This is a genomic window from Schaalia turicensis (assembly GCF_019380255.1).
In the GTDB taxonomy this organism is placed as follows: Bacteria; Actinomycetota; Actinomycetes; order Actinomycetales; family Actinomycetaceae; genus Pauljensenia; species Pauljensenia turicensis_A.
Window position 1 is genome coordinate 749,730 of sequence record NZ_CP048928.1, and the last position, 230,686, is coordinate 980,415.

A 230,686-nucleotide genomic window follows, 5' to 3' on the forward strand; every position below is an offset into this window, starting at 1 on the left:
CCTCACTTCGCTCTCAGATCATGCTGCCGCCGAGGTCAACGCCTACATTCATCCGCATTGGCGTGGACGTGGATTGGGTCGAGCTCTCCTCTACTGGCAAGATGGCCGTGCCCGTCAAATGCTGGTCGAAACATTCGGAGCGGACTCGAAGGTCCCCGCATCAATTTTCAATGTCGTTGACGCCCACATGACGGATCGTCGTCGTTTGTATATTGCGGCGGGCTTCTACGCGAAGGCTACGTTCCAAGTGATGTACCGCGAGCTTCTAGGGGCTGAAAAGGCTCGGAAGCCTCGCCACGGCTATTCGATCATTCCGTGGTCCGATGTTGATATGGGGAGCGCGAAAGCACTGTACTTGCGTTCTTTCGCTGAGCACACCCTGCCCTACTTGCACGAGGCCTGGTGGGAAGAATCTACCTCGAATTTGGATCCTCGCTGGTCGTTCGGAGCAGTATCTGAGCAGGGTGAGCTGGCTGGCTGTTTCGTCGTGGGACGCCCCGTTGAACGGTGGGCCGCGACCGGTAAGACAGAGGCATACGCGGAACTTCTGGCCGTTGATCAATCGCATCGTGGGCACGGGCTTTCAACCGCGTTGATTGGTGCAGCGGTGGCGGCGGCCGCTGAATCGGGAATGTCCAGGATCGGATTGGATGTGGATACGAAGAATACGTCGAACGCCCATGCCATCTACGAGCACCTCGGTTTCCTTGACGGGCCCGCGCAGGTTTTCTATTCGATTGACCAATAAGGTGTCCTGCGGGTTAGCGTGCCCGTGGGCGAATACGGGGACGTGAATATCTCACAATCTGGTGTTGACAAGAAAGGACGCGCATGGCTGACAATGCGTTGACGGGTGAAATCCCGCTGGCTCGTCGTACAGGCGCATCCGACGACGTGCCATTCCCGCCGTCCCATCATGGGATTGTCTGGGAAGAGCTCAGCATGAATCGCCTGCATGAATTGGCGACGCTGATTGCGCGCATGGAAGCGCAGGATAATCCTCCATATCGCACCAGTGTCGACGAAGTCGAAGAGATGCTGTCGGCTGAAGGCTGGCGTGGGCTGGCCGGTATGACGACTCGTGGTATCGCGAAGGGACGCATGGTCGCTTACGGTCGCGTTGCAATGCGCCAGAGTGGTCGTGTGGAGTGCCTGTGCGACGGAGGCGTTGACCCGTCGTTCCGTCGCATTGGCTTGGGCAGTTCGCTGGTTGAATGGCAGGAAGCAGTTTCGCGTCAGATGCTTGCTACAGCGGATACGGATGCGCCGGCTCAGATCACCATGCTTGTCGAGGCGGGTGAAAATGAGCTGGAAGAGCAGCTTCAGTTGCGTGGCTTCCACTGGACCCGTTCGTACTATGAACTTCGCGCGGATCTGTCCCAGATTCCTCCGACTCCGGATCTTGGCCGTTATTTGACGATTGAACCTTGGTCGGATGAGTGGGATGAACCGGCGCGTCACGCCGCGAATCGGCTCTCCGAGATTGAGTGGGGTAGTCCTGCCCTCACTCGTGAACAGTGGCTGATGGGACGTACTTCTTTCGTCCCACAGTGGTCGTTCGTTGCCGTGGACCGCAGGGGTGACCGTCCGCGCGTGGTTGGTTTCCTTCTTGCCTCGAAGTACGTCCAGGACTGGGCTGCTCTTGGTTGGCGCGAAGGCTATATCGACCAGATGGGTGTCTTGGAAGAGGCGCGTTCGGATCGCGCCGTCGATGCCCTGATTACGTCGTCGATGCGCGCGATGGCAGCCGATGGGATGGATCGTATCGGCGCTGGGCTCGGAAGCGCGAATCATTCCAGAGCGCTTGCCGTCTACGATTATTTGGGTTTTGCGACGGTGGGTCAGACGCGCTTGTACGCGATCGATGTGTGACGAGGCCACGCTGGCACTTTCGCACCGGCGCGAACCGTTGTAGCGCCTTAGCCGATGAGGGTGATTGGAAGAACCACGGGAGTACCTGACCCATCGCGACGTTCGTCAACGTCGGGCAAGTCAACGGGGGAGCCATCAGCTGAGGCGCCTCGAGGTCGACGGTCACCCACCCACGCCAAGTCAATGCGATCCTCACCGCGCAGGAAACGCTGGGCGCGGACGCCTTGACCACCGCGACCCTTGACCGGGTAGAACTCCAGCGGAGTTACCTTAGCTGTCGTCTGACCCGTTCCCGGCAGTGCTCCTTCAGCTGCTGCGACGGTGACGACGAAGGAGTCTGATGATACTGGCAGAGCCCAGAATCCGAGTGCTTGGGCACCATCATTAAGCTTCATACCAGCCATACCAGCGGCGGTGCGACCCTGCGGTCGTACCTTCGATGCCGGCGTACGAAGAAGCTGCGCGTCGGTTGAAACAAAGACAAGATCGTAGTCGTCGGCACACGGTCCGAAACCAACTAGACGATCACCGTCATCCAGTGTGATGACTTCCCATTCGTCACGGGCAAGTACATCCGGCTTCAAGCGCTTCACGGTGCCGTGGGCAGTACCCATCGCATACACCTGGTCTGATGCGGGATCAAGCAAACCGATCGCGGGAGAATTCGTGTGCAAGAGCAGAGATGCGGGCGTGGCTGCGGCCAGCGACAATCCTGTATCGAAGCGGGGGAGCGCGGGTAGGTCCACGACCTCCATGCGGTGAGCAACACCGTCTGCTGTAACAACCGCGATCTGAGAACGTGCGGTCGACGACAATTGTGCTATCCACCCGTCGTGGCTGGCACGAGGCCCCGGTTCTAGCGGGTCTCCGCCTTCAATTCGAGCCAGACCACCGTTCGATGACAGCACAACGACGCACGGGTCATCAGGGATCTGCAGGTCCATTCCCTTGCCGGACTTCGATGTGGCCGGCAACGTAGCAGCCAAGGCGGCGCCACTCGTCGCCTCGTTCCCCGATTCGGCTCCGGCAGACGACAGCAGCAGAGTCCGCCGGGGAGTAGCCAGACGCTGAGCAACATCGCGCAACTCAGAGATGACCAGGCCTCGCAACATCACCGGATCGGAAAGAATCTCTTCAAGATGTGCGATCGTTGCTTGGAGTTCATCGCGTTCGTTCTCTAGCTCGATGCGCGAGAACTTGGTCAAGCGACGCAGGCGGAGCTCCAGAATGTAGTTCGCCTGAATATCGGTCAGGTCGAAGGCAATCTTCAGTCGTTCGCGAGCGGTTTCCACGTCGAAAGACGAACGAATAATCGCAATGACGTCATCAATATCGAGGACTGCGATCAACAAACCTTCAACCAGGTGAAGGCGATCCTGAGCCTTACCCAGACGGAACTTCGTGCGTCGCGTTGTCACGTCAAGACGGTGGTTGACGAATACGCTCAGCATGTCTTTCAAACCGAGGGTACGAGGCTGACCATTGACGAGGGCAACGGCGTTGATCGAGAAGGAATCTTCAAGAGGTGTGCGCTTGTACAGCTGTTGCAGGACCGCTTCGGGGTTGAAACCGTTCTTGATTTCGATGACCAAACGCAGGCCGTGGATACGGTCAGTCAGGTTCTGAACCGACGAAATACCCTTCAGCCGCCCGGCGTTAACGTTTTCCTTGATCTTTTCGATGACCTTTTCGGGGCCGACCATGTAGGGCAGTTCGGTGACGATCAACCCCATCTTGCGTGCGCTGACGCGTTCGACTCCGACCTTTGCGCGAGTCTTGAAAGCACCGCGACCAGTTTCGTAGGCGTCTTTGATTCCATCGAGTCCGACGATGACGCCACCTTCAGGCAGGTCAGGCCCGGGCACGAAACGCATCAGGTCGGCGACGGTGGCATCCGGATGCTCAATCAGGTGAATGGACGCTGCGATTGTTTCAGCAAGATTGTGCGGGGCAATATTCGTTGCCATACCAACAGCAATACCGGAAGCGCCGTTGACCAGAAGCTGGGGGAATGCCGCTGGGAGTACCTCGGGTTGCATGAACTGGTTGTCGTAGTTCGGCACGAATTCAACCGTGTCTTCATCCAAACCGGTGACAAGATCCAACGCGGAGGGAGCCATGCGGGCTTCGGTGTAACGCGCGGCTGCGGGGCCGTCATCAAGAGAGCCAAAGTTGCCGTGTCCGTCGACTAGGGGAAGACGCAGGTTGAACGGCTGAGCGAGGCGCACGAGAGCCTCGTAAATTGCCGAGTCACCGTGCGGGTGAAGCTTACCCATAACCTCGCCGACAACACGCTGGGATTTCACGTGGCCCTTGTCGGGGCGAAGTCCCATCTGATCCATCTGGAACAGGATGCGTCGTTGCACGGGCTTGAGGCCATCGCGTGCGTCTGGGAGTGCGCGAGCGTAGATGACAGAGACGGCGTATTCCAAGAAGGAGGTTCGCATCTCTTCGGAGACATTGATTTCACTGATGTCTTCGTCCGCAACGGGCAGTGGTTCTACGAGGTCCTTCTTAGCCATATTCGCGATTATCACGGGCGAAAGAACCTCTGTTCGACTCCCACGCCGAACGCGGGCACAATTAGAGGGTGAACACATGGGATCGAATCAATCGAACGGGCTTTTTCCCCCAGCTTGTTACCGCATCTTTGAAGCGCGCGTTGGGTGGTCAGACGCCACGCGCCACTCTTTGCCAGGTGGATGCTGCTTTTGATCAGGGGTCGGTTTTCCGCCACCTGTCATTGGCGACTCTGACTGACAGTGTGCTGATTCATATGCATGTTGATGAACTCGAAGATGGCGGAGCCTCCGTTGGCACGGGGATCTTCCCCCTTTCCCGTTTGGGGACGGTGTCGTCGATTGAGGTCTATCGTGAGGCGATGACATCGATGTTTCCTGCGGAGCTGACCATCTCGGTTGATCTGGGGGCAATGCGTCGTAGCGAAGTTGAGCCCGCTCAATGTGGCGATCCCTCGTGCACAGCGGAACACGGTTACACGGTCGCATCTTTCCCCGATGATTTGAATTTCCGTATCAGCGTCGACGCTGATGGCGTGGATGCAATGACTGAAGCCAGGCAGTTCGTGGATCTGCTTTCATCTGCTACTCGAGATCACCACTGATCGCCATGGCCACTTCACCCGTTTCGGTTCCCGCATGGGCAGATGTGCCTTCGCAGGCTGGCCCGTGTTTGGCTGATGTTTTTGGTGCCGCTTTGGCATGTGCCGGTCTGCCTCTGGGGAACGAGGCCGCTCGGGCTCGTTTGTCGCTTGACCGTGAAGAAGGGCAGCTCCTGATCATCTTGGTCGATGGCTTGGGCTATGTTCCCTTGATGTCTCACCTTGGGCACGCGTCGACCTTGCGGTCGGTGCGCGATGACATTGTGAACCTTCACACGATCGCGCCGTCGACGACAGCCGCTGCGATTACCTCTTTTGGAACGGGGGAAAAGCCTGGGAAGACGCGGATGGTGGGCTATGCGGTTGCCCGGGGGGATTCGGTGATGAATCTTCTGGCGTTTGAGAATGGTCCAGATCCTCTGGCATGGCAAGAATGTCCGACTTACTTTGAGCGCCTCAGCCAGCAGGGGGTGAAGTCCGCAGTTATTTCTCCGCCGACGTTCGCTGGTTCGGGCTTGACGAAGGCTGCCTTAAGGGGCGCGCGCCACGTGGCTGGCAAAACCTGGGATGAGCGTGCCAGTGCGGCTCTGCGAGAGCTCAAGAAAGGCACGCAGGTCGTCTACCTCTACTGGTCAGAAATCGACCATACGGGCCATGGGCATGCAGTGAGCTCTTGGGAATGGTCCGATGCTCTTGAAGCCTTCGACGCCGGATTGGGGCGCCTGCTTCGTAGCCTGCCCCGCAACGTGCGTACGGTACTGACTGCTGACCACGGCATGATCGATATTGACCATGGTGCGTTGATTGATCTTGCGGATCGTCCAGATCTTGCCGACGGTGTACGGATCCTTGCCGGAGAAACACGCGCTGTTCACATTCATACCGAAGCTGGCCGTGAATCCGAAGTGATTGACCGTTGGAAGCATGAACTGAACGACGTCGCGTGGGTACTCGGTTGCGATGAATCTGCGAGCCTCTTGGGTGAAGGCCCAGGTAATCGCGAAATTGGCGCGGGTATCGCGTTCTTTAATGGACGCGCAGGCCTCGTTGATTCCAGATCACAAAAGCCGGAAATGATCGCGATGCCTGGAGTCCACGGTTCCCTGACCGAAGCTGAAATGCGAATTCCGCTGATCCGGCTTTCCTGAACCCGAGCCGTCAGCAAAAAAACGAAAAACTCACGAGCATCATGTGTCGTGGGTTTCTCGTTTGAAAACGACTACTTCGACTTTGAACCGAAGACGATCTCGTCCCAACTGGGAACAGAACGACGACGAGACTTCGACTTCTTCGCGCTAGCTGGCGCTGAAGAATGAGGCTCTTCAACAAGGTTTTCAAGACCTGGCAACGACTGGTCATCGTAATCAGCATCCGAATCGGTGGACGCTTTTTTCGCGGGCGCAGTCTTCTTTGCAGAAGGAACCTTCGTGTCCTGGGTCTTCGAGTTGGGAGCTTCCTTGTCCTTTGGTGAAGAAGTAGACGCGCTCGGGATCGGCGTCGATGCGGACAGTGCATCGAGAACAGGGAACTCGGAGTTCTGCGAAGGGACCTCTTCCTCTTCCTTCGTGCGAGCATGTGCCAAGGAATAGATGCGAGCCGAAATTGAAGAATCGGTCAGCGTGGCCTGTTCGAACTCTTCGGGGTCAAAATCCTCGTCATCAAGGTCATACTCGATGTCCTGAGGCTTTCCGCGGCTCGCATTCAACTGATCAATGATCGCTTCACGTGCGCGAACTTCTTCGAGGTCTGCAGGATCCAACGCATCGGGTGCGTTCGGCTGCAGGGGAGTGAAGATTGAAGCCGCAGGAGTCGACGACTGGGTTTCAGTCAGCCACTGGGCTTCCTGATCAATAGCTTCAAGAGGACCGGTCTTCGGCAACAGCCAATTGGCGGCGTGTTCTGACGCCGACTGGATGAACGTCAAGCAAATCTGCCAGGGGCCAGCACCTTCGCGACTTGCATTCCATTCCAAAGTTGACGGATCAACACCGCGTGCGGCCAATCGATCAATGACAAGCTCACCCATCTTCGGGCCGTCCGCTACCGAGCCAATACGCATATTCTGCGCGCGCTGGAGTGCGTATTCTTTTTCAGCCTGGATGGGGCTTTCGAAGGAACGCACCATCTCGATATCGCATGCGTGGGATGTGGCGATTTCTTCGGGAGTAGCGCCGGCACGGAGCAGGCTCTGAATCTCGCGGGGAGAGATCTGCTGACGCGCTGGGCTGGGTGCTGGCTCGAGGTGCATACGATGACGACGGATTGATCCGCGAAGCTCGTCAGTAATAGAGACTTGGTAGCGTTCCCCGTTTGGATCGGTAAAGACCAGCGTTTCGCCGTCTGCGCCGATACCGAGCAAATCGAGCTCGATCATGAGCACCTCCTACAGTTCATCAGCGAAATGTTCTCAAACTGTAGGCACTAATCGTGATTGAACGCGCCGCAAAGTCCTAAGTGGTGGCATTCGTCTCTTAACAGTGTTATATTCCCTCCGCCGATACAGTTCATGATCAGATCATGAAATAACCCGCCCGAAGGACGAAACTCATGGCTACCGATTACGACGCACCTCGTAAGAATGACGATGATGTTGCCGAAGATTCAATCGAGGAACTGAAGTCGCGTCGAGGTGACGCTGGTTCCGCTGAAATCGAAGAAGACGAGACCGAAGCAGCTGAGAACTTTGAGCTCCCCGGTGCTGACCTGTCGAAGGAAGAACTGACCGTTCACGTTATTCCCCGTCAGGATGACGAATTCACCTGCTCGTCCTGCTTCCTCGTCCACCACGCTTCTCAGCTCGCCTACGTTGACGACGCTGGGCTGCCGGTGTGCACCGAGTGCGCGGGCTGAGGCGCTATCTTGTTTTTCTCTCGAAAGAAAAAGGCTGAAGCAACCGATATTCCCGAGCTTGGAACGCAGGTAGCACCTGAAGAAACCGTTGACCCGATTGATTTGCCGGGCCCTCGCTCGGTTGGCGAGTGCGATACGTCCAACGGCTACATCGATATGGGCTCCTTGCTTCTTCCATCCGTCCCCGGTGCCCAGTTGCGTACCCAGGTCGGCGATGACGGTCACTCCGTTCTCAAGGTTTTAATCGTTATCGGAGACTCCGGTCTGCAGATTTCTGTTGCTGCAGCACCTCGAAGCGGTGGCGTGTGGGATGAAATCCGCGAAGAGATCCGTGCCGGATTGCTGAAGGATTCTGCAACAGTCATTGATCGCGATACGCGTTACGGGACTGAGCTCCAAGCTGATATTCCAGTCTCCCTTCCGGATGGCCGGCAGGGGACCTCGCGGATGAGGATCATCGGACGTGAAGGCGACCGTTGGTTTGCGCGCATTGACATTCTTGGCCCTGCGGCTCTGAGCAATGAGGCAGGCAAAAACTTCGAGTCGATCATTGACCGAATCGTTGTCGTTCGCGACGATCAGCCACGCGCTCGCCTTGGGTTGCTTCCTCTTCACCTTCCGAACGAAGAAGTCGAGATTCCTCGTGTCTAAACACAGTTCGCGTGCGTCAGGCTTCTGGAGCGCACTCGCGCAACATTTCTCGACGGACAGTCGTCAAAAAGACGAGGCTCTGGATGAGGAACAGAGGCGAGCGCGCCGTGGAACCACTCCAATTCGTGACGTTCACAATCGTCAACACGTCACGCTTTTTGGCACGCTCATGTCAATGACCTACCCGCCTGAAGGATCACATTTCATGCTGGTTGGAACCCTGTATGACGGGACGGCCTCCATTGAACTGAGATGGCCGGGACGCGTGTCAATTCCGGGGCTGAAAGTCGGCGAACACATTGAGGTTGAAGGCACAGCAGGAATGCAAGGAGACGTGCTGACAATCATCAATCCGCTCTACCGCATCATCGCTTCGGAGAACATGTGAGCGCCTTAGATGAACACGATGAATCCACTGGCGTGACCGAGTCTGGTCCGACCTGGACGCGTCAACTCAACGAAGAATCGTTTTCTTTTACCCAGGCGGTCGGAGGCTGGCGCGGACTCACTGAATCCGTAGTGCCAGCCCTTCTCTTCGTTGTCGTTTTCATCATTTTCCACTCGGTCGTCGGCGCATCGGTCGTCGCGGGTGTCGTTGCGCTACTCGCCGTTGGCATCCGTCTTGTTCAGCGTCAGCCACTGACACAATCGCTTTCAGGCGTCATCGGTGTAGGAATCGGCGTGGTCTGGGCTCTTGCTTCGGGCAGGGGAGAAAACTTCTACACGTGGGGCCTGATCACCTCGGCAGCTTTCCTTGTTGGCTTCCTTGCGTCGATCGTCGTAAGAAAGCCACTTGTCTCCCGGGGCGCTGGGATGTTCTGGGAACTGGAAGCTGACTGGTATCGCAAAGAAGAGTGGGCCGGCCTTAAGCGTCGAGGCCTTCTTCTTACGTGGCTTTGGACAGGGCTCTTCGCACTACGTCTTGGCATTGAGCTTCCCCTATGGCTTGCTCACATGGTTGGCCCATTAGGTATCGCGAAGCTTGTCCTAGGACTGCCACTCTTTGCCCTCGTCACATGGCTCACCTGGATGGGTTTAAAACCGTTCTCTCCAACAAAGGCGGATGAGCATTCAGCCCAGGCCTCGTAGCGACGAATCGCGAATCGGGTGAAGGCGGAATTATTCTTCCGACTCGGCTTCCTCTTCGTCGGCCGCTGGCGGAACTTCCACCAACGCTTGGAGAGTCGACAGAGCATTCTTCTCCGTATCGGAAATCAACAGCAACAACTCGTCACCGGACTCAAAAAGATCATCATCCGATGGCGTGAGTGGGCGACCATCACGGAGCAACGACGTCAATACGGTGCGCGGAGGCAGATCCGTGTCAGAAATGCGTTTGCCAACGATCGGGGAGCCCTCGGGCAAAACGATCGCGTACATCGATACTTCAGCAGAGTTGAACGAGAACAAACGAACCGGAATACCCTCGGACACGGCTTCTTCCACGAGAGCCGTCATAATGCGTGGGGTCGACACCGAAACATCAACGCCCCACGAGCCATTGAACAGCCACTCATTGTGAGGATTGTTCAGACGAGCAACCACTCGCGGCACCGCGAACTCGGTCTTCGCTAGCAAAGAAATAACCAGATTAGCCTTGTCATCGCCCGTCGCGGCAACCATCACGTCAGCTTCCGCAAGACCTGCTTCACGCAAAGCGTCGGGAGAACAGGCGTCAGCGAGAACCCAGTCCGCGTCAGCAACCGATGCAACGCGTAACTTATCGGGCTGCTTATCGATCAGAGTGCACTCGTGACCGTGTTCGAGAAGTTCAAGGGCGACGGAGCGACCAACCGAGCCTGCGCCTGCGATAACGATCTTCATGCGTATCAGTCCTCAAAGTTCGGGGTGGCCGTCAGAATAGAACGCAAGCGCGTCGACTCTGCTCCACCGATCGCAAAGTACAGCTGGTCGTGTTCTTGCACCACGAAGTCTTGGCGCGCTGGAACGATAGTCCCCAAACGGGATACGAAGGCAATACGCTCGCCGGTAAGTTCTTCAACTGTCGGGAAAGAAACGCCGTACCACGATGTCTCGGGCGTCGCCGTAACCAAGGAAACCTCGCCCGTGGGGTGCGTCCATGTGACCGCCGCATCCGGGGGAAGCATACGGCGCAGAACTGATTCTGCCGTGCGCTTCACGGTCGCAACCGTTGGGATGCCGAGACGCTCGTACACGTAGGCGCGTTCAGGATCATAAATTCGTGCGACAACGTGTGGCACGTGGAAGGTCTCTTGGGCGATACGCGTCGAAATAATGTTCGAGTTATCACCGCTGGAGACAGCTGCGAACGCATAGGCGTCTTTAATGTCAGCTTTCTTCAGGGCCTCGCGATCCATACCCAAGCCGGTGACGCGCTTGCCGGAAAAATCTGACGGCAGACGCGAGAAAGCTTTCGGATCAACGTCGATGACTGCAACTGAATGCCCATCAGCATCCAAAGCGGTGGCGAGGAAAGAACCAACGCGACCGCATCCCATAATGACGAAATGCACGCTCCTAAACTACCCGCATCAGCGTGCTTTCGTCACGTCTGAAGGGCTGGCCTAGAGCACATGTTCTCGGTATCACTTAAAGAGTTGCCCCAAGGAGTGCTGTTTTGACGCTAATAGGGCTACGCTTTAGCCCGTGCTGTATAACGTTTTCGCCAGAGCAAAACGTGTTCTGATCGGTCGTCCGATGCGTTCGGACGCGATGGGACACCAGCTTCTGCCTAAGCGCATTGCGCTACCGATCTTCGCCTCAGACGCGCTGTCGTCGGTCGCCTATGCCCCCGATGAAATCCTGCTGACCTTAGCGTTGGCGGGCGGTTTGGCTGCCCTGCAGTCGATTTGGGTTGGTGTCGTCGTCGCTGCGGTTCTTGCAGTTGTCGTGTTGTCATACCGCCAGACCGTGCATGCTTACCCGTCGGGTGGCGGTGACTACGAGGTTGTCACAACGAACCTTGGTCGCACGTGGGGTCTGGTTGTCGCATCAGCTCTGCTGGTCGACTACATCCTGACGGTCGCTGTATCGATTTCGTCGGGTGCTGCCTACATCACGACTGCTTTGCCGTCGCTTGCGGGGCACGAGGTTCTGATCGCAGTTCTGCTTGTCATCATCTTGTCCCTGTTGAACCTGCGTGGCACGAAAGAAGCAGGTGGCGCATTTGCGATCCCGACATACATTTACATGGGTGCGATCGCGCTGATGGTGATCGTCGGCTTTGTGCAGATGGCGACAGGACACCTGGGGAGCGCACCGACAGCGCAATACGAACTGGTTGCTTCCGATCAATTCTCCTCTGGTCTGGCGGGCCTTGCGGGAGCGTTCCTGCTGATGCGCGCGTTCTCTTCCGGTTGCGCCGCTTTGACGGGCGTTGAAGCAATCTCGAACGGCGTGCCCATGTTTAAGCGTCCCAAGTCGAAGAATGCTGCTTCGACGCTTGCACTGCTCGGCTTGATTGCCGCAACAATGATGCTGTCGATCCTGATCTTGGCGCGTGCAACCGGTGTGAAGATTGTCGATGACGCCGTCGAACAGCTGACACTTAACGGCCAGCCCGTGGGTGAAGAGACGGTTGTGTCTCCCGCAATTGGTCAGATTGCTTCGGCTGTTTTCGGCCATGGATCAATCCTGTTCCTCTTGGTGACGACCGTGACCGGTTTGATTCTGGTTTTGGCAGCAAACACTGCGTTTAACGGTTTCCCGACTCTTGCGTCGGTTCTCTCCCGTGATTCCTTCCTTCCGCGACAGCTCTACAAGCGTGGCGATCGCCTTTCATACTCGAACGGCATCGTTGTTCTGGCTCTTGCAGCGATCATCTTGATCGTTGGATTCAAAGCCCAGACGACGCGCCTGATCCAGCTGTACGTGCTCGGTGTGTTTATCTCCTTCACACTTTCGCAGCTGGGCATGATTCGTCACTGGAACCGCGCTCTGCGTATGCGCCAGACCGGCTCAGAACGAGGCGCCGTATTGCGCTCGCGTGCGGTGAACATCATCGGTTTTATGATGACCGGCTTGGTTCTGCTGATCGTTTTGGCCACGAAGTTCACGCACGGTGCGTGGATTACGCTGATCATGATTGCGGTCGTCTTCTGCGTCCAACTCGGCATTCAGCATCACTACACGCAGATTCGCTCTCAGCTGCGTGTCGACGATTGGTCGGCGAAGCGTGCGCTTCCGACCCGCGTTCGTGCCCTGGTACTGGTCTCTAACCTTTCTCGCCCGTCTATGCGAGCTATTGCTGCGGCCCGCGCCTCGCAACCCTCCGCTCTGGAACTGGTGAGCGTCGTTGCCGACGATGACGAGGAAGCCCACATCCGCAAGGAATGGAAAGAATCTGGTCTACCGATCCCGTTGACCCTCCTGTCGAGCCCGTACCGCGACCTCAACCAGGTTGTGTTGCAGTACGTGCGCGGGCGTCGCCGTCGCGCTCCGGAGGAAATGCTGGTCGTGTATATGCCCCAGTTCCTTGTTCGTCATTGGTGGGAAAATGCAATGCATAATCAGACTGCATTGCGTCTTCGTCGTGCCCTCCTGTCCGTTCCCGGTGTAGTGATTACGACCGTGCCGTGGAAGCTAGGCGAAGATGACGAAGTGGAAGGTCGTCAGTTGATTAACGACCCCTTCAAGTCCGATGAGCACCATTCGAGTGCCCACGAAAATAGGCGACCGCCTTCGTTGACGACGAAATAGAATCGTTTCTTCACATCCAACTCGCTCCCGTGAGGCTTTATCGCCATCGGGGATTATCAAAGGCTTCATATGAACAAGCGCCGTTATCATCACCGCACTGCCACTCCACGCAACGAAGAGATTATTGAGTTGCGTGTTGGTGAGCCGGCTCACGGTGGCGCGTGTGTTGCCCGCGACGTTTCCGGGCGCGTGGTGTTTGTCCGTCACACATTGCCCGGCGAAAAGGTGAAGGCACGCGTGACGTCGGTGCAGAAGAACCTTGCGTGGGCTGACGCTGTAGAGATTCTTGAGGCATCTGCCGATCGTGTGCCGTCCGTGTGGCCACAGGCTGGCCCTGGTGGCGTCGGCGGTGGCGAGCTCGCTCATGTGGCGCCCGCGGCTCAGCGCGCCTGGAAAGAGACGGTTCTGCGTGGTCAGCTTCGTCGCGTTGGCGGCGAGGCTCTGTCTGCCCGCGTTGAAAATCTTGGCGGTGTTACAGTGCGTCCAGCTCCCGGGGACGAGACCGACCAGACTTTATTGCACCGTCGAACGCGCATCGAGGTCGTCATTGATCGCGCTGGCTTGGCCGGTATGCACACCTATCGTGGCAAAGATGTCATTGCTCTAGATTCGATGCCATTGGCTTCAGAATCGATTGAACGATTGGGCCTGTGGGGTGCGAATTCGCAATGGGCTCCTTTCTTCAAGCCTGCTGATCGTGTGCGCGTTGTCGCGCCTGACGGTGACTCTCCAGTCGTCGTGACTCCTCGCGGAACATTCAACTCACTGGGTGAAAAGATCAAGGAAACGCGATTGCCTTGGCGCCTCTGGGTGAACGGTGAGCCACTGGAATACCGCGTCCGCGTTGGAGGCTTCTGGCAGACGCATGTCATGGGTGCTGAAGTTCTTGCACAGGCAGTCATGGACGTTGCCTCTCTGTCTGAAGGTGACCGGGTGATGGAGCTGTATTCGGGTGCTGGCCTGTTCAGTGTTCCGATGGCAAAGGCTGTTGGTGCACGCGGTCGCATTGTCACCTTGGAAGGTTCTCAGGGCGCGGTTGAGGACGCAGGCGAGAACTGTGCGCCCTTTGGCTGGGTTGAACCCTATGTTGGGAATGTTGACGCTGAAGGTGTGAGTGAACTTGTAGAGGGGTTAGAAGGGCGCCCGGACGTCATTGTTCTTGATCCTCCGCGCGCGGGTGCAGGTCGTGAGGTGACCGAGGCTATTGCTCAGTGTGGTGCATCGAAGATTGTCCTAGTGTCATGTGATCCTGCTGCCGGTGCTCGTGACATGCGCTTGCTCACCGAAGCGGGGTATGAATTGGCCAGCCTCCATGCGTGGGATTTATTTCCGCATACGCATCACCTAGAGACAGTTGCTTTGCTTCAACGCGTGAATTGACTTTGTCGGTTCTTCCCCCAGATTGATCTTCGTATCGTACGCGCTGGCATCGTTTCGTTGATCCTCGTCGCGGTTTGGCCTTGTCTCTTCTGGTAGCTGAATCGGCCACTTCGCGTTTTGGCGCTACTGTAGCGGTGCGGGAATGGGGAAGAAGTAGCCGTGAAAGTGTGGAGCAGATGGAACTCATTATTAGAGCTCGTTGAATGAAGAGTCATCTTCTGCGTGTCGCTGACGAACCCCATCTTTTTTGAACTGTGACCAGTCACTCGCCGAGGCGTCGGAAGCATACACTAGAGCTTCACGCGCCGGTCAAACGATATATGGAGCTTCATGCAACTCTTGCTTGCAGTCATTTACGTCGCCTTCATCAGCTTGGGTCTGCCAGACTCGCTGTTAGGTGCGGCGTGGCCGTCGATCTATCCGCAGATTGATGTCCCTGTTTCGTACGCAGGCATCATTTCGATGCTGATTGCAGCGGGCACCATCGTCTCCTCCCTGAACTCCGATCGCCTGACCCTGCGTTTTGGTACCGGCAAGGTGACAGCAACGAGCGTCGCGATGACCGCTGTTGCCCTTCTCGGCTTCTCCTTCTCAACGTCATTCCTTGAGCTTTGTCTTTGGGCGATTCCTTACGGTTTGGGCGCGGGTAGCGTTGACGCATCGCTGAACAACTTCGTCGCTCTTCATTACAAGTCGCGACATATGAGCTGGTTGCACTGCATGTGGGGCGTAGGGGCCAGCCTTGGCCCGTACATCATGGGGTACGCGCTCACCGGGCATGCTGGTTGGGCTGGTGGCTATCGAATCATTGGCCTGATGCAAATCGGGTTGGCGACGTTGCTCTTTATCAGTCTTCCCCTATGGAAGAAAACACCTGTCAATACCGGTGTGAGTGACGCCAACTCCGCGCCCACACATCAGGCGGATGCTGATGATCGTCAAGCGCGGCCTCGTACCCCTTTGACCCTGGCGCAGATTCTTCGCATCCGTGGTGCAAAAGCAGTTATGCTCACATTCTTCTGCTACTGCGCGATCGAAGCTACAGCTGGACTCTGGGCTGCCAGCTACCTGAACCTTCACTGTGGAGTATCTGCTGAAGACGCCGCTTCGTACGCAGCGGCATTCTTCGTTGGTCTTACGGTGGGGCGGGCACTCAGTGGTTTCCTGACCATTCGATTCAGCGACGATCAGATGATTATTGGTGGTGAAGCCTTGATTGTCATCGGTATCGCCACCACGGTGATCCCAGGCCATAACATCATCGCGTTGATGGGGCTTGTGGTGATTGGCTTGGGGTGTGCTCCGGTGTATCCGAGCATCATCCACGCAACACCTGCGCGCTTCGGAGCGGACAAATCGCAGGCGATTATCGGCGTCCAGATGGCAACCGCCTATGCGGGCACCCTCGCCATGCCACCGTTTTTTGGGTTGATTGCGAACCATTTTTCTGTCGCGTTATTCCCGTACTACCTCATGCTTTTGCTGTTCGCGATGGCCGCTAGCCACCGCCTGCTATTGTGGATCAGCGCTACGCATGCGGACGAGGATACTGCCTAGCGCGATCCCCATCTGGGCGAGTCATCGTTTCGTTTCTATGAGCGCATGGGCTATGCGCTCATCTCAACCTTTCATCAATGCGGTTTCACGTCTGACCGGAGGTAGACATGGCGTGGATGGAAAGAATGATTGGCTCGCATGAATTGCTGGCATCTTTTGTGTCTTTTTGTTCACTGAGAACCAACATCCGCGGGTTTTTAGTACACCGATGTTGTTGATTTCTGAGGCGAGTGTTGTGTGAGGACTTCCTGCGCCACCTGAGGGGAAGCCGAGAATTCGCCGAAAAGTCTGAATTCAACGAATCTGTCCTATTTCTACTTGCGGACACCGCGTCAGCAAGTAATCTTGATATCAAGATACTTAAGTGCGTGCGCAACAGTGGAGGAGAGGTCATGGCATCCGTGAACTCATTCGGAGCACAAACCACCCTGAGCGTTGATTCTCAGGACTACACGATTTACTCGCTTGACGCGGTCGATGGCCTCGACAAGCTTCCGTACTCACTGAAGGTTCTTGCGGAAAACCTGTTGCGCACCGAAGACGGAGCAAACATCACCGTCGAGCACATCAAAGCGCTCGCATCGTGGGATCCAGACGGTGAGCCTGACACCGAAATCCAGTTCACCCCGGCCCGCGTCATCATGCAGGATTTCACCGGCGTTCCCTGCATCGTGGACCTCGCAACGATGCGTGAAGCAGTTGCTGACCTCGGTGGCGACCCGACTCTGATTAACCCACTGGCCCCCGCTGAAATGGTCATCGACCACTCCGTTCAGATTGACGTTGCCGGTACCTCGATCGCATTCGAACGCAATGTTGAACGTGAATACGAACGCAACCAGGAACGCTACCAGTTCCTCCGCTGGGGGCAGGGCGCATTCGATAACTTCCGCGTTGTCCCGCCGTCAACCGGCATCGTTCACCAGGTCAACATTGAGCACCTCGCCCGCACGGTTTTCGTCAAGGATGAAGCCGACGGCTCGAAGATGGCCTACCCCGACACCTGCGTCGGCACTGACTCGCACACCACGATGGTCAACGGTCTCGGTGTGCTCGGCTGGGGCGTCGGTGGTATTGAAGCCGAAGCTGCCATGCTTGGACAGCCCGTTTCGATGCTGGTCCCGCGCGTTGTTGGCTTCAAGCTGAAGGGTAAAATCCCCGCTGGCGCAACCGCCACAGACGTCGTGCTCACGATTACGCAGATGCTGCGCGCACACGGAGTCGTCGGCAAGTTCGTTGAGTTCTACGGCAGTGGCGTGGGCGCAGTTCCGCTCGCGAACCGCGCAACGATCGGCAACATGTCGCCGGAGTTCGGCTCCACCGCCGCCATCTTCCCAATCGACGAGGTCACGCTTGACTACCTGCGCCTGACGGGTCGGAGCGAAGAATCGATTGCCCTCGTTGAGGCATACGCGAAGAAGCAGGGTCTCTGGCACGATCCTTCACGCGAAGCCCGCTATTCCGAATACCTTGAACTCGATCTGTCGACGGTTGTTCCGTCGATTGCAGGCCCGAAGCGCCCGCAGGACCGTATCGAGCTGTCGGACTCGAAAGATATGTTCGAGAAGACGATCGGCACCTATGCGCCGGACGGTCCGCGTGAGGATGTTGAGTTGATGCTGGCCGATGGGACGAAGACTCGCCTGAACCACGGTGATGTGGTGATCGCGTCGATCACTTCGTGCACGAATACGTCGAACCCATCGGTCATGTTGGCGGCCGGTCTGCTGGCGCGTAACGCTGTGAAGCGTGGTCTGACGTCGAAGCCGTGGGTGAAGACGTCCCTGGCACCCGGTTCCAAGGTTGTCACCGACTACTATGAGAAGGCAGGCCTCTGGGACGACCTCAATGCTCTGGGCTTCAACCTGGTTGGCTATGGGTGCGCCACCTGTATCGGTAACTCTGGCCCGCTGACTCCCGAGGTTTCTGCAGCGGTGAACGACAACGACCTCGCTGTCGTGTCGGTTCTGTCGGGCAACCGTAACTTCGAAGGTCGCATCAACCCCGACGTGAAGATGAATTACCTGGCGTCCCCCCCACTTGTCATCGCCTACGCGTTGGCTGGCACGATGAACTTCGACTTCGAGAATGATCCGCTGGGAATCGACCCCGCAGATGGTTCTGAAGTGTATTTGCGTGATATCTGGCCGGACGCCGACGAAGTACAGAAGACAATCGACGCGTCGATCGACCGCTCCATGTTCGAAAACGACTACGCGGATGTCTTCGCTGGCGATGAACGCTGGCGCTCTCTGAACACCCCCGAAGGCCATGTATTCGCATGGAACGGAGAATCCACCTACGTGCGTAAGCCCCCGTATTTCGAGGGCATGGGCTTGGAGCCTGCTCCAGTCTCGGATATCGAAGGTGCTCGCGTTCTGCTGAAGCTCGGCGACTCGGTGACAACCGACCACATTTCGCCGGCTGGCGCTTTCAAGCCGGAAACCCCCGCGGGGCAGTACCTGATGAGCCACGGAGTCGAGCGCAAGGACTTCAACTCCTACGGTTCTCGCCGAGGCAACCATGAGGTCATGATCCGCGGTACGTTCGCGAATATCCGTATTCGTAACGAGATGCTTCCCGGTGTTGAAGGCGGTTTCACGAAGAACTTTGCTCACCCGGGTGCACCGGTTTCAACCGTGTATGACGCCAGCGTCGACTATCTTGCCGAGGGCACCCCCCTCGTTGTCCTCGGTGGCAAGGAATACGGTTCCGGTTCGTCTCGTGACTGGGCAGCAAAGGGAACCTCCTTGCTCGGCGTGAAGGCCGTGATCGCTGAATCCTTTGAACGCATTCATCGCTCGAACCTGATCGGCATGGGTGTCTTGCCCTTGCAGTTCCCCGAAGGGCAGACGCGTGACTCGCTGGGATTGACTGGTGATGAGGTCTTCTCAATCCACGGTGTCACTGCTTTGAATGAGGGCATAACCCCGCAGGCTCTGACGGTCGAGGCCCTACGCGAAGACGGTACCTCCGTTACCTTCGATGCGCGCCTGCGTATCGATACGCCCGGTGAGGCTGACTACTATCGACACGGTGGCATCCTGCAGTACGTTTTGCGGGGCCTCGCTCAGCGTGACTAAAAAACGCGCGCGGTAAGACGAGTGGGGAGGCACGGTGCGCTACCAAGTTGGTAGTCGCCTTCAAGATTTTGCGAGTGAATTATTCACGAGGCCAGGATGCCGCGTACCACGCTGCACCGACGATGCCGGCGGTATTACGAAGCTCAGCCGGGACCATCTTCGTCTTCAGATTAAGCAACGGCATGAACTTCGCGTGGTTCTTCGACACGCCACCGCCGACCACGAACAGGTCGGGGCTGAACAACATTTCAACGTGGCTGTAGTACTTCTGAAGGCGCTTCGCCCACTTCTTCCACGACAGATCCTGAAGTGTCTTCTGACCGGACGAGGCGCGGGTCTCGGCGTCGTGGCCGTCGATCTCAAGGTGGCCGAGCTCAGAGTTGGGGACGAGCGTGCCGTCCATGATCAGAGCCGAACCGATTCCTGTACCGAGCGTCGTGACAATGACCAGACCCGGGACATCCTTCGCAGCACCGTAAACGACCTCTGCCAGACCAGCAGCATCAGCGTCGTTGAGTGGAACAACCTTGCGACCAAGGTGCTTTTCCATCAGGTCAATGACATTCACACCAACCCACGAATCATCCAGATTCGCCATAAAAGGAATAACGCCGTGAATCACTGGAGCTGGGAAGGTAATTCCGACAGGAATATCGGAGGCAACCTCAAGACCTTCAAGAAGCTGACGACAAACATCAGCAACTGCATCAGGGGTTGCAGGCTTGGGCGTTTCAATGCGAATACGTTCGCCGATGAACTCACCAGTCTCCAGGTCGACCAACGCTGCTTTCACGCCAGATCCACCAATATCGATTCCACATCCAACGGTCGTCATTGTGCGAATGATCCCTTCCGAAACGTCATTGTTCGACTCAGTCGCTATCGTATCGTAGCGCCGAGCAACAAGGCCACGCGAACAGTTACGTCCGCGCGACCTCGTCGATCAGCAAAAATGTGCCAGCCTCAGACTCACGGAAGAGTCAAAATCTCCGCACCGTCTTCGGTGACAACGATGGTGTGCTCAAACTGAGCAGTACGTGAACGGTCAGCGGTCACAACGGTCCAGTCATCGTCCCACTGCTCCCAATCAATGCCACCAAGGGTCAACATCGGCTCGATCGTGAAGACCATACCGGGCTCCATCATCGTCGAATACGCGGGTGCAGCATCGTAGTGAGGAACAATCAGACCGGAGTGGAAGGCCTCGCCCACACCGTGCCCCGTGTAATCGCGGATTACGCCGTAGTCGAAACGCTTCGCATAGCGTTCAATGACACGACCGATCACGTTGATTTCACGACCCGGACCAACAGCCTTAATGCCACGCATCATCGCTTCACGCGTGCGTTCAATCAGAAGGTGCGATTCCTCGTCGACCTTGCCAACCTCGAACATCGCGCAGGTATCACCGTGAACACCATCAACATAGGCGGTGATATCAACGTTCACGATGTCGCCTTCTTCCAACGGGCGATCGTCGGGAATGCCGTGGCAGATGACCTCGTTGATCGACGTGCACAGAGACTTCGGGAAACCCATGTACCCCAAGCATGACGGGTAGGCATTGTTGTCAATGAGGAACTCGTGGCCAATACGGTCGAGTTCGTCGGTCGTCACACCCGGTGCGACGCTCTTGCCCACAGCCTCCAGAGCCTGAGCAGCAATACGGCCCGCGTGACGAATACGCTCGATCGTCGACACGTCCTTAATATCCGACGCAGTCACGCGCTCCGGACCCTCATGGAACATGTATTCAGGACGATCAATATGAGACGGGACTAAACGAACAGGGGAGATAGTTCCCGGTTTCAAGGTTCCAAGTGGCGCACGCTTGGCTAAATCAGATATATGAGTCATACCTTTAAGACTAGTCCTTTCGCTCACCTCGGGCAGATGGCCAGGCGACGAGGCTCCTTTATGACGCTGACTGTGCAGACAACGAAGATATGAACCCAGCGTGAGTGACCCCATGTGGACGACAAGGCAGTATCTTGCAGGCTCGGACTATCATGGCAAGGCATATAGTGCGTTCAAAACGAGACCTAATTGGAGGAAACAGGACATGGCCCAGGAAGCCCCTGACCTCAATCCACTGGATAGCGCAGCCGTCGACGTCCTCGTCACAGCTGCACTTTCAGATATTGAAGCCGCATCTTCACTCGAAGAACTCAAAGCCACAAAGCAAGCGATCCTTGGCGACAACGCCCCGCTGGTGGCAGCCAACCGCATCATCGGTTCCCTCAAACCCGCAGACCGTGGCACTGCAGGTAAGAATCTCGGTGGTGCTCGCGGCCAGATTTCGAAGGCTCTCGCCGTCCGTCAAGAGGTGCTTGAAGCTGAGAACGAGGCGCGTGTTCTTCGCGAAGAATCCGTCGATGTGACTGCCGGTGGGCATCGCACGGTGACGGGTGCGCGTCACCCGATCGAGACTCTGATTGAAGAGATCGAAGATGTGTTTACATCCATGGGCTGGGCTATCGCTGAAGGCCCCGAAGTTGAACACGAATGGTTTAACTTCGACTCCCTGAACTTCGACATCGACCACCCGGCTCGTCAGATGCAGGACACGTTCTACGTTGACGGCACTTCTGCTGGTGGCCAGAACGCCGATGATGGGCACCTCGTGATGCGTACTCACACGTCGCCGGTGCAGTCGCGTGCCATGCTTGACCGCGGTGTCCCTCTGTACGTCGCATGCCCGGGCAAGGTGTTCCGTTCTGACGCTCTCGACGCGACGCACACCCCGGTTTTTCACCAGGTCGAAGGTTTGGCCGTTGATAAGGGCCTGACCATGGCGCACCTGAAGGGCGTGCTCGATCACTTTGCTCAGGCAATGTTTGGTCCTGAAGCGAAGGCGCGCCTGCGCCCGTCGTTTTTTCCTTTCACTGAGCCCAGCGCCGAACTCGATATTTGGTTCCCACAGAAGAAGGGCGGCGCCGGCTGGATTGAAGTCGGTGGTTGCGGCATGGTGAACCCCAACGTTCTCAGAGCAAACGGAATCGATCCGGAGGTCTACACCGGTTTCGCATTCGGTATGGGTATTGAACGCACCCTCATGCTCCGGCACGGAATTGCTGACATGCACGACATCGTTGAAGGCGACGTTCGTTTCAGCCAGCAGTTCGGTTTGATTGGAAAGGGACACTGACATGCCAATGGTTCCGATTTCTTGGCTCGCCGATCACGTCGAGGTCCCTGCTGATCTTGATGCCGCGCAGCTCGCAGCAGCGCTGGTGAAGGTTGGTCTGGAAGAAGAAGCAATCCACCCCGCAAAGGTCACCGGTCCGCTGGTTGTTGGCAAGGTTCTGACCCTGGTGAAGGAAACTGCCTCCAACGGCAAGACTGTCAATTACTGTCGCGTCGACGTTGGTCAGTACAACGACCAGCCGGGTGCCGGTAAGGAACCTTCGGATCTGCCAAGCCGTGGCATCATTTGCGGTGCTCACAACTTCGTTGAGGGTGACCTCGTTGTTGTTTCCCTGCCCGGTGCAGTTCTTCCCGGCGATTTCGCGATTGCAGCGCGTAAGACCTACGGTCACATTTCCGATGGCATGATTTGCTCTGCCCGTGAACTGGGACTGGGTAACGATCACGATGGCATCATCGTGTTGCCGAAGTATTTCCCAGACCGTGAGATCCCTGCTCCGGGTTCTGATCTGCTCGGTTTCCTTGGCTTGGGCGAAGAGACTCTTGAGATCAATGTGACCCCCGACCGCGGGTACTGCTTCTCAATGCGCGGTGTCGCACGCGAATTCGCGCACTCGACGGGTGCGAAGTTCACGGATCCCGGTCTGGTTGGAAACCGTGTTGCTTCGGTGCCCGAGGCAACCGCTGACGGATTCGAGGTGCGTATCGCAGACGACGCGCCGATCCACGGTAAGCCCGGTGCGGACCGTTTTGTCACCCGCATTGTTCGTGGCGTGAACCCTTCGGCTCCCAGCCCGCGTTGGATGGTCGAGCGTCTCGAAGCAGCAGGAATACGTAGCCTCTCCTTGGCCGTTGACATCACCAACTACGTGATGCTCGACCTTGGGCAGCCAATGCACGCCTACGACCTGAATGCTCTTGAAGCTCCGATCGTTGTCCGTCGCGCACGCGCCGGTGAGCGTCTGACAACGCTGGATGAGGTCGATCGGCAACTGGATCCGCAAGACCTGCTGATCACAGATTCTCCGAACGGTGAAGGATCACGCATCATCGGCATGGCCGGTGTTATGGGTGGTCAGTATTCAGAGGTCGAGCATTCCACGACGGATATCCTCCTCGAAGCCGCTCACTTTGATGCGGTGTCGGTTGCCCGTACCGCACGTCGTCACCACCTGCCGTCTGAAGCGTCGAAGCGCTTCGAACGTGGCACTGATCCCCAGCTTGCTCCTGTCGCAGCTCAACGAGCTGTTGACCTGCTGGTTGAGTACGGCGGGGGAACGGCAGATGCAGCAGTGTCCGACTTCAACGAAGTCGCGCCGGCCTCGTCAATTCGTTTCCCGTACACCGATGCCGCCCGCTTGATCGGCGTCGACTACTCGAAGGAACGCGTTGAGGAGCTTCTCACTGAAATTGGTTGCACGCTCGACGAAATCGAAGACGGAATCTTCAACGTGACCGTTCCGACGTGGCGTCCCGACCTGACTGGTTCTGCCCACCTGGTTGAGGAAATTGCACGTCTTGACGGTTTCGACACTATTCCGTCGATTCTGCCGTCGGCTCCTGCCGGTGCTGGTTTGACTGATGCGCAGCAGGCGCGTCGTCACGTTTCTGCGTCGCTTGCAGCTTCTGGTTTGGTTGAGGTTCTCAGCTATCCGTTCGTTTCGGATTCCTTCGATCGTCAGCGTCTCGCTCAGGGCGATGAACGTCGTCAGGCTCTGAAGCTTCGTAACCCGCTTGCGGATGATGCACCCCTGTTGCGCACCTCGATCATTGATACCTTGCTTGACGCTGCCGGACGCAACGTTGCACGCGGTAGCGACCGCGTGGCGCTGTTTGAAACCGGACTTGTTGTTCGCCCTGCAGGCACAGTTCCTGCCGATCTTCTGAGCGCTGAACAGCGCCCGACTGATGAGGAACTTGCTGGACTGCGTGCTGGCACTCCTGCTCAGCCGTGGCATGTGGGTGTTGTCCTTGCCGGTCGTGCCTCGGCTTCGCCGGTTGTCGAGCCTGCTCGCATGTTCGCATGGTCGGATGCTCTTGAGACGGTCGAGAATATTGCGTCTCTTCTGGGCGTTCGCATTGAGGTCACTCGCGCGTGGGATGCCGACTACAAGAAGGTGCCCGGTCCGCTGATGCCTGAACCTGCATCGGATCCGGCTGATGTTGCTCCGTGGCATCCGGGTCGTGTTGCTCGCGTATTCGTCCGCCGTGGTCGCGATTTGATTGATATCGCGATGGCTGGCGAACTTCACCCCGGCGTGTGCAAGTCGTTTGGCTTGCCGGCCCGTTCGTGCGCCGCAGAGGTTGATCTGTCTGCTCTGATTGAGGCGATGAGCGGTGAGCCGACGCAGGTGAAGCCCGTCTCGACTTACCCGATTGCGAAGGAAGACATCGCTCTTGTTGTGTCGAAGTCGATCCCTGTTGCTCGCGTCGAGCAGGTTGTTCGCCAGGGCGGGGGAGCGTTGCTTGAAGAAGTGACGCTGTTCGACATTTTCGAATCCGAGACACTTGGCGCTGACGTTCGCTCGCTGGCGTTCGCTCTGAAGTTGCGTGCGCCGGATCGCACGCTGAGTGCCGACGAAGTTCGTGAGGTTCGCGAAAGTGTCGTCGCGAAGGCGGGCAAGGTGCTGGGAGCACAGTTGCGCTCTTAGTTAACGAGGCTCCTGACGGGGCACGATGACCGATAGAACAGCCGGGCTGGAGTCCGCGCCTTGTGTATCTTGACTCAGTACGAGATGTCAGCGCGACTCCAGCCCGGCTTTCTGCCACACTTATAGCTATGCATATCCTTGTCACTGCTTCTTCAAAGCATGGTTCAACGAACGAAGTTGCCGACGCGATTGCGAGGCGACTCGAAGATGCCGGTCACACGGCTGATCGCATCGCGCCGGAGGATGTTACTTCTGTTGACGCTTATGACGCTGTGATTTGCGGTTCGGCTGTTTATATCCTGCAGTGGATGGATGGAGCGCACGATTTCATGGATCGTTTTAGCGCCCAGCTTGAAAACAAGCCCGTGTGGGCATTCTCGGTTGGTATGAATGGTGTTCCGAAGCATGCCCCTCAGGATCCGACGCGTATCGGTCCGCTTCTGACTCGCGTCAGTGCTATTGATCTTCATTCTTTTGCTGGTCGCTACACCCCATCGTTGCTTTCGTTGCGTGAACGCTCAGTTGCACGTCTTGCCGGTGTTGTGGAAGGCGATTTCCGCAACTGGGATGAGATCAACGAGTGGACTGATTCGATTCTGAAGGATCTCGAACAGCGCTGATTGGGGGCGCCTCACGCCATTGTGCAATTTATACATAGTTATGTATAATCATGCATATGGGAGATCGAAGCACACAAACGCCCGCTGCGCGACGTGAAGCAATTCGTTCAATTCTTGCTTGCGGATCAATCGGTTCGCAAAAGGATCTTCGCGATCTGTTGCGTGAGCAAGGTATTGACGTTACTCAGGCAACTCTGTCGCGTGACCTTGTCGATATGCGTGCGACAAAGATTCGTGTGGCTGACGGCACTCGCATCTACTCCGTTCCCGATATTGACGGGGGAGCAACCCACGAAGGCGAAGCTGGACACGAACGCTTGCAGAAATGGTGCCAGTCGATCCTCGTTACCTCAATCCTTGTTGACCATCAGCTGGTGCTCAGGACAACGGTTGGAGCAGCCAATCTCTTGGCCTCAGCTATCGATGCTGTTCGTCTTGATGCGGTTGCGGGAACAATCGCGGGCGATGACACAATCCTTGTGATTTGTCGATCTTCTGAAGATGCGCAGCAGACCCAATCGTATCTGATGGATCTTGCTGAGCCCGGATCTTCCGCTCACTGAGCCCACACTTTTCTTATTCACTCCACTCTCACACTTTCATCGGAGAAGGAATACAACATGGCAGAGCACAAGGACCGCGTTGTCCTCGCATACTCGGGCGGTTTGGACACCTCCGTTGCTATTGGTTGGATCGGCGAACAGACCGGTCGCGAGGTCGTTGCGGTTGCAGTTGACGTGGGGCAGGGCGGCGAAGACCTCGAGGTCATCCGCCAGCGCGCGCTCGACTGCGGTGCGGTGGAAGCCTACGTTGCAGATGCTCGCGACGAGTTCGCCAACGAATACTGCATGCCGGCACTGAAGGCGAATGCCCTCTATGAAGGTAAGTACCCGCTGGTTTCAGCTCTGTCCCGTCCCGTGATCGCCAAGCACCTGGTGAAAGCTGCGCGCGAATTTGGCGCACACACTGTTGCTCACGGTTGCACCGGCAAGGGGAACGACCAGGTACGTTTCGAGGTTTCGATTACGTCGATGGCCCCCGACATGGACTGCATCTCGCCGGTTCGTGACCTTGCGCTGACGCGTGACGTTGCTATCGAATACGCCGAGAAGCACCACCTGCCGATCGAAACGACGAAGCATAACCCGTTCTCGATCGACCAGAACGTGTGGGGTCGAGCAATCGAAACTGGCTTCCTTGAAGACCTGTGGAACGCGCCGACCAAGGACGTCTACGTTTACACCGATGATCCGACTTACCCGCCGCTTCCGGATGAGGTCGTCATTTCCTTCGAAAAGGGCATCCCGGTAGCCATTGACGGTCGCGCAGTCACCCCGCTTGAAGCAATCCAAGAGCTGAACCGCCGTGCAGGCGCTCAAGGCATCGGTCGTATTGACATGGTCGAAGATCGTCTGGTTGGCATCAAGTCACGTGAGATTTACGAGGCTCCCGGTGCTCTCGCTTTGATCGAAGCACACCAGGGGTTGGAATCCATCACCCTCGAACGCATGCAGCGCCGCTACAAGCGTGGTCTTGAGCAGATGTGGGGTGAATTGGTCTATGAAGCCCAGTGGTACTCACCGTTGAAGAAGTCCATGGATGCGTTCATTGAAGATACTCAGCAGTATGTGACCGGTGATATTCGTATGGTCCTGCACGGTGGCCGTGCAACTGTGAATGGACGGAGTTCCGAGGCTTCACTGTATGACTTCAACCTGGCAACCTACGAGACTGGCGATAGCTTCGATCAGTCCTCGTCGCGTGGATTCATTGATATCTACGGTCTGCAGTCGAAGCTTGCGGCTGCTCGTGACGTCCGTCTGGGTAACTCGCAGGGATACTGAGCAGACGTTCGTTTGGTCAAACAAACACTGATATGCACGTGTGCCCAAGGCCGATTTCCTTGGGCACACGTGTTTTCTTTATCTAAGTGTGCCCAATGGACACCGGGGCGTGGCACGTTCTTTCGCTAGAGTGGTCACGATGAAAGAATCGGTTGAGTTTCTACGCAGGTATGGGGCGAAGACGACGCCTGAGCGTCGAGCCTTAGATATCGTCACCATTGCAATCTTCTTTCTAGGCTTCGCAGGCCAAGGCGTACGTAATATCGTTGGCTTCTACGGGTCTTCGGTTGTCATGGTGGCATTATTTGTTGCTTTGGCGTATCTGATGCATCTCAATCAGATTCGTTTCACACAGGTTGCGTATCCACTTGCCACACTGCTGTTCGTCATGTGGTGCGCTTTATCGGTCACATGGTCGCAATATCCGCATTATTCTGCGATGTTTGCCGTCGTGACAATCGGCGTGTCTCTTACAGGTTTGGCGATTTCTGCCTGTTACACGTTTACGGAAACAGCGAATCTTCTCATCGTTTCGTTCAAGGTCATTCTGATTGTTTCCTACGCTCTTGAGCTGTTCACCGCTCTTATCTGGAAACAGCGCTTGGCTCCGATTCCAATGATCCGCGCTGGGGAATCCGTGCCCGATATGTCCTATTGGGTTTATGGAGATCTTTTTAATGGTGGCCCTATTCAAGGCTTCCCCGGTAATCGGAATCCGCTTGCGTTTATTGCGTTGCTGTTGATTCTCTGTTTGCTTGTCAAATGGATGTCAACGTATAAAAACACGACGTCAACGATTATCTGGCTGATCATTTCGATTGTGACAATTGCTCTGACGCGTTCAGGAACGGTCACCGTCGCGGTCATCATCTGTATGGCGATCGCAATGTCCTTCGGTTTGGTGAAGTCGGTGACGCGTCCTCATCGTCCCGCCCTGATTTCTTTGATCGTCTCGCTGACTCTGACAGGAGCGGTGATCGCACTGTTTAACCGTTTGGCGATCACTGATTTCCTTGGTCGTTCCCCGGATTTTTCAGGTCGTGGTGACATCTGGAAGGCGCTTCTCCCCATGTGGAGCCAACATCCGATTCTCGGATGGGGCTTCACCATTGGCTATCAAGGTGATGTGCCTGTTTTTTCGAATTTCATTCGTCGTGGTGATGGAACTCCGACAACTCAGGCTCACAACTCGTTTATCGAGGCCCTTTTCCAGACAGGCATTATCGGAGTCTCAATTCTGAGCGTCGCCGTTGCGACAGTATTCTTCGGCACGTTCATTTACGCTGTGCGCCATATCGATGAATCCCGCAGGGTTGTAATGCCAGCAATGATTGCTTCAGCATTGATTATTCAGTCAACGGTTGAATCCCGTCTTTTGTTTGAAGGCAACTGGATTCTTTTTGTCATCTTGGCAGCGTGGGTGGCGAAAAAACAACCTTTTGCTTCACTGTTTGCAAAATATGGTCCGTTTAAACGTCTCGCGAATTGGAGTTTGTCGCGAGGGCAAGGAATGATGAACCCGTGACTTCGCAAGAGACAACAACACCGACTGCTTTGTGGGGTGGCCGTTTTTCCGGTGGTCCTGCGCAGGCGCTCGCAGCCCTTTCAGTTTCTACCCATTTCGATTGGCGTCTCGCGCATGTGGACATTGCTGGTTCTCATGCCCACGCTGACGCGCTGTACGAGGCTGGCCTCTTAAGCGCTGATGAAATCGACGCGATGCATGCCACGTTGGCGCAATTGGATGCCGATGTTGCGTCGGGTGCGTTTGTTCCATCGCCGGACGATGAGGATGTCCATACGGCACTCGAGCGTGGTTTGCTTGAGCGCGCGGGGAGTGAGCTTGGCGGAAAGTTGCGTGCGGGGCGTTCGCGTAATGATCAGATTGCAACACTGATTCGCATGTACCTGCGTGACGAGACGCGCCATATTGCGAGCCGCGTCGTGGATGTTGTGGACGCGATTTTGTCGCAGGCTGCACGTGCTGGTGACGCTGTTATGCCGGGGCGTACTCATATGCAACACGCACAACCCGTTTTGGTGGCGCATCATCTGATGGCACATGCATGGCCTCTGATTCGCGACGTTGAACGTTTTGCCGATTGGGATAAGCGTGCCGCGATTTCTCCCTATGGTTCGGGCGCTCTGGCAGGTAATACTCTCGGCATGGATCCGCAGGCTGTTGCTCGTCAGCTCGGCTTTGATGATTCGGTGGATAATTCGATCGATGGAACCGCGTCGCGTGACATCGTTGCGGAGTGCTCTTTTATCCTTGCGATGATCGGCGTTGATATCTCTCGCCTCAGCGAAGAAATCATCATGTGGAACACCAAGGAATTCGACTACGTGACTCTTGATGATTCCTTCTCAACAGGATCATCGATCATGCCTCAGAAGAAGAATCCCGATGTGGCTGAACTCGCTCGCGGTAAAGCCGGTCGCCTGATCGGTGATCTGATGAGCCTATTGACGGTGCTCAAGGGCATCCCGCTGGCATACGATCGCGATCTTCAAGAAGACAAAGAACCTGTCTTCGATCAGCTGGATACGCTCGATGTTTTGCTGCCCGCTGTTTCGGGAATGGTTGAAACGATGACCCTTAACTTGGAGCGCATGGCGGAGCTCGCACCTCAGGGATTCTCGCTTGCCACGGACATTGCAGAGTGGCTTGTGCGTAGGGGAGTACCTTTCCGTAGCGCGCACGAAATCTCTGGAGCTTGCGTCAAGATGGCAGAGCGACGTGGCGTCGAGCTTGCTGATCTCAGCGATGAAGAATTGACCTCGGCCTCGTCGCTTCTGACCCCGGATGTCCGCGAAGTCCTGAACGTCGCAGGATCTGTATCCGCGCGACTGGGGAAGGGGGGAACTGCTCCTGTTCGCGTTGAGGAACAACGACAAGCACTTGCTGTCCGTATTGCTGGATGCCGTGAGTGGGCGTCCACCTCAACCCGCTAAGATAGCCTCGGCTACTTCGAGCCGAAATGGAAGGAATTTAAAGTGACCGACATTCTGGATGACCTCCAGTGGAGGGGTCTCATCGCCCAGCACACCGACATTGATGCTCTTCGCGAGCACCTGAACGCCGGGCCGGTCACCTTTTATTGTGGCTTCGACCCGACCGCAGCTTCTCTGCACCACGGACACCTTGTTCAAATTCTTCTGATGCGTCACCTGCAGCTGGCTGGTCATAAGCCACTCGCACTTGTTGGTGGGGCAACCGGTCAGATTGGCGATCCGCGTCAATCGGGGGAGCGTCAGCTACAGCCGACCGAGGTCGTTCGCGGTTGGGCAGACAATCTGCGCAACCAGATCTCGCGTTTTCTCGATTTTGAAGGACCGGCCGCGGCGACGATGGTGAACAACCTCGACTGGACTGAGGAACTGAGCGCCATTGATCTGCTCCGCGGTATCGGTAAGTACTTCCGCGTTGGCACGATGCTCGGTAAGGACATTGTTGCGCGTCGTCTGGCATCGGATGAGGGCATTTCCTACACGGAGTTCTCCTATCAGATCCTGCAGGCGAACGATTTCCTTGAACTGCATCGTCGTTACGGTGCCACTCTCGAGACCGGCGGTAACGATCAGTGGGGCAATATGATCGGTGGCGTTGATCTGATTCGTAAGGTTGACGGCGAGGTGTCGCACGTGCTGACGACTCCGATTATTACGAAGGCTGATGGTACGAAATTCGGTAAGTCCGAGGGCGGTGCGATTTGGCTCGATCCGACGATGATGAGCCCGTACGCCTTCTACCAGTTCTGGCTGCAGGTTGAGGACGCCGATGTTGTTCGCTTCCTGAAGATCTTCACCTTCCTTGACCGTGCTCGCATAGAAGAGCTTGAGGTTGAGGTTGCAGAGCGTCCTCATGCGCGCGCAGCCCAGAAGGCCCTGGCGGCTGAGGTGACGAAGCTTGTTCACGGTGAAGAAGAGTTTGAGCGTGTTCTTGGCGCAACCAACGCCCTTTGGGGTGGTGGAGATCTGCGCGCAATCGATGCGGATACCTTGGCTTCTGCTACGTCGGATCTTCCTCGCGCAACTGTGAAGCTCGGTGAGGCAACGATGGTTGACGCGTTGGTTGAAACCGGTTTGGAAAAGGGACGAGGCGCCGCACGTCGCACGATTGCTTCCGGTGGTGCGTACCTGAACAACGTCAAGTTTGAGGACGCGGAAGCTGTGTTCACGGCTGACGACGTTCTGGCTGGTCATCGACTGCTGATCCGTAAGGGGCGTCGCAACCTTGCTGTCATCGAATTCGACGACTGAAGCGTCCGTATGGGAATTGCATTGATTTCCTGATTGGACTCACCTGCGGGGCGGAAACACTACGTTTCCGCCCCGCAGTGCGTTTCTAACAGGTCATTGCATCTCGATATTGGTGCTGTGCTGCGTGGTGTTCTTAGATGTATTGGTCGCCGTGTACGTACGCAATCGCATGTATGTGGCGACGTGTAGGCGCCGTGTGACAGTCGGCGTTTGCTACGGAGATCTGAGTCGCAATCACGGTCTAGTTTTGTGGTCTGTAAAACGCTGACAGATCACAATTTTAGTGTTTCCTTGCTGCTCAGAGCCACTTTTCGGCGAAATACTGCGAATCTGCTGGTGTGCAAGAGGTAGGAATTGAAGCTTGCGCTGATTTGACGGTGTGGTGGGGGGTGGGTATTGTTTCTGTTGTTGCGCCGAGTGGTTGCAAGCTTTTGGGCCTGTTTGTGGTTTTGGGTTTGTGATTGTGGCGTGGTTGCTTCCTCCCTGTTTTTGATGGTTGCGGTTTTTTGTGGCTGTTTTGGGGTGTGTGGGTGTTGTTTGTGAACTCGATAGTGTGTTTGTTTTTATGCCTGTTTTTTGTTTTTGAGTTTGTTTTTTTGTTGGGATTGGCTGGCCGCGTTTTGGTGGTTGGTTTTTTCTGGATATGTTTTTGTTCGGAGAGTTTGATCCTGGCTCAGGACGAACGCTGGCGGCGTGCTTAACACATGCAAGTCGAACGATGATGCTCCAGCTTTGTTGGGGTGGATTAGTGGCGAACGGGTGAGTAACACGTGAGTAACCTGCCCTCTTCTTTGGGATAACGGTCGGAAACGGCTGCTAATACTGGATATTCACTCATTGGCGCATGTTGGTGGGTGGAAAGGTTTTTTCTGGTGGGGGATGGGCTCGCGGCCTATCAGCTTGTTGGTGGGGTGATGGCCTACCAAGGCTTTGACGGGTAACCGGCCTGAGAGGGTGACCGGTCACATTGGGACTGAGATACGGCCCAGACTCCTACGGGAGGCAGCAGTGGGGAATTTTGCACAATGGGCGCAAGCCTGATGCAGCGACGCCGCGTGAGGGATGAAGGCCTTCGGGTTGTAAACCTTTTTCGCTCATGGTCAAGCCGCAGCTTTGGGTTGTGGTGAGGGTAGTGGGTAAAGAAGCGCCGGCTAACTACGTGCCAGCAGCCGCGGTAATACGTAGGGCGCGAGCGTTGTCCGGAATTATTGGGCGTAAAGGGCTTGTAGGCGGTTGGCCGCGTCTGCCGTGAAATCCTCTGGCTTAACTGGGGGCGTGCGGTGGGTACGGGTTGACTTGAGTGCGGTAGGGGAGACTGGAATTCCTGGTGTAGCGGTGGAATGCGCAGATATCAGGAGGAACACCGGTGGCGAAGGCGGGTCTCTGGGCCGTTACTGACGCTGAGGAGCGAAAGCGTGGGGAGCGAACAGGATTAGATACCCTGGTAGTCCACGCTGTAAACGTTGGGCACTAGGTGTGGGGGCCACCCGTGGTTTCTGCGCCGTAGCTAACGCTTTAAGTGCCCCGCCTGGGGAGTACGGTCGCAAGGCTAAAACTCAAAGGAATTGACGGGGGCCCGCACAAGCGGCGGAGCATGCGGATTAATTCGATGCAACGCGAAGAACCTTACCAAGGCTTGACATGCACCCTGACGCTGCAGAGATGTGGTGGCATTTGGTTGGGGGTGTGCAGGTGGTGCATGGTTGTCGTCAGCTCGTGTCGTGAGATGTTGGGTTAAGTCCCGCAACGAGCGCAACCCTTGCCCTATGTTGCCAGCACGTTATGGTGGGGACTCGTGGGGGACTGCCGGGGTTAACTCGGAGGAAGGTGGGGATGACGTCAAATCATCATGCCCCTTATGTCTTGGGCTTCACGCATGCTACAATGGTTGGTACAGAGTGTTGCGATATCGTAAGGTGGAGCGAATCACTTAAAGCCAGTCTCAGTTCGGATTGGGGTCTGCAACTCGACCCCATGAAGGTGGAGTCGCTAGTAATCGCAGATCAGCAACGCTGCGGTGAATACGTTCTCGGGCCTTGTACACACCGCCCGTCACGTCACGAAAGTTGGTAACACCCGAAGCTCATGGCCTAACCGGTTTTCCGGGGGGAGTGGTCGAAGGTGGGATTGGCGATTGGGACGAAGTCGTAACAAGGTAGCCGTACCGGAAGGTGCGGCTGGATCACCTCCTTTCTAGGGAGCCCGTTTTTGGGGATGCGCATCATGGCACGTGAGTGTGTGTGGTGTGTGTTTCTTGTGCTCGCATTTGTTCACCGAGGGTTTTTCTTGGTGGGTGTGGGTGCGTGGGTGTTTTTTAGTGGAAAACAGGGGTGCAAGCTCCATGGAAGCAGACACGCTGTCGGGTTCACGTTCAACACCGTTTGAGCGTTTTGGCTCGCATGTTGCCGCCTCTCTTTTTTGTTGCGCCCTGTGTTTGTGGGGTGTTTGGGGGGTGGTGGTGTGTGTGGTGGGTTGTTTGTGATTTGTATAGTGGTTGTGAGCATCTTTATTTTCTTGTTGTGTGGTTTTGTTTAGTTTTGTTGGGCATTCGGTGGATGCCTTGGCATCAAGAGCTGATGAAGGACGTTGCGGCCTGCGATATGCCTCGGGGAGTTGGCGAGCGAGCTTTGATCCGAGGGTGTCCGAATGGGGGAACCTAACCAGGGTTGTGCTTGGTTACCATCATCTGAACGTGTATAGGGTGGTGGGGGGAACGCGGGGAAGTGAAACATCTTAGTACCCGTAGGAAAAGATATTCCGTGAGTAGTGGCGAGCGAAAGCGGAGGAGGCTAAACCGTGTGCGTGTGATACTCGGCGGGGGTTGCGTGTGCGGTGTTGTGGGGCTTGTTCGTCTCTTCTCTGCCGGGGAGGGGCTTGCGTGTGTGATGGTAGTTGAACCGTGTGGGATAGCGGACCGGAGTGCGTGATAGTCGTGTAGATGGACTGTTGCATGCGTAGGTGGGATAGGTGCCCGAGTAGTGCGGGACTCGTGAAATCTCGTGTGAATCTGCCAGGACCACCTGGTAAGCCTAAATACTTCTTGATGACCGATAGTGCATAGTACCGTGAGGGAATGGTGAAAAGTACCCCGGGAGGGGAGTGAAATAGTACCTGAAACCGTGTGCCTTTAAGCCGTCAGAGCCTTGTGGGGTGATGGCGTGCCTTTTGAAGAATGAGCCTGCGAGTCAGTGATACGTGGCGTGCTTAACCCGTGTGGGGTATGCGTAGCGAAAGCGAGTCTGAAATATGGCGCCTGTCGCGTGTTCTGGACCCGAAGCGGGGTGATCTACCCATGGCCAGGTTGAAGCAGAGGTAAGACTGTGTGGAGGACCGAACCCACCAGGGTTGAAAACCTGGGGGATGAGCTGTGGGTAGGGGTGAAAGGCCAATCAAACTCCGTGATAGCTGGTTCTCCCCGAAATGCATTTAGGTGCAGCGTTGTGTGTTGCCTGGTGGAGGTAGAGCTACTGGATGGCCGATGGGCCCTATGGGTTACTGACGTCAGCCAAACTCCGAATGCCATTAGGTTGAGCATGGCAGTGAGACTGCGGGGGATAAGCTTCGTAGTCGAGAGGGAAACAGCCCAGATCATCAGCTAAGGCCCCTAAGTGTGCGCTAAGTGGGAAAGGATGTGAGATCGCGGTGACAACCAGGAGGTTGGCTTAGAAGCAGCCATCCTTGAAAGAGTGCGTAATAGCTCACTGGTCAAGTGGTTTCGCGCCGACAATGTAGCGGGGCTTAAGCGTACCGCCGAAGCTGTGGCACTCACACATGAAAGAGCCTGGGCAGGGGACCTGCCTAAGGTTGTGTGGGTGGGTAGGGGAGCGTCCTGCGTGCGGTGAAGCCTGCTGGGAACGGTTGGTGGAGCGTGTGGGAGTGAGAATGCAGGCATGAGTAACGAATGGCGGGTGAGAATCCCGTCCGCCGATTGACTAAGGGTTCCAGGGCTAGGTTTATCCGCCCTGGGTTAGTCGGGTCCTAAGGCGAGGCCGACAGGCGTAGTCGATGGACAACCAGTTGATATTCTGGTACCGCGTTGTGACCGCCAAATACTGAAGCTTTTATGCTAACCACCCGCATCTGGACTGTTCATTCCTTCGGGTTTGATCAGCTTGGGTGTTGTGGGATCCTGATTGTTGTAGGTAAGCGTGTTAACAGGGGTGACACAGGAAGGTAGCTGCCGCGCACCGATGGTTGTGTGTGTCTAAGGTTGTGGCCCGTCTGCTAGGTAAATCCGGTAGGCATGTAGGGTGAGGACTGATGGGGGTGCCCTTTTGGGGTGTCTGGTGGTGATCCTAAGCTGTCAAGAAAAGCCTCGACGTGAGGGCATGACGCGCCCGTACCCTAAACCGACTCAGGTGGTCAGGTAGAGTATACCGAGGCGTTCGAGTGAATCATGGTTAAGGAACTCGGCAAAATTCCTCCGTAACTTCGGGATAAGGAGGACCCTGTGACGTCCCCCCTTTTTCTGGGTGTGTGCGTTGTGGGGTCGCAGAGAATAGGGAGAAGCGACTGTTTATCAAAAACACAGGTGCGTGCGAAGTCGTAAGACGATGTATACGCACTGACGCCTGCCCGGTGCTGGAAGGTTAAGAGGAAGGCTCAACCACCCTCGGGTGGTGAAGGCTTGAATTTAAGCCCCAGTAAACGGCGGTGGTAACTATAACCATCCTAAGGTAGCGAAATTCCTTGTCGGGTAAGTTCCGACCTGCACGAATGGCGTAACGACTTCTCCGCTGTCTCGACCATGAACTCGGTGAAATTGCACTACGAGTAAAGATGCTCGTTACGCGCAGAAGGACGGAAAGACCCCGGGACCTTTACTATAGCTTGGTATTGGTGTTCGCTTGGACTTGTGTAGGATAGGTGGGAGACTGTGAAGCAGGGGCGCCAGCTCTTGTCGAGTCGTCGTTGAAATACCATTCTGGTTCACGCGGTCATCTAACCTCGGCCCGTAATCCGGGTTGGGGACAGTGCCTGGTGGGTAGTTTAACTGGGGCGGTTGCCTCCCAAAAAGTAACGGAGGCGCTCAAAGGTTCCCTCAGCCTGGTTGGTAATCAGGTGGCGAGTGCAAGTGTACAAGGGAGCTTGACTGTGAGACCGACGGGTCGAGCAGGTGCGAAAGCAGGAACTAGTGATCCGGCCATGGCACGTGGGTGCGTGGTCGCTCAACGGATAAAAGGTACCCCGGGGATAACAGGCTGATCTTGCCCAAGAGTCCATATCGACGGCATGGTTTGGCACCTCGATGTCGGCTCGTCGCATCCTGGGGCTGGAGTTGGTCCCAAGGGTTGGGCTGTTCGCCCATTAAAGCGGTACGCGAGCTGGGTTCAGAACGTCGTGAGACAGTTCGGTCCCTATCCTCTGTGCGCGTAGGAAACTTGCGGAGGCCCGTCCCTAGTACGAGAGGACCGGGATGGACGAACCTCTGGTGTGCCAGTTGTACCGCCAGGTGCACGGCTGGTTGGCTACGTTCGGAAGGGATAACCGCTGAAAGCATCTAAGCGGGAAGCCTGCTCCAAGATGAGGTTTCCAACACCAGTAATGGTGTGAAGGCCCCCGCCAGACTAGCGGGTTGATAGGCCAGAGGTGGAAGCACAGCAATGTGCTCGCGAGCCGACTGGTACTAATTGGCCGACACTACACGAAACCACAAAAAGGCAACAAAAAGTAAGACTGCTTACAACCACTATACGAATCACACTCAACCCACACCCCCAGCAAGGGGGAGTGGACAACACAAGCGAGTGACCATTTTTGCGGTGGTCATAGTAGTGGGGAAACGCCCGGAAACATTCCGAACCCGGAAGCTAAGCCCACAAACGCCAATGGTACTGCACCCGACAGAGTGTGGGAGAGTAGGACACCGCCGCAATTTTAACTCACGTAAACCCCTTGGAGCACCCCTCCAAGGGGTTTACTACTGTGCACAAAGTGCCCTTCAGTCAAAGCTCGGCAACGCATAGCGGTAGACGAGTGGACTCACGCACAATGTGGCAGTTATCTGGCGGATTATCGCCGTGAACCGGCTATGCTTTTTAAAGTAGAAATGTAGCTATCAGGGCTAGAACGCCCACGTTTGAAAAGCGCAACCGCGCAGGAATAGAGGAAGAAGCCATGGCAGAAGAACAAGGATCACGTTTTGATAAGGGTCGTGGTGGATTCCAACGTCGCTCACGGTGGAGCGACCACAATCAATCCCGCGCAAACAACAACCGTCGCGAAGGTGGATACGGCCGTCGCGACGATGACCGCCGTGAAGGCGGATACGCGCGACGTGATAACGATCGGCGTGACGGCGGTTATGGTCGTCGTGATGATAATCGTGGTCGTGGTTTCGATCGTAACAATGATCGGCGTGACGGCGGATACGCGCGACGTGATAACGATCGGCGTGACGGCGGTTATGGTCGTCGTGATGACAATCGTGGTCGTAGCTTTGATCGTAACAATGACCGCCGTGAAGGCGGATATGGGCGTCGTGGTGATGATCGTCGTCAGGGCGGTTATGGGCGTCGCGATGATAATCGTGGTCGTGGTTTCGACCGTAACAACGATCGCCGTGAAGGCGGATACGCACGACGTGATAACGATCGGCGTGACGGCGGTTATGGTCGTCGTGATGACAACCGAGGTCGTGGTTTCGACCGTAACAATGACCGCCGTTCGGGCGGTTTTGACCGTAACAATGAGCGTCGCGGTGGCGATCGCCAGCGCGGTGATCGCATGCCTCCCAGCCATAACCAAGAGCAGTACCAAAACTACGCTTCCACTGACGAGTACGTCTCGCCCAATCCGAATGAGCCCACGATTCCCGCAGGTGTGTCCGCTCAGGAACTTGATGCCGCAGCACTGCGCGCACTTACTACACTTTCCGGCCCGAATAAGGACATCGTTGCCCGCCACCTCGTGATGGCCGGACAGCTGATTGACCTTGATCCGGAACTTGCCTACAAGCATGCTTTAGCAGCATCTGCGCGTGCCGGTCGCGTCGATGTTGTCCGCGAAGCAAGTGCCTTGACCGCATACGCATCCGGTCGCTATGACGAGGCGCTCCGTGAGGTCCGCGCCGTCCGTCGTATGCGCGGTGACAACTCGCTTCGTGCAGTCGAAGCCGATTGTGAACGTGGCCTGGGACGCCCTGAAAAGGCTGTCGAAATCATCGACCAGACTGAAACCAAAGGCATGGAACTGTCTGAGCAAGTCGAACTGATTCTGGTTTCTTCCGGCGCTCGCGCCGATCTTGGCCAGAGCGAAGTTGGTCTGCTCATCGTCGATGATGCGTTGGCTGTACTGCCCGCAGACACGGATCCCTTCCTCCTGCGTCGCTTGAACGAGGTCAAGATTGATCGTCTGCGCGAACTTGGACGCGATGTTGAAGCCGACGAACTCGAATCCCAACTTCCTGAAGAAATCGAAGACCCCGATATCGTTGATATTTCGCTCTATGCGGATGCTGACGTTGACAATAAGCGCACTCAGCTTCGTGCAATGTCAAGACCGCTGGTCGAAGAATTCGATGTTGCCCTCTTTGATCTCGATGGCACCGCATGGAATGGTGATGAGCCGATCGAACATGCAGCTGACGCAGTGAAAGAAGCACGCGAAGCCGGCATGAAGACCGTGTTCGTTACGAATAACGCGATGCGTAGCCCTCGCCAGGTTGCCGACAAACTGAACACGATGGACTTTGAAGCAGATCCGTCGATGGTGATGACCTCCGCCATGGATGTTATTGCTTTGATGAAGGAACGTATCGAAGACGGTTCGAAGGTCTTTGCTATCGGTGGCGACGGTCTTCGCGTTGCACTGACTGAAGCGGGATATGAGCTTGTTGATTCCGCTGATGATGAGCCGGTTGCCGTTGTTCAGGGCCTCGACAAGGACGTGAACTGGGTGCTCATGTCGGAAGGCGCATTTGCCATTCAACGCGGTGCGCGCTTCTTCGCAACGAACCTTGACACAACTCTTCCACAGGAACGTGGCTTTGCTCTTGGCAACGGCTCTCTTGTCGCCGCCATTGAACATGCAACGGGCAAGCGTGCGTTTGCAGCGGGCAAGCCGGAACCGGGTATTTACCAGCGTGCTGCTGCGCTGGTTGGCGGAGAGAAGCCGATCGCTGTTGGCGACCGCCTTGAAACCGACATCCTGGGTGCTATTCGCGCAGGCATGCCGGCAATGCATGTTCTTACCGGTATTCATGACGCACAAGCCATTGTGACGGCTCCTCGCGGCCAGCGCCCCAGCTTCCTTGCCCTCGATATCCGAGGCCTTCAGGAAACTCATCCGCGCGCTAAGCACCACCTGGATAACTCCTGGACCTGTGGCGTCTCTCAGGTTGTCCGCATCGCACGTCACGGTGGAATTTTCGTCGACGATGTTGAACTGGCCGCGGATGAGATCTACACGATTACGCTCGACACCTACCGTGCAATGGCGGCAGCAGGCTGGGATTACTCTGACGAAAACGCCGGAGAGACCCCGCGTTGCCCCAAGCTCACAGTCGTTCCGAACGACGATGAGTCCGGAATCGTTGTTGCGCCGATTGAAATCTTAGAAGACGCAGAAAGCGACGAGGGCTTCACCTCCTCTGACGAACTGCTTGCAGTTCAAGCAGATGAACTTGATGAAGCATTGGAAACTCCTGCGTTCCTTCCCGGCGAAGAAGAACTCGAACGTCTTCTTGCCGAAACTGAAGACGATGACGAAGCGGGCGAAACTCAAGGCGAGTGATGACTAATCTCAGTGACGGTTCTGGGGCGGGCGTGATGCCGCCCCAGAACCGGAGCCTTCGCAATGATGATGCTCACCAGGCTACGAATTCAGGACAGAATGCCCAGTCTGAAACGGTGAGCATCGAAGAACTTGAACGCGAGATCGTTCGTTTGAAAGAACGCGACGTTGTTCTACGCACGCGTCTATCCGGTCCGGAGTTCTTGTGAAACTGCGTCGAATTGATTCGGAGCTTGTGCGCAGGGGATTGGCTCGATCTCGTACCCACGCCCAAGAAATGATCGCTGACCAGCGTGTGAAGCTCGACGGAGAAATCGTTCTGAAGCCCGCACGTCAAATGGATCCTGCACAGGCGATCGTGATCAGCGAGGCACTAGAGATTGAATACGTCTCTCGTGGTGCGCATAAACTGGCCGGTGCCCTAGATATTCTGGGCGATACTGCTCCCACGATTGCGGACACAGTGTGTATGGATGCCGGCGCTTCAACCGGTGGATTCACTGACGTGTTGTTACGCAGGGGAGCCCGCCAGGTGTTTGCCGTTGACGTTGGTTACGGTCAGCTTGCTTGGAAGCTCCAGTCAGATCCTCGTGTCGTCGTGATGGATCGTACCAACGTACGCACGATGAAAGACGGCGATCTGGATCCGAAGCCACAGATCGTTGTTGGCGATATGTCCTTTATTTCACTGACGCTTGTTATCCCGGCTCTCGTTGCAGTTGCAACCGATGACGCTGATTTCCTGCTGATGGTGAAGCCGCAGTTTGAGATCGGCAAAGAACGTCTCGGCCACGGTGGCGTTGTTCGCAACCCGAACCATCACGTGGAAACCGTCGAAAATGTTGCGCTCTGCGCCATCGACAACGGTCTGACAGTCCGCGCAGTCGCAGCTTCGCCTCTTCCGGGGCCTTCTGGGAACGTTGAGTACTTTATCCATATGTCCGCATCTGGCTCAGGCGGAATTGATGCTGATGAGTTACGCTCACGTATCAAAGAGGCAGTGATCGCTGGCCCCGCAGATTCGAAGGGACTTCAATGATTCGTCGCGTCATGCTTGTCTGGCATAAGCATCGTCCTGACGCGCAGACAGCAGCATCGGTCATGATGAGCGAGCTCGACTCTCTTGGCGTAGAGGTCGTCGAAGAAGCGCGCCCAAATTCTGCCGATCTTCTTCTTGCCCTCGGTGGCGATGGAACGATCCTTGCGGCAGCTGAATATGCTCGCCGTTGCGATGTCCCCCTTCTCGGAGTGAACCTCGGCCACATGGGCTTTCTCGCTGAGGCAACCGATCAGGGCTTCGACGAACTGGCACAACGCATCGCGAACGAAGATTTCCATCTGGAAACCCGCATGACGTTGGACGTTGTTGTTCGCCAACCCGATGGGACAGTCATTACTGACTGGGCGTTGAACGAAGCGGTCGTTATCCACACGGATGTTGCCCATCCGGTGCATCTTGCGCTGGCAGTCGACGGACAGGACGTTTCAACGTATGGCGCTGATGGCATTGTTTTGGCGACGCCAACAGGCTCAACCGCATATAGTTTCTCTGCCGGTGGACCAGTTGTATGGCCCGATATGGAGGCGATCGTGATGGCGCCGTTGGCGGCTCATGGATTGTTTACGAGGCCGCTTGTCGTGGGTCCATCTTCCAAGCTTGAAGTGGGCGTGCTCAGTGAAAACTGGACCTCGCCAGAACTATGGTGCGATGGCAAACGACGGAACAGTTTGCCTTCGGGCTCGAGTGTGACCACAACGGTTGGTCAGTGGCCGGTGAGACTTGTCCGTCTTGATGACACTCCATTCTCGACTCGTCTGGTTCAGAAATTTAATCTTCCGACCCGCGGTTGGAGGAACGGACGTAACAGGTCGGTCGGGAAATGATTTCAACGATTGAAATCTCCGGGATCGGTGTGATTGACCGCGCCACTCTTGACTTCGGTGAGGGGCTCACGGTCCTTACCGGCGAGACGGGTGCCGGTAAAACGATGGTGCTCACATCGGTCAATCTTCTATTGGGCTCGCGGGCAGAGCCAGCCTTAGTGCGCGAAGGACGATCTCGCGCGCAAGTCGATGGTGTCTTCATTCTGGATGAGCAACACATAGCTCCTCTGGTCGAAGAGGGAATTGACGTTGAAGATTCGGAGCTGATTGTTTCGCGTACCGTTCTAGCCCAGGGGCGCTCGCGCGCACACGTCGGTGGGCGAATGGTTCCAGCATCGGGGCTTGCCCAGACGGTTGCCCCTCTGATCACAGTGCACGGGCAGGCCGAACAAATGCGTTTAAAAAACCCGAACGCGCAACGTGACCTCGTAGATTCCTACGGCGACCAAGCGCACCAGGATCTGCTGGCCGAATACGAGAAAGCTTGGAAAGAAGCGGTGAACGCCAAGCGTTCTTTCGACGACATTACGAAGAACGCAGATGAGCGTATCCGAGAAACAGAATCGCTAAGCGCAGCTCTTGAAGCGATTGATGCTTTCGACCCTCATGAAGGTGAGGACGAAGAGCTACGACTTGAAGCGCGTCGCCTGATGAGCGTGGAAGACCTCCGTCGGTTTATTGATACTGCAACAGCTTTCATCCGAGGAACTGACGATACAGATGGAGCCTCGAGCCTTCTTCGACACAGTCGCGACCAGATTTCTTGCGCGCGCAGTCTCGACGAGTCGCTCGCGTCTCTTGAACGACAGGCAGAATCGATCGCAATCGATGTTGAGACTCTGGGGGATGACCTGGGAGCCTACGCTCGTAGCCTCGACGCTGACCCCAGTCGTCTTGCATGGGTTCATTCGCGACGCGCTGATCTGAAGAAACTTCTTGAAGGCCGGGCCGATGATGCGACTGGCCTCATTGAATGGGCGCAACGCGCACGTAGGCGTCTTGAAGAGCTTGTGACCAGTGGAAATAATCCTGAGGTCGCCGAAAAGAAACTGAAGGAAGCTCAAGCGCGTGTCCTCGAAGTCGGTTCACGGCTTCACGATTCCCGCGTCCGATGCGGTTGTGAGCTGGCGGAAAAAGTAACGGGGGAGCTGCACGCGCTTGCCATGGCAGACGCGAAGCTTATTTGTATCGTTGAAAAGACAAAACCTACGTCGCATGGCCTCGACGACGTCACTATCCTGCTTCAACCGCACTCGTCGGCCACACCACGCCCACTTGGGCAAGGAGCCTCCGGTGGCGAGCTGTCCCGCATCATGCTGGGACTCGAAGTCGTCTTGGGTGAAAAGAGCACCACGAAGACCTTCATTTTCGACGAAGTTGATGCGGGAATTGGCGGGCAAACGGCGACTGAAGTGGGTGCCCGTTTGAAACGCCTGGCGCAAAACCGGCAGGTTATTGTCGTCACTCACCTCCCGCAGGTCGCTGTCTTCGCCTCGCACCACCTAGTGGTGACGAAGAATGACGGTCTCACCGACGTGCACGTGGTGGAAGGTGAAGCCAGAGAGGCTGAATTAACGCGGATGATGGGTGGAGATGCTCACTCTCCGGCGGCGCGCCGACACGCTATCGAAGTCCTGACTTCAGCCGTGCCACAATCACAGGGATGAGTAGCGAAAAAATCCAGTCCGCTTCAGGCGCGACACAAATCACGGGTATCGTACGCGTTGACAGTCGTGTTCGAAACATTACTGCTCGCATGGAACCCGGTGACATTGCAGTAATCGATCAGGTTGACCTTGATCGTCAAAGCGCGCACGCTCTCGTGTCGCGTGAACCGAAGGCCGTCCTTAATGCCGCGCCTTCGTCGTCAGGTCGCCAACAGGTGCGCGGACCTCGTGTACTTCTCGAAGCAGGAATCATCGTCATCGATGATCTTGGCCCCGACGTGATGTCCCTGCGTGAAGGTGACACCATCACAATCGAAGATGGTCGTGTTCTTCGCGACGATGAAGTCGTATCGACAGGTCGTCTGCTTTCCCTGCGCGATTTGGAAAACGACGAAGTCGAAAGCCGACAGCTCATTTCAACGCAGATCGGTTCATTCGCAGCCTCGATCGAAGAATTCCTTGATCGTGATGGAGGCGTCCTACGAGGTGTTGGCGTTCCGACCTTTAAGAAAGACCTCGAAGGAAAGCCCGTTGTTGTCGTCCTTGACGATTCCCAGACCAAACAACAGCTGAAGAACCTGAAGCGTTGGATCGGCGATGCGTCTCCGATCATCATCGGTGTTGACGGAGGTAGTGATCTGGCGCGTTCTGCCGGGTTTAAACCTCAGATCGTTGTCGGTGACATGGATCAGATCAGCGATAAGGTTCTTCGTGGAGCAGGCCGTAGGATTCTTCGACGCGGTCACGACGGTATCGCTCAAGGAAGCGAACGACTCAACCGCATGGGTCTGCACGCCGACGTTGTCGAAATGTCGGGTTCGTCCGAAGACGTTGCCCTGCTGGTAGCTAAGCATTCGGGCGCCTCGTCGATCGTTCTCGTCGGTGGTCATCACGATCTTGACGATTTCGTTGACCGTGGTCGCTCCGCGATGTCGCCCTCATTCTTTACTCGACTCGTTGCCGGGGATGAACTCGTTCAGGCTCGAGCAGTTGCCGCCAGCCACCGCCCACGACTCTCAGGTTTCTGGATCGTGCTACTGGCGTTGGTGATGATTGGTGGAATCGGTGTTGCTCTCTGGGCGACGCCGTGGGGCAATGATTTGTTCTCATCGATTATTTCGCTTGCGAGCCCGTCCACCCCATTGTCCCCTGACTCTTTGACGAACCTCAACTGAGGAGATACAAAATGATGAATTTCCGTTACCACCTGGTATCGCTGATCGCAGTGTTCGTGGCGCTTTCGATCGGTGTCATCCTCGGTTCTGGTCCGTTGCAGTCCCGAATCTCTGGGGCTCTTGCAGATAAGAATGCAGCATCTTCCGTTGCCGATGCCCAGGCTCTTGCTCAGGCTCAAGCTTTGGCAAGCGCTGAAGCAGCAGGTCTTGATGCGATTGCATCGAACAAGCTTGATGGCACTCTGTCCGGCATGAAGGTAACAACAATTGGTCTGCCCGGAGCTACGGCTGAAGACATTACTACGGTCAGCGATCGCCTGTCCGCCGCTGGCGCCGAGGTAATCGGCCATGTCTCGCTGACGGACAACTTTGATAACGCTGGAATGTCTCAGTACCGTGAGACCCTTTCAAGCCCCCTTTCGAGCCATATGTCTAATCTGCCCTCATCTGCATCGGGCGAAGCAATCATCAGCTTCGGCATCGTTGCAGTCTTGACGACTACGGGTTCTGAAACGGACCTCGTGAAGGAGATTTTGACTGACGATTCCACTCCGATTATGTCGATCGCCACGGATCCGGCCGGAGCAACAGAAGCCATCGTTGTCGTCGGCCCGCGTGCTTCGGCAACTGTTTTAGCTCAGAACTCTGCAGATTCTTCCCAGTCTGGCGTTGTGGAACGTGCTCCTCAGGCGTGGTTGGGTCTTGCTCAGGCGGTTACTTCTGTTCCGAAGTCTGCGGTTATCGTCGCCGATGCTTCGACGGATTCGTCCATGGGACAGGTTCTGCGCACTCAGGGTGCCCAGGTCACGTCAATCGATTCGCCTGGCACGACGCTGTCGGCAATCTCAGCCGTCATCTCCCTGAAGGATGCGTCCGCAACTGCTCGCGCATACGGCGTTCAAAATGGCGCCACTGCGGTTATACCTGAGCTTCCGTGATAGGAGCTATCGTTTCGCCTCAACGTTCGTGACAGCGAGCCACTAGCGCTTCCACCACGTGGCGTTTCCAACTGTGCGGTGCGTATCATCTTGGCCTTCTGAGTCGAGGTGATACGCACCGTTTTGTTATGCTGGAGTCCCATGGTGATGTCTTCAACGCGCGCTATGGGCGCAGATCAAATGGTAACCAAGCAGATTTTTGTTACTGGCGGTGTCGTCAGTTCACTGGGTAAAGGGTTGACCGCTTCAAGTCTTGGTCGTCTTCTTCGTTCTCGTGGTCTTTCTGTTGTTATGCAGAAGCTTGATCCGTACATTAACGTCGATCCGGGCACAATGAACCCCTTCCAGCACGGTGAAGTTTTCGTGACGGAAGATGGTGCTGAGACCGACCTCGATATTGGTCACTACGAGCGTTTCCTTGATGTTGCTCTTTCGGGTGACGCAAACGCGACAACCGGTCAGGTCTACTCGACGGTGATCGCGAAGGAGCGTCGTGGTGAATACCTTGGTGATACCGTCCAGGTTATCCCGCATATTACTGATGAAATTAAACGCGTGATGCGTTCCCAGGCTCGTCCTGATGCCGAAGGCAACACTCCTGACGTGATCATCACGGAAATTGGTGGCACCGTCGGTGATATTGAATCTCAGCCGTTCCTCGAAGCTGCACGTCAAGTGCGCGCCGATCTTGGTCGCGAGAACGTTGCCTTTGTTCACGTTTCGCTGATTCCGTTCCTGCCGGCTGCCGGCGAACTGAAGACGAAGCCGACGCAGCACTCTGTTGCTGCTCTTCGTTCGATCGGTATTGCTCCCGATGCTCTTGTGCTGCGCACGGATCGTCCGCTTCCTGAGGGGATTAAGGGCAAGGTCGCGCTGATGTGCGACGTTGACCGCGATGCCGTCATCGAGTGCAAGGATGTGTCGTCGATTTACGAGGTTCCGCCGACGCTTCACCGTGAGGGACTTGATGCCTACTTGGTTCAACGTCTTGGATTGCAGTTCCGCGATGTTGATTGGACGGAGTGGAATGGCTTGCTCGAGCGGGTTCATTCCCCGAAGTACCGCGTTGAGGTTGCCCTGGTTGGCAAGTACATTGATCTGCACGATGCGTATCTGTCGGTTCAGGAAGCCATCAAGCACGGTGGCTTTGCAAACAATGCTCGCGTTGATATCCGCTGGGTCGCGTCCGATGGTTGCGAGACGCCCGAAGGTGCCAGTCGTGAACTTGCCGGTGTAGATGCGATCTGTGTCCCCGGTGGTTTCGGTGTACGAGGCATCGAAGGCAAGCTTGGTGCCCTGCGCTGGGCACGTGAACACGGCGTTCCTACTCTGGGCCTCTGCCTTGGCTTGCAGTGCATGGTGATTGAAGCATCGCGTAACATGCTGGGTCTGGCTGGCGCTTCTTCGACGGAGATGGATCCCGAGACTTCCGATCCGGTTGTTGCCACGATGGCTGACCAGATGGACATCGTTTCCGGCGAAGGTGATCTTGGCGGCACGATGCGCCTTGGCTCTTACCCTGCAAAACTCACCGAAGGTTCCATTGTTGCTCAGGCGTATGGAACGACCGAGGTGACCGAACGTCACCGTCACCGCTACGAGGTCAACAACGCCTATCGCGATCGCCTTGAAGCGGCGGGCCTGCATATTTCCGGTACTTCGCCCTCGGGTGATCTGGTTGAGTTCGTTGAGCTTGATCGTTCCGTGCACCCGTACTACGTGGCGACCCAGGCTCACCCGGAGTTCAAGTCGCGTCCGACGAACCCGCATCCACTGTTCGCGAGCCTCGTCCACGCTGCCCTGGAACGCCACAAGGGACGCTACTCGTCGAACCAAGACACTCATGTCGTTGAGGAATCGGCGAAATGACCTTGCGTGAAGTTGCGGCCTCTCAGGCGAAGGCCGAAGGCGACACTCCAGCTCAATTCGAGGTCATTGAACACCGTCATCTGTGGGATGGTCGGGTCATCGGGCTTGAAGAGGATGAAGTTCGTCTGATTGAAGACGCTGAACCTGTCCTTCGCCAGTACACCACGCACCCAGGTGCGGTCGCTGTCGTGGCGTTGCGGGGCGAAGCTGGCAACGAAGAGGTACTTCTTGAACGTCAGTATCGTCATCCGGTGCGAGCAAACCTATGGGAAATTCCCGCGGGATTGCTCGATATCGAAGGGGAAGACTATGTCTGTGCCGCCCAGCGAGAACTGGCTGAAGAAGTTGATCTTCAAGCCAATCAATGGGATGTTCTGGTCGACTACTTCACATCGCCGGGAGGATCTGTTGAATCGCTTCGTATCTTCCTCGCGCGTGATCTGGTCGAGCTTGATCAGGAGTTCGAACGTCTGGACGAAGAGGCACTCATGGTGAGTTCCTGGGTGAAGCTTGATGACGCTGTGGACATGATCTTTGCTGGCAAGTTGCACAACCCATCTGCGGTAACTGGAATTCTTGCAACCTGGAATGCGCGAGCACGTGGTTGGAAGAACCTCCGACCTGCGGATTCACCCTGGATGCGCTGAGGAAACGTGTGGCGTTTTTGACACGTCTGAATTTCGATAAGCATATTGTGCGTAAAAGGACGTAGACTCTGACATAGATTCCCATGTGAACAGATGATCGGAGGCCTTGTGGGCGAACAGCTCGATGCGCGAACTCGCGAGCAAGTCCTCGATTTGATCGTCGAAAAAGGACCCGTGACTGCAACCGTCATCGCTCGAATTCTTAAGCTGACTACCGCAGCCGTGCGCAGGCACATCACCATCTTGTTGGATTCGAAAGAAATCATGGAGATGGAACCGGCGCAGTTGCAAAAGCGCGGTCGTGGACGCCCGGCTCGTCACTATGTCGCAACACCGAACGCGCACACGAAGTTGCCTGACGGATATTCCGAGCTAGCTGTCAAAGCCCTCGGTTACCTTGGACAGGTTGGCGGTGGGGAAGCGATTGATTCTTTCGCGGCCTCTCGTTCGCGTGAAATTGAGCGTCGCTATGCGCCTATCGTGCGCGAAGCTGGCTCAGACCCGAAGGTCCGTGCTCAGGCTCTTGCCGATGCACTGACTCAAGACGGTTATGCTGCGACGGTTCGAGACATCGGTAATGGCAATTTTGCTATTCAGCTATGCCAAGGGCACTGTCCTATTCAGGAAGTTGCCGGTGACTACCCGCAGCTCTGCGAGGCAGAAACCCAAGCGTTTAGTCGACTTCTTGATGTTCACATTCAGAGGCTTGCAACTCTTGCCGGCGGTGGTCACGTCTGTACGACTCACATTCCCGTGGGCGCACCCGTGCTTCGTTCGGCTTCACGAGCCACTCGGCGTAAGTAGAGCGTGCTTGAAATTAAGAATGGAAGGTTGACACCACTATGACCCAGTCACCGCAGGTCACTGACCTCGATGACCGTCACATGAGTGATGATGAAATCATCGACTCAATTGGCGCGTATGAGTATGGATGGCGCGATAGCGACGAGTACTCAAAGAATGCTGAATACGGCATTAATGCGGACGTTGTTCGTTCGATCTCGGATCATAAGAATGAGCCGGAGTGGATGCGTGAACGTCGTCTGAAGGCACTTGAAATCTTCGATCGCAAGCCGATGCCCACATGGGGCCCGGATCTTTCGGATATCGACTTCGATACGTTCAAGTACTACGTCAGCCCCACCGACCGTCAGGTGAATGCGTGGGAAGACCTTCCCGAGGAAATTCGCAATACCTACGATCGTCTGGGTATTCCGGACGCTGAAAAGAATCGCCTGGTCTCCGGCGTCGCTGCCCAGTACGAGTCTGAGGTTGTCTACCAGCAGATTCAGGAAGATCTTGAACGCCAGGGTGTCATCTTCCTCGATACCGACACGGGTCTCCGTGAGTATCCAGAAATCTTCCAGGAGTACTTCGGCAAAGCTGTTCCCTCCGGTGACAATAAGTTCTCCGCACTGAACACCGCCGCTTGGTCGGGTGGTTCCTTCGTCTACGTGCCACCAGGCGTTCACGTCGACATCCCGCTTCAGGCCTACTTCCGCATTAACACTGAGGCTCTTGGCCAGTTCGAACGTACGCTGATCATCGCTGATGAGGGCTCCTACGTTCACTACGTCGAAGGGTGCACCGCGCCGATTTATGACGAGAACTCACTGCACTCAGGTGTTATCGAAATCTTCGTCAAGAAGGGTGCACGCGTTCGCTACACGACGATCCAGAACTGGTCGACCAACGTTCTGAACCTCGTGACCCAGCGCGCCATCGTCGAAGAAGGCGGAACTATGGAGTGGGTCGATGGCAACATGGGTGCCGCGATTACCATGAAGTACCCCGCCTGCTTCCTCATGGGCGAGCATGCCCGTGGAGAGACATTGTCCATCGGTTTCGCAGGCCCCGGTCAGCACCAGGACACTGGCGCCAAGATGGTCCACATGGCACCGCACACCTCTTCTTCGATCGTGTCGAAGTCCGTGTCTCGTGGCGGTGGCCGTACCTCGTACCGCGGTCTGGTTCAGATCAACGCCCGCGCACGGCACTCGAAGTCCAACGTCCTGTGCGACGCGCTTCTTGTCGACAAGGTTTCACGTACCGATACCTACCCCTATGTTGACGTCCGAACCGATGACGTCGAAATGGGTCACGAAGCAACCGTTTCGAAGGTGTCGGCAGACCAGCTCTTCTACCTGATGAGCCGTGGCCTTGATGAGAACGAAGCAATGGCAATGATCGTTCGTGGTTTCGTTGAGCCGATCGCGAAGGAACTCCCGATGGAGTACGCGCTCGAACTCAACCGCCTGATCGAACTGCAGATGGAAGGATCCGTCGGCTGATATGACGACACAAGAAGTGATGAATAAAGCGCACTCTCACGGCGGCGTCGAAAAGGGCGGCCACGCCAGCCGCGCAGACCGCCCGGTTTCCTTCGATCTCGATGCAATCCCGACCCCGCACGGTCGCGAAGAAGACTGGCGTTTCACCCCGATGCGTCGCATCGAACGTCTTTTTGAGGTTGAAAACTATGACCAGGGTGATGCCCCGGTCACCGTTGAGGCTCCTGAATGCGTGACAGTTGAACAGGCTGATCGCTCCGATTCTCGCTTGGGTACTGTTCTTGCTCCCGGTGATCGCACAGCGGTTGTCGCATGGAATCAGTATGGTGAGTCGACAATTGTTTCTGTTCCTGCCCAGATGCAGGTCAGCGAACCGATCCGTCTGAACGTTGACGCTGTTGAAGGAACTCGCGCCCAGCACATCTTCGTTGAGGTCGGCGAACTCGCCGAAGCGACGATCATCCTGAACCACCGCGGCTCTGAAGAAGCAGCTGTCAATCAGACCGTCGAAGTGAACGCAGGGGACGGCTCGAAGGTCACCTTCGTTTCAATCCAAGAATGGGATGACACCACACTGCACGCCTCAAACCACCGACTGGCACTGGGCAAGGATGCTTCCCTGACGCACATCGTTGTTACTTTCGGTGGCGACCTGGTCCGTATCTCTTCCGATACTGATTTCCGAGGCCCCGGTGGTGAACTCAACATGCTGGGCCTGTACTTCGTTGACGGCGGTCAGCACCTCGAGCACCGCGTGTTCGTTGACCACTCCCAGCCGAACTGCTACTCGAGAGTCACCTACAAGGGTGCTCTGCAGGGCAACGGCGCACACTCGGTGTGGATTGGCGACTGCCTGATCCGGGAAGTAGCCGACGACACCGACACCTACGAACTGAACCGCAACCTGGTCCTCACCGAGGGCGCCAAGGCCGACTCTGTTCCGAACCTCGAAATTGAAAACGGTGAAATCCGCGGAGCTGGACACGCATCCGCAACCGGCCGTTTCGATGACGAACAGCTCTTCTACCTGATGAGCCGAGGAATCAGCGAACACGAGGCACGTCGTCTTGTTGTCCGTGGTTTCTTCGCCGAGCTCATTAATCAGATTGGTGTGCCCGAGGTGGTTGACCACCTCATGGAGGCCGTCGAGGCCGAACTCGCCAAGTCCCGAACGAACTGACCCTGCGCGCCATGTGGCGCACCAACTATTGCGGCCTCGCGCCGACAAGGAGAAACAATGTCGACTTTGACGATCAAAGATCTGCATGTCACGGTTGAAACCGCTGACGGCCCCAAGGAGATCTTGAAGGGCGTGAATCTGACCATCAAGTCCGGTGAAATCCACGCCATTATGGGGCCGAACGGTTCGGGCAAGTCCACGCTTGCCTATGCACTCGCCGGCCATCCCGAATACACCATCACCCAGGGCGAAGCATGGCTCGACGACAAGCTCATTACTGAGATGAGCGTTGACGAGCGCGCCAAGGCCGGTCTGTTCCTGGCCATGCAGTACCCGGTTGAGGTTGCGGGCGTTTCCGTTTCCAACTTCCTGCGTACCGCTAAGACCGCCATCAACGGTGAAGCACCGCAGATCCGCCAGTGGGTCAAGGACGTGAAGTCCTCTATGGAGCACCTGCGTATGGACAAAGACTTCGCTGAGCGTGACGTCAACGTCGGCTTCTCCGGTGGTGAGAAGAAGCGTCTTGAGATCCTCCAGATGGAACTCCTGCAACCGACCTTCGCAGTCCTGGATGAAACCGACTCCGGCCTGGACGTCGATGCTCTGCGCATCGTGTCTGAGGGTGTGAACCGTGTCCATGACACCACCGGCTGTGGCGTCATGCTGATCACTCACTACACGCGCATTCTTCGCTACATCAAGCCGAGCCACGTTCACGTCTTCGTGAACGGCCACGTTGCCGCCGAAGGTGGCCCCGAGCTTGCTGACCAGCTTGAAGAAGAAGGCTACGACAAGTACCTGGGTCTCTGATCAACATGAATTCGCTTCTCGGAGCAGACTTTAGCGCTGTAGAGCTCGAAGCTATCCGTTCGGATTTCCCGATTCTCGCTCGACTGGGGCGCGGAGGGAAGCCGATCGCGTACCTTGATGCCTCTGCAACGTCTCAAAAGCCTGCCAGCGTCATTGATGCGGAAGCGAATTTCTACCGTCGTTCGAATGCTGCTGTTCACCGCGGAACCCATATTTTGGGGGACGAAGCGACCAGCGCGTTCGAAGACGGACGTAGTGCGCTCGCCTCGTTTATCGGTGGGCGCAGCGATGAGATCGTGTGGACCAAGAACGCGACCGAAGCCATCAACCTTGTTGCTCTGTCTATCGGTCATGCGTCTGTTGGCCGTGGTGGCACGGCTTCGACTCCACTGAGAATTGGGCCAGGAGACACGATCGTCACCACTCGCTCAGAACACCATGCGAACCTCGTTCCGTGGCAGGAATTGTGCGCACGAACCGGCGCTGAACTCAAATGGTTGGATCTGACTCCTGACGGTCGCATTGACCTTGAGACACTCGACGTCATTACGCCCAACACTAAGCTGGTTGCTTTCACTCACGTGTCGAACGTGACGGGCGCGATCTCTCCCGTCGATGCGATTGTCGCAAAGGCACGCAGTGTCGGAGCTCTTGTTTTGGCTGATACCTGTCAGTCGAGCGCGCATATGGCGATTGATGTTCGTGCCATGGACGTGGATTTTGCGGTCATGTCATCGCACAAGATGCTTGGTCCTACCGGCGTCGGTGCGTTGTGGGCCAGGCGGGAACTCCTCGACATGATGCCTCCGGTTTTGACCGGCGGATCAATGATCGAATACGTGACGATGGAGGAATCGACGTACATGCCCGCTCCCGAACGGTTTGAAGCGGGATCTCAGCCCGTAGCTCAAATCGCAGGTTGGACGGCTGCGCTTGAATACCTGAGCGCCATTGGTATGGATCGCGTACACGCCCATGAGAAAGCCCTCACGCAGCGTCTGCTTGATGGGGTTGCCTCACTCGACGGTGTGAAAGTCCTTGGCCCAACAACCGATGTGGATCGTGTGGGCGTCGTGGCATTCGCAGTCGATGGTGTCCATCCGCACGATGTCGGTCAGATTTTGGATGCTGATGATATCGCGATTCGTGTCGGTCATCATTGCGCGATCCCACTTCATACGTTCTTCTCTGTTCGATCGTCCGCACGAGCATCCGTTGCAGTGTCGACGACTGAAGAAGAAATCGATCGTCTGGTCGCATCCCTTGGACGCGTGAGAGAGTTTTTCGGAGGATTCTGATGTCAAGCTTGGATCAGCTCTATCAGCAGGTCATCTTGGATCATGCCCGCGCCAAACACGGCCGAGGCGATGTGGAAGAGGTCGCGGCCTCGTCGCACCAAGTAAACCCCACGTGCGGCGACGAAGTAACCCTTGGCGTTACTCTCGCTAACGACGGCTCGATTGAAAAGCTTGTGTGGGATGGCGATGGTTGCTCGATTTCTCAAGCATCTCTGTCCATGCTGAACGACCTGGTCGCGAACCACTCGATTGAGGAAGCACGCATAGCATATGCGTCCATGGAATCGATGATGCATTCGAGGAACAGGGGAGTGCCCGACGAAGTCCTTGACGCTTTGGGGGATGCAGCGGCTCTTGAATCCACTTCTCAGTTTGCCAATCGCGTGAAGTGTGCACTGCTCGGCTGGTACGCCTTGCGTGACGCGCTTGCACAGCTCGGAACCGACATCGCAGGAGGGAATAAATGAATAACCCCATGGCAGCTCCGGAGCCTGTGGAGCAGCGTTTCGGCGCACCACCGGCACAAGAACAGCCTGAGAATATTCGCCAGATTGACGGCACAGACATCGTTGAAAACGGTTCTTTGAAGGGTGAAGATATCCTCGAAGCACTCAAAGACGTCATCGATCCTGAACTTGGCATTAACATCGTTGACCTTGGACTGGTCTACGGCGTGAACATTGCTGAGAACGACACAGTTGTTCTCGATATGACACTGACCTCTGCTGCCTGCCCGCTGACGGATGTCATCGAGCGTCAGGCACAGTCCGTTCTTTCCGCATTGACGCCTGAAGTGACTATTTCTTGGGTGTGGATGCCACCGTGGGGGCCGGATCGTATTACTCCGGATGGTCGTGAGCAACTCCGCGCAATTGGTTTCAACGTCTGAGCTGGTTTCAACGTCTGAGCGTGATCAGTGGTGGACTCGCGACGCCGGCACGGTTGAGGACACGCCGATCAAGGGATGGCTGGGATCATGGCAGGTTCGCTTCTGCTTCTTTCCGGAGGCGTGGTGCTCAGGCTACGAAAGCAGAGCATCATTCAGCGACCGTCTAGTATGTCTGGTCATCCCACAGGTCAGATGAGGCTGGGTGTGCCCCTCGTGCGATAATTATTCGCGCACGAGGGGCACACTCGTGTGTACACCGGGGCCGAACACGCAGTTGGATACGACGGTCATGGAGTGGTTCAAGGCATCCTCGTTATTCACAACCGCGTAGGATGACCTAAGGAAATATCGCGATCGGTCAATATAGTTAAGTCGATCAAAGCGTGACTGTATGAATCAACAGGGGAGGCGACGAATGGGAGCCAATACCACATTAGTCGCCCGCACTTTTGACATTGTTCAGATGTTTGCATCGGGAGCGACTTCTTCAGCTGTTCGTTCCAGCATCGACATTGAGGAAGAACCCCTGTCACATCTGGTTGACTACCTGTCCGCTGTCGATGATGTCCCGCCCACAACTCAAATCGCGATTCTGGTTGACTCTGACTCATACGACAGACGCCCAGCCTTCACGAATTTTTCTACGTGGCAGAGAACCGCATGGGAGCAAGGGTACGGCGTTCGCGTGCTCACCGATATCGACCAGGCGATCTTCGAATCTCTTATCATCATTGACGCGAATCAGACGAACACCTTGCCTCACAGCACGATCGAGCACCTAGCAGAAAGCGGCAACCAGGTCCTCCTTATTGCTCCTTCAACCACGCAACCTTCAGATTCCGCTTTCGCGAAGACCGCCGGAGTTCAGTTCGAGGGGGAGTCTCACCTTCAGAGGCTCGACGAAGCCAATGATGCAACGTGGCACCTCGTCGGTCGCCTCACAGAACCATCACTCAAGCATGCCGGAACGCATCTGAAGACTTCGACTGCTCCCCTGAAACTTACCGCGACTGATCCGAGCCTTGAACGAACACGTCAACTGATGAATGAGCCTCGGCCAGCATTGCGCGCAGCAAACTGGGCACGTGTCTTCACCCCGGGTGACTCGACCACCACGTTAGCGAGCGTTGATGATCCACTCAGTGAGCTTGATGGTCGCCCGATCATCACCAAACGTGCCGTCGCAAACGCACACGGGGAAGCGGGCGGAAACGTGTGGCTTGTCGGCGCTGATCTTGATGCATTCACCCGAGCAACACTGCTCAGACTCATCAGCGTTCATGCGCGTATCCGGCCAACGAACCTACAATTCCCGCGCGGTATCGAAGTCGTCCAACGCGCTCACATGACGTTTATTGTGAATCACGGTAGCACGATGGCAGAACTCTCCAACGTTCATGGATTAGATGTCATCAGTGGTAATACGTGCACGGGGCACGTTGCTCTTGCCCCGCACTCGGTCATGGTCGTCGTCGGAGAATAACAGCCGTTGAGTCGTTATTTCCTGAGCCTCATATCGGATTGATGAAATGAAACAGATAAAAAACTCGGTCATCACCGACCGTGGACGCCGTGATTCGATTATTGTCGCCGCCTTGCGATTGGGATATCTGATTGCGTTCGGAGTCGTCCTTGTGTGGCTTGGAATCCAAATTGGGAACTATGCGACTGGCGGTCGTACTATTTCGCTTCTTATTCCGATCATCGCCTGTCTTTTCGTTGCGACCTTCGCCGGCGTTGAAATCGTATATGGTGGCAAGGTCGCCCGTGCGGAAGAAAAACGTATTCGTCGCGATCTTCTGATGCGTGTGTTCAGCTCAACCAGTGAAGAAGCATCTGATCAAGCGCATGTTGTTCAGCTGGCAACCGACAATACGGAACGTGTCACTGAATTTCGCCAGGTCTACTTGGGCCCGACGATCGCGACGATTGTGGCGCCGTTCCTCACTCTCGGATTTGTCGCCGTTGCTTTTGACTGGGTTCTGGGGCTGGGAATCATGATGCTTTGCCCGCTGATTCCTTTGCTGCTTGGTGGCTTCCAGAAGCTTTTCCGTCAGCGTTCATCGGAGTCGCGAAAGCAACGAGGCCAACTGGCTGGCCGTTATCTTGATGCGATCCGAAATCTCATCACTATTCGTCTGTTCGGGGCTGGCCCACGAATTGAAGAGGATCTGCGCGTTCAGGGCGAGAAAAACCGAAGCGCAATCATGAAATTGCTGGCAGGAAACCAGATCGTCATCATTGTTCTAGACGGGTTGTTCTCGCTGATCCTGATCTGTGCCACGACTGCACTGACAATCGCACGATTTAATGCGGGTGCTGTCGACCTCGGACAAGCGATCGCAACGATGCTTCTGACCGTACTGCTCGTCGAACCCTTGGTGCAGGTCGCCGGCTTCTTCTACATCGGAATGGGCGGTATTGCATCGCAGAAAGCAATCGGGCGTTACAAAGCGACCCATGACCGCGCCTCCCATGTCGTCAGCCACGCTTCGATCGCGAACGACGGATCGATCAGTGTTGATGCTGTTTCCTACGACTATGGTCGCGGTGAAGTGTTGCACGAGGTCTCTTTGAAGGTCCCAGCTGGTCATCGCGTGGCAATCATCGGTCGTTCGGGCGGGGGCAAGACTACTCTTCTTCGCCTGCTACGCGGTGACTTGAGACCGCAGTCCGGCTCCGTTGCTGTTTCGGGCAACTCTTTGGCATCTCTGTCGATCGATCAGGCGCACGCTTTAAGCGCCTCGGTTGCGCAATCAACCTGGCTTTTCACCGGTTCGATCGCTGACAACTTACGTCTTGCACGCCCCCATGCCAGCGAAGAAGAGATGTGGCAGGCCTTGAAACAAGCGCAGGTAGCTGATGAGATTGAGCGGATGCCCGAAGGCCTTCATACCCAGATTGGAGAGCAGGGTGGGCTGATCTCTGGTGGGCAAGCGCAACGAATCTCGATTGCTCGGGCTCTTTTATCCGGACGCACAATTCTGCTTCTCGATGAGCCCACGTCTCAGGTTGATATTGAATCCGAGAAGAAGATTATTCGAGCGATTTCTGAACTTGGACGAGAGTGGACGATTGTGGTGGTGACACACCGTAAGGCTCTGCTTGCACTTGCTGACTTAGTGTATGAGATGCGCCAAGGGGAACTGCACCGCGTGAATGCAAACGAACACACAATTGGCCAGGAGGTTCTCTGATGGAATCACAGCCGAGCGTTCTTCAGCTGGTGAAATGGCTGACTTCGCATACGCGAGACGTCCACAAGCCCCTCTATGTCAGCACCCTTTTCCGCCTCGTCAATCTGTCAATGGATATTGTGCTCTTTGCCCTGGGGGCAGGGGGACTCGTCGCAGTGGTGGCGGGAAATGGAAAATGTGCCACGATCCTGTTCTGGCTAGTCGTTGTTGCCCTGATCAAAGCTAGCGCCTACTACTGCGAGCAATTCACCGGTCATTACGTCGCTTTCAAGGCGCTGGAACTACTGCGCACGATGGTGTTTTCGCGACTGTGGCCAAAGGCCCCCGGGATTGTGTTGCGTTCGAAGAGTGGCGATGTCCTAGCGTCACTGACGCGCGACGTTGACCGGATTGAAGTCGTGTATGCTCACACGTTCGCGCCGGTCGTTTCAGCCATTATCGTTCCGCCCGTATTTCTTATCGGTGCTGGCATTGTGTGGGGATGGCAGATCGTCGCTGTTCCGGCACTGTGCCTCCTGATTGCTCTTGCGGTTGTCCCGTTCCTGGGGGCAAGGAGCTCACTCGAGGCAACCAAACACACACTTGAACTTCGCCGGCACCTGGCTCAGCACGTCACGGATTCTGTCTTTGGCGCTGAAGAGGTAGTGGGATATGGGCGTGTGAATGAACGCCTTGAAGAGATGGACGCTATCGGCTTTCGTATCTCATCGTCGGCGAGTGTTGCCAAACGCGCTAATGCGTTGCGTCGCGCGTTGAATGCTGCACTCACACTTATCAGTACTCTCGCAATCGCCTGGTCAGCAATGAATGCCGGCTATTCTCCCGTCATCGTCGCGATTCTGACCGCTGGAACGCTACGTCTTTTTGAAGGGCCTCGTGGCGTTGAAGATGCGACCGGATATCTGGATCATTCACTTTCTGCTGCGCGCCGTCTCTGGGAAATATGCCATGCGCCCGCGAATGTGGATGACGGCGATGAGGAACTCACCCTTGACCATGCTCCGACGCTAACTTTCGAGAACGTTACTTACACATACCCGTCAGTGAGCGCCCCTGCTCTGAAAGATGTCACTATTTCGGTCAAAAGTGGCGGACACGTTGTATTGGCTGGACCATCAGGGTCTGGAAAATCAACGGTAATGACAATGGTGTTACGCTACGACAACCCCGATTCGGGGCGCGTTCTGATCGACGGCATCGATGTTTCAACGTTCACTTTGGATAGTTTGAGACACAGCGTGGTCGCTGTTTCGCAGAAGAACCAATTGCTCAACACGACTATTCGCGACAATGTCACTTTGGGTGCGCCGAACGCCAGTGATGAACAGGTTTGGCGTGCTCTTGAACATGCATGCGTTGCTGATGAAGTACGAGCGATGCCACAGGGGCTTCATACGCGCGTCGCTCAGGGAGGTAGCGCTCTGTCCGGTGGCCAAGTCCAGCGTCTTAGTCTTGCACGCGCACTGGTGATGAACCCGAAGATTCTGATCCTCGATGAAGCAACCGCACAGCTGAACTCTGAGTTGGAAGCCCAGATTCGTCACAACCTTGACACCTTGGATATGACGATCATCGAAGTAACGCATCGTCTTGACCTGATCGATGGCGCAGATCAGATCGTGCTTCTTGACCGCGGTCGGATTGTCGGCGTCGGAAGCCCATCAACGATCCGCTCCGAAGGGAGCTCCCTTGAAGAGTTCTTCACGAGGAACGTCTAGTTGAGGAAGCATGAAGCCGGCACTCACGTATGAGTACCGGCTTTGGTGCACTGAGGAAGGGGATCAGACGGTCTGGCGGGCACTCAGTTGCTCGGTTCAGACTGCGTCCAACACCAAACCAATGGATCGTACCGATATCGGCTACTCAGCGCCCACCACGGGACCTGAGACGACCAGAAACCGACCGTACTTGTTCGTTGAAACTCATGAGTGCACCACCCTCGTTGACCCCCCTGCGTATTTACCCAACATATCTGCGCGGAAGACTTCAAAGTTACCGTTGTCGATGGAATCACGAATCGCATCAACCAGTCGGACGGTGAACCACTCGTTGTGGATCGTAGCCAGGGTAGAGGCAAGGATTTCGTGTGCCTTGAACAGGTGATGAACGTAGGCGGCACTGTAGTGCGTGCACGTGTAGCAGCCACAACCTTCGACCATCGGGTTGAAATCCCTCTTGAATCGAGCATTCGTAATGTTGAAACGCCCATTGGGGGAGTAGATGGCAGCGTTACGGGCAACGCGCGATGGATTCACGCAGTCAAACGTATCGGCGCCCGCCTCAACACCTCGGAAGAAATCGTCAGGTTCGGATATACCCAGCAGGTGACGCGGACGATCCTCGTCGAGTTCTTCGCTGACCCACGACACAATCGTGCCGAGGTTTTCCTTCTCTAGGGCACCACCGATTCCGAAACCATCGAAACGCGTGCCGTCTTCATCCATATCGTTCATTGTGCGGGCTGCGAGCCTACGCAGATCCTCGTACTGAGCGCCCTGGATGACGCCCCAGAGCTGCTGATACGGCTTGTCTGCACGCACTTTAGTCAGGCGTGCGTGTTCGCGCAGGCAGCGCCTCGCCCACTGATGCGTGCGCTCCAGCGACGTTTCCTGGTAGGAACGCGGGTGGAGCAGGCTGGTCAGCTCATCGAAAGCAAACATGATGTCTGAGCCCAACTGATGCTGAATGTTCATCGATACTTCAGCGGTGAAGCGGTGCTTCGTACCGTCGATGTGCGAGCTGAACACGACACCGTCATCGTCCACGACTGCAGTGGATGCTTTCACGGCCTGCATGTGGAGCTTCGGGTCGTTCGGGTCGGCTGCACCGGAAAACTCTTGGGAGAGCACCTTCTTGAAACCAGCACCCAGCGAAAGAACCTGGAAGCCGCCGGAGTCCGTGTAGGTGGGTCCCGGCCAGTTCATGAATTCGCCGAGTCCGCCGGCCTCGTCAACGAGGTCAGAGCCGGGCTGTAAATACAGGTGGTAAGCGTTCGCGAGTACCGCCTGGGCACCCAAGTCCGCGACCATCTCGGGGACGAGCGCTTTTACATTCGCTTTCGTCCCGACGGGAATGAACGCGGGGGTGCGAATATCGCCGTGGGCGGTGTGCAGGATTCCAGTACGCCCGAGACCGCGTCCACTTTCCAGACGCGACCCCACATCGAAGCCACGGTCCGGTGAACCGGGTTTAGCCCCCAGAGGGCGTTCATCGGATGGGGGAGCAGCAAGCCATTGTTCACTCATGCGGCAAGAACCTCGTTCGACGTTAGACCTTCGCGATTACGGACGAAGGCAATGACACGGTAAGTAATGGGCAGGAGGACGATTTCAACGCCCACCTTGTAGACGTATCCGGTGATGATGTAATTTGCGAATTCGGCCCCTGGAATGACACCGATGAAGGCGATCGTGCAGAAGAGGACGGTGTCGAAAAGCTCGCCGACGACGGTGGAACCGACGAGGCGTGCCCACAGGTGATCCGCACCCCAGCGTTCGCGAATTTTCACGAGGACCAGCGCGTTGATCAGTTGGCCTGCTAGGTAGCCGATGATCGAGGCGGCCACGATACGAGGCACGAATCCAAGGACCGCTTCGAATGCAGCCTGATTATCGTAGCCGGGGCCAACCGGTGCGACCTGAACAAGGAGGAAGGTGAGTGAGGCCAGTACTGATGCGACGAATCCGAGGACGATGACGCGACGAGCACGACGGAAACCGTAGACCTCGGACAAGACATCGCCCAGAACATAGGTCAGCGGGAAAAGGATTGCTCCACCGTCGAAAACAAGATGAATCGGTCCCGCATCAAGCGCCGTGACCTTGGTGCCTGCAATATTCGAAATGAGAAGGAAAGCCACGAACATCACGGCAATAATGTCGAAGATCTTTGGTGTGCGTGCTGATTCTTCTGGCGAAGTCAATGAAATACCCCTACCTCTGTTTCAGATGTACGCCTTCAATTGTGCCTGCCCGTAGGGCGTATCACCTTATTTGACTAGGGTGTACCTGCCCACAACCACTAAAATTGTCGGGTGATCAACGTACAAGACTTCTCCCTCAGCATTGGGCCAAGAGACCTTGTGAAGAACGTGTCCTTCAGGATCGATAAGGGAATGCGTATCGGCCTTGTCGGTCGCAATGGTGCGGGAAAGACGACGACCATGCGTCTTCTTGCCGGCGAATCAGATCATGGTGCTGCTGAGTACTCCGGCACGATTACGAACAACGGAAAGATCGGGTACCTCGCTCAGGACACTCACATCGGTGATCAGTCCCTCACTGCTCGCGAACGCATTATCTCGGTGCGTGGAATCGACCAGATCATCGCAAAGATCCGTAAAGCCGAACACGAGATGTCAACGACTGAGGGCAATCGCCAAGTGAAAGCGATGGAGCGCTACGTGCGACTCGATCAGGCATTCACGAACGAGGGCGGCTGGGCCGCGAACGCTGAAGCGGCACAGATTGCCCACTCACTGGGCCTCGAAGATCGTGTCCTTGAACAGAGCCTCGACACTCTATCTGGTGGTCAGCGCCGACGTGTTGAACTCGCACGCGTCCTATTCTCCGGAGCTGACGTGCTTCTCCTTGACGAGCCCACAAACCACTTGGATCACGATTCGATCATGTGGTTGCGTGACTGGATCAAGACATTCCCCGGTGGCGTCATGATGATTTCCCACGACGTAAAGTTGCTGGGGGAGACCGTCAACCAGGTCTTCTACTTGGATGCGAACCGTGCCGAGGTCGATATCTATCACCTGGGCTGGGATGCCTACCTGAAGCAACGCGAAGAAGACGAACGCCGTCGTCGCAAGGAACGCGCAACCGCTTTGAAGAAGGCTGAACAGCTGAAGGCCCAGGGCGAAAAAATGCGTGCGAAGGCCACAAAGGCAGTGGCAGCTCAACAGATGCTACGACGCGCTGAAGAGCTTTTTGCTCAGGCGGGTAGCGAGGAAGTTCAGGAAAAGGTGGCGCGTCTACGTTTTCCAGAGCCTCTTCCATGTGGCCGAGTCCCGCTGACTGGCGAAGGCCTGTCGAAGTCCTTTGGATCGTTGGAAGTGTTTACCGGTGTTGATCTTGCAATCGATAAGGGAGCAAAGGTTGTTGTCCTCGGTTTAAACGGTGCCGGTAAGACCACCCTGCTACGAATCCTCGGTGGCATCAGTGAACCTGATTGTGGCGCGATTGTTGCAGGTCACGGGTTGAAACTCGGCTACTACGCGCAGGAACATGAAACCTTGGATAATTCCAAGACTGTTTTCCAGAACATGGTTGATGCTGCGCCGAACCTTGACGATACTCACGTCCGCAACGTCCTTGGTCAGTTCCTCTTCTCGGGTGACGATGCAGACAAGCCGACGTCCGTTTTATCCGGTGGTGAGAAGACCCGTCTCGCTCTGGCAACACTCGTTGTTTCCGGCGCGAATGTCCTTCTCCTTGACGAGCCGACGAATAACCTCGACCCTGCGTCTCGCGAAGAGGTCTTGAATGCACTCGACACGTATGAAGGTGCGGTCGTTCTGGTGACACACGACCCGGGCGCTGTCACCGCGTTGAATCCCGATCGTGTTCTGTTACTCCCGGATGGGGACGAGGATCTCTGGGATGACTCTTACCTTGATCTCGTCACCCTCACCTGATCTGACATTGCTACGCGCTGGCTGACTGCCCTGCGTAGCACATATGGGTGTGGGCCCAGCGATTTCGCTGGGCCCACACCCATCTCAGGATCGTGTGTGAAGCAGGAGCCTCGTACACCGCGTCAGAGCACCTTCGAGAAGAATTCCTTTGTTCGCTGTTCTTGCGGATTGTCGATCACGTCAGCGGGGCTACCAGCCTCGACGATAACTCCCTCATCCATGAAGACAACCGTGTCAGCGACCTCACGTGCGAAGCCAATTTCGTGCGTAACTACAGCCATCGTCATGCCCGACTGTGCAAGATCCTTCATGACCTGCAGAACTTCGCCCACCAGCTCGGGGTCAAGCGCCGACGTCGGTTCGTCGAAAAGCATGATCTCCGGATCCATCGCCAGAGCGCGAGCAATCGCCACACGCTGCTGTTGACCACCGGAAAGCTCCGAGGGATAGTGATCCGCACGATCCGACAATCCGACGCGTTCAAGCAGTTCAAGCGCACGCTGTTTCGCCGTTGCCTTATCCACCTTCGCAACATGGATCGGTGCTTCCATGACGTTTTCCAACGCGGTCTTATGTGGGAACAGGTTGAAACGCTGGAATACCATGCCAATGCGTGAACGCTGGGCGGCGATGACCTTGTCAGCCAGCTCGTGCAACTGGCCAGCATCGTCCCTGCGGTATCCGAGAAGCTCGCCATCAACGCTCACTTCACCAGCACTAATTTCTTCGAGCTGATTCAGACAACGGAGCAACGTCGACTTTCCCGAACCCGACGGACCCAGAATTACGCACACCTCGCCGGACGCGATCTCAAGATCAATGCCCTTGAGCACGTGAAGGTCACCAAAGAACTTGTGGACGCCTTTGACGCTCACCATAGGAGTTGAAGATTTCACGGTGTCACATCCAAGAATTGAGTCGAGGTTGAAGCGGTCGCGTTATCGCGACGATCAAAGCCCTTACCGAAGTAACGTTCAATGTGTGCCTGGATCCACATCAAAATGCTCGTGATGAACAGGTACCAAAGAGCAGCCGCAATCAACAGCGGAACCGGCTGGAACAGGGACTGGCCCTTTGTCGATGCAACGAACGTCAGTTCCAACGTGAACGGAATCGCCGAAACAAGCGATGTCGTCTTCAACATGGAAATCGTTTCGTTGCCGATCGGCGGGACAATCACGCGCATCGCCTGGGGCAAAATAATGCGACGGAAAATCATCGAACGAGGCATACCAAGAGCGGTGGCAGCCTCCCACTGACCCTTATCAACAGACAGTAAGCCGGCGCGAATAATCTCAGCAAGGTAAGCGCCTTCGTTGAGTCCCAGACCGATGAACGCCATCCAGAACGGTGTGAAGTACGTTGCCGTGTCGAAGGAAACGAACGGTGGAGCAAACGGAATGCCAAGCTCAATCTGCGGGTACAGCGTGGGTAGCAGTGACCAGAAGATCAACTGCGTGTAGATCGGGGTACCTCTAAAGAACCAAATATAGGCTGTGGCAACCCAGCGTAGAACCGGGTTAATCGACTGGCGCATAATCGCAAACGTGATGGCGAGGATCGTGCCAATTGTCATCGCGATGACAGTCAGAATCAACGTGTATACAACGCCTGAAACGATCGTCTTCGAGAAAAGCCATTTGCCAACGACATCCCACTGGTAGTTGTCATTGGTAATGAAACCCGTGGCGAGGAGCAGAGCAAAGATCGCAACGATCACTGCGCTGATCCACCGTCCGGGCCGCGGTACCGGTTTTGCATCAATGAGGGTGATGCCGTCTTTAACGTGTGCCATATGTTTACCTTGCTCAGTATGGGGCTCGCGCCATATGGTGCGAGCCCCATACGTTGAGTTCAAATCAGAGGCCGGGGTTCAGTTCGGCCGTGGTGAGACCGGCATCCTCGGCGCCGTAGACTGCGAGAATCTTGGTCAGGTAGCCGTTATCCATTAGGTACTGCATGGCCTTTTGGATTGCGTTGGCCAGTTCAGTGTCGTTCTTGGCGACAGCAATACCCTGAGGCTCGGCCTCGATGACGTCACCAACCTGCTCGAGCTTGCCACCGGAGAGTTCAACCGTGTAGCCGATTACGGTGGAGTCAGCCAGAGTGGCGTCGTACTGGCCGCCGATGACCTTGGTTGCAATGTCGGTCTGAAGGTCGAGGGGCATAATCTTGATTGCTTCGTTGCCACCAGCAACGCATTCTTCGGACAGATGCTCAGCGTATTCCTGCTGGTACGTGCCGTTCTGAACGCCGATTGTGGTGCCGCAAGCGTTGGCGGGATCGAAGTTCTTCGGGTTGCCTTGAGCGACAGCGTATGCGGAGCCGACCTCGACGTAGGAGATCATGTTGGTCTGAGCAAGACGCTCTTCGGTGATGGTGAAGGAAGAAGCGCCGATATCAAACTTGGAACCGAGACCCGGGATGATGGTCGGAAACTCTGCGTGAGTCGTGGTGCCTTCTTCAAGACCCATCACCTTTGCCAGAGCCTTGACGATATCAATGTCGTAGCCAACGGGGGTCTGACCGTCTTCAGCGCGGAACTCGGCGGGGGCGTAGTCAGCGGATGTGCCGTTACGTAGGATATTTCGTTCCTTGACTGCGACGGGGACCAGAGCGGCGATTTCATCGACGGTTTCGATCGACGAGGTGTCGAATGATTCAATCGCGGTGGCCGATACTGCCCCCTCAGCGGACTGAGAAGTCGAAGAGGTTGACGGGTCGGAGCATGCGGCGAGTGCCATCGATGCGGTAGCAGTCAGGAGGAGTGCTGCAGGAAGCTTGCGCATGGGAGTACCTTTCGGAGATTTTCTCTCTACGCATATAAGTATGCACCCCTATGCATATTATGCATAGGGGTGTCTCGGTATTTGAGTCGAAACTCTCAGCGGCCGCGCATCGCCCTGCGGTTCGGGCGAGCCTTCATCGGATCAATTCCCTTGGGAATCGGCAGAGCATTGGACTGCAACGCATTCAAACGATTCGAAACGGCAGGAACCTCTTCCTTCGTCAGAATCTTCTTGAAACCACGCAACTTGCCCTGCAGCTTCGCAAGTTCCAGCTGGCCTTCATCGTGGCCAGTCTGGATAACGTGAACAGGAACGTTCTTCACAACGCGTTGAACCTTCTTACGCTCAGCTGAAAGAAGTGGCTGAACGTGGCTGGAAGGACCTTCGGAAATAAGAACAACACCGGCGCGACCGATAATTCGCCAGATAACATCCTGCTCGCGCGTGACGTTAATCGGCTGTTCGGGAATGATCCAACCGGACTTGATCTGCGACAAAACAGCGTAGACAGAGCCGACAGTGCCATCGATCTGATCGTATAGAGCACGACGCACCAAGAACGACAGCAGTGACATCGCGATCGTGCTACCTACCAAAACGCCCAGAATTGCCCAGACAATGTAGTTCGCGTGCATCAGGGCGGCGATCGCCAGTGCAAGACAGATCGTTAGGATCCATGCTCCGGCAAGTGCCCATCCGATCCACGGATAGGAGCGCTTTGTAATACGGTATGCGTCCGCGAGGTTGTGGTACCAGCGACGCTTCTTGGGGGCAGTGTTCTCACTCATAGCGAACCTATTCTACCTGTAATGGCGATATTCCAATGCATGGGATCGCAGTTATCCACAAGCTTAGGCAAGGCCGGTCGCTTTCAAGAAATCTGGACCGCACAATGCGGCTATGACTATGCATTCAGATCGCCTTGGAACGATTGCATTTATGACCTCCAACGGTCCGCTGTGGGAGGTCACTCGTGACAATGAAGCACTGTTGATCAGCGTATATAGCTCTGATATCGCGCGTGATCAGATGCAGCGTTGGATTGCATGGCGTGGCCTCGTGCACCCGAATGTGGCAGAGCTGGTGGAAATATCGTCCCAGCCGGATGGTCGCGTGAGTCTTTCTCAGCGTCGGTACGCCGGGCAAACCTTGCAGGCGCTACTCGATAGCGGTCAGCAACTGAACGACAACCAGCGCCGACGTATCGTCGCCGATGTGCGTGCTGGCGTTTGTGCGCTACATGATAGGGGAATTATCCATACCGATATTGCGCCATCAAACATTGTTGTCAGCAGTGATTTTCACGCGACGCTGATTGATATTGCCATTCCCGCGCAGGCCGGTGAAGGAACCCCCGGTTTTTCTCTGTCTGCAACAAAGGACCAGCGCAGTGACGATGCCGGAGTTGAAGCCATCGCATGCGCATTGAATATTGATCCACTCGGACTTAACCCCACGCGCGTCGAGCAACGCCCGCTACAACAGACAGCTGATTCACGCTGTGATAATCCGTCTCAGAGGAACGATGTAGTCACGTGGCGAAAGGAACACCTTCTCGATAAACATCCACGGGGATTGCCAGCGACTCAGGGGTGGCGACGCGGTGCGCTGGCGGGGATCATCATCGTTCTCCTTAGCGTCATCTATGGAATGACGAGGCCGCCCACACTATCAAACGCGTCCTTCACAACGGGCGGAATTAAGGCGCAGTCGGTGCCCTCGAGTGGGGGTATTGAACGATCTCGACATCCAGATGCCACGCAATCTGCGCCACTGAGTGAAAATAGGCAATCGGGAGAGACTCAAGAAGAAACTAAGCCGGCAGATCCGATGAAGGGAATGGACCTGGGACAAGGAATCCAACCATTTGGTCGCAATCAGGTTGCTTCGATCGACGACTTCGCAATCGATGGCTGCCCCGACGTCAGCCAGGCGAACGACATCGTCTCCACTTTTATGCATGCGCGAGATCAAGCAGTGATGGATCGTAATATCGCTGACCTGGACAATTTTATGGAAGGGGATGCTCTTCGAGCCGAAGCTGAAAAGATTGCAACCCTTCGCCGCTTTGATGCGTTCGTTAAACATCTGGAATCCGAATCGCACGTGGTCAACCAACCACACTGTTCGGACACGGAGCTCACAATCGAAGCAACGGTGACACAAAGTGAATACCAACGCTGCGAAGGGGCAAAGTGTGTGACTCTTCCTGCTAGTAGCTCACAAGACGTAGTGATGACTTTTATGCGTCTGACGGGACGAGTTTCACGAACCGCTCAGCAAGACCCTTAGGCGGATCTGGTAAACCCCCAGTTCCCACCGGTTTCCCGGCACGAACTGGGGGTGCCTGAACGTCAGATCGGCAGATTACTTTGCCAGATTGGTTCTACTCAGAGAGCAAGGTCAGCGTCGAAGTTTGCTTCTTCAAGGCGCTTCTTGACCTCCATGAGGTAACGAGCCGCGTCGCCACCGTCAACCAGGCGGTGATCGTACGACAGCGACAAGTACACCATCGAGCGGATCGCAACGGACTCGGAACCGTCGGCTGCCTTGACAACCATCGGACGCTTCACGATCGTGCCAACACCCATGATTGCGGTCTCGGGCGAGTTCAGAACCGGAGTATCGAACAGTGCGCCACCGGAACCGGTGTTCGTGATCGTGAAGGTGGAACCGGTGAGTTCTTCCGGACCAACCTTGGCGTCGCGGGTACGAGCGGCAAGATCGTTGATCGAAGCTGCGATACCCGGGATGTCCTTGGTGCCCGCATCCTTGATCACCGGAACCAGCAGGCCACGCGGGGTATCAACTGCAATACCGATGTGCTCATGGTCGAAGTAGGTGACCTTGTTGTCATCAATGGTTGCGTTGATCTTCGGGTGGAACTGAAGAGCCTCGGTTGCGGCCTTCACGAAGAAGGGCAGGAAGGTCAGCTTGGTGTTGTGCTTGGCGATGAAGGCATCCTTCGAGCGTGCACGCAGAGCTGCAACCTTGGTGACGTCAACCTCGACCACGGTCGTCAGCTGAGCAGAGTTCTGCAGGGACTCCATCATGCGACGAGCGATCGTGAGACGCAGACGCGACATCTTCTCGGTCGTGCCACGTAGTGGTGACGGTTCACGCTTCTGTGCAACCGGAGCTGAAGCAGTCGGAGCCGAAGCTACGGGTGCCGGGGCAACAGGAGCCTTGGCAGCTTCGCGGGCTGCAACAGCATTCTCGATGTCTTCGCGACGGATACGGCCACCAACGCCGGTGCCGGTGATCGTTGCAAGATCAATGTTGGCCTCGCGAGCAAGCTTGCGAACGATCGGGGTTACGTAGCCGGTGTTTGCCACTGCTGCCGGAGTCTGCGATGCGACCGGGGTTCCGGTCGGGGCGGCGGTTTCAACAGCATTGCTCAGTTGATCGAGGGTTGCCGGGACCGGAGTCGGGGCTGCAGGAGCAACAGGCATTGCCGGGGCAACCGGAGCCGGAGTGGCTGCTGCCGGAGCTACAGGAGCAACAGGCGCTGCCGGGGCAACCGGAGCCGGAGTGGCTGCTGCCGGAGCTACAGGAGCTGCAGGAGCTGCGCCCGGAGCCTCAGACGAAATGACGGCGACAACGGTGCCAACTGAAACGGTCTGGTCTTCCTCGACGCGGATTTCAGCGAGGAAACCGGCTGCGGGGGATGGAACTTCGGAGTCGACCTTGTCGGTGGAAACCTCGAGCAGAGGCTCGTCAGCTTCAACGGCGTCGCCAACGGACTTCAGCCACGTGGTGACGGTACCTTCGGTCACGGACTCGCCTAGGGCGGGCATGAGGACCTCGGTGCCGGAAGCGGGAGCAGAAGCGATGGGTGATGCAGGCGCAGGAGCTACAGGCGCTTCGGCAACGGGTGCTGGCGCTGTGGGAGCTTCGGCTACAGGTGCTGGAGCGGAAGTGGCCTCGGATGCGTCACCGATCATTGCGATCGTAGTGCCGACCTCGACGGTTTCGTCCTCGGGGACGAGGATCTCGAGCAGCACACCCGCCACGGGGGATGGAACTTCGGAGTCGACCTTGTCGGTCGAGACCTCGACGATGGGTTCGTCAGCTGCGATCGTGTCACCGACGTTCTTCAGCCAGGTGGTGACGGTGCCTTCAGTGACGGATTCGCCTAGGGCGGGCATTGTTACTGCGGTTGCCATGGATGTTCTCCTTGAAAGACGGGTGTGCTAGTTGTGGGCGTGCAGGGGTTTACCGGCGAGAGCCATTTCCGTGGAAACCGACGATCGGTCCATTTTCAACGCTCACGAGCTTGATGAAGCCTTGGGTATTCAGGATATTAGACTTTCTGTTGCCCGCAAGGTTGTATTCGACGGTTCTGTAGCGGGCGGTGATGTCGCGTCCGTCAACGGTGAGGGTGTTGGCACCAGTCAGGCGACCCCAGCCCTTGACGACCTTGACGTTGTGCGAGGACAACAGCCCCTGAAGGCCCTTGTCAAGCTTGGTGATGACTGAATCGCGGTAGGTACCGGCTATCGCCATGTCGATGCCTTCGAAGGTGGAACGAATGGCGAATGTTTCGGATTCGCAGGCAGCGTCAGCGGTTTGAGCTGCGTGCAGAGAAGCCTTCGTGGGGATGTAACCGCGGTGGAGGCAGGTGCCACCAACCTTGTCTCCATCGATCAAGGCAGCTTTCATTCCCAGTTGGGAAGCACGTAAAGCGGTGGCGTATCCACCGGATCCGGCGCCCAGTACGACGATGTCGTATTCTGGTTCGCTCACGTCTGAGACTCCTTACGTCGTGTTTTCTGCTAACAGTATTGTGAACCATCTAGGCCTATTGTCCCACTTGCGGGCAATGATGTCCGCGCGCAGACGGATGAGATGAGGTGGAACCGGCCACACCGAACATTCGTGCGAAGTGAGGATGATGGTGGGCGCAACGTATGATCAACCTATGAATGAATCCCCGCAGCTTTTGGAGGGCGCCGACGTTTCCGGCAATGGCAAGAGTGTGAAAGATAGGCGCCCGCGAGCGCTTGGCCTTGGTCGTCTTGTTATGGCTATGTTCTGGGCGCTTGGGGCTTGGGTGTTCGTGACAGCGATCGTTGATCTGTTCCATCATCAGAACGCCCTCCCGTGGGGTCCTCAAATTGTCGCGTTGATTGCGGGAATCGTGTATTTCGTTGGTGCGGCGGGCTTGACGCACAATGGCAGGAGAATGCGCATTATTGCCGGCTACAGCATCGGTATTAGCATTGCGGCGCCGATCATTATCGGTATTGCAGGCTTTGATGTGCCCGATCTGATTGTGGCTCGTTCGGCGTGGAGCCGGTGGGGTGCGGACTTTTACTATCTGCCACTCATTATTTCCATGATTGGTGTGGGGTGGATGTGGAGGTCGAATCCGCGCCGGATTGTGGAGTTAGCTGAGCGCCTTGAGCGGCCTCGTTCGTAAAAATGGCGGTGGTGAAAATTTCAGCCTCGCCCCAACGTACGGGGGAGGAGGCCGATTGTGCTTTGTGAAGCGGAATATCGTGTGGAGGTCGTTTTAGATTCCTCCTGGGAAACCGAGTTGGCGCCACGCTTCGTACAGAACAATCGATGCTGAGTTGGCCAGGTTGAGAGAGCGGAGTCCCGGTTGCATGTGAATGCGGACGCGATCTTCGATACGGGGGTGATTCATTGCGTCTTCGGAAAGGCCGACGGATTCTCGGCCGAAGAGGAGTCCGTCGCCGTCCCGATAGGAAACGTCGGCGTACATTGTTGAGGCTCGTCCTGTGAATGCCCAGATGCGTCCGGGAACCTCCGCGAGTGCATCATCAAGGTTTGGGTGTACTTTCACGTGCGCGAGATCGTGGTAATCCAAGCCTGCGCGCTTGAGTTTTGTGTCGGACATATCGAATCCCAGCGGTTCGATCAGGTGGAGCATTGATCCGGTGCATGCGGAGAGGCGGATTGCTGCGCCTGAATTTCCGGGAATTTCGGGTTCGAAGAAGAGGATGTGAAGCACTCGTTTATTTTGCCACCATTGTTGGTGCGACGGGTAACCGGAAGAACATGGACTATTGCAATCTGATTTGTACATGGTCGCACCTACGGTATAGAACAGATGTTCTAAATAGGGGGGTGATTTCGAGCAAAGCGCAGGACTTTTTTTATCTACGAACATTGGGTCGGTATTTCGCGACCGTGGAATCTCGCTATCAAAGAATCAAGGAGGGCCTCATGAGGTTCATTGCTCTATGGATTCCTGACTGGCCTGTGAACTCGTTGGTCATTGATCTTCCTCCGGGTGCTCCAGGAGCAGTGGGGCACCGCGGAAAAATTGATGTCGTTTCTTTTAGTGCGCGTAAACACGGTGTACGCCACGGCATGCGTATTGAAACGGCACGGTATCTGTGCCCAGAGCTCATCATCGTGCCTCGGGATCAAGAGCGTGAAGGTAGAAGTTTTGACGCTGTTATCGAAGCCTTCAAGTCAGTTGTAGCCACAGTGATGTGTATGCGTCCGGGCTTAAGTTGGGCGTGGGCTACTCCCGCTACGCGTTGGCACGGAAGCGAAGAAGCAGCCGCAACTGCCATCGTTGATGCTGTTGCGCAACAGGTTGGTGTCGAAGCCTTCGTCGGGGTCGCGCAGGGAGTATTTGCTGCAACATATGCGGCGCGAACCCAAAGAATCGTGACCGATCAAGAAATGCCCTCATTTCTTGCCTCAATTCCCATTCGTTACATTCTGGAATTTCTTGACGGTAAAGAGAAAGAGTGGGCAACTCAAGACATTGAATTGCTTGCCACTTTGGGGGTGCGCACCTGTGGGCAGCTCAAAGATTTAGGTAAGGACCACATATATGCCCGTTTTGGAAGCAATGCTGATATCTACTGGAAGCTCAGCGAAGGGCACGATGTTTTCGTCCCGACCATGGAATCTGCGTATCCGGACTGAAACGCCATTGTTGAATGCGAAACCTCTGATAACAACGTCAATACTCTTCTTTTCCGCTTCGGCGAGCTATCGGGCAACTAGCGCAAGAACTTTACGCTAATGGGGTGGTGGTAGTATTCGCCGTCAAGGTGGTTGGGATTCACGCGAACGCGTTGCTTTTATTCCCTGGAATACTCCCAGCTTTTTAACACCTGAGGCAGGGGAGTGGGACAGGAAAATCGATGTGAGCCCTCAGACCCTACTATCCGTTCGGCTCCCGGTGCATCTGAACGACTCTTCTTCCTCACCTATACATGTCACTCAACGCGGGAAACTGAGTGAAGAACCAGCTTGGATATCTGTTCCGAAAAACAAGCGAGAGGCTCAGTCGTGCATGGATGATCGTGGCATTGTTGACCCATCAGCTCCGCAAAGCATTCGTATCTCGCACGGTTCTTGGATAATCCGTGGCAACCGGTGGGATGATTCATCGCCCGCGCGAGCATACCTTCGCGTCATCACCGATCAGGGAAGCGATCTCCTTCTGATTTATACAGACAAACACTGGTGGATAGAAGGGGCCTTCTCAGCAGAATCTGACGGTGAAAGATAGACTGACAGAATGCGCATTTCATCCGAAGAACTCCGTCGCGTCGCTGAGTTCGACGAAGCAATCATCCGCAATCAAGTCGGCTATGCTGCCTGGGCGCGCGCGAGTGCACTGTGTGAAGGAAACAAAGTCACCGACGTTGAGATCGGTGATGACGGAGTTTTTAGTGGACGTGTGGCTTCAAAGGGGCTTCGTCTTAAAACCTGGGTCGGACTCAACGGAGGGCAACCTGTTCTGACCTGCGCGTGTATTGAAGGAAAAAACTGTCAGCATTCGGTTGCTCTGTTCCTCGAATTACGACGCCAAAGCAACGAACTCACAACGGAAGACGAACCAGAGTGGAAAACGCGTCTCCGCTCCTTCACGCATACTGGGGATTCAAGCGGAGAGCCAATCGCACTATTGATTGATACTAGCGACCCAGAGCGCCCGTATTGGATGCACCCACTACGCCCCGGCAATCGCATTCAATGGACAAAGAAGCGAGCAACGTGGCCGGATCTGGTGTCGACGCAGTGGGCTTCAGTTTCAGATGGATTATCGCGTTCTCAGCTCGGGTTAATCAGAGAAGGCTATCGTCTTGCAAAAGTGGATGATGGTCGCGCAGCACGAAATGAAATTAGTCTTCAGATGCTCGGAATGGATGCTGCACCGTGGCTACTCAGACTGATCAACCAAGGAATCGAACTCTATTCCAGCCTTGATCCACTGACGCCCATACATTTCGATCGATCATCGTGGGATTTGGGCTGCGACCTCAGCCTGCAGGGGGATGAACTACTCCTGCAGATGATGGCCTTTGATGGGGATAAACGTATCCTCAAACCCCGAATTGATACCGCGACCCGCCTGCTCATCTTGGACGGTGGCACACGGGTAGCCCGTGTTGGTGGGCAAGAACTCATGAACCTATTCGAACGAGGACCGATCTGTGTGCCCGCCGACCAGATCGCCGAACTGACGACCGCGTATCTCCCGCATCTCAAACGTCGTTTCGAAGTCTCTTCAATTGACTCGTCAGTCGATCTTGGCGAAGAAGCAACAGTGCGCATTATTGGACAATGCGACCTTGTCGAAGGAAAAGAATTCACCCTCACCTGGTGGGCGGAATACGACTATTCAGGTTCCCCCTCGCGAGTCCGACTTCAGCAGGTCATGGATTTAGAAGCCGTTCGACCGATCGTCGCTTCCCTGAAAACTCTTGCGCGACAGCACGTGCCCGCTTCTTTGTGGGACGGAGAATTCAAAAACCTCCGACTTCCCGCGTGGACTATCCCGCAATTTCGAAAAGATGTGATCGATCAGCTGAATGACTCGCGTCTTGCATGGGAGATCAGCGACGCAGTACTGACGTTCATGATTGATGAAATCCCGCTCCATTCATCGATCCGCGTCACGCCAAGCGAAGCGCACAATGACTGGTTCGACCTTGACGTCAGACTCGACGTCGGCGGATATCCGGTTCCATTCAGTGATGTTCTCGAGGCAATCGCCCACTCGGAACACTATCTCTACGTTGACGGACGCTGGGTCAGTATCGACAAAGAAACAATTGAATCCATCACAGCACTTCTCGAAGAAGCACGAACACTTTCTTTTGATGATGAGCCACGCCTCGTACCCGCACATCTTGGCCTCTGGGAAGAACTCGACTGCCTTACGGATACGACTGTCGATTCCCAGCAGTGGGAAGCCCGTCTTGAACACCTGCGTCACGCCGGCGCAGATATTCCACTCCGGAACCCCGTGGGTGCCACCTTGCGCCCGTATCAAGTTGACGGAGCGCACTGGCTGATCGCTCGAGCCTGTAGCCAAACAGGTGGCATCTTGGCAGACGATATGGGGCTCGGTAAAACCCTTCAGCTTTTAACTGCTCTTGCCTCCCTCAAAGATGCGTCAGTATGCGAAGAAAACGAAGAATCTGACGTCGCATCATCTTTCAAACGCGATCTGCCCACGCTTGTCGTCGCGCCAACATCGGTTTTAAGTACCTGGGAAAAAGAAGCTCAACGATTCTTCCCAGATCTCAACGTGCGCACGATCAATACAACGGGGAAGAGGCGCGAAAGGAGCCTCGCCAGCGAAATCGAAGGCGCAGACATCGTTATCACCTCATACACAATCGTGCGCATCGACGACGAAGAATGGAAACAGATTCCTTTTAACGGCCTTATTCTCGATGAAGCACAAAATGTGAAGAATCCGCGGACCGCCATTCACCGTGTGCTGCGAGGAATAGAAAGAAACTGGACTTTTGCGGTCAGCGGAACCCCGGTAGAAAACTCTCTTGGTGACCTCTGGTCGATCATGGCCCTCGCAATGCCCGGACTACTTCCCAAATGGTCCCTTTTTAACGACAAAATTCGTCGCCCCATCGAAAACGATCACGACGTCACGGCATTGAACCGTCTTCACTCTCTTCTTAGTCCCAACATGATGCGTAGAACCAAAGAAGAAGTTGCCACTGACCTGCCCGACAAGATCGAATCCGTTATCCCCATTGACCTCGGCACGGAGCACCGACGTATCTACGATCAACACCTCATGGCAGAGCGCGCAAAAATACTCTCGCTGACCGACGATCCGAGTGCAAAAATCGATATCCTCGCGGCGCTGACACGTTTGCGCCAACTCGCATTGGATCCCGGTCTTGTCGACGCAACATGCGGACACATCGGCTCGGCAAAAATCGAGTACCTCGCCACTCAACTTGAACAAATCATCCCAAGCGGACACCAAGCTCTGGTCTTCAGCCAATTCACAACGTTCCTTACGCGCATTCGTGACTACTTAGAACGACGTGGAATCGCCACAGTCCAACTCGATGGATCCACAACCCGCCGAGACGAAGTCATCGAACGCTTCAGATCCGGAGAAGTCCCCGTATTCCTCATCTCTTTGAAAGCGGGAGGCACCGGTCTGACGCTCACGGAAGCAGACTACGTGTACATGATGGACCCCTGGTGGAATCCTGCAGCTGAAGCACAAGCCGTCGACCGCGCTCACAGAATCGGCCAAACAAAGAAAGTCAACGTGTACAGACTGGTCGGCGCTGACACCATCGAAAACAAAGTCGTCGCGCTCCAAGAACGCAAACGCGAACTCGTATCAACAGTCGTCGAAAGCGTAGGAAATGGTGAGGGTGGCGAGCTCTTATCCAGGCTCGATATGTCCGACCTGGTGGACCTTCTCGATAACTAGCATCCGCACCTCGTACGCTTGCGAGACTTCCGCTAGCTGTACAGATGAGCTGAAAGGCTCAGAGCGTGAACCCCAGCAGGTGTGCAAGCTCTTCGGGGGTATGTGCGATAGCAACACATTCGTCAAGGTCGCCGTCTTTCGCGTACCCCCAGCTCACGCCCATGACGTCAATACCAGCTTGCTGGCCTCCTTCAACATCCCAGCAGGAATCACCGATCAGAACGGGGCGGGAGATATCCATTCCCTTGGCGCTCAGGCGCGAAAGTGCACCGGCGATAACTGTTGCTTTCGAAGAAGCGGGATCCGGAGTTGCGCCGGCGATGACGTCGAAAGCGTCAAGAATTCCCAGATGTTCCATTTGTGCCAGAGCAAGGGGCTCTTGCTTCGACGTAGCCGTTGCCACGGGAATCCCAGCGTTGTGGGCGCCACGCACTACTTCATCCATCCGAGGAAAAAGTGGGGGTTCAAGGAAAATTGTGCGGTACAGCGCCCGGTATTCGTCGACGAGTTCTTTCACGATCTCGCCTTCAAAGCCAAGGTCAGCAAATGACCACCAGAGCGGGGGGCCAACGTACTTGCGCATTGCATCCGCTGGCAGGGGTGTGACGCCGCGCTGAGAAAGAACCGTGTTGAAGCAGTGGATCACTGCGGGGGCAGAATCAACAAGAGTGCCATCAACATCGAAAAGTACGCACGTGAATTGTGTTTCTGCGCTCAACCAACTACTCCTTCATCGCTTGTGTCTTAATGGTGGCACGAGGCCGCGCACATTGAGAAACTCTCGGCATTTCGTGGCGCGGAGCAAACACGCATAACGGTATGCGAGCAACTGTCTCACCATTCAGTCAAAAATATGAGATAGACCAGGGTTTATCAGTGCTTTTCCAACTTCATAGAATATTCTTCAACACGTGAAAGAAAACGAAATGAATAGTCCCGCGCTTCTGGATACTGATTCAGCTCACTTGCGTCAGCGTGCTTGGCGACTTTATTTCGAAGCGAATGGGCGTCTTCATGGCCTGTTGGAATCCAGCTTGAAGAAGAATTTCGGCCTGTCGGTGCCCGATTACAACATCCTGCTTGCCCTGTTCGAAGCGCCTGGTCAATGTCTAAAAATGGGTGAATTGTCCGGCCAGGTTGTCTATTCTCCGTCGCGCCTGACCTATTTGGTCACTCATTTAGAACGTGACGGTTGGGTAAAGAAAGTGATGTCGAAGGAGGATAGGCGAAGCTATCAAGCGTGTCTGACTTCACAGGGTGCGCGGATCGTGAAGGAAGCAACTCGTCTTCACCAAGAGACGCTTCGCGAATTCTTGCTTGCGGATATGACCGATGCGGAAATATCCCAGATTGTGAGGGTTTTTTCCGCGTTGGATGAGCGACTGCGTTCACGGAACAAGAATTAACTCTGCTGGGGGACCTTCCTCGTCGCCACTTCCTGTGGACACTGACTATCGGCGCTATTCCAACAAAAATGCTGATGGTCCCCAGGAATTTCTCCTTTCGATTTGGCAGTACGGCTACCAACCGTGTTAGAGTTTTCCACGTTCGACTTGAGGTAATCAAGAAGAGCAAGTCACCTGCGCGGGTGGCGGAATAGGCAGACGCGCTAGCTTGAGGTGCTAGTCCTCGTATTAGAGGGTGGGGGTTCAAGTCCCCCTCCGCGCACAGATGGAAGCCCGGAGCTTGAATAAGTTCCGGGCTTTCGTTTTATCTCGGATTTTTCTTACAACCGTGAAGAAAATCCGGATCAATGCAACGAAGCGATGAAAGAGCGTGCGAATGCATATTGATCTTTGGTTCGATGTGACCTGCCCATGGTCGTACTTGGGTATTCGACACTGGCGACAGGCGCTGTCCTCTTTCGATCATCGTGACGAGGTGGAAATTACGCTCCACGCTTTCTTCCTCGACCCCGAATTGGATAGCGCCCGTGAAGAACCTCGTCGCGTCTATCTGATGAACGAAGGCGAACTCACGTACGAGGAAGCAGTGGCGCTGGACGAGCGACTTGAAAAGCTTGGACGTGCAGAAGGCGTCGTTTTTGACTTCGAGAAACTGATCGTTGCTCCATCCTCATTTGCACACCGCGTGATCAATGCCGCCCGCATCGAAGACTACGATCGTGACACTCTCTATGGTCCCGACTCAATGCAGTTGAAGCTTGCCGAAGCTTTGGGACGCGCCCACTTTGAGATGGCCCTCGATATTTCAAACAGCGACGTTGTGATCGGCTGCGCGCAGGACCTCGGGTTGGACGCTCAGTTCGTCCTCGATGCGCTGACTGATCCGCACACTGCATCCGATGTCTTCTCTGATTTCCAGATCGGTGTACAGATGGGCATCGACCGTGTACCCACCGCCCTGATCGATCGTCAGTTCGTTGTTCAAGATCATCAGACCGTTCCTGCACTTGGCAATATTCTTGCTACAGCATGGGCAAACACGGGGAAGGAAGAAGCATGAGTAAAACACTGCCGCAGACTCTTCAAGGACCGCGCGTCACCTTGGTTCCGATGAACCTTGATTTCGTCGACGCAATTACCGAGGTGCTCCAAGACGCACGCATAAGTGAAACGACGACCGTTCCCCACCCGTATACGAGGGATATGGCGGTTGAGCATCTTTCGCGCTCTGAAGAGTCTTGGAAGAACGGTAACGCTGACTGGGCGATTCTTTCTGCCAAGAATCAAAGGTTCCTTGGTCGCCTGGAGTTTTGGCGTGGGCAGCGTGATCCCAAGTCGGCTGAGGTTGGCTACTTCATCCGCACTGATGCCTGGGGTGAAGGGTTTATGACCGAAGCGCTCGGTCTTGCCGTTGATTTTGCCTTTGATCAGATGGATGTCACCCGCATCGACTGGTACTGCCACGTCGAAAACTGGGGTTCTTGGAAGCCAGCGTGGCGCAACGGTTTTAAGCGCGAGGGGATCCGCAGGCGAGCTGAAGGCCCGGCCCTCTGGCAGGCAAGCCTTCTGATCACGGACACTCGCGAACCGAAGACCCCATGGGATGGCCCCGGTGCCGGACAGGGACCTGCCCTTGATCCTTCACGCCCAGGAAAGCTTGTTGAGCAGTTCCACCGAACCTACTCCATGCCCGTGCGCCTTGGCACCGGTTCCCTGCCAACCATCGACTACGAACGTCTCAACATGCGCATGTCACTGATCCGCGAAGAATTCGCTGAACTGATGGGCGCCGTGTACGGACCTGCTGCACGGAGCCTCGTTGAAGAAGCAACTGAAAAGGCCGTTGACGGTGACGACCACACGCGAGATCTCATCGAAACTGCCGATGCTCTGGCAGACCTCGTCTATGTCATCTACGGAATGGCAATCGAATCGGGTATCGATTTGGACGCGGTTTTAGCTGAAGTTCAGGCATCGAATCTGTCGAAGCTGATGCCCGACGGTTCGGTAAAACTGCGTGAAGACGGCAAAGTCCTTAAGGGACCGAACTTCTTTGTCCCCAACATTGCCCGAGCACTCGGTATCGATCAGGGCTGACGCGCCCGATAGTCTCGCGCGCAAACCCGTATCACGTGCAAGAATTAGACCAGCTCGACGTGAAGGAGAATGAAGTGGCTCGTGTTGTCGTTGTAGGTGGCGGTTACGGTGGCGTGACTGTTGCAAAAGGACTCGATCCTATTGCTGACGTGACGCTCGTTGAACAAAAAGACCAGTTTGTCCACCACGCAGCTGCACTGCGCGCAGCCGTAGACGACGTGTGGCAGGAAGCAATCTTCATGCCCTATTCGAACTTGCTGACACGAGGCGAATTCATTCACGGCACTGTTTCTCAGATTGTCGGTAACACCGTCCATATTTTCGGTCGCGAACCCATCGAAGCGGACTACGTTGTTCTTGCAACCGGCGCAACATATCCCTTCCCAGCAAAGTACTCGTCAGCGAAGTCCGTTGTTGCAAAGGCTCGTTTGAACCAACTGCACGAAAACCTTGCTGGCGCACGCTCCGTCATGCTAGTCGGTGGTGGCACCGTCGGTATCGAATTCGCCGGCGAACTCGCATACGCTTACCCCGACCTTGATATCACGATCGTCGAGAAGGCCGATCAGATCCTTTCTGCTCCCGGCTACTCCGAAGACCTGCGTCAAGAAATTTCCACGCAACTCGCTGAGCTCGGCATTCGCGTGATCACCGGTTCTGAACTTGCTTTCTTGCCTCCGCACAACGTTGGTGAACTCGGTCACTTCCATGTGTCGACCTGCAAAGGTGAAGAAATTGAAGGCGATATCTGGTTCCAGTGCTACGGCTCTCGTGCGAACAGCGGCTACCTCGCAGGTACCGATTACGAGCCCATGTTGCGCCCGAACGGCACAATCCGTGTTGGTAAGACCCTGCAGGTTGAGGGCCATGCCCACACCTACGCCGTTGGCGATCTGACGGACGTCCCCGAGTCAAAGCGTGCTGATGCTGCTCGCCAGCAAGCCCGCGTTGTCATCGCGAATATTTCGTCTCAAATCGCTGGCGAGACGCCCGAAGCAATCTACGAGCCTACGAAGGAATGGGTGATCCTCCCGCTGGGGCCGAATATGGGTGCATCGCAGCTGGTTGACTCTGAAGGTGTGTCCCGCATCGTTGGCGCTGATCAGACAACAGAAATCAAGGGCGCTGACCTGATGGTTTCTGTTATCCGCTCGCAACTTAATCTTCCGTGAGTCCAGTTCGCATAAGGTCTAGGATCTTCTCATGACTCATGATCCTCGCGTAGCGCTTGACGCACTGATTGCAGCCTTTGAAGCTCATTATGTTGCCTGTTCGCAGGCAACCGATGATGATCCTTCGACGCTTGAAGAAGCAGAGAACACTTTGCGAGATGCGTTCTTCACCTACGACGACGAACTGTTCAGACAGTTCGGTGTCGAGCTTCCCTTCGATCTTCTCGACGATAATTACGACGAAGATGATGATGAGGAAGAGGACGATGATGAATCCTACGATGAGGATTCGGACGATTTGGATGATGATTTCATCGACGTCGACGACTGAGCGATTCTAAGAATTCTTTTGTGGCGCGATATCAGACGCTTGTTTGATATCGCGCGACACTGTCTGCTGAACGTCGCGCTTGAAAGCCCAAACTTGAGGGCTGGGATCCCAAACTTGAGGGCTGGGATCTAAGAAATATGCGTTCTTACGAGTACGCGACTTCGTTGAGTACTTGGCGAATCGGGGCAGGCAGAGGCTCGGTCGAGTCAAGGATGTGGTCAAGCTGTCGTACATTTCGCGGACCGCAGATTGCTGAGGCAATGCCCGGCATATCCCGTACCCATGCAAGAGCAACGTCACCTGGATTGCGATCAAGCCCTTGCGCGGCGCGAACAACTGCTTCAACACGTCCCGCGTATTCGTCGGTCAGGAAAGGAGCGACAGTGGGCAACATATGTTCGGTAGCCCCGCGCGAATCTGGGGGAGTGGAATGGCGGTATTTTCCAGTTAATACCCCACCGGCAAGTGGAGACCGAGCAAATACACCCAATCCTTCGCCGGCCAGATGTGAACGCAAGCTATGGGTAGCCGGAGCAGTTAACAGGCTGACGGGGAGCTGTGCTACCGCTGGCTGAACAAGCCCGTGTTCACCAAGGCGGGTAAGGGCGCAGGCTGTTGTCCACGTATCCCAGCCAGAAAGACCGACATAGTGAGCTCGCCCTGAACGGGACGCTGCTTCAAGCACACCCAGCGTTTCTTCGAGTGGGACACTGGGGTCGGGCTCCGCCATCCACACGTCCACATAGTCGGTATCTAAACGAGCAAGAGCATCGTCTAGGCTGCGCAACATATCACCACGCCCAGCCGAGGAAACCCAACGACCTGAGTGGTCGCGACGGGTGGCACCCCTCCAAGCAATCGTCAGGCGGTGGCGTCCGACTCGGTTCATCGCTGCTCCAAGAACGTCGGTGGCCATTCCTTCGCCGTTCATCGGCGAACATTCAACAAGCGTTCCACCCGCATCGACAAAGTGAGAAAGCATGTCCCATGCTTCTTCACCATCGGTGTCGCGTCCCCACGTGAGCGTGCCCAAGCCAAGTGACGAAACCCTCAGACCACTGCGACCGCACTGACGAATTTCCATAGCCTCTAGCCTAGCCGTGTCAGGTTGCACAGGTTTCGTGGCACACCGTTTCGTCAATACCCGCCAATAGCCCGTAGAGTTTCGACTATGACTTGGTTCGATGCGATTTTTCTTGGCCTCGTGCAGGGACTTACTGAGTTCCTGCCGATTTCGTCTTCGGCTCACCTCAGGATTCTTGGGGAATTGGTCGGCAATGCTGACCCGGGCGCGGCTTTTACTGCCATCACCCAGATCGGTACTGAAACCGCAGTCCTCATCGTGTTCTGGAAAGACATTGTCCGGATCTTGTCTTCGTGGTGGAAGTCGCTTCCTATTCGTCCGCGTGAAAAGCGTCTGAGCTCAAGCAATCCCGACGTCCGCATGGGCTGGATGATCATCGTTGGCTCGCTCCCGATCGGGATCCTTGGTCTTCTATTGGAAGACTGGATTGACGTTTCCTTCCGTAACCTGTGGATTACAGTCGTCATGCTTGCCCTTTTCGGTGTTCTTCTGGGTATTGCTGACCGCTATGCTCCTCAGAAACTCACCCTTGACCATATGTCCTGGCGTGACGCGCTCCTCTATGGCCTTGCCCAAGCAATGGCCTTGATCCCCGGCGTCAGCCGCTCGGGTGGAACGATCACGATGGGACGCGCATTAGGGTACACGCGCGAGGCGGCAGCCCGCTATTCCTTCCTTCTTGCCATGCCAGCAGTTTTCGCATCCGGCCTGTACAAGGTGTACAAGGTCTTCTCCGGCGGAGATCACGTTGATGTTGCCCCAACCATCGTCGCCACACTGATCGCGTTCGTTGTGGCATGGGCAGTCATCATCTGGTTCCTCAAGCTGGTTTCAACGAAGTCATACAAGCCGTTCGTGTGGTACCGAATTGGCTTGGCTATTGTTGTTGCAATTCTGCTGGTGACCGGAGTACTCAGCGCAGCGTCAACTGCGGTGATGTAGCTGATCGCCCCAGTTCTTTCGCCCAGTAGGGGGTCTACGTGGGTTCCTGCATTGAAGCAGGGACCCGCGTTTGCAGTAGGCGCTTCATGCCGTCTGCTGGCGCATCGGGAAGTACCCCGTCAAAGAGAGGACAGTGGGCGCGCACACCGCACCAGTTGCATAGGGGATTTTTTCGAGGAGCGAATTCCCCACGCTTCGCATCACGCTCAATCCGATCCCAAATACCTGACACTTCGTCTTCGAAGCGTTCAATGTCATCGACCGTCGGATCAAATGTCAGGGTCTGACCCGCTTTGATGTAGACCAACTGGGTGCGCAACGGCATCCGATCGGTGAGTTTCAACAGCAGGGCGTAGAAGCGCATCTGGAACAGGGCCTCGTCTTGGAAACGGGGCGAAGGCGCCTTACCCGTTTTATAGTCGACCACACGCAACTCCCCAGAAGGGTTACGGTCAATGCGATCGATGAAGCCACGCAGACGCACGCCGTCGTGAGTGTAAGCGTCCACGCGCTTCTCGCGCGCAGCTGGTTCTAGGCGCTGCGGATTTTCGAGCGTGAAATAACCGCGCACAAGATCACGGGTCTTGTCGATCCATTGATCGAGCGCGGCCTCGTCGTCGAACATCGCAACAACATCATCTGAAGACTCTCTTGTTGCAGCCCACTCTTGGTCGAAGAGTCCCATTGCCGTCTCTTCATTTCGGTCCGCTTGAGCCACATCGAAAAGCTTCTCCAATACCGAATGTACCAGCGTGCCGGCAACGGTTGCAGGCGTGAGAGGTTCTTTGATGCGATCGACCACATGCAGGCGGTACTGCAACGGGCATTTCAAGTATTCCTTGGCTCGCGAAGGTGAGAGAGCGGGGTCGAAAGAACCTGAAATACGTGGGTTCGACCCGGTAGTGGCAGTCATAGGACAACGGTAACGTGAAACGCGTTCACCAGCAGATCTCACAGTGGGAGCTGTGGATAGCCGCGATAGACTTTCTGGGATGAATACACAGCCAGATACAACCGATAACTACGCGCCGCTTGGTCAGCAGAATCGGCGTGGTCTCTTGGAAGAAGGCGATCGCGTTCAGGTTCGCGATCCAAAGGGGCGATTCCACCAAGTGATTTTGACGCACGGCGGAAAGTTCCAGTCGAACCGTGGCGAGTTCTTCCATGATGACCTCATCGGCAAACCCGATGGGCAGGTCATTATGACTGAAGAAGGTCGCCAGTTCCAGATTATGCGCCCGTTGATGGTCGACTACGTGATGTCGATGCCACGAGGTGCAGCGGTTGTGTATCCCAAGGATGCCGGTGTCATTACGCACATGGGCGATATTTTCCCCGGCGCAGTTGTCGTTGAAGCTGGTGCGGGGTCTGGCGCGTTGTCGATGGCGTTGTTGAACGCGGTTGGTCCGACTGGGCGTCTGATCTCAGTTGAGCGTCGCGAAGAGTTCGCCGATATCGCACGAGGAAATGTCGAACTCTGGTTTGGTGCGCCACATCCTGCGTGGGATTTGCGCGTCGGCGACTTAGCTACCGAATTGGAAGCGATGGACCAGGCCAGTGTTGACCGCGTAGTCCTGGACATGCTGGCGCCTTGGGAAAACATTGATGCTGTTTCACACGCTCTGATCCCCGGTGGCGTGCTGGTCTGCTATGTCGCGACGGTTACGCAGCTGTCGCGTCTTATTGAAGACTTGCGTGCAAGCGAGAACTTCACGGATCCGATCACCTGGGAAGACATGCGTCGTGAATGGCACGTTGATGGTTTGGCTGTCCGTCCCGAGCACCGCATGGTTGCTCACACTGGTTTCCTGTTGGTTACGCGCCGTCTTGCTCCGGGAATTAACCCACAAGAAAGGTCGGTTCGTCCCGCGAAGTCGTCTGAAGGTCTGGGTGGCCAGTGGGATGATGTTGATGAGTGGAATGAACACAACGTTGGCCTTCGAACGGCATCTGAAAAGAAGTTACGCAAGGTTCGTCGTGATGTGACGCGTCAGGCTGACCAGTGGGTTGAGGGAAGGATCAGCACTGATGAGTGATGACTTCTACGCAACTCGCATCGAAGAGATGCAACGCCTTGTTGTCTCTCTGGAAGCGAAGAATGAGCGCCTTGCCCAGGCGCTGTCCCAGGTTCGCGGACAGTTGGTGAAGGTGCAGTCTCAGCTCCTTGAAGTGAATCGTCCGCCACTAACGATGGCCGTGTTTGTATCCGCGGATGTGCCTTCGCGTCAGATTGAAGCGATCGTGAACGGTCGTCGTATGCGCCTCGCTGTTGCACCTGACCTTGATCTTTACTCGCTGTCGTATGGTCAGTGGGTGCGCGTCGACGACAAGATGGTCGCCGTTGCCGCTGATGGATTTTCGAGGTCCGGTTCAATTGTCTCGATTCTTGAGTTGGTGGGTGATGACCGCGTGCTGGTTGCAGGCGAAGCTGGCCAGGAGCATCTGCTGATGTTGGCAGGCCCTCTACGTCACGGCAATCTGCGTCTCGGCGACGCATTGATGGTGGATCTACGTAGCGGAATCGCGTTGGAAAAGATTGTGCGATCCGATGTCGAGCAGCTTCTCACCCCCGAAGCTCCCGATACGACATACGACGATATCGGCGGTTTGGATGCGCAGATTCGTCAGGTCCGCGACGCAATTGAGCTTCCTTTTAGTCATCCCGAGCTCTACCGCGAGTATGGTTTGCGTCCGCCTAAGGGCATCCTGCTCTACGGTCCACCCGGATCAGGTAAGACGCTTATTGCAAAGGCAGTCGCAAATTCCCTGTCGGGTCGGACAAGTGGTGTGAAAACCTACTTCTTGTCAATCAAGGGGCCGGAGCTTCTGAACAAGTTTGTTGGTGAAACTGAGCGACACATTCGCGCGATCTTCGCGCGAGCACGTTCACTTGCTGCTGGCAATATCCCTGTCGTCATTTTCTTTGACGAAATGGAAGCCCTGTTCAGGACGCGTGGAACCGGGATCTCATCGGACGTAGAAACGATGATCGTTCCCCAGCTTCTTGCGGAAATGGACGGTGTCGAGACCCTGGATAACGTCATCATCATCGGCGCCTCGAACCGTGCTGACATGATCGATCCTGCCGTCCTTCGCCCCGGCCGACTGGATGTGCGCATTCGCGTGGATCGGCCCGATCGCACAGGTGCCCGCGACATCTTCTTGAAACACTTGAACACTGACGTGCCACTTCGTGATGATGAAATCGGCGTCGGCATGACCCTCGGCCAGGCACTCGGAAACATGGTCGATCAGGCACTTGACGTCTTGTTTCGCGAAGATGAAACGACTGCGCTCTTTGATGTCGTGCTGGCATCTGGACGCACGAAGCGCATTCACCTTGGGGATATCGTCTCTGGTGCCATGATCGCCGGAATCGTTGAGCGCGCAAAGAAACATGCGATCAAAGAATCGCTCACAGGCGGGGGATATGGCCTGTCGGCGAAGCACCTGCTTGCCGGTGTTAAAGAAGAAATGGGCGAGTCTATTGAACTCGCAGTCTCTTCGTCTCCCGACGACTGGGCCCGCACCATTGGCCTGCGTGAAGAAATCGCATCAATCGTTGCCTTGGAGGCCTGAGATGACCCACGTGATTGGAACCGAAACCGAGTACGGCGTCTATCGCCCAGGTGATGCATGGGCGAACCCCATTGCACTTTCGTCGCAGGCGGTTCGTCTCTACGCTGAGATTTCTCGCGATGGGACGCCGGCACAGGGCGCTGCACCCGTTCGCTGGGACTATCGGGCTGAGGACCCGCTCAACGATATGCGCGGTATCCGCTTGTCACGTGCGGCCGCCGACCCCTCGTTGCTGACGGACGATCCATATCACTTGGCGCCGTCGGGTGGCAGTGAGCAGATTGAACGCCCAACTCCAGAAGAAATGGCTTTGCCTGCACAGACCACCGCGGTTTTGACGAATGGTGCACGCCTGTATGTCGACCACGCTCATCCGGAGTATTCCGCTCCAGAAGCGTTGGGTGCCCTTGAAGCCACGCTCTATGATCGTGCCGGCGAGGTGATCGCACGCCGGATTATTGAAGAATCGCTCAAGAGCGAAGACGGTCCTATCGTCCTAGTGAAGAACAATACGGACGGTAAAGGCGCCGCCTACGGAACTCACGAGAACTACCAGATCCCCCGCAGTGTTGACTTCGACGATGTGGTTCGTGGACTGACTCCGTTTTTTGTTTCTCGACCGGTCATGTGCGGTGCTGGACGCGTGGGTCTGGGACAGAAATCTCAAGTTCCAGGGTTCCAGATCTCTCAGCGAGCTGACTTCGTCGAAAACGAAGTGGGCTTGGAAACCACCTTTAATCGCCCGATCATTAATACGCGCGACGAACCGCACGCGAATCCGGCACACTACCGGCGTCTGCACGTCATCGGTGGTGACGGCAATATGTTCGATGTGTCAATCTTGCTGAAGCTTGGCGCGACATCGCTGGTGTTGTGGGCAATCGAGCAGGGGATTGGGCTGGAGTGGGAAGCCCTCGCGCTCGATGACGCCGTGCAGGAAACATGGAACCTCAGCCACCACCCGAATCTTGATTACAAGATGAACACGGCCGGTGGACGCGCATACACGGGACCTGAATTGCTTCAGGTGTATGTGGACCTCATTCTTGCAACCTTTGACCGAATGGGTATCAGCCCCGAAGGTGAAGACCAAGCGATTCTGACCCTCTGGCAGGACGTCCTTGATCGTATGCGCGCTGACATGTTCTCTGTTTCCACTGAAGTTGAATGGATTGGCAAGTATCAGCTGTTGGGTCGTCAAAAGGATCGTCTGGGAGTTGAGTGGAACGACCCCCGTTTGACGGCGATGGACTTGCAGTGGGCCGATCTTCGCCCGGAGCACTCGCTTGCTTTGAAGCTGGGTAAAGCCGGACGCATCAAGAGACTCTTTAGCGACCAACAGGTTGAGGATGCAGCCTCTCAAGCCCCGACAACGACCCGCGCGTTTGCCCGCGGTCAGGCTGTGGCGTCACGACCAGACTTGGTGAAAGCCTCGTGGACGTCCCTCGTCATTGATCCGGGACAGGGGAATCTTGTCCGCTATCCGATTCCGGATACTGCGCAAACACGTAGCCCCGTGGAATGATCCTCACCAGTGGAATAATTTCACATAGTAAAGCAACACAGGTTTAGGAGAAACGAATGGATATCCGTCAACTGTTCGCTCCTTCGGGGGACAACGACGATTTCGGCGATACCGAGGCCGCTGGCCAGGTTCACGCACAGACTCAGTCGATTGACGATCTGCTCGACGAAATCGACTCCGTGCTTGAAACGAATGCAGAAGCGTTCGTTCAGGGCTTCGTCCAGAAGGGTGGCCAGTGAAGTGAGGCGTCGCGTAGTCGGCATCGAAACTGAATATGGCCTGATGAGCGCCGCACCGCCCGGGGTTCTGGCAATGGACGCCGACATGGCTGCACGCAAGCTCTTTGAACCGTTGCTACGTCGGGGACGATCATCGAATCTCTTCTTACGCAACGGTGGCAGGCTCTACCTTGATGTTGGCTCGCACCCCGAATATGCGACCGCTGAATGCGATCGCCTAGAAGACCTGTTGAACCAGGATCGTGCAGGCTCACTGATGCTCGCGATGCTGGCAGCAGATGCTGATCGCTCGCTTGAAAAAGAGGGGAGCGCTGAGCGCCTGCACCTGTTCCGCAACAACGTCGACTCGCAAGGAAACTCGTGCGGTTGCCACGAAAACTACCTCCTGCACCGTCGTCGTGATTTCCGTCAGGTCGCAGATGCCCTGGTTTCATTCTTTATCACTCGCCAGATTCTGGTGGGCAACGGTCTGATTCGACGTAATGCCTCCGGTGCAACACTCGCTTTCTCCCAGCGCGCTGAGCAGATGTGGGATGCCGTTTCATCCGCAACAACGCGTTCACGCCCGATCATCAACACCCGTGACGAACCGCTAGCAGATTCCGGTTCGTACCGTCGCATGCACGTGATCGTTGGCGATACGAACGTTGCTGAGCCAACGACTGCGCTCAAGGTGGGGGCCACCGAGTTTCTCCTTCAAGCAGTTGAAGACGGCTTGCATATCGAAGACCTGACGATGGCTGACCCCATGCGGTCCATCCGCGAGATTTCCATTGATTTGACCGGTCGAACTGAAGTCGAGCTTGCCGATGGTCGTCGCTGGACTCCCGTCCAAATCCAGCGTGAGATTCGCGAACGTATCTTGGGCACAATCGATGCTGCAGAGCTTGACGATACACATCGCTATGTTCTTGATCTCTGGGAACGGGGTTTGAACGCGATCGAATCCGGCGATTGGTCTCCGGTCGACACCGAACTCGATATCGCTATCAAAGCTAAGCTCTTCTCATCCTACGTTTCAAAGGCAGGGACGAACCTTGCCGATCCGCGTGTGGCTCGTTTGGATTTGAGCTACCACGATATTACCGGCAGCTCCCTGCTTGACCGTATGGAGGCGTCTGGCCTCGTGAAACGACTAACGAAGCGCGAAAGTGTGCAGGCGGCCGTGAATACTCCGCCTGCGACCACCCGCGCTCATCTACGAGGCCGCATCATCGGCGCTGCCGAAGATGCGCGCGTTGACCTGAGTGCTGACTGGGTTCACGTGCGCGTTGACGACTTATCGTCTTCCCCGCTTTCACTGCAGGATCCTCTGGCCAATGAGGATCCACGCGTGGATGAGCTCATTGGAAAGATCACTTCCTGCTCACCGGTGCTTCCCGCATGAGCATGATTGATCTTTTCAAGCCCTCGTATAGGCATGGTCTGCGCAATCTGACCATTGCGTTGCTTGCCACCGTCGTGGTTGCTGGCGCCGCAATCATCGCCGTAGTGCACGCGACCCACAACGGCTCGGGCTCATCGAAGGTGCAGGGCATCAGAGGCCCCCTTGACTCCGTGTCAGTCTCGGGTCGTATTGGCGCGATCCCTGTTGTGACCATGGGACAGCCAGTGACGGTGAATGCCGCAAAAGCCAAGGTTCTTGAGATCGGAACTGGGCGGCAAATCACGAAGGATTCACCGATTCTGCTGGCTATCACCTCGTTCGACGGTAAAACAGGCGAGAATCTGTCTGCGGATGGGCGACCCGACCTCGTTGTCGGATCCGCAGACCAAGCAACCTTGAACGATGCTCTTCTTGACATTGTCGTTGGACTTCACGAAGGATCACGAGTCCTTGTTGCCCATCCGTTGGCTTCGTCCCAGGGCGAGTTAGCGAAGCCGACAGATCAGGACACTGAGCTTCTCGTGATTGATATTTTGTATTCGATCGCGAACGGTAGTGAAGACACCGGTGAATCCTCCGGGGTCCTGTCTGTGACAATGACCGACGAAGGTCCTGTTATCGAACACGGAAGCGATGCGCCCACGGACGTGACAACCCAGATCCTGATCAAAGGTGAAGGACAGCAGGTCACATCGAACGATCAGATTGTGGTTCAGTACGCCGCAGTGGGATGGAACGACGGCGTTGTTCGAGCATCGACATGGCGGACGGGCAAGCCAGAGGTCGTCTCAATGCTCACCGCGATGACCGGCTTGAAGCAGACTCTTGTTGATCAACGAGTGGGATCGCGACTGGCGATTTCTATTCCGCCCGATCTGGCGAACGGTGACGACACTGTGTGCATCGTCATCGATATTCTGGGCACTGAACCAGCATCCGATAATGCGTCTCAGTCGGGTGCTTCAGCCGAGCAGACGGGCGTAGCTCCGTCAGATTAACCTGAGTCTTCTTCCAACGCCCACAGCACCGCCGAAGAGTATGCGGAGCGAAATACAGTCCGAACCGCTAACGTAAGTGACAGCCAGTCAGCCAGTAGTTCGCCCACACATGCTGTGCATGCACAAGGCAGGACTGCCCTCAGGTAGTGAAGAGACCTCGACGAAGAAGGATAAACATGAGTGTCGCACTGAGAATTATCCCCTGCCTTGATGTGAATGCTGGGCGCGTCGTGAAGGGCGTGAATTTCCAGAATCTGCGCGATGCTGGGGACCCTGTTGAGTTGGCTAAGCGCTACGGGGCTGAAGGGGCTGACGAAATAACTTTCCTTGATGTGAGTGCATCGACTGAGAACCGTGGCACGATGCTTGATGTCGTGTCGGCCACGGCGGAACAGGTGTTCGTTCCTTTGACCGTTGGCGGTGGAGTTCGGACTGGCGAAGACGTGGCGACCCTACTCAAAGCGGGCGCTGACAAAGTTGGAATGAACACCGCTGCGATCGGCAACCCTGACGTGATTTCCGAGGTTGCGGATCGTTTCGGTAATCAGGTTCTGGTTCTGTCTGTTGATGCTCGGCGTTGCCCTCCCGGCGTTGAAACACCTTCGGGCTTTGAAGTGACCACTCACGGTGGAAAGCACTCGACCGGTATTGATGCGCTCGAATGGGCGATGGATGCCGAGCGCCGTGGTGTGGGTGAAATTCTGCTGAACTCAATGGATGCAGATGGGGTGAAGCAGGGCTTCGATATCGAACTACTGAATCTTGTGAAAGAACGCGTGCACGTGCCGATTATTGCTTCGGGTGGCGCCGGAACGGTTGAGCATTTCGTTGAGGCTGCTCGCGCGGGAAGCGACGCGATTTTGGCGGCGTCCGTGTTCCACTTCGGTGAAGTAGCGATTCGCGACGTGAAAACGGCCTTGGATCAGGCCGGTTTCCCTGTTCGCATGTGATACGCCACGGCCTTGCACGGTCACGTGTGAAAGACTGGAGCCATGCTCAGATGGCTTACCGCAGGTGAATCACACGGTCCGGCTTTGATCGCTGTCATTGATGGTGTTCCAGCCGGTCTTCGTATCGAATCCGACGATTTTGTGCGGGCTCTAGCCCGTCGTCGTCTTGGCTATGGGCGTGGGGCACGCCAGTCTTTTGAGAAGGACGTCGTGCGTATCGTCGGTGGTGTCCGTCATGGTATGTCGACGGGTGCTCCGATTGCGATTGAGATTGCGAACTCAGAATGGCCCAAATGGGAAGTTGTGATGAGCTCCGATCCAGTTGCCCCAGATCTTCTGCTGATTGATGCCGGTACTGGCGACGAACGTGAAATTGCGCGGAACAAGAAGCTGACCCGCCCGCGTCCAGGTCATGCGGATCTTCCGGGAATGCTGTCGTACGGTTGTGATGATGCCAGACCAATTCTGGAGCGTGCGAGCGCGCGTGAGACCGCAGCTCGTGTGGCGCTCGGTTGCGTTGCCGAGGCGATTTTGGACCAGGTGGCCGGTATTCGTCTGGTCAGCCATGTTGTGCAGGTGGGAACGCAGATCGCAACTGATCCTCATCTTCCGACTCCGGATGATGAGGGTGCTCTGAACGAATCTCGCATGCGTACCCTTGATACCGAGCTTGACCAGCGTTTCGTTGATGTCGTCGACGAAACGAAGAGAGCCGGGGACACCATCGGCGGTGTCGTCGAAGTGATTGCGTGGAACGTGCCCATTGGTTTGGGAACACACGTGAATGCCCAGCGTCGTTTGGATACGAAGGTTGCGGCTGCGCTGATGTCGATCCAGTCTGTCAAAGGTGTGGAGATCGGTGATGGTTTTGCTCAGGCGGCGTTGCGGGGCAGTGTTGCTCACGATGAGATCGTGAAGGGCGACGACGGGCATCTGCGTCGTACGTCAAATCGTGCCGGTGGTATCGAAGGTGGCACCTCGAATGGTCAGCCGATTGTTGCTCGTGCTGCGTTCAAGCCGATTTCTACGGTTCCGCGTGCTCTTCGTAGCGTGGATCTTGCGACGGGTGAAGAATCCGTCGGCTTGCATCAGCGTTCTGATACCTGTCAGGTTGTTCCCGGTGCTGTCATTGCGCAAGCTGAGCTCGCGCTTGTGCTGGCCGATGTTCTCGATGGCCACGCCGGAGGAATGTCGGTAGAGGAAATGCGTCGCAATCTTGGCGCATATATCGCGTCAATTCAGGAGCGCGCATGAGTGTCTCTTCACCTTCATCGATTCGACTGCATCTTCCGCTTGTTTTTGTTGGATTGCCCGGTGCGGGTAAGTCGAAGGTTGGGCGCCTTGTTGCCGCCCAGCTTGGGGTTTCCCACGTGGATACTGATGACCTCATCGAAAAGAGCGCGGGTAAGTCGATTTCGCAGATTTTTATGGACGAGGCCGAGCAGGGTTTTCGTCAGCGTGAGATTCGCGCGGTGCATCAGGCTGTGCAGATGGGCGGGGTGATCTCGTTAGGCGGTGGTGCTGTGACATCTGAAGAGGTTCGCGATGCCCTGCGTGATGTCTGTGTCGTCCATATTCATGTAGAACATGATGAGTTAGTGCGTCGGGTGACGAAGAAGGCTCACCGCCCTTTGCTTCGTGAAGATCCTGAGGGGATGCTCCGCCAACTGCGTCGCGAACGTTTGCCACTCTATGAGGCAGTAGAGACGATTCGGCTTGAGTCTGACGATGGGCCTGCTTCAGAGGTTGCCGATCGCGTGGTGGATTTGGTGGATCTTGGATGGAAACGGATTCACGTTGGGGGAGATGCTCCCTACGACGTGTGTGTTGGTCACTCGATTCCAGTCAGCGCGATTGCAGGAGCATTGCGATCTGATGCTTCGAAGGTACTGATTGTCCACGCCCAGCCTCTTGAGACGAAAGCACGCGAGATTGCAAACGGTCTTGAAACGATGGGCTTTGAGGTGGGTATCGCTACGCACCCCGATGGTGAGGCGGGCAAGAGCCTCGACGTCGTTGCACGTCTCTGGGATGAAGCTGGGCGCATGAAGCTCGGCCGAGCAGATGCAGTGATTGCCATTGGTGGTGGTGCAACAACTGATATGGCGGGTTTTGTTGCAGCAACGTGGCTACGTGGGATCGGTTTGATCAACATTCCGACGACCTTACTGGCCATGGTGGATGCTGCAGTCGGTGGGAAGACGGGTATCAACTCATCAGCGGGCAAGAATCTGATTGGCTGCTTCCACCCGCCGTTGCGCGTGATCGTGGACCTCGATTATCTGTCCTCGTTGCCGGAAAAAGACTTCGTAGCTGGTCTCGGCGAAGTTGTGAAATGTGGATTCATTCGCGATACGGAAATTCTTCGCATTATCGAAGGAACCGACACGAACCTCCTGAGCGATTCGCGCTCCAACCAGATTCGAGAGCTGATCGAACGCGCTATCGTAGTGAAAGCGGATGTTGTTTCAGCTGACCTGAAAGAATCGGGATTGCGCGAAATCCTCAACTATGGGCACACGCTGGCTCATGCGATTGAAAAGTGCGAGAACTTTTCGTGGCGTCATGGTGAAGCGGTCAGCGTCGGATGCGTGTTTGCCGCACACCTCGGCGTTGTTCGGGGGCTTCTGACAGATGCCGACGTTGAACGTCATATCAATGCATTCTCACGAGTTGGCTTGCCGGTTACCTATTCCGGTACGTCCTTCGATGAATTGCTGGACGTCATGCTCTCAGATAAAAAGGTGCGTGCGGGTCAGCTCCGTTTCGTTTTGCTTGATGGCATTGGAAATGCGGCGACCTATCGGATATTGCCTGATGAAACGAGGCAGGTAGCTACGCGATTGGGGATCGCATGACAATCGAGTGTGTTGATACTTCTGTGGCGGGCACTGTCCGTGATAGAGAATCATCTGGGGTTCCCGGCCTCGTCCTTGTGGGAGTTTCCGGCGCGGGAAAGACAGCGGTTGGCCGCGCCATTGCTTCGCTGACTGGAATGCGCCTGGTTGAAACTGACGACCTTGTTGAACGCCAGAGTGGCAAAAGTGTTGCGCAACTGATCATTGCAGGCACAGGCGATGTGGAGCAGGTACGACAAGAATGTGCGCTTCGGGCGCTCGGTAGTGCAGGTGCAATCGTCACGGTTGGTGCCTCGCAAATTGAGAACGAGGCCGTGGCTAGGCGGCTTCAACGCTTAAACGATCAGGGAGCCGCAATCGTTGAGCTCTATGCCGACGTGAGTGAAGTGGCTCGACGCGAAGGACTGAATAAACCGCGTTCGGTTGGCCTGGGTGCACCACGTGCAATGCTCAGGCTGATGATTGCAAACCTGCATGAAAAATACTCAGAGATCGCTAATGTGTTAGTTGATACACGCGATAAAACCGTCGATGAGGTTAGTAGAACCGTTATCGAACAGTGTAAAATCGCGTTGATTCTTTGAAAAACCAAAGTGAGGTATATCTGTGGCAACGACGAATGATCTGAAGAACGGCACAGTCATGGTCATCGACGGCCAGCTGTGGCAGGTCGTTGAATTCCAGCACGTCAAGCCGGGTAAGGGCCCCGCATTCGTGCGCACCAAGATCAAGAACGTGATGAGTGGCAAGATCGTCGACAAGACCTTCAACGCTGGTCTCAAGATCGAAACCGCAACTGTTGACCGTCGCGATATGACGTACCTGTACCAGGACGGCACCGACTATGTTTTCATGGACGAAAAGACCTACGAGCAGATCAACGTTCCCGAAGAGATCGTCGGCGATGCCCGTAACTTCATGATCGACAACCAGTCCGTCATCGTTTCCCAGCACGATGGCACTGTCCTGTTCGTTGAGCTCCCGGCTACTGTTGTCCTGACCATCACGCACACTGAACCCGGTCTGCAGGGCGACCGTTCCTCGGCAGGTACCAAGCCCGCAACGCTTGAAACCGGCTACGAGATCCAGGTCCCGCTCTACATGGAAGAAGGCACTCGCATCAAGGTTGACACCCGCGATGGTTCCTTCTCGGGACGTGTCAACGACTGATGTCCAAGGCATTTCGTTTCACTTCACGAACGAAAGCTCGCAAGCGCGCTGCTGACGTCGTTTTTGAAGCAGATCAGCGAGGCATGGGGCGTAACCCCGATGTCTTGCGCGATCTTTTGCGTCAGCGCAAAGTGATCACGGCAGCAGAAACCCCGCTTCCGGAATACTCGATTCAAGCAATCGAAGGTGTCGCTGATAACCTGCGTCGCATCGATGATTTGATCGAAAAACACGCGAACGTAGCGGGCCTTGATCGAATCGCCGGTGTTGACCTGGCGGTTATGCGCGTTGGCGTTTGGGAAATGCTGGACAACGACGATGTTGCGAACATCATCGCGATCGATGAAGCAATTGCAATTGTGAAGTCGATTTCTGGTGACGGGGCTCCGCAGTTCGTCAATGCTGTCCTTGACGCTATTCGACGTGAACTCGAGGCATCCCCGTGGTCGCGTCGCAGTTGCGACAATGACGCTGACGTGTCGGCTCCCGGTGATGATGCGCCCAGCCTGGCAGGCTCAGATGAGGATACCTCCCCTAAGACGCATGATTTGAGTGTCGATGAGCTTGAAGAGCTTGACGAGTTGCTCGACGAATACTGAGCAGGTTGGCTTGTAGTGGCGGATTGTAGCGAAAGCTATGGTCCGCCACTTGCTTTCTGTGCTTATTAACCTTGATGAAAAGTGTTAATGTGACAGTGATATTTGTTGAGTGTTAACGACTGTCAAAGATGAGGAGTCGTCGCTATGCCCATGAAGGGGATTAACCGACTGACACTGCGTGAGCAGGTGTGGACGACGTTGCGCGCAGAGATCCTTGAGGGCAACTTGCCAGCTGGTTCGCGTCTGGGTGAGGTCGATCTTGCCGAACAACTGAACGTGAGTCGGGGCACCGTTCGCGAGGCACTGCGTAAGCTCCAGCAGTCTGGTCTTGTCGAAGGTGAAGACCGCATTGGTTTGCGCGTCGCTCAATTTACTCCCAAGCAACTTCGTGAGCTCTTTGCTGTACGCGCAGCTCTAGAGGGACTGGCGGCATCGGCGATCGTGACCCAGGGGAGAGGCAGCGAAGTCGCCGATCTCCTTGAAAAGAATCTCCCTGCAGGGGCGGATGGCAAGAGTGCCGTGGAAGTTCTGGATGAAGACCTTGGTTTCCATCAGATTTTGTGTCACGAATCCGGCAATGAAGTGCTGTTGGAGATGTGGAACGACTTGCAGGATCGGATGCGCGTTGCAATCATGTCCGACGCATCTGCACAACGCGCTGAGCTGATGAGCGGCGTTTATCATCAACCGATTGTTGACGCCCTTCGCGCCGGAGATCCCGAAAAGGCACGCGAGACTCTGAATGAGCACATGCGCTATGCGGGTGAGGTTTGGGCAGTGAACAGGGAAAAACAAGCGTCTCGAGTCGACGAAGACTAGTTCAATCGCATTCTTTCATCGGTGATGATCAGCACGCCGTCAACTAGACAGATCCGCGGGGTAGAGCACTACACTAGTTGACGAAGCGTTCCTTTAAATTCCGTCCTGTGAGGCGGGGAAGGAGATTCACTGATGGGATCAGTGCACCCACACGCAGAGCGGGGCAGCTCTGCACGGCAGGTTTTAGATGCCGATGATATTGCCCGTTCACTCACGCGAATCGCGTTTGAGATTATCGAAAGAAATGGCGAAGACCAGATGCTGGTCATCGCGGGAATCCCGACTCGTGGCGCGACGCTTGCCAAGCGCCTCGTCGAAAAGATCAACGAGGTCGGTGGTAGGCGCACGCAACTTGCCATCATCGACACGACAATGTTTCGGGATGACCTTTCCTCTCAGCCCCTTCGCGAGCCAAAGGAATCATTTGTACCGGCCCATGGCATCGACGGACGCACCGTCGTTCTTGTCGATGATGTGCTCTACACGGGACGCACCATCAAGGCTGCCCTCGATGCGCTGACATCGATCGGTCGCCCGAAGGCAGTCCAGCTCGCAGTTCTCGTTGACCGTGGTCACCGTGAACTGCCTATTCGCCCCGACTACGTGGGCAAGAACCTTCCCACCGCTCGTGATGAGTCAGTGTCGATTTGGCTGAATGAAACTGACGGTGAAGACTGCGTTCTGATTGAGAGGAACAACTGATGTCCTTGAATCACCTCATTTCCATCCGTGACCTCGAATATCGCGAAGCCCTCTTGCTTCTAGATACGGCTGAACAGATGGCGGCAACGCAGTCACGTCGAGTGAAGAAACTACCAACACTTCACGGTCGCACTGTTGTCAATCTGTTCTTCGAGGATTCAACCCGTACACGTCTGTCGTTTGAGGCTGCTGCAAAACGCCTCTCGGCAGACGTTATTAATTTCTCCGCTAAAGGATCGTCGGTCTCCAAAGGCGAATCGCTCAAAGACACGGCTCTCACCCTCCAAGCCATGGGCGCCGACGCGGTGGTTGTCCGCCACTCTTCTTCCGGAGCGGCTCACCGCCTTGCACACGCTGGTTGGATGGACCTGCCGGTGCTGAACGCGGGCGATGGCACTCACCAGCATCCGACTCAGGCGCTTCTTGATGCCATGACCCTGCGTCGCCACTACAAACGCAACCCCTCAGACCCCGACGTTGAACCGCTGGCACCGGGCACCGATCTCAAAGGCGCGCGCGTCGTGATCGTCGGCGATGTTCTCCACTCGCGAGTTGCGAGGTCCAACGTTGATCTTCTGACTCTGCTGGGCGCCCACGTCACGTTGGTCGCGCCTCCTACGTTGCTTCCCGTGGGCGTTGAAAACTGGACCTGTGATATCGAATACGACTTCGATAAGGCTCTCGCCACCGACCCCGACGCCGTGATGATGCTACGCGTCCAGCGTGAGCGCATGAGCGCTGCCGGCGGCGGATTCTTCCCGTCACCGGGCGAATATCACACCGCATACGGCCTCGATAATCAGCGTTTCAACGTTCTCAACCCCGAATGCATCGTGATGCACCCCGGCCCGATGAACCGAGGCCTTGAAATTAGCGCGGAGGCAGCTGACTCAAAGCGTTCCGTTGTCGTCGAACAAGTCTCCAATGGCGTCAGCGTTCGTATGGCTGCCCTCTACCTGCTTCTTGCCACGGAAGGAAACACCAATGACTGAAAACACCTCGAAAACTTGGTTCATTTCCGGCGCATCGATTCTGGGAGAGCAATCCAGCGACATCCTGGTCCGTGACGGCGTCATTGTTGCTATCGGTGCCGAAGCAAAGGACGGCGCCACCAATGCCCGGCATATTGATGCCGACGGTCTGATCGCGCTTCCCGGCCTCGTCGATATGCACACGCACCTGCGGGAACCCGGGCGTGAAGACGCCGAAACGATCGAAACCGGCACGCGCGCTGCGGCGGTGGGTGGCTACACAGCCGTTCACGCGATGGCGAACACGACCCCGGTTGCCGATAGCGCATCGGTTGTCGATCAGGTGTGGCAGATCGGTCACGACCTGGGATGGGTTGATGTCCGCCCGGTTGGTGCCGTGACTCAAGGCCTCGCTGGCAAGCACCTGTCGTCGATGGGTGCGATGGCACATTCCCGCTCTCAGGTGCGCGTCTTTTCTGATGATGGCAAGTGCGTGTCGGATCCGGTTCTCATGCGTCGTGCCCTCGAATATGTGAAGACCTTCGGTGGCGTCGTTGCGCAGCACTCGCAGGATCCGGACTTGACTGACGGTGCGCAGATGAATGAATCGCCACTGTCTGGTGAACTCGGTTTGGCCGGTTGGCCTCCCGTCGCTGAAGAGGCGATCATTGCCCGCGACATTTTGCTGGCAAAGCACGTCGGTTCGCGCCTCCACGTGTGCCATCTTTCGACTGCCGGATCGGTAGACCTGATTCGTTGGGGCAAGCGCATGGGTGTTGACGTGACGGCAGAAGTAACTCCACACCACCTGCTCCTCACTGAGGAAATGGCCACGACTTACGATCCGCTCTACAAGGTCAACCCGCCACTTCGCACTCGCGAAGACGTGGAGGCAGTCCGCGAGGGCCTCGCCGATGGCACGATTGACGTTGTGGGAACCGACCATGCTCCGCATCCGCTCGAAGACAAGGACTGCGAGTGGCAGGCGGGCGCGTTCGGCATGACCGGCCTGGAAACTGCATTGCCGATCCTGATCGAAACAATGGTGAACACCGGTCGCATGACGTGGGCCGATATTGCTCGCGTGATGTCGACAAAGCCTGCGCAGATCGGCATGGTTGCCACTCAGGGGCAGGGTCTTGTGGTGGGCGCTCCGGCCAATATCACGCTGGTTGATCCGAGCGTGCGCCGGAAAGTGGATCCCACCCAGCAGTTCACGCGCTCAACCAATTCGCCGTACCGAGGGATGGAGTTGCCCGGCCAGGTTCTGTACACGCTGTACGCCGGTGATGCAACCGTCATGGGCGGAATGCCGATTGAAAAGGCGGACCGGCGATGACCCAATCAGAACTCGCACTGCTCGTCCTTGAAGATGGCACGGTATTCCCCGGATACGCCTGGGGCAAACGCGGGCGCACACTGGGTGAGATTGTCTTTTCCACAGGCATGACCGGATACCAAGAGACGCTCACGGATCCTTCATATCACCGCCAGATCGTCGTCATGACGGCACCTCACATCGGTAATACCGGTGTCAACGATGAAGATCCTGAATCCAAACAGATCTGGGTTGCCGGTTTCGTTGTGCGTGAGCCTGCACGTCGAGCATCAAACTGGCGATCGAAGCGCACCCTTGATGAAGAACTCATTGAGCAGGGGATCGTGGGAATCAGTGGTGTTGATACTCGCGCTATCACGCGCCACATCCGCTCACACGGCGCGATGCGCGCTGGAATCTTCTCCGGTGGTGCACTTCCCGCAGGCGCTGAGCACCTGACTAACCAGGTGCGCGATGCTCTGGTACGTATTGTCGTTGATCAACCGATGATGGCCGGCGCAGCCTTAGCATCCGAGGTTTCGACAAAAGACACCTACGTTGTTAAAGGCGAAGGTGAACCGGTATGTCGCGTAGTGGCCGTGGATTTGGGCATCAAATCGCGCACACCGGAGCAGCTTGCGCAAAGAGGGGTCGAGGTTCATGTTGTGCCCAACACCGTGAGTTTCGCGGATATTCAGGCTCTGAACCCCGATGGAGTTTTCTTCTCGAATGGGCCGGGTGACCCCGCGTCTGCTGACCTGGAGATTGAGCTACTACGTGCGGTCCTGGATGCTGGGCTCCCGTACTTCGGCATTTGCTTCGGACACCAGCTGTTCGGTCGCGCTCTGGGGTATGGAACCTACAAGCTCGAATTCGGTCACCGCGGTGTCAACCAGCCGGTGAAGGATCTGGTGACCGGTCGCGTTGAAATCACCGCCCACAACCATGGTTTCGCAGTGGACGCCCCCGTTGGGGCCCCCTCGGTCGCACCGTTCGACGCTGGTCGCTATGGAAAGGTTGAAGTCAGCCACATTGATCTCAACGATGGGGTTGTGGAAGGCCTGCGGGCACTTGATATTCCCGCTTTCTCGGTTCAATATCACCCCGAAGCGGCGGCTGGTCCTCACGATGGTGAGCATCTCTTCGATCGTTTTGTATCCATGATTCTGGCCTCGAAGGAGGCGAACTGATGCCTAAGCGCCACGATTTGCGGTCCGTCCTTGTTATCGGGTCCGGTCCGATCGTTATTGGTCAAGCGTGCGAATTCGACTATTCGGGTACCCAGGCATGCCGTGTTCTCAAAGAAGAAGGCCTGCGCGTTATCCTCGTGAACTCCAACCCGGCCACGATTATGACCGACCCGGAGATTGCCGATGCCACGTACGTTGAACCGATTACCCCCGAAGTCGTTACGTCGATTATCGAAAAGGAACGACCAGACGCTCTGCTTGCAACACTGGGTGGTCAAACTGCACTGAATACAGCGGTTGCGCTGAACGAAGCTGGCGTTCTCGAAAAGTACAACGTTGAGCTGATCGGCGCGTCCATCGAGGCGATTAACGCAGGTGAAGACCGGGAAATCTTCAAGGAGATCGTTGAGACGTGTGGCGCCGAAGTCGCACGTTCCTATATTGCTCACACGATGGAAGAATGCCACGAAGCGGCAGCTCAACTCGGCTACCCGCTGGTTGTACGTCCCTCGTTCACGATGGGCGGTTTGGGTTCAGGCTTCGCCTACACCCCCGAAGATCTCGAACGCATCGCCGGTCAGGGACTTGCGGCGTCGATCACCACGGAGGTTTTGCTCGAAGAATCCATCCTCGGCTGGAAGGAATACGAGCTCGAGCTCATGCGAGACAAGGCGGATAACGTCGTTGTCGTCTGTTCGATCGAAAACATTGACCCGGTGGGTGTTCACACGGGCGACTCGGTGACCGTTGCACCCGCATTGACACTCACCGACCGCGAGTTGCAGCGTCTGCGCGATATCGGCATTGCGGTGATCCGTAAGGTCGGTGTTGATACTGGTGGCTGTAATATCCAGTTTGCTCTGGATCCGAAGACTGGTCGCATCATCGTCATCGAAATGAACCCGCGTGTATCGCGTTCATCCGCGCTGGCATCCAAGGCGACGGGCTTCCCGATTGCGAAGATCGCAGCGCGCCTCGCCACCGGTTACACGCTCGACGAAATCCCGAACGACATCACGGGCTCCACGCCTGCGTCTTTCGAGCCCACGCTGGACTACGTCGTGGTGAAGGTTCCGCGATTCACCTTCGAAAAGTTCCCGGAAGCTGACCCCACGCTGTCGACCTCAATGAAAGCAGTCGGCGAGGCCATGGCAATCGGGCGCAATTTCACGGAGGCGTTTCAAAAAGCGTTGCGCTCCATCGACAAGTCGGGAGTCCAATTCTCGTGGGCGCGGCCTCGTCCCACCACAGAAGAGACAAAAGCACTTGTCGCTCAGGCTGCACGAGGTACCGAACAGCGCTTTGTGCAGGTCATGGACGCAATCCGTGGAGGTGCGACGCTCGACGAGCTCTTCGATTCGACGAAGATCGACCCCTGGTTCCTTGACCAGTTCTACTTGCTTGACGAGATTGCTTGTGAAATCGCAGAAGCTCCCGCGCTCAACCGCGAGGTACTGAGTCTTGCGAAACGTCACGGCTTCTCTGACCGTCAGATTGGTGATATTCGAGGCCTGTCGGAGACGAGCGTGCGAGAAGTACGAGGCGCTTTCGAAATTCACCCCGTCTTCAAGACGGTGGATACGTGTTCGGCAGAGTTTGCAGCGAAGACTCCGTATCACTACTCGACCTACGACTTCGAGAACGAGGTTGCGCCCCGCGAGCGCGAAGCAGTCATCATTCTGGGTGCTGGACCGAACCGTATCGGTCAGGGCATTGAGTTCGATTATTCGTGCGTGCACGCAGCGATGAGCCTGCGCGAGCGCTACGACACGATCATGGTGAACTGCAACCCAGAAACCGTGTCGACTGACTACGATATTTCGGATCGCCTCTACTTTGAGCCCCTGACACTTGAGGATGTGCTCGAGATCTACCGGGCAGAAAGCGAGGCCGGTCCGGTCAAGGGCGTTATTGTTCAGTTGGGTGGTCAGACTCCGCTGTCGCTTGCGCGTGATCTTGAGGCTGCGGGGGTGCCGATTCTTGGCACGTCGCCGTCGTCGATCGATGTGGCTGAAGACCGTGAAGAGTTCGCTAAGGTGCTGGCGATTGCCGGTTGCCCGGCTCCGGCGCACGATACGGCTCATGTGGTCTCGCAGGTTCGTGAGGTTGCTGAGCGCGTTGGATATCCGGTGCTTCTGCGCCCCAGCTTCGTCTTGGGCGGTCGTGGTATGGAAATCGTGAATGACGAGGCCGCGCTCGATCGCTATCTCGATAGGCCGGATATTGGCGCGCTGTTCTCACGCGGTCCACTGTTGATTGACCGTTTCTTGGATGCGGCGATCGAAATTGACGTGGACGCGCTGTATGACGGTAATGAATTGTTTATGGGCGCCATTATGGAGCACATTGAAGAGGCCGGTATTCACTCCGGTGACTCGGCATGCGTATTGCCACCGATGACTCTGTCGTCCAGCCAGCTTCACCGGATTGCTGCATCGACCGAAGCGATTGCACGTGAGGTGGGGGTGCGTGGCCTGATCAATATCCAGTTCGCCCTCTTGTCCGATGTCCTGTACGTGATTGAGGCGAATCCTCGTGCTTCTCGTACGGTGCCTTTTGCTTCGAAGGCGACGGGCGTGCCTCTGGCGAAGGCAGCATCTTTGATCCAGGTGGGCGATTCGATCGCATCGTTGCGTGAGCGTGGCATTCTCCCTGTCACGGATGCACGCGAGATCCGTGATGGTGCCTCGATTGCAGTGAAGCAGGTTGTTCTTCCATTCAAGCGCTTCCGTACAGCTCAGGGATTGGTCGTGGATACGATCCTCGGGCCTGAGATGCGCTCGACGGGCGAGGTTATGGGTATCGATCACAACTTCCCGACGGCATTCGCGAAGTCGCAATCCGGTGCGATCGGAAAACTGCCGACCGAAGGTACGGTCTTCATTTCGATTGCGGATACGGACAAGCGTGCGATCGTGTTCCCTGCGGCTCGTATGCGGGACCTTGGTTTTACGATTTTGGCGACAACGGGTACAGCTTCGGTGTTGCGCCGAAACGGGATTGAGGCCCAAGCTGTTCGCAAGCGCTCTGAGGGACGAGGCAATGAAGGTGAGCCCACCATCGTTGATTTGATCAACGATGGGATGATCGACATCGTTGTGAATACTCCGCAGAAGAGCGATAACCGCCACGACGGCTATCAGATTCGTACCGCTGCAATGACCCACGACAAGACGATTGTGACGACGCTCCAGGCGTTTAACGCGCTTGTTCAAGCGATTGAGGTGCGTACTCACGGTGCGTATCACGTGCGATCGTTGCAGGAATGGGATGCGCTTCGAAAGGAGAATGAACGATGACCATGCGAGGTTTCGGTGATCGTCTTGCCGACGCAATGGCTGAGCATGGGCCTATGTGCGTTGGGATTGACCCGCACCCCGGTCTGCTTGACCAGTGGGGCTTAGACCATTCGATCGACGGATTGCGTAGGTTTTCTCTGGGCGTTGTTGAAGCGTTGGGAGGCAAAGTTGCTGCATTCAAACCGCAGTCAGCCTTCTTCGAACGTTTTGGATCACACGGCGTCGGCGTATTGGAAGAAGTCATTGACGCCTGTCGAAATGCGGGTTCCTTGTGCATCGTGGACGCTAAACGCGGTGACATTGGTTCAACTATGAACGGTTACGCCGATGCGTATCTGGCTAATGGTTCTCCGCTGGCCGGCGATGCTGTGACTCTTTCACCGTATTTGGGTGTTGGCGCGCTCACCCCGGCGCTTGAAATGGCAAAAGAGACGGGCAGGGGAGTGTTCGTTCTCGCTCTGACATCGAACCCTCAGGGTGCTTCGGTTCAACACTGTGTGAACTCCGAGGGGCAATCGGTTGCTGGGGGAGTCATTCAAGCAGTGTCCGATTTCAATGCGACGTTCGACTTTGAGCACATGGGTCCTGCTGGAATTGTTGTGGGCGCGACCGTTGGGGATGCTCGCCGTCGCCTGGGCATCTCTTTCGATGCCTTCAATGGCGCAATTCTTGCCCCCGGGGTGGGAGCTCAAGGTGCCGGTCCGAAGGAACTGGGCGAGGTGTTCGGCCAAGCAGCTTTGAACGTGCTCGCGTCGTCATCTCGAGCGATTTTGGCCAAAGGCCCCGATGCTCTGGGCCTTCAACAGGCATATGCTCAAGCGGTCGCCGAATTAGCTGAGTGAATATTGCTTCCCACTTTCTTCACACAAAAGCCCTGTTAACACGATAAAATCGCCTGCAACAGTCACAATCTGTGAAGGAGTGGGAAGCAATGGCGCTACCTCATCTGACACCCGAACAACGTGCGCAAGCTCTAGAAAAAGCAACTGCAGCGCGTCGCGCGCGCGCGGATATCAAAGCACGTTTGAAGAATCGCGAAATTACGCTTTCAGAGGTTCTCAACCTTGCCGAAAAGGATGAGTCAATCGCCAAGATGCGTGTTGTCTCACTGCTTGAGTCAATGCCACGCGTTGGAGTCACAACGGCTGCGGCATTGATGGAAGAGTACGGTATTGCTCAATCACGTCGTGTCAGGGGCCTTGGGCATGTTCAAGCTCAGGCTTTAATCGAACGATTCGGCTAATAGCAGGTAAAGGTGGCACGATTGTCAGCATGGATAAACCACGACTGACCGTGCTTGCCGGTCCCACTGCTGTAGGTAAGGGGACCGTCGTTCAAGCTCTTCGTGAACGTCACCCGGAACTGGTTGTTTCCGTCTCTGCGACGACTCGTTCGCCCAGGCCGGGTGAAGTTGATGGCGTTCATTATCTGTTCAAGACAGATGAAGAATTTGACGCGCTTGTCGAATCGGGATTGATGCTCGAATGGGCGACAGTCCACGGTGTTCACCGCTACGGCACACCTGCGCCACCTGTCGACGAGGCCTTGAAAGCAGGTAAATCTGTCCTGCTCGAGATTGACCTTGATGGTGCTCGTCAGGTGATGAAAACGCGTCCTGATGCGCTCTTCGTTTTTCTTGCACCTCCGTCGTGGGATGAGCTTGTGAGGCGCCTCGTCGGTCGCGGAACCGAAGACGAGGAGGAACGCGTGCGTCGTCTTCAAACTGCCAAGGTAGAGATGGCTGCAGAGACGGAATTCAACGTAACTGTGACGAATGACGACCTCGACGACACCGTTACTGAACTGGCTCACCTTATGGGGCTGGAGTAGACTGGCCCCCAGTGTGGCCAGATGGCCACGTTTGAATCCAGGAGGACCGCATGGCCGGAATCGTCGCACAGCCCCAAGGCATCACGTCGCCACCGATTGATGATCTGCTTGAGCACGTCGATTCAAAGTACGCTCTCGTTATCGTTGCCGCTCGTCGCGCACGTCAGATCAACTCGTACAACCTTCAGCTTGAACAGAACATGATTCAGTTCGTTGGACCCGTTGTCGATGTTGAACCCGATGAAAAGCCCCTGGGTATCGCACTTCGCGAGATCAACGATGGCATGATCTCGGTCGAAGCCGAGCAGAAAGCCTGACGCGTATGCGCCCCACGGTGATCGTCGGGGTCAGCGCTGGAATCGCCGCCTACAAGGCGGCGATTCTTGTACGTGAGCTGATTCGCGCCGGATGCGATGTTCGTGTTGTTCCAACACCTGCCTCTTTAGAGTTCGTTGGAAAAGCAACGTGGGAGGGCCTGACTGGTCACCCGGTTCACACCGGGCTCACCGATCACCCAGGCTCTGATCATGTGGAGCTTGCTCGTATCGCTGATTTGATTGTTATCGCCCCTGCTACCGCGGATGTGATGGCACGCATTCGCGCTGGCTTTGCGAATGATCTTTTGACGACCACCGTCTTGGCATCTCGTTGCCCACTTGTTCTGAGCCCGGCAATGCACACGGCAATGTGGGATAACGCTGCCACTCAAGATAACGTTGCCGTTCTGCGCCAGCGTGGAATAACTATCATCGACCCCGCGTCCGGTGCGCTTGGCTCCGGGGATCATGGAGTTGGTAGGCTCCCCGAACCTGAAGAAATTGCTCGTGTGTGCCTCGATACTCTCGCATCAACGCAGACTTCGTTCTCTTCCAACGAACAGATGCTTTTTGGACGTCATATTGTCGTGACCGCAGGCGGAACTCAAGAACCACTGGATCCGGTGCGCTTCATTGGCAACCGTTCGTCGGGACGCCAAGGCATCGAGATTGCTCGCTCATCAGCTCGAATGGGCGCGACAGTACACCTGATCGCATCGAACGTTGAAAAGTCGCTGCTGGACGATCTTGAACCTTCGATTAGCGTTTCCTTCGCACCCACGGCCCACGATGTTGAACTCGCGGTTCAGGCTCAGTGTGATGGCGCAGACGCGCTGGTGATGTGCGCGGCAATCGCCGATTTTAGTCCCACCAGCGTTGCTGATGCGAAGATCAAGAAGACGGATGATTCTTCAGACGTTCCCACCATTGAATTGGAACGTACGACGGATATTCTTGCCACCGTCGCCCACAGCGATTCAAGGCCCACGGTGCTCGTCGGATTCGCCGCTGAAACAGGTCAGGCAGACACCGTACTTGCCTATGGCAAAGAGAAGGCACGCCGTAAGGGCGCCGACTTCCTCGCGATTAACCGCGTGGGTGATGGGTTCGGTTTTGGTGACGTCGACAACCACGTCACGATCGTCGACTCGAAAGGCGAGCTTGTCGGTGAAGTCTCTGGCTCAAAAGCTCGCGTTGCGGACTTTCTCATCACAACAATCGCTCAAAGACTCGCTACTATTGATGGGTGACTTCTAATCGACAGCTCTTTACGTCAGAATCCGTGACCGAAGGTCATCCGGATAAGGTCTGTGACCGAATTTCGGATTCAATCCTTGATGCTCTTGTAGAAAAAGACCCGCATTCTCGTGTCGCGGTCGAGACTATGGTGACCACGGGCCTCGTGCACGTTGCCGGTGAGGTAACAACCGAGGCCTACGTTGAGATTCCTCAGATTGTTCGTGATGAGATTCTGAAAATTGGCTACAACTCTTCACAAGTGGGCTTTGACGGTGCCTCGTGTGGCGTATCGATTTCGATTGGACAGCAGAGCCCTGATATTGCCGGGGGAGTGGACCACGCGCTTGAAGAGCGTGAAGGTAGTGCAAGTGATGTCCGTGATAGTCAGGGCGCTGGCGACCAGGGAATCATGTTTGGTTATGCCTGCGCTGATACACCCGATCTGATGCCTGCCCCGATTTGGCTGGCGCACAAGCTGTCGAAGCGCCTGGCTGACGTCCGTCATAACGAAATCGCCACCGGTCTGCGTCCCGATGGAAAGACTCAGGTCACATTGGCGTACGAGGACGGCAAGCCTGTTGGTATTGATTCGGTTCTCGTTTCCACTCAGCATGATGAGGCTCTGAACCAATCCGATTTGCGCGACCTGATTGTGGCACACGTGATTGACCCGGTTCTTCGCGACGACGGCCTCGATCTCGACACGGCCGATATGAAGATCCTCGTCAATCCCTCCGGACGCTTCGTCATCGGTGGCCCCGCCGGCGATGCAGGCGTAACCGGGCGAAAGATTATAGTTGACACCTACGGTGGTATGGCACGTCACGGTGGTGGAGCGTTCTCCGGTAAGGACCCATCGAAGGTTGACCGTAGCGCCACGTACGCTGCGCGCTGGGCGGCGAAGAATGTAGTTGCAGCCGGTCTTGCTTCCAAATGCGAGATTCAGCTTGCCTACGCGATTGGCCGCGCTCATCCTGTCGGTCTCTATGTTGAAACATTTGGTACCGGAAATGTGAGTGACCAGCAGATTGCACGCGCCATTGAGACTGTTTTTGACTTGCGTCCGGCCGGCATTATCGCTGACCTGGATCTGCTACGCCCGATTTACGCTGCCACATCTTCCTACGGCCATTTTGGTCGTCCGGGCTTCCCGTGGGAAGAAACGAACCGCGTCGACGAATTGTTGAGTGTGAGCTGATGACCGCTCCCTCTGTTCTGATTGACGAGGCCGCCTCCACCGATTCGTCATTTGACTTGAAATGGCGACGACGAACAACAGTAGAGATGATCATTTCTGGGCTGATTGGGCTTTACGCTTCTTTCGTCCTTTCGATTGAAGCATGGCAGTTAGCTGCCGATTCAGCGAAGACATTCGCTTGTGATGTTTCATCGGTCCTGTCATGTTCCACGGTGGCGCAGACGCCTCAAGCTCGTATCCTGGGGTTCCCGAACGCATTCCTAGGAATCTTTTTCGAAGCGGTAGTTCTTGCCATTTCGGTCGCTTTGTTTAGCGGAGTGAAGTTTTCCCGCTGGTACATGGCGTGTGCCAATGTGCTGTACACAATCGCATTGTTCTTCGCGTACTGGCTTTTCAGCCAGTCTTTTTTCGTGATCCACGTGCTTTGCCCGTGGTGTTTGGCGATCACCGTGACAACAACCCTTGTCTTTGCGGGCTTGACACGGATTAATATCCGCGAAGGTGTTCTTCCGGCGCCTGCGTGGTTGAAACGCAGTGTGACCTTGGGGTATGACTGGTCGTTCTGGGGATTGTTGCTGTTCATCCTGATCGCGATGGTCGTAGCCAGGTACGGGGTAGCTCTGCTCGGCTAACCGATGTGCAGTTCAATTCCTCCATGGCTCATGGTGCAATAGAGCCATGGTTATTCAAGGTAACAGCGACGTTCTTTTTGGCTTAGAGCAGGTCGCCACCGCGCAGGCTATTGCCAGCGTGTGCGTGGATGTTGATGTCCCACACCTTGATCGCCCGCTGGACTATGCAATCGTTCCAGAGCTCGCCGATTCGGTTGTTCCAGGCGTTGCCGTAAAGGTTCATCTTGCCGGAAGAAGCGTCACCGGTTGGGTCCTCAGCGTCAGAACCGAGGTCCCCGAACATCGTTTAAGTCCGATCGATAAAGTTATCTCGCGCCTGCCCGTCCTTTCGCCTTCGATTGCGAAAGTGGCTCGGAAGATCGCAGACCGCCAGGTAGCAACGCTCTCACAAGCACTCTCGCTTGCACTTCCACAGCGTCATGTGGGTGCCGAAAAATCATTCTTAGCACAGGACGAAAGCCAACAGCTTGAGTGGAATGTAGACACTGATGCAGATGGGGGAGCCTGGCACGACAATCCCGTGGGATGTACGCTTCTTGCTCACCTGTCTCATGGTGATCCAGTCCGCAGCGTCTGGACAGCTTTGGGGCCAACGCGTGATGAGCGCCTCGTGGACTGTATTCAGGCCAACGCCGCCGCACACCGTGGAGCCATCATCGTCGCGCCCACACACTGGCAGGCATCGCAGCTGTATAGGCTGATCCAGACCCGCCTTGGGGTTCCAGCTGCACTGATGACAACGCAGACATCCGCGGAAGACCGATATCTGACGCACCTCCAAGCGATGGCAGGTGAACTTGGCATCGTCGTCGGTACTCGTTCAAGTATCTGGACGCCGTTGAAGAATCTCGGTCTCATTGTCATTTGGGATGACAGCGATGACCGTCTTGTCGAACAGCGAGCACCGCGTGCGGATGCACTCGACATTGCAATGGCACGATGCGCCGAAGAACACTGTTCGCTTCTTATCGCCTCTTTCTCGCGTTCTGTTAAAGCACAAGCACTTGTTGAATCCGGTTGGGCCGTTTCCTTAATGGAAGATGGTTCAAAGAAACGCGCACTTGTCCCAACCGTCCGCGTTGTTGATGATGCCTACATCGAGAGGGAAGGCCCCAGTGGAGCAATGCGCATTCCCTCAGCTGCTCTTGCCACTATCCGCACGGGTCTTGCCACCGGCCCAGTGTTAGTTCAGGTCGCTCATGCTGGATATGTTCCTGTTGTTTCATGCTCCCAATGCAGGAGTGTTGCGCGTTGCCATCATTGTCACGGGCCACTAGAGAAATCAGACCAGGACACCATTTCGTGTTCATGGTGTCACCGACCCACGTCGGGATGGCAGTGCCCAACGTGCGCAGGAACGCGGTTACGACACGCACGCATCGGCTCTGAACGAACGGGAGAAGAACTCGCCCGCGCAATGCCGACGGCGTCAGTCTTGGTTTCATCATCAAGCAATGCGTTGACCCGCACGATCAGTCATAAACCACAGGTTGTCGTCGCAACCCCCGGTAGTGAACCGCTGGCTGAAGGTGGGTATCACGCTGTGGTGATCTTGGATGCCCAAGCGATTGCTGGTCGACCAGAACTATGGGCCCCTCAAGAAGCAATGCGCCGGTGGTTCAACGCGTTGGCACTCGCTCGCCCCGAAGCAAGTGCCCTCATTTGTGGTGGTATCACGCCTTCCATGGCACAGGCTCTTATTCGCTATAACCCTGTTTCATTTGCTCACGATCTGCTTGAAGACCGCAAAGCCAACGGATTCTTCCCTGCAAAAACCGTGATCGCGATCGACGGACAACGCAAAGACTCTCTCGGAGTTGCCGAGTCCTCCGGTGGCGAACTCCTGGGTGAGTACACGTATCAGGCGGTGAAGGAAGGGACGTTACCTATTGTGCGCTCCTTGGTCAGCGTTGAACGTGACCAGCTTCCCGAAGTGTTAGTCACACTGAAGAAGCTCCTGCAATATCGCAGTGCCCACAAGCTTCCTACCGTGAAGATCACGGTCAATCCGCCAGAGCTTTTCTAAAGCGATTCCTTTCGTTCGTTAGACTGATCCTCGTGCGTATTGTTTTCGCTGGAACTCCAGCTCCCGCTATCCCGACGCTTGAGCGTCTTGTCGAGTCTACTCATGAGGTCGTCGGTGTCATTACCCGTCCACCTGCCAGAGTGGGTCGTGGGCGCACGCTACACCCCAGTCCAGTTGCGCAGTTCGCACGTGAACACGGCCTACCTGTGATTGAAGCGTCTTCGTTTAAAGACCCTAAGGTATGCAACCAAGTCGAGTCACTACGCCCCGATCTTGGTGTCGTTGTCGCATACGGCGCACTCATTCCTTGCTCCGTTCTGGACATGCCTACTCATGGGTGGATCAATCTCCACTTCTCGTCTCTTCCGCGGTGGCGCGGGGCTGCTCCCGTTCAATGGGCACTGATCAGCGGGGATACCACTACGGCTTCCAGTGTTTTCCAACTTGAAAAAGGTCTTGATACCGGGCCTGTTTATTCCTCGATTCCGGTCGACATCACGCATGAAACAGCGGGCGAATTACTTGAACGCATGGCAATTCTCGGCGCTCCACAAGTTGTGGATGTGGTTGACTCGATTGCGAATGGAACCGCACAAGCTGTGCCTCAAAACGAAGATGATCCGCGGGCAAGCCACGCACGTCAACTGAGCTCCAGCGACGGGTTCGTTGATTTTCGTTCGTCTGCTCAGGCAACTGACCGGCAGATTCTTGGTCTTAGCCCCAACCCGGGCGCGTGGACGCTTCTTCCAGACTCAAAGCGATTGAAACTAGCCGCGGTAACAGTCGTAGAGGGCGATGATCTTGAACCCGGTCATATTCGAGTAACGAAGAAGAGCGTTGAAGTCGGCTGCCAGGACGGAATCGTTCGCCTTGGACAGGTAGCTCCGGCAGGTAAAGGCTGGATGGACGCTGCCGCATGGGCTAGGGGAGCCCGGCTTTCAGAAGACGCAGTGCTTGGCACGATGGAGGAAAACTGATGGCAACCCGTCGTTACTCCGATGGATATCGCAAACTTCAGGATGTCGATACGCCTAGGCGCATTGCTTTTGACGTGCTCATGGCAGTTGAAACTGAAGATGCCTTTGCCAACATCGCGCTAACGAAGGCGTTGCGTGACGCGCGTTCACATGAGCGCCTGGACTCGCGCGACGCTGCTTTTACCTCCGAACTTGTCAATGGAAGCCTGCGAGCCCAGGGACGTCTCGACTGGGTTTTGGGACGCTATCTGACCAGGCCCATCGATAAGGTCGATACCCCCGTTCGAGTCCTCCTGCGCCTGGGAGCCCATCAGCTTCTGAATATGCGCGTTGCCGACCATGCGGCAGTTGCTTCCACCGTTGATCTCGCTCGCCACTACCTGACCGAGGGGCCAACGCGAATGGTGAATGCGGTTTTGCGTTCAATCACTCGTGAAGCTCCTGGAGCAATCGAAGATGCAATCGCCCAGATCAGCGACCCGAACGAACGTCGTTCCATTGAGTTTTCGCATCCGCTCTGGATGGTCGATGCCTTCGAAGACGCCCTCATTAGCCATGGCTTCGAGGCTAGCGAATTAGATGACCTGCTAGCCGGCGACAACCAGCCTCCGCTGGTGACCCTCGTTGCGCGCCCAGGTCTGATCGAAGCAATCGATCTGGCTGATGAAGCTGAATCAGTGTTGGGAACTCGCGTCGCCCCAGGCGATGTCAGTGATTGCGCGGTTCTTCTCGAACACGGTGATCCGGGTAGTCTCGATTCGATCCGCTCAGGGCGCGCCGGTGTCCAAGACGAAGGATCCCAGCTTGGCGCAATGATCGCTGCTACTGCCCCGATTGAAGGCAAAGACGAGTGCTGGCTCGACCTGTGCGCAGGACCGGGTGGCAAAGCATCGATGCTCGCATCGATCGGCGCTCTTCAAGGAGCCACACTGATTGCAAACGAGGTCCATCCTCACCGTGCTCGCCTCGTAGAACGCGCGTGTCGCCAGCTTGACAGCGTTGAGGTCGTCTCGTCCGATGGTCGTACCTTCGGCGGGGGCAAGAGCCAGTGGCCTCTTGGAAGCTTCGACCGAGTTGTGATCGATGCTCCCTGCTCAGGCATGGGGTCAATGAGGCGCCGCCCCGAATCACGATGGAGGCGCACGCAAGCAGATGTTGGCGGCCTCGTCGATTTGCAGGCGGAACTGTTGGCACGCGGTCTCGAACTTGTTCGCGAAGGCGGAATCCTGACGTATATCACCTGCTCTCCGCACGTCGACGAAACGCTTGCTCAGGTGGAGAAGCTACTGAAAACTGGGAAAGTAGAGCTTCTCGATACAGTTGCACTTGGCGAAGCACTTGCACCGGAGTCTCTCAACGTCCCTGACGCTGCTGGTCGTATCAAGAAATACCCCGGTCGCACCCTCCAACTGTGGGAACACCGTAACGGTACGGATTTGATGTTTATTGCAGCGATGAAAAAGGTCGAAAAGCCCACATCAGCGCGCTAATCACCACGTATCATAGGGATCATGAAACCAACTATTTCTCCTTCGATTCTTAACTGCGATATCGGCGATCTGCGCGGCGAACTCACGAAGATTTCCAGCGCGGACGTTGCTCACGTTGACGTGATGGACAACCATTTTGTTCCGAACTTGTCGTGGGGCCTGCCCGTTGTCGAGTCCGTCATCGCATCGAAGATCCTTCCTGTTGATGCACACCTGATGATCGAAGACCCTGATCGTTGGGCGCCCGCATATGCGGAAGCTGGTTGTCATTCAGTCACGTTCCACGCTGAAGCTGCGGCAGCTCCGCTCCGCCTTGCACGCGAGCTCCACCGCATCGGTTCAAAGGTCGGTCTGGCGCTTCGTCCCGCAACCGATATCGCTCCGTTCGTGGACATTCTGTCGGATTTCGACATGATCCTCGTGATGACTGTGGAACCTGGTTTTGGTGGTCAGTCGTTTATTGACTCGATGATCCCGAAGATCCGCCGTACCCGCGAAGCGATCAATGCTTCTGGTCTTGAGGTTTCGATTCAGGTTGACGGTGGTGTTTCTCGTCAGACCATCGAACTGGCAGCTGAAGCGGGCGCAGACAACTTTGTTGCCGGTTCTGCCGTGTTCCGTGCAGAAGACGCGTATGCAGAGGTCGCAGCACTCCGCGAGCTCGCATTGCATCACTGCCACTGATTTGTTGAGCTTCCAACCGGTGTGTGGTCGTAATTTGTAAGACCACACACCGGTTTTTATTTTCGCGCTTTGGACGCGTTCGTGGCATGATTGAGGAAGCTCCGGGGTCGGTGAAAGTCCGAGCCGGCGGTGAAAGTCCGCGACCCGCCTGCTATCAGGTGGCTGAATCGGTGTAATTCCGATACCGACGGTGAAAGTCCGGATGGGAGGAGCGCGTCAAGCAGACGGACGTTCTGTGCCGTGTTGCTTGCCTCGCGACGCACCCGGATGCCAGAAAGGCTAGGGTCGTGGCACATCGCAAACGCGCTTCGCGTACGGTGACGCTCATTGCACCTGTCGTCTTCCTGCTCTTCCTACTTGGAATGTGGTGGGTGACCGTATCCTTTTCGGGCATCGAGTCGTGGCGTCTACCGTCACCTGCACAAACGTGGCAGCGTGCATTGACGCTTGCAACAGGGTCGTCGTTCTGGAATAAAACGCTTGTGACGTCGGGGGAGGCGATTGCGGGGTCCGTTCTTGGCGCCCTTGTCGCACTGCCGCTGGCGTATCTCATCTATCGTTCGCCACTTGTCAGTGCTGCGGTCGAACCCTTCCTTGGAGCTACGCAGGCGCTTCCTGCTATTGCTCTCGCACCACTTCTTGTCTTGTGGATCGGCTACGGTTTTTGGTCGATCACTGCACTCTGTGCGCTTCTCGTTTTCTTCCCGATTCTCGTCTCTACGGTGGTGGGTCTACGACATCTCGATTCTGAGATTCTCGAGGCCGCCCAGGTGGATGGAGCGTCGGGCTTAACGATGGTGATTTCGATGGAGCTTCCTCTTGCGGCCCCCGCGGTCCTTGGCGGTGTCCGAAACGGTTTTACTCTTTCGGTGACTGGCGCAGTTGTTGGCGAAATGGTGATGGGTGGCAATGGCTTGGGGCAGGTTCTTACACAGGCACGTTCAAACGTTGATACGGCAGGAATGTTCGTCACGATTGGACTCTTGTGTGTGATGGCAACAGCGATATACATCCTCGTGTATCGCATTGAGCGCTCGCATCGTTACATGATCTCGCAATGAAAGTGGTTCCTCATGTCTGTTCGTCTTCGCGCATCTATCGTGGCTTTCGCCCTATTCGGCGTTACATGTGTGGGAGCATGTGCTCCCGATCCTTCGACCGCTGAGTCTGGTGCGTCGGCGTCACACGCAGTGACCGTTGGTCTCACTTATATTCCGAACGTGCAGTTCTCTCCCGTGTATGTCGCCCATGATGACAGCTTGTATTCGAATGCTGGGGTGGATGTGACGATTCGTCACCACGGTTCCGATGAGGGACTGTTTACGGCCCTCATTTCCGGTGAAGAAGACGTTGTGATTGCTTCGGGTGACGAGGCAATGGTGGCGCGTGATTCCGGGATGGATCTGGTGTCGATTGGTACCTATTACCGTCAGTACCCCGGCGTTGTGATTGTTCCAGCGGATTCTGAGATCCACACTCTGTCGGACCTTAAAGGACACAGCATCGGTATTCCCGGTGAGTATGGGTCGAACTGGTATGCGACCCTCTCGGCTATCTTACAGGGTGGCTTGAGCGAGAAGGATGTCGAGATTGCGTCGATTGGCTACACGCAACGAGCTGCTCTTGCTCAAGGTGAAGTGGATGCTGTCCTCGGTTTTGCGAATAATGACCTGGTTCAGATGCTCCAGTCGGGCATGGATGTCAGGGCCATTAGTTTGGAATCGCAGACGCCTCTTGTCGCGGCGTCGATCATCACGACCCGTCAGTGGGCTGAGGCAAACCCTGAACGTGCGTCAGCGGTTGTCAGCGCAACAACTGCTGGTATTAACTCGGTGATTGATGATCCCGACCATGCCCTTGACGTCACGATGGCGTGGGATGAGACTCTCAGCGACGAGACCTCGAAGTCTAATGCGATGGCAGTGCTTCAGGCGACAATTCCTCTGATGATGAACGCTGGCGGCCCGGCTGTGGCGAGGCAGGATCTTGATCGCTGGGAGATGATGGCAGAGTTCTTGGGCTCTGTGCCGGGTGTCGTCTCTCAGAAGCCCGATGCTTCTTTGGCTGCTACTAACGAGTATGTGAATGAATAAGGCTGTCCGCTAGGCGGATAGGGTTTCATTTGTTGTCCGAGGCGTCGTAAAGTCAGGCCATGGCTACTTTTGAAGATCTCTTTGCCGAACTGTCCGAAAAGGCTCAGACCCGCCCCGAGGGTTCTGGGACTGTTGCTGAACTGGACAAGGGCATCCATGCGATCGGAAAGAAGATCATCGAAGAAGCCGGCGAAGTGTGGATGGCTGCCGAATACGAGACTCTTGACGATCTCGCTCTTGAGATCTCGCAGCTCTTCTACCATGCGCAGGTCATGATGATTGCCAAGGGCCTGACCCTCGACGACATTTACAAGAAACTCTAAGCATTTTCGTTGAAGGATCTCCATGCTTCGCATTGCTGTGCCCAATAAGGGCTCACTGTCTGACCCTGCTGTTCGTCTGCTTTCTGAGGCTGGCTACAACACTCGTCGCCACGGTCGTGAGCTTGTTCTTACCGACACCCTGAATGATGTCGAACTCTTCTTCCTGCGTCCGCGAGACATCGCGGTCTATGTGGGACGAGGCTCCATTCAAGCGGGTATCACCGGTCGCGATCTGCTGCTTGACTCTCAGACTCAAGCAATCGAGCATTTCCCGTTGGGTTTTGCTCGTTCAACGTTCCGTTTTGCAGCTCCTACCGGCACGATTACCTCGATTGAACAGATCAACGGTAAGCGCGTTGCTGCGTCATATGACCATCTGGTGAAGTCATATCTTGATGAGCGTGGTGTGGATGCTGAGGTCGTTCACCTTGATGGGGCAGTGGAGTCCTCGGTGCGCCTGGGTGTTGCTGACCTGATTGCTGACGTCGTCGAAACCGGCTCAACCCTGAAGGCTGCCGGCCTTGAGGTGTTTGGTGAGCCTTTGGCGAAGTCAGAAGCTGTTCTGATCACACGTCCCGATGTCGTTGACGATCCGGCGCTGGCAACGCTGGTCAAGCGCCTCGAAGGTGTTCAGGTTGCTCGCAAGTATGTGATTGTTGACTACAACGTTCGCGAGTCTGCTCTTGATGCGGCGATCGCTATTGCGCCTGGCTTTGACTCTCCGACTGTTTCTCCATTGCAGGATTCTGCGTGGCGAGCGGTTCGCGTGATGGTGGAAGCACACCAAGTGAATCCGATTATGGATCAGCTTCACGAGGCTGGAGCCCGAGGAATTATCGTCACCGAATTGCGTGCCTCTCGTCTCTAGAACAGGGCTTTTGCTCGCGAGCATCAGTAGGCTTATGCCTATGGGAAATGACAGCTCGCGCGATGCTCGGTTGCTTGCCTTATTGAATTGTCTGAGGCATTCTGGACGCCCACTGTCTAAGCGGGAGATTCAGGAACAGGTTCTTCAGTATCAAGGACTGACTCACGATAACTTCGAGGGCCAATTCCAAGACGATAAAGAAACTCTTCACTCCATCGGTATCGCACTGACAATGCGGGGAACGAATCCTGATTTCACTTATGAAATTGATCCGAAAGCTTCGGCTCAGTTCCAAGGAGAGAACGTTCGTTTTGATGCCAGCGAGTCACGGCTCATTTCGATGGCAATCAAAGTGTGGGACGATGACGCGAATACGACGGCACTAAAAAAGCTAGCGCTTTCGATGGATCCGCCTGAAACGTCTTTTTCTCACGTGAATATCGGCCTTGATCACAGCGATGTGATTTGTGCGCTGAGCGAAGCAATCACGCATGGGCGCTTTGTCAGCTTTGACTACACGTCTGAATCGGATTCGTTCCGACGTAGCGTTGCTCCCCGAAAGCTTGTGATGCGCTCGAACTCCATGTACTTATGGGGTTTTGATATGGATAGGTACGCACCGCGTTTGTTCAAGCTGTCGCGGATTGCTTCCGAGATTGAAATTATTGGCGACTCTTTCGACGCACTGGAGCTTCCCGAGATCCCGGCAGATCCCTTCACTCTTCTAGAAATAGAGCCTCTTCTTGCAATTCGCGATGACGCATCGCTTGCGATTCGCGCCTACGTCCAACTGACAGGGCGCCTGATAACAGATGGTTGGTGCGAAGCCGTCGGGCTGCGAGCTTCCCGTCATACGTGGATGACGCGCGTTCTCACCGAAGGTGAAGATGTTGTTGTTCTTGCTCCCCACGATTTGAGGGATGAGATCTATGCCCGAATTGACAGGGCCTCGTCGTGGGGAGTTCAGTGATGGGAGCACGATCTACTGACGCGCTTGTTCGCCTGCTCGCGATTCGTGATTGGCTTGCAACGAATGCATATTTCGAACCTGTGCCACTCGACGATGTGGTCCGCCAGTTTGGTGGAACGCGAGACAAGATGCTTCGCGATTTGAATACCCTGTCAGTAGCTGATGATGACACGTTCGATTTCGACGGTCGTTTCTGGGTTGATATTGATCTTCTTCACGACTCAGGTCTTGTCCAGCTGATGTCGCATATTGACGCCAATCAGCTACCGGGCCTTACTCCAAGCGAAGCGTTGGCGATTCGTATCGGTCTTGAGTCTCTGTCGAGTGTTCTTTCCCGAGACCTTGTCGAGCGTATTCCCGCCGTTCTGGACAAGATTGGCCAGCTGGTTGGGGAGCGTGGTGATGAGCAGATTCTGCTTCATCACCGGGATCACCAGTGTCAGAATGCCTTTGCTCTTCTTGACCGTGCCATCGGGCTTCGCAGACCGGTTGTGTTCACCTATACCTCAGCGAATGGGGCGACTCAGCGTCGCGAAGTGGAACCTCGTGAACTTCATTTGGAAGGAACCGGCTGGATGCTTCTTGGCTGGTGCATGATCCACGATGAGTGGAGAACGTTCGCTGTTGACCGGATGAGCGACCTCGAAATCAATATGTCGCGTAAGAATGCCCGGCGGAAGTCACCCAATAGACTGCGTGACAACCAACAACCACTTGAGACACAACAACTGGTTGTTGGCCCCAATGGGCGTTGGGTAGCAGACGAATACCCGCAGGTAATCAGTCGTCAAGTCAACGATAAATTGACCGAACTGTTGATTCCGATCTGGAGCCGACAGTGGTTTTTGACGTTGCTTATTGATATTTCAGAGTCCCTTGAATCCGCCCCGCAGGACTCGCTCGTGCAAGCGGGTGAAGTTGCGCGTCAGATGAAGGCATCATGGGACGAGGTTCTAGACAGCGTGGAGACATTGTGAGCCCAAAAAGAAGGCGTCAGGCAAGCAAAGCTTCCGGGGAACCACAGCCTGTTGAGCAGCTGAGTCCGGCCCAGCGAATGCAGGCGTTTAAGAAGGATCAGCACATCCAACGCACCATGCGTTACGCATGGTGCGAGACCCTCGATTTTCAGGCTGATGATTTCCAGATCGAAGCGATGGATGCTCTCGAAGCTGGACAGTCAGTCTTAGTTGCTGCTCCAACTGGTGCTGGTAAGACGGTTGTGGGTGAATTCGCGACGTACCTTGCTCTCCAGAAGGGAAAAAGAAGCTTTTATACAACTCCGATTAAGGCGTTATCTAATCAGAAGTTTTCGGATCTACGTCGTCGCTTCGGTGAAGACACTGTTGGTCTTTTGACCGGTGATACGTCGATCAACTCTCACGCGCCAATCGTTGTGATGACGACTGAGGTTCTTCGGAACATGATTTATGCGGGCGCGGATCTATCGGATCTTGATTCGGTTGTGCTCGACGAGGTGCACTACCTAGCGGATCGCTTCCGTGGCCCCGTGTGGGAAGAAGTGATTATCCATCTTCCCGCTGAGCAAAAGATTGTCGCTCTATCGGCAACCGTTTCGAACGCTGAGGAATTCGGTACGTGGATCGGTCATGTTCGTGGAGGATGCCGGGTTGTTGTTTCCGAGCATCGTCCTGTCCCGCTGTATCAGCACATGTTGGTCGGGCGACATCTCTATGACTTGTATTCGCCATCGAAGAAGGGCGAATCAACGCGAATCAACCCGGAGCTACGTTCGGCTATCGGTCCGTCGAATCCTGGGAGAATGGGACGAGGTGGAAGGAATTGGCATGAAACTGCTCGTGTCAGACCTCCACGCGAGTCGCGTCCGTCGACTTTGATTGAGCTGGATCGAGCTGGCCTATTACCGACGATCACGTTTGTTTTTTCTCGGGCAGGGTGTGAAGACGCTGTCACCCAGGTTGTTCGCGCGGGAATTTGGCTGACCAATAAAGAAGAGCAGAAGCAGATTGCGACAGCGGTTGATGAGGTAAAAACTCAGGTTGGTGCACAAGACTGTCATGTCTTAGGGATTAATGCGTGGGGTGAGGCACTAGAACGTGGAATCGCAGCGCATCACGCGGGTCTTCTTCCCATTCAGAAAGAGACAGTAGAAAAGCTCTTCACGCGCGGTTTGATCAAAATGGTGTATGCGACTGAGACGCTTGCTCTAGGCATCAATATGCCGGCTCGCAGTGTCGTCATCGAGTCGTTGCGCAAATGGAATGGAGCTGCCCACGTTCAGCTGACACCGGGGGAGTACACCCAATTGTCGGGTCGTGCTGGTAGGCGTGGCATCGATACCGAGGGACATGCAATTGTTCTTCACCGTGGCCAAGTTACTCCTGAAGAGGTCAATGCTCTTGCCTCTAAACGAACATACCCACTGATCAGTGCTTTCACTCCGACCTACAACATGGTTGTGAACCTGCTTCACCATTCGTCGCGGGCTGCCACGCGTGATGTGCTTGAAACATCGTTCGCTCAGTTCCAAGCCGATGGCGGGGTCGTTGAACTTGCACAGCATGCCCGTGCGCTCGCACGCCAGCGTGCCAAGTTCGAGCAGGATATGGAATGTGATCGCGGAGATGCGCGCGAGTATTTTGCGCTTCGTGACGATCTTGTTCTTGCCCAGAAGTCCGAATCTAAGCTGAGGGCTGCCGAAAAACGCAGTGCAAATCGTGTGGCGTTGGCGACCTGTCAGCCAGGAACAATCATTCGTTATGGATCTGGTCGTCGTAGCCTGTACGCGGTGGTTGCGTTCCATTCCGACACGGCTATCGGGCACGTTTCTACAACGTTGATTGGCACGGATGGGAAGTTCCATTCGCTGTCAGCTAAAGATGTCTCATCTTCTTTCGCTGTTGTGGGGTCGATGAAGATTGCCGGCGGATCTGCGGTGCGTCGGAATAAAGAACGAATGAAAATCGCTGATGAACTCAAGCGCCGTATTCGGGTGAAATCTATTGAGATTCCGCTTGATACGCCGGACTTTGATGCGACCAAGAGCGCCCAGATCGAGAAGCAACTGAAGGCTCATCCTGTTCATCAGTGTCCTGAACGTGAACACCATGCGCGTGCAGGGCATCAGTGGGCCCGAATTAATCGCGAGTTGCGCAAGGTGAACGAACGCATTGACTCTCGAACACATTCCGTTGCCCATAAGTTCGACCGAGTATGCCAGGTTTTGGAGGAACTAGGCTTTCTTGACGGCGATACTGTGACCGACCAGGGTGAACGTCTACGTCATATCTTTGGCGAGCGCGACATCATCGTCATGGAGTGTTTGCGAAGCGGAGCGTGGAGCGGATTGGATGACGCGGAATTGGCTGCGATCGTGTCGACGTGTGTGTTTGAGTCGCGTCGTGAAGATGGTGCGCGTCCTGCACTCCCGGTTGGTCTTTCAAAGAATTTGACGCGCGCACTCAAGGCAACATTTCAAGCAAGTGCGAAGGTCGCAGAGGTTGAGAAGCGAGCCGGACTTGAACCGACAACTGAGCCTGATTCGGGAATGATGGAAGCGTGTCTGGCGTGGGCTCATGGGGCATCGTTGGGAACCTCGCTCGATGGCGAAGAGATGCTCGGTGGCGACTTCGTTCGTTGGATTCGTCAGGTCATGGATCTGTTGGATCAGCTGCGTCATGACACTGACGAAGCGATGGCGTCGCAGGCGAAGCGTGCCCGACACCAACTTGTTCACGGCGTAGTAGCGTGGTCGGTGTTATGAAAAATACTTCTTTGATTGTTGATGTTTTTCTCAGCGCCCTTGCAGGCGTGGGAATGTGGGCAGCCTTCCCGTCCCTGTCGTTATGGTGGCTGATCTTTCCGTCTCTTGCTCTCTATTTTTCACGTGTGGATCATTCGACTCTTTCACGCGGACTGCTGAACACCGTTGTTTTTGGTTTTTCCTGGTGGCTTCCTCTGATTCACTGGGTGACGCTGGCGACCGGAGGATATGTACCGTGGGCCGCTCTTGCTACGACTCAGGTGATTGCGTTGTGCCTGTGGGCAGTGATCGCGCGTCTGTCACAGTCGATTCCAGTGGTGAATTCTCCGTTGGGACAGCCTTTTGTCTATGCATTGACGTGGGTGGGTGTCGAGCAGCTTCGTAGTCACTATCCCTGGACTGGTTTTCCGTGGGGAAATGTCGCGATGCCACAGGTTGATTCACCACTTGGTCACCTTGCCCCGTGGGGTGGGGAAGTGGTGGTGTCATTTGTGAGCGTTGCCCTCGCAGTTGCGCTTCGGAGAGTGTTCTATTTCCGCTCAGATTTGGGCGATGAGCATTGGTTCACGAGGCCGGCTCTGCTTGTTGGAAGTCTCGGCGTATTTTTTGCCGCGTGGATGATTCCGCTTCCTTTGTCGCAAGAGGCAGGCACGATTCGTGTGGGAGTTGTTCAGGGAGACGTTGAACTACCGGGAGCACACACCTTTGGTATCGAAGGTAAGGTCACAACGAACAATTCTGCGATGACTCAGGAGCTTGTGGCTCAGTCTGATCCTGTCGATCTGCTGATCTGGGGAGAAACCGGCGCCGATCGTGACCCGAGAGAATCCGGTTTGGTTGCCCAGCTTGTTGATTCTTCGGCCACGTTGGCTCATGCGCCGTTGCTCTTCGGTTTCGCGAACGTTAAAGATGACAAGCGTTGGAATTGGTTGGGCGTCTGGTACGAGTCCGAGGGACTCGATGAAGAAAGCCTCTATGCTAAGCAAAAGCCTGTTCCTTTTGGAGAATTCATTCCTTTCCGTTCGCTGATTTCGAAGCTTGCTACCCAGGCTGCTCAGATCAATATGGACATGGCTGCCGCTGATAATCTTGCATTAATGAATGTTCATCTCCATGATTCGCGGACGATTCCGATCGCTGTAGGGATTTGTTTTGAATCCGCTTACCCGGCGGTGATTGGTCCTGGTGTTATGGCAGGTGGACAGCTCATTGTCACTCCGTCGAATAACTATCATTTCCAATCTTCATCGGAGTCTGCCCAGCAGAATCAGCTTCTGCGTTTGAGAGCAATGGAGTATTCGCGTTCAGCGATCCAAGCGTCGACTACCGGAATGTCGTCAGTGATTTTGCCGGATGGTCGTATGAAGGCGACAACCGATCCTCACAGTGCTGCGTGGCTTGCTGACTCGGTGCCTCTGAGGACGTCGATGACGAAGACTGCTGAGTTGGGGGAGTTGCCCGCTCAGATGGTTATGGGAGCAACGGGTGTGTACGGCGTTTTTGCCTTGCTCTATGCGTCGATTCAGGCTGTGGTGAACTGGAACTCTCTAAGGCGTCAAAATAGGATCTGACCTGCATAAATATGCTTTAAATTGTGCGTGAAACGTTCGATAGAGGGTATTATTATGTCAGATACTCCTCGCTTCGCTCAGGAAGTCAGGAGTATCTGGAGGCTTTATTGAGTTGAGCAAGCCAAGCCCAGGGGTGTCAGCCCTTACGATAGTGACCTTCGGGCTGAAGGCGCCCTTCGCGGTATGCGGTGAGCTGTTCGTTAAGGACAACTTCAAGTTCTTCAAGACTGCGGCGCTCGCGAAGCATATCCCAGTGGGTGCGAACAGCCTTGGCGGGCTTTGTTTCTTCATCTTCTGGCGCATCGCCAATCAGTTCAGCAGAACTACCGCAACGGCATTCCCAAGTTGCTGGCGGAGTTGCTTCGCTAGCAAGAGGAACCTCGAACTCGTGACCGTTCGGGCAGACGTACGAAACGGTGTAGCGTTCGGCAAAGACGACACCGTCTTCAGACTCCATAGACTTTGCGCCGATCTGCATTCCTCGGAGCGCGCGATCTGCCATGGTGATCTCCTTAAGGTCATTGAAGCTAGCACTCTATTTTAGCGGAGATATCAGCATTTGCATTACTAGCGGATCTCTCGCACACGAAGCTAAAGCCGATAATGTACATTATGTCAGAATTGTTGGGGTTTTGATCCATCTTCAATTCCATGCACTCCTCTCACAAATGGTTGCCAACACCACGATGAATCCACCGTGCAACCGGAAGAAAAGTAGACAACGATAGGTAAGGACATCTATGGAATGCGAAAGGAAGGGATGACATGAGTGTTGCACTGAAAACCGATCAGCGGACCGCCGTTTCTGGCGCTTCAGCGAATGTCCGAAAACCCCTCCCTGAAATTGCTCTTGTCGGAACCTGTGCTCTGCTCTATTCGCTGATGTGCGCCATTGCGCCCGTTACGCGAGTTGCTGCAGTTCGGCATGCACGTCAGATTCTGCGCCTCGAAAACTATCTCGGGATCAACGTCGAACTCGCGCTCAACACATGGCTCTCCCACCACCCGTGGCTCGCCAATGTTTCAGCGGTTTTCTATTCCGTTTCATTCTTTGCCGTGACATTCACAGCCTTGGCCATCGTGTGGGTGAAACGCCCAGACCGCTACGATTTCGTTCGCAACTCACTCTTCGTGATGACTGGTGGCGCAATGATCACCTATTGGGTGTATCCCCTGGCTCCTCCGCGATTCTTTCCCTCACTGGGGTACGTCGATGCCGTAGCTACCCAATCAACGCTTGGCTCTGGATACTCGACTGCCTTTTCTTATTTGGCGAACTCGTATGCTGCGATGCCATCCATGCACACGGGCTGGGCTGTATGGAGTGCCATTGTTCTAGGTACATTTGTCTTTAAGAGCTGGCGAGCCCGAGCAATTCTTGCCCTGCATCCCCTCTACACAATCTGGGTAATCCTTGCGACCGCCAATCACTACGTGCTGGACGCAGTGGGTGGCATTGTGTTCTGCTTACTTGGTTTCCTTCTGGCCAACCTCATCATTACTCGAGTATCACAGCGTCAATCACTTGAAGCCCGAGGTGTCTGAGCGGGGGCATTCGGCCTAGCCGATACTCTTGAACCTATGAAGTTCGGAGTAGATTTTGGCACCACCCGCACAACCGTTGCCCTCGTTGATCGAGGCAACTATCCCCTGATCTCATTCATCTCACCCGATGGCGACGCCTTTGACCACGTCCCTTCGGTTGTTGCTCTGGATGACAAAGGCTTGCTCTTTGGCTTTGAAGCTCACGAAGCAGCTCTCGGAGGCAGCGAACACATCCGATCTTTCAAGCGCCTTCTATCCGACCCTGACGTCACACCTCGGACAACTCTTCGCCTCGGAAACCGCGACTTCCTGATCATCGATGTTCTTACTCGCTTCCTGGAGTACGTCGCAGGTATGGTGCGAGAGAACTCATCCGCCGTTATCGAAGGCGATGAACCGCTTGAAGCGGTCATCGGTATCCCCGCGCACGCCTGGTCTGCTCAGCGTTTCATGACCCTTGAAGCATTTAAAGCAGCCGGTTGGCACGTCATCGAAATGATGAACGAGCCCTCAGCTGCAGGTTTTGAATACACCCACCGCCATGCTTCCAGCTTGAACGCAAAACGCACTCGGGTCCTCGTTTACGACTTGGGCGGTGGCACCTTCGATGCTTCTCTTGTCGAAGCGGTCGGGCGCGACCACGCTGTCCTCGATTCCGCCGGCGATAATCTACTGGGCGGAGACGACTTCGACATGGTGCTGGCACAGGTTGCACTTCGCAACGCCAACGTGATGCCCGCTTCTCTGAGTGATATGGAGTGGCAAGCGCTGATCGAAGAATGCCGCGTTGTTAAAGAATCGCTGAACCCCAACAGTCGCAACGTTGTCGTCACCGTTGGTGACACTCCGATCTCGTTTTCCGTCAAGGACTACTACGAGGCTGCAACTCCGCTTGTTGAACACACACTGGAGGTCTTAAATTCACTCCTTTCCCCCACAGAAAACGGTGGCGAACGCGTGATTCCAGAGGACGTTGCCGGTCTTTATGTTGTTGGTGGCGCTTCTGAATTCCCACTAGTCTCGAGGGTGCTCCGTCGTCGATTTGGTCGTCGCGTCCATCGTTCGACTCACAACGCCGGCTCGACGGCTATCGGCCTTGCCATTGCGGCCGATGAACAGGCCGGATACACCGTGTCAGAACGTCTTGCGCGCGGGCTTGGCGTCTTCCGTGAATACGATTCGGGCGCATCCCTCTCCTTCGACCCGTTACTTACCCCCGATGATCGATGGACACCGGGCGAAGACACCCTTGTTGTTCGGCGTTACATGGCTGCCCACAACGTTGGCTACTACCGCTTTGTTGAGTATCGCAGCGTGGACGAGCAGGGCGTTCCGCGTGGTCAGGTAAGCCCAGCCGGCGAAATCATCATGCCGTTTGATCCTGTGCTACAGGGTGAAGACGTTGACCTGAAACATGTTTCGGTTGAGCGCACTGACATCGGGCACCTTATCGAGGAACGCTACCGAGTAGATGAGAACGGAATCGTTGACGTTGAAATTGTTGACACTGAAACCGGTTACACGCGGTCTGCGCACCTGGGCTGAGCGACAAGCGATCAACGAAAAGAGGGGCGGTGATGAATAATCACTGCCCCCTGACATAGGCGATGACCTATGAAAGCAAAGCTTTAGGAAATCGAACGGAGCTTACGCTTGCGAAGTTCTGCCAGTTCATCAACGTGGTCGCTCAAATGCTCAATAGGAAGCTCAGCAAGAGAGCCTTCAACCTCGCGCCACACGCGACCAACGGCAATGCCGAAAACGCCCTGACCACCCTGAAGAAGGTCAATCACCTCATCCGTCGACGTGCATTCGTAGACTGACGCGCCGTCACTCATCAACGTGATGGATGCGAGGTCGTCCACTCCCCTGTTCTGGAGTTGCGAAACTGCTTGACGAACCTGCTGAAGAGAAACGCCGGTATCCAGAAGCTTCTTGACGATCTTCAAAACAAGAATGTCTTTGAACGAGTACAGGCGCTGCGAACCTGAACCTCGTGCGGCACGAACGGAAGGCTGAAGGAGACCGGTGCGAGCCCAGTAGTCGAGCTGGCGGTAGGTGATGCCAGCAGCTGCACATGCGACGGGACCACGGTATCCGAGGCCTTCACCGTCAATGCCTTCAAGGGGATCACCGAAGAGCATCGCTTGGCGCGATTCGGCCTCGTATGGTTCGGCGCTCACTAGGACTCCTGCAATAATGAAAGACGTATCAGTTGATGGTGATACCACGCTATGCGTTATTGAACGCAAGGTCAATGACACGACCGGCGAGCCTCAAGTTCAAGTTGAACTTGAGGGTTGAGATCCCCTCTTAGAGAATCTGACCAACAGAGATTCGCAAGAACTCTCTGTGCAGGTCAGCAATGATTTCGGCAGATTCAGTCACCTTCGCGTTCAAACGTTCATTGTCAGATGAACGTCCACGCGAACGAGTAGATTGAACAGTTTGATCAATCACGTCAGAACAACGATCCGCACTGAGTTTCACTGCGCGCAACAGACGAATATCGAATCCTTGGGATTCAAGAGTGGCAACGTGTCGCACAATCTGCAACGAGCGCACTGGGAAATAGCCCGCAATATCAGGGGCAATCAATCCCGCAGAAGAATAACGTTCCAGCGTTGAGATATCGACGCCGGCCAGATCGGTCAGTTCCCTAGCCGACAGATAGGGAGAAGACGGCGTGACGCTAACGCCCTCAGAAGAAACGATACGAGGCCGCCTGACTGCTTCAACCTGATGACCCGCATCAAGGGCGCGCAGGTGCTCACCGATTACTCGAAGAGGAGTAAAAGAGTCGCGCTGTTGTGTCAGAACATAACGCATACGTTCCACATCGGTCTGCGAGTACTTGCGATAGCCCGACTTCGTACGCGCAGGAGTGACCAACCCCTGGTCATCGAGGTAGCGAACCTTCGACACGGAGATAGCAGGAAACTCTTTCTTGAGTTCCTCGACGACCCTACCGATCGAAAGAACCGGGTCCCTGGATGCATCGTGTGGCCACGGCCCCGTAATACTCGTGTGTTCAGCCTCAGAGCTGAACTGTGCAGCCTGAGAACTCATGCTTGCAAGGGCGAAGGCTGGTATGTCAGGCGATACTTTCCAATCTGGACCTCGTCGCCAGCGTTTAAACGAATGGAGTCAACGCGCTCCCGATTCACATACGTGCCGTTCAACGAACCGGAATCACGCACAATATGACCGCCGTCTTCAGCCTTGAACTGGCAATGCTTACGGGAAACGGTCACATCGTCTAAGAAAATATCGGATTTCGGGGAACGACCAGCATTCGTTACCTCACTGTCGAGAAGGAAACGAGCACCCGAGTTCGGGCCACGCTGAACGATCAGCAGAGCAGAACCAGCGGGAAGTGAATTCACCGCTTCCTGGTCGCGTGCAGACAACACAAGAGGAGCATCAACTTGCTCTTCAACCGGCGAAAGTCCAAAGATGGAAGTTGCGGTTGGATCGAAATCGTTAGTGGATTCCATGATCTCCCCCTGTGATAGACGCATTCATTACCCTCAATAGTCTAAAGGGTACAGGGCAAACGTACTTACTCGTCAGAAGATTTGGACTCTTCTGACGTATCAACCACGGCGTATTGAGGCTGAGGCACAGAAGACACAGAATCAATCGAAATGTGCCCAACCACTGAAACCGTCACATTCGCGTCCTTTGCGCGCATCTGGGCAGCCGAACCAGCTTGAATCTCTAGAGCAGTCGCGATCGTCTGACCCTCGCCGATCACATGCCAATCATACGGTTGCGACAAGACAACGCCATCGACCGCAATCATATTATTGTCAGACGTAAACGCGCTCCGGGTGGAAAGACGCACGCCGTTCAACTCGATTGCCTCAGCCCCGGCATTACGTAACTCCCCTAGCGTCATCACGAACTCGGTAGCCGTTAAACGATTCGCTTCATCACCGATGTGTATGAGCACCCCGGGTCCCTCGACAGGAACTCTGCCTGCATTGATCTGAGCGAGCTGATTAATCTTCCGAGCCGTCTGAGCCGCCGCTTCTTGCTCCGACTCGTTGGCTTCAATCTCGGCAACCTGCTGTTGCAAAGCAGAACGCTCCTGACGAAGGTTATTCTCCTGAGAATTCAGCTCAGAAAGCAACGCAACCAAGTCTTGTTCGCTCAAGGCTTCCAAGGGATCTTCCCGTTGAGCACGAACGGTTGTCACCAGCGCAAAACCAAGAATGAAACAGATCAGAACAAGGACAAGGTGAATCGTGCGCGGAACGGCAAAAAGAGCTTGAACAAACTGCGCGCGACCCGGCTTCATGTCCTTTTCAGCGGACGCAACCTCGTCCCTTCGAGAAGCTCCATGTCGCCCATGACGCGAATTCTTCGAATCTAAACTCATGGACTTTACGCCTTAAAAATCAGACGACGAATCGACGCTGTATTCGAAAAGATACGAATACCCAACACGACGATGACGGCCGTCGTAATCGCGGACCCCACCCCAAGCTGAGTTCCCAACCACACAAGCAAACAGGCAACAACGACATTCCAGAAGAACGACGTGATGAACACGCGATCATGGAACACCCCTTCAAGCCAAGCGCGTGTCGCGCCAAAGAGAGCGTCCAAGCCCGCGATTACCGCAACCGGCAAGAACGGCTGAAGCCAAACCGGAATCGTCGGATCAAGGAAAAGTCCCAAGATAATGCCAGCCGCTAGGCCAATAACAACAACCATGACTATTCTCCTTGGGAATTCGACGCTACCGCATACTGCGGAGTACGGACATTAAGCGCTGGCATTTGAATTTCGGCGGTGCCCGCAACCGAGATTTCAATGCCGTTCATTGACTTCGCAGTTGAAAGAAAATCACCTGTTGACCCGCGCACAAGACCAACGGACAGTGTGTTCGCATCTCCGATAGCTCTCACCTCGTACGGAGATTCAACGGGAGTGACGTTCACAAGAATTGCCGAACCAGCAGTACGAATAAACGTGCCTGGGCCAATTCGTAGGTCATTGATTGAAATTGCCTCGGCTCCCCCAGCCCAGAGGGCATTCACGATCACATTCAAGTCAATGTCGCGGACCTGACCTCGGGACCCTTGTGTCAGCGTTTTTGCTGATGACGAGTCCTTGACCGTGACCGTAATTCCCGGACCAACCACGGGTTCCATTGCATTCGTCAGTGCAACCGAAGGATCAACGAGGACCTGAGGAGCTGTCGACGACGCAGCTTGGTTGACGCGGGTGGACAACGATTGAACGTTGTCCTGAAGTGAAGCCACGACGCTTTGACTAGATTGTGCCTGATCGCGAAGGCTTTGAGTAATGTCAGCGTCCTGAGCGGTACGCAATGACATCACTGCGATTGTGAGCGTGAAGCCGAGCGCCAGCGTGAAAACAAAAGCGATCGGGCGATGCCACCAATGTTTGGGATGCTGAGTATCGTCATAGCTTTCGTACCCAACATCGAGCGGATTATTCAGCAACGAGGTCAGCAACGACATCGACGTAGCAGGATCATTGCCTTGCGCCGGCGAAGAAGACGTTGTGTGCGTGTTGTATTCTTGCACGCCTACATCCAGGTGCGTTGTACGTTAATTGCACGAGATGCGTAATCAACATGCTCAATGAGAAGACGTCTTAACGGCCATGCTGCATTCTCGTGTTCGCCGAGCCAACGATTCACCCGATCAATATGGTCCTCGACGCTTTCGGGGCTGTCGGCATAAACCGGGAGCGAAAGAAGGCCCTTGATGTAGCGAATCGACAGGGCAATCGAGTGCGTATTCCAGAAGTATTCAAGTGAGCCAAGACCGCGGTCAATGAAGCTTGAGCCTTGCCACGAGGATGCAGCAAATCCGTCGAGGATTGCGCTCAGTGTGTCGTTTGCGATCCCGTCAACGAAGAGTTTCGACCACGAGGCCTCACGTTCTTCTTCGTACGGCAGAGCTGCAATTGCGCGTTCTGATGCGGTCTTTGCTTCGCCTGTTGGGGAAGTGGCGAGCCATGCTTCAATACGATCGCGTCCGATCGAACCAGAAGCAGCAATGACAGTACGAGCTGTCCAAACGATCTCGCTGGTCAAAGTATTCGCATACGATTCCACGGTCTGACTAATCGCGGGATCATCGGTCATCGGATAGGTAAAGAACAGGGTCTTTAACCATGCGCGACCACGATCCGTGGCGTGCTCACGCGACAGACGTAGCGCAAGCCTTCCTACCGTTGTCGCAATCGCGGCACGCTGTTCCTTTGGCACGTAGGTGCCCAGGGTAATGCGACCGAGCTCCAACAAGCGATCCGCAAGTGTCTCGTCGACTTCGTTTTCTGCATGACGGAATGCTGCAAGAGCGAAGTCACTGGGGTTCAAGCGGCAGTCACGGACACCGTTGAACAGGGCACCCCACACGACGCATCGCGTCATCAGGTCGGGACATGCCGAAATGAAGGCAAGCGCATTGGATGCTGAGCGATCGTCGAGGTAGGTGACCGCATACGTCAGATCGCCGTCATTGACGACGAGTAGATCCATATCCGTAATACCGGCTGGTTGGCTAAGAAGCCCCGCGGGATCAACCTCTTGGGATCGACCTTCCATTGTCAGCTCAAAACGATGCGTCATCTGAAGCTGATCGCGTTTCATCGCCCACGTTGTGACATCGAAACGATGCGGGCGAGTCGTATCTGACTCAGACTCATCCGTGATCTGGAAATTGGTGACGCTACCAATACGGGAGATATCAAAGTGAGGAACGAGTTTCGAAGGACCGGAGGTAGTAAGCCACGTGGACACCCAGTGGGATAAGTCTTTGCCCGTTGCTTCCTGCAAACAGTCGACGAGGTCCTGGAATGAGGTCGATCCGAAAGCATGGCGTTGGAAGTAAATTCGCGTGGCTTCAAAGAAGGCTTCTTCGCCGACGGTTGCTACCAACTGGTTGAGTACCGAAGCGCCCTTGGCATAGGTGATGCCGTCAAAGTTGGTCTTGGCTGCGCCAACGTCGGGAATGTCAGCAATGATCGGGTGAGTTGTAGGCATGAGGTCTTGCTCGTAGGCCCAGATTTTGCGACCTGCAGCAAATGTGGCCCTCTCCCCCGTGTACACGGTTGCTCGGCTTGCTGCCAGGGCACCCTGATTCTCGGCGAATGACTCCTTCAACCAGAGGTCGTCCCACCATCGAGGTGTCACAAGATCCCCAAACCACATGTGGCACATTTCGTGAAGAATCGTGTTTGCTCGACGCTGACGCTGGGCGAAGGTCGGGGTGTCACGTGAGAGGTATGAGTCGTTAAAGGTCACGCATCCCGGATTCTCCATGGCTCCCAAGTTGTATTCGGGAACGAAGATCTGATCGTACTTGCCCCAAGGGTATGTGATGCCATAGTGCTGGTGGTAGAAGTCCAAGCCAGCGCGCGTAACGGAAAGAATGTCGTTGGAATCAATCGCTTGAGCCAAGCTTGAACGGCACATCAAGCGCAGTGGGACGTCAATCTTCTGACCGTCGTTTGCTCCCCCACTCCACGTACCTCCGTCAATGACAGCCCAGTCACCGGCAACGACGGCGGTGATGTAGCTGGACAACAGGCGCGTTCGAGCAAAGACATGTCGTGTGCCGTTTTCAATGGGTTCGGTATGTAGCTCTGCTCCGTTGGAGGCAACAACCCAGTGTTCCGGTGCATCGACGATGAATGACCACTCGGCTTTCAAATCTGGTTGGTCGAAGCATGGCCATGCGCGGTGAGCGTCTTGGGGTTCAAACTGCGTGTACAGGTAAACGCGTCCATCTTCTGGATCAATGTATCGATGCAGACCTTCACCGGAGTGTGAATACGGGCACCGCGCCTGAACCTCAACCGTGCACTCAGTATCGACGGGCAGGCCACTGAGGGCCAGACACTCGTCATTTTGCGTGATCTCTCGCGCCTCGCCATTCACACTGAGCCGGGTAACCTGGCCTGCGATGTCGACGAAGGTGGAATCCGCGTGGGAAGTCAGGGTGAAGGTGGACGTAACCACAAACTCGGTATTGTCTTGGCTATCCCCACCGCGCACATCAAGATTGACCTTCATCGTCGAAAGGTCGATTGCGTGTGAACGTTGACGGGCTTCATCGCGGGATAGGACGTGCATAACCGTAGTTTACGGCGCGTTCTTAAACACTTCGAGAAGCGATTGTAAGCGTTTCGCTATCCGGCGCTACAGTATGAGGCATGAGCTCAGTCGTAGATATTCGCCCCTCAGTTGTGCCACTTAGTGTTCCGATTGCGCTGGCCAACGTTGGTTCCTATTCAGTGTGCGACGCCTTGGGAAATCCTCTCAGGGATCCAAACGGGCTTACCATCACGGGCATTACCGTTTCCTCGAACGACTGCGAAGAAGGCTGGGCGTTCGTCGCTATTCCTGGGCTCACCCAGCACGGAGTTCGTTTTGCCCACGCGGCAGCCGAGGCTGGTGCAACCCTCCTTGTCACGGATAGCGAGGGAGCGAAGCGAGCAATCGATCAGAAAGTCGGACTGCCGATCGTTATTCTTAAGGATCCTCGTCGATGCGCAGCGACTATAGCCGCAACTCTCTACGGCCAGCCTGCGACAAAGTTGAAGACGATGGCCGTGACCGGCACAAACGGGAAGACCACTACGTCGTTCCTCATGCGTGCAGCTCTGGGCGTTGAGTTTCCGAATCCCTCCATCTGCGGAACCGTCGAAACACGCATCGGTAACCTACGTTTCCGTTCCGATCAGACTACGGCTGAATCCCCTGTCATCCAGCGCTTCCTTGCCCAAACACTGGAAGAAGGACTTGGCGCAGCGGTTATTGAAACAAGCTCTCACGCTCTGAGCTTCGAGCGCGTTGACGACATTGTGTTTGACGTTGTCGGCTTCACGAATTTGCAACACGATCACCTCGACTACTACGGCGACATGGAGAACTACTTCGTCGCGAAGAAGTCGCTGTTTACTCAAGAACACTCACGACGCGGTGTTGTATGCGTCGATGACGAGTGGGGCCAGCGTCTTGCCCGCGAAGCTGAAGTACCGGTGACAACCGTTGCCGCGCTGAGCTCGAACGAAGCCGAGTGGCACGTTGAAAATACTCACCCCGACCGTTCGATCGGTCGCACGGTCTTTACGTTGGTGGATCCGAATGGCGCAGGGCATGATGTTGCAATGCCGATTCTTGGTGAAGTGAACGTTCAGAACACTGCCGTCGCCATTGTTGCTGCCGTTCAGCTTGGCTATGACGTGGATGCAGTCATCGCCGCCATTGAAAAGGCGGAGCAGGTTCCAGGGCGCATGGAAATGATTAATCCCAAGCCTCATAATCAACCACTCGTCATCGTCGACTACGCCCATACTCCCGAGGCTCTTGAGTGGACTCTGCGCTCGACAGCTGAGCTGACGAATGGAAAGCTTCATATCGTATTCGGTACCGATGGAGACCGTGACGCATCAAAGCGTGAATACCTTGCCGAAATCGCGGCACGAGAAGCTGACGTCTTGTGGGTGACCGACGAAAATCCACGTACTGAAGACCCGCAGTCTATTCGCGACTATCTGTTGCGCGGTATTACTTCGGTACGTCCGGACATGCACGATGTAACAGAAATTAAGACGTGCCGTCGCGATGCAGTGCGCAAAGCAATCTTGGCAGCCCAGCCAGGTGACACGGTGATTATCACCGGCAAAGGCTCGGAGTGGTATCAAGATTTCGAAGGCATTAAACACGAGTACAACGATGTTCCCGTATCGCGCGAAGTGCTCTACTACGACGTTCGTTCGCACATCTAAGAACGTGTGAGATTGCGCGTGAGCGCAAGGCTGACACCGCTTATGGGTGTGATGCCACGTAAGATGAACGGGTGAATGACGAGAACCTGAATCAGGACCTAGCCGCCGAAGAAGAATCTGAGCTACGCGCTCAGCACATGCGAGCTTCTCTTGCTCAATTCGAGCTTGACGAGGACGATCTTGCACTGATCGACGGTGAAGCTTCTTTCGATGAGCGTAAAGAAGAACTCGCCGGTCTACCGGTTCTCGCCGTCGTTGGACGCCCGAACGTCGGCAAATCAACGCTGGTCAACCGCATTATTGGTCGTCGCGAAGCTGTCGTTCAGGACACTCCCGGTGTTACTCGCGACAGGGTCTCCTACCCCGCCGAATGGGCAGGTCGCGACTTCACAGTCGTCGACACCGGTGGTTGGGAAATCGACGTTAAAGGTCTAGACCGTTCGGTTGCTGAGCAGGCAGAAATTGCCGTTGGCCTTGCCGACGCCGTCGTTCTGGTTCTTGACGCAACCGTTGGCGTCACCGCTTCAGACGAACGCATCGTTACGATGCTTCGATCAAAAGGCAAGCCGGTGATTCTGGCAGCAAATAAGGTTGATTCTCCTCAACAAGAAGCCGACGCCGCTTACCTGTGGAGCCTCGGAATGGGTGAGCCCCACCCGATTTCTGCACTCCACGGCCGCGGTATCGGCGACTTGCTGGACACCATCATGGATGTTCTGCCCGATGAATCCGCCGTGGCAAGCGCACTGCCTCAGGGGGGGCCTCGTCGCATCGCACTTGTTGGACGCCCGAATGTCGGCAAATCTTCTCTGCTCAACGCGCTCGCGCAAGCCGAACGTGTTGTCGTCAACGAACTTGCTGGCACGACCCGCGATCCTGTCGACGAACTCATTGAGCTTGATGGGCGCCTCTGGTGGTTTGTTGACACCGCTGGTATTCGTCGCAAGATGCACCGTACGACCGGTGCTGATTACTACGCGTCGATTCGCACCCAGGCAGCAATTGAGAAGGCGGAAGTTGCTCTTGTCCTCTTCGATGGCTCCCAGCCACTGACAGAACAGGATATTCGCGTCGTTCAGCAGGTCGTTGATGCTGGTCGTGCACTGGTGATTGTCACGAACAAGTGGGATCTCGTTGACGAAGACCGCCAGAACGAACTGAAGAACGAAATCGAACGCGAACTTGTCCAGGTCCAGTGGGCTCCGCGAATCAACGTGTCCGCTCTGACCGCGTGGCATACGAACCGAATTACGCGTGCACTCGACACGGCTCTTGCCGGTTGGGAAACGCGTATCCCCACAGGTCAGCTGAACGCGTTCCTCGGCCAACTCGTTGCCGCCCACCCGCACCCGCTACGTGGCGGTAAGCAACCTCGTATTCTTTTTGGCACGCAGGTATCATCACGTCCCCCGCGTTTTGTCCTGTTTACAACGGGTTTCCTTGACCCGCAATATCGCCGTTTCATTGAACGCCGTTTGCGTGAGGAATTCGGCTTTGAAGGAACTCCGATTCAGATCGGTATGCGCGTTCGCGAACGCCGCCGCAAGTAACGGGCACTGAACCAACTCGTTTTACACGTCAACCCTGTGGATAACTACCACGGGGTTGACTTTGTGCATAAAGTCTGTTTCGTACCATTCGCTGTTGAGCTCACCCAAGGAGTAATGATGCTTCACTGGACAACACTTTCTTCCCCCATTGGCGACCTGATGCTCATCAAGTCTGGCAAAGGCATCGTCAGAGTTGCCTTCGAATGCGAAGACTTCGCCACAGTACGACGTAATGTCGCACACTCGTTGAATGATGAGATGGTCGAAGACAGTAAAGAACTGTTTGAGGCCATCGATCAGATTGAAGAGTATTTCGCTGGCCAGCGTAAGACTTTCGATCTTGCACTGGACTGGTCCCTGATCTCGGGATTCTATGCGCGCGCTACCCAACAATTGACGATGGTTCCCTTCGGTACGACATTGCCGTATTCAGGCCTGGCACTGCTTGCAGGTAATAAGAAAGCTCATCGCGCGGCTGCGTCAGCCTGTTCCCATAACCCGTTGCCTATCCTTGCTCCATGCCATCGGATCACGCGAAAAGACGGATCATATGGTGACTACGCTGGCGGGCGCGAAGCCAAAGAGTACCTTCTGACGTTTGAGAAAGAAATTGACGCAAAAACCTATGTCCCCCAGCCCGTACTCAGGCCTCGCTATGTCGGGATTCCTGCTCCAGCGTCAGACTAAATACACCACCATGAAATTCGTTTGGGGGTGTCATCAATGACGATAACACCCCCAAACTCTGCTGTAGCACACGAACGCTGATGATAGTCAGCGCTCGGTTCGAGCCTTCGGGTAGCGATGGTCCTTATTTCCCCACCACGGCATGTATGACACATAACCGTCAGCTGGAGGGTTTGGAGAATCGGGTTCGAAGCCGAGTTCTGCTGGGGTTTCAGGAATGCGATCAACAAGGAAGTACTTGTCCCTGTCATCGCAGTGGGTGCGAACGATCGTCTTGAATTCACTGAGCTCGGGGTACAAAACACCGGTGATCGGATTGCGGCGGTAGCGAACGATCTTGTAGAGCCAGTAGACGAACAGGGCAACGTTCGCGATCAATGCAAGGACTGCACAGATGATGTTCGCGTTCGGATCCATCGTGGAGAAGTTAAAGGTGGAGTTTGGTGGAACGAGGATTTCCGGTAGCAATGTGTTCATAGAAATCCAGAACACTAACGTGAAGCACCTGAACCAAATCCACTGGCCCTTTGCCCATGTGAAGGCGGGAATGGTACATGCCAGAAGAAGGGCTGCTGTGCAGTACCAGGTGTAGTCAGCGAGCGAGTTGTAGAGGAAAGCATGGTTCCACAGGTCGTAGGCAATAACCCACGGCCACACCATGTCAACCCAGATCAGGCCACGAACCTTCTGCTTGCCTGGCGATGTGGCGATGATCTTGCCTAGACCGGTAATTGTGATGATGTTGAGCAAGCCAGCTGCCGCGCTGATCAGGTTCCAGTAGCCACCAATAGTTCTAAAACCGGTTTCTGGATCAATACCGATATGGCGAGCGGAAAGATTCGACGCGACTGCTTCGTACCATGCTTGTGAATGGAGTTCGGCGGTCACGCCCCTGGCTTCCGGAAGGCCCGCGATCATATCGAGAGTGTGAGTGTCATTGACATGTTTCAGGCACTGCCAATCTGCTCCGCACGCATAGTAGGTGTCCGCGTTGAAATAGATGGTGAGGTCACGGATATTGGCTTCCATGATGTTGACTGCGAGACCGATCCAGAGTGCAACACCCAGCCAAATAGCGTATTTGTGCGCCTTTTGCGGATTTTTCTTCGCATAGACAAGGACGGTTCCGGTCATTGTTGCAGTAAGGATCATGATGGCGTATTTGCCGAATGGGAACCAACCGACCATTGGTGTGCCGTGAATCCAAGCATAGGGCATAAGTGCAATGCCACCGATCGTCCAGATAACGAAGATGGTCCAGTTCCACCGCCGGTTGATCTCAGCAACAAGCATCTGAGCGACGAATACCGCTAGCCAAAGTGCATAGACCTTCGGGGAGCCAATTTCCCACAGCCAAAGTGACTCCATCAGTTTCCTCCTTGAAACACAGACGGGATAGTAGTTATTCAGCTAGTCTAGTGAACAAGAAAAAACACGGAGCGAGATTGCCCCAAAGAGGGATTTATAATTCCGCAGAAAGTTCTTTTTAGCAAAGACGCTTAGGACTTTTGGCCGGGGTTTTATTTATCTCCTCCACTTGCCCACAACTGGGCCTTGACGAGAGGAAGAAAAATGTCAAAGAATTCGTCGAAACGTGGCCTTCGCACCGCTATCGGTCTGGGGGCTTTAGGGGTCCTGAGCGGGATGTATGGCTTCAGCCAGCTCAGCGGCAAAGCAACTCCGGAAGAACAAGCATGGCGTTATCCGGGCGACGATTTAATCGACGCAAATTACGATAATGGTTATTCTTCAACCTACGCTATTACAATTGAAGCCCCCGCTTACGCAGTATGGAGATTATTCAAACAAATCGGCGCGGAAAAGAGTGGTTCATTTTCTTCAGAATTCTTAGAAAGAACATTTGCTCGACTCCCCTTCTTTAATTCCTACGAAATTCAAGAAGAATTCCAACAGCCAGATTCCATGATGCCCGGCGATATCGCCGCCTTCGATTACCACGGAATGTCAATGGAATGGGCCGATATTGTCCCCGGCAAATACATGGTCCAGTGGGTCGACACCAAGAATCCGCCAAAGGCACCTGGCTCCTACGCATTCCGTTTCCCTGGAATGACCCACTTCGCAGCAGCATGGTGCTTCTACGTCGTTCCGCTTGAGGGCGGTCGCACGCGTCTGATCAATCACTGGCGTATCGGATACGAACCTGACTCAGTTGCCATGAAGGCCTTGAACTGGGTCAATATCGAGTTTATTGGCGGATGCATGACCCACATGCAGAACATCTACGTGAAGCGCGTTTTGGAGTTCCGTAAGAAGCAGCATCACACCGGCAAGTTCATGCGTGGAGTGCTTGGCGGCCAGTTCTTCAAGTCCGGTACTCCAGCTGGTCGCTACGACGGGACTCCCCTGTTCGACGAAACGTACACACAGTGGTTCCGATACGGCCGTAAGTCGCCTGCAGTTGCTGAGATTCGTATGCCCGTTACCGAAGATCCCAGCTGGCCACCAGTAGGACCGGGAACCCCATGGGAGCACGAGGTTGATGCCGAATACTTCGATGGATGGAGCGAACCCGCATTCGATTGGAACGAGCAGATCCGTCAGAAGATGGAAAAGACCTACTTGCCCAACTGGGGTAAGGAGGCCAAGTGATGGGTAACATCACGCCTCCCGACTATGCGACCCTCTTCTTCTTTGAGAAGGGAGAATGGTGGGACTATGTGATGTTGTTGATCGTCATCGCTGCCCTCGCATTCGCCGCCTGGCTTGCCCAGCGGAACATGTGGGTCGTTCTTGCTCTGTTCATCGTGGTGCCAGTATCGCTGAGTATCTTCTGGTGGCCTCATTCGACCGCTGGGACGAACTCCGCAGGCTGGTTCCCGATTGTGAAGCAGTATTCGGCTCTGCTTGGTAGCCTCTGCTTGGTTGCATTGCAGGTTTTCCCGAAGCTACGACACAACAAGTGGTATCTACTGATCCCCCCACTGTTGCTTAGCGTCAACATTGCCGAGGCTGTTGTTCGCGATTTCCAGTGCTACTTCATTCACGGCATTGATCCCTCTCAGGGAATGGTGACCTGGGGTGGTCCGTGGAACATCATGAATGGCATCGCTGGCATCTTGAACCTTCTCGCGATTTCCGGTTGGATCGGTATCTTCGTGTCGAAAGGCAAGGAACGGGGGCTAATCTGGGGCGATCTGACGATCGGTTGGATTATTGCGTACGACATTTGGAATGTTGCCTACGTGTACAACTGTCTTGCAGACCGAGCGTGGTACTCGGCAATCGCGTTGCTTGCCTCGTGTACGATTCCCGCGTTTATGAAGTTCGGTAAGGGCGCGTGGATCCAGTATCGTGCGTACACGCTGACGTTCTGGTCTGCGGTGGTGTTGACGTTCCCGCACTTCATGCAGGATTCGATGTTCGCTCACCGCAGTGCGCACAATCCATACGCGATGTTCATCATCTCGTTTGCTGCATTGGTTGCGAACATCATTGTGTTCGGTCGCCATGCCTATCGCATCGTGAAACTGCGTCGTAACCCGTTCAAGCAGGAGATTTACTCCGATACTCCGACCTACGTCGAATGGGTACGTGATCTTGCAACCGATGAGGACAAAGAACTGATCGCCCAGCGTATCGGTAAGACTCCCGCGGAAGTTGGGTACGTCAGCTGACGTTTCGGCTTACACGTGATGTGGCCGGTTGGGTGGCACGAGGCCGCCGAGCCGGCCACATCTGTGTGCTTTGAAATCGAACGAGATCAGAAAGAACGTCACAGTCATGTGCTCGGCTTCGTGAACGTAAGCAACGAGGCCGACCGCGATGGCTGAGATCAAGCGAGAAGAAAAAGCCCGGAATTGCTATTAAACAATTCCGGGCGGAATCTCACCATGAGATTCAACATGAGATCGGGGAGGAAACGACGAAGCCCGGAACCTCAATCGTTGAGATTCCGGGCTTTTTGTCGGGCTAGCGGGATTTGAACCCACGACCCCTTGACCCCCAGTCAAGTGCGCTACCAAACTGCGCCATAGCCCGTATTCGGTTTTACTGTCATTTTATCGACCTGACGATCATAGCCCACTTGTGGAATTAAATTCCACTTGGGAGCAGTCCCACGACAATAAAACGGCTTTTGTCACATCCTCGACACAAGATCAGCGTCGATCAGCTTGAGGATTTCCTCCACGACACCATCAATTCCCAGAGCAGTAGAGTCGACGACATCTACGCCTTCGGCCGGTGTCATGAACTCAGAAACCTTGGAATCGGCAGCGTCTCGTTTGCCCACTTGGTCGCGGACAGACTCCAAAAGTTCGTCAGTGACCTTCCCGTGAAGTTCCAATGTGCGTCGACGGAGGCGTTCTTCCTCGTCAGCAAGAAGAAGAACTCGCACGTCAGCATCGGGGCAGACAACGGTCGTAATATCTCGCCCTTCAGCAATCATGCCGGAACCGTTAGCGCGGGCCTCCATCATGCGTCGGCGCTGTTCGCTCGCCATCCACTTTCGAACCGGCAGGTTCGTCGACACCTTCGGAATGGCCAACGCAATACGAGGTTCACGGATCGCCGCTGTCACGTCCGTGGCGCCGATATGGAAAACTGGGCTGACCGGATCAGAGTCCATGATCAGTGGCATTTCGTCAGCCAGAGCGCGGACTCTCTCCTGATCATCAAGATCGATCTCACGATCAAGCGCATACCACGTGAGTGCGCGGTACATCGCGCCAGTATCGAGATAGCCAATGCCCAGACGTGAGGCAAGAGCTTTGGAGATCGTTGATTTACCAGACCCTGCGGGACCATCGATGGCGATAGTGATGCCAACGTGGCTAATAGCGTCGCGTCGAGAGTCATCAGTGAAAGTCATTGTGTCCTCCATACCCATGTTTCAGTTTGAGTAGTTGATGAGTCGCCATCCGCGACGTTCCAAGTCAGCCTCAGCTTCACCAACGCGCGCCGGATCAATCATGATTCGAGCTAAGCCCACCTGCTGACCAGCAGAGTGTTCGAGCACAAGGTCTTCAATGTTGATGTCAATCTCGCCAAGCTCGCTGAAAAGTCGGCCGAGAGCACCGGGCGTGTCGGGAATCAGCACCTCGAGTTCGCCGTAGCGACTGGGGGCTCCACCGTGTTTGCCAGGAATACGCGACACTCCCCTGTTGCCTGCTTCCATAACGCGGTTAACGGCTCCGACGATGCCACCGCGAAGGGGGCCGCGCTGGTTCGCAGCATCCAGGTGAACGATCAGATCATCGAGGTCACAGCGCAAAGCTGTAAGAATCGAGGCAACAGGTCCGGCATTACCGGCTAGAATCGCGGTCCACAGGCGAGGGTCCGAGGCAGCGATACGGGTTGTGTCACGTAGTCCCTGCCCCGCCAGGTTCATTGATTCAGAACGTGCCTCTTCAAGACGTGCGGCGATCAGGGACGACACCAACTGTGGTACATGCGAGACAAGCGCCACCGACTCATCGTGAGTCGACGCATCCATTTCGTAGGGAACAGATCCGACGTCAGTTGCCAGAGTGCGCACGGCGAGGACTGCTGTTGGATCCGAGGTTTCGTGTGCGACGACAACCCAGGGGCGACCGTAGAACAGGTCAGCATCGGCGGCGCCGGCGCCTGATCGCTCACGACCTGCCATAGGGTGCGAACCAACGTAGCGTGAAGCGAGTGTTGGATCGCCCTTTGCGGTGCCAGCTTCAAGCACCCCCTGTGCAACGGCCTTCTTTACTGAAGCAACATCCGTAACGAACGCGGACGGGAATCGTTGCAAGGCCCCGACTACGCAGACGTCTGCAACATCCGGTGGCGTAGCCACAACAACCAAGGCGGGTGTGACATCGCTGGCCTCGGAAAATGGGAAGCCAGCACCGATATCTTGCGCGAGGCGCAATGAAGTTGGTGAAGAATCCTCGAGATATACGTCGACACCTGCCGCGCGGAGATTCAATCCGAGCGAAGCGCCCAGCAAGCCCGATCCAATAATCAGGATCGGGCCGGTTGTGGCGATAGGCCGAGTGGGCATCAGAGACCCACGGAAGAGTACAGAGCGACCAGAGCGTTGCCCTTCACGCGACGTGTGGTGCCCGGTTGCAGGCGATCCAGGTGGATCGGGCCGAATGCGGTGCGCACGAGTTCACGAACCGGGAAGCCAACCTCGTCCATCATGCGACGAACCAGGCGGTTTCGACCTTCGTGAACAACGATCTCAACGGTCGTGATGTCACCGTAGGTGTCGACAACGCGGAAAGAGTCAACGGCAATCGGACCGTCTTCCAGCTCGATTCCGTCAAGCAACGTGCGACGAATGTAAGGCTTCACTTCACCGTGCAGACGGGCAACGTAGGTCTTCGGGACTTCGTACGAGGGGTGGGTCAGACGGTTCGCGAGTTCCCCATCGTTCGTCAGTAGCAGAAGGCCGGATGTGTCGATATCGAGTCGACCGACGTGGTACAGGCGCTCCGGGTAGTCTGCGATCAGGTCTAAGAGAGTCGGTCGACCTTCGGGGTCAGACATCGTGGAGACAACGCCGACGGGCTTGTTGATTGCCAGGACGATCGGCTTCGTGTCTGAGAAGAACACGCGCTCACCGTCAACGTGAATGACCTGCTTCGTTGGATCAACGCGCATGCCCTGGGAACGCACAACCTGACCATCGACCTGAACACGTCCGTCCGCGATCATCTCTTCGCCAGCGCGCCGCGAAGCGATTCCCGCCTGAGACAGTGCCTTCTGCAGGCGAATACCGCCCTCAATGTAGGGATCGTTCCTCACAGCTGTTCCTCCAGTTCGTCCAGCTCATCACTGTCCGGCAAATACGGTGCCAAGGGCACCAGGTCATCCAGGGATTTAAAACCCATCTTTTCTAAGAATTCGCGCGTCGTTCCGTACAGGTGCGCGCCCGAATCTGTCTCACCGACTTCTTCGATCAGACCTCTAGCTACAAGCGTACGCACTACGGCGTCAACGTTCACGCCTCTAATGTGCGAGATACGCGACCTTGAGATTGGCTGGCGATAGGCAACGACGGCTAAAGTTTCCAGTGCTGCCTGTGACAGACGCGACTGCGCACTGCCCACAATGAAGCGCCCAACGAGGCTGGCCCAGCGCCTCGCGGAGTAGATTCGCCATGCTCCCCCAGTTTGGCGTAGTTCAAAACCTGCCGTTCTCTGCCCGTTTTCTCCGCGGTACGAGGCCGATAAGGCGCAAAGGGCGTCATGCACTGTTTGGGGATTAACGTGGAGAGCTTCAGCTAGGTCGCCAACATCCACGGGTTCTGGAGCTACCATCAGGATAGCTTCGAGCGGAGCGAAGAGTTCTTCGTAGCCTGACATTTCAGCGGTATCAGTCATTGCTCGTCTCCTGTTCCCTGTCGAGGTGAGCCCCATATTCTGCTTCGTCAATGTCAATGTCTGTATCGTCAGCGCCCGTCCAGGTCAGGATGAGTTCTGCAAGCGGTTCGTCTTGAGCGACCTCGAGCGCACGCCTCCTAAACAGCTCGAGAACGGCAAGGAACCTGGAAATGACGACGGCGCGCGACTCGGCGTCCGCCACCAGATCGGCAAACGTAAGGCGAGAGTAGTGTTTCAATTTGCTTGCAACAACACGTGCTTGCTCGCGCACCGGAACGACCGGGTCATGAAGGTGCGTGGTGACCACTTCAGGCTCGACGGTTGTAAATGCGCGGACCGCGGCGTTGAGCAGGTCGTTCGGACGAACCTCCCACTTTAATTCTGGGAGGAGGGCTGCGAACTGGGGTTCAAGCGGAACCTGGCGAGGAATGTAGCCGGCGTTGTCATCCAATACTGATTCAATGTCAGCTGCCACCATTTTGAAAGCACGGTATTGCAACAGGCGTGAGAACAAGAGGTCGCGTGCCTCTAGGTCTTCAGATGCGATATCTGGGTCAGCTTCAGTTCGTGGTAAAAGTGACGCTGCTTTGATATCGAGAAGTGTCGCCGCGACGACCAAGAATTCGGTAGTACGAGACAGATCTGGAAAGATCCGCATATGAGCGATGAACTCGTCGGTGACCTCGGCCAGCGATATTTGAGTAATGTCAAGACGTTTGCGCGTGATCAGCTGAAGGAGAAGGTCAAATGGCCCCTCGAAAACGTCCAGGGTGACACGGAAATCATCTATCGCCCCCTGTTCGACTGCGCTGGGCTCAGGCGGCGTCACCACGGGCTACGACCTCACGTGCAAGACGACGGTATGCACGAGCACCGGGATGATTGGGCGCGTAGGTAATAATCGGCTCGGTTGCGACCGATGCGTCAGGGAACTTCACGGTACGAGCAATATGCGTGGTGTAGATAAGATCACCGAATCTCTCGTCGAGGCGAGCAAGAACCTCACGCGAGTGCAAGGTGCGCAGATTGACCATCGTCGGGATGATTCCATCGATCTTCAAACGCGGATTAATGCGGTCGCGGACAGTTTCAATGGTGTCCACAAGAAGGGCAACGCCTCTAAGAGCGAAGAACTCGGTTTCGACGGGAATAATCACGCCGTGCGCGGCAGTCAGGGCATTTACTGCAAGCAGACCCAGCGACGGCTGGCAGTCAATGAAAATCACGTCATAGTCGTCTTCAATATGACGGATGACGCGCGCCAGCGCGGATTCGCGGGCCACTTCGTTGACCAGTTGGACTTCTGCCGCTGACAGGTCGATGTTGGCGGGGATAATGTCGAGGCCGTCAAGCAAGGTGTGGCAGATAGTGGAGCGGACATCTGCTTTGGGGTCAAGCAACAGGTTGTAGATCGTGCAATCCATGTCCAAGGTATTGATTCCAAGACCAACGGATGCGGCACCTTGGGGATCAAGGTCGACGATCAGTACTTTTCGACCGTATTCGGCAAGAGCTGCAGCCAAGTTAATTGTGGTGGTGGTTTTGCCGACACCACCTTTTTGATTGCATACGGCAATCACCCTGGCCGGACCATGTCCGTTCAGGGGTGCTGGAATCGGAAAACCTTCGGTGTCATCTGCGATGTCACCGTTCAATGTTGGCTGCACGTCTTTCGTCACACCTCAATGTTAGTTCATGTTCGCTAGTTCGCGTGGGTGGCCTTCGCTCGCGGATGTGCCAGCTGGTAGACCTCTTTCAATGTTGTTGGTGTGACTCGTGTATAGATCTGGGTTGTTTGCACTGATGCGTGACCAAGCAGTTCTTGGACGTCACGAATCGATGCTCCACCTTCCAACAAATGCGTTGCGAATGAATGGCGCAAAGTATGGGGTGAAACGTCTTCATCAATCCCAGCCCTGCCTGCGGCGCGCTGGATTATTTCCCATGCGCTTTGACGTGAAAGCGCCCGGCCTCGTGAATTCAAAAACAGAGCGGGACTCCCCTGCCCGCGCTGGGCAAGCACAGGACGGGAGCGCACAATGTACGCCTCGATTGCCGCTTTCGCGTACGAGCCGAGGGGCACAATGCGTTCCTTACGCCCTTTACCAAAGAGGCGGATAACGGGAAGCTCTTCGTCAAGGTCAAGATCATCAAGTGCAAGACCGACACCCTCTGAAACGCGCGCTCCTGTCGCATAGAGCAATTCCAACAGCGCACTGTCGCGCAGGCTGATCACGTCATCTCCGACTCGGGCAGCGTCAAGCAACGCGCTCACCTGCTCAACTGACAGTGCGTGAGGAAGGTGACTCCCCTGTTTCGGCGAAGTAATGCGAGCGGCCGGATTATGAATGTTGGGGCTGGTCGCCGAAACAAATGTGTGGAAGCTACGAATCGCAGCACTTGCCCGCGCAATTGACGAGGCCGCCGCTGGCTTGCCACTCAGCGTGCCTGCGCTCAGGTCGGCGAGGTGACGTTCGATATCAGCAGACGTGATCGTTTTCAGGTCGCTAATCCCGTGACTTTCAAGGTCTAAGCGATAGCGCTCAATATCGCGTTTGTAGTTGGAAACCGTGTTGATCGACGAACCTCGTTCAACCCGCAAATAGCCAAGCCACTCGTCAATGTACTCACCGATTTCGCTCACGCACTCAGCCTAGTGGCACTCCGACCCTAGACCCGCAAATACCCGCCCTACGAACGCCCGCGTGTTCCCACACCGGTGGGCAGCCTCGTGAATCGAAGACGAGGGCGAGGCTCGAATGAGACACTATCGAGGCGTTGAGTCCATCTGCTCAAGTAGGCGCGTATCTGAGGGAGAACAATTGCCAGCGACACGTGCACAAGTGAGCAGACTTTCCCCTCAACTTTTCGATTTTTCTTTCGCTAAACTAACAATCGTAAAAAGAATGCCCCAATGATGGGGCCTAACCCGGCTGGAGGCCGAAGTGACACTCAAGTGGGACACAATTGATGACCGTGCAGTGACCACGGCAAAAATTCTTGCGGCAGATGCCGTTGAACAGGCAGGATCCGGACACCCAGGCACTGCGATTTCCATCGCACCGGCCGCGTACCTGCTCTACCAGCGCCACATGCACATTGACCCGAAGGATGATCGCTGGCTCGGCCGAGACCGCTTCGTCCTGTCGGCAGGTCACTCCTCACTCACCCAGTACGTCCAGCTCTACCTAGCAGGCATCGGCCTCGAGCTCAATGACCTCAAGACCCTGCGCACCGCAGGCTCCCTGACCCCGGGGCACCCGGAGTACGGCCACACCAAGGGCGTCGAAATCACCACCGGCCCGCTCGGCACCGGCATTGCTTCCGCCGTCGGCTTCGCAATGGCATCGCGACGTATGCACGGCCTGCTGGATCCGGAAGCTGCCCTCGGCGAATCCGTCTTCGACACCAACGTCTACGCGCTCGCTGGCGACGGTTGCTTCGAAGAAGGCGTCTCCGCTGAAGCCTCCTCGCTTGCAGGCACCCAGAAGCTCGGCAACCTGACCCTCATCTGGGACGACAACCACATCTCCATTGAAGACGACACCAAGATCGCCTTCTCCGAAGACGTCCTAGCACGCTACGAGGCCTACGGCTGGCACGTCCAGCGCGTCAACTGGCTGCAGGAAGATGGCTCCTACACCGAAGACGTCGCAGCCCTCTCCGAGGCACTCGACGTTGCCAAGGCTGTCACCGACAAGCCGTCCATCATCGCAGTTCGCACCCTGATCGGCTGGCCGACCCCCGGCAAGACCAACACTGGTGGCATCCATGGCTCCAAGCTCGGTGGTGAAGCACTCTCCGGTCTCAAGGAAGCCCTCGGAGCTGACCCGGAGAAGATGTTCGACGTCGACGTTGAGGCAGTCGAAGCTGCACGTGCGAATGTTGCCAAGCGTTGCGCCGAATACCGCAAGGATTGGGACGCACGTTTCGAGGCATGGAAGGCAGCGAACCCCCAGCGCGCAGAGCTTCTTGAGCGTCTGCAGTCCGGCAAGCTCCCCGAAGGCTGGGAAGAAGCACTGCCGACCTTCGAAGCTGGCAAGGCAATCGCAACCCGTGCAGCATCGGGCACAGTCCTCAACGCGATCGCCGAAGCTATTCCGGAACTCTGGGGTGGTTCTGCTGACCTTGCAGGTTCGAACAACACCTACATGAAGGGCCAGCCCTCCTTCCTGCCTGAAGGCGCATCCTCCGACGCATTCCAGGGCAACGAATTCGGTCGCAACATGCACTTCGGTGTCCGCGAATTCGCCATGGGCGCCATCATGAACGGCATCGCAGCCGACGGCCTCACCCGCCCCTACGGTGGTACGTTCTTCGTGTTCTCCGACTTCATGCGTGGTGCTGTCCGCCTCGCAGCCCTCATGGATCTGCCCGTCACCTACGTGTGGACGCATGACTCCATCGGCGTTGGCGAAGACGGCCCGACCCACCAGCCAATCGAGCACCTCGCTTCCTACCGTGCAATCCCGAACCTCGCAGTGATTCGCCCCGGCGACGCAACCGAAACCGCAGCTGCATGGCGAGCAGTCCTCGAGCAACGTCACCCGGCTGCCCTGGTTCTCTCCCGTCAGAACCTGCCGAACCCGGCACGCGGTGAAGGCACCGAGCTTGCCACCGCTGACGGCCTCGTCCATGGCGCATACGTGCTCGCTGACACCGAGGGCACCCCGGACGTCATCATCATGGCTTCCGGTTCCGAGGTCTCCGTGGCACTTGAAGCACGCGAAGCACTCGCGGGTGAAGGCGTGAAGGCTCGCGTCGTGTCCGTGCCCTGCCTCGACTGGTTCGAGCAGCAGGATGCGGAATACCGCGAAGAGGTTCTACCGTCGGCCGTCAAGGCTCGCGTTAGCGTCGAAGCAGGTATCGCTCTGCCCTGGTACCGCTACCTTGGCGATGCAGGTCGCGCAGTCTCCATCGAACACTTCGGTGCCTCGGCACCCGGTGACTTCCTGTTCAAGGAATACGGAATCGATGCTGACCACGTTGTTGCGGCTGCTAAGGAATCGATCACAGCTGCACGGTGAAGCCACCTTTTAGTTAAGGTGTAACCCGCTGAAATACAACGGACGTAGCCACAGGGGAACATCCTCTGTGGCTACGTCCGTTTATATAGATAGCTGTGCTGTTCCGGCTTAGTCGCGTCCGGCAAGCTTCAACAATCACATAGCGCTGGGGCGTGCCTTTTGGTACGCCCCAGCTACTTTAAATATTCGCATTAGACGGGAGCTTTTAACTCCCTCATCCCCCGGGTGTCTAACCGCATGAATGAAAGCAACGGTTCGTATGCAGAACCTGAGGCGAAATCGTAAGCAAATCCATCACGGCATCACGCTTTCTTCCATGCCAAGGTCAGCCTTGAATAGAAGCATCTTCTACACATTTTCATAAGATCAAAACTGAGTTGTGGATGGCAACTGCCTACTGGTGTCCTGGAATCCCGCGTTCGATTTGCTATCGCAAACTGTCAAAATAAAATCCAGAAGACACTCAGAATTCTCTAAATATTTTGCCAGATTTGGCAGTTATTTATAGATAGTCATTTTTGACACGTCGGTTTTAGGGAGCATGTTTAACCAAAGAACAGTTCTCTAAAGTATGAGTAAAGGAGAGAACTGAGTGTCTAAACCTTCACGAATCGTGGGGCTTGATGTAGCGCGCTCACTCGCGATCATCGGAATGATAGTTATCCACATGGCCTCGCTACTTTGGAGTACCAAAGTAATACTCTCTGGCCTACCCGCATCATTATTTGCCGTCATCGCCGGCGTGACGATGATGATTATTGGACGAAACTACACCAGCACCACTTTCTTGCGGCTGATAGCCCGAGGCGCTTTAATTATCCTCATCGGCCTGGCACTACTGCCCGTGGGTGGACAAATCCAAGTGGTCCTCATCGTAATGGGCCTGGTAATGATCCTAGTTTCCTGGATGCCCGCATTGGGAACGTGGTGGAGGCTCGGTCTTTTTATTGCCGCCACAATCGCCGCAACAATCGTGTACGCCCCCATCGAACTGCCACAGATTTATCCGCTATTGGCATGGATTGCATACTTCATCGGTGGCATGCTTCTTTTCGATGTGTACCTGCGCGGCCGGCTACAGCGCACCCCCGATGCGAACAGCACCCCTCACACTCGACTGAGCTGGATCGTAACCGCTATCAGCGTTGTCATCGCTGGTATCGGCATCTACTTCCGATTTGACCCAAACATTCCCAGCTGGCTCAGCTTTACCGGTCACACCGGCGTCCTAGGCGAAGTTATCCTCGCCGTTGCGGTTGCAGCCGTAGTGATTCACCTGTGCCTGATTGTAGGAGACCACTCTCGAATCGTGGCCTATCCTTTCGCGGCCATGGGAACAATGTCGCTAACCATTTACATTCTGCACATTCTTACCGCTTTCTACTGGCAGCAAAACGTCGCGTTACATTCCACTGTGTCAGCAATCGGTTTCATCGTATTTTTCCTCATCGCAGCCAGCCTGTGGAAGAAGTTTGTAGGACAGGGTCCTGCTGAGAAACTCGTTGCCACCACGATCAAGGCCATTGTTCCTTCTAAGAAAGGGAATTAACCGTGAAAAAATCACTTTTTTCGGTCGCTGCCATTGTCAGCGCCACCCTGCTCATGACTGCCACTCCGGCTCTCGCACTCGAATATGGCGAGCCGGCGCCAGAAAATGCGGAAAGCAGTTCCGTTGCCGCGCTCAAAATGGGCAAAATCGGTAGCTTTGGTGACTGCACGGGCACACTCGTTGCCGACCAGTGGGTACTCACAGCCCGCCACTGTCTAGAGTCAGTCAACAATGAAGGCACCCAGGCACGCATCGCTGGAAAGGTCTACAACGCTGATTCCTGGGCTCTTTCGCCCACATCTGACGCGGGGTTACTTCACCTGACTGAGAAAGTGACTAACGCAACCCCCGCAAAAATCTCCCACGATATTCCAACCCCAGGGCAGACGGGAACTCTTTACGGTTGGAGTAGCAGCTCGTCAATGGCACGATCTGGACAGCTACCAATGGCCACAATGGTTGTCAAAGAGCTACTAGGTGGCGCGCCTTCCGGTTCTGACACGCCGAGTGCTCCCGAAACTCCTTCCGATTCCAAGGCACCTACCGGCGCTGATGCGTCTACAGAGACTGCCCCGCCACAGGCTCCACAGTCAAAACCTGGAATGACAGAAACTGGCCAAACCGAGTCTAATCCTGAGGGGATGTCGGAAGGCCCAGCCGACAACTCCATACAGCCTAGGATCGAAACCTCTATCTTGGATGTGCAGTCAGTTTCTGGAGCTGGCATGCAGGGTGGTGACTCCGGTGGCCCGTTCTTTGTCGACGGAAAGCTTGCGGGACTTGCTACCGCCGCTGGAACTGCCAATGGGGATCCGGACCTTCCCTCCCCTAGTGCTGCAATCACCACAGTTGCAGGCACCGCCGAATGGATCGACAACATTATCTCTGGCCGCGACACCCAAAGCGTTCTAACTGCAGAAAACACTCCTGCACCGCCAGAGAACATTCAAACCAGTAGCGATAACATTTGGGGCTACCTTGCGATCGCACTCGTAGGCCTTGCTGTGGGAGCAATCGGCTCACGTATCCGCAATGCGCGCCAGTAAGGATTCCTACCGGACTGTCGAGCGAATAGACATTTCACCCTTTGAAGCCGTCTCCCAGAAAACTGGGTGACGGCTTCAAACATTAGCTCTTTTACAGTCATGCGACCCGTATCTGCCCCCTTTGCCTACTGAAGTTCGGGTCTGCTGAAGGTTTGGTTGAGTCCAAGACTGCATAGCTGAGGGGCTGTGCTGGAAGGATGAACACCATGTCCCGTTATAGTGATGAGTTCAAGCGTGATGCGGTCGCGCTTGTTGAATCGGGTATCGCGCAAAACCAGGGTGTAAGGGATCTGGGGGGTCTCGAAGTCTGCTCTGCAATCCTGAGTACGTGATTCCAGGTTCCAGTCGTATGGGATGACGCCCTCGACCGATTCTGATGAGCGACGCGAGATGTCGGCCGCGTTGAAACGGATCCGTGAGCTCGAGATGGAAAACGAAGTGCTACGTCGCGCGGCTGCCTATCTGTCGAAGGCGCGTATCACGCCCCCAAAATGATCTACCCGCGGGCGTCATCGTACATAGCGATCGAGGAAGCCAATTCAGGAGCCGGAAATTCCAGAGAGCGCTGAAACGACACAAACTGAAAGGACCGATGGGCAGAATCGGGGCCTGAGGGGATAACGCCGCGATGGAGTCGTTCTTCTCGCTATTGCAAAAGAACGTGCTCGATCGATGGTCGTGGGCTACTCGAAAAGAGCTGCGTCTCGCGATCGTGTCATGGATCGAAGGGAAGTATCACCGCAAGCGCCGGCAACGCAGGCTCACCAAGCTGACACCGGTCGAGTTCGAGACCATAACGAGAAGCGCCGTCGCCCTGGCGACATAAACCCCCGGACTCAATCAAACCTTCAGCAGACCCGTTAGTACAAAAGTGGCGGGTTAATCCCAACAGGACTTGTAGGTGCCCGTTGGAATTAACCCGCCTGGAGGAAATTCACCCGTCGCTAGTGCAAAACCAGGTGGCCGTTTAGGCGTTAAACGCCTGCTCTATGCGCTCGTGCGCGGCCCAGATCTGCTCGGGAAGATTCTTGAACTGTGCAAGGTGTTCGCGGCGGTAGCTCATCTCCTTCTTCCACAGTTCGGCGTCGATGGAAAGAATCTTATCCAGATCGGCGTCGTCACCTTCGAAACCATCAAGATTCAGCTCTTCCTTCTTCGGCAAAATACCTACTGGCGTTTGCACGCCCTCAGCGCGTCCTTCCTTAACATCTAGCAGCCAAAGCAGTGCCCGCAGGTTGTCGCGGTAGCCAGGCCAGAGGAAGTGACCGTCTTCCGGATCGCGTTGGAACCAGTTCACGTGCGCAAAAATGGGCTGTTCCTTCGCGGAACCAATTATCTTCAACCAGTGGGCCGCATAGTCCCCTTCGGGGTAGGACATGAAGGGGCGCATCGACATCGGATCGTAACGCAGCACGCCCTCCTTGCCCTCGGCCGCGAAAGTAGCCTGGGCGCCCAGGGTCAAGCCGTCGTAAACACCCTCGGTTAGGTCGGTGATTGCCCGGATAAGCGGCTCCCGGTCCTTTACTCGCCCACCAAAGATGATGGCGTCGATTGGCACCCCTTGCGGTTCTTCGTAGTCGGGGGCCACGTTGGGCACGTTAGCCAAAGACGTGGTGAAGCGGGAATTGGGGTGTGCCCACTCGTCGCCCTTGGCCTCGGAGCGCTGCCGATCGGCCGGGCGGTCGGAAATCTTTTCACCCTTCCAATCCAGCCATCCGGTAACATCTTCGGGGTAATCCGGGGTCTTACCTTCCCACCACAGCTCTTGGGTTTCGGGGTTGTAAGCGACGTTGGTGAAGAGCGTCTTAGAGCCTTCTTTGATGGCGTCCATGGCGGTGGGATTAGACTTCCAGTTGGTGTCCTTTGCCACGCCGAACGCGCCGTATTCGGGGTTCATGCCGTAAATCTTGCCGTCTTCGCCAACGTGCAGCCACACGATGTCATCGCCGTAGAAGTAAACTTCGTAGCGGTCACCCAAGGCGTCCGGGGCTAGCATCATAGCGAGGTTGGTTTTACCGGAAGCTGAGGGGAAGCCACCGCACACGTAGTAAGTGCGATTCTTGAGCTTATCCTTAATCCCGATCAGCATGAACTGTTCGGAAAGGAATTCCCCGGAAGCCCAGCCGTCGTAAGAAGCTTGGCGCAGACCGTGGGCGATCTTCCCAAGTAGCGCGTTGCCACCGTAGGAGGAACCGAAGTGCAAAATTGTGCGCTCGTCGGCTACCGTGGCAAACAGACGCTTATCCTTATCGGTGCCCTGCCCCAAGTTCTCCAGGTCGCCGGTCACGTGCACTGCACGCACAAATTGTCCCGGATCTTCCAAATTGTTCAGGTGTTCTACACCAACCCGGGCCATGCGGATCATGTGAAGAACCACGGTGAGGTTGTCGGTAAGTTCCACCCCGCGAGCCCACTTTTCCAGCGGCGCTTTCGGCGGTGCCATCAGATAGGGCACCACGTACATGGTTTTACCCCGGGAGGCGCCCTTCATACTTTCCAGCTGCCGGGCAGTTACTTCCGTGGCGTCGTGCCAGTTGTTGTAGATTCCGGCTTCTTGCGGATTGTGAGTGGCTACGACGGTGCGTTCCTCGCTGCGCGCCGTGTCCTTGTAGTAGGAGCGGGAGTAGTAGAGTCCCTCGCCCGCAGGCGCGATCTCACCGGTGTCTAGGCCTTCGGCGATGAGCCGATCGTCATCCTTTGCGGAAATGACTTCAATGGCATCGGGTTCGGTAATTCCGGCCCAATGCGCTACGTACTCAGTTACTGCAGGATTTTCCAGCCCGGCATCGCTGAGGATCTTGGCAATGTTATCCATATTCACCTCTCCTAAAATTTCGGGTATCCGAAAATTAAGTTCAGCATACCCGAATTTTTGAAGCGAATTTGGACTTATGTCCCGCCTGGAAGAAATATGGTTTTACATCGGAATAATCCTGGGTCTGCTGAAGGTTTGGTTGAGTCCAAGACTGCATAGCTGAGGGGCTGTGCTGGAAGGATGAACACCATGTCCCGTTATAGTGACGAGTTCAAGCGTGATGCGGTCGCGCTTGTTGAATCGGGTATCGCGCAAAACCAGGGTGTAAGGGATCTGGGGGGTCTCGAAGTCTGCTCTGCAATCCTGAGTACGTGATTCCAGGTTCCAGTCGTATGGGATGACGCCCTCGACCGATTCTGATGAGCGACGCGAGATGTCGGCCGCGTTGAAACGGATCCGTGAGCTCGAGATGGAAAACGAAGTGCTACGTCGCGCGGCTGCCTATCTGTCGAAGGCGCGTATCACGCCCCCAAAATGATCTACCCGCTCGTCCGAGAGCTGGCCGCGACCGGAGCCCGGGTTCGGGTGCCGATCGCGGTGACGTGCCGGGTACTTGGCTTCAGTGAACAGGCCTACTATCAATGGCTGAAAGCCCCGAGATCCGCGCGCGAGGTCGAGGAGGAAGACCTCATCGGGGCGCTGCGCCAGCTCCACGAAGACGACCCCGAAGGCGGCTACCGAGTTCTGGCCGATGATCTGCACGACCTCGGCTACAAGATCAGCGAACGGCGCGTGTGGTGGCTCTGCCATCTCGCAGGTATCCAGTCGGTGATCGTGACGAGGAAGCGCCGCTACCCGCAGGCTCAGCAAGCTGACACCGGTCGAGTTCGAGACCATAACGAGAAGCGCCGTCGCCCTGGCGACATAAACCCCCGGACTCAATCAAACCTTCAGCAGACCCTTCACAACCGATCAGCATTGCTGAACCAACAGGAAGATCATAGAAAACCAGTAACCGAAACCTGGCTCAATCCGTGCTCGGTCCACGAAATCCACGAAACACGGGCGTTAAAAGTGTACGGCTCCGTTAGGCCGTGTACTGGAGGGCTATGCGATCTTCCGGATGACGATCATTCAGATAGAGGACGGCCAGGAAGAACCACTCCGCTGGTTTCATCAAAAACCACACAGCATCAGCCGCCCACTGCGATCTGATCAGCTTGGCAATCGGGAAGCCATACGTGTCATATAAGCGTCGAATAACCCGATGGGTTCTGGGCACACGCTCTTCCAGCATCTGCTCAAACGCATTTGCCACAAGCAACTGGCGATTGACAACTACCGGCCGTCCATGACGCAATCCCATGCGAATCGGCTTTACCACCGTTCGGTGTCCGCCAGCCGCCACGGTGCACAGGTAGTGTTCGTCAAAATACACGTTTTGCGGGGCAACCTGCTGTGACAGGTTCCAATCACTGGTCTCTGTAAACGCCCTCACCACTAAGCTCGGCGATTGGCCAAACAAAGCTAGAATCCCGACCAGCACGGCAAGCAGCGGGAGCGCCGCTACAAACCCCAGAAGGGGCCAGCGTTTCGCATCAGCCACCATTGCATCCAGTGTGCTCAATATCGAGGAGCCATCAATGCGGCCTCGTCTGTCTTCATCAGCTTCGTAGGCTCGAACTTGGATCGCAACTATTTTCACCACAATCGCAAGAACAGCCAGCAAAGGTAGAACTAACAGCGCGTCTAGGCGCTTTTCAAAGGTGGTGATCTGAATAGTCCACGCCAGGCCGAACGCGACGCCCAAGTAGAGCCCCGCAATCGCAATCACAACTACGAGGGGCGGCAACTGCTTGGCCTCGTTGAAGCGCAAAATGAGGAACCCGAATACGAACAGTAACGAGATGAACAGCACGTGTGGCCATGCCCGCGTGTAAATCGGCGCATGAGTTTGATAGTTTGCCAGCTGAACGTGCCAGTCCGCAGTAGGCACAACCTCTTTGAAGAACCCTAGGTATCCGAACTCATAAACCGCTAAGACACACAGGGTCCAAACGTCCAGGCCTGCATCGAGAACCGGCAGGTCCTTACCACTCCCCGCTTTGGCCGCACGGATTATTTGGCTGACAGTCAGCGCTACTGGGTAACCGACCACGAGTGCGACGAGGGCTCCTCCAACCAGAATCTGCCCGAGAATCTGACTTGCGCCTGAAGGAGGTTGGGATACGAGGGAGGCAATCGCTCCGGTGATTCCGATCAACAGAGCCAAAACGATTCGCGAAAAAGAGGGGTGCTTGCTGGCGTAGCGGTACAGCTTCACTTGTCCTCCTCTCCTGCAAAACACGATAGCTCGTGTGCGGCACAGGTGGGTTTTTGGTTACGGCGATGACACACGTTTCGGATACTTTGACGTGATTGTGACGAATCCACCTTTTGGCAGCAAGATCCCCATTAAGGATAAAGCCATTCTGGAGCAGTTTGAGCTGGCTCATATCTGGCAGCAGGATAAGAAAAATAACATTTGGACGATGGCCGAACGCCTGCAATCATCTGTTCCTCCGGAGATATTATTCATCGAGCGCTGCACACAGTTCTTAAAGTCGGGCGGTCGCATGGGTATCGTGTTGCCGGATTCTATCCTCGGCTCTCCCGGACTTGGATATATCCGAGAATGGCTAATCCAAAATCATCGCATCATTGCCAGCATTGATTTGCATGCGGATACCTTCCAACCGCGAAACGGAACGCAGACCTCTGTTCTTTGAAGGGACCAGCTTTTTGAACAAGCCGGACTTCTATCAAAAATGCTGGAGCATGTGTTTCTGAGCAAACAAAAGAAGGCGCGGCAAGATCCAAAACCGCTGATCGATAAGGTCGCCAAACGCTATGGGATCTATGCGAACATGCTGGTTGATACGCTTGTTACGATGGACAAGCAGAGTATCAAAAATATTGTTTATGATTGCGGACATATCCGCTTGCCACATTTATCGGAGGATACGCAACAAGATACCATCTTTTCTTATGGGGATAAGGATCCGAATGTCGGACACGCAAGAAGAAGCATCAAGAAACATTATCCCAAGGCAAAATTAAAAATCTGGCAAGGCTATGGACACTGCGAAGAAATGACACAAAACACAGAGGCCTATATGGCTTTTGTAAAAGGATGTATGGATTAAGGAGAATATGGGTTTATGGATACCCTTCGAGCAATACTGGATGGGGTAGCTATCGCTGCTATTTTTAACGGTGCAGTCGCAAGTTTGGTGCTTATAAATCCAAGATGGTTTTTTGACTCTTATCCTAAAGCCATTCAAAAGGCAGCTCCTTTACCCATGACAAAGCAAGAGAAAAAAATAAATCTCATATTAAGCATCGCTCTCACCGGGATGTGTTTTGTTTATTCAGTTGTAAGCCTTTTGCATTCAAAAACTTTTGGTTTTTGGAATTTATTTTGGATGAGCTATATTCACTGGAGCATCTTAAATGCAGGAGATTTTTTGCTGCTAGATTGCCTGTTATTTCAAGGTAAATATAAGGAAAAAATTGTTATTCCCGGCACAGAGGGCCACAAGGACTATAAATTTAAGAATTGGATGAAGCACTTGGCTCTTGCGGAGCATTTTTTGTTCGTGCCATTTTTATTGATACCAATCGTAGCTGTCGTTCAGGCGTTCGTTGTTGAATTTTTGGCAAGTTGATGAGCAATCTGAACCTTTTAACGATTACTGACACTTTTTAACGATTGCTCTCCGAGGGTACGAAAATCGGAAACAGGCATGATGGAAAGAGAGATATATAAAAGCAAAAAATCATACAAAAACTGCCACGAATGCGGGGTGTGACCGATGTAGTCTTCGACTTGGCCGAAGCGCTCTCCCCCAGCTTCCCACTCGCAACGGAATTGCTCAATTTCTCAGTAGTCGCAACCAATGAAGTTCCACCACATAACGACGCTCTCTTTGAAGAGTTCGCCACCGACAAAGAACACTCGCGCGGTGGGCATCCCGGTATTCGCGATACGGAGTTGGGTCTTGCCGACGCCCGTGTACACAAGGTGTGTGGGCTCGACGTTGATGCCGTCTGCCGAACAACGCACCGTTTTCGTATGAACAGATGCTCGAAATCGACCTTGATCCAGCTTCACCGGGTATCAGCGCTGAAGACCAGCAGGCGTTTTCCCGTTACGTACCGTTGAACCCCCACAAACAGGGCATGCCACATTAGCCATGGATCAACCATGACCCACACCGACCTGCCTAGCCGAACCTCTATAACCAAACCCCTGCTCAAACAAACCCACCCACGCCGCCAACCGGTCATCAGTCAACTGAGAACCCGAATGCATACAAATCCCCCGGAAGAAAAACTGAATAAATCAGTCCAACTTCCGGGGGACAGATCACGCGCGGTTGGAGCCCAAACTTTCGAAAGACTAACGGGTCAGAAAACCCACTTTTGCATCAGACCGTAGGCAACGATGCACACGACCCACACGATCAAAATGCCGAGGGTGATTCGGTTCAGGTTACGCTCTGCAACACCGGATGAACCGGCGGTAGACGAAATGCCACCACCGAACATATCGGAGATACCGCCACCCTTGCCCTTGTGCATAAGGACCGTGAGGGTCAGCAAAAGGCTGGTCAGCACGATGAGGACGAGCAGGGTAATTTTGAGTGCGGTCACTGTTGAATCCGATTCTTGAATAGGCGATACACGCGTAAGCGCATCGCTGAAACGTAACTGTCGCTAGTCTAGCGGGTTAAAGCCCGAGGGAGCCAACCGGCAAGCCGGTTGACTCCCCCTTCAGAGCCAATTGTTAAGAATTGCTCAGGCGTAGAAGCGTGCCATCTCGGCGAAGGAATCAGCCTTCAGCGATGCGCCACCGATGAGTGCACCATCGATGTCGGGCTGAGCCATGAGTTCCTTGATGTTGCCCGGCTTTGCCGAACCACCGTAGAGAACGCGAGTTGCTTCAGCGGTGTCTGCACCGAAGTCTTCAGCCAGTGCTGCACGGATTGCACCGCAGACTTCCTGTGCATCTTCGCTGGTCGCGGTTTCGCCAGTGCCGATTGCCCAGATGGGTTCGTAGGCGATGACGATCTTGGCGACGTCTTCAGCGGACCAGCCAGCGAGTGCTGCGCGGATCTGGCCGAGGACGAACTCAACGTGGGTGCCGGCCTTGCGGATTTCAAGGGCTTCACCGCAGCAGAGGATCGGAGTCATGCCTGCGTCGAGGGTCTTCCGTGCCTTCGCACCAACGAGTTCGTCGGATTCGTTGTGGTACTCACGACGCTCCGAGTGGCCCATGACGACGTACGTACAGCCGAGCTTGTCGAGCATAGCGGTGGAGATTTCACCGGTGTATGCACCGTTGTCGTGGATGGAAACGTCCTGTGCACCGTACTTGATGCCGAGTTCATCGGCGTCAACGATAGTCTGAACGGTACGGATGTCAGTGAACGGAGGAATAACCAGGACCTCACACTTGGAGTAGTCGTGGTTGTGATCCTTCAGTTCCATTGCCAGGCCCTGGACAAGGTGATTGGCCTCGAGGTGATCGAGGTTCATCTTCCAGTTGCCGGCCATCAGCGGGGTACGTGTCATTTTTCAGTCCTCCAGAACTGCAATACCCGGCAGAACCTTGCCCTCGAGGAGTTCGAGGGAAGCGCCACCACCGGTGGAAATGTGGGAGAAGGTGGATTCGTCGAAGCCGAGGGTACGAACTGCAGCTGCAGAGTCGCCACCACCGATGACGGAGAACATATTGCCGTCAGACAGTGCCTGAGCAACTGCCTTGGTGCCTGCTGCAAATGCCGGGAATTCGAAGACGCCCATCGGGCCATTCCATGCGATGGTCTTCGCCGATGCAATTTTTTCGGCGAAGAGCTTCTGCGATTCAACGCCGATATCGAGGCCCATCTGGTCATCCGGAATAGCGTCGACAGCAACGTTGGTTGCCGGTGCGTCAGCTGCGAATTCGGGAGCAACGACGACGTCGACCGGGAGGATCAGTTCAACGCCACGCTCTGCTGCTTCGGCGATGTAGCCCTTCACGGTTTCGATCTGGTCTGCTTCGAGCAGGGACTTGCCGACCGAGTAGCCCTGAGCTGCAAGGAAGGTGAAGGCCATGCCGCCACCGATGAAGAGGCGGTCAGCCTTCTTCAGCAAGTTGGCGATAACACCGAGCTTGTCAGAAACCTTGGAACCGCCGAGGACGACACCGTAGGGACGCTCCGGGTTCTCAGTTGCCTTGCGCAGGGATTCGATTTCCTTCAGAACCAACAGGCCGGAAGCGGAAGGAACGAGCTTGGCGATGTCGTAGACGGAAGCCTGCTTGCGGTGCACAACACCGAAGCCATCGGAGACGAATGCGTCGCCGAGTTCTGCGTATGCCTTGGCCAGTTCTTCGCGTTCTTCGTCAACCTTGGAGGTCTCGCGTGCGTCGAAGCGGACGTTTTCGAGAAGAGCGATTTCGCCTTCTCCGAGAGCTGCAACGGTAGCCTTGGCGGATTCGCCAACAACGTCGCCTGCAAGGCTGACGGGGGCGTCGATGAGTTCGCCGAGACGAGCTGCGGCAGGTGCCAGCGAGAATGCCGGATCGACCTTGCCCTTCGGGCGACCGAGGTGAGCCATGATGATAACCTTGGCGCCAGCCTTGGTCAGCAGGTTCAGAGTCGGCAGTGCTGCGCGAATACGACCGTCATCGGTGATGACACCGTCCTTCAACGGAACGTTGAAGTCAGAACGAACCAGAACGCGCTTGCCACGCAGTTCGCCGAGAGTTTCGATGGTCCTCATAGAACCAACCTTTCATTAAAGGGGCGGAGTATCCGCCCGAAAATCGTGAGTACACAAGCGCCCGCACACCTCATAGGGGTGCGCGGGCGCAAGTGTTTGCTGCTCACAGCGTACGAGGTGCGATTCAGGCGAGCTTCGAGCCAACCAGAGCGGTCAGCTGGACGAGGCGGTTGGAGTAGCCCCACTCGTTGTCGTACCAGGACAGGACCTTGACGAGGTCGCCGATGACCTTGGTCTCGGATGCATCGAAGATCGAGGAGTGCGGATCGCCGACGATATCGGTGGAAACGATCGGATCTTCGGTGTACTCGAGGATGCCCTTGAGTTCGCCTTCAGCAGCAGCCTTGACTGCAGCGTTGAGGGATTCAACGGTGACGGGCTTCTCTGCCTGGAAGGTAAGGTCGGTGAGGGAGCCGGTCGGGGTGGGAACGCGGACTGCGAGGCCGTCGAACTTGCCTGCGAGCTCCGGGAGAACCAGAGCAACAGCCTGTGCCGCACCGGTCTTGGTCGGGATCATGTTCAGTGCTGCTGCACGTGCACGACGGAGGTCCGAGTGCGGTGCGTCAAGGACGCGCTGATCGCCGGTGTAGGAGTGGATGGTGGTCATGATGCCACGAACGATGCCGAACTCCTGGTGGAGAACCTTGGCCAGCGGTGCGAGGCAGTTGGTGGTGCACGAAGCGTTCGAAACGATGTTCATCGTTGCGTTGTCGTAATCCTCGTGGTTCACGCCCATAACGAAGGTGCCGTCAACATTCTTCGCCGGAGCGGAGATAACGACCTTCTTGGCGCCAGCTTCGATGTGAGCTACAGCCTTGGTGCCATCGGTGAAGAAGCCGGTGGACTCGACAACGACCTCAACGCCGAGCTCGCCCCAGGGGAGGTCGGCCGGGTTGCGCTGTGCGAGGACCTTGATGGCCTTGCCGTTCACGATAATGGAGGACTCGTCGTAGGAAACTTCACCATTGAAACGACCGAGAATCGAGTCGTACTTGAGAAGGTGAGCGAGAGTCTTGGTGTCGGTGAGGTCGTTCACTGCAACGATCTCGATGTCCGCGCCCTGCTCGAGTGCTGCGCGGAAGAAGTTGCGTCCAATACGGCCAAAGCCATTGATGCCAACGCGGGTGGTCACTATTGTCCTCCTGCTCATGCCCTGCACGGGCACGTTTTCGAATGTGCAACCGGTATCCGCACGGTGCGAATCCGGCCCGCAGTTATCTGCGGTTCTAGCAAGACCCAATTTACACCCCACGGTGGTCTACGGCACCTTCAGTGAACGAACCCCTACGTGGCAATAATAACGTTCGTGGCTTGAGGTGGACTAAAGTCCTCAGTCGTCCTCGAGCATTTCGATCGTGAGTGCAGCTTCCGTATCCGGAATCCCGCGATCGTGAGCAACCTTGTCAGCCATGGCCAGCAGGCGACGAATACGACCGGCAACAGCATCTTTCGTCAACGGCGGATCCGTGTGCTTTCCCAGTTCCTCCAAGGACGCCTGCTTGTACTTCAGACGCAGAGTTCCCGCTTCAAGAAGATGAGGCGGAATGTCGTCGCCAAGGATTTCGAAGGCACGTTCTAGTCGGGCTCCCGCGGCTACAGCAGCACGCGCAGAACGACGCAGGTTTGCGTCATCAAAGTTCGCCAGACGATTCGCCGATCCGCGGGCTTCGCGCTTCTCTCGACGGTCCTGCCACGTCTTCTGAGTAGAGGAGGCACCCATCTTGCCAATCAGTTGTCCGATGGCCTCTGAATCGCGGACAGAGACGCGGTCCGTTCCTCGTACTTCTTTCGAACGTGCAGCGGCGCCCAACTTTCGCGCACATCCGACCATAGCGAGCGCAACCTCAGGTCCCGGGCATGTCACTTCCAGCGAAGTCGAGCGCCCGGGCTCCATCAGCGACCCCCGCGCAAGGAACGCTCCACGCCAGACCGCGGCCGCTTCACCGTTCCCCGACGCTACTAAGGTGGCGGGGAGACCGCGTACTGGCCGGCGAAGAGAATCGACAAGACCGGTCATACGAGCAAGCTCGTCAGCCTTATGCACAACGCGAACAACAAAACGCTTACCGCGACGCAGCGAACCACCTGAAACAACGACAACCGTTGATTCAGCGTTGTAGAGCGTCTGCAAAAACAGGCGAAGACGGAGCGCCGCTGCGGGGGTATCCAGTTCTGCTTCGATCAGAATGTGGCCGGAAACAAGGTGCAGTCCACCAGCGAACCGCAGAATCGCAGCGGTTTCAGCAGCCATCTCAGACTGAGTTTGTGGCGCAACGCGCGCAAGTTCGTCTTTTAAATCAGTAGTTAGTGACACGTTCATTTCCTCAGATGTCGCTTCAGGGCAACCAAGTCTCAGTTTTGCCGACTTCTCCAAGGAAGCCGTCAAACGCATCCCTCAGCGCTGCGGCAAGGCGGAGCGGGTCGTGGTGCGGTTGCCCATCACCGGTACGAACCTGTCGAAGTAGCACGCGAGCGCCCACCCCCTCTGAAGCAACAATAAGGTCGTCGACATCATCGATGGCGGTTGGATCGGCAATAATCACATCCAGTTTGAAATCTGGAGCATAGTCGCGGATCACGCGAACATGATCGGCAGTGGTCATACGATCTGTCTCGCCACGCTGGCGCGATAGGTTCAAGATCAACGCACGGTGGGCATCAGTCGTCACAAGTGCACGGTGAACGTCTGGCACCAACACATGCGGAATCACGGACGTGTACCACGAGCCAGGACCAAGCAAAACCCAATCCGCCTGTTCGATCGCCGTCCCAACTTCTGCTGGAACACGCGGGCTTTTGGGAAGAAGACGAATATGTTCGACAGTTCCTGGTGCAACCGCCACCTTCGACTGTCCCGAAACCGTGTACTTACGTCCGTCATCATCCATGTCCGCTTCGATCTGGAGAGGATCGATGGACATTGGAAGCACACGGCCGCTCGCACCAAGAAGGCGCCCAACCCAATCAAGACCCTCAACCGGGTCGTCAAGCAACTGCCACAAGCCGGAGATCAAAAGGTTACCTAAAGCGTGCCCATTCAACGGCCCGGTTGTTTCAAGACGCGTTTGCAGGACATCGCGCCACGTCAGACCCCACTCGGTTTCTTCGCAGAGAGAAGCAAGAGCCATGCGAAGATCACCGGGTGGCAGGATCTCCATCTCTTGACGCAGACGACCTGATGATCCCCCATCATCGGCGACGGTAACTACCGCAGTCAGCGATCGCGTGATGTGACAAAGAGCGCGCAGAGTGACGGAAAGACCGTGGCCACCACCGAGAGCGACAACGGAAGGACCGGTTTCTCCGCGTAGTGTCCAACCTGCTGCATCGACGTATGACATTTACTCTCTCCCGAGGTCACGGTGGTGGACTCGGACAGGATAGCCGTTTTCACGAAGCCTGTTGGCAATCAGTTCCGCACATGCGACCGAGCGATGCTGACCGCCGGTACATCCCACGGCAATTGTTGCGAATGGTTTGAGCTCACTAATGTAGCCCTGAAGCATGGGGGCAAGCAGGTCCGCATATGACACAACGAACTGTCGAGCTCCGGGCTGATCCAGCACATAATCCGCAACCGGCTTATCGCGACCGGTCAGATGACGGAGTTCATCCACCCAGTACGGGTTCTTCAAGAAACGCACGTCAAGCACATGATCAGCGTCAATCGGGATTCCTCGTTTGAAGCCGAAAGATTCAACTGTGATTTGGAGCGGACGATCGCCCTCTCCCGCAACGACATCGCGGATATGACGCGTCAGGTCATGGACGGACATATTCGACGTGTCAATCACTTCATCTGCGATGCGACGAACGGGAGCAAGCATGCGTCGTTCGGCTTCAATGCCGTCCAGGATTGTCTTCTGCCCCTGCAACGGGTGTGGGCGACGGTTGGACTCGTAGCGTTTCACCAGAGTGCGTTCGTCTGCCTCGAGGAAGATAACCCGGTAGGCGACACCCATTTCTCTCATTTGATCCAGCGTCTTCGTCAGATCGGCAAAGAATGTGCGTGAGCGTACGTCAACGATTGCTGCCAGACGGTGGACGCCTCCGCCTGCCGGTGACATCATGCCAACCAACGCGGGCAACATTGAAGGTGGCAGGTTATCAACGACGTACCAGTCGAGGTCTTCAAGCGCTCTGCCTGCCCCGGTACGTCCAGCGCCAGATGCACCGGTGATGATGAGGACCTCGTTCGATGCTATGGGGGCAACGACCGGGCTGTTCATGTCAAGCAACGGGATGCCTGCAGGTACGGTTGGCGGGTTGTTATCGAGTTCGTCAGTCATGGTGTAACTATCGCACTTTTCAATTGTTTTCGCCGGGTAGCGACGTTGCTTCAACAAGCGTGATAGCGTCGGCTCCTCGATTTGCGCGCTCGCGTGCCAGGTCGCTGCTGGCACCGCTTGCCAGAACAACGCCGACTCGACGACCGGCTCGTGTGACGGGCTTGCCGAATATTCTGACTCCATCGGCCTTGGACAAGGCTTCGGCGACGCCTAGGTATTCGGGGTGTTTGAGGGGTTTTGTTGATTTGATGACTGCAGATGCACCCGGTGTGCGTAGCGTCGTATCGATGGGCAGGCCGAGGATTGCGCGGACGTGAAGCTCGAACTCAGACTGTGCTTGGGACACCATAGTGGTCATGCCAGTATCGTGCGGGCGTGGGGATAATTCGGAGAACCAGACGTCGTCGCCCTTGATGAAGAACTCGACGCCAAAGAGGCCGAGAGCAGGCGATGCTCCGTTGGATGCCAATGCGTCTGTTACGAGCTTCGCCATGGCCTGGCAGCGCTCAAGCGCCAGTGGCGAAATCGCTGCCGGTTGCCACGATTCAACATAGTCACCGTTGACCTGTCGGTGTCCGATGGGACTGCAGTAGGACGTTTCGACCGATTCGCCATTCCACCAGCGGACGGTCAGAAGCGTGATTTCGCAGTCGAACCGTACTTCTTCTTCGACGATAACTTCACCAGTTTGAGAGCGGGCGCCTTCCTGAGCCGCATTCCAGGCCTCATTAACCTGTTCCTCGGAGGTAATGCGGGACTGTCCGTGGCCAGACGATGACATTGTTGGTTTGATGAAAGCAGGCAGGCCGGTGTGATTCAGTGCCTCGCGAATATCATCGGCGCTTGAAGCAAAGCGGAACTGAGAAGTGACAACACCATCGAGGCTCGCAGCAAGGCCACGAATGCGATTGCGATCCATCGTTGCTTGGACGGCAAATGCGTTGGGCACGATACGCGTGTCCTGATGCGTTGCTTCAAACTTTGCCAGTGCGTCAGTGGCGATTGCTTCAACTTCGGGGACAACAAGGTCTGGTTTCACCCGGTCGAGCAACGCGAAAAGCTCGTCATCATCCGACATATCGAGAACCGCGTACTCGTCGGCGACCTGCATCGCGGGAGCTACCGGGTAGACATCTACAGCAATCACGTATACGCCGTAGCGTTTCAGACAGATTGTGACTTCTTTTCCTAGTTCTCCGCTACCCAGCAACAAAACGCGACACGGAAGATGAAACGCCGGCGTCATAGTGTGCTCCCCGTTGGTGAATTGAGTTTTCTTCAGGTTAGTGGACCAAAGCGCGCGTGTGCGGGTGTGCTCACGTTTGACTCGGGCGACTGAACGAAAGTATCACGAGGCCGATCAGGCGTGTTCGGACTGTGGATTCAGTGCTTCGAGGATCGATTGAGCAAGCACTGAGCCAATGCCGGGCACCGAAGCTACTTCGTCGACGCTTGCTTCGCGAAGCTTTTTCACTGATCCGAATCGCGTGAGTAGCGCTGATTGCCGCGCGGGGCCGACGCCTTCAATGGCGTCAAGGGCGGACCTCGTTAGTGCTTTCGTTCGACGCTTACGGTGCTTCGTAATTGCGAATCGGTGGGATTCATCGCGCAGGTACTGCAGCAAGTGGAGGGCAGACGAGCCGCGCGGGAAGATCATTGGAAATTCGTCGCCGGGAATCCAGACTTCTTCAAGACGCTTAGCCAATCCCACAAGAGGAATGTCGACGCCAAGATCATCGAGTGCAGTACGCGCTGCATTCACCTGAGGCAGACCACCGTCGACGACCACAAGGTCGGGCCGATAAGAAAACCTGCGTGGCTTTCCTGTGAGTGAATCAATCGGACCGGACTCGAAGGCGACGCCCTCATCGTCTTCACCGGCAACCCCTGCTTCTTCTGCAAGCAGACGGGAGAAACGCCTGCGCAGAACCTCGTCCATCGCGGACGTATCATCGGGGGTACCGTTGCCATCTGTGCCTCGAATATTGAATGTCCGATAAGCGTCTTTACGCGGAGCGCCGTCTTCGAAGACGACCATGGAACCGACCTGGTGGGTACCCATGGTGTGCGAGATGTCGTAGCACTCAATGCGCAACGGGGCAGCATCCAGTCCGAGGTTTTCAGCCAGTTCTTCAAGTGCTTGGGAACGAACAGTCAGATCGCCTGCTCGCTTGGTCTGATGGAGTTCCAGCGCTTGGCGAGCGTTCTCACGCACCGTTTCCATCAGCTGGGCTTTCGGACCGCGCGAGGGCACGTGAATGCGCACGGACGCCCCTCGCACTTCACTCAGCCAGGACGCAATCATTTGCTTGTTGTCCGGCTCGATCGAGACGAAAACTTCGTGCGGAATCGCCGACGTTGGAGTGTGTGCGATGTCGTCAACCGACTTCTTTTTGACCTTCTCGCGCCTTGTCGGGGTGCTCGGATCAGAAGGAGGAAGCTGCGAGTAGACCTGTTCAAGCAAACGAGCCATCAAGACCTGCTCATCTGCACCATCGACGCGATCGATCACCCATCCTCGCGTGCCACGGATACGACCACCACGAACGAAGAAAACGTGGACAGCAGCATCGAGTTCATCAGCAACAAGCGCGAAGACATCAGCGTCTGTACCATCATCGAGGACAACAACGTTCTTTTCCAGAACGTTCTCAATCGCTTTCAGGTCGTCGCGGGTCTTCGCGGCAGTTTCAAAGTCAAGGTTCGCTGCGGATTCTTTCATCCGTTCTTTCAACTCACGGACAATGGGACCGGTCTTCCCCTCCATGAAATCGCAGTAATTCTGCGCAAGCTGACGATGATCTTCTTCGCTAATCGCACCGATACAGGGAGCAGAACACTTGTCGATATGCGCCAGAAGACAGGCTCGCTTTTGGGCTTTCGCACGCTGAAAAACTCCCGGGGTGCACGTACGCACGGGGTAGATACGTGAGAGCAAATCGATCGTTTCACGAATCGCCCACACCTGCGTATACGGGCCGTAGTAACGCGTTCCGGCACGTTTCGCCTGACGCGTGACATGAACGCGGGGGTATCTCTCCCCCATGGTCACAGCCAAGTAAGGATAGGACTTATCGTCCTTAAACATGACGTTGAACTGTGGATTAAACTCTTTGATCCACGTGAATTCAAGCGTCAGGGCTTCAATTTCGCTACGAACAACGGTCCATTGAACGTGCGTCGCCGTAAACACCATTTGGCGCGTACGAGGGTGAAGATTGCCTGGATCCTGGAAATAGTTCGTCAGACGATTACGAAGGTTCTTTGCTTTACCGACATAGATAACTCGACCGTCTTTATCGGAAAAACGATAGACGCCCGGTGACGAAGGAATATCACCGGTTTTCGGACGGTACGTTGACGGGTCGGCCACCTGAATAGTGTACGTACCTGGGTGCGCGTATGCCGACGCAGAAGATGATGATGGACAGCTGCAGTAGCCAGAAGTGACGGGATTGGCGCCATTTCAGCGTTTGTTTCACGGTCAGAAAGAACGAGGAATGAAACACCATCTTCGACCGGAACGTCTCGCCACGCCAGAACGCGCAGCCCCTCTTCACGAGCAATCGTTTCAACCGTTGCCACTGCACGCATCGTGTTTATTCGCCGGATCATAGAGACCACTGGCGCGTTGTTCACGCACTCGAGCACTCATGATGTCTTCTCGCGTCGAAAATGCATCTATTCCACAATTGCAAAGTAATAGTAAACACTTGTGGAAAGAACGGGCTCATCTTGGAGAATTCACGCCACAAACAGGACAAATGCGCCACATTTCGGACAATCTTTTTCGCGCATGAAACGCTATGTAATACCATCTATTTAGCGGTTGTTTGGCAAAGTTTTTACCAAACGTCTTGGCATCAACGCATTAATAACGTGCGATGGAAGGACACCTTATGTTCACCACCTCCGAAGAGGTTGTTTCGTTTATTACTGAACAGGACATTGAATTTGTTGATGTTCGCTTCTGCGACGTTCCCGGCGTCCAGCAGCACTTCACAATTCCTGCACAGGAGTTCATTGACGACGCCCTTGAGAATGGTTTGATGTTCGACGGATCGTCCGTGCGCGGTTTCACTGCTATTCACGAGTCTGACATGAAGCTCATCCCCGACATCACGTCAGCATTCGTCGACCCTTTCCGCGTCGCCAAGACTCTCGTCGTCAATTTCTCGATCGTTGACCCCTTCACCGACGAGCCCTTCTCTCGCGATCCTCGTCAGGTTGCAGCCAAGGCTGAGGCCTACCTACGTTCCACCGGTATCGCTGACGAATGCTTCATCGGCGCCGAAGCTGAGTTCTATCTCTTCAACGATGTCCGTTACGAGGTCAAGCCGAACTCAACGTTCTTCAAGGTTGACTCCCCCGAAGCATGGTGGAACACAGGCCGGCAAGAAGAAGGCGGCAACCGCGGATACAAGGTTGGCGTTAAGGGCGGCTACTTCCCTGTTTCACCCCAGGACCAGTACGCGGATATCCGCGATGAAATGGTTCGCAACCTTGCCGCAGTCGGCCTGAAGATTGAGCGCGCTCACCACGAGGTTGGTTCCGGTGGTCAGCAGGAAATCAACTACCGTTTCGCAACCCTGCAAAAGGCTGCGGACGACATGATGAAGTTCAAGTACGTCATCAAGAACACCGCTCTTGACTTTGACCACACGGCAACCTTCATGCCGAAGCCACTGTTCGGTGACAACGGTTCGGGTATGCACACCCACCTTTCGCTCTGGAAGAACGGCGAGCCGCTGTTCTACGACGAACGAGGCTACGGTTCACTCTCCGACACTGCTCGTTGGTTCATCGGAGGTCTGCTTGAACACGCTCCGGCACTGCTTGCTTTCACGAACCCGTCGGTCAATTCTTTCCGTCGCTTGGTTCCCGGCTTCGAAGCCCCGATTAACCTGGTGTACTCGGCGCGTAACCGCTCGGCATGTATCCGCATTCCTGTTACAGGTACGTCCCCGAAGGCGAAGCGCGTCGAATACCGTGTCCCGGACCCGTCGGCCAACCCGTACCTGTCTTTCGCGGCCTGCCTGATGGCCGGCATCGACGGCATCAAGCGTCGTATTGAGCCTGCTGCCCCAATCGATAAGGATCTCTACGAGCTTCCGCCGGCTGAATACCAGGACATCACGAAGCTCCCGAGCTCACTCGAAGCAGCCCTTGAGGCCCTGAGCAACGACCATGAGTTCCTCACTGAAGGCGACGTCTTCACCCAGGACCTCATCGACACATGGCTCGACTACAAGGAGGCGAACGAGGTCGCTCCTATGCGCGTGTACCCACACCCCTACGAGTATCACATGTACTTCGATCTCTGAGCCGAGTACTTGAGGGAGGCCCCGCTCATCCGTTTTCGGATCGGCGGGGCCTTTTGTCATACACATTGTCATACACACCACCGCGCGAATCGTGAGCAATCAAACGCCACCCAAAACCGGAGGGTCGCACACTAGTTGAAGGAGATGTAGGTAGGCTCAAGTTAATAAAAGAATTGAAATAAGTTCGCGACCACGGGAGGAATCCATGAAAAAGCTACGCGACGGCTCATTCACAGTGAAACCAAAGTTCAAGGTTGGGGCACACGAATCAGTATCCTCACTCTTGATTGCGCGTGCTCAGAAGCACCCCAAACAGGTCGCCGTCGAACAGCGCACTCCCGTTGGTCTTCCCCAACCGGTGACCGCCGAAGAGCTTCTTGCTCAAGTCAACGATGTGGCTCGCGGCTTGATCGGCCAGGGCATTCACCCCGGCGATGCCGTCGCGATCCTTTCATCAACCTCGTATGAATGGATGCTACTGGACTATGCCATCCTGTCTATCGGAGCTATCACCGTTCCCATTTACGAATCAGACTCTGCTGCTCAAATCGAACACATCCTGACCGACGCGAAGGTTATTCAGGTCTTCACCCAGACCAGCCAGCAGGCGGAACTTGTGGAAAGCGTCCGTACTCCCAACGTTCGCTTCATTGATTCCATTGACCGTGGCGCCATGCGCAATATCGCTACAGCTGCGCTCGGCATCGAGGCTTCAGAAGTTGAAGCACGCCGTATCAAAATCAAGAGCAGTGATCTGGCAACCATCATTTACACGTCGGGAACAACCGGCATGCCGAAGGGTGTCTGCCTGACTCACGCCAACTTTGTCGGCACAGCCTACGCAACTCGACAGGTACTCGGAGCGGTCATTGACTCCCCCGACACCCGCCTGCTTCTGTTCCTTCCCGTGGCACACGTACTCGCTCGCTTCGTCATGCACGTGGTGATCTCCGGCCAAGGAACACTCGGATTCTCCCCCGACATTAAGAACCTGCTTCCCGACATTGCCTCATTCAAGCCCTCCGTGTTGTTGGTTGTCCCGCGCGTCCTGGAAAAGGTCTACAACTCCGCAGCCGCGAAGGCCGGTAAGGGCATTAAAGGCAAGATTTTCTCCTGGTCCGCCAAGCAGGCAAGGTCGTGGGCAACTTCGAAAGAAAAGACGCTTGGCCCATCGCCGTTGAAGCGCGTGCGCCACTCGGTTGCTGACACTCTGGTTCTGAAGAAGATTCGTGAGATCCTGGGCCCGAACCTGAAGTACATCGTGTCCGGCGGAGCCCCGCTTGCATCGGATCTTGCACAGTTTTTCGGTGGCCTCGGCCTGAAGGTGCTGCAGGGCTACGGTCTTTCTGAAACGACCGGTCCCGCATGTGTCCAGCTACTGAATAACCACCCGTCTGGTTATGTCGGCCCCGTTCTGCCTGGTAATTACGTCAAGATCGCTGATGACGGCGAGATTCTTCTGAAAGGCGTTTCGGTGATGTCGGGGTACTACAATCTCTCCGACGCGACCGCAGACTCTTTTATTGACGGATGGTTCCGTACAGGTGACCTTGGCACCGTGGATAAGAACCTCGGAGTATCAATCACCGGCCGTAAGAAGGAATTGATCGTCACCGCCGGTGGAAAGAATGTTTCGCCCGAGGTCCTCGAAGAACAGCTGATCACCCACCCGCTGATCGCACATATTGTTGTCGTCGGTGATGCTCGCCCCTACATTGGCGCGCTGATCACCCTCGATTCCGATATGTTGCCCACATGGCTGAAGAATCACGGTCTCCCAATTGTGGACGCCGCACAGGCTGCGGATATGCCAGAAGTACGCGATTCCTTGGAGAAAGCAGTCACGCGTGCAAACAAAAGGGTGTCGCGTGCAGAGTCCATTCGGCGGTTGAGGATCATCGATCAGACGTTTACGGTGGAAAATGGATATATGACTCCGTCGCTGAAGCTTCGTCGCCATGCTGTGATCAAAGACTTCGCTCACGAGGTCGACGCACTCTACGCCGAAGGGCAAAAGAAATGACATTGATCCACGTTGACGCATCAACATGGGATAATCCTGCTACTCGCGTAGCCGATCCTGACTGGAACCTGCCCAAGATGATCCGACAGCGCGCAATTGACCACCCGAATCAAGTGGCGATTGAACGCCGAAACGGCGTTGGTCAGTGGCGTCCGATGACGATCAATGAGTTCGTTCGTCGTATCGACGATACGGCACGTGGCATGATCGGCCTTGGCCTGCAACCGGGCGCGCATCTTGCCATTCTTGCGCCCACGTCGTTCGAATGGGCGCTCATTGACCTCGCAGCGCTCAGCTGTGGCGCAGTCACGGTTCCGATCTATGAAACAGATTCTGCAGCACAGATCGAACACATCCTTGTCGACTCTGAAGTGACGATTGTTGTCACGGCAACAACGCAACAGGCAGACCTTGTCCGTTCGGTTGCACGCGATAACGTGACCATCATGTCGCTCGATAAAGGCGCCGAGCGCACAATTCTCGCTGCTGCTAAAGGCGTGAGGCTCGAACAGGTCAACGAACGCCTTGAGCTCCGTAAACTTCACGACGTTGCAACGATCATCTACACCTCGGGGACAACGGGTCGCCCAAAGGGCATTGAGCTGACGCACGGAAACTTCATTTCTTCTGCCATTCAGGCCTACGACTTCCTCCCGGACCTCATCAATTCTCCAAAGTCGCGCTCACTGCTCTTCCTGCCCGTCGCGCACTCTCTGGCACGCTTCGTCATGTACGCGTTGCTTGGCGGTCAGGGACGCGTCGCGTTCGTTCCGGATATGCGTAACCTGCTGACGGACATTTCGACCTTCAAGCCCACAATGCTCCTTGTCGTGCCTCGTGTTCTGGAGAAGGTGTACAACGCTGCAACCGCGAAGGCCGGTGGCGGTATCAAGGGCTCGCTTTTCTCATGGGCAGCAAACCAGGCGAAACAACTGTCGCATGCGACCGCATACACGAAGGCTCCTGAAATCGAACAGACCTCGGCCGTAGGCGCTCCGACCAGCCACACAACTCAGATTCCTTCAGCGTCTGCAGCCCCTTCTCCCGGTCCTTCCTTTGCGTTGAAGTCTCGCCTACGTGTTGCCGATGCTCTGGCTCTGCGCAAGGTGAAGTCAGTGCTTGGCCCGAACCTCCACACGATCATTTGCGGTGGCGCTCCCCTGGCAGCTGACCTTGCTCACTTCTACCGTGGCCTTGGTATTACCCTTCTGCAGGGCTACGGTCTGTCGGAGTCGACTGGGCCGATTGCCGTCGAATGGCCCTCGGACTTCCCGCCGGATTCGGTGGGCTTCCCCTGGCCGGGTAACACGATTCGTATCGATGACGACGGTGAGATCCTGATGAAGGGTGTCAGCGTCATGAAGGGCTATCACAACCTGCCGGAGGAAACTCAAGCCTCCTTCGTTGATGGCTGGTTCAAGTCCGGTGATTTGGGTGCTATCGACGAAACGGGCCACCTGCGTATTACGGGCCGTAAGAAGGAATTGATTGTCACCGCGGGTGGTAAGAATGTTTCGCCCGAGGTTTTGGAAGATTCCTTGCAAACACACCCGTTGATTTCGAGCGTGGTTGTTGTCGGTGATGCTCGCCCGTACATTGGAGCGCTCATCACCTTGGATGCTGAAATGCTCCCGATGTGGCTCGCATCGAAGGGACAGGATGTTGTAGATACGGCATCTGCTGCGAACCTTCCGGTCGTGCGTAAATCGCTCGAAAAGGCGATTGCTCGAGCGAATGAAAAGGTGTCGCGCGCAGAATCGATCCGCCGATATCGCATCGTCAACGCCGAATTCACAGTCGAGAACGGCTACATGACCCCGTCCCAGAAGCTGAAGCGCAACGTCGTTCTGCGCGACTTTGCCCACGAGGTCGATGCACTCTACTCCGACACAACTCAGAATGGAGACGCGCGATGACCGCTACAGTATCGTCCAATCGCCCAGTCGCTCTGGTCACCGGTGCCACTCGTGGCCTCGGACATGCGATTGCCGTTGAACTGGCGAAGACGCATCACGTCATCGTTGGCGGACGATCAGCCGAAGCAGTAGGTCGCGTGGTCGACGAGTTGGGTGATGCTTCCGCCTTTGTCGCCGATCTGACGAATGAGGACGAGGCCGCCCAAGCTCTTTCGGACGTGTTGGCCACAGTGGGGCGTCTCAATGTCCTCGTCAACAATGCTGGTGTTGGCAAGAAGGCGACGCTTGATCACACGACTCGCGACGACTGGCGCTGGGTCTTGGAAACCAACGTCATTGCTGTCGCTGACGTGACACGGATGTGCCTGCCGAAGCTACGCGAGAGTTTCGGCACGGTCGTTGTCATCAACTCCGGTGCTGGTGTGCGCGTCTATCCCTCTGACGCTGCGTACACGGTCTCGAAGTGGGCGTTGCGCTCTTTCACCGATTGTCTGCGTGAAGCTGAACGTGGCCGGGTTCGCGTTGTCGCTATTCACCCTGGACGTATCGATACTGATATGCAGGTCGCTATGCAGGCTCAGGCTGGCAAGACCTACAACCCTGACGATCACATGCGTGCTTCAGATGTTGCGAAGACCGTGCGTCTTGCCGTCGATATGCCAGCCTCGACGAACGTCGACGAGCTACACATTCGAACGACCGAAGCGAAGAAAACCAACCCGTCTATCTGAGTTTCTTCGCTATGAAACCACTGTTACGGCCCGAACTTGAACGGACAAAAGGGGATCGCGATCATGATTGATCAGCGACCCCCTTTTCGTTATGCTCCCCTACTCGCAGGTTAAAGGAGTAGAAGAAGCCTCGTCCTTATTTCTTCTGGGCGGAGGCCTTCTTCTTCGCGACAGACTCGTTCTTCGCACTCGCGAGAATATCTGCCAGGAACTCCCCGGTAAACGACCCCTTCACCTTCGCAACTGCTTCTGGTGTTCCTTCAGCAATGACGCGACCACCACCGGAACCACCTTCGGGGCCCATATCAACGATCCAATCAGCGCACTTAATGACGTCCAGGTTGTGCTCAATGACGATGACCGTATTGCCTTTGTCAACCAGCGATTGCAAAACCAGCAGAAGTTTACGAATATCCTCGGAATGTAAGCCGGTCGTCGGCTCGTCCAGCACATAGATCGTTCGTCCAGTCGAACGACGCTGCAGTTCGGACGCGAGCTTCACACGCTGTGCTTCGCCACCCGACAGTGTTGTTGCCGCCTGCCCCAATCGCACGTAACCCAGGCCAACCTCGACAAGGGTATTGAGATGTCGCGCAATCCTGGAGATCGGCGCGAAAAACTCCGCCGCTTCAGACACCGGCATATTCAGAACGTCCGCGACTGACTTCCCCTTGTAAAGAATCTCCAAGGTTTCACGGTTGTACCGTGCACCATGGCAAACTTCGCAGGGAACGTACACGTCAGGCAGGAAGTTCATTTCGATCTTCAGAGTGCCGTCGCCCTTGCAGGATTCACAGCGTCCGCCTTTCACATTGAAGGAGAAACGGCCCGGACCGTAGCCTCGTACCTTCGCTTCCTGTGTTTCCGCGAACAGCTTACGAATCGCATCCCACACGCCCGTATACGTCGCAGGGTTCGAACGTGGCGTACGACCGATCGGCGACTGATCAACGTGGACAACCTTATCGAGATGCTCGAGGCCACTCATTGAACGGTAACGACCTGACACAAGGCGCGCACCGTTCAAACGCGATGCCAGCGTGCGGTACAGAATCGAATTCACCAGCGTGGACTTTCCCGAACCGGACACGCCCGTCACAGCGGTAAAGGTGCCGAGAGGGAACGAAACTGTCACGTCGTTGAGGTTATGCTCGCGTGCACCCTTGACCGTCAGCATGCGCTCGGGATCAACCGGGCGACGAGTAGCTGGCACTCCGATGGAACGACGGCCCGACAGGTAGTCGCCAGTCAGTGATTTCTTGTTGTTCTTCAAGTCTTCCAGAGTGCCGGAGTGGACAATCCAACCACCCGTTTCACCGGCGCCTGGACCGATATCGACGATCCAGTCAGCGGCTTCCATCGTTTCTTCATCGTGCTCGACAATAATCAGCGTATTGCCAAGGTCGCGAAGACGCTTCAAGGTATCGATGAGCTTGCGATTGTCACGCTGGTGCAGACCGATCGACGGTTCGTCGAGCACATACAGGACGCCAACCAAACCGGAGCCAATCTGCGTGGCTAGACGAATACGCTGCGCTTCGCCGCCCGACAGTGTTCCGGCACCACGTGACAGCGTCAGATAGGTCAGGCCAACATCGACAAGGAAATCGAGGCGAGCACGAATCTCCTGCAGGATTGGCTTGGCAATCGCCTGCGAACGCTGATCCAACTCCAACGCATTGAGGTGTGCGCGGGCATCTGAAATCGACAGGTCAGACAGTTCAGCAATCGATAGATCGCCCACTGTCACCGCAAGAACCTCGGGACGCAGACGAGCCCCCTGACACGTCGGACACGGAACCTCACGCATATAGGCGTTGAGCTTCTCCGACACCCATTCCGATTCGGTTTCCTCGCGCTTGCGCTCAACGTAGGTGACGGCACCTTCGAAGCCTGTCGTGTACGAGCGTTCGCGTCCCCATCTGTTGCGGAACTTGACCTTGACCTCGTAGTCCTTACCAAACAGGATGGCTTCGCGGACGTTGTCGGGCAGGTCCTTCCACGGAGTTGTCATCTCGAATCCGAGTTCACCGGACAAGGACTCCAGCAGGCGCTTGTGGTACTTGAAGTTTGAGTTCCACACGATCACCGCACCGTCGGCCAGCGACAGTTCCTCGTCGGGAACCAGTAGGTCAGGATCAACTTCAAGCTTCGACCCAATACCCGTACAGTCTGGGCAGGCGCCGTAGGGAGCGTTAAAAGAGAATGTACGAGGTTCGATTTCTTCCAACGCTAGCGGGTGGTCGTTCGGGCACGAACGCTTTTCCGAGTATCGGCGACGACGATCAGGATCGTCCTCGTCCAGGTCGACCATGTCAATAATGACGAGGCCATCGGACAGACGGAGAGCTGTTTCTACCGAATCAGTAAGGCGCTGGCGCATACCGGAACGCACCACGAGCCGGTCAATGACGACCTCGATCGTGTGGCGCAGTTTCTTTTCCAAAACTGGAGCGTTCTCGAGTCTAACCAATTCGCCGTCGATGATCGCACGCGTGTAGCCGGACGTCTTCAGCTCATTGATCAGGTCCTGATATTCACCCTTGCGTCCACGCACGACCGGCGACAGAACCTGGAAACGCGTTCCCTCATCCATGGAACGCACTCGATCCACAATCTGCTGGGGAGTCTGCGCCTGAATGCGTGCGCCACACTTCGGGCAGTGAGCGATCCCCGCACGCGCGTACAGCAAACGCAGGTAGTCGTGAATCTCAGTAATCGTGCCAACCGTGGAACGCGGGTTGCGCGATGTCGACTTCTGGTCAATCGAGACCGCGGGCGACAGACCCTCGATGAAATCGACGTCGGGTTTGTCCATCTGACCGAGGAACTGGCGCGCGTACGACGACAGAGACTCCACGTATCGACGCTGGCCCTCTGCGAAGATCGTATCGAATGCCAACGATGACTTACCGGAGCCGGAAAGCCCCGTAAAAACAATCATTGTGTCTCGAGGCAACTCGAGGCTGACATCCTTCAAGTTATGCTCGCGAGCACCAGAAATAACTAAAGATTCATGCACCCTAACAGTCTACTCGGCGCCGAGTTCGAATGTCGTACATGTGTTCCATCGTCAAACGGCAGTTTAACTGGCATTATGAGGCAATGAGCCTCTACATGATCGAATACACCTACGACCATTCACTCGAGTCGTTGATCCAGTCATTCAGGCCCGCTCACCGCCAGTTCCTGCGAGACCTGCATTCACGCGGCATTGTGGTGGCTTCCGGCTTCCTGCGTGATAGGGGAGAAAATGATGCGCTGATTATTCTTCGCGCCAATTCGGCTCAGGATGTTTTCAAGATCCTCGCTGACGATCCTTTTGCTCTTCAGGGGTTTGTCGAAACCTGCAAGATTCGCGAATGGGTGCCGACGATCGGCTTCGGGGCCGAAGGGTTCGATACGGAATTCCCCTTTTCGTAAGAGAATTGACGAAGCCTGGCGTGGCGTTTCATATGCAATCACCGCCCGTTGCGCCTACCGTTGAGTCATGGCTTACTTTGCAGTGACTTACGTTTATGACCCTGCCCAATCAGCGCTGATGGACGAGGTTCGTCCCAAGCACCGCGCATTCTTAACGCAGTTGAAGGACGACGGATTTAACGTGGCCTCGGGCCCCGTTACCGGCGGTCATCCGACGGCTCTGCTGATTTTCGAAGCTGAGAACGCCGATAGGGTCGCGTCACTTCTTGATGAGGATCCGTTCAAGGAGGCCGGTGTCATTCGTGAACGTATCATCGGCGAGTGGAATCCGGTGATTAACCGCTTCTGATTGTTCAGTGCAGTGTGGGAGAACGTTTTGGCGTTCTCCCACACTGCATTTACGGCATCTGTTCAAGCTCGTGCCGATGCTCAGAATTGCGCTGTGTCAGAGGCACCGATGGCCTCTGCATGAGCGTGTTGACGCTTGTGGTACAGGCGGTGGCTGGCTTCAATCAAAAGTCCGGCACCGACTCCTGACACCCCGATCACAAGCCAATGTTCGTGCGTGGGCCAGCTGAGCGCTAAGAAGGTGCGGATGGTGGGAATGGAGACTCCCATGAACGCTCCGAGCGCCATGAGGAGCACGAGTCCACCACGCCAGCCTAAGAGCGGACGAGCGGTGACCGAGACTAGCCAGAGTGCACCGACAATCAGCGAAAGCGTGGCAATGGTCCTCGCGTAGTCATCTCCAGGGCCCACGATTGCGTAGCTACCTAGCGCTGCCAGCGTCAAGGCAATTCCTGCGGGTAGCGCTAAGGCAAGTGTTCGGTGCAGGAACCCAGGCACATAGCGCCTAGCATTCGGTGCGAGAGCAAGGAAGAATGCGGGGATGCCGATCGTCAGTGCATCGATGTAGGTGAAGTGACGTGGAAGGAACGGGTATTCCCACGCCATCAGAGCACACGTCACAACGATCAACGCCGCGTAAACGGTTTTGGCAAGGAAGAGAGCACAGACGCGTTCCATATTCGCAATGATGCGTCGTCCTTCGCCCACCACTCCTGGTAATACAGCAAACTTTGAATCAATCAAGACGATCTGCGCGACAGCCTTCGTTGCCTGAGACCCGTTGCCCATCGCGATTCCAAGGTCGGAATCTTTCAGAGCAAGGGCATCGTTCACTCCGTCGCCTGTCATTGCGACCGTGTGTCCATTAGCCTGCAGTGCCTGGACCATCGCGCGCTTTTGCTCCGGCGTCACACGCCCGAACACATCCGTTTTCTCAACGATCTGGCCGAACTCATCTGACAAAGTATCTATGGGGAGAGTACGTGCATCCGTGATGACCAAAGGCTTCCCGTCAGGACGACTCAAACCCGCTTGGCGTGCCAGAGCGCCAACAGTCACCGGATTATCACCCGAAATCACTCGAACGCGGACGTCTTGGCGAGCAAAATATGTCAGCGTATCGGCTACGTCTAAACGCAAGTCTTCTTCCAAGACAATGATGCCCACAACGCATCGTGTGTCTGGAAGCAGGTAATCACCGGAAGAGGCGTCGAATGCCGTTGCCTCGTCGCGCTCTTGGCTACGAGCCAGGGCAACAACGCGCAAACCTTCCGCCGAATACTCGTCGATGAGCTGATCAAAGTCCCCGGGTTCTTTCGAAGAACGAAGAATCTCCGGAGCGCCCAAATACCAGCTGCCACTCGTAGTCCCACACGCTGACCACTTGCGAGCTGATGAGAACGGAATCGCCCAATTCACCTGGCCTAGATCCGCGTCGGAATAATAGTCGTCAATCGCCTGCGCTGTTGCATTCGCGCGATTGGCGCTCAGAGCTTTCAAAGCGAGCGTGGCCTCGTCCTCCGAAACATTCGCACCAATGCGAAGCGTGCGCACCCGAATATGGCCTGTGGTGAGAGTGCCCGTCTTGTCAACGCAGACACTGTCGACTCGTGCGAGGACTTCCACTGCGGGCAGTTCTTGGACAAGCACTCCCCTGCGCGCCAACGTCGCCGAACCGATCGCGAAGTTCATTGAAGTCAGGAGCACGAGGCCCTGGGGAATCATTCCCACAACGCTCGCGACCGCCAACACGATCGCTTGGTTCCAGGCCGCATCAGTGCCGGCAATACGGGTTTGCGACCACATGGTCAGCACAATCACCGGAATGAGTAGCGCGGAAATGACACGCAGAACCTTGTTGATACTCACCTGAATATGCGAAATAGTCCGCGTGTAGACGCGAGCTCGGCGAGAAAGATCCTGCGCGTATGTCTGTGCTCCCACCGCGTGGGCAACCATGAGTGCACTACCAGCAACGACCGAGGTTCCTGCAAGAACCTGATCGCCCACTTTCTTCTTGACGGGTGTTGATTCACCGGTCAGTAGTGCCTCGTCAACCTCGAGGCCCGAGGATTCTTCAACGACGCCATCTGCGCAAATCTGCGTACCCAGTTCAAGGCACATGACATCATCAAGCACAACATCCTTGGCCAGGATCTCTTGAGTTTTTCCACCACGAATAACCAACGCTGTTGGAGCATCGACGATTGCGAGTGAATCAAGAGTCCGCTTCGCCTTCAATTCCGAAGCAATGCCGATAATCGCGTTGATAATCAGCACTCCCCCGAAGACAACATCCTGAGGATGCCCAAAGATGAGCACCAGCACCGCAGCACTGATCAGGATCGCGTTAAACAGCGTGAGAACATTCTCGCGAATAATCGAGGCAATCGATCGCGAGGTCCTTTGGCGAACATCATTCGTTTCACCGCGTGCAACGCGTTCTCTCACCTCAGCGTGCGTCAGACCGGAGAGTGTTGAAGAGTGCGTCATTACGTCCTTCGGTGTGGGCGACGGTTTTACGTTGGACGGGTACGTAAGCCCCGTCGGGGCAACGTGTCAGTCAAAAGTACGAGCGGGCTTTTCCTTCTCCAGAACGTGGGTGTCTGGAGCGTCCTTTAACGCCATCGAACGGCTCTTCAGCAACGATGTCACGACCGTCACCACGATAGTCACGATGATAAAGGACAGGGATGGAAGGATTCCGATTTCCGGTGCCCAGTGAATGCCTTCGCCTCCGTTAAGGAACGGAAGCGTATTCTCGTGCATCGCGTGGAAAACCAGTTTCATTCCGATGAAGGCAAGGATTGCTGCCAAGCCGTAGTTCAGGTAGACCAGTCTTTCCAGCAGACGTTCGATCAGGAAATACAGCTGACGCAGACCAAGCAGAGCGAACGCGTTCGATGCGAACACCAAATAGGGTTCATGGGTCAGGCCGAAAATTGCCGGAATCGAGTCGAAGGCAAACATCAGGTCAGCAGTGCCCAGCGCGAAGACCACCAGGAGCATCGGCGTCAGGTACGTGCGACCACCGTGGCGGTGCAGGAACTTGTCACCAATGAAACCGTCGGTCACCGGGAAAACACGACGCATCAGTTTGACGAAGGAATTCTCGTGGTATTCCTCCTCTTCGTGTTCATCTTCTCCGCCAACACCTTCACGTGCTTGCGAGAAGGCGGTCCAGAGTAGCCAGGCGCCAAAGATAAAGAAGATCCACGTGAAGCGTTCAATCAGCGCTGCGCCAACAAGAATGAAGACGAGGCGCAGAACGAGGGCGATGATGATGCCGGATAGCAGTGCCTTCTGTTGATAGTTACGAGGCACCCTGAACGACGACATAATGATGATAAAGACGAACAGATTATCGAGTGACAGAGCTTTTTCTGTCAGAAAGCCAGCGTAGTATTCGCCGGCAAATTGGCCACCGTAGACGCCCCAAATGATGAGGCCAAAGGCAAGACCAAGAAGAACGTAACCGATCGACCACCAGGTCGATTCTTTCAGAGTCGGAGCGTGCGGTTTACGCACGTGGCCAACGATGTCAACGGTAATGAGGGCAAGAATTGCGACGGCCAGACCAAACCAGCCGAGGGCGTGAACATGCACGGGTGGGAACCTCTCTGAGGTACGAGCAACTATGGTGAGGTCTCTTCCCACCCGATGTTCGGGCTGCTGATCCGAGCGATGCTCGTGTCCAACGCCGTGGTGACGAACCAGCACTTCGTGGGATTACTCCCCTCGCGAACTAGTCTACCTAGATCGCGCTACGATACCCCGATGAAAAGCCAGTATGTGGAGAACCTAACGAGATTACCCCCAAGCGGACGCTTCAGCTCTCACTACTGAGCTGCCCTCATGTGGCGCAGTTCCTTCTTCAGATCCTGCAACTCATCGCGTAGACGCGCAGCGACCTCGAACTGTAGGTTTTCGGCGGCTAGCATCATCTGCTTCGTCAGGTCTTCGATCAATTCTTCAAGATCTGCTTGCGCTACACCCGCGAGGCTGAGTGCATCAGGCTTCGAACGAGCAGACGCTGATTTTTCCTTACGGTATCCGCCGTCAAGTAGCGTGCGCGTATCAACTTCTTCACGCACAAGCATGTCGGTGACGTCAGCAATCTTCTTACGCAGCGGCTTCGGGTCGATACCATGCTCGGTGTTGTAGGCAATCTGTTTCTCACGACGACGTTCAGTTTCGCTGATCGCAGCTTCCATAGATGGCGTGATGTTGTCGGCATACATATGCACTTCGCCCGATACGTTACGTGCTGCACGACCGATCGTCTGGATCAGCGATCGGGTCGAACGCAGGAAGCCTTCCTTGTCCGCATCGAGGATCGAAACAAGGGAAACTTCCGGTAAATCCAGACCTTCACGTAGCAGGTTGATGCCGACCAGGACGTCGAAGTTGCCTTGACGCAGTTCTCTGAGCAACTCAACGCGACGCAGGGTATCGATGTCAGAGTGCAGGTACTCGACACGTACGCCACGGCGAGCGAGGTACTCGGTCAGGTCTTCCGCCATCTTCTTCGTGAGCGTCGTGACAAGAACACGCTCATCCTTTTCGACACGCTCGCGGATCTGTTCCAGAAGATCGTCAATCTGTCCCTTCGTGGGCTTGACGATAATCTTTGGATCCACCAGACCAGTTGGGCGAATCACCTGTTCCACTACCCCATCGCTTCGTTCAAGTTCGTAGTCACCCGGGGTTGCCGAGAGGTAGACTGTCTGGCCGATGCGTTCAACGAATTCGTCCCATTTCAACGGTCTGTTGTCCATTGCTGAGGGCAGTCGGAAACCATGATCGACCAGGGTACGCTTGCGCGACATATCGCCCTCGAACATGGCACCGATCTGCGGAACTGTCACGTGCGATTCGTCGATGATCAGGACAAAGTCATCGGCAAAATAGTCCATCAGCGTATGGGGCGGAGTGCCGGGACCTCGTCCATCGATATGACGCGAATAGTTTTCAATGCCCGCGCACGATCCGATTTCTTTGAGCATTTCCAGGTCGTATGTGGTGCGCATGCGCAGACGCTGGGCTTCAAGTAACTTGCCTTGGGATTCGAACCACGTGAGGCGTTCTGCCAGTTCTTCTTCAATCGAGGCAATGGCTCGCTTCATGCGCTCTTCGCCGGCAACGTAATGGCTGGCCGGGAATAGATAGACGTGATCGACTTCGTTGATGACGTCACCGGTCAGGGGATGCAGGACTGCCAGAGAATCGATTTCATCCCCAAACATTTCGATGCGGATCGCCAGCTCCTCGTACACTGGGATGATTTCGATGGTGTCGCCACGAACTCGGAAAGTGCCTCGCGTGAAGGCGACATCATTGCGCACGTACTGCATGTTGACGAAGGCGCGAAGAAGGGTGTCGCGGTCGACGATCATGCCACGTTCCAGCTCAATCATGCGCTCGACGTACTCTTGTGGAGTACCCAAGCCGTAGATGCACGACACGGAGGCAACGACCACCGTGTCACGACGGGTCAGCAGGTTGTTCGTCGCCGAGTGGCGCAGACGTTCGACCTCATCGTTGATCGACGAGTCTTTCTCGATGTATGTATCCGTCTGCGGAATATAGGCTTCCGGCTGGTAGTAGTCGTAGTACGACACGAAGTACTCGACAGCGTTATTAGGCAACAGTTCGCGGAATTCAGCGGCAAGCTGGGCGGCAAGCGTTTTATTCGGCTCGATAATGAGCGCCGGTCGCTGAATCTGCTCAATGAGCCACGCAGTCGTTGCGGTTTTACCCGTGCCCGTAGCGCCGAGGAGAACAATATCCTGTTCGCCGTCATTCAGGCGCTTGACCAATTCTGCGATTGCAGTCGGCTGGTCGCCCGATGGCGTGTAGTCAGAGACAACCTCAAACGACGCTTCTTGCCGCACAACTCGTTTGCTCACAGTCCTACCGTAGTCACTTTGTCAGACTCATGCCGATTGAGGACCTATCGCCTGCTCGTGATGTACGAGGCCGGAATCATCTGCCGGTCGGACTGCCAGTTGTGCCCGAGTGTGTCAGCCATTGGGCATGAACTGTCGCAACCAGACGGTGAAGATCCACGAGCGAGCCGGTGTTGGTTATCCAGATGTGGCAGATCGCACGTCGTTCATCACTGTTCGCTTGGGATGCGATTCTTTTCCGGGCCTCGTCAATCGTCATCCCGCGGGCTTGTAGACGGCTCAGGCGCATATCAAGCGGAACATCGACCATGATCACGGCGTCAAACTGGTCTTGCATATGTTGCTCAGTCAGCAGAGGAACATCGTAAAGAGCAATGTTCCCCGGTTGGGCGCTTGAAAGAATCTGGCGGGAACGCTCAGCAATCAAAGGATGAGTGATTGCTTCCACTGTCTTTCGAGCACTGGCATCGGTGAAGACCTGCTGGGCTAGTGCTCCTCGATTGAGAGTCCCGTCATCATTCAAGATGGCATCGCCAAACACTTCTTCGATACGACGAAGACCGACGCTTCCAGGTTCGACCACTTCACGTGCGATGGCATCTGCGTCGGCAACGACCGCGCCAAGACTCGCAAACGCAGTGGCAACAGATGACTTTCCAGAGCCAATTCCACCGCTCAAACCGACGAGCAGTGCGCGGTCTGTTGGAATGACGAAAGGACGAAGAAGGTCAGCAGATGCGCCTCCCATGTGAATCTGGGTCATGATGCATTCCTAACGGCTGTTACGATCCGAGCGACTTCATCCTGATCCGTTGCAATCGCAACGCTAAGAAGATCCTCAACGCACAGCTCAATATGAGTCATAGCTTCATTGTCCTATATGAGTCGACGAGCGACTAGCGTCCGATATTCTTCAACGTCCATACAGGCTGGAGAATGCAGTCATAGGAGAATCATTCGACGCGTGGTGTGAATAAACGCGTGTGCCCCACGAACACCGTTCGTGGGGCACACGTTCATCACATCAGAGCCGAGGCTCTGTGATCAGTTCAGTTTCCGTTCGTGAGCTTCTCACGCAGAGCTGCGAGAGCCTCATCGGAAGCGAGGGTACCAACGGTCTCCGGCTCGACGGAGGACGAGGAAGAGGTGGCCTCGGGAGCAACCGGAGCTGCTTCGGCGTCTTCTTCCTGCGCCTTGACGACCTGAGCCTTGTGGGCCTGCCAGCGTGCCTGCGCTTCGGCATACTGTGCTTCCCAAGCCTCGCGCTGTGCCTCGTAGCCTTCCATCCATTCCTGGGTTTCCGGATCGAAGCCTTCGGGGTACTTGTAATTGCCGTCTTCGTCGTACTCAGCGGCCATGCCGTACAACGAGGGATCAAACTCTTCGGAAGTCGGATCGATGCCTTCGTTTGCCTGCTTGAGCGACAGGGAGATGCGACGACGTTCGAGGTCGATATCGATGACCTTCACGAATGCGTCGTCGCCAACCTTGACGACCTGATCCGGCAGCTCGACGTGACGCTGAGCAAGCTCGGAAATATGGACGAGGCCTTCGATGCCGTCTTCGACGCGGACGAATGCGCCGAATGGAACAAGCTTCGTGACCTTGCCCGGCACGACCTGACCGATCGCATGGGTACGGGCAAATGCCTGCCACGGATCTTCCTGGGTTGCCTTGAGGGACAGGGAGACGCGTTCGCGATCCATGTCGACGTCGAGAACCTCGACGGTGACTTCCTGGCCAACCTCAACGACCTCTGACGGGTGATCGATATGCTTCCAGGAGAGTTCGGAGACGTGGACGAGGCCGTCGACACCACCGAGGTCGACGAACGCACCGAAGTTAACGATCGAGGAGACGTTACCGGTACGAACCTGACCCTTGCCAAGAGTGTGGAGGAAGTTCGTGCGAACCTCGGACTGGGTCTGTTCAAGCCATGCGCGACGCGAGAGCACAACGTTGTTGCGGTTCTTGTCGAGCTCGATGATCTTCGCTTCGATCTCGCGACCAATGTACGGTGCGAGGTCGCGGACGCGACGCATTTCAACGAGGGATGCGGGGAGGAAGCCGCGAAGGCCGATGTCGAGGATAAGACCACCCTTGACGACCTCGATGACGGTGCCGGTAACAACGCCATCTTCTTCCTTGACCTTTTCGATCTGGCCCCAGGCGCGCTCGTACTGTGCGCGCTTCTTCGACAGGAGCAGACGGCCTTCCTTGTCTTCCTTCTGGAGGACGAGGGCTTCGATCTTGTCGCCAACAGCAACAACATCGTCAGGGTTCACGTCGTGCTTGATGGAGAGCTCGCGAGAGAGGATAACGCCCTCAGTCTTGTAGCCGATGTCGAGGAGGACCTCATCGTGGTCAACCTTGACGACAGTGCCCTCGACGATGTCGCCATCGTTGAAGTACTTGATGGTTGCGTCGATGGCGGCAAGCAGATCTTCGGTCGAGCCGATGTCATTAACCGCGACCTGCGGCGTATTGGTGGTCATGTAGTTGTGTCTCCGAAACGGACTGAATAGTAGGTGTACAGAAGTGGCGAATCGGCATTCGCGTACACGAGTGCCAAGACACCGCTAGTAAGTCTACCAGTTCATTAACGCGATCTTTTCCACTGTTTGGTGGATAAAAACGTGGTTTCGGTCGCGTTTATCTGTTACGGACACACATGTGATCACCCATCCACCTAGTGGGCGGCGGCCATCCAGTTCGCTCCCACTCCCACTGCGACATCCAAAGGCACCTTCAATTGGACTGGCGAGCTCATCTTGTCGCGGACAAGCTCCTCAGCCTGCTGACGTTCTTCCGGTGCTATTTCAAGTAACAATTCGTCGTGGATCTGGAGCAGTACGCGTGACTTCATGTCAGCCTGATGCAGAGCGTCGATGAGGTTGACCATCGCAATTTTCACGATATCCGCTGCACTCCCCTGAATCGGCGCATTCAAAGCAGCACGTTCGGCCATCTCGCGGCGCTGCCGGTTCGATGAGGTCAGGTCGGGCAGATAGCGCCTACGACCGAACATCGTTTCCGTGTAGCCATTGATCCGAGCCTCGTCGACGAGCGAATTCAGATAGTCGCCTACCCCCGCGAAACGTTCGAAATAGCGGTCACGCAACGCGGCTGCTTCGTGGACCGGAATATGCAGTTGTGCGGACAGACCGTACGAGGATAATCCATACGCGAGACCATATGACGTGGCCTTGATGCGAGAGCGTTGCTCACCCGTCACGTCTTCAACGGGCGTATCGAAAACCATCGCAGCCATCGTCTTGTGCAGGTCCTCGCCGGTAGCGAAAGCTTCGATCAAGCCCTCATCTCCCGACAAATGCGCCATGATGCGCATTTCAATCTGGGAATAGTCGGCGCTCATCAAAGACTCAAAGCCGGGGCCAGCAACAAAACCGGAACGGATCTTCAGACCATCTGGGCTACGAGCTGGAATATTCTGCAGATTCGGGTCCTTGGATGCCAAACGGCCAGTTGTGGTAACAACCTGTGAGAACGTCGAGTGAATGCGCCCATCGGGGTTGGTGGAGGAAATCAGCGTGTCCACCATCTGCTTCAATTTGATTCGATCACGGTGCATCAGCAACGAGTCGAGGAATACGAAGCCCGGACCACCCGAATCTCGCGTTTTTTCGCGCAAGTCAGCAAGAGCTTCAGCGTTCGTTGTGTAGCCGGTCTTCGTCTTCTTCGTCTTGGGAAGATCGAGGACCTCGAAAAGAATCCTCTGCAGTTGCTTGGGACTGGAAAGATTCACATCTTCACCAATCACATCAAGAGCACTCCTGCGGGCCGCATCAACTTCGAATCCCAGTTGCGTCGACTGGGAGCACAACTCGTCACTATCAACGGCAATACCTGTCGCTTCCATCTTCGCCAAGACCCTAGATACGGGAAGCTCCATCTGTGTCAGCAGGTCCAGTTCACCGTTATCCGCTAAAAGCGCGCTCAAGGTCTTCCACACAAACGGCAGGGAGTAGCAGATACGCGCGCATCGTTGAATACGTTCTTGAATCTCACCGCTGCCAACGATCTCGAAGAGAGCGTCCGTCTTCTTTTCTTCTTCGGGCAACTCAATGTTGAAATAGCGGTTCAAGATTTCTTTGATCTCGACGTTCTTCGAATCGGGGCGTGCAAGATAGGCGGCAAGCTGAACGTCCTTCGAAGGCCAGGCCATCGTCCACCCGTGTCCTGCCAAAGCGTGAGACAAGGCTTTGGCATCATGAACGACGTGCGAATCGCTCTGCTTCAGGACCTTCACTAAAGCCTGATCCTGCACCGGAGAGAGCGTGGTCGGATCAATGACAAGGACGCGACTTCCTGCGCTCAACGCAAGAAGATCGATGTGTCCATGAGCAGGGATCCCCTCCCCGTCGGCCCAAATCGCATCAATATGGCCGACCGAGCGTGCCCAGTCGGAAATGTCAGTAGCAGCGGAAGCGACCGACACCGTTAAGGGGGCCGTCCAAAAAGCCTGGTCGGCCTCGTTCCCCGATTCTTCTACTGAGTCATCGCCTACACTGACCGCAAGCACCTGGTTACGCAGGCGCCCAAACTCCAACGTATCGAACAACGCAAGCAATTCAGTCTTTTGAGTAGCCCCGGGGACAAGATCCCCCAGCTCAACCCCCAGGTCCAGATCCGTGAGCAGACGATTCAAACGACGATTACGCGCAACATCATCGCCATGTTCGCGCAGAGCCTCGCCACGCTTACCCTTCACCTGATCAGCATTCGCCATCAGGTTATCGAGGCCATCGAACTCGTTAATCAGCTTTGCCGCTGTCTTCGGTCCAATACCGGGAACGCCGGGCAAATTATCGGAGGTCTCACCGACAAGAGCCGCAATTTCCGGGTAACGGAACGGTGGGACACCGTACTTTTCTTCAATAGCAGCGGGCGTCATGCGCTTCAAGTTCTCGGTCGACGCACCCGGATAGAGAACCGTCACATTCTCAGTCACCGTCTGGAAAGAATCCCTATCCCCCGACGCGACCAAGACACGCATCCCGGCTTTCTCACCACGGTGAGCAAGCGTCGCCAAAATATCGTCGGCTTCGTAGCCGTCCTTGCGCAGGGAACGAATACCCATCAGTTCCAAAACCTGGCTAATCAGTTCAACTTGGCCTTTAAAGGGTTCCGGCGTCGCATCACGCGTTCCCTTATACTCCGGATACTCCTCGGTGCGGAAAGAATGGCGCGACACGTCAAACGCCACAGCAACATGGGTCGGCTTTTCCTCTTGGATCATCTTCACCATCATCTTGATGAAGCCGTACACCGCATTCGTATGTTGCCCCGAATGTGTCACGAAACGGTCAGCCGGAAGAGCATAGAAGGCGCGAAAAGCCATCGAATGGCCGTCGATAATCAGCAAAGTGTCACTCACACATGTAACCCTAGAGGTATGCATGGACAAACCGCACGACAAACCGCGCCCGATCCTTCCCACGATGGCGGATTCGTGGGCGCACATTGGCCACATTCCCTGATGGAAGCCATGCGAATGGACGTGTTAGAACATTCGCCCGAAAAAACAGTGATCTTAATGCCCGTCGAAGGAAACACCCAGTCAGCTGGGATTCTTCACGGTGGGGCAAGCGCAGCGCTCGCGGAAACCGCAGCATCATTTGCTTCCCAGATTCACGCTCGTAACGTTCACGGCGCCGATCGCGGGTTCGCGGTGGGCACTGAACTGACGATTTCCCACATCTCGTCGGTTTCTACCGGTCGAGTGATCGCGACGGCAACGGCTATTCACCTGGGTGGTTCATCGACAGTCCATCTTGTTGAAATAAAGAACGAGGCCGGGAAGCTGATTTCGTCGGCGCGCGTAACGAACCGGATTATGGCGCGACGAGCTTGATGGTTCCCAGCACACCACGATCAGCGAAATGAAAAGTGCCACGGTAGTACGAAAACTACCGTGGCGCCCTTCGCAAGTACCCCGAGTGGGATTCGAACCCACAACAAGCCGGGTTTGAGCCGACCGCCTCTGCCAGTTGGGCTATCGGGGCGTCGCCGTAATCGGCGCCGTTTAAGTTTATGATAGAGCTAGGAAACCTACAAACCGAGGATCAGTTATGACCACTGAAGTTCAAAACGAACCACGCCGCGTTCTTGTCGCAGAAGATGAGGGCCTGATTCGTCTGGATATCGTTGAAACCCTCACTTCTGCCGGATTTGAGGTTGTTGGTGAGGCCGCAGACGGTGAAGAAGCCGTCCAGCTTGCACTTGAGCTCGAACCTGATCTCTGTGTCATGGACGTGAAGATGCCCCGCATGGATGGCATCACCGCCGCTGAAAAGATCCTTCAGGAGCTTTCGTGTGCTGTCGTCATGCTGACCGCGTTTAGCCAAACAGAGCTTGTTGAACGTGCTCGCGATGCGGGCGCAATGGCGTATGTTGTGAAGCCCTTCAGCCCCGCGGATTTGATTCCTGCCGTTGAGATTGCCCTTTCGCGTCATCAGGAAATCGAATCTCTCGAAGAGGAGATCGCCGATCTTTCTGACCGTTTCGAAACGCGTAAGCGCGTTGACCGCGCGAAGGGCCTGCTGCAGAAGAACATGGGCATGACCGAGCCCGAGGCCTTCCGCTGGATCCAAAAGACCTCGATGGATCGTCGTCTGTCAATGCGCGAGGTCGCTGACGCTGTTATCGATCAGGTTGACGACTAAACCCGAAGGCTGACACAAACGGTGGCGGGCAGTTCTTTCGAACTGCCCGCCACCTTGAGTGTGTACTGGTCACAGCTACATCACCGTTTGAGTGAGGCCACTGCACCGTTCAGATCATGCTGCTTCGATCAGCTCAAGGCCGAGGAAGTCAGCTGCGCGTCCACGTGAACGCGGGTTGGAAAGATCTGAAATTGCGCGAGCAATACTCACATCAATCATTTCGTCAAACCAAGGCTTGACTGCATTGGCCAGCTGGTCGATATCCAGGTTGTTTGCCTGACGATTCAGTGCCTGAGAATGGACTGACACAGTCCGGGTACGCGTATTCATTTTTCTTCTCCATCATTCATTCATCAGACCGTATGCAGGTATGCGCGTTGTTCGCGCAGGCAACCTCATACGGTAGGTCGTATGTGCCGAAAGCTTTCTCAAATTCCCTCATCGGCATTCTTACTCGCCGTGGCACTCCCACTACCCTACACGATTTCGCGTAGTCCGCCATCGGAAGCGCCCCTTCGTGTTGCACGCCATGAAGTCCCTAGTCCATCACGAACAATCAAAGCGTCCGTGTCACGAATAAAAATGGCCAGACTACCGAAGCAGTCTGGCCACCTTTCACATGCTGGTGTCAGCGAAGTCCGCCACCGATTGAGTAGTCGACTTCATCGCCCACCTTGTGCAAGCGAAGCATGTTCGAGGAACCTGCGGTCCCCGGTGGCATACCTGCAACGATCACGAGTTCGTCACCAATTTCAGCGAGGCGCGACGACTGCGCAACCTGGTCGACCTGCCACACCATGTCATCGGTGTGACGGACCTCAGGAACGCGGTAGGTCTGAATACCCCACGTCAATGCCAGGCGACGACGCGTTGATTCCAGCGGAGTAAATGCGAGCATCGGAATCGGGCGACGCAGACGCGACATCATGCGAGCCGAAGCACCGGACTGAGTGAAGGTCACCAGGTAGCGAGCATCAAGATGCTCAGCAATCTGAGCGGCAGCTTCACAGATGACGGCCGCACGGTCGTTGACGAAGAAACCAGTCAGTGCGGCGATCATTTCGCCACCGTTTTCTTCGGTGGACTCGATAATACGAGCCATCGTGCGAACAGCTTCGATCGGGAACGCACCCACTGAAGTTTCGCCGGAAAGCATGACCGCATCGGCACCGTCAAGGATGGCGTTTGCACAGTCAGAAGCTTCAGCGCGGGTCGGTCGAGGATTCTTAATCATGGAATCCATGACCTGGGTTGCGACGATCACCGGCTTCGCAGCACGGCGAGCCAGTTCGATGGCGCGCTTCTGAACCAGCGGAACGGACTCGAGCGGCATTTCAACGCCAAGGTCACCGCGGGCAACCATGATCGCGTCAAACGCATCGACGATTTCCTGGAGCGCTTCGACAGCCTGCGGCTTTTCGATCTTGGCGATCACCGGAAGACGACGACCGTATTCGTCCATGATCGCGTGGACATCATTGATATCCTTTGCATTGCGGACGAACGACAGAGCGATGAAGTCTGCGTCGTTTTCCATTGCCCAACGCAGGTCCTCTTTATCCTTCTCGGAAAGAGCAGGAACGGACACTGCGACGCCGGGAAGGTTCAACCCCTTGTGGTCGGAAACTACGCCGGGGACCTCAACCTTGGTGATGACGTCGGTATCGGTGACCTCGACAACGCGGACTGCGACGTTTCCGTCGTCAATCAGCAGGCGATCGCCGGGAGCACAGTCACCAGGCAGACCTTTGAAGGTCGTACCAACGAGTTCCTTAGTTCCAGGCACGTCGCGGGTTGTGATGGTGAACGTGTCACCAACAGCGAGGACCTGGGGCCCTTCTTCGAACGTCTCCAGGCGAATCTTCGGGCCCTGCAGGTCAACGAGGATTGCAATGGCACGCCCTGAAGTCGCGGAAGCACGACGGACCTTTTCAATAACAGCTTCGTGCTCTGCAGCCGTGCCGTGTGATCGATTGATTCGGGCGACATCCATACCGGCGTCAACCAGTGCTTGGACTTGCTCCGAAGAATCAGTGGCAGGGCCGAGAGTACATACAATTTTTGCTCGACGCATAGCCCAAGTCTACCGTGATTGGGCGTCAAAACTCTTATCCTGGGATTCAATTTCAAGGTGATCGTTCCCATGTTCAGCGATTTTAGAAGCGTTTTCGCCACTTTCAGCAGGCACGAAGCGTTCGTCGCCCTGCAAGATAGTGGATCGTCCCAGTCTCCCGGCAACGAAGTAGACAACGAGGCCTAGCGCAAAAATGGCGAGCGATGTCCATACGTTCAGGCGCACTCCGAAGAAGGTGTGAGCCGTGTCGATGCGCATCATTTCAATCCAGCTTCGTCCAAGTGGATATGCGATCAGGTAGAGCGCGAACACCTGTCCAGAGGCGAAACGGAAACGACGATCGCACCACACGATGATTGCTGCCATCGTCAAATTCCACAGGCACTCATAGAGGAATGTTGGGTGAAACAGGGTTCCCGAGGCAAAACCATCGGGCAGATGCGCGTCGTCGATCTGCAAACCCCATGGCAACGTCGTGGGGCCACCGAAAAGCTCTTGATTGAACCAGTTCCCCCAGCGACCAATGGCCTGGGCGACCAGTAATGCTGGTGCAAGCGAATCAGCAAGCGGGCCAAGGCGCTTCCCGGAACGTTTCACTGCAATCCAAGCGCCGACTGCACCCAGAGCGACACCGCCCCAGATGCCCAAGCCACCTTCCCAGATTTGAATGATTCGAGCCGGATCACCGTTTGGACCAAAGTAGGCTTCGGGTGATGTGAAGACATGGTACAGGCGAGCTCCGATAATACCGATCGGGATCGCCCAAAGGGCCACGTCATACATCAGTTCAGGGTCACCGCCACGTTGTGCGTAGCGCTTGGACGTCCAGTAGACGGCGATAAACATGCCGATAACGATGATTAATCCGTACGCGCGTAGCGGTAGCGGACCGATGTACCAGACACCCTGCGACGGCGAAGGGATGGAGGCGCTGATCACAATCGGGCTCCTTTCACTCCTGAAACCAAGTCGTGAGCACGTTCTTCAAGAAGACGAAGGCCGCGGTCAATTGGCTCGTTAAACAGTGTCTTCACCAGTGCGGAGCCCACGATAACGCCGTCGGCGTACGCACCGATTTCTTTCGCCTGCTGGCCGTTCGAAATACCAAGACCAACGCACACGCGCTGAGCCCCGGCATCTCGCGTGCGTTCAACGAGGTCCTTGACGTGCTCTCCCACGGATGCGCGAGCACCGGTAACCCCCATTGTCGAGGCAGCGTACACCCAGCCTTCGCTATGCGCACTGATCAGTTCCAACCGGCGCCTCGGAGACGAGGGGGCGACAAGGTACGTGCGCTCCAAGCCGTATTCTTCTGCGCTTGCTTCCCACTGCGCCCCTTCTTCTGGAGGAAGGTCGGGGGTAATCAGACCGGAACCACCCGCAGTAGCAAAATCACGGGCAAAGCGCTCCACCCCCCACCACTCGACAGGATTCCAGTAGGTCATCACCGCGGTGGTCAGTCCATAACTGGTCAGTTCTTCAACAGCTCGAAACAGATCTTCAAGGTGAGTACCGTGTTCAAGAGCAGCAACTGTTGCCTTCTGAATCGTGGGTCCATCCATTCCTGGATCGGAATAGGGGAAGCCCAGTTCTAGTACGTCAAAACCACAATCTGCAAGGACTTTGCCCGCTCGAATGGAATTATCAACCGACGGAAAACCAACGGGAAGGTATCCGATGAGAGCTGCGTCGCCTCGTGAATGAGCTTCGTCGATGCGATGCCCAGCTTTCAATTCTTTGCTCACTTGCCCGCCTCTTCATCATCGTCCAACTGGGAAATGCCAGTCGAACCGGCACTGGGGTCAATCACTTGACGAGTCGCATGACCCAAGTTGAACCACTTCGATGCCGTGTCCACGTCTTTATCTCCGCGTCCCGACACAGTGACAATGGCAATCGGACCTTCACCTTCAGCAAAGGGACCGCCGTTTTCGCGAACCTTCTGCGCGGCCCACTGGCGGATACCTGCAAGAGCATGCGAAGACTCAATTGCGGGAATAATACCCTCGGTGCGCGATAGCAACCGGAAAGCATCCATCGCATCGGCATCGTTGATGGGAATGTAGCGAGCGCGACCGATCGCAGCGAGCCACGAATGTTCGGGGCCAACACCCGGGTAGTCGAGACCCGCCGAAATCGAATGTGATTCCTTCGTTTGACCGTCTCGTTCTTGAAGCAGGTACGTGCGGGCTCCGTGAAGAACACCGGTTTCATTCGCGGTAATCGAAGCGGCATGGCGACCGGTCTCAACCCCGTCTCCACCAGCTTCGCACCCGAGTAGTTCGACATCGGGATCGTCGAGGAATGCGGTGAAAGTACCGATTGCGTTCGAACCACCACCGATACATGCGCAGACGATGTCCGGCAAACGGCCTTCCATTGCCAGAAGCTGTGCTCGAGCCTCATCACCAATCACTCGCTGTAAATCACGAACAAGTTCCGGGAATGGATGAGGACCAGCCGCGGTACCGAAGATGTAGTTGGTTGTAGCTTCGTTCGTCACCCAATCGCGGAATGCTTCATTGATTGCATCCTTCAGAGTCTTCGAACCGGATGCTACGGCGACAACTTCCGCCCCAAGCATCTGCATTCGAGCAACATTCAGTGCTTGACGTCGAGTATCTTCTTCGCCCATGTAGACGGTGCACTCCAAGCCAAGAAGCGCCGCTGCAGTGGCGGTCGCAACACCGTGTTGCCCGGCACCGGTTTCAGCGATGACTCGGGTTTTGCCCAGTTCCTTCGTCAAAAGAGCTTGGCCAAGCACGTTGTTGATCTTGTGCGAGCCCGTATGGTTCAAGTCTTCGCGCTTCAAAAAGACGCGCACTCCCCCAAGCTCGCGGGAGAAACGAGGCGCCTCGGTCAGCAAAGACGGACGACCCGCATACCCAACAAACAGGTCACGAAGACGCTTCTGGAACGCAGGATCGGGCCACAAGCGCTTCCACTCACGTTCAATAACCTCGAGTGGTCCCATCAATGATTCGGCGACAAACCGTCCACCGAATTGGCCAAAGTAGGGGCCTTGAACGTTTGACAGTGCCACGTTACTTCTCCTCTAGAGCGGCGCGAACGCGCGCCTTACGGTCGGTCAGGAGAGCCGGATGAGAGCCGGCACATACCATGTCACGAATGGAGGACAACGGATCACCGCTGGTCACCAGAGCCTCTCCGACGAGAACAGCATCAGCACCCCACTTGGCGTATTCGAAAACGTCGTGGGGGCCTCGTACACCTGACTCCGCGACGGCGACAACGTCAGCTGGAATCACATCAATCACCTGGTTAACGGTGTCGCGGTCAACTTCAAGGGTCTTCAGATCTCGAGCATTGACCCCGATAATCCGTGCTCCCGCTTCGAGCGCTCGCAACGCCTCAAGACGCGAATGCGTTTCAACCAGAGCATTCATCCCAAGCGAATGGACGCGTTCCAGAAGCGAGATAAGTGCCGGCTGTTCAAGTGCGGCGACAATCAAGAGGACGAGGTCCGCTCCATGTGCCCGCGCCTCGTGAATCTGATACGGAGTAACAATAAAATCCTTGCGGAGCACTGGAATATCCACTGCGGCACGCACTGCATCAAGGTCAGCGAGGGAGCCAGAGAAACGACGTTTTTCCGTTAGAACAGAAATGGCGGTTGCGCCACCTTCTTCGTAGATCGACGCAAGACGCGCAGGATCAGGAATGCCAGCAAGAGCGCCCCTTGACGGAGAGGAACGCTTCACTTCGGAAATAATCGATACGGCGCCTTCGCGTTCCTTGAAGGCTGCGAATGCGTCATGGGCATCGGGGGCACGCAGTGCACGTCGCTTGATTTCGTCCATGGGGACGTGGGCCTCGCGCAAGGCAAGATCTTCACGGACACCTGCGATGATGTCATCTAAGACTGTCATGATTGCGCTCCTTCGCCACTACCGTCGTCAATTCGATGCTAGTGGGTACTAGTAGAGATACTGAAATGGGCTCATCATGTGTGCTCATACGTCACCTCGCTGACCGATGACTGCACCAAGGTCACCGCCTTCTTCGAAACAGGAACGCTTCCCCGTGTGACAGGCAACCCCAACCTGGTCCACTTCGATGAGCAACGCATCGCCGTCACAATCAAGACTGACAGCCTTCACAAACTGGAGGTGTCCGGACGTATCACCTTTGCGCCAATACTCTTGGCGACTTCGCGACCAGAAGGTCACTCGTCCTGTCGTCAGCGTCCGATGAAGAGCCTCGTCATCCATCCACCCGAGCATTAAAACTTCACGGGTATCCCACTGCTGAACGACAGCAGCAACAAGACCGGCAGAATCACGCTTTAAACGCTGAGCAATCGAAGGATCTAAAGTCATTCATCTATCTTGACACGAACAGGTCAACACGACCTCTGCCGTTCATTCTCCGGCTATAACGCCATCGCACACATCGAAGCGACCGGCCTCGTACCCTCAAAAAGAATGCGGTCAACTGCGTAGGCGAAAGAACCGCCTACTGCCACTGAAGAATCGCACCCCAGCCGATATACCCACCGGCAGCACCAAGAATCAGCCACGGTCCAAGAGGTATCCGCGCCCCGGTCCCCGCATTGCCGACGACCAATCGCCACAACGCGGCGCCACCGGCCAAAACGAAGGAAATAATCAAACCACCGTAGGCAGCTTGGATACCAACGCACCCAAGCAACGCTCCAAGGACAGGAGCAATCTTCACGTCGCCAAAACCGACACCGCCCGGGATCCTAGAAAGGATCCACAAGGGAACCGCCCAAATTGCCATCGACAGGACAATACGCACGATCACTTTCACGGGCGTTTCCGAGTGAAAAATCATGCCCAGCGCACCGAAGGTCACGCCGATCGCCATCGTAGCCGTGTATGCGTTGGGAAGCTTGTGCGTTCGAGCATCAACCAAAGCAGAGAGCGCCCCAATCATCGCAACCGACACAATAGCCGGTGCCGACGGTTTCAGTTGCAGCGTCACAATCGTTGCAGCCCCAAACAAAGCGGAGGTCCACACGATACCCGTGCGCTTATACGGTGTCAGCGTCGCTTCAATGAAATATCGGCGTTGGACGCGCCAGCCGTAGCGCCACAGCCAATAGATGATGATCAGCCATGTTGCGAGTGCTAACGCAAGCGACAAGTCCTGGACCGTTGTTGCTTCACGGACGCGCAGAAGACTTAAAAAATCGCTCATTGATGAATCACCTGACGCATCGCCTTCACATCAGCGTTCTTCCCCGTCATTAGCTGAACCTGAAGATGCGCTTGATGAAGAAGCATCTCGACACCGTAGACAACGCACGCGCCATTGGCTTCATACACCTGTACAAGCTGCGTGTCACGAGGCGAATAAATGACATCAAGCAGACACTGATCGGTTCTCGGGCTCAATTGCTTGGCAATATCATCGCCAATATGTGCGGGCAACGTAGAGATGAGGATGTCTGCCGAAGCGATCTCACGCATCACTCGTTCATGATCGCTGAAAAGAACCTGGTCAATCTCAACACCCAACCGCGTTGCTGCCACAACAATCGAACCCGGTCCGCCAAAACGACGCGCGATCACAGTTGTGCGAGTGATACCAAGCGTGCCCAAGGCTGCAAGGGACGAGGCCGCCGTCGCTCCACTGCCCAAGATCACTGCAGAATGCGGCGCATCACACCCCCTGCGCGCTCGAGCCTGATCGATAGCCATCACGATCCCGTGCACATCGGTGTTAAAACCGGTCAACACGCCTGCCGATGGGACAACGGTATTCACACTTCCAACCGCTTGGGCCAAAGGATCGCAGACATCAATCAAAGACATGATGTCCTGTTTGCACGGCATGGTCACGGAAAGACCGAGGCACCCTGAATCGAGCGAGGAGAGGAAAGACGGCAACGTTTCTTTCGTGACCTCGATTGTGCGGTACGTCCAATCAGAACCCACGCCGACAGAATCCCACGCTGCCCTGTGCAAAAGAGGCGATAGTGAGTGCTCAATGGGTGAGCCGATTACGCCAGCCCAACTCATTGTGTCAGCACTTCCCGGGGTTAGCTTCGCAGTAGTCCTTGAATTTCTTCTGATTGGCTTCGTGATCGGCCAGCGTTGAAGCAAACACTGTCTCACCCGTATCCAAATCAATGGTCACGTAGTACAGCCAGTCGCCATCCGCAGGATGCATCACGGCCTTGATTGCTGCCTCACTGGGCTGAGCGATCGGGCTCGGAGGAATCCCCTTATGAAGGTATGTGTTGTACGGGTTCTCATCCAGCAGATCGGAAGCGGTTGGTACGCCACCGGTTTTACCAACTCCGTAAAGAACCGTTGAGTCCATTTGGAGCAAGCCATGAGTCTCGTTTTCAGTATCAGCAAGGCGATTTTCAATCACTCGAGCGACCTTGGGCAGGTACTCGTCAAGATTCACTTCACGTTCGAGAATTGAAGCCTTGTTCAAAACAATTTCGCGCTGGTCTTCAGCGACACCGGCACTATCGAGCGTGGAAATCGTAGTGGCAACCATCTGGGCAACCAGAGTCACCGGAGTATCCGAAGACGCCACTTCGTATGAACCCGGAGCAAGCCACCCCTCAACGTTTCCCCCAGCCACATCGGGCAAACCAATAGCGCTGGCATCTTCAAATGCTGCGGTGACATCATCAAAGCTGAAATCGGTGACAGATGAAATACGCTCGGCAATTTCTGCCTTGGTTTGACCCGGAGTGACAGTCACCGTGTTATCAGACCTATTAGCGTCATCAAGCAATGCGGCAACCGCATCAGACGCCCTCATCTGCATTTTCAGCGTGTATGTGCCCGGACGGATCATTGTGGCTGCTTTATTCGCGTCATACGAGCGGATAAAGGCTGCAACGCTCTTGACGACGTCAGCATCAACCAGTGACTGACCGATTTCGGCACCTGTTTCGCCGACATCGATCGTCACTTCAACAGAGCCTGAACCCGGACCTGGATAGTCATCGTCCAATTGCGAGAAGGAAGATGAAGGCGCGGTCAGTTGGCGTACGGCATACACTGCTGCACCGCCAAGGAGAGCAATAACGATTGCCAGGATAATGAACGCGCGGATACGACGATTACGCTTACGACGGCGGGCTCGACGACGTTCTACTTCTAGGCGCCGAGAACGCATGCCGGTCGTTTCACTACTCACGGTTCCAAAAAGAGGAAGATCATTCGACTGTGGCGTTGCGGGCGGTGTCTGCGCGCGCTGGTGCGAAGCCTGAGTGCCTGCTCGTCCCTGTATATCTCGTCGTCGAGGAAATGGAGGGCGTTGCGAGTTGGGCGTCGTCACGAAAGATCCTTCCCTTCAATGATGATCTCGACCCCTGGGGCTCGATCGCTCATTCGTTCCGCTTCAAGTGCTTGCTCAAGAATGATTTGAGCAGCCACCTGATCGACAACCGCTCGGTGTTCCCTCTCTGGAACGCCTGACTGTCGTAAGCGCGCATGCGCTTGATTTGAGGATAGCCTCTCATCAACCAATGCGACACGAACATGTGGCCTAGCTAGCTTAATTCGTCTGCCGTAGCGCCGAGCGCCTTTTGCTGAAATTCCCTCTCCACCTTTGAGATGTTTCGGCAGGCCTACGATGACTTCTAAGGCATCGTATTCGTCGATGATTGAGCAGATACGCTCAACGTCAGAACCGTCATCAGCTCGGATAACAGTTTCAACGGGCATTGTGAGTATGCCGTCCGGGTCGCAGCGACTCACTCCAACCCGGACAGTTCCAACATCAACACCGATGCGCGTTCCGCGACGAAGACTCACGAATGAGCAACCTCGCGACGGATCGCGTCAAGCGCTTCCTTGATCGCGTCGAGCTTGGTGCCACCGCCCTGTGCGATGTCATCACGGCCACCGCCGCCACCACCAAGGTGCTGGGCGACAGCGCGAACAAATGCGCCTGCCTTAGCCTTGCGCTCGCGTGCCTTCTCGTTTGTCACAACGACGATCGAGGGCTTGTCGTTCACTCGGCCGATGAGAGCGACAACAACCGGATTCGCATCGCCAAGACGATCACGAACTTCAAGAGCCAGAGTGCGCAACGCGTCAGCGGACGGCATAACGCCTGCATCATTGGCGACTACAGCAATGCCATTGAGCGACTGTGCCGTATCAGCAAACGTCTGCGCCTGAGCCAGTGCTTGCTCAGTGCGCATGCGCTCGAGTTCCTTCTCAGATTCCTTCACTCGAGCAAGCAACGAAGCAATACGATCCGGAAGCTCTTCGCTACGGCCCCCCACCATGGTCGACAGCTGGGAAACCAAAGCATGTTCCTTTGCCTGGAACGAATACGCGCCATTGCCGACAAGCGCATCAATGCGTCGCACGCCCGAACCAATGGATCCTTCACCCACGATCGCGATACGACCAATGTGGCCGGTCGTAGGAACATGGGTGCCACCGCAGAGTTCCTTATCGAAGCCGTCACCGATGGTGACAACACGGACCTCAGCACCATACTTTTCGCCGAAAAGTGCAATCGCGCCGGAAAGGCGGGCCTCTTCGATCGACATCACGTCAGTCTTGACCACGAGGTCCTCGGCAAGCTTTTCATTGATGAGGGCTTCAATGTCGTTAATCTGCGAACCCTCGAGAGCCGAGGAGTGACGGAAGTCGAAGCGTAGACGTGACGGTGAGTTCTCAGAACCAGCCTGATCGGCGTCTTCGGCAACGATTCGACGCAGACCCGCATAGACCATATGGGTTGCGGTGTGAGCGCGAGCAATCGCCAGACGACGCTCAGAGTCAACCTCTGCCCATGCCTTCGCACCAACCGTCACTACGCCTTCAGTCAGCGTGCCACGGTGAACCGACAGCCCCTTAATCGGAGCCTGGACATCGTGGACCTCGATAATGCCACCGTCTGCAAGGCGAATCTGACCGTGGTCAGCGAGCTGACCACCCATCTCAGCGTAGAACGGAGTGCGGTCAAGGACGACCTCGACCTCAGCAGGCGCCTGCGCGACGGGAGCGGGAACGGAATCAACGAGAAGAGCGGTGATCGTCGCTTCGGAGCCAAGATCTGTGTAGCCGAGGAAGGTCGAGCCACCACCCATCTGCTTCTCAATATCTTGGAAGAGGCGAACGTCGGTGTGGCCGGTCTTCTTTGCGCGAGCATCGGCGCGTGCACGGTCCTTCTGCTCCTGCATGAGAGTCTTGAAAGCATCCTCGTCAACCTTCAAGCCCTGCTCGCTTGCCATTTCAAGCGTCAAGTCAATCGGGAAGCCGTAGGTGTCATGCAGTGAGAATGCTGATTCGCCGGACAGAACGTGAGATCCAGCCTTCTTCGCATCACGAACGGCGGCGTCAAGAATCGTAGTGCCGGCGCTCAGCGTGCGACGGAATGCGTCCTCTTCGGCGTATGCGACGTCCTGAATGGTTGCCCAATTCTCGTTGAGTTCCGGGTAGGACAGGGACATGACGTTCTTCGAAGCTGTCAGCAGACTCGGCATCGTGGCTTCGTCGACGCCCAAAAGACGCATTGAACGCACCGCACGGCGGATCAGACGACGCAACACGTAGCCTCGTCCATCGTTGCCCGGACGCACGCCGTCATTGATCAGCATGAGCGCAGAACGCACGTGATCTGCGACAACGCGCATACGCACATCATCGTCATAAGCGACACCCGCGCTGGGGCCTGAGGCACCCAAGCCGTACTTCTTGCCCGACATCTGCTGGGCGACATCAATGACCGGGAAGACTTCGTCGATCTCGTACATGTTCGGCTTGTCCTGCATGATGAATGCAAGACGCTCAAGGCCAGCACCCGTATCAATTGCGGTCTGGTCAAGCTTGCCAACGAGTTCGAAGTCGTGGCCTTCACCTTCGCCTCGAACAAATTCGTCGAAGACGAGGTTCCAGATTTCAAGGAAGCGGTCGCCAGCAACGTCGGCGACGGGACCACCATCGGGGCCAAACTCAGGACCACGGTCGTAGTGGATTTCACAGCATGCGCCAGCAGGACCCGGCTGACCGGTCGACCAGGAGATCTCTTCAAACGGAAGACGCTGGATGCGCTCTGCGGGCAGGCCGATCGTCTTCGTCCAGTAGTCGAAGGAAACCTCGTCTTTTTCCCAGATGGTCATCCACAAGCGGTCGCCGTCAAGGCCGTAACCGCCCTTATCCTGCGGAGTTGTCAGCAGTTCCCACGCGTGGCTGATAGCGCCTTCCTTGAAGTAATCGCCAAAGGAGAAGTTACCGTTCATCTGGAAGAACGTACCGTGCCGCGTGGTCTTACCAACATTGTCAATATCATTCGTACGAATGCACTTCTGCACCGATGCTGCGGTCGGCCACGGAGCCGGCTCTGTTCCCAGAATGTAGGGAATAAACGGCACCATGCCCGCGACGGTGAACAGAATGGAAGGCTCCGGAGAGATCAACGAAACCGAAGGCGAAATATGGTGGCCTTTGGATTCGAAGAAGTTGAGCCAACGTGAACGAATTTCAGAGGTGCGCATGGTTCCCTATCGTAATAGGTGAGGGCCAGATAAAGCACATCTGACCAACGGGGTGAAAGAAAACAACAGAGCCCCGAGAAAAATCTCGGGGCTCTGCAAAAGTGTGATCAGCGTGAGTAGTGTTCAACGACCATCTGGACGTCACAGGTCACGGGGACTTCAGCGCGCTTCGGGCGACGAACCAAAGTGGCCTTGAGGCGCTCAAGCTCGACGTCCAGATATTCGGGAACTGCCGGCAGAACGTCACGGTGGATGCCCTGAGCAGCAATTTCGAACGGAACGGTGGTCTGCGACTTCGGCTTGACCTGGATGGTCTGACCCGGCTTCACACGGAAAGACGGACGGTCAACGATCTTGCCGTCAACCAGGATGTGACGGTGAACGACGACCTGACGTGCCTGCTGGATGGTGCGGGCGAAGCCTGCACGCAGAACCAGGGCGTCAAGACGCGTTTCAAGAAGCTCAACCAGGTTTTCACCGGTCAGGCCAGCGGTACGACGTGCTTCTTCGAAGGCGCGACGCATCTGGGATTCGCGGATGCCGTACTGAGCGCGCAGACGCTGCTTTTCCTTCAGACGAACGGCGTAGTCGGATTCTTGACGACGACGGGAGCGACCGTGCTCGCCGGGGCCGTAGGGGCGCTTCTCGAAGTAGCGGACTGCCTTCGGGGTGAGTGCAATGCCGAGGGCGCGGGATTCGCGCACCTGCTTGCGGGAACGGTTCTGTGCCATTTCCTCTATCTTTCCTGTTTCTTGTGTCATGACCACGGACTATCCGTTGGCCACGGGGTCAACTCCCAGAATTGCTTCTTTCGGCTAAGACCCCAGGTGTGCCATACAGGCAACCCGTCAAGACTACCGTAGTTTCAGTAGTTTCCTAATCACGGACAGGCGTTCAGTGATGAGTTTCTCATGCCCGTTCGTGGTTGGCTCATAGTAGCGTGCACCCTCAAGATTGTCGGGAAGATACTGCTGGGTAGCAACGTGATGCGGTTCGTCGTGCGCATAAATGTACTCTTGGCCGTGGCCCAGTCGTTTCGCTCCCCCGTAATGAGCATCGCGCAGATGCATGGGAACAGGTCCGCTCTTTCCAGCTCTCAGGTCCGCAATCGCCCTGTCAATACCAAGGTAGGCAGCGTTCGACTTCGGCGCGGTTGCGACAGCAATGACCGCTTCGGCCAAAATAATGCGCGCCTCCGGCATGCCGATCATTGCCACTGCTTGAGCCGCAGCAACGGTTGTAGATAGGACCTCGGGAGCTGCCATACCCACATCTTCCGAGGCAGCGATCATGACGCGCCTCGCAATAAAACGAGGATCCTCCCCCGCTTCTAGCATTCGCGCCAGATAGTGCAACGCCGCATCAACGTCAGAACCTCGCATCGATTTAATGAACGCCGAAGCAACGTCGTAGTGCTGATCCTGGTCCCAGCGGACAAGCGCTTGGTTCGCGGCGGTCTGCACGTGATCAAGGGTGATCGCTTGGGACTGTTGGTCGTCGGCTGCTCCAGCGGCAGCTTCCAGCAGAGTCAGTGACTTTCGTGCATCGCAGCCAGCAAGGCGTACGAGGCCCCCCATCGCGTCATCATCCAGTGTGTAAGCGCCATTCAGACCTCGTTCATCATCGAGAGCACGACGGATTAAGAGCTCAATCGCCTCTTCTTCGAGTGGCTCGAGCACCAGCAAGATCGAACGTGAGAGCAACGGCGAGATCACCGAAAACGATGGATTCTCGGTTGTTGCAGCAACGAGGGTTACCCACTGATTTTCGACAGCTGGGAGAAGAGCATCCTGCTGAGACTTCGAGAAACGATGAACTTCGTCGATGAAAAGAATGGTTCCTTCACCAGTTGACGCGGTACGCCTCTTCGCGCTGACAACAACGTCTCGAATATCTTTTACGCCAGCTGAGACCGCGGACAATTCTTCAAAATGACGACCGGATGATTGAGCAACAAGGTAGGCAAGTGTGGTTTTACCAGTGCCCGGTGGGCCCCACAAGATCACGGAAGAAACCTGAGGAGCACCCGGTTTAACCGGAGCGAGCAACCGTCGAAGAGGCGAACCTTCTGAGAGAAGATGGCGTTGCCCAATGACTTCGTCGAGAGATGTTGGACGCATACGCACCGCAAGAGGAGCATGCGAGTTAAACTGCGGAACTCCGTCGGCAGTTAAAGAGTCGGAACTAAAAAGGTCCACGACGTTCACTGAGTGGGCGCCGAGGCGGACAGTAGATGTGCAACGACGCCACCAGCGATTAACACCATGCCACCACCGGCCGCGAAGGCTGATGCGGACAAAGCCATCGCCGCGTTCATTGCAGCACCGTTGTCGGCGTTAGCTTCGTGCGCAGCAAGAATGGCTTCCGCCGACAGTGAAGACGCCGACGACTCGCTTGATTGGGAGGAAAGAAGCTTCACTGTTGGCTGGTCAGATTGGTCTTCCGTTGAGCTTGCTTCGCTTGGAACGGGAGAAGCAAGCGTCGTTTGCTGGGCAGGAACCTGAACAGCTGGATTCGAAGCACTCCGGGCGGCCGCCGTGTTCGTCTGCGCAGAAATGGCATCAGGCAACAGTGTAGCCGGCGCTGAAGGAGTAACGGGCTCAGGAACAACCGGGGCACCGGGGGTTACGGGCTTTTCAGGCTCACTGGGAATCACTGGATCTACCGGTTCAACGGGAGTAGCAGGTTCAACGGGATCGACTGGAGTAATCGGGATTGCCTTTTGCGTAATGCCGACCCAGCGTGTGAACTCGCAAGCCTCTCCTGCACTGTGACCATCCTTGGTCAGATAGAAGACAGTGAGTTGATGAGCGACGTTAGCTTCCCACAAAGTGCCGTCAGCATTGTTCGTGCCGTTAGGGATCTCAACGGTTGCCACGAAACGCTCTTTCTGCGCGTCATAGGTACCAACTGCCCACACCTTCGCGTCAAGCTTTTCGCCGGTCAGCGGGTTTGCCAGTGCTTCACTACGTTGCAAAAGGGTTCCGTTACCGTCAAGGTAGATGGCAATAAGGTGCGTTGCGTCAAGTCCACTACAGCTTGAAAGGACCGTGAACGTGTCTGAGAGAGAATCCTTTAAAAAAGGGCTGTTCGCGCTCTTTCCATCGCCCTGCGCAAACGACGGGGTAGCGCAGGCTAAAACAAATCCAAGCAGCACAAAAAGGAGTGCAAGAATACGCACGAAATGCGCATGAACAGCACCAAGATGGCGTTGTAGCGCCATTCTTCCCTCCCCTTTACTCACTATGCTCCATTGAGCCTATCAGGAGAGAAGTGAGAAGGTCATACGAAGTACTTACTCAAACAGTGAGGTATCCCCCGCACCAGCACGCGCGACCACTCCAGCACCCTGGGTGAAGTCGATAACGGTTGTGGCCTCGTCACCACCGACGGGAGCAACGATCACTAGGTCAATCACCTTACCGATGCGATCATCCACCTCGAACCCGTCGATCATCGGTTCGCTCTCACCGGGCAAAATCAGTGTCGAACACAGAAGCGGTTCGCCAAGCGCAGCAACGATCTCTTGGGTAATGACATGATCGGGAATGCGGACACCAACTGTGTGCTTCTTTTTGTTCAGCGTCATGCGAGGAATCTCTTTAGTTCCAGGCAAAATGAAAGTGTAGGCACCCGGAGTCAGAGCTTTGATCGTACGGAACTGAGAGTTATCGACGATGACAAGTTCACCCAGTTGCGCAAAAGAATGGCACAAGAGCGAGAAGTTGTGTTTCGCGTCCAAACGACGAATCGAACGAATCGTATCCATGCCAGCCTTGTTGCCGAGCTTGCAGGCAATCGCGTATCCCGAATCAGTCGGAAGCGCGATCACGCCGTCGTTGTTCAAGATCTCGACAGCTTTGTTCACGAAACGAACTTGTGGATTCTCTGGGTGCATTTCTACGTACGACATACATACAGTGTGCCCTAAATCACGCACTCATGCAGGTGAAACAGACCTACCACCTGACGAATCTGTCATGCAAGAAGTCTGGTGACACAGATGAAATCCATGGGATAAATCAGAGGGCGGTACCGAAGAGCTCAGTCTTCAGTACCGCCCTCTGCGCTCAGTTGTTCACCGGAGATGAAATTTCCACGCGAACGATAGGGGCGTCATTGGACGCGCGCTATCACTTTGATTCACCGGCCTCTTTTTTGGAGGTTTCCTCTTCGCCACGCTTCTTCGGCTGGGCATCAACACCAGCTTCCTTACGCTGCTGAGGCGTAATCGGAGCGGGAGCTTCGGTCAGCGGATCGTAGCCACCACCCGACTTCGGGAAGGCGATGACGTCGCGGATCGACTCGGACTTGGTGAGCAACGAAACGATGCGGTCCCAACCAAATGCAATGCCACCGTGTGGCGGAGCGCCGAACTTGAAGGCATCCAGCAGGAAGCCAAACTGCTCCTGGGCTTCTTCGTCGCCAATACCCATGACATTGAAGACGCGGTTCTGGATGTCACGGCGGTGGATACGGATTGATCCGCCACCAATTTCGTTGCCGTTGCAGACGATGTCGTAGGCGTAGGCAAGTGCATTGCCCGGGTCCTTGTCGAAGGAGTCCAGCCATTCGGGCTTTGGGGAAGTAAATGCGTGGTGCACCGCGGTCCATGCGGAATGGCCAAGTGCAACGTCGCCTTCTGCTTCTGCGTCGCCGGTGGGCTTGAACAGCGGAGCATCAACTACCCAGGTGAATGCCCATGCGTCGGGGTCAATCAGATCGCAACGCTTGCCAATTTCGAGGCGCGCCGCGCCGAGCAATTCGCGCGAGGGGGTCGGTTTACCCGCACCGAAGAAGATGCAGTCGCCGGGCTGAGCACCGGTTGCTTCCGCCAGTCCTTCGCGCTCAGCATCGGTGATGTTCTTGGCAACGGGGCCACCGAGGGCGCCATCTTCACCAATGGTGACGTAGGCAAGGCCCTTTGCACCGCGTGCCTTCGCCCATTCCTGCCACTTGTCAAAGGTGCGACGCGGCTGGGAAGCACCGCCGGGCATGACGACTGCGCCGACGTAGGGAGCTTGGAAGACGCGGAACGTGGTGTCTTTGAAGTATTCGGTCAGGTCAACCAGCTCGAGGCCGAAACGAAGGTCGGGCTTGTCAGAGCCGTACTTTTCCATCGCGTCCTTGTAGGTCATTCGAGGAAGCGGGGTAGGCAGGTCGTAGCCGATGAGCTTCCAGACGTTCATCATGACATCTTCGGCAACGGCAATGACGTCATCTTGGTCAACGAAGCTCATTTCGATGTCGAGCTGGGTGAATTCTGGCTGACGGTCAGCGCGGAAGTCCTCGTCACGGTAGCAACGTGCGATCTGGAAGTAGCGTTCCATACCGGCAACCATGAGCATCTGCTTGAACAGCTGCGGGGACTGTGGAAGTGCGTACCAAGAGCCGGGCGACAAACGAGCCGGGACGATGAAGTCGCGAGCACCTTCGGGGGTCGAACGCGTCAGGGTCGGGGTTTCGATTTCGACAAAGTCGTGCGTGTAGAGAGTGTCACGAGCGGCGCGCGACACCTGGGAACGAAGACGCAGCGCGTACTGTTCCGGTTCGCGACGAAGGTCGAGGTAACGGTACTTCAGGCGAGTTTCTTCGCCAACGTTGCCGGAGTCTTCTGCGTGCGCAGAGACCTGGAAAGGAAGAGGTGCGGACGTATTGAGGATTTCAATGTCGTCGCCCATCACTTCGATGGCGCCGGTGGGCAAGTGAGGGTTCTCGTTACCCTCGGGGCGAGCACACACCTCGCCGGTGACTTTGAGGACGAATTCGGAGCGGAGCTCGTGGGCGACGGATTCGTCGCGGACGACAACCTGTGCAATACCGGATGCATCGCGGAGATCGACGAATGCAACGCCGCCGTGATCACGGCGGCGATCCACCCAACCGGTCAGAGTAACGGTCTGACCGACAAGGTCGGTATTGAGGGTGCCAATGTTATGAGTGCGCAGCACGTGTCTTCCTTTCATTGTGGCCATCCGCGAGACGGGCGGCGGCACCGCGATTTTACTCCCCTTTATGCGCTCTTGTTCGCTTGCTTTGCTCGCGGGGCTCTAGGAGTGGGAAGATTCGCAGGTGACTGCTGAAGATTCCACACGCCTCAAATGGCAACCTATTGAGATTTCTTTGCTCGTAGGCTCAGTTCTTTTGATTACGCTTGCAGCGTTTGAGGGGCTTGCCACAACAACGATCATGCCGAATGTCGTTGCGGATCTGGATTCCGAAGCGTGGTTCTCAGTCGCTTCTGGCGCAGCTCTCGCAGCTCAGCTCAGCGCGACCGTCATCGCAGGAGCGCTGGCGGATTCAAAAGGGCCTCGGACGGTTCTTCTTGCAGGCTTTACCTGTTTTGTCGCCGGTCTGCTCACGTCAGCGTTCGCTCCTCACATTGCGATTTTCGTTGTCGGTCGTCTGATCCAGGGCTTGGGTGGCGGACTCATTATTGTTCCGCTGTATGTCTTCATTGGTTCGATTGCCCACGTTCATCATCGACCTTTCTTCTTCGCCGCGTTCTCTCTGTCATGGGTTCTGCCGGGCCTCGTTGGTCCCGCGATTGCTGGGTATGTCGCGCAGTACTTCGGCTGGCGCCCGGTCTTTTGGGCGGTTCCGTTCTTGGCTCTTCTTGCCGTTCTTCCCCTGATTTCTGTTCTTCGCCAGCTCGGTTCGTCCACAACGCACCCGGTGAAGAATCTGAAGCACTTGGGATTGCTCGCTGTGGTCGCGGGCACCGGTGTTCTGATGCTTCAGCTGTCGGGGGCTCTCGGTGGCATTGAACTGATCATTTTGATCATTGTGGGGCTTGTGCTCACCGGCTGGGCTCTCCCCCAGCTTCTCCCCAAGGGCGCGATGCGTTTGAAGCGTGGGATGCCCGCGGCGATTATGACGCGCCTGCTTGCCATGGGCGCTCAGGCCGGTGCGTCGGCATTCCTGCCACTTGTCTTGCAACGCGTTCACATGTGGGATGCAGATCATGCCGCTCTCGCTGTCACCATCGGTACGATCTCGTGGTCTGCCGGTGCGACTTACCAAGCTCGAGTCCACGACCCCGACCGTCGTATGCAGTTGCCCGCGATTGGCATGGCTCTGCTGACGCTTGGTCTTGTCCCGATTCTGTTCCTTGTGATTGCGTCGTGGCCCGTGTGGCCGGCGCTCGTCGGCTGGTTTGTTGCCGGGTTTGGCACGGGACTCATGCACTCGACACTCTCAGTGCTGACACTGGGGCTTACCGACACTTCGGAGCACGGTAAAGTTGCATCGTGGCTTCAGGTCGCCGACGCCGCAGGTGCATCAATCGAACTCGCGTTAGTGTCGATTGCCTTCGCTCTCTTCGCGCTGGTCATGCCAGTAGGGCCCCTCTCCTACTTGGCCTCCCCCGTTATCACCGTGATCGTCACCGTGGTCGCTCTTGTCGCATCATTGCGAATCAAGGGTGGCGATGCCCCTTCGGCTTCGTAGTTATTTCGCCGTTTGACGAGGCTCATCACGAGCCCGTAGGCAGATACACCAAAGGGATGGCAGATGATTTCATCCGCCATCCCTTTACGTTTAAGCGCTTCGTTCTGGGCCTCGTCAACCCCCTGTGTCAGATCGCGCCACCGCTACATTCAGCGTGAGTGACGGTGAGAACCAAAGGACCTCGTGCCCTTTGAACCTGACTTGCCACCGCGGTCGAAACGATCGGAGGACTTGCCACGGCCACTCGCGCGAAAACGATCAGAAGAGCCGGAACGCTTCGCGGCACGTAGCGATGAGCGACGGTCGGACGACTCGTGGTGCGCATGATGATCAAAGCGGTCGTTGCGGTCCTTGTGCGCACGACGTGGCTTGTCATCGCGTTCGTAACGACGCGCATATTCGCGTTCGTCACGGTCGCGTTCGGGGCGTCCCGAACGATCGAACTTCTTAGCCTTGTCGAAGCTACGTTCGCGGTCAGAGCGGTGCCCGCCCTTACCGGGGCCCTGGTCCACGCGGATGCGCAGCGGACGGCCCTGAACGTAGCCCTTGCCAATGCGGCGCAACTGATCGTCGGTCAGGTCGCCGGAGATTTCGACCAGCGAGAAGGTCGGAAAGATTTCAATATTGCCAATGTCGCGGCCGTCAACGCCACCTTCACCAGCAATCGCTCCGACAATCGAACCGGGCTTCACGCGGTCTTTCTTGCCAACCTCAACGCGGTATCGGGTACCGACACCAAAGGATGCCTTGCGACCACGACCGCGTTGGTGGCCTGGCTTCAGCGGACGGTCCTTATCACGACCGCCCTCGAATGAAGCACCAACGAATTCTCCGGACTCGTCAATTTCTTCTTCGTTACGGATCTTGCCCTTGCCACGGCGATCCTTTTCAACGCGCGGAGCCGGACCCTCGTCACCAACAGCGTTCGCCATGAGCGCGGCAGCGATGTCCATAATGTCGGTTTCAGACGTTTCTTGAACCTCGGTCAGCAGGTTCTTGTACATTTCAAGACGACCGCGTTCGATGCGAGCGTTGAGGCCTTCGAGCATGCGACGCGAACGGAACTCAGAGACTGCTGCGGGCGACGGAATCTGGATCTCTTCCATCGGGGTGCCGGTCAGCTTCTCGATGCGGCGCAGGCGACCGTGTTCACGTGGAGTAAAGAAAGTAAGCGAGCGACCTTCGCGGCCGGCGCGACCGGTACGACCGATGCGGTGCACGTAGGCTTCCGGTTCACGGGGAACATCGAAGTTCACGACAAGTGAGATGCGCTCAACGTCGAGGCCACGGGCCGCAACGTCGGTTGCGATCAGCACGTCGAGCGTGCCGGCACGCAGACGTGCAACCATGCGTTCACGCTCAGTCTGCGCGACGTCACCGGAGATACCGGCTGCGCGGAAACCTCGTGCTGACATTTCGAGGGAAACCTCTTCAACGTCGGCGCGGGTACGCACGAACACAATCGCAGCATCGGCGTCTTCCTGGCCGGCAGCGATGTGCTGGGCACGCGTCGCGAGCACGCGAGACAAGGCGCCGATCTTGTGCTTGAACGGCACGACAGCGTAGGTCTGGTGGATCGTGTCAACAGTCGAAGATTCTTCCGAGACAGCGATCTTCACGGGGTTAAACAGGTGAGTGTTCGCAATGCGTTCAATCGCCTGGGGCATCGTGGCGGAAAACAGTGCGGTCAGGCGGTCTTTAGGCACGGACGAGGTAATCGTTTCGACGTCTTCAGCGAAGCCCATGCGTAGCATTTCGTCGGCCTCGTCGAGGACGAGCATGCGCACGCCGGACAGATCTAGCGCACCTTTTTCAATAAGGTCGATGACACGCCCAGGGGTGCCGACGACGACCTGCGCTCCCTTCTTCAGAGCGTTGATCTGCGGGCCATAGGGTGAACCACCGTAGACGGAAACAACCTCAAGGCCACGTGTACGGGCTGCGAAATCCTCAATGGCCTGCGCGGACTGCATGGCAAGTTCGCGGGTTGGAGCAAGCACGAGGGACTGGACGAGCTTCTCATCGGCATCCACGATCGCGAGCATAGGCAGACCGAAAGCGGCGGTCTTACCGGTACCGGTCTGGGCGATACCGACAACGTCATTCAATTCGAGCAGGGACGGGATCGCCTTTTCCTGAATTGGAGTCGGTGTCACAAACCCCATCTGGGTGACAGCATCGAGGATCTCATCGGGAAGACCAAGGTCAGCAAAGGTGATGGAAGGCTCTTCTTCGTCGTCTTCACGTTCGCCGCCATCTTCGGCGTTCTCGAGTTCATCATCGACGAGGCCGGATTCTAAGTCCAGGGTGTCGTTTTCTTCGGCCGGAAGCTCTTCAACGGCGCCAGTCGTTTCGGCAGGTTCGTTCAATTCGTCGACGGTGTTGAGGTTCATTTCCTGTTTTTCAGGCACAGTATTCCTATCGGATTGTGTGTTTCATTCGAGGCTGATTTCTATCAAGCCGGGCCACTGTGGGGCCTTCGGCGCAACCTCATCCCACAACATCCACCGCTTAGCGGTGCCCATCACTTTCATTCAAGGCGCGCCTCATCGCTCAAACAAGCCTACGTTGCTCCCTCACGAAACGATGCTTTGGGGGCGGTGAGATCACTCACCGCCCCCAAAGCATCAGCTACGACCCGTTTCGACAATCACGCTCCGACCGAGATGACACGCGGCTTCAAGTCCTGAGCAGACGGAGTCCACGTCGAAGCGTCAGCTTCGATTTGTTCTCCACTTCGAATGTCTTTGACCGTGTCGGCTTCACCTTCCATTCCCGGGAACCAGACGAATGGGATACCTCGTTTATCAGCGAACTTAATCTGCTTGCCGAACTTGGCCGCGCTCGGTGCAACATCGGTGCTAATTCCACGGCTACGCAACTGCATTGCGATATCTTCCGAGCGAGCGCGATCTGTCTCGTCGATGACAGCAACAACGACCGCGGCAGGAACCTTGCGGGTAGCTTGAACCATCGGTGCTGAAATCATGCGGGAAACCAGACGCGAGACACCAATCGAGAGACCAACGCCCGGGTAGGTGCGTTTCCCATCCTTTGCCAGCGAATCGTAACGCCCACCGGAGCAAATGGAGCCGAGGTCCTCGTGGCCTTCAATCACCGATTCGTAAACGGAGCCGGTGTAGTAGTCCAGGCCACGCGCGATCTTCAGATCAGCGATGACAGCGCCGGGCATACGACGATGAGCTTCCTCGAGGAGCGCACACAGCTGATTCAAGCCTTCGGCAAGAAGCTCGCCTTCGCAACCGAGTCCAGCAATTCTAGAACGGATCTCATCGGGATCATTGCTACGGATCTGGGCCATCTTGAGAAGCTTCTCGGCCTGCTCGCCATTGATATTCGAGCATGCGAGTTCTGCGGTAACGCCCTCGGGACCAATCTTGTCCAGTTTGTCGAGGCCACGCAATGCAGCCTCAACGTCGGTAACACCGAGAGATTCGCACACGCCCTGAACGACCTTGCGGTTGTTCACGAGCACGTGCACTGTCGGGATCGGAAGCGTTGCAAGAGCTTCGGCCATCACAAGAGGAAGATCGACCTCGAAGTGGAAGGGAAGATCACCGTTGCCAACAACATCGATGTCAGCTTGAGTGAACTCACGGAAACGTCCTTCCTGCGGGCGCTCACCACGCCAGACCTTCTGGATCTGGTAGCGCTTGAATGGGAAATCAAGCTCGTTCGCATTCTCGATGACGTACCGAGCAAAAGGAACCGTCAGGTCAAAGTGCAGACCCATCTTGCGTTCCTTAGACGAATGACGACCAGCTTCGGCATCCTTCATCGCTTGCAGGCGGTCAAGGACATAAACCTCTTTCGAGGTCTCCCCCTTTGCCTCAAGCTGCTCAAGCGTTTCAACCGCACGAGTCTCAATCCCAGAGAAACCATGCAACTCAAAGACCTGACGAATATGGTCAAGAACATATTGTTCGATGATTCGACCTTCAGGGAGCCATTCGGGGAAACCGGAAAGAGATGTACGTGCCATGGCTCTATTGTTCCACGCCTAGGCGTATTGCCTAAAACGGGCAACGATATTCGGGCTCTGATCCCCGTTAAGGTCGAGCCCTGCAGACATTAAAAAAACCGCTAGCCGAAAAACACGGTGGCCTTGGGAATCCCCAAGGCCACCGTTAGTTCTTGATAGGTATCAGCCGAGTGTGCGAGCCCGCCTCAAATACGGATTTGTCTCAATCTCATGCGACAAAACCGTCGTTGGACCGTGCCCCGGGATCAAGAGGGTTGCAGGATCCAAAGCATGTGAAATAGTGCGTAGCGAATGGCGCATCTGAGTCTCATCGCCACCGGCAAGATCCGTACGACCGACCGAACCAGCAAAAAGCACATCAGCAGATAGAGCCCATGGAACCGGGGTTGAAGACGAGAAGACAGTCTGTCCTTTCATCTCAACCTCAATATCACAGTGACCGATAAACACGGCAGAACCTTCAGAGTGACCTGGAGCTGGAACCATCTTCATCCAGATACCGGGAAGCACCTCAACGCTACCACCCGGAAAATCGCGCAGATCGGTGGGCTTCACCCACGGGCCGATGCTCGGGGGCACGGGCATCGGAATATGCGATGCCGGATCATTCATTCGGTATCGATCAGGAGCCGGGATCCACGTAGGGGCAGGAGTCTCAGGCGCCCACGAGGCAACCTCGGCACAATCCCAGACATGATCAGGATGACCGTGAGTTGCAAGAACAGCTCCGACATGAGCCTGAGACGCGACCAAGACCTCGCGAATCTTATCCTGCACTCCCGCTGACGGATCGACGACCAGCGCCGCCGGCTCGCCATCGGCAACCAGCACCACGCAGTTGGCTGCGTAGTACGGCGTTGGAATAACAGTGATTTTCACTGATCACTCCATAGAGGCGCGAATCTGAGCAAGCCAGGTGCGCTTTGTCTCCAGAGCCTCAGTAAGGGACTTGACCTTCTTTTCGTCGCCCTTCGCCTTGGCAACGCTAAGATCCGATTCGAGGGACTCAACCTGAGCCTCGAGCTGGCCGAGCATACCCTGAGCACGTGCACGTGTTTCAGGGTTGGTACGACGCCATTCGTTTTCTTCTGCCTCGCGGATTGCAGATTCAACCGCACGCAGACGACCTTCAATGCGATGCAAGTCAGAGGAAGGAACTCGACCAATTTCTTCCCAGCGATCCTGAACCGAACGCAGGGCGGTCTTCGCAGCTTCAAGATCCTCCACAGGCAGGATCTTCTCTGCTTCGTCGGCAAGTGCTTCCTTGGCAACAAGATTTTCGCGGTACTCAGAATCGGTGGCCTCGTCCTTCGCGCGACGCGCGTCGAAGAAGACCTGCTGTGCCGCACGGAAACGTGCCCACAGAGCATCATCTTCCTTACGGGATGCGCGAGGAGCCGCCTTCCAACGATTCATCAGCTCACGGTATGCACCCGAAGTGGCGCCCCAATCGGTCGAGGTCTGCAAAGCTTCAGCCTCGGCGATAATGGCTTCCTTCACTCGCTTCGCCTCAGACTGTGCCTGATCGAGAGCAGAGAAATACTGGCGACGCTGACGATCAAACTGAGTACGCGCCGAAGAGAAACGCTTCCAGAGCTCATCTTCAACAGCCTTTTCGATGCGCGGTCCCTTGCGCTGCAACGACTTCCATTCGTCGAGCAGATCACGGAGCTTCTGACCAGACTGCTTCCAGTGAATACGCTCAGGAGCCTGAGCGATGATGGCTTCAGCAGCCTCAACGACTGCCCTACGAGCTTTCAAAGCTTCCTCACGAGCAGCTTGGCGTTCAATCTTTGCTACTTCCTTACGCTCTTCAGCGCGCACCTTCACGCTCTCAACACGTTCGCGCAACGCAGCAAGGTTACCCAGAGCATTCGGAGATTCAAGAGCTTCGGTGATCGTCGCAAGAGTCAGATCAATATCCTTGGGAGCCAAGGTTGCAAGGCGATGTTCGAACAGCTTGACGGTTGCCTCAATATCCGCAAAACGACGCTCGTAAAGGGCGAAAGGCTCTGCAGGCACACCTTCGGGGTAGCCACCAATAACACGCTCAGTGCCGTTATCGACAACGTAAACGGTGCCGTTTTCATCGATACGACCGAACTCGTGAGTGAGTGGCGTACTCGACGCGGACACGGGAGTTTCCTTGGCCGGAGCCGAAGGGGTGATGTTCTGCTCGTCAGAAGAGGGAGCAGGCTTGGGGGTCGGCGTCGTTGTCACAATCATTGCCTTTCATGGCGAGGGCGCTATGCGCCGATGCGTGGAAGAGTCTCCACGGAGCGTGGTTCTCAGTGCACCGATGTGGTGCACCCCTGTCAGTCTACGTCCTTGGCCCCCATTTCATAAACTGGCGTTTACGACATGGACGATTACGGCTGTTTTGCCCGATTGTCCCGTCCTTTAACGCGCAGAGATGTCACACGCGAACGGCCTCGAACACCCCGTCGACGCGACGCAGAGCGGAAAGAACCGCATTCAAATGCGCCATATCTGCCAACTCAAACGAGAATCGAGCAAGCGAAACCTGATCGGACGTCGTCTTCGTTGACGCAGACACAATGTTGACGCGATAGTCCGACATCACCTTCGTCAGATCCGACAGCAATCCCGCACGATCCAAAGCCTTGACCTGGATCTGAACACGGAACACCTGTCCGCTGACTCCCCGTGCCCAAGAAACGTCGACAAAGCGCTCAGGTTGCAATTCCTTCAGTCGAACAGCGTTATGGCACGAAGCAATGTGGACGGACACGCCCTGACCGCGAGTAATAAAACCAACAACATCATCGCCCGGAACCGGGGTACAGCACTTTGCCAGCTTCACCCAAATATCTTTGGACTCCATACCGGCAACGGTGATACCCGCATCGGATGAACCCGATTGAGTGCGAATCCGAGTTGCACCCGGAGTCACTCCTTCGGACAGAGTTTCTTCGGTGCCGTCTCCTCCACCCAGATTCTCGACAAGTTTTGACACAACGTTCTGAGGCGAAACCTGGCTCTCACCGACAGCCGCATACAGGCTGGACACATCGGAATAGCCCAACGACGTTGCCACCGACAGGATCGTCTCATGACTCATCAAGCGTTGAAGAGGAAGATTCTGCTTACGCATTGCCTTCGCAAGCGCTTCCTTGCCCTCTTCAATCGCTTCTTCGCGACGTTCTTTAGAGAACCACGATTTAATTTTCGAACGCGCACGCGGAGATGCCACAAAAGCAAGCCAGTCGCGTGACGGACCAGCCTTGTCGGACTTCGAGGTCACAACCTCAACCGTTTCGCCAGACTCAAGCTGAGTATCAAGCGAAACGAGGCGCCCATTCACTTTCGCACCAACCGTATGGTGCCCAACCTCAGTGTGCACCGCATAGGCGAAATCAACAGGTGTGGCATGCGCTGGCAGAACAACAACTTGCCCCTTCGGCGTAAAAACATAAACTTCGTCGCCGGCGATCTCATAGCGCAAAGAATCGAGGAACTCTTCAGGGTCACCCGTTTCACGTTCCATCTCGACAAGGGAGCGAAGCCAGTTGGCTTGTTCATCGTTGCTCATTCGATCTGTATCGACGCCAGTCGCATTCGGATTCTGCTTGTACTTCCAGTGCGCGGCAACACCGTGTTCGGCACGCTCGTGCATTTCAAAAGTACGAATCTGGATTTCGACAGGCTTACCACCGGGTCCAATTACCGTCGTGTGCAACGACTGGTACAGATTGAACTTCGGCATAGCGATATAGTCCTTGAAACGCCCAGGAATCGGATTCCACCGAGCATGCAAAGAACCCAGAACGCCGTAGCAATCCTTCACTGACTCTACGAGGACACGAACGGCCACCAGATCGAAGATCTCATCGAATGCTTTACCACGGACGATCATCTTCTGATAGATCGAATAATGGTTCTTGGGGCGACCAGAGACAGTGCCCTTCGTCCCTGAACGACGAAGATCCTCTTCAATCTGACCAATCACATCTCGCAGATACACATCGCGCTGGGGAGCCCGCTCTGCAACCAAGCGATCGATCTCTTCATAAATCTGAGGGTACAGAGTCTTAAAGGAGAGCTCTTCGAGTTCCCACTTCACCATGTTCATGCCCAGACGATGAGCAAGAGGCGCATAAATCTCAAGCGTTTCTCGCGCCTTGTTCTTCGCTGACGACGGGGGGACGAAACGCCACGTGCGCGCATTATGAAGACGGTCAGCAAGCTTAATGAGAAGAACTCGAATATCGCGGCTCATCGCAACAAGCATCTTGCGCAGTGTTTCAGATTGAGCAAATTCGCCGTAGCGCACCTTGTCCAGCTTCGTCACACCGTCAACGAGCGCCGCAATCGGCTCACCATATTCCGCTGCTAGCTCTTCAACCGTGTAGTCCGTATCTTCAACCGTGTCATGCAGAAGAGCAGCCACCAGTGTCGGGGTAGTCATACCCATTTCAGCAAGAATCGTTGCCACCGCAACTGGGTGAGTAATATACGGCTCACCCGATTTACGAACCTGCCCCCGGTGATGCAATTCGGCCGTGCGATAGGCACGCTCGATCATGCTCACATCGGCTTTCGGATGGTTCGCACGCAGTGCTCGAACCAACGGTTCGATCTCAGGAATCGTCGGGCGCGTGCGTGCGCCAAACCATACGAGGCCGGACCTCACACGAGATCCGGCCACGCCTGGTTTTGAGTGAGCGGAGTTAGCCTGGTCAGTCATGCTCCTATGATACGCACCTGTGACGTGTCAAACATATTTGACCGCAACTAAACGAGGAACCGCAGGTCAGACTACCAATGCTGATTCGGTGACGACATCATGTTCGGCAAGCTTTTCGCGCCCGTCGAAAGCCTCAAGCTCCAGAAGAACAGCAACGGTGCTCACGTGTGCTCCGCACTGACGGAGCAGATCAACCGACGCAGCAGCAGTGCCTCCTGTTGCAAGAACGTCATCGATGACCAGCACACGCGACCCTGGAGTCACCGACTCGGGTCGGATCTCCATGCGAGCGCTACCGTATTCAAGGTCATAGTCGACACCGATAACGTGACCGGGAAGCTTGCCTGCTTTACGGATGGTCAGCATACCGACACCGAGTTCAGCGGCAAGTGGCGCTCCAAGAATGAAGCCACGCGACTCCAGACCTGCAATTGCGTCGACACTCCCCTTATAGCGCTCGGCGAGCATCTCAATGAGCTCTTTAAACGCCGGACCGTTTGCAATCAGCGGAGTGATATCGCGAAACAGAACACCGGGCTCTGGGAAATCTTGAACAAGACCGAGATTCGAGTCAACAAGTTCACCGATATGCGCGCCAAGTTCACCACTCATCGATGCTCTTTCTTCCTCTTCGGCTGGTGAGCATTCGAAAGGCGCTGCCCCGGACGAACAGGAGCAACCTTCACAGTGGAGGCACCCTCGTCACCCTTACCCACAGCCACATGACGCGCACGATCCTTTTCGACCGACTCCGTGTGCGCCTTCGTCTTCTTCAAACGCTCTTGAAGCAGAACAAGAAGCGGGGACGCAATGAAGATTGACGAGTAGGTGCCGGCTATCATACCGACGAACAGCGCCAGCGAAATATCGGTCAGAGTACCGGTACCAAGAAGCAAAGCACCGATAATCAGAATCGAACCGACCGGAAGCAATGCAACAACCGACGTGTTAATCGAACGAACCATGGTCTGGTTGACGGCTAAGTTCACATATTCGGCAAAAGTGAAACGCTTCTGGTCGTAGATGCCCTTCGTCAACTCACGGACCTTGTCGAATACAACGACCGTGTCGTACAGAGAGTAACCAAGAATCGTCAGGAAGCCGATGACCGTTGCAGGCGAAACCTCAACCTGGGTGATAACGAAAACACCAAGCGTGAGGGCAATATCGTGGACAAGTGCCAGCAGAGCGGCCAGCGCCATAGTCCATGACCTGAAGTACAGGGTCATCAAGATCGCGACGAGCAACATGAAGATGACAAGCGACTGAGTAGCCTTCGAAGTCACCGAAGCACCCCAGGACGGGCCGATCGTTGACGACTGAACATCGGCCGGATCAACACCGTACGCGCTGGTCAACGCATCACGAATCGTCGTCGCCTGCTGCGAATCAACAGATTCAGTCTGAATACGAACAGAATCCGTACCAACCTTCGTCACCTTCGCGGTGGAAACAATTCCGGTGCCAGTCACGATATCCGAGGCCTTTTCCTCAGACTGATCGCTGACTCGGGTCACATCAAACTGCGCACCGCCTGTGAACTCAATGGAAGCATTGAGGCCGATGGCTGCTGAAAGAACAAAAGCAACGCCAATCAAGGCTGCAGCAAGACCAACAAAAACCTTGCGCTTGGGGACAACCGGGTAGGACTTATCCCCCGAGTACAGAGCATTACCCCACTGGGCGAACGACATCATTTCGCGTCCCCTTTCTGCTCGGCAGCCTCACCATCTACTGCGCTACCCTCAGCCTTCGTCGCTTCACTATCCGCAGATGCGCGAGCTTCTTCCACTTGCGCTTCAGCTTCAGCTTTAGCTTCAGCAAGACGCTGCGCGCGACGACGCTGAGCAAGGCTCATGCCTTTGCCTTCAGTCACAGACTGAGCCGTCGCACCCTTGCCCTGCTTTTGCTTCGGCATAACAACACGGCCACGACCGGCGTAAATCAGCGAGTTCTTTGCACCGAGGTGCTCGGGATCAAGACCGGAAAGACGATGTCCCTCGCCGAAGAATTTGGTACGAATCAGCAGTTCCATCATCGGGTGAGTGAACAAGAAGATGACAGCAATATCGATCACGGTTGTCACACCGAGAGTGAACGCGAAGCCCTGCACGCCACCGACTGCCAGCAGGTAGAGGACGATAGCTGCAACCAGGTTCACGGCATCGGAGACGAGGATCGTGCGCTTAGCGCGATCCCAGCCCTCGTCGACTGCGGCAGCAAGCGGGCGACCGTCACGGACCTCGTCACGCACGCGTTCGAAGTAGACGATGAACGAGTCAGCGGTGACGCCGACCGCCATAATCAAGCCTGCAACGCCTGCGAGCGACAAACGATATCCCATCGTCGCCGACAGAAGCGCGATCACGATGTAGGTGAGTGCTGCTGCAACAAATAGCGAACCGGCAGAAATAAGCGCCAGACCGCGGTATTGCCAGATCAGGTACAGGATGACCAGCAGGAAGCCGATGGCGCCCGCCAACATGCCCTTCTGCAGGTGATCAGAACCCAGTGTGGCGGAAATACGCTGTTCGGACTCAACTTCAAAGTTCAGAGGAAGCGAACCGAAGCTGAGCTGGTTTGCCAACGCGGTGGCTGACTTTGCGGTGAAGTTACCGGTGATCTGAGCACGACCATCAGAGATGACAGCATTCATTGAAGGAGCAGTAATCACCGAACCGTCAAGAACAACGGCAAAGTGGTTGCGATCCGGCGAGTCGAAGAAGCTCTTTCCTTCGGCGTCAGAATCCTTGTAGGAGTAGAGCAGTTCGGAAGAATCCGCGAATGCCTTCGTACCTTCAGAATCGAACTGCAGGTCGACACCCCATGCACCGGTTGCCTGACCGGTCGAGTTGGTGACTTGGCCGGCAGTTGCGTTCGAAAGGTTCGAACCGGCAACCGAAACCGGACCAAGGATGTACTTCAGCTGACCATCGCTATCGCAGGCAGCGTAGGGCTTGTCTGCAGCACCTTCGGTCTGCTGGCGAGCTTCGGAGTTGGTGCAGTCAAGCACGGAGAAGTCGTAGAGAACCTGCTCTGTGATCCATGCAAGATCCGTTCCATTAGCAGGAGTCGAACTCGGCTGGTCTGAGAGAACACCGTCTTGATTCAGATCAGCGACCTTCATCGCGGATTCTTCATCCAGTGCGGTCGACACCTGCTGAACCGACTGAGCACCGTCTGCTGACTGGGCGCCATCAGCCGAGGCCTGTCCTGTCGCTGATTGAGTTTCATCAGCAGACTGAGCTGACTGTGCAGAATCTTTGTCTGAAACCTCGGCGGTTGAGGAGGTCGCAACTTTCTGGGAAGCCAGACCGATACGGAGAACAGGTCGGAAGTTCATCTGCGAGGACGAACGAATCAGGTCGAGAGTTTCCTGTGAAGGCGTACCTGGAATTGAAACAACAATGTTGTCCGAGCCCATCGAAGTGATCTCTGATTCGGCGACACCGGAGGCATCAATACGATTACGAATAATTGAAATCGCCTGCGTGATGTCGTCTTCAGTGATCGCTCGGTCGCCTTCTTCGGTCGACTTCGGAGTCAAGATCAGTTGGGTGCCACCCTGAAGATCGAGGGCGAGCGAGGGAACCAACGAGGTCCCCTTGGTGACGTTGCCAATCACCAGTCCGGCCGCTGCCACCACCATTGCAACAATGAGGGTGACAAGTGAACGCACAGGTCGGCGTTTACGTGTAGACACTTTTAACTACTCCCAGTCCCTAGCTCGGGATACTCAGTTCTTTTCGTCGGTCGATGCATCATCCGTAGCGGGATCATCAAGGCCAAGAATCGGTTCTTGCGGTTCTTCTTCGGCCAGTTCGACAGCGGGCTCATCTGAAGCGAAAGGCGGTTCGTCCCCAACGGAACGGATCATCTGACGATCCCAGTACATCTCTGTACCATCAATCGTCTCGAGTACGACGATGTCGCCGTCCTGATCGACAAAGCGACCCCAGAATCCAACAGCGGTCTTCACCCAAGCACCGGGAACGAGTTTCTCGTTCATATCTCGTTCCATTTGAGCCTGACGCTCAGCCATCTTCTTGCGACCACGGCTTGAGTACCACATCATCGCGATCAGGATGAGCGCAAGTAGGATAAAGGTCATGTTGCCGCCCTGGAGGAAGTTACCCACGGATTGCCTCTTTCTAGTCATGAACGCGCGTAGAGCGCACCCTGGTCAGTCTAATGCGAAGAAGGCTCTCTTAGCGAAAAAGGCGTTCAAATCAGGCGAATAACACTGTGATTCAGCTAAACAGCATAGATTCGGCGGGCGGTGTCAGCCCCAAATGTTGGAAAGCTTTGGGCGTGGCGGCACGTCCTCGGTTGGTTCTGACAAGGAATCCTTCACGAACCAAGTAGGGCTCAGCGACGGTTTCGACCGTCTCTGCTTCTTCACCTACCGTGACCGCAAGAGTGGTCAATCCAACCGGTCCCCCAGCAAAACGCTGACAGACTGCGTCGAGTACTGCTCTGTCAAGACGATCGAGACCGTAGCGATCAACCTCGAACAGGGTGAGTGCGCCCTGGGCAGCTTCAAGATCCAAAGCGCCGCTTCCACGTACTTGGGCATAGTCGACAACGCGACGAAGAAGGCGATTGGCAATACGCGGGGTGCCTCTTGAACGGGAGGCGATTTCGTGAGCCGCCTGAGCGTCCAAGGGGGCGCCAAGAAGGTCAGCGGAACGCGTGACGACTGCTTCAAGTTCGTGTGTCTCGTAGAACTCAAGATGAGCGGTAAAACCGAAACGGTCACGCAGAGGAGCCGGTAGCAGGCCCGTGCGCGTAGTCGCACCGACAACGGTAAAAGGCGGAAGCGTCAGCGGAATCGAGGTTGCGCCGGGCCCCTTACCCACGACAACGTCGACGCGGAAGTCTTCCATTGCCAGATACAGCATTTCTTCTGCGGTGCGAGCAAGACGGTGGATTTCGTCAATAAAAAGAATGTCGCCTTCTTGAAGCCCTGAAAGGATCGCAGCAAGGTCACCCGAATGCTGGATTGCCGGACCGGAGGTCAGGCGGAGCGATGTCCCCATTTCGGCAGCAATAATCATTGCCAAAGTGGTCTTACCCAACCCGGGAGGACCGGCAAGAAGAACATGGTCGGGACTCACGCCACGGCCACGTGCCGCATCGAGAACAAGCTGAAGCTGTTCACGAACAGTTTCTTGTCCGACGAATTCAGTGAGGCGCTTGGGACGCAGAGCTGCTTCTGCAGCACGTTCAAGCTCACCGGCATCAGGAGCAACAATACGCATTGCCTCTGCGGGAGAATCGAAAGAATCAGCCACGAGAGCCTCCCAACTTCAGCAAAGCGGCACGGAGCAAATCAGACGCCCCCAAGCCCTGTCCACCCAGCGTATCGATTGCCGCTTGTGCCTGGGATTGCTTCCATCCCATCGAAACCAACGCTGCCACAACATCTTCTTCGACAGCGCCCATGGCGACTGTGGCTCCGGTTCCCGCCTTTCCAAGATGTGCGGGCTGACCGAGTTTCTCCCCTAGCTCCAACACCATGCGTTGCGCTGATTTCTTTCCAACACCGGGGATCTTGCCCAGGGTTGAAAGATCATGATCACGAACGGCACGACGAAGATCATCGGGGCTAAGAACGCCAAGCGCACCAAGGGCAATACGAGGTCCAATACCGGACACGGTCTGCAAGATGGTGAATACATCACGCTGATCAGCCGTTTCAAAGCCCATGAGTGTCAGGGAATCCTCGCGAACAATAAGCGATGTTGCAACAGTGAGCTCGTCACCGACGCGCACCTGCTGAGCGTATGTGGGCACGACCTTCACATCGAAACCAACGCCGGAGACAACCACGACAATTGAATCCAAGCCAACTGAGGCCACTGTTCCACTCAACTGTGCGATCAATTGTTCTCCTGTATTGGATCGATAGCGCCCACACCCAATGCGAACACCTGTTCTATTTTACTTGCGACGCAGTCGCGGATCAACAGCACCTGTCCGGCGTTGCGCAGCTTGAGCTTCCGCCCACGCACGTTGCGCGGGTGTCATTGACCCCTTGGAAGTCAAGCGACCAGAGATAGAAACAGAAACTGACGAATCATCGCCAACACCCAGCAAACCTGTCCCCCGCCACGCATGACAAATTGCGATTGCAAGCGCATCTGCAGCATCCGCGGGCTTCGGAGGCTTCGACAAGCGAAGAATACGCGACACCATCGCCTGAACCTGCGCTTTATCCGCATTGCCGTTTCCAGAAACAGCAGACTTCACTTCTGACGGGGTATGAACCGCCATCGGCAGACCAGCACGCGCCACGCACGTCATGGCAGCACCCATGACCTGCATCGTCGTCGTCACTGACTGCAAGTTGTCTTGGGCGAAGACTCGCTCAATCGCCACAACTTCAGGCTGATACTGCGCGATCACACTATCAATCGCATCTGCAATCGTCCGAAGCCTAAAATGCGTCGCAATGTCTTTGTTGGAACGAGCAACCCCGACATACACGAGCGCGGCACGCCTTGACTCATCAACGTCAACAACACCCAAACCGCATCGTGTAATGCCGGGGTCAATTCCCATGACTCGCATGGGTCAGCGGTTCTCCACCATTGAAACGAACAGTTCATGCAGGCGGTCATCGCCACCAACCTCGGGGTGGAAGCTGGTTGCCATGACGTTACCTTGACGTACGGCCACGATCGGACCGTCTTCAGCGTTTCCGGCGCGCGCAATCACAGACACGGTGTCGCCAACGGACTCAACCCACGGTGCGCGGATAAAGACAGCGCGGAAATCGTCGCCTTCGATGCCGTCAATCACGAGGTCTTCTTCGTAGGAATCAACCTGACGCCCAAAGGCATTACGTCGAACAACCATGTCGAGGGTGGCGAAGCACTTCTGATCATCGCGACCATCAAGGATCGTAGACGAGAGCATGATCATGCCAGCGCATGTGCCCCACGCGGGAAGTCCAGCATCAAGACGGTCTTTCAGAGGTTCAAACATGTCGAAGGAGGCCAACAGATTCGACATGGTCGTTGACTCACCACCGGGGATGATCAGACCATCCACTTTCGCCAATTCGCAGGGGCGACGCACCTTAACGGCGCGGGCGCCAGAATTCTCTAGCGCCCGCACATGTTCGTCAACGTCACCCTGAAGGGCGAGAACGCCGATCGTCACCATCCGCGCTCCGCAAGACGGTGAGAAACCGGAAGGTCGTCAACGTTGATACCGACCATTGCTTCACCAAGGCCA

192 protein-coding genes, 3 tRNA genes, 3 rRNA genes, 4 pseudogenes and 1 riboswitch (2 of these 203 only partly in view) are annotated in these 230,686 nt (G+C 55.7%); of the genes and pseudogenes, 115 read left to right on the top strand and 87 right to left on the bottom strand.

All coding sequences use genetic code 11. The features are described 5' to 3' along the window. On the top strand, nt 1-748 hold the 3' portion of the coding sequence (locus G5S47_RS03185; protein ID WP_006681582.1) for a GNAT family N-acetyltransferase. 191 nt of this gene lie to the left of the window's left edge; only the last 748 of its 939 coding nucleotides appear in the window; its start codon lies beyond the left edge, outside the window; the stop codon is at nt 746-748. A gap of 83 nt (nt 749-831) precedes the next feature. Beyond that, on the top strand, nt 832-1,872 hold the full coding sequence (locus tag G5S47_RS03190; protein WP_219585802.1) for a GNAT family protein: 1,041 nt from the start codon (nt 832-834) through the stop codon (nt 1,870-1,872). 47 nt (nt 1,873-1,919) lie between these two features. Here G5S47_RS03190 and G5S47_RS03195 read toward each other — a convergent pair whose 3' ends face one another. Continuing rightward, nucleotides 1,920-4,394, bottom strand: coding sequence for a DNA gyrase/topoisomerase IV subunit A (locus G5S47_RS03195; protein ID WP_219585803.1), 2,475 nt, complete (start codon nt 4,392-4,394; stop codon nt 1,920-1,922). Between the two features lie 68 nt (nt 4,395-4,462). Between G5S47_RS03195 and G5S47_RS03200 the strand changes: the two genes are divergently transcribed. Together G5S47_RS03200 and G5S47_RS03205 are read left to right on the top strand one after the other, a co-directional pair. Next, nucleotides 4,463-4,996: a DUF5998 family protein gene (locus G5S47_RS03200; RefSeq protein WP_006681579.1), complete on the top strand. Its 534-nt coding sequence runs from the start codon at nt 4,463-4,465 to the stop codon at nt 4,994-4,996. 5 nt (nt 4,997-5,001) lie between these two features. After that, complete coding sequence (locus G5S47_RS03205) at nt 5,002-6,141, top strand: alkaline phosphatase family protein (RefSeq protein ID WP_219585804.1); 1,140 nt, start codon at nt 5,002-5,004, stop codon at nt 6,139-6,141. 71 nt (nt 6,142-6,212) lie between these two features. Here the strand turns inward: G5S47_RS03205 and sepH are convergent, their stop codons facing one another. Continuing rightward, nucleotides 6,213-7,367 carry a septation protein SepH gene (gene sepH, locus G5S47_RS03210; protein WP_006681577.1) on the bottom strand — a complete coding sequence of 385 codons (1,155 nt, stop codon included), beginning with the start codon at nt 7,365-7,367 and terminating at the stop codon, nt 6,213-6,215. A 173-nt stretch (nt 7,368-7,540) separates the two neighbouring features. On the opposite strand from sepH, the gene G5S47_RS03215 reads away from it, so the two are divergent. The 4 genes from G5S47_RS03215 to G5S47_RS03230 all read left to right on the top strand — a co-directional run bounded on the left by G5S47_RS03215 (nt 7,541) and on the right by G5S47_RS03230 (nt 9,583). Next, nucleotides 7,541-7,843, top strand: coding sequence for a DUF4193 domain-containing protein (locus G5S47_RS03215; protein WP_006681576.1), 303 nt, complete (start codon nt 7,541-7,543; stop codon nt 7,841-7,843). Nucleotides 7,844-7,852: 9 nt separating this feature from the next. After that, complete coding sequence (locus tag G5S47_RS03220; RefSeq protein ID WP_006681575.1) at nt 7,853-8,494, top strand: DUF3710 domain-containing protein; 642 nt, start codon at nt 7,853-7,855, stop codon at nt 8,492-8,494. Between the two features lie 79 nt (nt 8,495-8,573). Continuing rightward, a complete protein-coding gene (locus G5S47_RS03225) occupies nt 8,574-8,882 on the top strand; it encodes a DNA-binding protein (protein ID WP_243440792.1) in 309 nt (102 codons plus the stop codon). Beyond that, the gene (locus G5S47_RS03230) at nt 8,879-9,583 is read left to right on the top strand and encodes a DUF3159 domain-containing protein (protein ID WP_103633614.1); all 705 of its coding nucleotides are present in this window, start codon (nt 8,879-8,881) and stop codon (nt 9,581-9,583) included. Before G5S47_RS03225 ends, G5S47_RS03230 begins: the two co-directional genes overlap by 4 nt. 30 nt (nt 9,584-9,613) lie before the next feature. On the opposite strand, the gene G5S47_RS03235 is transcribed toward G5S47_RS03230, so the two are convergent. Together G5S47_RS03235 and G5S47_RS03240 are read right to left on the bottom strand one after the other, a co-directional pair. Then, a complete protein-coding gene (locus G5S47_RS03235) occupies nt 9,614-10,318 on the bottom strand; it encodes a potassium channel family protein (protein WP_103633615.1) in 705 nt (234 codons plus the stop codon). Between the two features lie 5 nt (nt 10,319-10,323). Beyond that, entirely contained in the window at nt 10,324-10,974 is a 651-nt protein-coding gene (locus tag G5S47_RS03240) for a potassium channel family protein (RefSeq protein WP_006681571.1), read from the bottom strand. 199 nt (nt 10,975-11,173) lie between these two features. Between G5S47_RS03240 and G5S47_RS03245 the strand changes: the two genes are divergently transcribed. The 4 genes from G5S47_RS03245 (at nt 11,174) to acnA (ending at nt 19,194) form a co-directional block, all read left to right on the top strand. Next, on the top strand, nt 11,174-13,174 hold the full coding sequence (locus G5S47_RS03245; protein WP_373273799.1) for an amino acid permease: 2,001 nt from the start codon (nt 11,174-11,176) through the stop codon (nt 13,172-13,174). 69 nt (nt 13,175-13,243) lie between these two features. After that, nucleotides 13,244-14,554: a class I SAM-dependent RNA methyltransferase gene (locus G5S47_RS03250; protein ID WP_219585808.1), complete on the top strand. Its 1,311-nt coding sequence runs from the start codon at nt 13,244-13,246 to the stop codon at nt 14,552-14,554. Between the two features lie 330 nt (nt 14,555-14,884). Further along, entirely contained in the window at nt 14,885-16,111 is a 1,227-nt protein-coding gene (locus tag G5S47_RS03255; RefSeq protein WP_219585810.1) for an MFS transporter, read from the top strand. 392 nt (nt 16,112-16,503) lie between these two features. Then, nucleotides 16,504-19,194: an aconitate hydratase AcnA gene (acnA, locus tag G5S47_RS03260; protein ID WP_219585811.1), complete on the top strand. Its 2,691-nt coding sequence runs from the start codon at nt 16,504-16,506 to the stop codon at nt 19,192-19,194. Nucleotides 19,195-19,273: 79 nt separating this feature from the next. Here acnA and ppgK read toward each other — a convergent pair whose 3' ends face one another. Beyond that, nucleotides 19,274-20,029 (bottom strand): polyphosphate--glucose phosphotransferase, encoded by a 756-nt coding sequence (gene ppgK, locus G5S47_RS03265; RefSeq protein WP_219585812.1) that lies wholly within the window; start codon nt 20,027-20,029, stop codon nt 19,274-19,276. Between the two features lie 134 nt (nt 20,030-20,163). Beyond that, nucleotides 20,164-21,051, bottom strand: coding sequence for a type I methionyl aminopeptidase (map, locus tag G5S47_RS03270; protein WP_219585813.1), 888 nt, complete (start codon nt 21,049-21,051; stop codon nt 20,164-20,166). A gap of 205 nt (nt 21,052-21,256) precedes the next feature. Between map and pheS the strand changes: the two genes are divergently transcribed. The 30 genes from pheS (at nt 21,257) to G5S47_RS03420 (ending at nt 60,015) form a co-directional block, all read left to right on the top strand. Then, on the top strand, nt 21,257-22,342 hold the full coding sequence (gene pheS, locus G5S47_RS03275) for a phenylalanine--tRNA ligase subunit alpha (RefSeq protein WP_219585814.1): 1,086 nt from the start codon (nt 21,257-21,259) through the stop codon (nt 22,340-22,342). 1 nt (nt 22,343) lies between these two features. Then, nucleotides 22,344-24,992: a phenylalanine--tRNA ligase subunit beta gene (pheT, locus tag G5S47_RS03280; RefSeq protein WP_219585815.1), complete on the top strand. Its 2,649-nt coding sequence runs from the start codon at nt 22,344-22,346 to the stop codon at nt 24,990-24,992. 128 nt (nt 24,993-25,120) lie between these two features. Continuing rightward, entirely contained in the window at nt 25,121-25,612 is a 492-nt protein-coding gene (locus G5S47_RS03285; protein ID WP_219585816.1) for a flavodoxin domain-containing protein, read from the top strand. 50 nt (nt 25,613-25,662) lie between these two features. Then, nucleotides 25,663-26,175: an arginine repressor gene (locus G5S47_RS03290; protein ID WP_219585817.1), complete on the top strand. Its 513-nt coding sequence runs from the start codon at nt 25,663-25,665 to the stop codon at nt 26,173-26,175. A 57-nt stretch (nt 26,176-26,232) separates the two neighbouring features. After that, nucleotides 26,233-27,456: an argininosuccinate synthase gene (locus G5S47_RS03295; protein ID WP_006681558.1), complete on the top strand. Its 1,224-nt coding sequence runs from the start codon at nt 26,233-26,235 to the stop codon at nt 27,454-27,456. A 139-nt stretch (nt 27,457-27,595) separates the two neighbouring features. After that, nucleotides 27,596-28,981: an O-antigen ligase family protein gene (locus G5S47_RS03300; protein ID WP_006681557.1), complete on the top strand. Its 1,386-nt coding sequence runs from the start codon at nt 27,596-27,598 to the stop codon at nt 28,979-28,981. Further along, nucleotides 28,978-30,411 (top strand): argininosuccinate lyase, encoded by a 1,434-nt coding sequence (gene argH, locus G5S47_RS03305; protein ID WP_219585818.1) that lies wholly within the window; start codon nt 28,978-28,980, stop codon nt 30,409-30,411. The genes G5S47_RS03300 and argH overlap by 4 nt, the downstream gene beginning before the upstream one ends. A gap of 42 nt (nt 30,412-30,453) precedes the next feature. Further along, entirely contained in the window at nt 30,454-31,719 is a 1,266-nt protein-coding gene (gene tyrS, locus G5S47_RS03310) for a tyrosine--tRNA ligase (RefSeq protein ID WP_006681555.1), read from the top strand. Nucleotides 31,720-32,369: 650 nt separating this feature from the next. After that, nucleotides 32,370-33,912 (top strand): 16S ribosomal RNA (locus G5S47_RS03315). 335 nt (nt 33,913-34,247) lie between these two features. Further along, a 23S ribosomal RNA gene (locus G5S47_RS03320) occupies nt 34,248-37,368 on the top strand. 109 nt (nt 37,369-37,477) lie between these two features. Further along, a 5S ribosomal RNA gene (rrf, locus tag G5S47_RS03325) occupies nt 37,478-37,594 on the top strand. The 16S, 23S and 5S rRNA genes sit together here, the layout of an rRNA operon. A 242-nt stretch (nt 37,595-37,836) precedes the next feature. Continuing rightward, a complete protein-coding gene (locus G5S47_RS03330) occupies nt 37,837-40,452 on the top strand; it encodes an HAD-IIA family hydrolase (RefSeq protein ID WP_257878496.1) in 2,616 nt (871 codons plus the stop codon). Next, a complete protein-coding gene (locus G5S47_RS03335) occupies nt 40,452-40,661 on the top strand; it encodes a hypothetical protein (protein ID WP_006680936.1) in 210 nt (69 codons plus the stop codon). The genes G5S47_RS03330 and G5S47_RS03335 overlap by 1 nt, the downstream gene beginning before the upstream one ends. After that, nucleotides 40,658-41,491 carry a TlyA family RNA methyltransferase gene (locus G5S47_RS03340; protein ID WP_006680937.1) on the top strand — a complete coding sequence of 278 codons (834 nt, stop codon included), beginning with the start codon at nt 40,658-40,660 and terminating at the stop codon, nt 41,489-41,491. Before G5S47_RS03335 ends, G5S47_RS03340 begins: the two co-directional genes overlap by 4 nt. Next, nucleotides 41,488-42,336, top strand: a complete 849-nt coding sequence (locus G5S47_RS03345; protein WP_219585819.1) for an NAD kinase — start codon at nt 41,488-41,490, stop codon at nt 42,334-42,336. The genes G5S47_RS03340 and G5S47_RS03345 overlap by 4 nt, the downstream gene beginning before the upstream one ends. Beyond that, nucleotides 42,333-44,003, top strand: a complete 1,671-nt coding sequence (gene recN, locus G5S47_RS03350; protein WP_006680939.1) for a DNA repair protein RecN — start codon at nt 42,333-42,335, stop codon at nt 44,001-44,003. Before G5S47_RS03345 ends, recN begins: the two co-directional genes overlap by 4 nt. After that, entirely contained in the window at nt 44,000-45,178 is a 1,179-nt protein-coding gene (steA, locus tag G5S47_RS03355; RefSeq protein ID WP_006680940.1) for a putative cytokinetic ring protein SteA, read from the top strand. Before recN ends, steA begins: the two co-directional genes overlap by 4 nt. Before the next feature lie 11 nt (nt 45,179-45,189). Beyond that, nucleotides 45,190-46,116 (top strand): copper transporter, encoded by a 927-nt coding sequence (locus G5S47_RS03360; RefSeq protein WP_006680941.1) that lies wholly within the window; start codon nt 45,190-45,192, stop codon nt 46,114-46,116. Between the two features lie 147 nt (nt 46,117-46,263). Continuing rightward, nucleotides 46,264-47,985: a CTP synthase gene (gene pyrG, locus G5S47_RS03365; protein ID WP_006680942.1), complete on the top strand. Its 1,722-nt coding sequence runs from the start codon at nt 46,264-46,266 to the stop codon at nt 47,983-47,985. Beyond that, the gene (locus G5S47_RS03370; protein ID WP_006680943.1) at nt 47,982-48,632 is read left to right on the top strand and encodes an NUDIX domain-containing protein; all 651 of its coding nucleotides are present in this window, start codon (nt 47,982-47,984) and stop codon (nt 48,630-48,632) included. The genes pyrG and G5S47_RS03370 overlap by 4 nt, the downstream gene beginning before the upstream one ends. A gap of 93 nt (nt 48,633-48,725) precedes the next feature. Then, a complete protein-coding gene (locus G5S47_RS03375) occupies nt 48,726-49,436 on the top strand; it encodes a helix-turn-helix transcriptional regulator (protein WP_243440772.1) in 711 nt (236 codons plus the stop codon). 38 nt (nt 49,437-49,474) lie between these two features. After that, on the top strand, nt 49,475-50,923 hold the full coding sequence (gene sufB / locus G5S47_RS03380; protein WP_006680945.1) for a Fe-S cluster assembly protein SufB: 1,449 nt from the start codon (nt 49,475-49,477) through the stop codon (nt 50,921-50,923). Nucleotide 50,924: 1 nt separating this feature from the next. Next, nucleotides 50,925-52,103 (top strand): Fe-S cluster assembly protein SufD, encoded by a 1,179-nt coding sequence (gene sufD, locus G5S47_RS03385; RefSeq protein WP_219585820.1) that lies wholly within the window; start codon nt 50,925-50,927, stop codon nt 52,101-52,103. A 57-nt stretch (nt 52,104-52,160) separates the two neighbouring features. Next, nucleotides 52,161-52,913: a Fe-S cluster assembly ATPase SufC gene (gene sufC / locus G5S47_RS03390; protein WP_195224306.1), complete on the top strand. Its 753-nt coding sequence runs from the start codon at nt 52,161-52,163 to the stop codon at nt 52,911-52,913. 5 nt (nt 52,914-52,918) lie between these two features. Beyond that, nucleotides 52,919-54,211 carry a SufS family cysteine desulfurase gene (locus G5S47_RS03395; RefSeq protein WP_219585821.1) on the top strand — a complete coding sequence of 431 codons (1,293 nt, stop codon included), beginning with the start codon at nt 52,919-52,921 and terminating at the stop codon, nt 54,209-54,211. Beyond that, complete coding sequence (gene sufU / locus G5S47_RS03400) at nt 54,211-54,678, top strand: Fe-S cluster assembly sulfur transfer protein SufU (RefSeq protein WP_006680949.1); 468 nt, start codon at nt 54,211-54,213, stop codon at nt 54,676-54,678. Before G5S47_RS03395 ends, sufU begins: the two co-directional genes overlap by 1 nt. Beyond that, nucleotides 54,675-55,100, top strand: coding sequence for a metal-sulfur cluster assembly factor (locus G5S47_RS03405; RefSeq protein ID WP_179370402.1), 426 nt, complete (start codon nt 54,675-54,677; stop codon nt 55,098-55,100). Before sufU ends, G5S47_RS03405 begins: the two co-directional genes overlap by 4 nt. Nucleotides 55,101-55,515: 415 nt before the next feature. Further along, a complete protein-coding gene (locus G5S47_RS03410; RefSeq protein ID WP_179370401.1) occupies nt 55,516-56,583 on the top strand; it encodes a hypothetical protein in 1,068 nt (355 codons plus the stop codon). 46 nt (nt 56,584-56,629) lie between these two features. Next, on the top strand, nt 56,630-58,297 hold the full coding sequence (locus G5S47_RS03415) for an ABC transporter ATP-binding protein/permease (RefSeq protein ID WP_219585822.1): 1,668 nt from the start codon (nt 56,630-56,632) through the stop codon (nt 58,295-58,297). Then, nucleotides 58,297-60,015 (top strand): amino acid ABC transporter ATP-binding/permease protein, encoded by a 1,719-nt coding sequence (locus G5S47_RS03420; protein ID WP_219585823.1) that lies wholly within the window; start codon nt 58,297-58,299, stop codon nt 60,013-60,015. Before G5S47_RS03415 ends, G5S47_RS03420 begins: the two co-directional genes overlap by 1 nt. 204 nt (nt 60,016-60,219) lie before the next feature. On the opposite strand, the gene tgt is transcribed toward G5S47_RS03420, so the two are convergent. Further along, nucleotides 60,220-61,542: a tRNA guanosine(34) transglycosylase Tgt gene (gene tgt, locus G5S47_RS03425; RefSeq protein WP_219585824.1), complete on the bottom strand. Its 1,323-nt coding sequence runs from the start codon at nt 61,540-61,542 to the stop codon at nt 60,220-60,222. After that, nucleotides 61,539-62,162 carry a queuosine precursor transporter gene (locus G5S47_RS03430; protein ID WP_103633762.1) on the bottom strand — a complete coding sequence of 208 codons (624 nt, stop codon included), beginning with the start codon at nt 62,160-62,162 and terminating at the stop codon, nt 61,539-61,541. Before G5S47_RS03430 ends, tgt begins: the two co-directional genes overlap by 4 nt. Before the next feature lie 168 nt (nt 62,163-62,330). Between G5S47_RS03430 and G5S47_RS03435 the strand changes: the two genes are divergently transcribed. Beyond that, nucleotides 62,331-63,941: an ABC-F family ATP-binding cassette domain-containing protein gene (locus tag G5S47_RS03435; RefSeq protein ID WP_103633716.1), complete on the top strand. Its 1,611-nt coding sequence runs from the start codon at nt 62,331-62,333 to the stop codon at nt 63,939-63,941. A 122-nt stretch (nt 63,942-64,063) separates the two neighbouring features. Here G5S47_RS03435 and G5S47_RS03440 read toward each other — a convergent pair whose 3' ends face one another. The 4 genes from G5S47_RS03440 to G5S47_RS03455 form a co-directional block, all read right to left on the bottom strand. Further along, on the bottom strand, nt 64,064-64,819 hold the full coding sequence (locus G5S47_RS03440) for an amino acid ABC transporter ATP-binding protein (RefSeq protein ID WP_040318535.1): 756 nt from the start codon (nt 64,817-64,819) through the stop codon (nt 64,064-64,066). 14 nt (nt 64,820-64,833) lie between these two features. Further along, on the bottom strand, nt 64,834-65,736 hold the full coding sequence (locus G5S47_RS03445; RefSeq protein WP_006680959.1) for an amino acid ABC transporter permease: 903 nt from the start codon (nt 65,734-65,736) through the stop codon (nt 64,834-64,836). A 64-nt stretch (nt 65,737-65,800) separates the two neighbouring features. Beyond that, nucleotides 65,801-66,730: an ABC transporter substrate-binding protein gene (locus G5S47_RS03450; protein WP_006680960.1), complete on the bottom strand. Its 930-nt coding sequence runs from the start codon at nt 66,728-66,730 to the stop codon at nt 65,801-65,803. 95 nt (nt 66,731-66,825) lie between these two features. Further along, the gene (locus G5S47_RS03455) at nt 66,826-67,518 is read right to left on the bottom strand and encodes a DUF4191 domain-containing protein (protein ID WP_006680961.1); all 693 of its coding nucleotides are present in this window, start codon (nt 67,516-67,518) and stop codon (nt 66,826-66,828) included. 112 nt (nt 67,519-67,630) lie between these two features. Between G5S47_RS03455 and G5S47_RS03460 the strand changes: the two genes are divergently transcribed. Then, a complete protein-coding gene (locus tag G5S47_RS03460) occupies nt 67,631-69,022 on the top strand; it encodes a protein kinase domain-containing protein (protein ID WP_083856940.1) in 1,392 nt (463 codons plus the stop codon). 98 nt (nt 69,023-69,120) lie between these two features. On the opposite strand, the gene sucB is transcribed toward G5S47_RS03460, so the two are convergent. After that, complete coding sequence (sucB, locus tag G5S47_RS03465; RefSeq protein WP_006680963.1) at nt 69,121-70,896, bottom strand: 2-oxoglutarate dehydrogenase, E2 component, dihydrolipoamide succinyltransferase; 1,776 nt, start codon at nt 70,894-70,896, stop codon at nt 69,121-69,123. A 181-nt stretch (nt 70,897-71,077) separates the two neighbouring features. Beyond that, a pseudogene (locus G5S47_RS03470) lies at nt 71,078-71,476 on the bottom strand (FAD-dependent oxidoreductase); the annotation flags it as partial. A gap of 175 nt (nt 71,477-71,651) precedes the next feature. Between G5S47_RS03470 and G5S47_RS03475 the strand changes: the two are divergent. Then, a complete protein-coding gene (locus G5S47_RS03475) occupies nt 71,652-72,152 on the top strand; it encodes a hypothetical protein (protein WP_179370395.1) in 501 nt (166 codons plus the stop codon). 93 nt (nt 72,153-72,245) lie between these two features. On the opposite strand, the gene G5S47_RS03480 is transcribed toward G5S47_RS03475, so the two are convergent. Beyond that, on the bottom strand, nt 72,246-72,707 hold the full coding sequence (locus G5S47_RS03480) for a tRNA (cytidine(34)-2'-O)-methyltransferase (RefSeq protein ID WP_006680966.1): 462 nt from the start codon (nt 72,705-72,707) through the stop codon (nt 72,246-72,248). Nucleotides 72,708-72,922: 215 nt separating this feature from the next. Here G5S47_RS03480 and G5S47_RS03485 point away from each other — a divergent pair, with 215 nt between their 5' ends. Together G5S47_RS03485 and G5S47_RS03490 are read left to right on the top strand one after the other, a co-directional pair. Then, a complete protein-coding gene (locus G5S47_RS03485; RefSeq protein ID WP_179370393.1) occupies nt 72,923-73,639 on the top strand; it encodes a DNA polymerase Y family protein in 717 nt (238 codons plus the stop codon). 601 nt (nt 73,640-74,240) lie between these two features. Further along, nucleotides 74,241-77,429 carry a DEAD/DEAH box helicase gene (locus tag G5S47_RS03490; RefSeq protein ID WP_179370392.1) on the top strand — a complete coding sequence of 1,063 codons (3,189 nt, stop codon included), beginning with the start codon at nt 74,241-74,243 and terminating at the stop codon, nt 77,427-77,429. A gap of 58 nt (nt 77,430-77,487) precedes the next feature. On the opposite strand, the gene G5S47_RS03495 is transcribed toward G5S47_RS03490, so the two are convergent. Beyond that, a complete protein-coding gene (locus tag G5S47_RS03495) occupies nt 77,488-78,147 on the bottom strand; it encodes an HAD family hydrolase (RefSeq protein WP_179370391.1) in 660 nt (219 codons plus the stop codon). Between the two features lie 208 nt (nt 78,148-78,355). Here G5S47_RS03495 and G5S47_RS03500 point away from each other — a divergent pair, with 208 nt between their 5' ends. The 6 genes from G5S47_RS03500 to G5S47_RS03525 all read left to right on the top strand — a co-directional run bounded on the left by G5S47_RS03500 (nt 78,356) and on the right by G5S47_RS03525 (nt 82,435). Next, the gene (locus G5S47_RS03500; protein WP_006680971.1) at nt 78,356-78,835 is read left to right on the top strand and encodes a MarR family winged helix-turn-helix transcriptional regulator; all 480 of its coding nucleotides are present in this window, start codon (nt 78,356-78,358) and stop codon (nt 78,833-78,835) included. Nucleotides 78,836-79,011: 176 nt separating this feature from the next. Beyond that, nucleotides 79,012-79,097: transfer RNA gene (locus tag G5S47_RS03505), tRNA-Leu, on the top strand. Nucleotides 79,098-79,211: 114 nt separating this feature from the next. Beyond that, nucleotides 79,212-79,895, top strand: coding sequence for a DsbA family oxidoreductase (locus G5S47_RS03510; protein ID WP_006680972.1), 684 nt, complete (start codon nt 79,212-79,214; stop codon nt 79,893-79,895). Beyond that, on the top strand, nt 79,892-80,932 hold the full coding sequence (locus G5S47_RS03515) for a GNAT family N-acetyltransferase (RefSeq protein ID WP_179370390.1): 1,041 nt from the start codon (nt 79,892-79,894) through the stop codon (nt 80,930-80,932). The genes G5S47_RS03510 and G5S47_RS03515 overlap by 4 nt, the downstream gene beginning before the upstream one ends. 74 nt (nt 80,933-81,006) lie before the next feature. Continuing rightward, on the top strand, nt 81,007-82,104 hold the full coding sequence (locus G5S47_RS03520) for an FAD-dependent oxidoreductase (protein ID WP_103633728.1): 1,098 nt from the start codon (nt 81,007-81,009) through the stop codon (nt 82,102-82,104). Nucleotides 82,105-82,135: 31 nt separating this feature from the next. Continuing rightward, on the top strand, nt 82,136-82,435 hold the full coding sequence (locus G5S47_RS03525; protein WP_006680975.1) for a hypothetical protein: 300 nt from the start codon (nt 82,136-82,138) through the stop codon (nt 82,433-82,435). A 145-nt stretch (nt 82,436-82,580) separates the two neighbouring features. On the opposite strand, the gene G5S47_RS03530 is transcribed toward G5S47_RS03525, so the two are convergent. Continuing rightward, nucleotides 82,581-83,519 carry an aldo/keto reductase gene (locus G5S47_RS03530; protein ID WP_103633729.1) on the bottom strand — a complete coding sequence of 313 codons (939 nt, stop codon included), beginning with the start codon at nt 83,517-83,519 and terminating at the stop codon, nt 82,581-82,583. Nucleotides 83,520-83,606: 87 nt separating this feature from the next. On the opposite strand from G5S47_RS03530, the gene G5S47_RS03535 reads away from it, so the two are divergent. Next, complete coding sequence (locus tag G5S47_RS03535) at nt 83,607-84,461, top strand: undecaprenyl-diphosphate phosphatase (RefSeq protein WP_006680977.1); 855 nt, start codon at nt 83,607-83,609, stop codon at nt 84,459-84,461. 34 nt (nt 84,462-84,495) lie between these two features. Here G5S47_RS03535 and G5S47_RS03540 read toward each other — a convergent pair whose 3' ends face one another. Next, complete coding sequence (locus tag G5S47_RS03540; RefSeq protein WP_103633730.1) at nt 84,496-85,374, bottom strand: RecB family exonuclease; 879 nt, start codon at nt 85,372-85,374, stop codon at nt 84,496-84,498. Between the two features lie 79 nt (nt 85,375-85,453). On the opposite strand from G5S47_RS03540, the gene G5S47_RS03545 reads away from it, so the two are divergent. The 37 genes from G5S47_RS03545 (at nt 85,454) to lnt (ending at nt 126,025) form a co-directional block, all read left to right on the top strand. Continuing rightward, entirely contained in the window at nt 85,454-86,497 is a 1,044-nt protein-coding gene (locus G5S47_RS03545; RefSeq protein ID WP_219585825.1) for a tRNA (adenine-N1)-methyltransferase, read from the top strand. Beyond that, nucleotides 86,490-88,040 carry a proteasome ATPase gene (arc, locus tag G5S47_RS03550; protein WP_006680980.1) on the top strand — a complete coding sequence of 517 codons (1,551 nt, stop codon included), beginning with the start codon at nt 86,490-86,492 and terminating at the stop codon, nt 88,038-88,040. Before G5S47_RS03545 ends, arc begins: the two co-directional genes overlap by 8 nt. A 1-nt stretch (nt 88,041) precedes the next feature. Beyond that, complete coding sequence (gene dop, locus G5S47_RS03555) at nt 88,042-89,565, top strand: depupylase/deamidase Dop (protein ID WP_179370385.1); 1,524 nt, start codon at nt 88,042-88,044, stop codon at nt 89,563-89,565. A gap of 56 nt (nt 89,566-89,621) precedes the next feature. Further along, on the top strand, nt 89,622-89,804 hold the full coding sequence (locus tag G5S47_RS03560) for a ubiquitin-like protein Pup (RefSeq protein ID WP_006680982.1): 183 nt from the start codon (nt 89,622-89,624) through the stop codon (nt 89,802-89,804). Between the two features lies 1 nt (nt 89,805). Further along, nucleotides 89,806-91,191 carry a Pup--protein ligase gene (gene pafA / locus G5S47_RS03565; protein ID WP_103633732.1) on the top strand — a complete coding sequence of 462 codons (1,386 nt, stop codon included), beginning with the start codon at nt 89,806-89,808 and terminating at the stop codon, nt 91,189-91,191. Continuing rightward, nucleotides 91,188-92,189, top strand: coding sequence for an FKBP-type peptidyl-prolyl cis-trans isomerase (locus tag G5S47_RS03570; protein WP_103633733.1), 1,002 nt, complete (start codon nt 91,188-91,190; stop codon nt 92,187-92,189). The genes pafA and G5S47_RS03570 overlap by 4 nt, the downstream gene beginning before the upstream one ends. A gap of 176 nt (nt 92,190-92,365) precedes the next feature. Continuing rightward, the gene (hisF, locus tag G5S47_RS03575) at nt 92,366-93,139 is read left to right on the top strand and encodes an imidazole glycerol phosphate synthase subunit HisF (protein ID WP_006680985.1); all 774 of its coding nucleotides are present in this window, start codon (nt 92,366-92,368) and stop codon (nt 93,137-93,139) included. Between the two features lie 42 nt (nt 93,140-93,181). Next, nucleotides 93,182-94,393 carry a chorismate synthase gene (aroC, locus tag G5S47_RS03580; RefSeq protein WP_006680986.1) on the top strand — a complete coding sequence of 404 codons (1,212 nt, stop codon included), beginning with the start codon at nt 93,182-93,184 and terminating at the stop codon, nt 94,391-94,393. Further along, nucleotides 94,390-95,997 (top strand): 3-dehydroquinate synthase, encoded by a 1,608-nt coding sequence (gene aroB / locus G5S47_RS03585; RefSeq protein ID WP_006680987.1) that lies wholly within the window; start codon nt 94,390-94,392, stop codon nt 95,995-95,997. Before aroC ends, aroB begins: the two co-directional genes overlap by 4 nt. Then, entirely contained in the window at nt 95,994-96,581 is a 588-nt protein-coding gene (locus G5S47_RS03590; protein WP_006680988.1) for a shikimate kinase, read from the top strand. The genes aroB and G5S47_RS03590 overlap by 4 nt, the downstream gene beginning before the upstream one ends. A gap of 22 nt (nt 96,582-96,603) precedes the next feature. Next, entirely contained in the window at nt 96,604-97,167 is a 564-nt protein-coding gene (gene efp / locus G5S47_RS03595) for an elongation factor P (RefSeq protein ID WP_006680989.1), read from the top strand. Beyond that, entirely contained in the window at nt 97,167-97,766 is a 600-nt protein-coding gene (gene nusB / locus G5S47_RS03600; RefSeq protein ID WP_006680990.1) for a transcription antitermination factor NusB, read from the top strand. Before efp ends, nusB begins: the two co-directional genes overlap by 1 nt. A gap of 144 nt (nt 97,767-97,910) precedes the next feature. Next, the gene (locus G5S47_RS03605) at nt 97,911-98,585 is read left to right on the top strand and encodes a GntR family transcriptional regulator (protein ID WP_103633735.1); all 675 of its coding nucleotides are present in this window, start codon (nt 97,911-97,913) and stop codon (nt 98,583-98,585) included. 132 nt (nt 98,586-98,717) lie between these two features. Further along, complete coding sequence (pyrR, locus tag G5S47_RS03610; RefSeq protein ID WP_006680992.1) at nt 98,718-99,287, top strand: bifunctional pyr operon transcriptional regulator/uracil phosphoribosyltransferase PyrR; 570 nt, start codon at nt 98,718-98,720, stop codon at nt 99,285-99,287. Next, nucleotides 99,287-100,279 (top strand): aspartate carbamoyltransferase catalytic subunit, encoded by a 993-nt coding sequence (locus tag G5S47_RS03615; protein WP_006680993.1) that lies wholly within the window; start codon nt 99,287-99,289, stop codon nt 100,277-100,279. Before pyrR ends, G5S47_RS03615 begins: the two co-directional genes overlap by 1 nt. After that, the gene (locus G5S47_RS03620) at nt 100,272-101,597 is read left to right on the top strand and encodes a dihydroorotase (protein WP_006680994.1); all 1,326 of its coding nucleotides are present in this window, start codon (nt 100,272-100,274) and stop codon (nt 101,595-101,597) included. Before G5S47_RS03615 ends, G5S47_RS03620 begins: the two co-directional genes overlap by 8 nt. Beyond that, on the top strand, nt 101,594-102,766 hold the full coding sequence (gene carA / locus G5S47_RS03625; protein WP_006680995.1) for a glutamine-hydrolyzing carbamoyl-phosphate synthase small subunit: 1,173 nt from the start codon (nt 101,594-101,596) through the stop codon (nt 102,764-102,766). Before G5S47_RS03620 ends, carA begins: the two co-directional genes overlap by 4 nt. Continuing rightward, nucleotides 102,766-106,065: a carbamoyl-phosphate synthase large subunit gene (gene carB, locus G5S47_RS03630; RefSeq protein WP_103633736.1), complete on the top strand. Its 3,300-nt coding sequence runs from the start codon at nt 102,766-102,768 to the stop codon at nt 106,063-106,065. The genes carA and carB overlap by 1 nt, the downstream gene beginning before the upstream one ends. After that, complete coding sequence (gene pyrF, locus G5S47_RS03635) at nt 106,062-106,907, top strand: orotidine-5'-phosphate decarboxylase (protein ID WP_103633737.1); 846 nt, start codon at nt 106,062-106,064, stop codon at nt 106,905-106,907. The genes carB and pyrF overlap by 4 nt, the downstream gene beginning before the upstream one ends. Before the next feature lie 89 nt (nt 106,908-106,996). Then, the gene (mihF, locus tag G5S47_RS03640) at nt 106,997-107,308 is read left to right on the top strand and encodes an integration host factor, actinobacterial type (RefSeq protein ID WP_006680998.1); all 312 of its coding nucleotides are present in this window, start codon (nt 106,997-106,999) and stop codon (nt 107,306-107,308) included. A 29-nt stretch (nt 107,309-107,337) separates the two neighbouring features. After that, entirely contained in the window at nt 107,338-107,895 is a 558-nt protein-coding gene (gmk, locus tag G5S47_RS03645) for a guanylate kinase (protein WP_006680999.1), read from the top strand. A gap of 50 nt (nt 107,896-107,945) precedes the next feature. After that, a complete protein-coding gene (rpoZ, locus tag G5S47_RS03650; RefSeq protein WP_006681000.1) occupies nt 107,946-108,212 on the top strand; it encodes a DNA-directed RNA polymerase subunit omega in 267 nt (88 codons plus the stop codon). Between the two features lie 5 nt (nt 108,213-108,217). Continuing rightward, nucleotides 108,218-109,462, top strand: coding sequence for a bifunctional phosphopantothenoylcysteine decarboxylase/phosphopantothenate--cysteine ligase CoaBC (gene coaBC / locus G5S47_RS03655; protein ID WP_006681001.1), 1,245 nt, complete (start codon nt 108,218-108,220; stop codon nt 109,460-109,462). After that, nucleotides 109,459-110,649, top strand: coding sequence for a methionine adenosyltransferase (gene metK, locus G5S47_RS03660; RefSeq protein ID WP_006681002.1), 1,191 nt, complete (start codon nt 109,459-109,461; stop codon nt 110,647-110,649). The genes coaBC and metK overlap by 4 nt, the downstream gene beginning before the upstream one ends. A gap of 86 nt (nt 110,650-110,735) precedes the next feature. Beyond that, on the top strand, nt 110,736-111,281 hold the full coding sequence (locus tag G5S47_RS03665; protein WP_243440785.1) for a vitamin K epoxide reductase family protein: 546 nt from the start codon (nt 110,736-110,738) through the stop codon (nt 111,279-111,281). Between the two features lie 46 nt (nt 111,282-111,327). Beyond that, entirely contained in the window at nt 111,328-113,307 is a 1,980-nt protein-coding gene (locus G5S47_RS03670; RefSeq protein ID WP_103633738.1) for a primosomal protein N' family DNA-binding protein, read from the top strand. 32 nt (nt 113,308-113,339) lie between these two features. Next, a complete protein-coding gene (fmt, locus tag G5S47_RS03675) occupies nt 113,340-114,284 on the top strand; it encodes a methionyl-tRNA formyltransferase (protein WP_103633739.1) in 945 nt (314 codons plus the stop codon). Continuing rightward, on the top strand, nt 114,284-115,774 hold the full coding sequence (locus tag G5S47_RS03680; protein ID WP_103633740.1) for a transcription antitermination factor NusB: 1,491 nt from the start codon (nt 114,284-114,286) through the stop codon (nt 115,772-115,774). The genes fmt and G5S47_RS03680 overlap by 1 nt, the downstream gene beginning before the upstream one ends. Nucleotides 115,775-115,795: 21 nt before the next feature. Continuing rightward, entirely contained in the window at nt 115,796-116,458 is a 663-nt protein-coding gene (gene rpe / locus G5S47_RS03685; protein ID WP_103633741.1) for a ribulose-phosphate 3-epimerase, read from the top strand. Between the two features lie 93 nt (nt 116,459-116,551). Continuing rightward, a riboswitch (FMN riboswitch) is annotated at nt 116,552-116,676 on the top strand. Nucleotides 116,677-116,745: 69 nt separating this feature from the next. Continuing rightward, a complete protein-coding gene (locus G5S47_RS03690) occupies nt 116,746-117,519 on the top strand; it encodes an ABC transporter permease (protein WP_103633763.1) in 774 nt (257 codons plus the stop codon). Nucleotides 117,520-117,531: 12 nt separating this feature from the next. Continuing rightward, nucleotides 117,532-118,551: an ABC transporter substrate-binding protein gene (locus G5S47_RS03695; RefSeq protein ID WP_219585826.1), complete on the top strand. Its 1,020-nt coding sequence runs from the start codon at nt 117,532-117,534 to the stop codon at nt 118,549-118,551. A gap of 59 nt (nt 118,552-118,610) precedes the next feature. Further along, nucleotides 118,611-118,874 (top strand): phosphoribosyl-ATP diphosphatase, encoded by a 264-nt coding sequence (locus G5S47_RS03700; RefSeq protein WP_006681010.1) that lies wholly within the window; start codon nt 118,611-118,613, stop codon nt 118,872-118,874. Between the two features lie 22 nt (nt 118,875-118,896). After that, on the top strand, nt 118,897-119,742 hold the full coding sequence (hisG, locus tag G5S47_RS03705) for an ATP phosphoribosyltransferase (protein WP_006681011.1): 846 nt from the start codon (nt 118,897-118,899) through the stop codon (nt 119,740-119,742). 40 nt (nt 119,743-119,782) lie between these two features. Then, nucleotides 119,783-120,712 (top strand): helix-turn-helix transcriptional regulator, encoded by a 930-nt coding sequence (locus G5S47_RS03710; RefSeq protein WP_181002195.1) that lies wholly within the window; start codon nt 119,783-119,785, stop codon nt 120,710-120,712. Next, entirely contained in the window at nt 120,712-121,689 is a 978-nt protein-coding gene (locus tag G5S47_RS03715) for a helix-turn-helix transcriptional regulator (RefSeq protein WP_103633744.1), read from the top strand. The genes G5S47_RS03710 and G5S47_RS03715 overlap by 1 nt, the downstream gene beginning before the upstream one ends. Beyond that, a complete protein-coding gene (locus G5S47_RS03720) occupies nt 121,686-124,454 on the top strand; it encodes a DEAD/DEAH box helicase (RefSeq protein WP_103633745.1) in 2,769 nt (922 codons plus the stop codon). The genes G5S47_RS03715 and G5S47_RS03720 overlap by 4 nt, the downstream gene beginning before the upstream one ends. Next, nucleotides 124,451-126,025: an apolipoprotein N-acyltransferase gene (gene lnt / locus G5S47_RS03725; RefSeq protein WP_219585827.1), complete on the top strand. Its 1,575-nt coding sequence runs from the start codon at nt 124,451-124,453 to the stop codon at nt 126,023-126,025. The genes G5S47_RS03720 and lnt overlap by 4 nt, the downstream gene beginning before the upstream one ends. A gap of 136 nt (nt 126,026-126,161) precedes the next feature. Here the strand turns inward: lnt and G5S47_RS03730 are convergent, their stop codons facing one another. Further along, complete coding sequence (locus G5S47_RS03730) at nt 126,162-126,527, bottom strand: RNA polymerase-binding protein RbpA (RefSeq protein ID WP_006681016.1); 366 nt, start codon at nt 126,525-126,527, stop codon at nt 126,162-126,164. 263 nt (nt 126,528-126,790) lie between these two features. Here G5S47_RS03730 and G5S47_RS03735 point away from each other — a divergent pair, with 263 nt between their 5' ends. Both G5S47_RS03735 and G5S47_RS03740 read left to right on the top strand, forming a co-directional pair. Beyond that, nucleotides 126,791-127,570 carry a phosphatase PAP2 family protein gene (locus G5S47_RS03735; protein ID WP_006681018.1) on the top strand — a complete coding sequence of 260 codons (780 nt, stop codon included), beginning with the start codon at nt 126,791-126,793 and terminating at the stop codon, nt 127,568-127,570. A 36-nt stretch (nt 127,571-127,606) separates the two neighbouring features. Next, nucleotides 127,607-129,115 (top strand): Hsp70 family protein, encoded by a 1,509-nt coding sequence (locus G5S47_RS03740; RefSeq protein ID WP_219585828.1) that lies wholly within the window; start codon nt 127,607-127,609, stop codon nt 129,113-129,115. An 83-nt stretch (nt 129,116-129,198) separates the two neighbouring features. Here the strand turns inward: G5S47_RS03740 and G5S47_RS03745 are convergent, their stop codons facing one another. The 7 genes from G5S47_RS03745 to pepN all read right to left on the bottom strand — a co-directional run bounded on the left by G5S47_RS03745 (nt 129,199) and on the right by pepN (nt 135,689). Next, a complete protein-coding gene (locus G5S47_RS03745) occupies nt 129,199-129,753 on the bottom strand; it encodes a MerR family transcriptional regulator (protein WP_006681020.1) in 555 nt (184 codons plus the stop codon). A 130-nt stretch (nt 129,754-129,883) separates the two neighbouring features. Further along, on the bottom strand, nt 129,884-130,639 hold the full coding sequence (gene ftsR / locus G5S47_RS03750) for a transcriptional regulator FtsR (RefSeq protein ID WP_006681021.1): 756 nt from the start codon (nt 130,637-130,639) through the stop codon (nt 129,884-129,886). Beyond that, nucleotides 130,636-131,067 carry an FHA domain-containing protein gene (locus G5S47_RS03755; RefSeq protein WP_040318538.1) on the bottom strand — a complete coding sequence of 144 codons (432 nt, stop codon included), beginning with the start codon at nt 131,065-131,067 and terminating at the stop codon, nt 130,636-130,638. The genes ftsR and G5S47_RS03755 overlap by 4 nt, the downstream gene beginning before the upstream one ends. Nucleotides 131,068-131,132: 65 nt before the next feature. Then, nucleotides 131,133-131,954, bottom strand: coding sequence for a DUF881 domain-containing protein (locus G5S47_RS03760; RefSeq protein ID WP_006681023.1), 822 nt, complete (start codon nt 131,952-131,954; stop codon nt 131,133-131,135). A gap of 5 nt (nt 131,955-131,959) precedes the next feature. After that, nucleotides 131,960-132,292 carry a small basic family protein gene (locus tag G5S47_RS03765; RefSeq protein WP_006681024.1) on the bottom strand — a complete coding sequence of 111 codons (333 nt, stop codon included), beginning with the start codon at nt 132,290-132,292 and terminating at the stop codon, nt 131,960-131,962. 2 nt (nt 132,293-132,294) lie between these two features. After that, nucleotides 132,295-133,131: a DUF881 domain-containing protein gene (locus tag G5S47_RS03770; RefSeq protein WP_006681025.1), complete on the bottom strand. Its 837-nt coding sequence runs from the start codon at nt 133,129-133,131 to the stop codon at nt 132,295-132,297. A 2-nt stretch (nt 133,132-133,133) separates the two neighbouring features. After that, complete coding sequence (gene pepN, locus G5S47_RS03775; protein ID WP_219585829.1) at nt 133,134-135,689, bottom strand: aminopeptidase N; 2,556 nt, start codon at nt 135,687-135,689, stop codon at nt 133,134-133,136. A gap of 80 nt (nt 135,690-135,769) precedes the next feature. On the opposite strand from pepN, the gene G5S47_RS03780 reads away from it, so the two are divergent. From G5S47_RS03780 to G5S47_RS03790, 3 genes are all read left to right on the top strand, one after another. Continuing rightward, complete coding sequence (locus G5S47_RS03780; protein ID WP_006681027.1) at nt 135,770-137,347, top strand: UDP-N-acetylmuramoyl-L-alanyl-D-glutamate--2,6-diaminopimelate ligase; 1,578 nt, start codon at nt 135,770-135,772, stop codon at nt 137,345-137,347. Nucleotides 137,348-137,418: 71 nt separating this feature from the next. Then, on the top strand, nt 137,419-138,897 hold the full coding sequence (der, locus tag G5S47_RS03785; RefSeq protein ID WP_219585830.1) for a ribosome biogenesis GTPase Der: 1,479 nt from the start codon (nt 137,419-137,421) through the stop codon (nt 138,895-138,897). A 114-nt stretch (nt 138,898-139,011) separates the two neighbouring features. Further along, nucleotides 139,012-139,584 carry a methylated-DNA--[protein]-cysteine S-methyltransferase gene (locus G5S47_RS03790; RefSeq protein WP_243440773.1) on the top strand — a complete coding sequence of 191 codons (573 nt, stop codon included), beginning with the start codon at nt 139,012-139,014 and terminating at the stop codon, nt 139,582-139,584. An 87-nt stretch (nt 139,585-139,671) separates the two neighbouring features. On the opposite strand, the gene G5S47_RS03795 is transcribed toward G5S47_RS03790, so the two are convergent. After that, complete coding sequence (locus G5S47_RS03795; RefSeq protein WP_006681030.1) at nt 139,672-140,952, bottom strand: DUF5692 family protein; 1,281 nt, start codon at nt 140,950-140,952, stop codon at nt 139,672-139,674. 276 nt (nt 140,953-141,228) lie between these two features. On the opposite strand from G5S47_RS03795, the gene G5S47_RS03800 reads away from it, so the two are divergent. After that, entirely contained in the window at nt 141,229-142,197 is a 969-nt protein-coding gene (locus G5S47_RS03800) for a hypothetical protein (protein ID WP_373273800.1), read from the top strand. Then, a complete protein-coding gene (locus tag G5S47_RS03805) occupies nt 142,197-143,222 on the top strand; it encodes a DUF5692 family protein (protein WP_006681032.1) in 1,026 nt (341 codons plus the stop codon). Before G5S47_RS03800 ends, G5S47_RS03805 begins: the two co-directional genes overlap by 1 nt. Before the next feature lie 290 nt (nt 143,223-143,512). Here the strand turns inward: G5S47_RS03805 and G5S47_RS03810 are convergent. The 8 genes from G5S47_RS03810 to G5S47_RS03845 all read right to left on the bottom strand — a co-directional run bounded on the left by G5S47_RS03810 (nt 143,513) and on the right by G5S47_RS03845 (nt 149,550). Further along, nucleotides 143,513-143,586: transfer RNA gene (locus G5S47_RS03810), tRNA-Pro, on the bottom strand. Between the two features lie 100 nt (nt 143,587-143,686). After that, nucleotides 143,687-144,418 (bottom strand): (d)CMP kinase, encoded by a 732-nt coding sequence (gene cmk / locus G5S47_RS03815; protein WP_179369641.1) that lies wholly within the window; start codon nt 144,416-144,418, stop codon nt 143,687-143,689. A 21-nt stretch (nt 144,419-144,439) separates the two neighbouring features. After that, entirely contained in the window at nt 144,440-145,579 is a 1,140-nt protein-coding gene (locus tag G5S47_RS03820) for a prephenate dehydrogenase (RefSeq protein WP_006681034.1), read from the bottom strand. Continuing rightward, nucleotides 145,579-146,328 (bottom strand): pseudouridine synthase, encoded by a 750-nt coding sequence (locus tag G5S47_RS03825; protein WP_006681035.1) that lies wholly within the window; start codon nt 146,326-146,328, stop codon nt 145,579-145,581. The genes G5S47_RS03820 and G5S47_RS03825 overlap by 1 nt, the downstream gene beginning before the upstream one ends. After that, entirely contained in the window at nt 146,325-146,906 is a 582-nt protein-coding gene (scpB, locus tag G5S47_RS03830; RefSeq protein ID WP_006681036.1) for an SMC-Scp complex subunit ScpB, read from the bottom strand. Before scpB ends, G5S47_RS03825 begins: the two co-directional genes overlap by 4 nt. Beyond that, on the bottom strand, nt 146,899-147,738 hold the full coding sequence (locus G5S47_RS03835; RefSeq protein WP_006681037.1) for a segregation and condensation protein A: 840 nt from the start codon (nt 147,736-147,738) through the stop codon (nt 146,899-146,901). Before G5S47_RS03835 ends, scpB begins: the two co-directional genes overlap by 8 nt. Beyond that, the gene (locus tag G5S47_RS03840) at nt 147,722-148,585 is read right to left on the bottom strand and encodes a ParA family protein (RefSeq protein WP_040318539.1); all 864 of its coding nucleotides are present in this window, start codon (nt 148,583-148,585) and stop codon (nt 147,722-147,724) included. The genes G5S47_RS03835 and G5S47_RS03840 overlap by 17 nt, the downstream gene beginning before the upstream one ends. A 23-nt stretch (nt 148,586-148,608) precedes the next feature. Continuing rightward, nucleotides 148,609-149,550: a site-specific tyrosine recombinase XerD gene (locus G5S47_RS03845; protein ID WP_219585831.1), complete on the bottom strand. Its 942-nt coding sequence runs from the start codon at nt 149,548-149,550 to the stop codon at nt 148,609-148,611. A gap of 301 nt (nt 149,551-149,851) precedes the next feature. Here G5S47_RS03845 and tkt point away from each other — a divergent pair, with 301 nt between their 5' ends. From tkt to G5S47_RS08495, 4 genes and pseudogenes are all read left to right on the top strand, one after another. Continuing rightward, the gene (tkt, locus tag G5S47_RS03850) at nt 149,852-151,933 is read left to right on the top strand and encodes a transketolase (protein WP_219585832.1); all 2,082 of its coding nucleotides are present in this window, start codon (nt 149,852-149,854) and stop codon (nt 151,931-151,933) included. A 592-nt stretch (nt 151,934-152,525) separates the two neighbouring features. Then, nucleotides 152,526-153,482 (top strand): DUF418 domain-containing protein, encoded by a 957-nt coding sequence (locus G5S47_RS03855; RefSeq protein WP_179369645.1) that lies wholly within the window; start codon nt 152,526-152,528, stop codon nt 153,480-153,482. A gap of 2 nt (nt 153,483-153,484) precedes the next feature. Next, nucleotides 153,485-154,528 carry a trypsin-like serine protease gene (locus G5S47_RS03860; protein ID WP_006681042.1) on the top strand — a complete coding sequence of 348 codons (1,044 nt, stop codon included), beginning with the start codon at nt 153,485-153,487 and terminating at the stop codon, nt 154,526-154,528. A 412-nt stretch (nt 154,529-154,940) separates the two neighbouring features. After that, a pseudogene (locus G5S47_RS08495) lies at nt 154,941-155,354 on the top strand (IS3 family transposase); the annotation flags it as partial. Between the two features lie 141 nt (nt 155,355-155,495). Here the strand turns inward: G5S47_RS08495 and G5S47_RS03870 are convergent. Next, nucleotides 155,496-157,343, bottom strand: coding sequence for a phosphoenolpyruvate carboxykinase (GTP) (locus G5S47_RS03870; protein WP_219585833.1), 1,848 nt, complete (start codon nt 157,341-157,343; stop codon nt 155,496-155,498). A 189-nt stretch (nt 157,344-157,532) separates the two neighbouring features. On the opposite strand from G5S47_RS03870, the pseudogene G5S47_RS08500 reads away from it, so the two are divergent. Next, nucleotides 157,533-158,156, top strand: a pseudogene (locus G5S47_RS08500) (transposase); the annotation flags it as partial. 214 nt (nt 158,157-158,370) lie between these two features. Here the strand turns inward: G5S47_RS08500 and G5S47_RS03880 are convergent. Beyond that, nucleotides 158,371-159,606, bottom strand: a complete 1,236-nt coding sequence (locus G5S47_RS03880) for a DUF6688 domain-containing protein (RefSeq protein WP_006681046.1) — start codon at nt 159,604-159,606, stop codon at nt 158,371-158,373. A gap of 34 nt (nt 159,607-159,640) precedes the next feature. Here G5S47_RS03880 and G5S47_RS03885 point away from each other — a divergent pair, with 34 nt between their 5' ends. From G5S47_RS03885 to G5S47_RS03895, 3 genes are read left to right on the top strand one after another with little or no spacing between them, the layout of a single operon-like run. Then, on the top strand, nt 159,641-160,051 hold the full coding sequence (locus tag G5S47_RS03885; protein ID WP_040318541.1) for an Eco57I restriction-modification methylase domain-containing protein: 411 nt from the start codon (nt 159,641-159,643) through the stop codon (nt 160,049-160,051). A 51-nt stretch (nt 160,052-160,102) separates the two neighbouring features. Then, nucleotides 160,103-160,468, top strand: a complete 366-nt coding sequence (locus tag G5S47_RS03890) for a hypothetical protein (protein WP_131367638.1) — start codon at nt 160,103-160,105, stop codon at nt 160,466-160,468. A 15-nt stretch (nt 160,469-160,483) separates the two neighbouring features. Further along, nucleotides 160,484-160,990 (top strand): hypothetical protein, encoded by a 507-nt coding sequence (locus G5S47_RS03895; RefSeq protein ID WP_006681049.1) that lies wholly within the window; start codon nt 160,484-160,486, stop codon nt 160,988-160,990. A gap of 452 nt (nt 160,991-161,442) precedes the next feature. Here the strand turns inward: G5S47_RS03895 and G5S47_RS08750 are convergent, their stop codons facing one another. The 11 genes and pseudogenes from G5S47_RS08750 to G5S47_RS03950 form a co-directional block, all read right to left on the bottom strand. Continuing rightward, the gene (locus G5S47_RS08750) at nt 161,443-161,520 is read right to left on the bottom strand and encodes an IS1/IS1595 family N-terminal zinc-binding domain-containing protein (protein WP_424133818.1); all 78 of its coding nucleotides are present in this window, start codon (nt 161,518-161,520) and stop codon (nt 161,443-161,445) included. A 212-nt stretch (nt 161,521-161,732) separates the two neighbouring features. Beyond that, nucleotides 161,733-161,978: a preprotein translocase subunit SecG gene (gene secG / locus G5S47_RS03905; protein ID WP_006681051.1), complete on the bottom strand. Its 246-nt coding sequence runs from the start codon at nt 161,976-161,978 to the stop codon at nt 161,733-161,735. 144 nt (nt 161,979-162,122) lie between these two features. Beyond that, the gene (gene tpiA / locus G5S47_RS03910; RefSeq protein ID WP_006681052.1) at nt 162,123-162,899 is read right to left on the bottom strand and encodes a triose-phosphate isomerase; all 777 of its coding nucleotides are present in this window, start codon (nt 162,897-162,899) and stop codon (nt 162,123-162,125) included. A gap of 3 nt (nt 162,900-162,902) precedes the next feature. Then, nucleotides 162,903-164,093 carry a phosphoglycerate kinase gene (locus tag G5S47_RS03915; protein ID WP_006681053.1) on the bottom strand — a complete coding sequence of 397 codons (1,191 nt, stop codon included), beginning with the start codon at nt 164,091-164,093 and terminating at the stop codon, nt 162,903-162,905. Nucleotides 164,094-164,217: 124 nt separating this feature from the next. Further along, nucleotides 164,218-165,225, bottom strand: coding sequence for a type I glyceraldehyde-3-phosphate dehydrogenase (gene gap, locus G5S47_RS03920; RefSeq protein ID WP_006681054.1), 1,008 nt, complete (start codon nt 165,223-165,225; stop codon nt 164,218-164,220). Nucleotides 165,226-165,423: 198 nt separating this feature from the next. Beyond that, complete coding sequence (whiA, locus tag G5S47_RS03925) at nt 165,424-166,407, bottom strand: DNA-binding protein WhiA (protein ID WP_006681055.1); 984 nt, start codon at nt 166,405-166,407, stop codon at nt 165,424-165,426. 22 nt (nt 166,408-166,429) lie between these two features. Continuing rightward, nucleotides 166,430-167,434 carry a gluconeogenesis factor YvcK family protein gene (locus G5S47_RS03930; protein ID WP_103632615.1) on the bottom strand — a complete coding sequence of 335 codons (1,005 nt, stop codon included), beginning with the start codon at nt 167,432-167,434 and terminating at the stop codon, nt 166,430-166,432. Then, on the bottom strand, nt 167,435-168,382 hold the full coding sequence (rapZ, locus tag G5S47_RS03935; protein WP_006681057.1) for an RNase adapter RapZ: 948 nt from the start codon (nt 168,380-168,382) through the stop codon (nt 167,435-167,437). Between the two features lie 19 nt (nt 168,383-168,401). Next, nucleotides 168,402-169,628, bottom strand: coding sequence for a formate-dependent phosphoribosylglycinamide formyltransferase (gene purT / locus G5S47_RS03940; protein ID WP_103632614.1), 1,227 nt, complete (start codon nt 169,626-169,628; stop codon nt 168,402-168,404). Between the two features lie 114 nt (nt 169,629-169,742). Continuing rightward, entirely contained in the window at nt 169,743-171,755 is a 2,013-nt protein-coding gene (uvrC, locus tag G5S47_RS03945; protein WP_103632613.1) for an excinuclease ABC subunit UvrC, read from the bottom strand. Nucleotides 171,756-171,817: 62 nt separating this feature from the next. Next, a pseudogene (locus tag G5S47_RS03950) lies at nt 171,818-171,997 on the bottom strand (hypothetical protein); the annotation flags it as partial. A 284-nt stretch (nt 171,998-172,281) separates the two neighbouring features. On the opposite strand from G5S47_RS03950, the gene glnA reads away from it, so the two are divergent. From glnA to G5S47_RS03970, 4 genes are all read left to right on the top strand, one after another. After that, the gene (glnA, locus tag G5S47_RS03955; RefSeq protein ID WP_006681061.1) at nt 172,282-173,706 is read left to right on the top strand and encodes a type I glutamate--ammonia ligase; all 1,425 of its coding nucleotides are present in this window, start codon (nt 172,282-172,284) and stop codon (nt 173,704-173,706) included. Between the two features lie 205 nt (nt 173,707-173,911). Next, on the top strand, nt 173,912-175,729 hold the full coding sequence (locus tag G5S47_RS03960; protein ID WP_103632612.1) for an AMP-dependent synthetase/ligase: 1,818 nt from the start codon (nt 173,912-173,914) through the stop codon (nt 175,727-175,729). Beyond that, a complete protein-coding gene (locus G5S47_RS03965; RefSeq protein WP_103632611.1) occupies nt 175,726-177,645 on the top strand; it encodes an AMP-dependent synthetase/ligase in 1,920 nt (639 codons plus the stop codon). Before G5S47_RS03960 ends, G5S47_RS03965 begins: the two co-directional genes overlap by 4 nt. Continuing rightward, complete coding sequence (locus G5S47_RS03970; RefSeq protein WP_219585835.1) at nt 177,642-178,376, top strand: SDR family oxidoreductase; 735 nt, start codon at nt 177,642-177,644, stop codon at nt 178,374-178,376. The genes G5S47_RS03965 and G5S47_RS03970 overlap by 4 nt, the downstream gene beginning before the upstream one ends. 136 nt (nt 178,377-178,512) lie before the next feature. Here the strand turns inward: G5S47_RS03970 and uvrA are convergent, their stop codons facing one another. Further along, the gene (gene uvrA / locus G5S47_RS03975) at nt 178,513-181,398 is read right to left on the bottom strand and encodes an excinuclease ABC subunit UvrA (protein WP_006681065.1); all 2,886 of its coding nucleotides are present in this window, start codon (nt 181,396-181,398) and stop codon (nt 178,513-178,515) included. 83 nt (nt 181,399-181,481) lie between these two features. Between uvrA and G5S47_RS03980 the strand changes: the two genes are divergently transcribed. Further along, on the top strand, nt 181,482-181,799 hold the full coding sequence (locus G5S47_RS03980) for a YciI family protein (protein WP_040318544.1): 318 nt from the start codon (nt 181,482-181,484) through the stop codon (nt 181,797-181,799). Between the two features lie 67 nt (nt 181,800-181,866). Further along, complete coding sequence (locus tag G5S47_RS03985) at nt 181,867-182,148, top strand: YciI family protein (RefSeq protein WP_219585836.1); 282 nt, start codon at nt 181,867-181,869, stop codon at nt 182,146-182,148. A gap of 80 nt (nt 182,149-182,228) precedes the next feature. Here G5S47_RS03985 and G5S47_RS03990 read toward each other — a convergent pair whose 3' ends face one another. The 6 genes from G5S47_RS03990 to polA form a co-directional block, all read right to left on the bottom strand. After that, the gene (locus tag G5S47_RS03990) at nt 182,229-184,640 is read right to left on the bottom strand and encodes an HAD-IC family P-type ATPase (protein WP_219585837.1); all 2,412 of its coding nucleotides are present in this window, start codon (nt 184,638-184,640) and stop codon (nt 182,229-182,231) included. A gap of 66 nt (nt 184,641-184,706) precedes the next feature. After that, nucleotides 184,707-185,753 (bottom strand): TerC/Alx family metal homeostasis membrane protein, encoded by a 1,047-nt coding sequence (locus tag G5S47_RS03995; protein ID WP_006681069.1) that lies wholly within the window; start codon nt 185,751-185,753, stop codon nt 184,707-184,709. A 233-nt stretch (nt 185,754-185,986) separates the two neighbouring features. Further along, a complete protein-coding gene (uvrB, locus tag G5S47_RS04000) occupies nt 185,987-188,056 on the bottom strand; it encodes an excinuclease ABC subunit UvrB (protein ID WP_040318545.1) in 2,070 nt (689 codons plus the stop codon). 76 nt (nt 188,057-188,132) lie between these two features. Beyond that, on the bottom strand, nt 188,133-188,819 hold the full coding sequence (coaE, locus tag G5S47_RS04005; RefSeq protein ID WP_006681071.1) for a dephospho-CoA kinase: 687 nt from the start codon (nt 188,817-188,819) through the stop codon (nt 188,133-188,135). Nucleotides 188,820-189,105: 286 nt separating this feature from the next. Further along, nucleotides 189,106-190,551: a 30S ribosomal protein S1 gene (gene rpsA / locus G5S47_RS04010; protein ID WP_101627759.1), complete on the bottom strand. Its 1,446-nt coding sequence runs from the start codon at nt 190,549-190,551 to the stop codon at nt 189,106-189,108. Between the two features lie 194 nt (nt 190,552-190,745). Next, a complete protein-coding gene (gene polA / locus G5S47_RS04015; RefSeq protein ID WP_219585838.1) occupies nt 190,746-193,454 on the bottom strand; it encodes a DNA polymerase I in 2,709 nt (902 codons plus the stop codon). 18 nt (nt 193,455-193,472) lie between these two features. On the opposite strand from polA, the gene G5S47_RS04020 reads away from it, so the two are divergent. Further along, nucleotides 193,473-193,931, top strand: a complete 459-nt coding sequence (locus G5S47_RS04020) for a PaaI family thioesterase (protein WP_257878498.1) — start codon at nt 193,473-193,475, stop codon at nt 193,929-193,931. Nucleotides 193,932-194,008: 77 nt separating this feature from the next. On the opposite strand, the gene G5S47_RS04025 is transcribed toward G5S47_RS04020, so the two are convergent. After that, a tRNA-Leu gene (locus tag G5S47_RS04025) sits at nt 194,009-194,082 on the bottom strand. 66 nt (nt 194,083-194,148) lie between these two features. Here G5S47_RS04025 and G5S47_RS04030 point away from each other — a divergent pair. Beyond that, entirely contained in the window at nt 194,149-194,742 is a 594-nt protein-coding gene (locus G5S47_RS04030; protein ID WP_006681076.1) for an ANTAR domain-containing response regulator, read from the top strand. Between the two features lie 114 nt (nt 194,743-194,856). Here the strand turns inward: G5S47_RS04030 and G5S47_RS04035 are convergent, their stop codons facing one another. The 17 genes from G5S47_RS04035 to aspS all read right to left on the bottom strand — a co-directional run bounded on the left by G5S47_RS04035 (nt 194,857) and on the right by aspS (nt 213,235). Beyond that, nucleotides 194,857-195,072 (bottom strand): hypothetical protein, encoded by a 216-nt coding sequence (locus tag G5S47_RS04035; RefSeq protein WP_006681077.1) that lies wholly within the window; start codon nt 195,070-195,072, stop codon nt 194,857-194,859. Between the two features lie 298 nt (nt 195,073-195,370). After that, the gene (gene pyk, locus G5S47_RS04040; protein ID WP_006681078.1) at nt 195,371-196,816 is read right to left on the bottom strand and encodes a pyruvate kinase; all 1,446 of its coding nucleotides are present in this window, start codon (nt 196,814-196,816) and stop codon (nt 195,371-195,373) included. Between the two features lie 9 nt (nt 196,817-196,825). Further along, nucleotides 196,826-197,755: a prolipoprotein diacylglyceryl transferase gene (gene lgt / locus G5S47_RS04045; protein ID WP_006681079.1), complete on the bottom strand. Its 930-nt coding sequence runs from the start codon at nt 197,753-197,755 to the stop codon at nt 196,826-196,828. Beyond that, entirely contained in the window at nt 197,752-198,561 is an 810-nt protein-coding gene (gene trpA / locus G5S47_RS04050; protein WP_006681080.1) for a tryptophan synthase subunit alpha, read from the bottom strand. Before trpA ends, lgt begins: the two co-directional genes overlap by 4 nt. After that, nucleotides 198,558-199,859 (bottom strand): tryptophan synthase subunit beta, encoded by a 1,302-nt coding sequence (gene trpB / locus G5S47_RS04055; RefSeq protein ID WP_006681081.1) that lies wholly within the window; start codon nt 199,857-199,859, stop codon nt 198,558-198,560. The genes trpA and trpB overlap by 4 nt, the downstream gene beginning before the upstream one ends. A 1-nt stretch (nt 199,860) precedes the next feature. Beyond that, a complete protein-coding gene (trpC, locus tag G5S47_RS04060) occupies nt 199,861-200,706 on the bottom strand; it encodes an indole-3-glycerol phosphate synthase TrpC (RefSeq protein ID WP_006681082.1) in 846 nt (281 codons plus the stop codon). A gap of 84 nt (nt 200,707-200,790) precedes the next feature. Further along, on the bottom strand, nt 200,791-201,156 hold the full coding sequence (gene hisI, locus G5S47_RS04065; protein WP_006681083.1) for a phosphoribosyl-AMP cyclohydrolase: 366 nt from the start codon (nt 201,154-201,156) through the stop codon (nt 200,791-200,793). Between the two features lie 136 nt (nt 201,157-201,292). Beyond that, complete coding sequence (locus G5S47_RS04070) at nt 201,293-202,000, bottom strand: prepilin peptidase (protein ID WP_006681084.1); 708 nt, start codon at nt 201,998-202,000, stop codon at nt 201,293-201,295. Continuing rightward, nucleotides 201,997-202,824, bottom strand: a complete 828-nt coding sequence (locus G5S47_RS04075) for a shikimate dehydrogenase (protein ID WP_219585839.1) — start codon at nt 202,822-202,824, stop codon at nt 201,997-201,999. Before G5S47_RS04075 ends, G5S47_RS04070 begins: the two co-directional genes overlap by 4 nt. 4 nt (nt 202,825-202,828) lie before the next feature. Continuing rightward, a complete protein-coding gene (mltG, locus tag G5S47_RS04080) occupies nt 202,829-203,965 on the bottom strand; it encodes an endolytic transglycosylase MltG (RefSeq protein ID WP_257878499.1) in 1,137 nt (378 codons plus the stop codon). Between the two features lie 137 nt (nt 203,966-204,102). Beyond that, a complete protein-coding gene (gene ruvX, locus G5S47_RS04085; RefSeq protein ID WP_006681087.1) occupies nt 204,103-204,585 on the bottom strand; it encodes a Holliday junction resolvase RuvX in 483 nt (160 codons plus the stop codon). After that, the gene (alaS, locus tag G5S47_RS04090; protein ID WP_219585841.1) at nt 204,582-207,284 is read right to left on the bottom strand and encodes an alanine--tRNA ligase; all 2,703 of its coding nucleotides are present in this window, start codon (nt 207,282-207,284) and stop codon (nt 204,582-204,584) included. Before alaS ends, ruvX begins: the two co-directional genes overlap by 4 nt. A gap of 107 nt (nt 207,285-207,391) precedes the next feature. Next, nucleotides 207,392-208,015, bottom strand: a complete 624-nt coding sequence (gene rpsD / locus G5S47_RS04095) for a 30S ribosomal protein S4 (RefSeq protein WP_040318548.1) — start codon at nt 208,013-208,015, stop codon at nt 207,392-207,394. A gap of 123 nt (nt 208,016-208,138) precedes the next feature. Further along, the gene (locus G5S47_RS04100; protein ID WP_103632621.1) at nt 208,139-209,482 is read right to left on the bottom strand and encodes a replication-associated recombination protein A; all 1,344 of its coding nucleotides are present in this window, start codon (nt 209,480-209,482) and stop codon (nt 208,139-208,141) included. 5 nt (nt 209,483-209,487) lie between these two features. Then, a complete protein-coding gene (locus G5S47_RS04105) occupies nt 209,488-210,507 on the bottom strand; it encodes a hypothetical protein (protein WP_219585146.1) in 1,020 nt (339 codons plus the stop codon). A gap of 72 nt (nt 210,508-210,579) precedes the next feature. Beyond that, nucleotides 210,580-211,197 (bottom strand): L-threonylcarbamoyladenylate synthase, encoded by a 618-nt coding sequence (locus G5S47_RS04110; RefSeq protein ID WP_219585147.1) that lies wholly within the window; start codon nt 211,195-211,197, stop codon nt 210,580-210,582. A 220-nt stretch (nt 211,198-211,417) separates the two neighbouring features. Beyond that, complete coding sequence (gene aspS / locus G5S47_RS04115; RefSeq protein ID WP_006681093.1) at nt 211,418-213,235, bottom strand: aspartate--tRNA ligase; 1,818 nt, start codon at nt 213,233-213,235, stop codon at nt 211,418-211,420. Between the two features lie 121 nt (nt 213,236-213,356). Between aspS and G5S47_RS04120 the strand changes: the two genes are divergently transcribed. Further along, complete coding sequence (locus G5S47_RS04120) at nt 213,357-214,733, top strand: MFS transporter (RefSeq protein ID WP_219585148.1); 1,377 nt, start codon at nt 213,357-213,359, stop codon at nt 214,731-214,733. Nucleotides 214,734-214,882: 149 nt separating this feature from the next. Here G5S47_RS04120 and G5S47_RS04125 read toward each other — a convergent pair whose 3' ends face one another. From G5S47_RS04125 to pdxS, 14 genes are all read right to left on the bottom strand, one after another. Then, entirely contained in the window at nt 214,883-217,144 is a 2,262-nt protein-coding gene (locus G5S47_RS04125) for a DEAD/DEAH box helicase (protein WP_373273783.1), read from the bottom strand. Nucleotides 217,145-217,383: 239 nt separating this feature from the next. Next, nucleotides 217,384-218,736 (bottom strand): histidine--tRNA ligase, encoded by a 1,353-nt coding sequence (gene hisS / locus G5S47_RS04130; RefSeq protein ID WP_006681097.1) that lies wholly within the window; start codon nt 218,734-218,736, stop codon nt 217,384-217,386. Nucleotides 218,737-218,898: 162 nt separating this feature from the next. Then, the gene (locus tag G5S47_RS04135) at nt 218,899-219,615 is read right to left on the bottom strand and encodes an MBL fold metallo-hydrolase (protein ID WP_103632583.1); all 717 of its coding nucleotides are present in this window, start codon (nt 219,613-219,615) and stop codon (nt 218,899-218,901) included. A gap of 3 nt (nt 219,616-219,618) precedes the next feature. Then, a complete protein-coding gene (locus tag G5S47_RS04140) occupies nt 219,619-220,956 on the bottom strand; it encodes a DUF349 domain-containing protein (RefSeq protein WP_219585149.1) in 1,338 nt (445 codons plus the stop codon). A 196-nt stretch (nt 220,957-221,152) separates the two neighbouring features. Then, on the bottom strand, nt 221,153-223,444 hold the full coding sequence (locus G5S47_RS04145; RefSeq protein WP_006681100.1) for a RelA/SpoT family protein: 2,292 nt from the start codon (nt 223,442-223,444) through the stop codon (nt 221,153-221,155). 66 nt (nt 223,445-223,510) lie between these two features. After that, nucleotides 223,511-224,056: an adenine phosphoribosyltransferase gene (locus G5S47_RS04150; protein ID WP_103632581.1), complete on the bottom strand. Its 546-nt coding sequence runs from the start codon at nt 224,054-224,056 to the stop codon at nt 223,511-223,513. After that, complete coding sequence (gene secF, locus G5S47_RS04155; protein ID WP_040318551.1) at nt 224,053-225,141, bottom strand: protein translocase subunit SecF; 1,089 nt, start codon at nt 225,139-225,141, stop codon at nt 224,053-224,055. The genes G5S47_RS04150 and secF overlap by 4 nt, the downstream gene beginning before the upstream one ends. After that, nucleotides 225,138-227,147 carry a protein translocase subunit SecD gene (secD, locus tag G5S47_RS04160; protein ID WP_219585150.1) on the bottom strand — a complete coding sequence of 670 codons (2,010 nt, stop codon included), beginning with the start codon at nt 227,145-227,147 and terminating at the stop codon, nt 225,138-225,140. The genes secF and secD overlap by 4 nt, the downstream gene beginning before the upstream one ends. Nucleotides 227,148-227,180: 33 nt before the next feature. Next, nucleotides 227,181-227,555 carry a preprotein translocase subunit YajC gene (gene yajC / locus G5S47_RS04165; protein ID WP_257878402.1) on the bottom strand — a complete coding sequence of 125 codons (375 nt, stop codon included), beginning with the start codon at nt 227,553-227,555 and terminating at the stop codon, nt 227,181-227,183. A gap of 139 nt (nt 227,556-227,694) precedes the next feature. Next, the gene (gene ruvB, locus G5S47_RS04170) at nt 227,695-228,705 is read right to left on the bottom strand and encodes a Holliday junction branch migration DNA helicase RuvB (protein WP_131367652.1); all 1,011 of its coding nucleotides are present in this window, start codon (nt 228,703-228,705) and stop codon (nt 227,695-227,697) included. 25 nt (nt 228,706-228,730) lie between these two features. After that, entirely contained in the window at nt 228,731-229,330 is a 600-nt protein-coding gene (gene ruvA, locus G5S47_RS04175) for a Holliday junction branch migration protein RuvA (protein WP_219585151.1), read from the bottom strand. Nucleotides 229,331-229,387: 57 nt separating this feature from the next. Further along, nucleotides 229,388-230,017: a crossover junction endodeoxyribonuclease RuvC gene (gene ruvC, locus G5S47_RS04180; protein WP_219585152.1), complete on the bottom strand. Its 630-nt coding sequence runs from the start codon at nt 230,015-230,017 to the stop codon at nt 229,388-229,390. A gap of 3 nt (nt 230,018-230,020) precedes the next feature. Beyond that, entirely contained in the window at nt 230,021-230,614 is a 594-nt protein-coding gene (pdxT, locus tag G5S47_RS04185) for a pyridoxal 5'-phosphate synthase glutaminase subunit PdxT (RefSeq protein WP_006681108.1), read from the bottom strand. Next, a protein-coding gene (gene pdxS / locus G5S47_RS04190; RefSeq protein WP_219585153.1) for a pyridoxal 5'-phosphate synthase lyase subunit PdxS crosses the window boundary here: on the bottom strand, nt 230,608-230,686 show its end. Its footprint extends 824 nt past the window's final position; only the last 79 of its 903 coding nucleotides appear in the window; its start codon lies beyond the right edge, outside the window; its stop codon occupies nt 230,608-230,610. The genes pdxT and pdxS overlap by 7 nt, the downstream gene beginning before the upstream one ends.

Excerpts from the sequence above, each read along its gene's own strand:
- G5S47_RS03190 (WP_219585802.1), top strand. The coding sequence starts at position 832 with ATGGCTGACAATGCGTTGACGGGTGAAATCCCGCTGGCTCGTCGTACA.
- G5S47_RS03195 (WP_219585803.1), bottom strand. The coding sequence starts at position 4,394 with ATGGCTAAGAAGGACCTCGTAGAACCACTGCCCGTTGCGGACGAAGAC.
- G5S47_RS03205 (WP_219585804.1), top strand. The coding sequence starts at position 5,002 with ATGGCCACTTCACCCGTTTCGGTTCCCGCATGGGCAGATGTGCCTTCG.
- sepH (WP_006681577.1), bottom strand. The coding sequence starts at position 7,367 with ATGATCGAGCTCGATTTGCTCGGTATCGGCGCAGACGGCGAAACGCTG.
- G5S47_RS03215 (WP_006681576.1), top strand. The coding sequence starts at position 7,541 with ATGGCTACCGATTACGACGCACCTCGTAAGAATGACGATGATGTTGCC.
- G5S47_RS03235 (WP_103633615.1), bottom strand. The coding sequence starts at position 10,318 with ATGAAGATCGTTATCGCAGGCGCAGGCTCGGTTGGTCGCTCCGTCGCC.
- G5S47_RS03240 (WP_006681571.1), bottom strand. The coding sequence starts at position 10,974 with ATGGGATGCGGTCGCGTTGGTTCTTTCCTCGCCACCGCTTTGGATGCT.
- G5S47_RS03245 (WP_373273799.1), top strand. The coding sequence starts at position 11,174 with ATGCGTTCGGACGCGATGGGACACCAGCTTCTGCCTAAGCGCATTGCG.
- G5S47_RS03250 (WP_219585808.1), top strand. The coding sequence starts at position 13,244 with ATGAACAAGCGCCGTTATCATCACCGCACTGCCACTCCACGCAACGAA.
- G5S47_RS03255 (WP_219585810.1), top strand. The coding sequence starts at position 14,885 with ATGCAACTCTTGCTTGCAGTCATTTACGTCGCCTTCATCAGCTTGGGT.
- acnA (WP_219585811.1), top strand. The coding sequence starts at position 16,504 with ATGGCATCCGTGAACTCATTCGGAGCACAAACCACCCTGAGCGTTGAT.
- ppgK (WP_219585812.1), bottom strand. The coding sequence starts at position 20,029 with ATGACGACCGTTGGATGTGGAATCGATATTGGTGGATCTGGCGTGAAA.
- map (WP_219585813.1), bottom strand. The coding sequence starts at position 21,051 with ATGACTCATATATCTGATTTAGCCAAGCGTGCGCCACTTGGAACCTTG.
- pheS (WP_219585814.1), top strand. The coding sequence starts at position 21,257 with ATGGCCCAGGAAGCCCCTGACCTCAATCCACTGGATAGCGCAGCCGTC.
- pheT (WP_219585815.1), top strand. The coding sequence starts at position 22,344 with ATGCCAATGGTTCCGATTTCTTGGCTCGCCGATCACGTCGAGGTCCCT.
- G5S47_RS03285 (WP_219585816.1), top strand. The coding sequence starts at position 25,121 with ATGCATATCCTTGTCACTGCTTCTTCAAAGCATGGTTCAACGAACGAA.
- G5S47_RS03290 (WP_219585817.1), top strand. The coding sequence starts at position 25,663 with ATGCATATGGGAGATCGAAGCACACAAACGCCCGCTGCGCGACGTGAA.
- G5S47_RS03295 (WP_006681558.1), top strand. The coding sequence starts at position 26,233 with ATGGCAGAGCACAAGGACCGCGTTGTCCTCGCATACTCGGGCGGTTTG.
- G5S47_RS03300 (WP_006681557.1), top strand. The coding sequence starts at position 27,596 with ATGAAAGAATCGGTTGAGTTTCTACGCAGGTATGGGGCGAAGACGACG.
- G5S47_RS03330 (WP_257878496.1), top strand. The coding sequence starts at position 37,837 with ATGGCAGAAGAACAAGGATCACGTTTTGATAAGGGTCGTGGTGGATTC.
- G5S47_RS03335 (WP_006680936.1), top strand. The coding sequence starts at position 40,452 with ATGACTAATCTCAGTGACGGTTCTGGGGCGGGCGTGATGCCGCCCCAG.
- G5S47_RS03345 (WP_219585819.1), top strand. The coding sequence starts at position 41,488 with ATGATTCGTCGCGTCATGCTTGTCTGGCATAAGCATCGTCCTGACGCG.
- recN (WP_006680939.1), top strand. The coding sequence starts at position 42,333 with ATGATTTCAACGATTGAAATCTCCGGGATCGGTGTGATTGACCGCGCC.
- steA (WP_006680940.1), top strand. The coding sequence starts at position 44,000 with ATGAGTAGCGAAAAAATCCAGTCCGCTTCAGGCGCGACACAAATCACG.
- G5S47_RS03360 (WP_006680941.1), top strand. The coding sequence starts at position 45,190 with ATGATGAATTTCCGTTACCACCTGGTATCGCTGATCGCAGTGTTCGTG.
- pyrG (WP_006680942.1), top strand. The coding sequence starts at position 46,264 with ATGTCTTCAACGCGCGCTATGGGCGCAGATCAAATGGTAACCAAGCAG.
- G5S47_RS03370 (WP_006680943.1), top strand. The coding sequence starts at position 47,982 with ATGACCTTGCGTGAAGTTGCGGCCTCTCAGGCGAAGGCCGAAGGCGAC.
- G5S47_RS03375 (WP_243440772.1), top strand. The coding sequence starts at position 48,726 with ATGATCGGAGGCCTTGTGGGCGAACAGCTCGATGCGCGAACTCGCGAG.
- sufB (WP_006680945.1), top strand. The coding sequence starts at position 49,475 with ATGACCCAGTCACCGCAGGTCACTGACCTCGATGACCGTCACATGAGT.
- sufD (WP_219585820.1), top strand. The coding sequence starts at position 50,925 with ATGACGACACAAGAAGTGATGAATAAAGCGCACTCTCACGGCGGCGTC.
- sufC (WP_195224306.1), top strand. The coding sequence starts at position 52,161 with ATGTCGACTTTGACGATCAAAGATCTGCATGTCACGGTTGAAACCGCT.
- G5S47_RS03395 (WP_219585821.1), top strand. The coding sequence starts at position 52,919 with ATGAATTCGCTTCTCGGAGCAGACTTTAGCGCTGTAGAGCTCGAAGCT.
- sufU (WP_006680949.1), top strand. The coding sequence starts at position 54,211 with ATGTCAAGCTTGGATCAGCTCTATCAGCAGGTCATCTTGGATCATGCC.
- G5S47_RS03405 (WP_179370402.1), top strand. The coding sequence starts at position 54,675 with ATGAATAACCCCATGGCAGCTCCGGAGCCTGTGGAGCAGCGTTTCGGC.
- G5S47_RS03410 (WP_179370401.1), top strand. The coding sequence starts at position 55,516 with ATGGGAGCCAATACCACATTAGTCGCCCGCACTTTTGACATTGTTCAG.
- G5S47_RS03415 (WP_219585822.1), top strand. The coding sequence starts at position 56,630 with ATGAAACAGATAAAAAACTCGGTCATCACCGACCGTGGACGCCGTGAT.
- G5S47_RS03420 (WP_219585823.1), top strand. The coding sequence starts at position 58,297 with ATGGAATCACAGCCGAGCGTTCTTCAGCTGGTGAAATGGCTGACTTCG.
- tgt (WP_219585824.1), bottom strand. The coding sequence starts at position 61,542 with ATGAGTGAACAATGGCTTGCTGCTCCCCCATCCGATGAACGCCCTCTG.
- G5S47_RS03430 (WP_103633762.1), bottom strand. The coding sequence starts at position 62,162 with ATGTTCGTGGCTTTCCTTCTCATTTCGAATATTGCAGGCACCAAGGTC.
- G5S47_RS03440 (WP_040318535.1), bottom strand. The coding sequence starts at position 64,819 with ATGGTGAGCGTCAAAGGCGTCCACAAGTTCTTTGGTGACCTTCACGTG.
- G5S47_RS03445 (WP_006680959.1), bottom strand. The coding sequence starts at position 65,736 with ATGGCACACGTTAAAGACGGCATCACCCTCATTGATGCAAAACCGGTA.
- G5S47_RS03450 (WP_006680960.1), bottom strand. The coding sequence starts at position 66,730 with ATGCGCAAGCTTCCTGCAGCACTCCTCCTGACTGCTACCGCATCGATG.
- G5S47_RS03455 (WP_006680961.1), bottom strand. The coding sequence starts at position 67,518 with ATGAGTGAGAACACTGCCCCCAAGAAGCGTCGCTGGTACCACAACCTC.
- G5S47_RS03460 (WP_083856940.1), top strand. The coding sequence starts at position 67,631 with ATGACTATGCATTCAGATCGCCTTGGAACGATTGCATTTATGACCTCC.
- sucB (WP_006680963.1), bottom strand. The coding sequence starts at position 70,896 with ATGGCAACCGCAGTAACAATGCCCGCCCTAGGCGAATCCGTCACTGAA.
- G5S47_RS03475 (WP_179370395.1), top strand. The coding sequence starts at position 71,652 with ATGAATGAATCCCCGCAGCTTTTGGAGGGCGCCGACGTTTCCGGCAAT.
- G5S47_RS03485 (WP_179370393.1), top strand. The coding sequence starts at position 72,923 with ATGAGGTTCATTGCTCTATGGATTCCTGACTGGCCTGTGAACTCGTTG.
- G5S47_RS03490 (WP_179370392.1), top strand. The coding sequence starts at position 74,241 with ATGCGCATTTCATCCGAAGAACTCCGTCGCGTCGCTGAGTTCGACGAA.
- G5S47_RS03500 (WP_006680971.1), top strand. The coding sequence starts at position 78,356 with ATGAATAGTCCCGCGCTTCTGGATACTGATTCAGCTCACTTGCGTCAG.
- G5S47_RS03510 (WP_006680972.1), top strand. The coding sequence starts at position 79,212 with ATGCATATTGATCTTTGGTTCGATGTGACCTGCCCATGGTCGTACTTG.
- G5S47_RS03515 (WP_179370390.1), top strand. The coding sequence starts at position 79,892 with ATGAGTAAAACACTGCCGCAGACTCTTCAAGGACCGCGCGTCACCTTG.
- G5S47_RS03525 (WP_006680975.1), top strand. The coding sequence starts at position 82,136 with ATGACTCATGATCCTCGCGTAGCGCTTGACGCACTGATTGCAGCCTTT.
- G5S47_RS03530 (WP_103633729.1), bottom strand. The coding sequence starts at position 83,519 with ATGGAAATTCGTCAGTGCGGTCGCAGTGGTCTGAGGGTTTCGTCACTT.
- G5S47_RS03535 (WP_006680977.1), top strand. The coding sequence starts at position 83,607 with ATGACTTGGTTCGATGCGATTTTTCTTGGCCTCGTGCAGGGACTTACT.
- G5S47_RS03540 (WP_103633730.1), bottom strand. The coding sequence starts at position 85,374 with ATGACTGCCACTACCGGGTCGAACCCACGTATTTCAGGTTCTTTCGAC.
- G5S47_RS03545 (WP_219585825.1), top strand. The coding sequence starts at position 85,454 with ATGAATACACAGCCAGATACAACCGATAACTACGCGCCGCTTGGTCAG.
- arc (WP_006680980.1), top strand. The coding sequence starts at position 86,490 with ATGAGTGATGACTTCTACGCAACTCGCATCGAAGAGATGCAACGCCTT.
- dop (WP_179370385.1), top strand. The coding sequence starts at position 88,042 with ATGACCCACGTGATTGGAACCGAAACCGAGTACGGCGTCTATCGCCCA.
- G5S47_RS03560 (WP_006680982.1), top strand. The coding sequence starts at position 89,622 with ATGGATATCCGTCAACTGTTCGCTCCTTCGGGGGACAACGACGATTTC.
- G5S47_RS03570 (WP_103633733.1), top strand. The coding sequence starts at position 91,188 with ATGAGCATGATTGATCTTTTCAAGCCCTCGTATAGGCATGGTCTGCGC.
- hisF (WP_006680985.1), top strand. The coding sequence starts at position 92,366 with ATGAGTGTCGCACTGAGAATTATCCCCTGCCTTGATGTGAATGCTGGG.
- aroC (WP_006680986.1), top strand. The coding sequence starts at position 93,182 with ATGCTCAGATGGCTTACCGCAGGTGAATCACACGGTCCGGCTTTGATC.
- aroB (WP_006680987.1), top strand. The coding sequence starts at position 94,390 with ATGAGTGTCTCTTCACCTTCATCGATTCGACTGCATCTTCCGCTTGTT.
- G5S47_RS03590 (WP_006680988.1), top strand. The coding sequence starts at position 95,994 with ATGACAATCGAGTGTGTTGATACTTCTGTGGCGGGCACTGTCCGTGAT.
- nusB (WP_006680990.1), top strand. The coding sequence starts at position 97,167 with ATGTCCAAGGCATTTCGTTTCACTTCACGAACGAAAGCTCGCAAGCGC.
- G5S47_RS03605 (WP_103633735.1), top strand. The coding sequence starts at position 97,911 with ATGCCCATGAAGGGGATTAACCGACTGACACTGCGTGAGCAGGTGTGG.
- pyrR (WP_006680992.1), top strand. The coding sequence starts at position 98,718 with ATGGGATCAGTGCACCCACACGCAGAGCGGGGCAGCTCTGCACGGCAG.
- G5S47_RS03615 (WP_006680993.1), top strand. The coding sequence starts at position 99,287 with ATGTCCTTGAATCACCTCATTTCCATCCGTGACCTCGAATATCGCGAA.
- G5S47_RS03620 (WP_006680994.1), top strand. The coding sequence starts at position 100,272 with ATGACTGAAAACACCTCGAAAACTTGGTTCATTTCCGGCGCATCGATT.
- carA (WP_006680995.1), top strand. The coding sequence starts at position 101,594 with ATGACCCAATCAGAACTCGCACTGCTCGTCCTTGAAGATGGCACGGTA.
- carB (WP_103633736.1), top strand. The coding sequence starts at position 102,766 with ATGCCTAAGCGCCACGATTTGCGGTCCGTCCTTGTTATCGGGTCCGGT.
- pyrF (WP_103633737.1), top strand. The coding sequence starts at position 106,062 with ATGACCATGCGAGGTTTCGGTGATCGTCTTGCCGACGCAATGGCTGAG.
- mihF (WP_006680998.1), top strand. The coding sequence starts at position 106,997 with ATGGCGCTACCTCATCTGACACCCGAACAACGTGCGCAAGCTCTAGAA.
- gmk (WP_006680999.1), top strand. The coding sequence starts at position 107,338 with ATGGATAAACCACGACTGACCGTGCTTGCCGGTCCCACTGCTGTAGGT.
- rpoZ (WP_006681000.1), top strand. The coding sequence starts at position 107,946 with ATGGCCGGAATCGTCGCACAGCCCCAAGGCATCACGTCGCCACCGATT.
- coaBC (WP_006681001.1), top strand. The coding sequence starts at position 108,218 with ATGCGCCCCACGGTGATCGTCGGGGTCAGCGCTGGAATCGCCGCCTAC.
- G5S47_RS03665 (WP_243440785.1), top strand. The coding sequence starts at position 110,736 with ATGATCATTTCTGGGCTGATTGGGCTTTACGCTTCTTTCGTCCTTTCG.
- G5S47_RS03670 (WP_103633738.1), top strand. The coding sequence starts at position 111,328 with ATGGTTATTCAAGGTAACAGCGACGTTCTTTTTGGCTTAGAGCAGGTC.
- G5S47_RS03680 (WP_103633740.1), top strand. The coding sequence starts at position 114,284 with ATGGCAACCCGTCGTTACTCCGATGGATATCGCAAACTTCAGGATGTC.
- rpe (WP_103633741.1), top strand. The coding sequence starts at position 115,796 with ATGAAACCAACTATTTCTCCTTCGATTCTTAACTGCGATATCGGCGAT.
- G5S47_RS03695 (WP_219585826.1), top strand. The coding sequence starts at position 117,532 with ATGTCTGTTCGTCTTCGCGCATCTATCGTGGCTTTCGCCCTATTCGGC.
- G5S47_RS03700 (WP_006681010.1), top strand. The coding sequence starts at position 118,611 with ATGGCTACTTTTGAAGATCTCTTTGCCGAACTGTCCGAAAAGGCTCAG.
- hisG (WP_006681011.1), top strand. The coding sequence starts at position 118,897 with ATGCTTCGCATTGCTGTGCCCAATAAGGGCTCACTGTCTGACCCTGCT.
- G5S47_RS03710 (WP_181002195.1), top strand. The coding sequence starts at position 119,783 with ATGGGAAATGACAGCTCGCGCGATGCTCGGTTGCTTGCCTTATTGAAT.
- G5S47_RS03715 (WP_103633744.1), top strand. The coding sequence starts at position 120,712 with ATGGGAGCACGATCTACTGACGCGCTTGTTCGCCTGCTCGCGATTCGT.
- lnt (WP_219585827.1), top strand. The coding sequence starts at position 124,451 with ATGAAAAATACTTCTTTGATTGTTGATGTTTTTCTCAGCGCCCTTGCA.
- G5S47_RS03730 (WP_006681016.1), bottom strand. The coding sequence starts at position 126,527 with ATGGCAGATCGCGCGCTCCGAGGAATGCAGATCGGCGCAAAGTCTATG.
- G5S47_RS03735 (WP_006681018.1), top strand. The coding sequence starts at position 126,791 with ATGAGTGTTGCACTGAAAACCGATCAGCGGACCGCCGTTTCTGGCGCT.
- G5S47_RS03740 (WP_219585828.1), top strand. The coding sequence starts at position 127,607 with ATGAAGTTCGGAGTAGATTTTGGCACCACCCGCACAACCGTTGCCCTC.
- ftsR (WP_006681021.1), bottom strand. The coding sequence starts at position 130,639 with ATGAGTTCTCAGGCTGCACAGTTCAGCTCTGAGGCTGAACACACGAGT.
- G5S47_RS03755 (WP_040318538.1), bottom strand. The coding sequence starts at position 131,067 with ATGGAATCCACTAACGATTTCGATCCAACCGCAACTTCCATCTTTGGA.
- G5S47_RS03760 (WP_006681023.1), bottom strand. The coding sequence starts at position 131,954 with ATGAGTTTAGATTCGAAGAATTCGCGTCATGGGCGACATGGAGCTTCT.
- G5S47_RS03765 (WP_006681024.1), bottom strand. The coding sequence starts at position 132,292 with ATGGTTGTTGTTATTGGCCTAGCGGCTGGCATTATCTTGGGACTTTTC.
- pepN (WP_219585829.1), bottom strand. The coding sequence starts at position 135,689 with ATGCACGTCCTATCCCGCGATGAAGCCCGTCAACGTTCACACGCAATC.
- G5S47_RS03780 (WP_006681027.1), top strand. The coding sequence starts at position 135,770 with ATGAGCTCAGTCGTAGATATTCGCCCCTCAGTTGTGCCACTTAGTGTT.
- G5S47_RS03790 (WP_243440773.1), top strand. The coding sequence starts at position 139,012 with ATGATGCTTCACTGGACAACACTTTCTTCCCCCATTGGCGACCTGATG.
- G5S47_RS03795 (WP_006681030.1), bottom strand. The coding sequence starts at position 140,952 with ATGGAGTCACTTTGGCTGTGGGAAATTGGCTCCCCGAAGGTCTATGCA.
- G5S47_RS03800 (WP_373273800.1), top strand. The coding sequence starts at position 141,229 with ATGTATGGCTTCAGCCAGCTCAGCGGCAAAGCAACTCCGGAAGAACAA.
- G5S47_RS03805 (WP_006681032.1), top strand. The coding sequence starts at position 142,197 with ATGGGTAACATCACGCCTCCCGACTATGCGACCCTCTTCTTCTTTGAG.
- cmk (WP_179369641.1), bottom strand. The coding sequence starts at position 144,418 with ATGACTTTCACTGATGACTCTCGACGCGACGCTATTAGCCACGTTGGC.
- G5S47_RS03820 (WP_006681034.1), bottom strand. The coding sequence starts at position 145,579 with ATGCCCACTCGGCCTATCGCCACAACCGGCCCGATCCTGATTATTGGA.
- scpB (WP_006681036.1), bottom strand. The coding sequence starts at position 146,906 with ATGACTGATACCGCTGAAATGTCAGGCTACGAAGAACTCTTCGCTCCG.
- G5S47_RS03870 (WP_219585833.1), bottom strand. The coding sequence starts at position 157,343 with ATGGATAACATTGCCAAGATCCTCAGCGATGCCGGGCTGGAAAATCCT.
- G5S47_RS03895 (WP_006681049.1), top strand. The coding sequence starts at position 160,484 with ATGGATACCCTTCGAGCAATACTGGATGGGGTAGCTATCGCTGCTATT.
- G5S47_RS08750 (WP_424133818.1), bottom strand. The coding sequence starts at position 161,520 with ATGGCTAATGTGGCATGCCCTGTTTGTGGGGGTTCAACGGTACGTAAC.
- tpiA (WP_006681052.1), bottom strand. The coding sequence starts at position 162,899 with ATGACACGTACCCCGCTGATGGCCGGCAACTGGAAGATGAACCTCGAT.
- G5S47_RS03915 (WP_006681053.1), bottom strand. The coding sequence starts at position 164,093 with ATGAGGACCATCGAAACTCTCGGCGAACTGCGTGGCAAGCGCGTTCTG.
- G5S47_RS03930 (WP_103632615.1), bottom strand. The coding sequence starts at position 167,434 with ATGTCATACGTCGATGCAGCAGGTTGGACACTACGCGGAGAAACCGGT.
- rapZ (WP_006681057.1), bottom strand. The coding sequence starts at position 168,382 with ATGACTGACGAACTCGATAACAACCCGCCAACCGTACCTGCAGGCATC.
- purT (WP_103632614.1), bottom strand. The coding sequence starts at position 169,628 with ATGACGCCGGCGTTTCATCTTCCGTGTCGCGTTTTGTTGCTGGGTAGC.
- glnA (WP_006681061.1), top strand. The coding sequence starts at position 172,282 with ATGTTCACCACCTCCGAAGAGGTTGTTTCGTTTATTACTGAACAGGAC.
- G5S47_RS03960 (WP_103632612.1), top strand. The coding sequence starts at position 173,912 with ATGAAAAAGCTACGCGACGGCTCATTCACAGTGAAACCAAAGTTCAAG.
- G5S47_RS03965 (WP_103632611.1), top strand. The coding sequence starts at position 175,726 with ATGACATTGATCCACGTTGACGCATCAACATGGGATAATCCTGCTACT.
- G5S47_RS03970 (WP_219585835.1), top strand. The coding sequence starts at position 177,642 with ATGACCGCTACAGTATCGTCCAATCGCCCAGTCGCTCTGGTCACCGGT.
- G5S47_RS03980 (WP_040318544.1), top strand. The coding sequence starts at position 181,482 with ATGAGCCTCTACATGATCGAATACACCTACGACCATTCACTCGAGTCG.
- G5S47_RS03985 (WP_219585836.1), top strand. The coding sequence starts at position 181,867 with ATGGCTTACTTTGCAGTGACTTACGTTTATGACCCTGCCCAATCAGCG.
- G5S47_RS03990 (WP_219585837.1), bottom strand. The coding sequence starts at position 184,640 with ATGACGCACTCTTCAACACTCTCCGGTCTGACGCACGCTGAGGTGAGA.
- coaE (WP_006681071.1), bottom strand. The coding sequence starts at position 188,819 with ATGACCCAGATTCACATGGGAGGCGCATCTGCTGACCTTCTTCGTCCT.
- rpsA (WP_101627759.1), bottom strand. The coding sequence starts at position 190,551 with ATGACCACCAATACGCCGCAGGTCGCGGTTAATGACATCGGCTCGACC.
- G5S47_RS04020 (WP_257878498.1), top strand. The coding sequence starts at position 193,473 with ATGCATGGACAAACCGCACGACAAACCGCGCCCGATCCTTCCCACGAT.
- G5S47_RS04030 (WP_006681076.1), top strand. The coding sequence starts at position 194,149 with ATGACCACTGAAGTTCAAAACGAACCACGCCGCGTTCTTGTCGCAGAA.
- G5S47_RS04035 (WP_006681077.1), bottom strand. The coding sequence starts at position 195,072 with ATGAATACGCGTACCCGGACTGTGTCAGTCCATTCTCAGGCACTGAAT.
- pyk (WP_006681078.1), bottom strand. The coding sequence starts at position 196,816 with ATGCGTCGAGCAAAAATTGTATGTACTCTCGGCCCTGCCACTGATTCT.
- trpC (WP_006681082.1), bottom strand. The coding sequence starts at position 200,706 with ATGACAGTCTTAGATGACATCATCGCAGGTGTCCGTGAAGATCTTGCC.
- hisI (WP_006681083.1), bottom strand. The coding sequence starts at position 201,156 with ATGACTTTAGATCCTTCGATTGCTCAGCGTTTAAAGCGTGATTCTGCC.
- G5S47_RS04070 (WP_006681084.1), bottom strand. The coding sequence starts at position 202,000 with ATGAGCGATTTTTTAAGTCTTCTGCGCGTCCGTGAAGCAACAACGGTC.
- G5S47_RS04075 (WP_219585839.1), bottom strand. The coding sequence starts at position 202,824 with ATGAGTTGGGCTGGCGTAATCGGCTCACCCATTGAGCACTCACTATCG.
- alaS (WP_219585841.1), bottom strand. The coding sequence starts at position 207,284 with ATGCGCACCTCTGAAATTCGTTCACGTTGGCTCAACTTCTTCGAATCC.
- rpsD (WP_040318548.1), bottom strand. The coding sequence starts at position 208,015 with ATGGCACAGAACCGTTCCCGCAAGCAGGTGCGCGAATCCCGCGCCCTC.
- G5S47_RS04105 (WP_219585146.1), bottom strand. The coding sequence starts at position 210,507 with ATGGCGCTACAACGCCATCTTGGTGCTGTTCATGCGCATTTCGTGCGT.
- G5S47_RS04110 (WP_219585147.1), bottom strand. The coding sequence starts at position 211,197 with ATGTCGTACGTAGAAATGCACCCAGAGAATCCACAAGTTCGTTTCGTG.
- hisS (WP_006681097.1), bottom strand. The coding sequence starts at position 218,736 with ATGGCACGTACATCTCTTTCCGGTTTCCCCGAATGGCTCCCTGAAGGT.
- G5S47_RS04145 (WP_006681100.1), bottom strand. The coding sequence starts at position 223,444 with ATGACTGACCAGGCTAACTCCGCTCACTCAAAACCAGGCGTGGCCGGA.
- G5S47_RS04150 (WP_103632581.1), bottom strand. The coding sequence starts at position 224,056 with ATGAGTGGTGAACTTGGCGCGCATATCGGTGAACTTGTTGACTCGAAT.
- secF (WP_040318551.1), bottom strand. The coding sequence starts at position 225,141 with ATGATGTCGTTCGCCCAGTGGGGTAATGCTCTGTACTCGGGGGATAAG.
- yajC (WP_257878402.1), bottom strand. The coding sequence starts at position 227,555 with ATGACCTTTATCCTACTTGCGCTCATCCTGATCGCGATGATGTGGTAC.
- ruvB (WP_131367652.1), bottom strand. The coding sequence starts at position 228,705 with ATGCGTATTGTTGCTCCTGATGCCGGTGAGCTTGAACGTGCTGCAGAA.
- ruvC (WP_219585152.1), bottom strand. The coding sequence starts at position 230,017 with ATGCGAGTCATGGGAATTGACCCCGGCATTACACGATGCGGTTTGGGT.
- pdxT (WP_006681108.1), bottom strand. The coding sequence starts at position 230,614 with ATGGTGACGATCGGCGTTCTCGCCCTTCAGGGTGACGTTGACGAACAT.